217 protein-coding genes and 4 tRNA genes (2 of these 221 running past the window's edge) are annotated in these 222,594 nt (G+C 72.3%); 55 read left to right on the top strand and 166 right to left on the bottom strand.

What is annotated here, in order from left to right:
- From groL to Sdia_RS08485, 3 genes are all read right to left on the bottom strand, one after another.
- Nucleotides 1-1,299: the 5' portion of a chaperonin GroEL gene (groL, locus tag Sdia_RS08495; RefSeq protein WP_100452363.1), read on the bottom strand. Its footprint begins 324 nt before the window's first position; 1,299 of the gene's 1,623 nt are visible here — the first part of the coding sequence; the start codon lies at nucleotides 1,297-1,299; its stop codon lies off the left edge, out of view.
- Between the two features lie 159 nt (nucleotides 1,300-1,458).
- Nucleotides 1,459-1,767: a co-chaperone GroES gene (gene groES / locus Sdia_RS08490; RefSeq protein ID WP_003948573.1), complete on the bottom strand. Its 309-nt coding sequence runs from the start codon at nucleotides 1,765-1,767 to the stop codon at nucleotides 1,459-1,461.
- Between the two features lie 593 nt (nucleotides 1,768-2,360).
- Nucleotides 2,361-3,308: a polysaccharide deacetylase family protein gene (locus tag Sdia_RS08485; RefSeq protein WP_100452362.1), complete on the bottom strand. Its 948-nt coding sequence runs from the start codon at nucleotides 3,306-3,308 to the stop codon at nucleotides 2,361-2,363.
- A 102-nt stretch (nucleotides 3,309-3,410) separates the two neighbouring features.
- On the opposite strand from Sdia_RS08485, the gene Sdia_RS08480 reads away from it, so the two are divergent.
- The 4 genes from Sdia_RS08480 (at nucleotide 3,411) to Sdia_RS08465 (ending at nucleotide 7,270) form a co-directional block, all read left to right on the top strand.
- Entirely contained in the window at nucleotides 3,411-4,616 is a 1,206-nt protein-coding gene (locus Sdia_RS08480; protein ID WP_189500145.1) for a class I SAM-dependent methyltransferase, read from the top strand.
- A gap of 123 nt (nucleotides 4,617-4,739) precedes the next feature.
- Nucleotides 4,740-5,393, top strand: coding sequence for an ArsR/SmtB family transcription factor (locus Sdia_RS08475; protein WP_100452360.1), 654 nt, complete (start codon nucleotides 4,740-4,742; stop codon nucleotides 5,391-5,393).
- On the top strand, nucleotides 5,390-6,760 hold the full coding sequence (locus tag Sdia_RS08470) for an MFS transporter (RefSeq protein WP_189500146.1): 1,371 nt from the start codon (nucleotides 5,390-5,392) through the stop codon (nucleotides 6,758-6,760). Before Sdia_RS08475 ends, Sdia_RS08470 begins: the two co-directional genes overlap by 4 nt.
- A gap of 30 nt (nucleotides 6,761-6,790) precedes the next feature.
- Entirely contained in the window at nucleotides 6,791-7,270 is a 480-nt protein-coding gene (locus tag Sdia_RS08465; RefSeq protein ID WP_100452358.1) for a DUF5709 domain-containing protein, read from the top strand.
- Nucleotides 7,271-7,363: 93 nt separating this feature from the next.
- Here the strand turns inward: Sdia_RS08465 and Sdia_RS08460 are convergent, their stop codons facing one another.
- The 5 genes from Sdia_RS08460 to tsaB all read right to left on the bottom strand — a co-directional run bounded on the left by Sdia_RS08460 (nucleotide 7,364) and on the right by tsaB (nucleotide 10,658).
- On the bottom strand, nucleotides 7,364-7,780 hold the full coding sequence (locus Sdia_RS08460) for a CBS domain-containing protein (protein WP_100452357.1): 417 nt from the start codon (nucleotides 7,778-7,780) through the stop codon (nucleotides 7,364-7,366).
- A gap of 203 nt (nucleotides 7,781-7,983) precedes the next feature.
- Nucleotides 7,984-8,304, bottom strand: coding sequence for a hypothetical protein (locus Sdia_RS08455; RefSeq protein WP_100452356.1), 321 nt, complete (start codon nucleotides 8,302-8,304; stop codon nucleotides 7,984-7,986).
- Nucleotides 8,301-9,437, bottom strand: coding sequence for a tRNA (adenosine(37)-N6)-threonylcarbamoyltransferase complex transferase subunit TsaD (tsaD, locus tag Sdia_RS08450; RefSeq protein ID WP_100452355.1), 1,137 nt, complete (start codon nucleotides 9,435-9,437; stop codon nucleotides 8,301-8,303). Before tsaD ends, Sdia_RS08455 begins: the two co-directional genes overlap by 4 nt.
- On the bottom strand, nucleotides 9,430-9,999 hold the full coding sequence (gene rimI, locus Sdia_RS08445; protein WP_100452354.1) for a ribosomal protein S18-alanine N-acetyltransferase: 570 nt from the start codon (nucleotides 9,997-9,999) through the stop codon (nucleotides 9,430-9,432). The genes tsaD and rimI overlap by 8 nt, the downstream gene beginning before the upstream one ends.
- Nucleotides 9,996-10,658, bottom strand: a complete 663-nt coding sequence (gene tsaB / locus Sdia_RS08440) for a tRNA (adenosine(37)-N6)-threonylcarbamoyltransferase complex dimerization subunit type 1 TsaB (RefSeq protein WP_115069739.1) — start codon at nucleotides 10,656-10,658, stop codon at nucleotides 9,996-9,998. The genes rimI and tsaB overlap by 4 nt, the downstream gene beginning before the upstream one ends.
- A gap of 127 nt (nucleotides 10,659-10,785) precedes the next feature.
- Here tsaB and Sdia_RS08435 point away from each other — a divergent pair, with 127 nt between their 5' ends.
- Nucleotides 10,786-11,343: a hypothetical protein gene (locus Sdia_RS08435; RefSeq protein WP_100452352.1), complete on the top strand. Its 558-nt coding sequence runs from the start codon at nucleotides 10,786-10,788 to the stop codon at nucleotides 11,341-11,343.
- A gap of 91 nt (nucleotides 11,344-11,434) precedes the next feature.
- On the opposite strand, the gene Sdia_RS08430 is transcribed toward Sdia_RS08435, so the two are convergent.
- The 4 genes from Sdia_RS08430 to alr form a co-directional block, all read right to left on the bottom strand.
- Entirely contained in the window at nucleotides 11,435-11,644 is a 210-nt protein-coding gene (locus tag Sdia_RS08430) for a hypothetical protein (protein WP_100452351.1), read from the bottom strand.
- A gap of 194 nt (nucleotides 11,645-11,838) precedes the next feature.
- The gene (gene tsaE / locus Sdia_RS08425) at nucleotides 11,839-12,426 is read right to left on the bottom strand and encodes a tRNA (adenosine(37)-N6)-threonylcarbamoyltransferase complex ATPase subunit type 1 TsaE (protein WP_100452350.1); all 588 of its coding nucleotides are present in this window, start codon (nucleotides 12,424-12,426) and stop codon (nucleotides 11,839-11,841) included.
- Nucleotides 12,383-13,639, bottom strand: a complete 1,257-nt coding sequence (locus tag Sdia_RS08420) for an alpha/beta fold hydrolase (RefSeq protein ID WP_100452349.1) — start codon at nucleotides 13,637-13,639, stop codon at nucleotides 12,383-12,385. Before Sdia_RS08420 ends, tsaE begins: the two co-directional genes overlap by 44 nt.
- Nucleotides 13,640-13,706: 67 nt before the next feature.
- Nucleotides 13,707-14,873 (bottom strand): alanine racemase, encoded by a 1,167-nt coding sequence (alr, locus tag Sdia_RS08415; protein WP_115069738.1) that lies wholly within the window; start codon nucleotides 14,871-14,873, stop codon nucleotides 13,707-13,709.
- 327 nt (nucleotides 14,874-15,200) lie between these two features.
- On the opposite strand from alr, the gene Sdia_RS08410 reads away from it, so the two are divergent.
- Nucleotides 15,201-16,280, top strand: a complete 1,080-nt coding sequence (locus tag Sdia_RS08410) for a M23 family metallopeptidase (RefSeq protein ID WP_100452347.1) — start codon at nucleotides 15,201-15,203, stop codon at nucleotides 16,278-16,280.
- Between the two features lie 70 nt (nucleotides 16,281-16,350).
- On the opposite strand, the gene Sdia_RS08405 is transcribed toward Sdia_RS08410, so the two are convergent.
- From Sdia_RS08405 to Sdia_RS08390, 4 genes are all read right to left on the bottom strand, one after another.
- Entirely contained in the window at nucleotides 16,351-18,729 is a 2,379-nt protein-coding gene (locus Sdia_RS08405) for a glycoside hydrolase family 65 protein (protein ID WP_115069737.1), read from the bottom strand.
- Complete coding sequence (locus tag Sdia_RS08400; protein ID WP_100452345.1) at nucleotides 18,726-19,466, bottom strand: HAD family hydrolase; 741 nt, start codon at nucleotides 19,464-19,466, stop codon at nucleotides 18,726-18,728. The genes Sdia_RS08405 and Sdia_RS08400 overlap by 4 nt, the downstream gene beginning before the upstream one ends.
- A 283-nt stretch (nucleotides 19,467-19,749) precedes the next feature.
- A complete protein-coding gene (locus tag Sdia_RS08395; RefSeq protein ID WP_100452344.1) occupies nucleotides 19,750-19,947 on the bottom strand; it encodes a DUF397 domain-containing protein in 198 nt (65 codons plus the stop codon).
- The gene (locus tag Sdia_RS08390; protein ID WP_229831000.1) at nucleotides 19,944-20,756 is read right to left on the bottom strand and encodes a helix-turn-helix domain-containing protein; all 813 of its coding nucleotides are present in this window, start codon (nucleotides 20,754-20,756) and stop codon (nucleotides 19,944-19,946) included. The genes Sdia_RS08395 and Sdia_RS08390 overlap by 4 nt, the downstream gene beginning before the upstream one ends.
- A 223-nt stretch (nucleotides 20,757-20,979) precedes the next feature.
- On the opposite strand from Sdia_RS08390, the gene Sdia_RS08385 reads away from it, so the two are divergent.
- The 3 genes from Sdia_RS08385 (at nucleotide 20,980) to Sdia_RS08375 (ending at nucleotide 22,676) form a co-directional block, all read left to right on the top strand.
- Complete coding sequence (locus Sdia_RS08385; protein WP_100452343.1) at nucleotides 20,980-21,351, top strand: hypothetical protein; 372 nt, start codon at nucleotides 20,980-20,982, stop codon at nucleotides 21,349-21,351.
- 555 nt (nucleotides 21,352-21,906) lie between these two features.
- Entirely contained in the window at nucleotides 21,907-22,230 is a 324-nt protein-coding gene (locus Sdia_RS29985) for a hypothetical protein (RefSeq protein ID WP_229831006.1), read from the top strand.
- On the top strand, nucleotides 22,227-22,676 hold the full coding sequence (locus tag Sdia_RS08375; protein WP_100453294.1) for a hypothetical protein: 450 nt from the start codon (nucleotides 22,227-22,229) through the stop codon (nucleotides 22,674-22,676). Before Sdia_RS29985 ends, Sdia_RS08375 begins: the two co-directional genes overlap by 4 nt.
- Nucleotides 22,677-22,817: 141 nt before the next feature.
- Here Sdia_RS08375 and Sdia_RS08370 read toward each other — a convergent pair whose 3' ends face one another.
- The 7 genes from Sdia_RS08370 to Sdia_RS08340 form a co-directional block, all read right to left on the bottom strand.
- Nucleotides 22,818-24,347 carry an NAD(P)H-hydrate dehydratase gene (locus tag Sdia_RS08370; RefSeq protein WP_164494927.1) on the bottom strand — a complete coding sequence of 510 codons (1,530 nt, stop codon included), beginning with the start codon at nucleotides 24,345-24,347 and terminating at the stop codon, nucleotides 22,818-22,820.
- Nucleotides 24,348-24,351: 4 nt separating this feature from the next.
- Nucleotides 24,352-24,720 carry a holo-ACP synthase gene (locus Sdia_RS08365; protein WP_100452340.1) on the bottom strand — a complete coding sequence of 123 codons (369 nt, stop codon included), beginning with the start codon at nucleotides 24,718-24,720 and terminating at the stop codon, nucleotides 24,352-24,354.
- Between the two features lie 183 nt (nucleotides 24,721-24,903).
- The gene (gene gap, locus Sdia_RS08360; protein WP_189500147.1) at nucleotides 24,904-25,905 is read right to left on the bottom strand and encodes a type I glyceraldehyde-3-phosphate dehydrogenase; all 1,002 of its coding nucleotides are present in this window, start codon (nucleotides 25,903-25,905) and stop codon (nucleotides 24,904-24,906) included.
- A gap of 107 nt (nucleotides 25,906-26,012) precedes the next feature.
- The gene (locus Sdia_RS08355) at nucleotides 26,013-26,966 is read right to left on the bottom strand and encodes a GlxA family transcriptional regulator (protein ID WP_100452337.1); all 954 of its coding nucleotides are present in this window, start codon (nucleotides 26,964-26,966) and stop codon (nucleotides 26,013-26,015) included.
- Between the two features lie 58 nt (nucleotides 26,967-27,024).
- A complete protein-coding gene (gene glmS / locus Sdia_RS08350) occupies nucleotides 27,025-28,926 on the bottom strand; it encodes a glutamine--fructose-6-phosphate transaminase (isomerizing) (protein WP_189500148.1) in 1,902 nt (633 codons plus the stop codon).
- 144 nt (nucleotides 28,927-29,070) lie between these two features.
- Entirely contained in the window at nucleotides 29,071-29,652 is a 582-nt protein-coding gene (locus Sdia_RS08345; RefSeq protein WP_124287263.1) for an MOSC domain-containing protein, read from the bottom strand.
- Between the two features lie 84 nt (nucleotides 29,653-29,736).
- Nucleotides 29,737-30,108, bottom strand: coding sequence for a hypothetical protein (locus Sdia_RS08340; RefSeq protein ID WP_115069732.1), 372 nt, complete (start codon nucleotides 30,106-30,108; stop codon nucleotides 29,737-29,739).
- Between the two features lie 87 nt (nucleotides 30,109-30,195).
- On the opposite strand from Sdia_RS08340, the gene coaA reads away from it, so the two are divergent.
- Complete coding sequence (gene coaA, locus Sdia_RS08335) at nucleotides 30,196-31,173, top strand: type I pantothenate kinase (protein WP_100452329.1); 978 nt, start codon at nucleotides 30,196-30,198, stop codon at nucleotides 31,171-31,173.
- Between the two features lie 34 nt (nucleotides 31,174-31,207).
- Here the strand turns inward: coaA and Sdia_RS08330 are convergent, their stop codons facing one another.
- From Sdia_RS08330 to rplM, 4 genes are all read right to left on the bottom strand, one after another.
- Nucleotides 31,208-31,915: a C39 family peptidase gene (locus Sdia_RS08330; protein ID WP_100452327.1), complete on the bottom strand. Its 708-nt coding sequence runs from the start codon at nucleotides 31,913-31,915 to the stop codon at nucleotides 31,208-31,210.
- Between the two features lie 282 nt (nucleotides 31,916-32,197).
- A complete protein-coding gene (glmM, locus tag Sdia_RS08325) occupies nucleotides 32,198-33,559 on the bottom strand; it encodes a phosphoglucosamine mutase (protein ID WP_100452325.1) in 1,362 nt (453 codons plus the stop codon).
- A 285-nt stretch (nucleotides 33,560-33,844) separates the two neighbouring features.
- Nucleotides 33,845-34,348, bottom strand: a complete 504-nt coding sequence (gene rpsI / locus Sdia_RS08320) for a 30S ribosomal protein S9 (protein ID WP_100452323.1) — start codon at nucleotides 34,346-34,348, stop codon at nucleotides 33,845-33,847.
- A 43-nt stretch (nucleotides 34,349-34,391) separates the two neighbouring features.
- The gene (gene rplM, locus Sdia_RS08315; RefSeq protein WP_023418950.1) at nucleotides 34,392-34,835 is read right to left on the bottom strand and encodes a 50S ribosomal protein L13; all 444 of its coding nucleotides are present in this window, start codon (nucleotides 34,833-34,835) and stop codon (nucleotides 34,392-34,394) included.
- A 310-nt stretch (nucleotides 34,836-35,145) separates the two neighbouring features.
- On the opposite strand from rplM, the gene Sdia_RS08310 reads away from it, so the two are divergent.
- Nucleotides 35,146-36,042, top strand: a complete 897-nt coding sequence (locus tag Sdia_RS08310; RefSeq protein WP_100452321.1) for a hypothetical protein — start codon at nucleotides 35,146-35,148, stop codon at nucleotides 36,040-36,042.
- A 35-nt stretch (nucleotides 36,043-36,077) separates the two neighbouring features.
- Here the strand turns inward: Sdia_RS08310 and truA are convergent, their stop codons facing one another.
- The 37 genes from truA to rpsL form a co-directional block, all read right to left on the bottom strand.
- Nucleotides 36,078-36,965 carry a tRNA pseudouridine(38-40) synthase TruA gene (truA, locus tag Sdia_RS08305; protein WP_100452319.1) on the bottom strand — a complete coding sequence of 296 codons (888 nt, stop codon included), beginning with the start codon at nucleotides 36,963-36,965 and terminating at the stop codon, nucleotides 36,078-36,080.
- An 88-nt stretch (nucleotides 36,966-37,053) separates the two neighbouring features.
- On the bottom strand, nucleotides 37,054-37,554 hold the full coding sequence (gene rplQ / locus Sdia_RS08300) for a 50S ribosomal protein L17 (protein WP_100452317.1): 501 nt from the start codon (nucleotides 37,552-37,554) through the stop codon (nucleotides 37,054-37,056).
- Between the two features lie 261 nt (nucleotides 37,555-37,815).
- Nucleotides 37,816-38,838: a DNA-directed RNA polymerase subunit alpha gene (locus tag Sdia_RS08295; RefSeq protein WP_100452315.1), complete on the bottom strand. Its 1,023-nt coding sequence runs from the start codon at nucleotides 38,836-38,838 to the stop codon at nucleotides 37,816-37,818.
- Nucleotides 38,839-38,999: 161 nt separating this feature from the next.
- Nucleotides 39,000-39,404 (bottom strand): 30S ribosomal protein S11, encoded by a 405-nt coding sequence (gene rpsK, locus Sdia_RS08290; protein ID WP_003948617.1) that lies wholly within the window; start codon nucleotides 39,402-39,404, stop codon nucleotides 39,000-39,002.
- 65 nt (nucleotides 39,405-39,469) lie between these two features.
- A complete protein-coding gene (rpsM, locus tag Sdia_RS08285; RefSeq protein WP_100452313.1) occupies nucleotides 39,470-39,850 on the bottom strand; it encodes a 30S ribosomal protein S13 in 381 nt (126 codons plus the stop codon).
- Nucleotides 39,851-40,072: 222 nt separating this feature from the next.
- A complete protein-coding gene (gene rpmJ, locus Sdia_RS08280) occupies nucleotides 40,073-40,186 on the bottom strand; it encodes a 50S ribosomal protein L36 (RefSeq protein ID WP_003948619.1) in 114 nt (37 codons plus the stop codon).
- 65 nt (nucleotides 40,187-40,251) lie between these two features.
- Nucleotides 40,252-40,473 (bottom strand): translation initiation factor IF-1, encoded by a 222-nt coding sequence (infA, locus tag Sdia_RS08275; protein ID WP_003948620.1) that lies wholly within the window; start codon nucleotides 40,471-40,473, stop codon nucleotides 40,252-40,254.
- 248 nt (nucleotides 40,474-40,721) lie between these two features.
- Nucleotides 40,722-41,558, bottom strand: coding sequence for a type I methionyl aminopeptidase (gene map, locus Sdia_RS08270; protein ID WP_100452311.1), 837 nt, complete (start codon nucleotides 41,556-41,558; stop codon nucleotides 40,722-40,724).
- Nucleotides 41,559-41,742: 184 nt separating this feature from the next.
- Entirely contained in the window at nucleotides 41,743-42,399 is a 657-nt protein-coding gene (locus Sdia_RS08265) for an adenylate kinase (protein WP_100452309.1), read from the bottom strand.
- Nucleotides 42,399-43,712 carry a preprotein translocase subunit SecY gene (gene secY / locus Sdia_RS08260; protein WP_003948623.1) on the bottom strand — a complete coding sequence of 438 codons (1,314 nt, stop codon included), beginning with the start codon at nucleotides 43,710-43,712 and terminating at the stop codon, nucleotides 42,399-42,401. The genes Sdia_RS08265 and secY overlap by 1 nt, the downstream gene beginning before the upstream one ends.
- 236 nt (nucleotides 43,713-43,948) lie before the next feature.
- Entirely contained in the window at nucleotides 43,949-44,404 is a 456-nt protein-coding gene (rplO, locus tag Sdia_RS08255; protein WP_100452307.1) for a 50S ribosomal protein L15, read from the bottom strand.
- 1 nt (nucleotide 44,405) lies between these two features.
- A complete protein-coding gene (gene rpmD, locus Sdia_RS08250; RefSeq protein WP_100452305.1) occupies nucleotides 44,406-44,588 on the bottom strand; it encodes a 50S ribosomal protein L30 in 183 nt (60 codons plus the stop codon).
- The gene (rpsE, locus tag Sdia_RS08245) at nucleotides 44,588-45,190 is read right to left on the bottom strand and encodes a 30S ribosomal protein S5 (RefSeq protein WP_100452303.1); all 603 of its coding nucleotides are present in this window, start codon (nucleotides 45,188-45,190) and stop codon (nucleotides 44,588-44,590) included. The genes rpmD and rpsE overlap by 1 nt, the downstream gene beginning before the upstream one ends.
- Nucleotides 45,191-45,256: 66 nt before the next feature.
- On the bottom strand, nucleotides 45,257-45,640 hold the full coding sequence (gene rplR, locus Sdia_RS08240) for a 50S ribosomal protein L18 (protein ID WP_003948627.1): 384 nt from the start codon (nucleotides 45,638-45,640) through the stop codon (nucleotides 45,257-45,259).
- 3 nt (nucleotides 45,641-45,643) lie between these two features.
- Nucleotides 45,644-46,183: a 50S ribosomal protein L6 gene (gene rplF / locus Sdia_RS08235; protein ID WP_100452301.1), complete on the bottom strand. Its 540-nt coding sequence runs from the start codon at nucleotides 46,181-46,183 to the stop codon at nucleotides 45,644-45,646.
- Between the two features lie 21 nt (nucleotides 46,184-46,204).
- Complete coding sequence (gene rpsH / locus Sdia_RS08230; protein ID WP_003948629.1) at nucleotides 46,205-46,603, bottom strand: 30S ribosomal protein S8; 399 nt, start codon at nucleotides 46,601-46,603, stop codon at nucleotides 46,205-46,207.
- 247 nt (nucleotides 46,604-46,850) lie between these two features.
- Nucleotides 46,851-47,036 (bottom strand): type Z 30S ribosomal protein S14, encoded by a 186-nt coding sequence (locus Sdia_RS08225; protein WP_003948630.1) that lies wholly within the window; start codon nucleotides 47,034-47,036, stop codon nucleotides 46,851-46,853.
- A gap of 3 nt (nucleotides 47,037-47,039) precedes the next feature.
- Nucleotides 47,040-47,597: a 50S ribosomal protein L5 gene (gene rplE / locus Sdia_RS08220; RefSeq protein ID WP_100452299.1), complete on the bottom strand. Its 558-nt coding sequence runs from the start codon at nucleotides 47,595-47,597 to the stop codon at nucleotides 47,040-47,042.
- Nucleotides 47,597-47,920 (bottom strand): 50S ribosomal protein L24, encoded by a 324-nt coding sequence (gene rplX / locus Sdia_RS08215; RefSeq protein ID WP_100452297.1) that lies wholly within the window; start codon nucleotides 47,918-47,920, stop codon nucleotides 47,597-47,599. The genes rplE and rplX overlap by 1 nt, the downstream gene beginning before the upstream one ends.
- Before the next feature lie 2 nt (nucleotides 47,921-47,922).
- A complete protein-coding gene (rplN, locus tag Sdia_RS08210) occupies nucleotides 47,923-48,291 on the bottom strand; it encodes a 50S ribosomal protein L14 (RefSeq protein ID WP_003948633.1) in 369 nt (122 codons plus the stop codon).
- A gap of 133 nt (nucleotides 48,292-48,424) precedes the next feature.
- Nucleotides 48,425-48,712 carry a 30S ribosomal protein S17 gene (rpsQ, locus tag Sdia_RS08205; protein ID WP_003948634.1) on the bottom strand — a complete coding sequence of 96 codons (288 nt, stop codon included), beginning with the start codon at nucleotides 48,710-48,712 and terminating at the stop codon, nucleotides 48,425-48,427.
- Nucleotides 48,712-48,936: a 50S ribosomal protein L29 gene (gene rpmC / locus Sdia_RS08200; protein ID WP_003948635.1), complete on the bottom strand. Its 225-nt coding sequence runs from the start codon at nucleotides 48,934-48,936 to the stop codon at nucleotides 48,712-48,714. Before rpmC ends, rpsQ begins: the two co-directional genes overlap by 1 nt.
- Nucleotides 48,936-49,355 (bottom strand): 50S ribosomal protein L16, encoded by a 420-nt coding sequence (rplP, locus tag Sdia_RS08195; protein WP_003948636.1) that lies wholly within the window; start codon nucleotides 49,353-49,355, stop codon nucleotides 48,936-48,938. Before rplP ends, rpmC begins: the two co-directional genes overlap by 1 nt.
- A gap of 5 nt (nucleotides 49,356-49,360) precedes the next feature.
- Complete coding sequence (rpsC, locus tag Sdia_RS08190; RefSeq protein ID WP_003948637.1) at nucleotides 49,361-50,191, bottom strand: 30S ribosomal protein S3; 831 nt, start codon at nucleotides 50,189-50,191, stop codon at nucleotides 49,361-49,363.
- Nucleotides 50,191-50,538, bottom strand: a complete 348-nt coding sequence (gene rplV, locus Sdia_RS08185) for a 50S ribosomal protein L22 (protein ID WP_004571827.1) — start codon at nucleotides 50,536-50,538, stop codon at nucleotides 50,191-50,193. The genes rpsC and rplV overlap by 1 nt, the downstream gene beginning before the upstream one ends.
- Nucleotides 50,539-50,585: 47 nt before the next feature.
- Complete coding sequence (gene rpsS, locus Sdia_RS08180; protein ID WP_003948639.1) at nucleotides 50,586-50,867, bottom strand: 30S ribosomal protein S19; 282 nt, start codon at nucleotides 50,865-50,867, stop codon at nucleotides 50,586-50,588.
- A 12-nt stretch (nucleotides 50,868-50,879) separates the two neighbouring features.
- Nucleotides 50,880-51,716 (bottom strand): 50S ribosomal protein L2, encoded by an 837-nt coding sequence (gene rplB / locus Sdia_RS08175; RefSeq protein WP_115069731.1) that lies wholly within the window; start codon nucleotides 51,714-51,716, stop codon nucleotides 50,880-50,882.
- A gap of 38 nt (nucleotides 51,717-51,754) precedes the next feature.
- A complete protein-coding gene (gene rplW, locus Sdia_RS08170; RefSeq protein WP_100452293.1) occupies nucleotides 51,755-52,171 on the bottom strand; it encodes a 50S ribosomal protein L23 in 417 nt (138 codons plus the stop codon).
- A complete protein-coding gene (gene rplD / locus Sdia_RS08165; RefSeq protein WP_100452291.1) occupies nucleotides 52,171-52,824 on the bottom strand; it encodes a 50S ribosomal protein L4 in 654 nt (217 codons plus the stop codon). The genes rplW and rplD overlap by 1 nt, the downstream gene beginning before the upstream one ends.
- A 7-nt stretch (nucleotides 52,825-52,831) precedes the next feature.
- Nucleotides 52,832-53,476: a 50S ribosomal protein L3 gene (gene rplC / locus Sdia_RS08160; RefSeq protein WP_100452289.1), complete on the bottom strand. Its 645-nt coding sequence runs from the start codon at nucleotides 53,474-53,476 to the stop codon at nucleotides 52,832-52,834.
- 14 nt (nucleotides 53,477-53,490) lie between these two features.
- On the bottom strand, nucleotides 53,491-53,799 hold the full coding sequence (rpsJ, locus tag Sdia_RS08155; protein ID WP_003948644.1) for a 30S ribosomal protein S10: 309 nt from the start codon (nucleotides 53,797-53,799) through the stop codon (nucleotides 53,491-53,493).
- Nucleotides 53,800-54,414: 615 nt separating this feature from the next.
- Nucleotides 54,415-54,828 carry an aspartate 1-decarboxylase gene (panD, locus tag Sdia_RS08150; RefSeq protein WP_100452287.1) on the bottom strand — a complete coding sequence of 138 codons (414 nt, stop codon included), beginning with the start codon at nucleotides 54,826-54,828 and terminating at the stop codon, nucleotides 54,415-54,417.
- Nucleotides 54,829-54,950: 122 nt separating this feature from the next.
- The gene (locus tag Sdia_RS08145; RefSeq protein ID WP_185393753.1) at nucleotides 54,951-57,272 is read right to left on the bottom strand and encodes an ATP-binding SpoIIE family protein phosphatase; all 2,322 of its coding nucleotides are present in this window, start codon (nucleotides 57,270-57,272) and stop codon (nucleotides 54,951-54,953) included.
- 239 nt (nucleotides 57,273-57,511) lie between these two features.
- Nucleotides 57,512-58,705, bottom strand: a complete 1,194-nt coding sequence (gene tuf, locus Sdia_RS08140) for an elongation factor Tu (protein WP_100452283.1) — start codon at nucleotides 58,703-58,705, stop codon at nucleotides 57,512-57,514.
- 152 nt (nucleotides 58,706-58,857) lie between these two features.
- Nucleotides 58,858-60,984 carry an elongation factor G gene (gene fusA / locus Sdia_RS08135; protein WP_100452281.1) on the bottom strand — a complete coding sequence of 709 codons (2,127 nt, stop codon included), beginning with the start codon at nucleotides 60,982-60,984 and terminating at the stop codon, nucleotides 58,858-58,860.
- A gap of 39 nt (nucleotides 60,985-61,023) precedes the next feature.
- Nucleotides 61,024-61,494, bottom strand: coding sequence for a 30S ribosomal protein S7 (rpsG, locus tag Sdia_RS08130; RefSeq protein ID WP_003948651.1), 471 nt, complete (start codon nucleotides 61,492-61,494; stop codon nucleotides 61,024-61,026).
- Between the two features lie 2 nt (nucleotides 61,495-61,496).
- Complete coding sequence (rpsL, locus tag Sdia_RS08125; RefSeq protein WP_003948652.1) at nucleotides 61,497-61,868, bottom strand: 30S ribosomal protein S12; 372 nt, start codon at nucleotides 61,866-61,868, stop codon at nucleotides 61,497-61,499.
- A 682-nt stretch (nucleotides 61,869-62,550) separates the two neighbouring features.
- Between rpsL and Sdia_RS08120 the strand changes: the two genes are divergently transcribed.
- From Sdia_RS08120 to Sdia_RS08095, 6 genes are all read left to right on the top strand, one after another.
- Nucleotides 62,551-63,246, top strand: a complete 696-nt coding sequence (locus tag Sdia_RS08120) for a Crp/Fnr family transcriptional regulator (protein ID WP_115069720.1) — start codon at nucleotides 62,551-62,553, stop codon at nucleotides 63,244-63,246.
- Between the two features lie 299 nt (nucleotides 63,247-63,545).
- Entirely contained in the window at nucleotides 63,546-64,478 is a 933-nt protein-coding gene (locus tag Sdia_RS08115; RefSeq protein ID WP_229831019.1) for a hypothetical protein, read from the top strand.
- A complete protein-coding gene (locus Sdia_RS08110; protein ID WP_229831023.1) occupies nucleotides 64,475-66,802 on the top strand; it encodes a hypothetical protein in 2,328 nt (775 codons plus the stop codon). The genes Sdia_RS08115 and Sdia_RS08110 overlap by 4 nt, the downstream gene beginning before the upstream one ends.
- A gap of 23 nt (nucleotides 66,803-66,825) precedes the next feature.
- The gene (locus tag Sdia_RS08105) at nucleotides 66,826-68,346 is read left to right on the top strand and encodes a hypothetical protein (RefSeq protein WP_189500149.1); all 1,521 of its coding nucleotides are present in this window, start codon (nucleotides 66,826-66,828) and stop codon (nucleotides 68,344-68,346) included.
- Nucleotides 68,343-68,960 (top strand): Pycsar system effector family protein, encoded by a 618-nt coding sequence (locus Sdia_RS08100; protein ID WP_189500150.1) that lies wholly within the window; start codon nucleotides 68,343-68,345, stop codon nucleotides 68,958-68,960. Before Sdia_RS08105 ends, Sdia_RS08100 begins: the two co-directional genes overlap by 4 nt.
- Before the next feature lie 70 nt (nucleotides 68,961-69,030).
- The gene (locus tag Sdia_RS08095) at nucleotides 69,031-70,182 is read left to right on the top strand and encodes a M48 family metalloprotease (RefSeq protein WP_189500151.1); all 1,152 of its coding nucleotides are present in this window, start codon (nucleotides 69,031-69,033) and stop codon (nucleotides 70,180-70,182) included.
- Between the two features lie 84 nt (nucleotides 70,183-70,266).
- Here Sdia_RS08095 and Sdia_RS08090 read toward each other — a convergent pair whose 3' ends face one another.
- The 10 genes from Sdia_RS08090 to Sdia_RS08045 form a co-directional block, all read right to left on the bottom strand.
- Nucleotides 70,267-74,166 carry a DNA-directed RNA polymerase subunit beta' gene (locus tag Sdia_RS08090; protein WP_100452269.1) on the bottom strand — a complete coding sequence of 1,300 codons (3,900 nt, stop codon included), beginning with the start codon at nucleotides 74,164-74,166 and terminating at the stop codon, nucleotides 70,267-70,269.
- 126 nt (nucleotides 74,167-74,292) lie between these two features.
- Nucleotides 74,293-77,775, bottom strand: a complete 3,483-nt coding sequence (gene rpoB, locus Sdia_RS08085; RefSeq protein WP_100452267.1) for a DNA-directed RNA polymerase subunit beta — start codon at nucleotides 77,773-77,775, stop codon at nucleotides 74,293-74,295.
- Between the two features lie 615 nt (nucleotides 77,776-78,390).
- The gene (gene rplL, locus Sdia_RS08080) at nucleotides 78,391-78,774 is read right to left on the bottom strand and encodes a 50S ribosomal protein L7/L12 (protein WP_100452265.1); all 384 of its coding nucleotides are present in this window, start codon (nucleotides 78,772-78,774) and stop codon (nucleotides 78,391-78,393) included.
- Between the two features lie 111 nt (nucleotides 78,775-78,885).
- Complete coding sequence (gene rplJ, locus Sdia_RS08075; protein WP_100452263.1) at nucleotides 78,886-79,413, bottom strand: 50S ribosomal protein L10; 528 nt, start codon at nucleotides 79,411-79,413, stop codon at nucleotides 78,886-78,888.
- 379 nt (nucleotides 79,414-79,792) lie between these two features.
- Nucleotides 79,793-80,749: an SCO4651 family lipoprotein gene (locus Sdia_RS08070; RefSeq protein ID WP_189399873.1), complete on the bottom strand. Its 957-nt coding sequence runs from the start codon at nucleotides 80,747-80,749 to the stop codon at nucleotides 79,793-79,795.
- Between the two features lie 187 nt (nucleotides 80,750-80,936).
- A complete protein-coding gene (gene rplA, locus Sdia_RS08065) occupies nucleotides 80,937-81,665 on the bottom strand; it encodes a 50S ribosomal protein L1 (protein ID WP_100452259.1) in 729 nt (242 codons plus the stop codon).
- 100 nt (nucleotides 81,666-81,765) lie between these two features.
- Nucleotides 81,766-82,200 carry a 50S ribosomal protein L11 gene (gene rplK, locus Sdia_RS08060; RefSeq protein WP_030697572.1) on the bottom strand — a complete coding sequence of 145 codons (435 nt, stop codon included), beginning with the start codon at nucleotides 82,198-82,200 and terminating at the stop codon, nucleotides 81,766-81,768.
- Nucleotides 82,201-82,391: 191 nt separating this feature from the next.
- Nucleotides 82,392-83,273: a transcription termination/antitermination protein NusG gene (nusG, locus tag Sdia_RS08055; RefSeq protein ID WP_100452257.1), complete on the bottom strand. Its 882-nt coding sequence runs from the start codon at nucleotides 83,271-83,273 to the stop codon at nucleotides 82,392-82,394.
- Nucleotides 83,274-83,348: 75 nt separating this feature from the next.
- On the bottom strand, nucleotides 83,349-83,630 hold the full coding sequence (secE, locus tag Sdia_RS08050; RefSeq protein ID WP_003948664.1) for a preprotein translocase subunit SecE: 282 nt from the start codon (nucleotides 83,628-83,630) through the stop codon (nucleotides 83,349-83,351).
- Nucleotides 83,631-83,738: 108 nt separating this feature from the next.
- Nucleotides 83,739-83,811: transfer RNA gene (locus Sdia_RS08045), tRNA-Trp, on the bottom strand.
- Nucleotides 83,812-84,013: 202 nt separating this feature from the next.
- Between Sdia_RS08045 and Sdia_RS08040 the strand changes: the two genes are divergently transcribed.
- From Sdia_RS08040 to Sdia_RS08030, 3 genes are all read left to right on the top strand, one after another.
- Entirely contained in the window at nucleotides 84,014-85,240 is a 1,227-nt protein-coding gene (locus Sdia_RS08040; RefSeq protein WP_100452255.1) for a pyridoxal phosphate-dependent aminotransferase, read from the top strand.
- A 171-nt stretch (nucleotides 85,241-85,411) separates the two neighbouring features.
- Nucleotides 85,412-86,518, top strand: coding sequence for an adenosine deaminase (locus tag Sdia_RS08035; protein ID WP_189500152.1), 1,107 nt, complete (start codon nucleotides 85,412-85,414; stop codon nucleotides 86,516-86,518).
- A gap of 1 nt (nucleotide 86,519) precedes the next feature.
- Nucleotides 86,520-87,185 carry an NAD(P)H-binding protein gene (locus Sdia_RS08030; RefSeq protein WP_100452251.1) on the top strand — a complete coding sequence of 222 codons (666 nt, stop codon included), beginning with the start codon at nucleotides 86,520-86,522 and terminating at the stop codon, nucleotides 87,183-87,185.
- 16 nt (nucleotides 87,186-87,201) lie between these two features.
- Here Sdia_RS08030 and Sdia_RS08025 read toward each other — a convergent pair whose 3' ends face one another.
- From Sdia_RS08025 to Sdia_RS08000, 6 genes are all read right to left on the bottom strand, one after another.
- Nucleotides 87,202-88,257, bottom strand: coding sequence for a UDP-N-acetylmuramate dehydrogenase (locus Sdia_RS08025; RefSeq protein ID WP_100452249.1), 1,056 nt, complete (start codon nucleotides 88,255-88,257; stop codon nucleotides 87,202-87,204).
- A gap of 46 nt (nucleotides 88,258-88,303) precedes the next feature.
- Nucleotides 88,304-88,732, bottom strand: coding sequence for a MaoC family dehydratase (locus Sdia_RS08020; RefSeq protein ID WP_100452247.1), 429 nt, complete (start codon nucleotides 88,730-88,732; stop codon nucleotides 88,304-88,306).
- A gap of 5 nt (nucleotides 88,733-88,737) precedes the next feature.
- Nucleotides 88,738-89,190, bottom strand: a complete 453-nt coding sequence (locus Sdia_RS08015) for a MaoC family dehydratase N-terminal domain-containing protein (protein WP_100452245.1) — start codon at nucleotides 89,188-89,190, stop codon at nucleotides 88,738-88,740.
- A gap of 155 nt (nucleotides 89,191-89,345) precedes the next feature.
- Nucleotides 89,346-89,510, bottom strand: coding sequence for a 50S ribosomal protein L33 (rpmG, locus tag Sdia_RS08010; protein WP_003948671.1), 165 nt, complete (start codon nucleotides 89,508-89,510; stop codon nucleotides 89,346-89,348).
- A 91-nt stretch (nucleotides 89,511-89,601) separates the two neighbouring features.
- Nucleotides 89,602-89,674: transfer RNA gene (locus Sdia_RS08005), tRNA-Met, on the bottom strand.
- Nucleotides 89,675-89,724: 50 nt separating this feature from the next.
- A tRNA-Thr gene (locus tag Sdia_RS08000) sits at nucleotides 89,725-89,797 on the bottom strand.
- Nucleotides 89,798-90,160: 363 nt separating this feature from the next.
- Here Sdia_RS08000 and Sdia_RS07995 point away from each other — a divergent pair.
- Together Sdia_RS07995 and Sdia_RS07990 are read left to right on the top strand one after the other, a co-directional pair.
- A complete protein-coding gene (locus tag Sdia_RS07995; protein WP_100452243.1) occupies nucleotides 90,161-91,414 on the top strand; it encodes an amidohydrolase family protein in 1,254 nt (417 codons plus the stop codon).
- A gap of 61 nt (nucleotides 91,415-91,475) precedes the next feature.
- A complete protein-coding gene (locus tag Sdia_RS07990) occupies nucleotides 91,476-92,132 on the top strand; it encodes an SDR family oxidoreductase (protein ID WP_100452241.1) in 657 nt (218 codons plus the stop codon).
- Nucleotides 92,133-92,375: 243 nt separating this feature from the next.
- Here Sdia_RS07990 and Sdia_RS07985 read toward each other — a convergent pair.
- Nucleotides 92,376-92,457 (bottom strand) — tRNA-Tyr (locus Sdia_RS07985).
- A 211-nt stretch (nucleotides 92,458-92,668) separates the two neighbouring features.
- Between Sdia_RS07985 and Sdia_RS07980 the strand changes: the two genes are divergently transcribed.
- On the top strand, nucleotides 92,669-93,157 hold the full coding sequence (locus tag Sdia_RS07980) for a YajQ family cyclic di-GMP-binding protein (RefSeq protein ID WP_100452239.1): 489 nt from the start codon (nucleotides 92,669-92,671) through the stop codon (nucleotides 93,155-93,157).
- A 66-nt stretch (nucleotides 93,158-93,223) separates the two neighbouring features.
- On the opposite strand, the gene Sdia_RS07975 is transcribed toward Sdia_RS07980, so the two are convergent.
- The 13 genes from Sdia_RS07975 to Sdia_RS07915 form a co-directional block, all read right to left on the bottom strand.
- A complete protein-coding gene (locus Sdia_RS07975) occupies nucleotides 93,224-93,490 on the bottom strand; it encodes a GlsB/YeaQ/YmgE family stress response membrane protein (RefSeq protein ID WP_115069712.1) in 267 nt (88 codons plus the stop codon).
- Between the two features lie 202 nt (nucleotides 93,491-93,692).
- The gene (locus Sdia_RS07970) at nucleotides 93,693-94,085 is read right to left on the bottom strand and encodes a YccF domain-containing protein (protein ID WP_100452235.1); all 393 of its coding nucleotides are present in this window, start codon (nucleotides 94,083-94,085) and stop codon (nucleotides 93,693-93,695) included.
- Nucleotides 94,082-94,942, bottom strand: coding sequence for a zinc metalloprotease HtpX (gene htpX / locus Sdia_RS07965; protein ID WP_100452233.1), 861 nt, complete (start codon nucleotides 94,940-94,942; stop codon nucleotides 94,082-94,084). Before htpX ends, Sdia_RS07970 begins: the two co-directional genes overlap by 4 nt.
- Before the next feature lie 157 nt (nucleotides 94,943-95,099).
- On the bottom strand, nucleotides 95,100-96,638 hold the full coding sequence (locus tag Sdia_RS07960) for an NADH-quinone oxidoreductase subunit N (protein WP_100452231.1): 1,539 nt from the start codon (nucleotides 96,636-96,638) through the stop codon (nucleotides 95,100-95,102).
- A complete protein-coding gene (locus tag Sdia_RS07955; protein WP_189500153.1) occupies nucleotides 96,635-98,209 on the bottom strand; it encodes a complex I subunit 4 family protein in 1,575 nt (524 codons plus the stop codon). The genes Sdia_RS07960 and Sdia_RS07955 overlap by 4 nt, the downstream gene beginning before the upstream one ends.
- Before the next feature lie 5 nt (nucleotides 98,210-98,214).
- The gene (locus Sdia_RS07950) at nucleotides 98,215-100,206 is read right to left on the bottom strand and encodes an NADH-quinone oxidoreductase subunit 5 family protein (protein WP_100452227.1); all 1,992 of its coding nucleotides are present in this window, start codon (nucleotides 100,204-100,206) and stop codon (nucleotides 98,215-98,217) included.
- Complete coding sequence (gene nuoK, locus Sdia_RS07945; RefSeq protein ID WP_100452225.1) at nucleotides 100,203-100,631, bottom strand: NADH-quinone oxidoreductase subunit NuoK; 429 nt, start codon at nucleotides 100,629-100,631, stop codon at nucleotides 100,203-100,205. Before nuoK (Sdia_RS07945) ends, Sdia_RS07950 begins: the two co-directional genes overlap by 4 nt.
- Nucleotides 100,631-101,362 carry an NADH-quinone oxidoreductase subunit J family protein gene (locus Sdia_RS07940; RefSeq protein ID WP_100452223.1) on the bottom strand — a complete coding sequence of 244 codons (732 nt, stop codon included), beginning with the start codon at nucleotides 101,360-101,362 and terminating at the stop codon, nucleotides 100,631-100,633. Before Sdia_RS07940 ends, nuoK (Sdia_RS07945) begins: the two co-directional genes overlap by 1 nt.
- The gene (locus tag Sdia_RS07935) at nucleotides 101,359-101,970 is read right to left on the bottom strand and encodes a NuoI/complex I 23 kDa subunit family protein (protein ID WP_100452221.1); all 612 of its coding nucleotides are present in this window, start codon (nucleotides 101,968-101,970) and stop codon (nucleotides 101,359-101,361) included. The genes Sdia_RS07940 and Sdia_RS07935 overlap by 4 nt, the downstream gene beginning before the upstream one ends.
- On the bottom strand, nucleotides 101,971-102,939 hold the full coding sequence (locus Sdia_RS07930; RefSeq protein WP_100452219.1) for a complex I subunit 1/NuoH family protein: 969 nt from the start codon (nucleotides 102,937-102,939) through the stop codon (nucleotides 101,971-101,973).
- Nucleotides 102,936-104,471: an NADH-quinone oxidoreductase subunit C gene (locus Sdia_RS07925; protein ID WP_229831056.1), complete on the bottom strand. Its 1,536-nt coding sequence runs from the start codon at nucleotides 104,469-104,471 to the stop codon at nucleotides 102,936-102,938. The genes Sdia_RS07930 and Sdia_RS07925 overlap by 4 nt, the downstream gene beginning before the upstream one ends.
- On the bottom strand, nucleotides 104,468-105,118 hold the full coding sequence (locus Sdia_RS07920) for an NADH-quinone oxidoreductase subunit B (RefSeq protein ID WP_100452217.1): 651 nt from the start codon (nucleotides 105,116-105,118) through the stop codon (nucleotides 104,468-104,470). Before Sdia_RS07920 ends, Sdia_RS07925 begins: the two co-directional genes overlap by 4 nt.
- Nucleotides 105,109-105,492: an NADH-quinone oxidoreductase subunit A gene (locus tag Sdia_RS07915; RefSeq protein WP_100452216.1), complete on the bottom strand. Its 384-nt coding sequence runs from the start codon at nucleotides 105,490-105,492 to the stop codon at nucleotides 105,109-105,111. The genes Sdia_RS07920 and Sdia_RS07915 overlap by 10 nt, the downstream gene beginning before the upstream one ends.
- A gap of 217 nt (nucleotides 105,493-105,709) precedes the next feature.
- Between Sdia_RS07915 and Sdia_RS07910 the strand changes: the two genes are divergently transcribed.
- The 5 genes from Sdia_RS07910 to Sdia_RS07890 all read left to right on the top strand — a co-directional run bounded on the left by Sdia_RS07910 (nucleotide 105,710) and on the right by Sdia_RS07890 (nucleotide 113,080).
- Nucleotides 105,710-106,915, top strand: coding sequence for a sensor histidine kinase (locus tag Sdia_RS07910; RefSeq protein ID WP_115069710.1), 1,206 nt, complete (start codon nucleotides 105,710-105,712; stop codon nucleotides 106,913-106,915).
- A gap of 238 nt (nucleotides 106,916-107,153) precedes the next feature.
- Nucleotides 107,154-108,500 (top strand): sensor histidine kinase, encoded by a 1,347-nt coding sequence (locus Sdia_RS07905; protein WP_124287273.1) that lies wholly within the window; start codon nucleotides 107,154-107,156, stop codon nucleotides 108,498-108,500.
- A gap of 380 nt (nucleotides 108,501-108,880) precedes the next feature.
- Nucleotides 108,881-109,540 (top strand): response regulator transcription factor, encoded by a 660-nt coding sequence (locus tag Sdia_RS07900; protein ID WP_276529941.1) that lies wholly within the window; start codon nucleotides 108,881-108,883, stop codon nucleotides 109,538-109,540.
- Nucleotides 109,541-110,013: 473 nt separating this feature from the next.
- Nucleotides 110,014-112,002 (top strand): 2-oxoacid:acceptor oxidoreductase subunit alpha, encoded by a 1,989-nt coding sequence (locus tag Sdia_RS07895; protein ID WP_100452212.1) that lies wholly within the window; start codon nucleotides 110,014-110,016, stop codon nucleotides 112,000-112,002.
- Nucleotides 111,995-113,080, top strand: coding sequence for a 2-oxoacid:ferredoxin oxidoreductase subunit beta (locus Sdia_RS07890; protein ID WP_100452211.1), 1,086 nt, complete (start codon nucleotides 111,995-111,997; stop codon nucleotides 113,078-113,080). Before Sdia_RS07895 ends, Sdia_RS07890 begins: the two co-directional genes overlap by 8 nt.
- A gap of 129 nt (nucleotides 113,081-113,209) precedes the next feature.
- Here the strand turns inward: Sdia_RS07890 and Sdia_RS07885 are convergent, their stop codons facing one another.
- Complete coding sequence (locus tag Sdia_RS07885) at nucleotides 113,210-113,566, bottom strand: winged helix-turn-helix transcriptional regulator (RefSeq protein WP_371874238.1); 357 nt, start codon at nucleotides 113,564-113,566, stop codon at nucleotides 113,210-113,212.
- 140 nt (nucleotides 113,567-113,706) lie between these two features.
- Here Sdia_RS07885 and rarD point away from each other — a divergent pair, with 140 nt between their 5' ends.
- Nucleotides 113,707-114,786, top strand: coding sequence for an EamA family transporter RarD (rarD, locus tag Sdia_RS07880; RefSeq protein WP_189500154.1), 1,080 nt, complete (start codon nucleotides 113,707-113,709; stop codon nucleotides 114,784-114,786).
- Nucleotides 114,787-115,034: 248 nt separating this feature from the next.
- Nucleotides 115,035-116,717, top strand: a complete 1,683-nt coding sequence (gene abc-f / locus Sdia_RS07875) for a ribosomal protection-like ABC-F family protein (RefSeq protein ID WP_189500155.1) — start codon at nucleotides 115,035-115,037, stop codon at nucleotides 116,715-116,717.
- Nucleotides 116,718-116,720: 3 nt separating this feature from the next.
- Here abc-f and Sdia_RS07870 read toward each other — a convergent pair whose 3' ends face one another.
- Nucleotides 116,721-117,038, bottom strand: coding sequence for a hypothetical protein (locus Sdia_RS07870; protein ID WP_229831089.1), 318 nt, complete (start codon nucleotides 117,036-117,038; stop codon nucleotides 116,721-116,723).
- Nucleotides 117,039-117,267: 229 nt separating this feature from the next.
- Here Sdia_RS07870 and Sdia_RS07865 point away from each other — a divergent pair, with 229 nt between their 5' ends.
- Nucleotides 117,268-117,750 (top strand): VOC family protein, encoded by a 483-nt coding sequence (locus tag Sdia_RS07865; protein WP_100452205.1) that lies wholly within the window; start codon nucleotides 117,268-117,270, stop codon nucleotides 117,748-117,750.
- Nucleotides 117,751-117,909: 159 nt separating this feature from the next.
- Here Sdia_RS07865 and Sdia_RS07860 read toward each other — a convergent pair whose 3' ends face one another.
- Together Sdia_RS07860 and Sdia_RS07855 are read right to left on the bottom strand one after the other, a co-directional pair.
- On the bottom strand, nucleotides 117,910-119,178 hold the full coding sequence (locus tag Sdia_RS07860) for a LolA family protein (protein ID WP_115069705.1): 1,269 nt from the start codon (nucleotides 119,176-119,178) through the stop codon (nucleotides 117,910-117,912).
- Nucleotides 119,179-119,400: 222 nt separating this feature from the next.
- The gene (locus Sdia_RS07855) at nucleotides 119,401-120,411 is read right to left on the bottom strand and encodes a polyprenyl synthetase family protein (RefSeq protein ID WP_100452203.1); all 1,011 of its coding nucleotides are present in this window, start codon (nucleotides 120,409-120,411) and stop codon (nucleotides 119,401-119,403) included.
- A 427-nt stretch (nucleotides 120,412-120,838) separates the two neighbouring features.
- Here Sdia_RS07855 and Sdia_RS07850 point away from each other — a divergent pair, with 427 nt between their 5' ends.
- Entirely contained in the window at nucleotides 120,839-122,386 is a 1,548-nt protein-coding gene (locus tag Sdia_RS07850) for a peptide MFS transporter (RefSeq protein ID WP_115069704.1), read from the top strand.
- Between the two features lie 41 nt (nucleotides 122,387-122,427).
- Nucleotides 122,428-124,470, top strand: a complete 2,043-nt coding sequence (locus Sdia_RS07845) for a CocE/NonD family hydrolase (protein ID WP_189500157.1) — start codon at nucleotides 122,428-122,430, stop codon at nucleotides 124,468-124,470.
- Between the two features lie 39 nt (nucleotides 124,471-124,509).
- Here the strand turns inward: Sdia_RS07845 and Sdia_RS07840 are convergent, their stop codons facing one another.
- On the bottom strand, nucleotides 124,510-125,295 hold the full coding sequence (locus Sdia_RS07840) for a hypothetical protein (protein WP_262417670.1): 786 nt from the start codon (nucleotides 125,293-125,295) through the stop codon (nucleotides 124,510-124,512).
- 346 nt (nucleotides 125,296-125,641) lie between these two features.
- On the opposite strand from Sdia_RS07840, the gene Sdia_RS07835 reads away from it, so the two are divergent.
- The gene (locus tag Sdia_RS07835; protein ID WP_100452198.1) at nucleotides 125,642-126,130 is read left to right on the top strand and encodes a hypothetical protein; all 489 of its coding nucleotides are present in this window, start codon (nucleotides 125,642-125,644) and stop codon (nucleotides 126,128-126,130) included.
- On the opposite strand, the gene Sdia_RS07830 is transcribed toward Sdia_RS07835, so the two are convergent.
- Complete coding sequence (locus Sdia_RS07830; RefSeq protein WP_124287277.1) at nucleotides 126,121-127,119, bottom strand: HAD family hydrolase; 999 nt, start codon at nucleotides 127,117-127,119, stop codon at nucleotides 126,121-126,123. The genes Sdia_RS07835 and Sdia_RS07830 overlap by 10 nt on opposite strands.
- A gap of 421 nt (nucleotides 127,120-127,540) precedes the next feature.
- On the opposite strand from Sdia_RS07830, the gene Sdia_RS07825 reads away from it, so the two are divergent.
- The 4 genes from Sdia_RS07825 (at nucleotide 127,541) to fahA (ending at nucleotide 131,361) form a co-directional block, all read left to right on the top strand.
- Nucleotides 127,541-128,476, top strand: coding sequence for an ATP-binding cassette domain-containing protein (locus tag Sdia_RS07825; protein WP_100452196.1), 936 nt, complete (start codon nucleotides 127,541-127,543; stop codon nucleotides 128,474-128,476).
- A gap of 89 nt (nucleotides 128,477-128,565) precedes the next feature.
- Complete coding sequence (locus tag Sdia_RS07820; RefSeq protein ID WP_189500179.1) at nucleotides 128,566-129,312, top strand: ABC transporter permease; 747 nt, start codon at nucleotides 128,566-128,568, stop codon at nucleotides 129,310-129,312.
- Nucleotides 129,313-129,455: 143 nt separating this feature from the next.
- Complete coding sequence (locus Sdia_RS07815) at nucleotides 129,456-129,614, top strand: hypothetical protein (RefSeq protein WP_164494929.1); 159 nt, start codon at nucleotides 129,456-129,458, stop codon at nucleotides 129,612-129,614.
- Between the two features lie 520 nt (nucleotides 129,615-130,134).
- Nucleotides 130,135-131,361 carry a fumarylacetoacetase gene (gene fahA, locus Sdia_RS07810; protein WP_189500159.1) on the top strand — a complete coding sequence of 409 codons (1,227 nt, stop codon included), beginning with the start codon at nucleotides 130,135-130,137 and terminating at the stop codon, nucleotides 131,359-131,361.
- Nucleotides 131,362-131,417: 56 nt separating this feature from the next.
- Here the strand turns inward: fahA and recQ are convergent, their stop codons facing one another.
- From recQ to Sdia_RS07735, 15 genes are all read right to left on the bottom strand, one after another.
- A complete protein-coding gene (recQ, locus tag Sdia_RS07805) occupies nucleotides 131,418-133,478 on the bottom strand; it encodes a DNA helicase RecQ (RefSeq protein ID WP_100452194.1) in 2,061 nt (686 codons plus the stop codon).
- A gap of 342 nt (nucleotides 133,479-133,820) precedes the next feature.
- Nucleotides 133,821-135,470 carry an NADH-quinone oxidoreductase subunit NuoN gene (gene nuoN, locus Sdia_RS07800; protein ID WP_100452193.1) on the bottom strand — a complete coding sequence of 550 codons (1,650 nt, stop codon included), beginning with the start codon at nucleotides 135,468-135,470 and terminating at the stop codon, nucleotides 133,821-133,823.
- Complete coding sequence (locus Sdia_RS07795; RefSeq protein WP_115069698.1) at nucleotides 135,467-137,068, bottom strand: NADH-quinone oxidoreductase subunit M; 1,602 nt, start codon at nucleotides 137,066-137,068, stop codon at nucleotides 135,467-135,469. Before Sdia_RS07795 ends, nuoN begins: the two co-directional genes overlap by 4 nt.
- Nucleotides 137,069-137,073: 5 nt before the next feature.
- Nucleotides 137,074-138,969: an NADH-quinone oxidoreductase subunit L gene (gene nuoL, locus Sdia_RS07790; protein WP_189500160.1), complete on the bottom strand. Its 1,896-nt coding sequence runs from the start codon at nucleotides 138,967-138,969 to the stop codon at nucleotides 137,074-137,076.
- 14 nt (nucleotides 138,970-138,983) lie between these two features.
- Nucleotides 138,984-139,283, bottom strand: coding sequence for an NADH-quinone oxidoreductase subunit NuoK (nuoK, locus tag Sdia_RS07785; protein ID WP_100452188.1), 300 nt, complete (start codon nucleotides 139,281-139,283; stop codon nucleotides 138,984-138,986).
- Nucleotides 139,280-140,095 carry an NADH-quinone oxidoreductase subunit J gene (locus Sdia_RS07780; RefSeq protein ID WP_189500161.1) on the bottom strand — a complete coding sequence of 272 codons (816 nt, stop codon included), beginning with the start codon at nucleotides 140,093-140,095 and terminating at the stop codon, nucleotides 139,280-139,282. Before Sdia_RS07780 ends, nuoK (Sdia_RS07785) begins: the two co-directional genes overlap by 4 nt.
- Complete coding sequence (gene nuoI / locus Sdia_RS07775) at nucleotides 140,092-140,790, bottom strand: NADH-quinone oxidoreductase subunit NuoI (RefSeq protein ID WP_115069696.1); 699 nt, start codon at nucleotides 140,788-140,790, stop codon at nucleotides 140,092-140,094. Before nuoI ends, Sdia_RS07780 begins: the two co-directional genes overlap by 4 nt.
- Nucleotides 140,783-142,123 carry an NADH-quinone oxidoreductase subunit NuoH gene (gene nuoH / locus Sdia_RS07770; RefSeq protein WP_100453289.1) on the bottom strand — a complete coding sequence of 447 codons (1,341 nt, stop codon included), beginning with the start codon at nucleotides 142,121-142,123 and terminating at the stop codon, nucleotides 140,783-140,785. Before nuoH ends, nuoI begins: the two co-directional genes overlap by 8 nt.
- Nucleotides 142,124-142,331: 208 nt before the next feature.
- Nucleotides 142,332-144,860, bottom strand: a complete 2,529-nt coding sequence (locus Sdia_RS07765; protein ID WP_189500162.1) for an NADH-quinone oxidoreductase subunit G — start codon at nucleotides 144,858-144,860, stop codon at nucleotides 142,332-142,334.
- Nucleotides 144,857-146,209 (bottom strand): NADH-quinone oxidoreductase subunit NuoF, encoded by a 1,353-nt coding sequence (gene nuoF / locus Sdia_RS07760; protein ID WP_181844141.1) that lies wholly within the window; start codon nucleotides 146,207-146,209, stop codon nucleotides 144,857-144,859. Before nuoF ends, Sdia_RS07765 begins: the two co-directional genes overlap by 4 nt.
- Nucleotides 146,206-147,048, bottom strand: a complete 843-nt coding sequence (gene nuoE / locus Sdia_RS07755; protein WP_189500180.1) for an NADH-quinone oxidoreductase subunit NuoE — start codon at nucleotides 147,046-147,048, stop codon at nucleotides 146,206-146,208. Before nuoE ends, nuoF begins: the two co-directional genes overlap by 4 nt.
- A gap of 35 nt (nucleotides 147,049-147,083) precedes the next feature.
- Nucleotides 147,084-148,463, bottom strand: a complete 1,380-nt coding sequence (locus Sdia_RS07750) for an NADH-quinone oxidoreductase subunit D (RefSeq protein WP_100452181.1) — start codon at nucleotides 148,461-148,463, stop codon at nucleotides 147,084-147,086.
- Nucleotides 148,463-149,218, bottom strand: a complete 756-nt coding sequence (locus Sdia_RS07745) for an NADH-quinone oxidoreductase subunit C (RefSeq protein WP_100452180.1) — start codon at nucleotides 149,216-149,218, stop codon at nucleotides 148,463-148,465. Before Sdia_RS07745 ends, Sdia_RS07750 begins: the two co-directional genes overlap by 1 nt.
- A complete protein-coding gene (locus tag Sdia_RS07740) occupies nucleotides 149,215-149,769 on the bottom strand; it encodes a NuoB/complex I 20 kDa subunit family protein (RefSeq protein WP_100452179.1) in 555 nt (184 codons plus the stop codon). The genes Sdia_RS07745 and Sdia_RS07740 overlap by 4 nt, the downstream gene beginning before the upstream one ends.
- Nucleotides 149,770-149,820: 51 nt before the next feature.
- Nucleotides 149,821-150,180, bottom strand: a complete 360-nt coding sequence (locus tag Sdia_RS07735) for an NADH-quinone oxidoreductase subunit A (RefSeq protein ID WP_003948737.1) — start codon at nucleotides 150,178-150,180, stop codon at nucleotides 149,821-149,823.
- Nucleotides 150,181-151,001: 821 nt separating this feature from the next.
- Here Sdia_RS07735 and Sdia_RS07730 point away from each other — a divergent pair.
- Nucleotides 151,002-151,847 (top strand): C40 family peptidase, encoded by an 846-nt coding sequence (locus tag Sdia_RS07730; protein WP_206432834.1) that lies wholly within the window; start codon nucleotides 151,002-151,004, stop codon nucleotides 151,845-151,847.
- A gap of 95 nt (nucleotides 151,848-151,942) precedes the next feature.
- Here Sdia_RS07730 and Sdia_RS07725 read toward each other — a convergent pair whose 3' ends face one another.
- Nucleotides 151,943-153,229: a geranylgeranyl reductase family protein gene (locus tag Sdia_RS07725; RefSeq protein ID WP_189399852.1), complete on the bottom strand. Its 1,287-nt coding sequence runs from the start codon at nucleotides 153,227-153,229 to the stop codon at nucleotides 151,943-151,945.
- A gap of 102 nt (nucleotides 153,230-153,331) precedes the next feature.
- On the opposite strand from Sdia_RS07725, the gene Sdia_RS07720 reads away from it, so the two are divergent.
- A complete protein-coding gene (locus tag Sdia_RS07720) occupies nucleotides 153,332-153,838 on the top strand; it encodes a GNAT family N-acetyltransferase (RefSeq protein WP_100452175.1) in 507 nt (168 codons plus the stop codon).
- 235 nt (nucleotides 153,839-154,073) lie between these two features.
- Here Sdia_RS07720 and Sdia_RS07715 read toward each other — a convergent pair whose 3' ends face one another.
- From Sdia_RS07715 to Sdia_RS07625, 19 genes are all read right to left on the bottom strand, one after another.
- Nucleotides 154,074-154,769 (bottom strand): demethylmenaquinone methyltransferase, encoded by a 696-nt coding sequence (locus Sdia_RS07715; RefSeq protein ID WP_100452174.1) that lies wholly within the window; start codon nucleotides 154,767-154,769, stop codon nucleotides 154,074-154,076.
- Nucleotides 154,770-154,835: 66 nt separating this feature from the next.
- Nucleotides 154,836-155,471 carry an imidazolonepropionase-like domain-containing protein gene (locus Sdia_RS07710; RefSeq protein WP_115069694.1) on the bottom strand — a complete coding sequence of 212 codons (636 nt, stop codon included), beginning with the start codon at nucleotides 155,469-155,471 and terminating at the stop codon, nucleotides 154,836-154,838.
- 14 nt (nucleotides 155,472-155,485) lie between these two features.
- A complete protein-coding gene (mqnC, locus tag Sdia_RS07705) occupies nucleotides 155,486-156,685 on the bottom strand; it encodes a cyclic dehypoxanthinyl futalosine synthase (RefSeq protein ID WP_100452171.1) in 1,200 nt (399 codons plus the stop codon).
- Nucleotides 156,686-157,063: 378 nt separating this feature from the next.
- Nucleotides 157,064-157,390 carry a hypothetical protein gene (locus Sdia_RS29980; RefSeq protein ID WP_229831060.1) on the bottom strand — a complete coding sequence of 109 codons (327 nt, stop codon included), beginning with the start codon at nucleotides 157,388-157,390 and terminating at the stop codon, nucleotides 157,064-157,066.
- 144 nt (nucleotides 157,391-157,534) lie between these two features.
- On the bottom strand, nucleotides 157,535-158,263 hold the full coding sequence (locus Sdia_RS07695) for a prepilin peptidase (protein ID WP_100452169.1): 729 nt from the start codon (nucleotides 158,261-158,263) through the stop codon (nucleotides 157,535-157,537).
- Nucleotides 158,260-161,199: an AfsR/SARP family transcriptional regulator gene (locus Sdia_RS07690; protein ID WP_100452168.1), complete on the bottom strand. Its 2,940-nt coding sequence runs from the start codon at nucleotides 161,197-161,199 to the stop codon at nucleotides 158,260-158,262. The genes Sdia_RS07695 and Sdia_RS07690 overlap by 4 nt, the downstream gene beginning before the upstream one ends.
- 466 nt (nucleotides 161,200-161,665) lie before the next feature.
- Complete coding sequence (locus tag Sdia_RS07685) at nucleotides 161,666-162,127, bottom strand: pilus assembly protein TadG-related protein (RefSeq protein WP_100452167.1); 462 nt, start codon at nucleotides 162,125-162,127, stop codon at nucleotides 161,666-161,668.
- Nucleotides 162,124-162,615, bottom strand: coding sequence for a TadE/TadG family type IV pilus assembly protein (locus Sdia_RS07680; RefSeq protein WP_164379270.1), 492 nt, complete (start codon nucleotides 162,613-162,615; stop codon nucleotides 162,124-162,126). Before Sdia_RS07680 ends, Sdia_RS07685 begins: the two co-directional genes overlap by 4 nt.
- Nucleotides 162,615-163,121: a TadE family protein gene (locus Sdia_RS07675; protein WP_229831063.1), complete on the bottom strand. Its 507-nt coding sequence runs from the start codon at nucleotides 163,119-163,121 to the stop codon at nucleotides 162,615-162,617. The genes Sdia_RS07680 and Sdia_RS07675 overlap by 1 nt, the downstream gene beginning before the upstream one ends.
- A 255-nt stretch (nucleotides 163,122-163,376) precedes the next feature.
- A complete protein-coding gene (locus Sdia_RS07670; protein ID WP_023418858.1) occupies nucleotides 163,377-163,625 on the bottom strand; it encodes a hypothetical protein in 249 nt (82 codons plus the stop codon).
- Between the two features lie 64 nt (nucleotides 163,626-163,689).
- On the bottom strand, nucleotides 163,690-164,613 hold the full coding sequence (locus Sdia_RS07665; RefSeq protein WP_047141088.1) for a type II secretion system F family protein: 924 nt from the start codon (nucleotides 164,611-164,613) through the stop codon (nucleotides 163,690-163,692).
- A complete protein-coding gene (locus Sdia_RS07660; RefSeq protein WP_185393755.1) occupies nucleotides 164,610-165,617 on the bottom strand; it encodes a type II secretion system F family protein in 1,008 nt (335 codons plus the stop codon). The genes Sdia_RS07665 and Sdia_RS07660 overlap by 4 nt, the downstream gene beginning before the upstream one ends.
- A 5-nt stretch (nucleotides 165,618-165,622) precedes the next feature.
- Nucleotides 165,623-166,921 (bottom strand): TadA family conjugal transfer-associated ATPase, encoded by a 1,299-nt coding sequence (locus tag Sdia_RS07655; protein ID WP_115068740.1) that lies wholly within the window; start codon nucleotides 166,919-166,921, stop codon nucleotides 165,623-165,625.
- Entirely contained in the window at nucleotides 166,918-167,745 is an 828-nt protein-coding gene (locus Sdia_RS07650; RefSeq protein WP_100452164.1) for a hypothetical protein, read from the bottom strand. Before Sdia_RS07650 ends, Sdia_RS07655 begins: the two co-directional genes overlap by 4 nt.
- Nucleotides 167,746-167,756: 11 nt before the next feature.
- On the bottom strand, nucleotides 167,757-168,494 hold the full coding sequence (locus Sdia_RS07645; protein WP_124287287.1) for a hypothetical protein: 738 nt from the start codon (nucleotides 168,492-168,494) through the stop codon (nucleotides 167,757-167,759).
- Nucleotides 168,495-168,884: 390 nt separating this feature from the next.
- The gene (locus Sdia_RS07640; RefSeq protein ID WP_115068741.1) at nucleotides 168,885-169,496 is read right to left on the bottom strand and encodes a hypothetical protein; all 612 of its coding nucleotides are present in this window, start codon (nucleotides 169,494-169,496) and stop codon (nucleotides 168,885-168,887) included.
- The gene (locus Sdia_RS07635; protein ID WP_189399841.1) at nucleotides 169,493-170,197 is read right to left on the bottom strand and encodes a hypothetical protein; all 705 of its coding nucleotides are present in this window, start codon (nucleotides 170,195-170,197) and stop codon (nucleotides 169,493-169,495) included. Before Sdia_RS07635 ends, Sdia_RS07640 begins: the two co-directional genes overlap by 4 nt.
- Before the next feature lie 54 nt (nucleotides 170,198-170,251).
- A complete protein-coding gene (locus tag Sdia_RS07630) occupies nucleotides 170,252-172,150 on the bottom strand; it encodes an alpha/beta hydrolase (RefSeq protein WP_189500163.1) in 1,899 nt (632 codons plus the stop codon).
- 727 nt (nucleotides 172,151-172,877) lie between these two features.
- On the bottom strand, nucleotides 172,878-173,300 hold the full coding sequence (locus Sdia_RS07625) for a hypothetical protein (protein WP_229831067.1): 423 nt from the start codon (nucleotides 173,298-173,300) through the stop codon (nucleotides 172,878-172,880).
- 226 nt (nucleotides 173,301-173,526) lie between these two features.
- Between Sdia_RS07625 and Sdia_RS07620 the strand changes: the two genes are divergently transcribed.
- The 4 genes from Sdia_RS07620 to Sdia_RS07605 all read left to right on the top strand — a co-directional run bounded on the left by Sdia_RS07620 (nucleotide 173,527) and on the right by Sdia_RS07605 (nucleotide 178,686).
- On the top strand, nucleotides 173,527-175,521 hold the full coding sequence (locus Sdia_RS07620; RefSeq protein WP_189500164.1) for a hypothetical protein: 1,995 nt from the start codon (nucleotides 173,527-173,529) through the stop codon (nucleotides 175,519-175,521).
- A gap of 60 nt (nucleotides 175,522-175,581) precedes the next feature.
- Nucleotides 175,582-176,517, top strand: coding sequence for a hypothetical protein (locus Sdia_RS07615; RefSeq protein WP_189500165.1), 936 nt, complete (start codon nucleotides 175,582-175,584; stop codon nucleotides 176,515-176,517).
- 115 nt (nucleotides 176,518-176,632) lie between these two features.
- Nucleotides 176,633-178,078 carry a hypothetical protein gene (locus Sdia_RS07610; RefSeq protein WP_189500166.1) on the top strand — a complete coding sequence of 482 codons (1,446 nt, stop codon included), beginning with the start codon at nucleotides 176,633-176,635 and terminating at the stop codon, nucleotides 178,076-178,078.
- A complete protein-coding gene (locus Sdia_RS07605; protein ID WP_115068747.1) occupies nucleotides 178,075-178,686 on the top strand; it encodes a hypothetical protein in 612 nt (203 codons plus the stop codon). Before Sdia_RS07610 ends, Sdia_RS07605 begins: the two co-directional genes overlap by 4 nt.
- Nucleotides 178,687-179,135: 449 nt before the next feature.
- On the opposite strand, the gene Sdia_RS07600 is transcribed toward Sdia_RS07605, so the two are convergent.
- The 7 genes from Sdia_RS07600 to Sdia_RS07570 form a co-directional block, all read right to left on the bottom strand.
- On the bottom strand, nucleotides 179,136-179,438 hold the full coding sequence (locus Sdia_RS07600; RefSeq protein WP_100452155.1) for a hypothetical protein: 303 nt from the start codon (nucleotides 179,436-179,438) through the stop codon (nucleotides 179,136-179,138).
- A gap of 183 nt (nucleotides 179,439-179,621) precedes the next feature.
- Nucleotides 179,622-180,215 carry a DUF3592 domain-containing protein gene (locus Sdia_RS07595; protein ID WP_115068750.1) on the bottom strand — a complete coding sequence of 198 codons (594 nt, stop codon included), beginning with the start codon at nucleotides 180,213-180,215 and terminating at the stop codon, nucleotides 179,622-179,624.
- A gap of 19 nt (nucleotides 180,216-180,234) precedes the next feature.
- Nucleotides 180,235-181,692, bottom strand: coding sequence for a hypothetical protein (locus tag Sdia_RS07590; protein ID WP_115068751.1), 1,458 nt, complete (start codon nucleotides 181,690-181,692; stop codon nucleotides 180,235-180,237).
- Nucleotides 181,693-181,694: 2 nt separating this feature from the next.
- Nucleotides 181,695-182,012, bottom strand: a complete 318-nt coding sequence (locus Sdia_RS07585; protein ID WP_164379286.1) for an SAV_915 family protein — start codon at nucleotides 182,010-182,012, stop codon at nucleotides 181,695-181,697.
- Nucleotides 182,013-182,034: 22 nt separating this feature from the next.
- Entirely contained in the window at nucleotides 182,035-182,676 is a 642-nt protein-coding gene (locus Sdia_RS07580; protein ID WP_100452151.1) for a hypothetical protein, read from the bottom strand.
- 52 nt (nucleotides 182,677-182,728) lie between these two features.
- The gene (locus Sdia_RS07575; protein WP_189500167.1) at nucleotides 182,729-183,583 is read right to left on the bottom strand and encodes a hypothetical protein; all 855 of its coding nucleotides are present in this window, start codon (nucleotides 183,581-183,583) and stop codon (nucleotides 182,729-182,731) included.
- 38 nt (nucleotides 183,584-183,621) lie between these two features.
- Nucleotides 183,622-183,882, bottom strand: a complete 261-nt coding sequence (locus Sdia_RS07570) for a hypothetical protein (protein WP_100452149.1) — start codon at nucleotides 183,880-183,882, stop codon at nucleotides 183,622-183,624.
- Between the two features lie 270 nt (nucleotides 183,883-184,152).
- On the opposite strand from Sdia_RS07570, the gene Sdia_RS07565 reads away from it, so the two are divergent.
- Nucleotides 184,153-184,413, top strand: coding sequence for a WXG100 family type VII secretion target (locus tag Sdia_RS07565; RefSeq protein ID WP_100452148.1), 261 nt, complete (start codon nucleotides 184,153-184,155; stop codon nucleotides 184,411-184,413).
- A gap of 84 nt (nucleotides 184,414-184,497) precedes the next feature.
- On the opposite strand, the gene Sdia_RS07560 is transcribed toward Sdia_RS07565, so the two are convergent.
- Nucleotides 184,498-188,937 (bottom strand): FtsK/SpoIIIE domain-containing protein, encoded by a 4,440-nt coding sequence (locus tag Sdia_RS07560; protein WP_189500168.1) that lies wholly within the window; start codon nucleotides 188,935-188,937, stop codon nucleotides 184,498-184,500.
- Between the two features lie 120 nt (nucleotides 188,938-189,057).
- Nucleotides 189,058-189,936 (bottom strand): menaquinone biosynthetic enzyme MqnA/MqnD family protein, encoded by an 879-nt coding sequence (locus Sdia_RS07555; RefSeq protein WP_370464546.1) that lies wholly within the window; start codon nucleotides 189,934-189,936, stop codon nucleotides 189,058-189,060.
- 355 nt (nucleotides 189,937-190,291) lie between these two features.
- On the opposite strand from Sdia_RS07555, the gene Sdia_RS07550 reads away from it, so the two are divergent.
- The gene (locus Sdia_RS07550; protein ID WP_100452145.1) at nucleotides 190,292-190,495 is read left to right on the top strand and encodes a cold-shock protein; all 204 of its coding nucleotides are present in this window, start codon (nucleotides 190,292-190,294) and stop codon (nucleotides 190,493-190,495) included.
- A 158-nt stretch (nucleotides 190,496-190,653) separates the two neighbouring features.
- Here Sdia_RS07550 and Sdia_RS07545 read toward each other — a convergent pair whose 3' ends face one another.
- The gene (locus tag Sdia_RS07545) at nucleotides 190,654-192,606 is read right to left on the bottom strand and encodes an AMP-dependent synthetase/ligase (protein WP_189500169.1); all 1,953 of its coding nucleotides are present in this window, start codon (nucleotides 192,604-192,606) and stop codon (nucleotides 190,654-190,656) included.
- A gap of 247 nt (nucleotides 192,607-192,853) precedes the next feature.
- Nucleotides 192,854-194,143, bottom strand: a complete 1,290-nt coding sequence (locus tag Sdia_RS07540) for an acetyl-CoA C-acetyltransferase (protein ID WP_124287298.1) — start codon at nucleotides 194,141-194,143, stop codon at nucleotides 192,854-192,856.
- A 70-nt stretch (nucleotides 194,144-194,213) separates the two neighbouring features.
- Here Sdia_RS07540 and Sdia_RS07535 point away from each other — a divergent pair, with 70 nt between their 5' ends.
- A complete protein-coding gene (locus tag Sdia_RS07535) occupies nucleotides 194,214-195,539 on the top strand; it encodes a 3-oxoacyl-ACP reductase (RefSeq protein ID WP_100452142.1) in 1,326 nt (441 codons plus the stop codon).
- A 2-nt stretch (nucleotides 195,540-195,541) separates the two neighbouring features.
- Nucleotides 195,542-196,432, top strand: coding sequence for a MaoC/PaaZ C-terminal domain-containing protein (locus tag Sdia_RS07530; protein WP_115068756.1), 891 nt, complete (start codon nucleotides 195,542-195,544; stop codon nucleotides 196,430-196,432).
- Nucleotide 196,433: 1 nt separating this feature from the next.
- On the opposite strand, the gene Sdia_RS07525 is transcribed toward Sdia_RS07530, so the two are convergent.
- The 3 genes from Sdia_RS07525 to Sdia_RS07515 form a co-directional block, all read right to left on the bottom strand.
- On the bottom strand, nucleotides 196,434-197,048 hold the full coding sequence (locus Sdia_RS07525) for a TetR/AcrR family transcriptional regulator (RefSeq protein ID WP_100452140.1): 615 nt from the start codon (nucleotides 197,046-197,048) through the stop codon (nucleotides 196,434-196,436).
- 310 nt (nucleotides 197,049-197,358) lie between these two features.
- On the bottom strand, nucleotides 197,359-198,960 hold the full coding sequence (locus Sdia_RS07520; RefSeq protein ID WP_189500170.1) for an ABC transporter permease: 1,602 nt from the start codon (nucleotides 198,958-198,960) through the stop codon (nucleotides 197,359-197,361).
- Nucleotides 198,957-199,898: an ABC transporter ATP-binding protein gene (locus Sdia_RS07515; RefSeq protein WP_115068758.1), complete on the bottom strand. Its 942-nt coding sequence runs from the start codon at nucleotides 199,896-199,898 to the stop codon at nucleotides 198,957-198,959. The genes Sdia_RS07520 and Sdia_RS07515 overlap by 4 nt, the downstream gene beginning before the upstream one ends.
- Before the next feature lie 121 nt (nucleotides 199,899-200,019).
- On the opposite strand from Sdia_RS07515, the gene Sdia_RS07510 reads away from it, so the two are divergent.
- A complete protein-coding gene (locus Sdia_RS07510) occupies nucleotides 200,020-200,586 on the top strand; it encodes a GbsR/MarR family transcriptional regulator (RefSeq protein ID WP_164378111.1) in 567 nt (188 codons plus the stop codon).
- 229 nt (nucleotides 200,587-200,815) lie between these two features.
- A complete protein-coding gene (locus tag Sdia_RS07505; RefSeq protein ID WP_229831071.1) occupies nucleotides 200,816-202,483 on the top strand; it encodes a glycosyltransferase family 39 protein in 1,668 nt (555 codons plus the stop codon).
- Nucleotides 202,484-202,544: 61 nt separating this feature from the next.
- Here Sdia_RS07505 and Sdia_RS07500 read toward each other — a convergent pair whose 3' ends face one another.
- From Sdia_RS07500 to Sdia_RS07480, 5 genes are all read right to left on the bottom strand, one after another.
- A complete protein-coding gene (locus Sdia_RS07500; protein WP_115068759.1) occupies nucleotides 202,545-203,894 on the bottom strand; it encodes a dicarboxylate/amino acid:cation symporter in 1,350 nt (449 codons plus the stop codon).
- 503 nt (nucleotides 203,895-204,397) lie between these two features.
- Complete coding sequence (locus tag Sdia_RS07495; RefSeq protein WP_100452135.1) at nucleotides 204,398-204,694, bottom strand: DUF4229 domain-containing protein; 297 nt, start codon at nucleotides 204,692-204,694, stop codon at nucleotides 204,398-204,400.
- A 130-nt stretch (nucleotides 204,695-204,824) separates the two neighbouring features.
- On the bottom strand, nucleotides 204,825-205,346 hold the full coding sequence (locus Sdia_RS07490) for a GNAT family N-acetyltransferase (RefSeq protein WP_115068760.1): 522 nt from the start codon (nucleotides 205,344-205,346) through the stop codon (nucleotides 204,825-204,827).
- 91 nt (nucleotides 205,347-205,437) lie between these two features.
- Nucleotides 205,438-206,601: an aminofutalosine synthase MqnE gene (mqnE, locus tag Sdia_RS07485; RefSeq protein WP_115068761.1), complete on the bottom strand. Its 1,164-nt coding sequence runs from the start codon at nucleotides 206,599-206,601 to the stop codon at nucleotides 205,438-205,440.
- Between the two features lie 110 nt (nucleotides 206,602-206,711).
- Nucleotides 206,712-207,167: an Lrp/AsnC family transcriptional regulator gene (locus Sdia_RS07480; RefSeq protein ID WP_100452132.1), complete on the bottom strand. Its 456-nt coding sequence runs from the start codon at nucleotides 207,165-207,167 to the stop codon at nucleotides 206,712-206,714.
- Nucleotides 207,168-207,336: 169 nt separating this feature from the next.
- Between Sdia_RS07480 and Sdia_RS07475 the strand changes: the two genes are divergently transcribed.
- Nucleotides 207,337-207,474 carry a hypothetical protein gene (locus tag Sdia_RS07475; RefSeq protein WP_003948798.1) on the top strand — a complete coding sequence of 46 codons (138 nt, stop codon included), beginning with the start codon at nucleotides 207,337-207,339 and terminating at the stop codon, nucleotides 207,472-207,474.
- A gap of 149 nt (nucleotides 207,475-207,623) precedes the next feature.
- On the opposite strand, the gene Sdia_RS07470 is transcribed toward Sdia_RS07475, so the two are convergent.
- From Sdia_RS07470 to Sdia_RS07460, 3 genes are read right to left on the bottom strand one after another with little or no spacing between them, the layout of a single operon-like run.
- Nucleotides 207,624-208,301, bottom strand: a complete 678-nt coding sequence (locus tag Sdia_RS07470) for a UbiX family flavin prenyltransferase (RefSeq protein ID WP_189500171.1) — start codon at nucleotides 208,299-208,301, stop codon at nucleotides 207,624-207,626.
- Between the two features lie 57 nt (nucleotides 208,302-208,358).
- Nucleotides 208,359-209,282 carry a menaquinone biosynthesis prenyltransferase MqnP gene (gene mqnP, locus Sdia_RS07465; protein WP_100452130.1) on the bottom strand — a complete coding sequence of 308 codons (924 nt, stop codon included), beginning with the start codon at nucleotides 209,280-209,282 and terminating at the stop codon, nucleotides 208,359-208,361.
- Nucleotides 209,279-210,730, bottom strand: a complete 1,452-nt coding sequence (locus tag Sdia_RS07460) for a menaquinone biosynthesis decarboxylase (RefSeq protein WP_100452129.1) — start codon at nucleotides 210,728-210,730, stop codon at nucleotides 209,279-209,281. Before Sdia_RS07460 ends, mqnP begins: the two co-directional genes overlap by 4 nt.
- Nucleotides 210,731-210,816: 86 nt before the next feature.
- On the opposite strand from Sdia_RS07460, the gene Sdia_RS07455 reads away from it, so the two are divergent.
- Nucleotides 210,817-211,233: a PLD nuclease N-terminal domain-containing protein gene (locus tag Sdia_RS07455; protein WP_100452128.1), complete on the top strand. Its 417-nt coding sequence runs from the start codon at nucleotides 210,817-210,819 to the stop codon at nucleotides 211,231-211,233.
- A gap of 46 nt (nucleotides 211,234-211,279) precedes the next feature.
- On the opposite strand, the gene Sdia_RS07450 is transcribed toward Sdia_RS07455, so the two are convergent.
- The 8 genes from Sdia_RS07450 to hemL all read right to left on the bottom strand — a co-directional run bounded on the left by Sdia_RS07450 (nucleotide 211,280) and on the right by hemL (nucleotide 219,942).
- Complete coding sequence (locus Sdia_RS07450; RefSeq protein WP_100452127.1) at nucleotides 211,280-211,798, bottom strand: SRPBCC domain-containing protein; 519 nt, start codon at nucleotides 211,796-211,798, stop codon at nucleotides 211,280-211,282.
- Nucleotides 211,799-211,913: 115 nt separating this feature from the next.
- Nucleotides 211,914-212,996 (bottom strand): c-type cytochrome biogenesis protein CcsB, encoded by a 1,083-nt coding sequence (ccsB, locus tag Sdia_RS07445; protein WP_189500172.1) that lies wholly within the window; start codon nucleotides 212,994-212,996, stop codon nucleotides 211,914-211,916.
- The gene (gene resB, locus Sdia_RS07440; protein ID WP_229831082.1) at nucleotides 212,993-214,780 is read right to left on the bottom strand and encodes a cytochrome c biogenesis protein ResB; all 1,788 of its coding nucleotides are present in this window, start codon (nucleotides 214,778-214,780) and stop codon (nucleotides 212,993-212,995) included. The genes ccsB and resB overlap by 4 nt, the downstream gene beginning before the upstream one ends.
- Before the next feature lie 95 nt (nucleotides 214,781-214,875).
- The gene (locus tag Sdia_RS07435; protein ID WP_370464542.1) at nucleotides 214,876-215,670 is read right to left on the bottom strand and encodes a cytochrome c biogenesis CcdA family protein; all 795 of its coding nucleotides are present in this window, start codon (nucleotides 215,668-215,670) and stop codon (nucleotides 214,876-214,878) included.
- Between the two features lie 5 nt (nucleotides 215,671-215,675).
- Entirely contained in the window at nucleotides 215,676-216,302 is a 627-nt protein-coding gene (locus tag Sdia_RS07430) for a TlpA family protein disulfide reductase (RefSeq protein WP_100452125.1), read from the bottom strand.
- A gap of 107 nt (nucleotides 216,303-216,409) precedes the next feature.
- Nucleotides 216,410-217,723, bottom strand: coding sequence for a hypothetical protein (locus Sdia_RS07425; protein WP_185393085.1), 1,314 nt, complete (start codon nucleotides 217,721-217,723; stop codon nucleotides 216,410-216,412).
- Between the two features lie 214 nt (nucleotides 217,724-217,937).
- The gene (locus tag Sdia_RS07420) at nucleotides 217,938-218,582 is read right to left on the bottom strand and encodes a histidine phosphatase family protein (RefSeq protein ID WP_100452123.1); all 645 of its coding nucleotides are present in this window, start codon (nucleotides 218,580-218,582) and stop codon (nucleotides 217,938-217,940) included.
- A gap of 43 nt (nucleotides 218,583-218,625) precedes the next feature.
- Complete coding sequence (gene hemL, locus Sdia_RS07415) at nucleotides 218,626-219,942, bottom strand: glutamate-1-semialdehyde 2,1-aminomutase (RefSeq protein ID WP_185393086.1); 1,317 nt, start codon at nucleotides 219,940-219,942, stop codon at nucleotides 218,626-218,628.
- Between the two features lie 136 nt (nucleotides 219,943-220,078).
- On the opposite strand from hemL, the gene Sdia_RS07410 reads away from it, so the two are divergent.
- From Sdia_RS07410 to Sdia_RS07400, 3 genes are all read left to right on the top strand, one after another.
- Nucleotides 220,079-220,693 (top strand): hypothetical protein, encoded by a 615-nt coding sequence (locus Sdia_RS07410; RefSeq protein ID WP_100452121.1) that lies wholly within the window; start codon nucleotides 220,079-220,081, stop codon nucleotides 220,691-220,693.
- 204 nt (nucleotides 220,694-220,897) lie between these two features.
- Nucleotides 220,898-221,914 (top strand): sporulation protein, encoded by a 1,017-nt coding sequence (locus Sdia_RS07405; protein ID WP_189500173.1) that lies wholly within the window; start codon nucleotides 220,898-220,900, stop codon nucleotides 221,912-221,914.
- Nucleotides 221,915-222,043: 129 nt separating this feature from the next.
- On the top strand, nucleotides 222,044-222,310 hold the full coding sequence (locus Sdia_RS07400) for a twin-arginine translocase TatA/TatE family subunit (RefSeq protein WP_100452119.1): 267 nt from the start codon (nucleotides 222,044-222,046) through the stop codon (nucleotides 222,308-222,310).
- A 97-nt stretch (nucleotides 222,311-222,407) separates the two neighbouring features.
- On the opposite strand, the gene Sdia_RS07395 is transcribed toward Sdia_RS07400, so the two are convergent.
- Nucleotides 222,408-222,594 carry the end of an FMN reductase gene (locus Sdia_RS07395; RefSeq protein ID WP_100452118.1) on the bottom strand. The gene runs 536 nt beyond the window's last position, so only the last 187 of its 723 coding nucleotides appear in the window; the start codon falls outside the window, past its right edge — the gene reads right to left on this strand; its stop codon occupies nucleotides 222,408-222,410.

Raw genomic sequence — 222,594 nt, 5'->3', positions numbered from 1 at the left:
GGTGCGGCCGAGGTTGTCCTCCAGGACCTTCACGGCGTGGACCAGCGCGGAGCCGCCACCGGAGACGATGCCCTCCTCGACCGCGGCGCGGGTCGCGGAGATGGCGTCCTCCAGACGGTGCTTGCGCTCCTTCAGCTCGACCTCGGTGGCCGCACCGACGCGGATCACGCAGACGCCGCCGGCCAGCTTGGCGAGGCGCTCCTGGAGCTTCTCGCGGTCCCAGTCCGAGTCGGTCGACTCGATCTCGGCCTTGATCTGGGCGACGCGGCCCTGGACGTCCTCGGCCTTGCCGCCGCCGTCCACGATGGTCGTGTCGTCCTTGGTGACGGTGACGCGGCGGGCGGTGCCCAGCACGTCCAGACCGGCCTGGTCGAGCTTGAGGCCGACCTCCTCGGCGATGACGGTGGCACCGGTGAGGGTGGCCATGTCGCCGAGCATCGCCTTGCGGCGGTCACCGAAGCCGGGCGCCTTGACGGCGACGGCGTTGAACGTGCCGCGGATCTTGTTGACCACCAGGGTCGACAGGGCCTCGCCCTCGACGTCCTCGGCGATGATCAGCAGCGGCTTGGAGCCACCGGCCTGGATGACCTTCTCCAGCAGCGGCAGCAGGTCCTGGATCGAACCGATCTTGCCCTGGTGGATCAGGATGTACGGGTCGTCGAGGACGGCCTCCATACGCTCCTGGTCGGTCACCATGTACGGGGACAGGTAGCCCTTGTCGAAGGCCATGCCCTCGGTGAAGTCCAGGTCGACACCGAAGGTGTTGGACTCCTCGACGGTGATGACGCCGTCCTTGCCGACCTTGTCCATCGCCTCGGCGATGAGCTCGCCGACCTGCTTGTCCTGCGCGGAGAGCGCGGCGACGGCGGCGATGTCGGACTTGTCGTCGATCGGGCGCGCGGTGTCGAGCAGCTCGGCGGAGACGGCGGCGACCGCGGCGTCGATGCCCTTCTTCAGGGCGGCCGGGGAGGCGCCGGCGGCGACGTTGCGCAGGCCCTCGCGGACCAGCGCCTGGGCCAGCACGGTGGCGGTGGTGGTGCCGTCACCCGCGATGTCGTTGGTCTTGGTCGCCACCTCCTTGACGAGCTGGGCGCCGAGGTTCTCGTACGGGTCGTCGCACTCGACCTCACGGGCGATGGTGACGCCGTCGTTGGTGATGGTCGGGGCGCCGAACTTCTTGTCGATGACGACGTTGCGGCCCTTGGGGCCGATGGTCACCTTGACGGTGTCGGCCAGCTGGTTCACGCCGCGCTCAAGGGCGCGACGGGCGTCCTCGTCGAACTTCAGAATCTTCGCCATGGGAGCTTTTCGAATCCTCTCGGAGCGGCCTGCCGCCGCGCTCTCGAAATGAAACGCGCCCCTCGCCACCCGGCAAACACTCGCGGGGGCCAGGGGCGCGCTTCAGGAAAAAAAGGTGGAGTCCGCCGTCCGGACTTACGACCGGACGCCTCCGGCCTGCTACTTCTCGATGATGGCGAGAACGTCGCGGGCCGAGAGGACGAGGTACTCCTCGCCGTTGTACTTGACCTCGGTGCCGCCGTACTTGCTGTACAGCACGACGTCGCCGGTCTTGACGTCGAGCGGCAGGCGCTCGCCGTTCTCGAAGCGGCCCGGGCCCACAGCGAGGACGACGCCCTCCTGGGGCTTCTCCTTCGCGGTGTCCGGAATGACCAGGCCCGAAGCCGTGGTCTGCTCGGCGTCGAGCGGCTGGACCACGATGCGGTCCTCGAGCGGCTTGATGGCAACCTTGGAGCTGGCGGTCGTCACGATCCGACCTCCCCCTTCGGAGATCTCACGGGGTTAACTGATCTGAGTGTGGCGACCAGGTCGATCCGTCGTCGCGGGTGCCGGACCTGCCCGTCGCTGTGTTGGCACTCTCCTGCGGGGAGTGCCAGAGCTGAGACTATGACCGCGATTAGCACTCGGTCAAGCGGAGTGCCAATGCGCGCGGCGCGCGCTGCGTTCCCGCCCTCCCCGACCGGGCCGCCCGCCCCGCTCCCCTCGCCTGCCGAGCCCCGACCTGACCAGGCCGAATCCCCCGGGAGCCCCGGCCAGGCCACCGCTGCCTGCCGGCTGTTGCCGGGTTGGCCGGCCGACCAGAAGCCCGACCGGACGGCCCGGGGCCGACCGGCCTCAGCCCGGCCGGTGCTTGAGGCCATCGGTGACCGGAACGGTCGGACGTGTGCGCGCAGAACGCGGCCCGGCCGGCGCTTGAGGCCACCCGGACCGCCCGGGCGGCCGCTTGAGGCCACCCGGACCACCCGGGCGGAAGACTCGCCGCTCCGCGGCTCGTCGGCCTCGAACGCCGGCCGGGCCGAGATCGGCCGGGCTGGACGCGGCCGGGCTGGACGCGGCCGGGCTCAGACGTAGTCCTCCAGCCGGGCCACGGCGTACCCCTTGGAGGTGATCACCTTCATCGCCTGGCGCACCATGTCCACCATGCTCCCGTCCCACTCCCCGGTCCCCCGGAAGTGGGTGAGCACGATGTCCCCGGGATGCAGATCCCGGTCCCATTCGCGGTAGTCGACGCGGTCGGTGAACGCCTCGGCGTTCCACAGGGGGACGGCTTCGATGCCGCAGGACTTGGCCGCCTTGAGAGTGTCCTGGTTGTAGTTGCCGTACGGGGGGCGGAAGAGGCGGGGCCGCTTGCCGTACTGCTTCTCGATGACGTCCTGCATGCCGCAGATCTGGTGGCGCTGCTCCTCGTAGGAGAGACCGGGCAGGTAGGGGTGGTCGATGGTGTGGTTGTTGAGGGTGGTGCCCTGCTTCTGCATGGCGCGGAAGTAGCCGTAGTCCTCGCTGACCAGGTAGTCGCTGAGGAACGCCGAGTAGGGGATGTCGAGTTCCTTCATCATCCGCAGGAACTCGGGGTCCTTCTCGGCGCCGTCGTCGATGGTCAGGAAGACCACCCGCTCCTTGACGGGGACGGTGGTGAAGACGTGCGGCAGGTCCTCCTGCCCCTCGACCTCGAAGCCGTCGCGCGTGCTGAGGGCGGGTTTGGCGTCGGGCGGGGCGGGCGCGGTCAGCGGGATCTGCGCGAGGCCCCATTTGCGGGTGGCGGCGGCGATGGCGGCCCGCTTCTTGGCGAGCCGCTGGGCCTTGGTCTCGGGGGCGGGGCCCTGCTGCCCGGCCGCGCCGGGGCCGCCCGCCCCGCCCGGGTCGCCTTCCTGGCCGAGGGCGCAGCCGGAGAGGAGCGCGGCGGCGGCGAGTCCGGCGGCGACGAGCCGGGCGGTGCGGGTGCGGCGCAGGAGACCTCCGGGGCGGGGCCCTCGCCCACCGGATTGTTCATTTTGTCGTACTTGTCCCATGAAGCCGCATCCTGGCAGCGTCCGGCGACCCGGCGGCCCCGACACCGCGAGAGGCGCCCCCCGGTCCACCGAGTGGCCGACAGGGGCCGGAAGAATGGGCGGGTGACCGACCTGGACTCCTTCACCGCCCTGCTCACCCCTGAGGGCCGCGCCCTGCTCGACGCCGTCGCCGGGCACGATCCGGCCGACGAACTGGCCACCGCGACCCGGCTGCGCCGCGACCACCCTGCCCCGCTGGTCTCGGCCGCCCTCGGCCAGGCCCGGTTGCGGCAGCGGGCGGTGGCCAAGTTCGGCGCCGACGCGGCCCGGATGTTCTTCACCCCGCACGGCGTGGAGCAGGCGACCCGCACCGAGGTCGCCGCCCACCGCGCGGCACGGATCGCGGCGCTGGGAGTCGGCAGCGTCGCCGACCTGTGCTGCGGGATCGGCGGGGACGCGATCGCGCTGGCCCGGGCCGGGGTGCGGGTGCTCGCGGTGGACCGGGACCCGGTGACGGCGGCGGTGGCGCGGGCCAACGCCGAGGCACTGGGCCTCACGGGGCTGATCGAGGTCCGCGAGGCGGAGGTCGCCGAGGTGGAGGTGAGCGGCTACGACGCGGTCTTCGTCGACCCCGCGCGCCGGGGCGGGCGCGGCGGGCGGGTCTTCGACCCCGAGGCGTACTCGCCGCCGCTCTCCTGGGCGGTCGAGGCGGCGCTGCGCGCTCCGGTGGCGGCCTTGAAGATCGCGCCGGGCGTGCCGCACGAGGCGATCCCGCCGCAGGCGGAGGCCGAGTGGATCTCGTACGGCGGGGACGTGAAGGAGGCCGTGCTGTGGTTCGGCGGCACCGACGCGCCCGAGGGCGTACGCCCGGCGCCCGGTTCCGTGCGGGCCTCCCTGCTGCCCGCCGGTGACCAGCTCTGGAGCCCGGAGCCGCCGCCGGACGTGCCGGCGGGCCCGGTCGGCCGGTACCTCTACGAGCCGGACGGGGCGGTGATCCGCGCGCACCAGGTCGCGGAGGTGGCCGAGCACGTCGGCGGCCATCTGATCGACGAGACGATCGCCTACGTCACCTCGGACAGCCTGCGCCCGACACCGTTCGCCGCCGCGTACGAGATCACGGATGTCCTGCCGTTCAACCTCAAGCGGCTGAAGGCGCTGCTGCGGGAGCGCGAGGTCGGCGTGCTGACCGTGAAGAAGCGGGGTTCGGCGGTGGAACCGGAGGAGGTCCGCCGCCGGATGAAGCTGCGCGGCCCCAACGCCGCCACGGTCCTCCTGACCCGGGTGGCCGGAGCGCCGACGATGCTCGTGGGCGACCCCGCCGACACGTAGCAGCCGGGCATCAGCCCACGCAACTTGCCCGCGCTGTAAGGGAAACTGAAGCCTCCAAATTCCCCCAAAGAAATTCTGCAAAACTTCTTTTGCGAACCTGCTGTCCCGGCCTACGCTCCTGCCATGCCCGAACCGCAGCCCTCGTCCCGCATCGACCTCACCCACGACCCGGCCGCGCTCAAGGCCCTCACCCACCCCCTGCGCGTCCGGCTGCTGGGCCTGCTCCGGGCCGACGGGCCGGCCACCGCCAGCGAACTGGCCGCCACCACCGGCGAGACCTCCGCCTCCACCAGCTACCACCTGCGGGTGCTGGCCCGGCACGGCTTCGTCTCCGAGGCCCCGGCCCGCGATGCCCGCGAGCGCCGCTGGCAGGCCGCGCACACGCTGACCACCTGGGACAACGAGGCACTGCTCGCCCAGCCCGGCGGCGAGGTCTTCCTCGCCACCTCCCGCCGCCAGCAGGTGGACCACCTCGCGCGCACCCTGGACCGCCACGAGGCCGACCTCGCCGCCGGACGGCTGGCCCCCGCCTGGCGCGCCGCCGCCCACCTCGACGACTACGAGCTGCGCCTCACCCCTGCCTCGGCGGCCGAGCTGGCCCGCGAGTTCGCCGCCCGCGCGGCCGAGCTGGCCGCCCGCGACGCCGGGAACCCCGAGGCCGCCCGGGTCGTCGTGGTCACGGCCGCGCTCCCGGTGGCCGGGCACCCGGACAGCCCCCGTACCGAGGAATCCACCGGTGCGGACGCCGGACCCGCCCAGGACGGAGAGGCCCCGTGACCGCCGCACCGGCCCCCGCCGCCTCGCACGTCCTCGCCCCGGAGACGGCACGCCGCCGCTACGTGACCGTCAGCGCCCTGTTCTGGTTCCCCATCGGCCTCTACGTCCCCTCACTCGTGCTGATCCTCGGCGAGCGGGGCCTCGCGCTCGCCGCCGTCGCCGCCGTGCTCAGTTCGCAGGGGCTCACCGTGGCGCTGCTCGAACTGCCCACCGGGGGTCTCAGCGACGTGCTGGGCCGCAGGGCGGTGCTGGCCGCCGGTGGCCTGCTCTCCTTCGCGGGACTGCTTCTGCTCGCCCTCGGCACCGCCCCCTGGGTGCTCATCACCGGGGTGGTGCTGATGGGCGCCTCCCGCGCGCTCGCCTCGGGCCCGGCCGAAGCCTGGTACGTCGACATGGCGCAGGCCCACTCCGGGCCGGGGGCGGAGCTGCGCACCGGTCTGTCACGCGGCAGCTCCGCGATGGGCGCCTCGCTGGCCGTCGCCACCCTGCTCGGCGGGCTGCTGCCGTGGCTCTTCGCCGGCTCCGGGCTCGCCGAGGCCACCGGCGGCACCGTGCTGCCGCTCTCGCTGCCCGGGCTGCTCAGCGCCGCCCTGGTCCTCTGCTACCTCGCCTACGTCCTGCTGCGCCTCCCGGAGCCGCCGCGCGCCCCCAGCACCCTCCGCTCGGTCCTCGGAAGCGTCCCGGGCACCATCGCCTCCGGCGTCCGCCTCGCCACCCGCGAGCGCGTCGTCCGCAAGGTCGTGCTCACCACCGCGGCCGTCGGCGCGGCCCTCGGCGCCATCGAGCTGCTGACCCCGGGCCGGGCCGCCGCGATCACCGGCGCCTCCGAGTCGGGCGCCGTCGTCTACGCCGGGCTCGCCACCGCCGGCTTCGCCAGCTCCTCGCTGGGCGCCCGGCTCGCCCCGCTCCTGGCCCGCCTCACCGGGGGCAGCGGCCGGGCCGTCCTGACCGCACTGGCCGGGATGGCCTGCGGCCTGGCCCTGCTCGGCATCTCGGCGCCGGGCGCGGGCGAGGCCGCCTCCAGCCCGGCCGTCGTCACCGGCGTCCTCGGCTACGTCCTGGTCTACCTCTGCCTCGGCGCCGCCGGGCCCAACGAGAACGACCTGCTCCACCACCGCGTGGCCAGTTCCGCCCGCGCCACCGCGCTCTCCGTGCAGTCCCTCGGGCTCCAGGCCGTGGCCTCCCTCGGCGGCCTGGTCGCGGGGCTCCTGCCGCTGGGCCCGCTGCCCCTGCTGCTGACGGCGGCCCTGGTGGGTGCGGGCGCTCTGATGTGGGTACGCGCGGTACCGGACGGACCACGACCCGGTCATCCGGATGGCGCCGACGCAGTCGCGGCGCCTGCCGCCGGCGGCGAACCTGGTCGCTGAGCGGTCCGTCGGCCGGGAGAAGGGCACCAGATGAGCGACAGTGAAGACTTCGACGCCTTCGGCGACGACGTGTACCAGCCGCAGGGCGAGGACACCACGGACGATTCCGGGATCTTCGACGAGAAGGACAACCTGATGGACACCGGGGTCGACGACCTGCGGGACGAGGGGTACTCGCCCCCGGAGAAACCCCGTGCCGTCGAGCACACCGGGACCACGGCAGAGGAGGAGATGGAGGGCGAGACCCTCGACGAACGCCTCACCGAGGAGGTCCCCGACATCCCCGTGGCGCCGGGCGACGGCATCGGCGACACCGTCGACACCGATGGCGAGCCGATCGACGACGAGGTGGGCGACTTCCGGGCGGGCCGCCTGGTCGCACCGGACGAGGGCGCCCACGAGGACGCCGAGAAGGACATGATCGCCGAGGACGTCGGGATCGACGGGTCCGCCGCCTCCGCCGAGGAGGCCGCCGTGCACATCGTCGAGGAGGACGCGGACGACGTCTGACCCCGCTCCCCCGGCGGTCCGCCGCCGCGCGGCCCGTACCCAGGCGAAGGCCGGGCGACCCCGTGGGCGCCCGGCCTCGCCGCGTCCGGCCGCTCAGCCCTGGTAGACGCGGCGGACGAACGCCGCCAGGTCCTCGTCGGTGAGGTGCTGGGCGAGGTCGGCCTCGCTGATGATGCCGAGCAGGTCACCGCCGTCCACGACCACGACCCGGCGCACCTGCGCGTCCCCCATGGCCTGGAGCACCTCGGCGCTGTGCGCGTCGGGGGCGACCGCGACCGGGGCGCCCTCGACCAGGTCGGCCAGCGTGGTGCGGTCCGGGGCCAGCCCGGCGGCGAGGGCGCGGACGACCAGGTCCCGGTCGGTGACGACGCCGATCAGCTCGCCGTCGGCGCCCCGTACCGGGAGCGCGCCGACGTCGTGGTCCCGCATGACCTGCGCGGCCCGGTCGACCGTCTCCTCCGCCGGGATGCACTGGACGTCGGTGGACATGAGGGTGCGGGCGTCAGCCATCGGTGCTCCTTGGGTGCCGGGGCGGCCTCTCCGCCCCGGCACCAGCGTCACCGGGCGTCCCGCCCCCGGCGATCGGGGTCCGCCGATCGGGCGACCCCCGGTCCGCGCGGAAACGGCCCCGGTCCGCGCCGACCGGTCCCGCCGCTCGGCCGGGGGCCTCTTCGGGCGCGCCCTGGCGGGCCGCCCCCCGGTCACCGGTGGCCTCAGCCCCCGGCCGGGCTGTCGCCGTCCCACACCTCGACCGAGGCGAACCGCCACCGGTGCACGGCCCTGCCGCTCAGCTCGGCCGGGGGCTCGGGCAGCTCCGGGAGTTCGGCCCCTTCCTCCGCCCGCCACCAGGTGAGGCACAGAACCCGGTCCGGGGGCGCCCGGAACAGCTCGGTCCGCAGTGGTGCCGTCCGGCCGCTCCGCAGTGCCGCGGCGCGGGGCCGGGCCCATGCCAGCAGGTCGTCGCCGCGTCCCTCGCCGGCGCGCGCCTCCCACATCAGGGTCAGCACCGGCTCGTCGTGCTCGTCGCCGCTCATGAGTAGAGGTTGTCCTTGGCACTCTCGTGGACGTGGTCGTGGGAGGGTGCGTGGCCGTGCGGACGCGGGTGGAGGTGTGCGTCGCCGGGCACGTGCGTCTCGGTGACGGGCAGGGAGGAGTCGGCGGAGAGCCGCCAGTCGGAGGCGGCCCGGTTGCGGGCGACCATCTCGGCGCCGAGGGCGGCGACCATGGCGCCGTTGTCGGTGCACAGGCCGGGGCGCGGGACGCGGAGGCGGATGCCGGCCCGCTCGCACCGCTCCTCGGCGAGGGCGCGCAGCCGCGAGTTGGCGGCGACGCCGCCGCCGATCATCAGGTGGTCGACGCCCTCGTCCTTGCAGGCGCGCACCGCCTTGCGGGTCAGCACGTCGACCACGGCCTCCTGGAAGGAGGCGGCCACGTCGCGCACCGGGATCTCCTCGCCCGTGGCCCGCTTCGCCTCGATCCAGCGGGCCACGGCCGTCTTCAGCCCGGAGAAGGAGAAGTCGTACGCGGCGTCGCGCGGCCCGGTCAGACCACGCGGGAAGGCGATGGCCGCCGGGTCGCCCTCGCGGGCCAGCCGGTCGATGACGGGCCCGCCGGGGAAGCCCAGCTGGAGCACCCGGGCGATCTTGTCGAAGGCCTCGCCGGCCGCGTCGTCGATGGTGGCGCCGAGCGGGCGCACGTCGGAGGTGATGTCGGAGGAGAGCAGCAGCGAGGAGTGGCCGCCGCTGACCAGCAGGGCCATCGTCGGCTCCGGCAGCCGCCCGTGTTCGAGCTGGTCGACGCAGATGTGCGAGGCGAGGTGGTTGACGCCGTAGAGGGGCTTCCCGAGCGCGTAGGCGTACGCCTTGGCGGCGGTGACGCCGACCAGGAGGGCGCCGGCGAGGCCGGGTCCGGCGGTCACCGCGATGCCGTCGAGGTCGCGGGCCTTGACCCCGGCGTCGTTCAGCGCCCGGTCGATGGTGGCGACCATGGCCTCCAGGTGGGCACGGGAGGCGACCTCGGGGACGACCCCGCCGAACCGGGCGTGCTCGTCGACGCTGGAGGCGACCGCGTCGGCGAGGAGCTTCGTGCCGTGCACGATGCCGACGCCGGTCTCGTCGCAGGAGGTCTCGATGCCGAGGACGAGGGGTTCGTCGCGGTGGTCAGCCATGGTGTTCGGTTCCTTGTGCGGGCACGGAGTCGGGGTCGTCCGTGGCGGTGGTGGCGGGGGCAGCCGGGTTGACCGACGGGTCGCTGAGGCGCATCACGAGGGCGTCGACGTTGCCCGGCTGGTAGTAGCCGCGCCGGAAGCCGATGGGCTCGAAGCCGAAGCGGGCGTAGAGCGCCTGGGCGCGGGTGTTGTCGACCCGCACCTCCAGCATGACCTCCGCGCACTCGAAGGCGGTGGCGTGCTCCAGCAGGTCGGTCAGGAGCCGTGAGCCGAGCCCGCCGCCCCACTGGTCGCGGGCGACCGCGATGGTCTGGACGTCGCCGGTGCCGCCCGCCGAGGCGAGCCCGGCGTAGCCGACGAGGCGGCTCCCGGCGTAGGCGGCGACGTAGCGGTGGGTGGCCTCGGGGCCGCGGGCGTGGGCCAGCTCGGACCAGAACATGCCGCGTGACCAGGCGTCGTCGGGGAACAGCTCCCGTTCCAGGGCGAGCACCGGGTCGATGTCCCACCAGCGCATCTCGCGCAGGACGGGTTGTTCGGGCGGTGCGGTGTCCTGGCTGCTCACTTCGGGGTGACCACCTTGTAGTTCTTCGGCACCTGCGCGTCGGGGCGGCGCAGGTAGAGCGGCCGGGGCGGCAGCAGTTCCTCGCCGGCCGCGAGCCGTTCGGCGGCGAGGGAGGCGAGGGCGGCGGCCGAGACGTGCTCGGGGGCGCGGGCGTCGGCGAAGGTGTCCGGGTAGAGCAGGGCGCCCGCGCCGACGGCCGGCAGGCCCGCGACGCGCTCGGCGATGTCGGCGGGCCGGTCGACGCCGGGCCCGGACAGCGGGGTGCGGGAGTCGGCGTAGAGGGCCCAGTAGACCTCCTTGCGGCGGGCGTCGGTGGCGACCACGAAGGGGCCGGCGTCCGGGCCGAGGTCACTGGCGTGGGCGAGGCCGTCCAGGGTGCAGACCCCGTGGACGGGGACGCCGAGGGCGAAGCCGAAGGTGTCGGCGGTCATCAGGCCGACCCGCAGCCCGGTGTAGGGGCCGGGGCCGACGCCGACGACGACGCCGGTGACGTCGGCGAGGGCGAGCCCCGTGCCGGTCAGCAGCTTGTCGACGGCCGGGAGCAGCAGCTCCCCGTGGCGCCGGGCGTCGACCTGGGTGTCGGAGGCGAGGACCCGCTCGCCGTCGTGCAGGGCGACCGTGACGGCGGGGGTGGCGGTATCCAGAGCGAGCAAGAGCACGCAAACAGCCTACGGCGCCCGCGCTGCGAACACCGCCTGCCCGGGCCCGGCCGGGGCTCCTGCTACGGTCACCGGGTATCCGTATGCGCAGACGCCGTACACCGGCGCCGTACGAGAGGTGGACCAGGTGTCCAGGAGCAGCTCGGGAGCCGTCGCCGGGCTCACCGCGGCAGCCGTCGCCGTCGTCGGTTTCCTCGCCTACCAGGCGTCCGCCCACGTGCCGGACAACCTCGGCAAGGCCCCCGCCGCCAGTTCCGGGCCGAGCCCCTCGGGCTCCGCGAAGCCCTCGGCCCGGCCCCGCCCGGACGCGCTGCCCGAGGACTCCGGCAGCGGCACCCGCGTGGTGTACGCGCTGGGCAAGGACCGGGTCTGGCTGGTCGGCGCCAAGGACAAGGTCGAGCGGACGTACAAGGTGTCGCCGAGCACGGTCGACCCGGAGCCGGGGACGTACGCGGTGACCTCGCGGTCCGGTTCCATCACCGGTTCGGACGGGGTGCCGATCGAGCACGTCGTCCGCTTCGCCAGTCGCGACGGCGTCGTCATCGGCTTCTCGGCCGCGGTCGACGGCACCACCCCCGAGCTGGACCCCTCCCAGCGCACCGGCGGTGTCCGTGAGACCCGCGAGGACGGCCAGGCCATGTGGGTCTTCGCGACGGTCGGCACCAAGGTCGTCGTCCTCCCCTGACCCGGTTCCTCCGCCCGCGACGGCGCCCCGGCGGCTTCTCGGCTGCCGGGGCGCTGTGCCGTGCGGGTGCCGGCCGGGGACCGGACCGGGCTCAGGCGGCCCGGGGAGTCGGCAGTTCCGGCGGGGTGGAGACGGCGCTGGCGGCGGCGCAGGACTGGAGCAGGGCGCTCATCGAGACGGCCCCCTCGTGCGCCCGGCCGGTCTCGGGGGTCACCTCGCCGGGGACTGCGGCGAGTGCCCCGTGCGACGGAACCTCGGGCACGGCCTGGACGGCGGGCGTGGTGGATTCGGACGTCGTCATCAGGGTGCCTCCTGCGATCAGGGGGAAGGCGTACGGAGCAGGTAAGGCAGACCTAACCTGTACTCCCCGCCCATGGGACCACGGGCACCGCCCCCGGCGCAACATCTTGCCGACAGCGCGTCGGAAAACACCCGCGCGGGGGTGCGGTCCGCACACCCGGCTCCGTCCGGCCGCCTGACCGACCCGGGCGCGGTTCAGCCCTCCCGCCCGTACGCCCCTTCGCCCCCGCTGTCCCGCAACCCGTCCAGCGCGCCGCCGGTCCACCGCTCACCGACCCCGCCGACCGTGACCAGCCGCACATCGTCGGTGTCGGGCGCCTCGGCGGCCCCGCCGGGCAGCTCGTCGCCGGTGGCCCGGTCGATGCGGACGTGCAGCCGGGACGCCGACAGTTCCTCGACCTTGCCGTCGCCCCACTCCACGACCACCACGGAGTCGGGCAGCGAGACGTCGAGGTCCAGGTCCTCCATCTCGTCGAGCCCGCCGGCCAGCCGGTACGCGTCCACGTGGACCAGTGCGGGCCCGCCGGTGAGCGACGGGTGGACGCGCGCGATGACGAAGGTCGGCGAGGTGACGGCCCCGCGCACGCCGAGCCCCTCGCCGAGCCCCCGGGTCAGCGTGGTCTTGCCCGCGCCCAGTTCGCCGCTGAGCAGGACCAGGTCGCCGGGGCGCAGGACACCCGCCAGGCGGAGCCCGAGCCGCCGCATGGCCTCGGGCGAGTCGACGGTGAGGCGGAGCGCGTCAGGGCCGCTCACGGGGGCGGTCCGGGTGTGCGGTGTTTCCATGCCCGCCAACGGTAGTCGCCCCGGACACCGCCCCGGCGCGGACCAGCAGGTCGGCGAGCCGGTCGGTGACCGCCTCGGGGTGCTCCAGCATGACCAGGTGGCCGGCGTCCGGGACCAGCACCAGCTCGGCGTCGGGCAGCGCTGCGGCGATGACCTCGCTGTGCGCGCTCGGCGTGATCAGGTCCCGGTCCCCGGCCAGCACCAGGACCGGGACGCCGGCCAGGAGTGGCAGCGCCTCGGCCTTGTCGTGCTCGGTGAAGGCCGGGTAGAACTCGGCGACCACGTCGATCGGCGTCGACTCGATGAGGCGTTCGGCGAACCGGACCACCCCCGGGTCGACGTCCCGTGAGCCGAACGAGTACCGCTTGACCACCCCGGCGAACAGGTCGGCCGTCGCCCGCCGCCCCCGCTCGACCAGGTCCACCTGCGAGCCCAGCGCCTTCAGCACGCCCGGCAGGACGCGCCGCACGGCGTTGACCCCGGCGACCGGCAGCCCGAAGTCCACCTCGGAGAGCTTGCCGCCGGAGGTGCCGACCAGCGCGACCCCGACCACCCGTTCCCGGACCAGGTCGGGGAACTGGTCGGCCAGCGCCATCACCGTCATCCCGCCCATCGAGTGGCCCACCAGCACCAGCGGCCCCTCGGGGGCGGCCGCGTCGATGACCGCCTTCAGGTCCCGGCCGAGCTGCTCGATAGTGATCTGCACCCCCTGCGCCCGGCCCCGGCCGCGCCCGGACCTGCCGTGGCTGCGCTGGTCCCAGTGGACGGTGCGGACGACCCCGGCGAGTGCGGCCCGCTGGAAGTGCCAGGAATCCTGCGAGAGGCAGTAGCCGTGGCTGAAGACGACGGTGGCGGGGGCGGGCGCCTTCCGCCCGAACAGTCGCCTGCGGCGCGCCCCGGCCGCCTCCGCGGGCGCGTCCGGCTCGTCCACCTCGTAGTGCAGCGCCGTGCCGTCCTCGGCGATCGCCGTCCCGGGCGTGCCCCGCAGCGTGCCGTAGGGCCCGGCGGCGTCCAGGGCCAGCCGCGCCTTCTTCCGCATACCGCGGCCGACGGTCAGCCGCTCCACCGCGACCCCGGCGGCGGCTCCGGCGGCGACGACCCCTATGGCGGCCCCGGCGAGCCCCGCCCGGCGCCAGCTCCCGGCGGCGTCGGCGGCCCGCGGTGCCAGTGCCTCGGCGGCCGCCGCCGCGATCCGCGCCTCGACCTCGTCCACCCGCCGCTCCCTTCGCCGGTCCAGGCCCTCTGACGCCATCCTGCCCGCGCCGGGGCGCGGACCACGATCAATCCCGCGGACCGGCCGCGTCGGCGGCCGGCTCGCCCCCGTCGACGTACACGCGCGGGACCCGCCCGCCGATCCGGGTGACGATCTCGTACGCGATCGTGCCGGCCGCCCGCGCCCAGTCCTCGGCACCCGGCTCGCCCCGGTCGCCCGGCCCGAACAGCACGGCCTCGGTGCCCTCCGGCGGCGTCTCGCCGCCGAGGTCCACCACGAACTGGTCCATCGCGACCCGCCCGGCGACCGTGCGCCACTTGCCGTCGACCAGGACGGGCCCGGCGCCGGAGGCGTGGCGCGGCACGCCGTCGCCGTAGCCGAGCGGAACCAGGCCGAGGGTGGTGGCGCCGGGGGTGAGGTAGTGGTGGCCGTAGCTGACGCCGTGGCCGCCCGGGACGTGCTTGACCAGGGCGAGCGGCGCCGCCAGCGTCATCACCGGGCGCAGTCCGTGGTCGGCCGGGGTGCCCAGTTCGGGCGCGGGCGACAGGCCGTACATGGCGATGCCCGGGCGGACCAGGTCGAAGCGGGCCTCGGGAAGGGTCAGCACGGCGGGTGAGTTGGCCATGTGCCGCACCTCGGGGCGCAGCCCCCCGGCGTACGCCCGCGCGCTCATCTCGTCGAACCGGGCGAGCTGGGCGGCGATGGCGGGGTGGCCCGGTTCGTCGGCGCAGGCGAAGTGGGACCAGAGCCCGGTGACGGTCACCAGGCCCTCGCGTTCGGCGGCCCGCGCCCGGTCCACCAGGTCCGCCCAGTCGGCGGGCTGGCAGCCGTTGCGCCCGAGTCCGGTGTCGGCCTTGAGCTGGATCTTCGCCGCGCGTCCGGTGGCGCGGGCCGCCTCGGTGACCTCGGCCAGCGCCCACGGGGCGCTCACCGACATGTCGAGGCCGGCCTCGATCCCCTCGCGCCAGGGTCCGCCGGGCGTCCACAGCCAGCACATGACGCGGGCCCGCTCCGGGGTGATCCCGGCGGCCCTGAGCTCCAGCGCCTCGTACGGTGTGGCGACGCCGACCCAGCTCGCCCCGGCCCCAAGCGCGGCCTCGGCACAGCGCACCATGCCGTGCCCGTACGCGTCGGCCTTCACCACCGCCATGTAGGCGGCGCCGTCGGTCCGCGCCCGCAGCGCCCGCACATTGGCCCGCAGAGCCCCGAGATCGATCTCGACCCGCGCCCGCATCCGCTACCTCCGGTGGTTCTGGCGGTCTTCGCCCGCGACGCAGACCGCAACGCTCATCGGGGCAGACGGGGTGGGGGCTGCGCCCCGCTTTCAGGGGACTGGGGCCTGCCTCGCGACGGGTCCCGGCACGTCCGTAAGCGTAACCGGAGCCTCCGGGCGGGCCGGTCAGGCGCCGGGACACGACTCTTCCCAGCCATCGCGTCCGGTTCGGGCGACGACCCCAGGCCAGTTTTTGACTGAACATTGACAATTATTCGGTGGACTCGGGAGGCTGCGCTCCGCCTCGCCACCCGGCAGGGCGCCCCGCCCAGGAAAGGGATTCCCCCCATGCGTTCCAGACGGTCCGTCAGAGCCACCCTCGTCGCCCTCGCCGCCACGGCCGGGCTGCTCGCCGCCGTACCCGCCGCCACCGCGGCCCCCGAGGGCCCGGCCCCGGCCGCCTCGCCCTCCGCGGGCGTCACCGTGAAGATGGCGGACGCCGCGGCCGACCGCCTCGGCGCCGACCGCGAGCACCTGGTGGACGCCGTCTCCGCCGACGTCCTCGCCCGCTCCCACGACGCCAAGGAGCTGTCGCCGAGCACCGCCGTCGCCCGGCTCGCCGAGGAGGGCCGCGAGGTCGTCGTCGACGTCCGCAAGGCCGCGGGCGACTGGGCGCGCGGCGTCGCCTACGTCGAGGCGCCCCGCGACCACCACGGCGAGCCGGAGGGCTGGCTGTTCCTCGCCCACCGCGAGGACGGCGAGTGGGTCCCGGGCCTGGAGGGCGACCAGGCGTTCGCCGACCACGTCGCCGAGTCCCCGCTGGTCGGCAAGGCGGAGCGCGAGATGATGACCGCCTACGCCGAGCACGAGGCGGACCCGGCCGCCCAGCCCGGCCCGATCGGCACCCAGGCCAACGTCAACGGCCTGCTGCTGCCCTGGATGCCCGATTACTACATGACGCTGACCGGCGGCCCCCACGCCCACGACAGCGCGACCGGCTACTGGAGCGCCCTCGACTTCGCCGGCGGCAACGCCAGCGGCATCGTCCGCTCCTCCCGCGAGGGCACGGCCACCTCGATGTGCGGTTCCGGCGGTGGCTGGACCCGGGTCATCCACCCGGGCGGCTTCTCGACGGACTACTACCACATGCACAACACGACGTACTACAACGGCACCACGATCTCCAGCAGCGCGCGCCTCGGCACCATCGGCGTCGACACCTGCGCCGGCGGCTCCGCGACCGGCCCCCACGTCCACTGGAGCCTGCGCACCTACGACGCCAACCTCAACGGCGCCTACACCTGGCTGAACGGCCGCACCATCGGCGGCTGGACCTGGTACAACGGCAACGCCCAGTACGCCGGCTGCGGCACCCGCCAGGGCCTCACGGCCTGCCCCGGGACGGCGATCTACAACCGGCGCGCCTGACCCGCCCCGCCGGTCCCCGCGCCCGCCCCGGCACCGGGTGCGGGGACCGGCCCCCGCCGTCACGGGCGCCTCAGCTCCCGTCCCGCTCCGGCCGGCCGGCGGTGCGGGGACGGCGGTGCGGCGGCTGTTCGGGGGCGGGCCTCCGTTCCGGTGCGGGGATGGGGAGGGTGAGGGGCTCGTCCCCGTTCACGTGCGCCTCCCTCCCGTGGTGGTGGATCGTCAGGCCGTCGCCGGACAGCAGCGAGTACGTCGCGGCGTCGGAGACGATCTCGACCCGCAGGCCGCGCCCGCGGAACTGGAGCCGGAAGGTGAGGCGGCTCAGCCTCTCCGGCAGCCGGGGAGCGAAGCGCAGTCCGTCGCCGTGCCGGCGGGTGCCGCCGAACCCGGCGACCAGCGCGACCCAGGTTCCGGCCAGCGAGGCGATGTGCAGCCCGTCGCGGGTGTTGTGCTCCAGGTCGGCCAGGTCCATCAGGGCGGCCTCGGTGGCGTAGTCGTACGCCAGCCGCAGGTGGCCCGTCCGGACGGCGACGACGGCCTGGCAGCAGGCGGACAGGGAGGAGTCCCGTACCGTCAGCGGCTCGTAGTAGGCGAAGTTCGCGGCGAGCTGGTCCTCGTCGCAGTGGGCGTCGAACCAGCTGCCGCAGGTGTACATGGCCAGCACGAGGTCGGCCTGCTTGACGACCTGCTTGCGGTAGATGTCGAAGTAGGGGAAGTGCAGCAGCAGCGGGTACTGCTCGGCCCCCGTGCCGTCGAAGTCCCAGCGCTGGTGGCGGGTGAAGCCGGTGTGCTGCTCGTGGACGCCGATCTCCTCGTTGTAGGGGATGTGCACCGCCTCGGCGGCGTCCCGCCAGGCGGCGGTCTCCTCCTCCCCGACGCCGAGCCGGGCCGCCTCCTCCGGGTGGCGTGCGCACACGTCGGCCGCGGCCAGGAGGTTGGAGCGGGCCATCAGGTTCGTGTACGTGTTGTCGTCGACGACCGCGCTGTACTCGTCCGGCCCGGTGATGCCGTCGATGTGGAAGACCCCGTGGGGGTCGTGGTGGCCCAGCGAGCGCCACAACCGGGCGGTCTCCACGAGGATCTCCACGGCCGTCTCGCGTTCGAAGCCGGTGTCGCCGGTCACCGCCGTGTAGCGCACCACGGCGTGCGCGATGTCGGCGGCCACGTGGAAGGCGGCGGTCCCGGCCGGCCAGTACGCGGAGCCCTCCGAGCCGTCGATGGTCCGCCACGGGAACGCCGCACCGCGCAGCCCGAGCTGGGCGGCACGGTCCCGGGCGGCGGGCAGCGTGTCCTGGCGCCAGCGCAGGGCCTCGGCGACGGCCTCGGGCGCGGTGTAGGTCAGCACCGGCAGCACGAACATCTCGGTGTCCCAGAACGCGTGCCCGTCGTACCCCGAACCCGTCAGGCCCTTGGCCGGGATCGCGCGCTGCTCGGCGCGGGCACCGGCCTGGAGCACGTGGAAGAGGGCGAAGCGCACGGCCTGCTGGATTCTCTCGTCGCCGTGCACCTCGACATCCGCCCGGCTCCAGAAGTCGTCCAGGTAGGCCCGCTGGTCGGCCACCAGCCCGTCCCAGCCGCCGTGCGCGGCGGCGGCCAGGGCGGCTTCGACCTGATCGCTCATCGCGGGCCGGGAACGGGCGCCCGACCAGCCGTGGGCGACCGTCTTGCGCACCCGCAGCCGCTGTCCCGGCTCCAGGACGGTGCTGACGGTCAGGCGGGCGACGTCCGTGTGGCTCTCGCCGCTGGTGGCGACCGCTCCGGGAGCGTCGATGTCGTGGTCGGCGGCGACCGCGACCCGCAGGCCGCTGCGCCGGGTGCGGTGGACCAGCCGCAGCCGTGTCCCGAGTGCCAGGTCCTCCTCCGGCTCCAACGGGGACTGGAGCGCCTTGGCCGCCCTCGGGTCGCCGTCCGACCCGGGCAGGCTCTCGTTGGTGACCAGTTCCGACTGCACGACCACCCGGGCCCGCCTGTCGACGGGCTCGACCTCGTACTCCACGGCGGCGATGGCGCGCTGGGTGAGGGAGACGAGGCGGGTGGAGCGCACCCGGACCCTCGTACCGGCCGGGGAGGTCCACTCGCAGGTGCGTTCCAGCACGCCGCGCCGCAGGTCGAGGGTGCGTTCGTGGGCGTGAAGCCGCCCGTAGCGGAGGTCGAAGGGCTCGTCGTCGACCAGGAGCCGCAGCAGCTTGCCGTTGGTGACGTTGATGACGGTCTGGCCCGACTCCGGGTAGCCGTACCCCGCTTCGGCGTAGGGCAGGGGGTGCAGTTCGTGGACGCCGTTGAGGTAGCTGCCGGGCAGTCCGTGCGGCTCGCCCTCGTCGAGGTTGCCGCGCCAGCCGACGTGCCCGTTGGACAGGGCGAAGACGGACTCGCTCTGCGCGAGGATGTCCAGGTCGAGGGCGGTCTCGCGGACCCGCCACGGCTCGACCGTGTACGTCCGGTTGGTGATCACGCATCTCCTCCCAGCTCGGCGAGGTCCTTGACCACACGGTCGGCGCCGTGGGCGCGGAGGGCGTCGGCCTGGCCGACGCGGTCGACGCCGACCACGTAGCCGAAGTGGCCCGCGCGGCCCGCTTCCATACCGGCCAGCGCGTCCTCGAAGACGGCCGCGCGGGACGGTTCGACGCCGAGGTCGCGGGCCGCGGCCTGGTAGGTGTCGGGGCGGGGCTTGCCCGGAAGTCCCCGTTCCCGGGCCACCACCCCGTCGATCCGTACGTCGAACAGGCGCTCGGCGTCGATCGAGCGCAGCACCTCCCGCGTGTTGGCGCTGGAGGAGACGATCGCGGTGGCGAGACCGGCGGCGCGAACGGCGTGGAGGTAGCGCAGGGTGCCCTCGTAGGGTTCCACACCGTCGGTGCGGATCCTCTCCAGGAGGGCCGCGTTCTTGCGGTTCCCGAGGCCGTTGACGGTCTGCGCCTCCGGCGGGTCGTCGGGGGTGCCCTCGGGCAGCTCGATGCCCCGGGAGGCGAGGAAGGCGCGGACGCCGTCGGCGCGGGGGCGGCCGTCGACGTACCTCTCGTAGTCGGAGTCGGTGAAGGGCTGGAAATCCGTGCCGTCCCGTTCGCGCAGGAAGGCGTCGAACATCGCCTTCCATGCGGCGGCGTGCACCACCGCCGTCCGCGTGACGACCCCGTCGAGGTCGAAGAGGCACGCCGTGATGCCGTCGGGAAGTCCGAGGTGCGTCGTCATGCTCCCCACAGTTCCCCAGCGGGGCGGGTCCGACGGGCTGACACACCGTGCGGTCCCCCGCCGGCACCCGACGGCCCCGCGCGCCCCCTGCCCGCTTCCCCGGCGGGACGTGGCCGGGGGCGGGGAGCTGACCGGGCACGGCGCCGCCGTCCAGGGCCCGCGCGCACCACCGGACGCCGGGTGGCGGCCGGAGACCGGTGACGAGGCGGGTGAGGGCGGGCACGGCTGCCCTCACCGGAGGCCGGTCACTTCCGCGCGGAGGACCTGCCCCGGGAGGCTTCGCTCAGCCCCGCGCCTTCAGAGAGCCCACGAAGGCGGACCACGCGGGACCGCTCACGACGATGCCGTGGATGCTCGTGTCCTTGCTGTCACGCACCGGGACGGCGTCGGTGGCCAGGGCTACGGAGGGCGCCCACTCGACGCAGTCGCCGCCGTCCTGACTGCTGTAGCTCGACTTCACCCAGAGGTGATCGGCGTTCACGGGGCCTCCAATAGCTTCCTGATCAGACACGTCGACTCGACAGGCGAGAGGGCTGTCGCGGTGAGCACATCGTAGGATCGGGCCAACTGGCGTGCCTGCATAGGCTCTTCGATGATCGAGCCCGATCGGATGCCTTCCGTGTAGACGGTCATCCCGTTCTCCGGGGTGGTCAAGATGGAGAGAGAGCCATCCATCAATCCATGCGTTCCCGCGTCCAACGGCAGAACTTGCAGCAAGGCGGTTGGCCTGTCGGCGAATTCCAGCAGGGCGGACAGCTGCCCTCGCATGGTCTCTGGTTCCCCGACCCTTCGTCGGAGTACGGACTCACACACCACGACAGACATGTCCGGTGGCGACGGCCGACGCAACAACTCCTGCCTGCTCATGCGCTGCTGAACCTTGTTCCTGATCTCCGCCTCGCTCGCCCTCGGCAGGCCGTTGCGCAGAAGCTCGTAGGCGTACGACGCCGTTTGCAGCAGGCCGGGCACGACGGTCGGAGACCACGCGAGAATCGCGTGCGCCTCGGGTTCCAGCGCGAGCCGCCGTCGCGAATGCGCGGGGTACCCCTTCGCCACGATCGCCTCGTGCAGCGCCTTGAACCGCCCCTCCGTCGCGAAGACCTCGTCCAGAAGCTCCGGGATCTCCCTGGGGATGGTCCCTGTGCCGGACTCGATCCGGCTGATGGTGCTCCTCGACGTCTTGATGATCCTGGCCAGATCGGTCTGCGTCATCGCCCGGTCCCCGTGAAGCTCCCGGGCACTCACCAGCTCGGCCCCGAACTCCCGCCGCACATCCTCGGCTTCCGACACGACCGCCTCCCCGACCACTGTGCTGATCGCGCGGGCCCCCACCGCCCTTCCGGCTGGTCACCGGCGCGGACATATGCCCCAGTGATCACCGTGCGGGTCGACCACCTGGGAACTTCACAGCGTAGTCGGGCGAGCGCACTCTGGAGGCGAAACGGACCGAACGCGACTCCCCGCAGGGGCGCCTCCCGGTCCCCCACCTCGCGTGCCGACACCCGGAGAGCCCATGCCCTACATCGCCTGGCACCCCCGTACCCGCCGCCCCCTGGTCGTCCTGACCCGTTCTGGAGCCGGCGCGAGAGTGCGCCTGGTCCACAGCGACACCCCCTTCGAGGTTCCCGTCCCGGAGCTCCAGCACTACCCGTGGGCCGCGGACCCCCACGCACCCCCCGGGTTCGTCGCCGTGCTGCTGGACACCCCGCACGCCGTGCGCGAAGGGGACTGGGTGGTCGTCGTGGGGTGTGCCCGGCGGGTGCGGGCGCAGGCGGCGTGCTCGGCCGGGAGCAGGGTGCTGGAGCTGGAGGGGTACGGGAAGTGGGTGCTCGCCGCGCCGCGCGTCGCGTACAGGCGGCCGTCGGCCGGTGGGCGGGCCCCCTGACCGCGCCGCTCCTCGTCACCACGTCCGCCGTCGCCGCCCTCTTCCTCACCGTGGACGGAACCCGTGAACCCCGTCAGAACCGTGAACACCGCGCATCGCGCGCTCTCCTCGACCACCTGGAGGGGAAGGCCGGACAGATCCTCGGCCGGCTTCGCGACGGGCACTCGCTCGACCACCTGAGCGCCGTCTACGAGGTCCCGGAACCGCACCTGCGGGCCCGCGTCGCCGACCGGCGGCAAAGGCACCCGGCCCGGTCGCCGGTGCGGACGTCGAGCGCGACCGCGCCCTTCGGACCGTCGGGGAGGCCGAGGGCGCGGTGGCCGCCGGCCGAGTCGGCGGTGACCCGGTGGCCTGCCAGGGAGGCGGTGAGGGTGGCGCAGCCCGTCGGCGGTCTCGGCGCGGGCGTCGGCCGGAGGGGCGGGTTGAGTCGGTATGGCCGGCCGGCGCCCTGGTGCCTCTCGCTCCGCGGGAGCCCGTACCTCCGCAGTGGTGCTCCCGGAAGACATCCGCCCCCGCCCCTGTCCTCGGGCCCCGTCGACGAGAGGCGGGACGCACATGCGCCACGGGACGCACGACACGGACCGGTTCACGGTCTCCCTCGGCCTGACCGCGGTGAGCCGGCTGTGGCTCACCGTCGCGCAGACCACCCGGATGACCGTGCTGTGCCGGGCCGGGGCCCTGCTCGGCGCGGACGGCGCCGTCCGCTTCCGGTGGCTGCGCCCGCGGACGCGGGGCGAGGAGACCTGCCCGGACCCGGCGGGCCCGGGGCCCCGCGTCACGGCGGCGGACCGAGGGCGGAATCTCCGTACGCCATCCGCAGGAGCCGGGGGCGCGCCCGGGCGGCCGGGCCCCGCCGGCGGCCGCAGGATCGCCCCATGACGAAGCACCTGACGGCCGCCGCGCTCACGGCCTGCCTCCTGTCCCTGGCCCCGGCCGCGTCGGCCGCCGTACCCGCGCCGCCGCACGCGACCGCCGAGGCGGCGCCCACCCCGCTGAAGGCGGCCGACCGGCACACCGCCGAGGAGATCCGCGGCTTCCTCCGCTGGTTCTACGACGGCACCGGCCCCTCCCCGTGGCAGCGCGAGCACTGGACCTCCGACTACCTGAAGGCCAAGCAGGACGAGACCCCCGGCCACGACGTGGTCCTCTGCGCCCAGAACGACCCGCTCGCCATCGACGTCGGGCCGGTAACGGTCGCGCAGTCCGCCGGTTTCGGCTGGGCCACGGTGACGACGTCCTGGCCGGGCGGCGCCCGCCAGACGCTCACCGCCTACGTGGCGCTCGACTCCGACCCGATCGAACTGCACGACGTGGTCTGCGGCTGACCGCAGGTCAGGGGCGCGCGGCCATCTCGCCGGGCGGCGACCGCCCGGCGGGCCCGCAGGAGCGCGGGCGGCGGTGTCCGGCGCCGCCCGCACGTCGGGGCGGACGCCCGCCACACCGGTGAGACCGTCCGCCCGCCCGGGTCACCCCCGCTTGACGTCCCGCCAGGCCGCCGGGAGCGCCCCGGCCACGTCCTGCGCGTCGACCGGGGCGCCGTCGGCCGCGTGGCGGGCGGCCAGGCCGTGCAGGTACGCCCCGGCCGAGGCAGCGTCGCGGGCCGAGAGGCCCGCCGCCAGCAGGGAGCCGGCGACGCCGGAGAGGACGTCGCCGGAGCCGGCGGTGGCCAGCCAGGGCGTCCCGGTGGCGTTGACGCGGACCGGCATCGACTCGTCGGGGGCGGCCACCAGCGTGGTCGAGCCCTTCAGGAGCACCGTCGCCCCGTACTCCGAGGCGAGCCGCCGCACCGAGGTCAGCCGGGCCGCCTCGACGTGCTCCCGCTCGACGCCGAGCAGCCGGGCCGCCTCCCCGGCGTGCGGGGTGAGCAAGGTGGGGGCGGTACGGGCGCGGAGCCGGTCGCGGTCGAGGAAGCGCAGCCCGTCGGCGTCGACGAGGACCGGCACGTCCTGCGCCAGCACGTCCGCGACGCGCCGCCCGGCCTCCTCGTCCTCCCCGAGGCCCGGCCCGACCACCCACGCCTGCACCCGGCCCGCCTCGGACGGCAGCCCGGAGCTGACCAGTGTCTCGGGGAACCGCGCGACGACCGCCTGGTCCCCGGGCCCCGCGTACCGCACGGCTCCCGCGCCGGTACGCAGTGCCCCGTGCACGCACAGCACGGCCGCCCCCGGGTATCGCGCCGACCCGGCGCAGATCCCCACCACCCCCCGCCGGTACTTGTCGCTCTCCGGCGCCGGACGCGGCAGCAGCGCGGCCACGTCGGCGTGCTGGAGCGCCTCGGCGGCGGCCGGCCCCGGCAGGTCGAGGCCGATGTCGATGAGCCGGACGGTGCCCGCGTGCTCGCGGGCCGGGTCGACGAGCAGGCCGGGCTTGTGGGTGCCGAAGGTGACGGTGAGGTCGGCGGTGACGGCCGGCCCGTGCACCTCACCCGTGTCGGCGTCGATGCCGCTCGGCAGGTCGACGGCGACGACGGGCACCTTGTCGGCCTCGGCGGCGTGCGCGAGCCGGGCCGCGCCGGTCCTGAGCCCGCCGCGCCCGCCGAGCCCCGTGATCCCGTCCACGACCAGGTCGGCCCGGGTGAGCATCCGCTCGACGTGGTGCCAGTGAGCGGCGTACGCCGGATCGGTCGCCGTCTCCTCCGCCGTCTCGATGATCTCGCCTCCGGCGGCGGCCAGCGCGGTGAGGCCGCCCCGGTGGGCCTTGCCCGGGGCGAGCAGCAGGGCGGCCACCCCGGCCCCGCGCCGCGCCAGGCGCGCGCCCGCGTACAGGGCGTCGCCGCCGTTCCCCCCGGCGCCGACCAGCAGGACGACCCGCGCCCCGTACACCCCGGGCCCGCGCCCGGGACGTACGGCCGGTACCGGCCCGCGTCCGGCCAGCAAGGCGGCGCAGGCGGCGGCCAGCCCGGCGGCGGCGCGCTGCATGAGCGCCCCTTCGGGCAACCGTGCCATCAACTCACTCTCGGCAGCGCGGACGGCTTGCACGCTGTGGGCATGTCGCATGGCCTCAACCTTCCGCGATCACCACGGCCGACGCCACTCCCGCGTCGTGACTGAGGGACACGTGCCACCCGGTCACCCCCAGCTCCGCCGCCCTGGCCGCCACCGTCCCCCGCACCCGCAGCCTGGGCCGCCCGGTGTCCTCGGCGTACACCTCGCAGTCCGTCCACAGCAGCCCCGGGGGCGCCCCGAGCGCCTTGGCGACGGCTTCCTTGGCCGCGAACCGGGCGGCCAGGGAGGCGGGGCCGCGCCGGTCGCCACCGGGGGCGACCAGCTCGGCGGGGACGAAGAGCCGGTCGAGCAGCGCGGGGGTGCGCCGCACGGAAGCGGCGAAACGCTCGATCTCGGCCACGTCGATGCCCACGCCCACGATCATGACCGGGCCTCGCGCCCCGACCGCGCGCCGCGCCTGCTCATGCCGCCAGCCACACTCGCCACCTCCGGACGCCCGTACGCGGTCCTCACGCGTGGAAACTCCGTGGCAGCCTATGCGAGGCCCGCCCCCGCGCACGCGGGGGCCGGGCGGGACGGCGCGTGCGCGGAGGACGGCTCGCCTGGTTCAGCCCCTCGCCAGCAGCTCCAGCGTGTCGATCACCCGGTTCGAGAACCCCCACTCGTTGTCGTACCAGGCGACCACCTTGACGTGGCGTCCGTCGACGCGCGTCAGGGCCGAGTCGAAGACGGACGAGGCGGGGTTGCCGGTGATGTCGGAGGAGACGAGCGGGTCCTCCGAGTACTCCAGGACGCCCGCCAGCGGGCCCTCCGCCGCCTTGCGGTAGGCGGCCAGGACCTCCTCGCGGCTCACCTCGCGGGCGACGGTGGTGTTCAGCTCGACGATCGAGCCGACCGGGACCGGGACGCGGATCGAGTCGCCCGAGAGCTTGCCGTCGAGGCCCGGCAGCACGAGGCCGATCGCCTTGGCGGCGCCGGTCGTGGTCGGGACGATGTTGACGCCGGCGGCGCGGGCGCGGCGCGGGTCCCGGTGCGGGCCGTCCTGGAGGTTCTGCTCCTGGGTGTAGGCGTGCACCGTGGTCATGAACCCGTGCTCGACACCGGCGAGTTCGTCGAGTACGGCGGCGAGCGGGGCGAGCGCGTTGGTGGTGCAGGAGGCGTTCGAGACGACCGTGTGCGCGGCCGGGTCGTACGCCTCGGTGTTGACCCCGTAGGCGAGGGTGACGTCGGCGCCCGCCGAGGGGGCGCTGACCAGCACCTTCCGCGCACCGGCGGCGAGGTGGGCGCGGGCGGCCTCGGCCGAGGTGAAGCGGCCGGTGGCCTCCAGGACGAGGTCGACGTCGAGCGCGGCCCACGGCAGCCGTGCCGGCTCGCGCTCGGCCAGCACCTTGATGCGGCGGCCGTCGACCACGAGCGTGTCGCCGTCGGCGGTCACCGGGCGCCCGAGACGGCCGGAGGTCGAGTCGAAGGCGAGCAGCCGGGCGAGCGCGGCGGGCTCGGTGAGGTCGTTGACGGCGACGACCTCCAGGGTGCTGTCGCGCTCCAGCAGCGCGCGCAGCACGTTGCGTCCGATGCGGCCGAACCCGTTGATGGCGATGCGAGTGGTCATGAGGTGATCTCCCTTCCCTTCCCCACCAGCGTCGTTCTCCGGCCGCGCCGCCGACAGTGGCGGGAACGCCATGGTTCACCAGGATCTCGCCAGCCACGCGTCGGCGGTCAATCGCCCCGGGTGAAGGTGCGCCGGTACTCGCTCGGTGTGGTGCCGAGGATGCGCTGGAAGTGCAGGCGCAGGTTGGCTCCGGTGCCGAGCCCGACGTCGGCCGCGATCTGCTCGACCCCCCGCTGCGACCGCTCCAGCAGTTCGCGGGCCAGGTCGAGGCGGGCCCGCATCACCCACTGCATCGGTGTGCAGCCGGTCTCCTCGACGAACCGCCGGGAGAACGTCCGCGGCGAGACCCCGGCCCGACGCGCCAGGCTCTCCAGGGTGAGCGGCTCGCCGAGCCGGTACAGCGCCCACTCCCGGGTGTCGGCGAACCGCTCCCCCAGCGGCTCGGGCACGCTGCGCGGTACGTACTGGGCCTGCCCGCCACTGCGGTACGGCGCGGCGACCAGCCGCCGGGCCGCGTGGTTGGAGGCGGCCACCCCGAGGTCCCCGCGCAGGATGTGCAGGCACAGGTCGATACCGGACGCCGCCCCGGCCGAGGTCAGCACGGTGCCCTCGTCCACGAACAGCACGTTCTCGTCCACCCGGACCAGCGGATGGCGGGCCGCGAGCGCCCGCGTGTAGTGCCAGTGCGTCGTGGCCCGCCGCCCGTCGAGCAGCCCCGTGGCCGCCAGCGCGAAGGCGCCGGTCGAGATGGCGGCGAGCCGCGCCCCCCGCTCGTGGGCCCCGACCAACGCCGCCACGACGGCCTCCGGCGGGTCCTCCCGGTCCGGACGCCGATACCCGGGCACGAAGACGATGTCCGCCCACGCGAGCGCCTCCAGCCCGTGCCCGACGTGATACGCCAGCCCGTCGCCCCCGGCCACCAGCCCCGGCGCCGCCCCGCACATCCGCACCTCGTACGGCATGCTCGCCCGCGTCGTGAACACCTGCGCGGGAATCCCGACATCGAGGGGCTTGGCCCCGTCGAGCACGAGGACGGCGACGCGGTGGAGGGGGGCGGGCACGGGAAGAGGGTACGCGGGGGCCGCCTCGCCTCCCGTCCCGCCGCCTACGCGGCCCCCCTCACTCCACCGTCACCGACTTCGCCAGGTTCCTCGGCTGGTCCACGTCGTTCCCCCGGGCGGTGGCCAGTTCGCAGGCGAAGACCTGCAACGGCACCGCGGCCACGAGCGGCTGGAGCAGCGGCGGCACCGCCGGGACCCGGATCAGGTGGTCGGCGTACGGGACGACCGCCTCGTCACCCTCCTCGGCGAGGACGATGGTGTGCGCGCCCCGGGCGCGGATCTCCTGGATGTTGGAGACGATCTTGCCGTGGAGGACGCCCGAGGCGGCCGGGGAGGGGACGACGACGATCACCGGGAGACCGGGCTCGACCAGGGCGATCGGGCCGTGCTTCAGCTCTCCGGCGGCGAAGCCCTCGGCGTGGAAGTAGGCCAGTTCCTTCAGCTTGAGGGCGCCTTCGAGGGCCACGGGGTAGCCGGCGTGGCGGCCCAGGAAGAGGACCGTCTCCTGGTGGGCGAGGCCGCGGGCCAGTTCGCGTACGGGTTCCATGGTGGCGAGGACCGAGGCGACGTCCTCCGGGGCGCGGCCCAGCGCGCGGGCGGTCGCCCGGAGTTCGTCGCCGGGGCCGCCGCGTACCTCGCCGAGGTGGAGGGCGAGGAGGAGGCAGGCGACGAGCTGGGTGAGGAAGGCCTTGGTGGAGGCGACGGCGACCTCGGGGCCGGCGTGGGTGTAGAGGACGGCGTCGGACTCGCGGGGGATGGTCGAGCCGTTGGTGTTGCAGACGGCGAGGACGGTGGCGCCCTGTTCACGGGCGTGCCGCACCGCCATCAGGGTGTCGGCGGTCTCCCCGGACTGGGAGACGGCGACGACCAGGGTGCGCGGGCCGACGATCGGGTCGCGGTAGCGGAACTCGCTGGCCAGCTCGACCTCGCAGGGGAGCTTGGCCCAGCGTTCCACGGCGAGGCGGGCGACGAGCCCCGCGTGGTGGGCGGTGCCGCAGGCGATGACGACGACCTTCTCGGCGTCGCGCAGGACGGCGGGGTCGAGGCCCAGTTCCGGACCGAGGGTGAGGGTGCCGAGGGCGGGGTCGAGACGGCCGAGGAGCGTGTCGGCGACGGCCTTGGGCTGTTCGGCGATCTCCTTCAGCATGAAGGAGTCGTGGCCGTCCTTCTCGGCGGCGGAGGCGTCCCAGTCGACGCGGTAGGTGCGGGCGTCGGCGGGCGCCCCGTCGAATCCGGTGACGACGGCCCGGTCCGGGTGCACCTCGACCACCTGGTCCTGCCCCAGCTCCATGGCGGTGCGGGTGTGGTCGATGAAGGCCGACACGTCGGAGGCGAGGAACGCCTCGCCCTCGCCGCACCCGACGACCAGCGGCGAGTTGCGGCGCGCCCCCACGATCACGTCCGGCGCGTCGGCGTGGAGCGCGACCAGCGTGAACGCTCCCTCCAGCCGCCGGCAGACGGCCCGCATCGCGCCCGCCAGCCGGGCCCCGCCCGGCTGGGCGGAGCCCTCCAGCGCGGCGTACTCCTCGGCGAGCAGGTGGGCGGCGATCTCGCTGTCGGTCTGCGAGCGGACGGCGGTGCCCCGGGCCGCCAGCTCGTCCCGCAGGGCGGCGAAGTTCTCGATGATGCCGTTGTGGACGACGGCGCAGCGGCCGCTCGCGTCGAGGTGCGGGTGGGCGTTGGTGTCGGTGGGCCCGCCGTGGGTGGCCCACCGGGTGTGGCCGATGCCGGTGGCGCCGCCGTGCCCGTCACCGGTGGCGTCCGAGCCGGGCAGCGGGTCGTCGACCAGGGCCTTCTCCAACTGCGAGAGCTTGCCCGCCTTCTTGACGCAGGCGACCTGGTCACCCGCGAGGACGGCGACGCCCGCCGAGTCGTACCCCCGGTACTCCAGCCGCCGCAGCCCGGCGAGTACGACGTCGAGCGCCGACTGCGCTCCGACATAGCCCACGATCCCGCACATCCGCGCACCCTTTCGCCCACGCCGCAGAGCCGCCGAACGACGACCGGTCTCGCATGTTCGCAGAGTGAGCGACCTCGCACGATGAGCGACCGTTTTCGCGCGCGGCGCGCCCGGCTCGCACCACCAGGGCAACTCCCGCGCAGGTCAGACGCGTTCGAGCGGGCGGTGCTCGCCGGCGGGCAGTTCCACGCCGATCGGATCGCCCGGACGGAGGGTGCCACCGGTACGGACGACTCCCATGATCCCGGCCTTGCGGACGATCCCGCCGTCCTCGTCGCGGCCGACGACGCGCCTGAGCAGCCCGTCCTGGAAGAGGTCGATCTGGAGACAGGGGTTGCGCAGACCGGTGACCTCGACGACCGCCTCGGGGCCGAGCCGCAGCAGGGTGCCCACGGGCAGGCCGAGGAGGTCGATCCCGTGGGTGGTGACGTTCTCGCCCAGCTCGCCCGGGGCGACGGCGTGCCCCGCGGCCGCCAGCTCGGCGAAGAGTTCGTCGTGGATGAGGTGGACCTGACGCAGGTTCGGCCGCGTGGGGTCCTGGGCGACGCGCGAACGGTGCTTGACGGTGACGCCCGCGTGCGCGTCGCCTTCCACACCGAGTCCGGCGAGCAGGGTGATGCTCTCCCTGCCGGGCTTGCTGAAGCTGTGGCTCCCGCTGCTGCTCACCGCGGTGACCCGGGCTCCCTGGCCCGCCCCCGCCGGTTCCGCCACGTGCCGCGCGCTCATCGCCGTTCTCCCCTCCCGTCCCCCGGCCGCCGGGGGCACCGTCCGGGCGACGCTACACCGGCCGGCCGCCGCGCTCCCGGCCGTTCACCCCACCCGGTCGAGCGCGTCCTCCACCAGGTCCAGGTACTCGGCCTCCTCCGCGTACGGTTTGCTGCCGCCGTGGTAGAGCGCCACCGAGTCCTCCAGGTGCTCGCCGAAGTCCTCGTCGGGCAGTTCCCGTGCCAGCTCCGCGACCACCGCCGAGCGGGCCAGCGACGCCCGGTCCCGGCGTGCCTGCGCCCCGCCCCGCCATCGCCGCCAGGCCGCCAGCGGCCCCCGCCGCGCCTGCCCGGCCGGGCGTCGCGCTGCCGGGCGCCGCGCGGCCGGTTCTGCCCCGCCGCGCGGAACGGCGAACCACACCACGCCGCCCGCACCGTGCGCTCCGCCGACGACTCCCGCGTTTCCCGCCTGTCCCATTTCCGTCCCCCTTCGGTCGTCCCGTCCGTTCGGCCACGTGACCGAACCCACCCCCCACGGCGTTCACACTGCCGCAACAATGAGGGAGTGATCTCTCCCGAGCCCCCGAGCGCCCACCGCAAGCCGGAGGCGACTCCCTACGTGGACCTCACCCGCCAGCAGTGGAGCGCTCTTCGTGAGAAGACTCCGCTGCCTCTGACAGCCGACGAAGTGGAAAAGTTGCGCGGCCTCGGGGACGTGATCGACCTCGACGAGGTCAGGGACATCTACCTGCCGCTCTCCCGCCTGCTCAACCTCTACGTGGGCGCCACCGACGGCCTGCGCTCGGCACTCAACACCTTCCTCGGCGAGAAGGGCGAGCAGTCCGGCACGCCGTTCGTCATCGGCGTCGCGGGCAGCGTGGCGGTCGGCAAGTCCACGGTGGCCCGCCTGCTCCAGGCGCTGCTGGCCCGGTGGCCCGAGCACCCCCGGGTGGAGCTGGTCACCACCGACGGCTTCCTGCTGCCCATGGCCGAGTTGCGCGCCCGGGGCCTCACCGCCCGCAAAGGATTCCCCGAGTCGTACGACCGGCGCGCGCTGACCCGCTTCGTCGCCGACATCAAGGCCGGCAAGGACAAGGTGACCGCGCCGGTCTACTCCCACCTGGTCTACGACATCGTCCCCGACCGCCGCCTCACCGTGAACCGGCCCGACATCCTCATCGTCGAGGGCCTCAACGTCCTCCAGCCCGCCCTGCCGGGCAAGGACGGCCGCACCCGGGTCGGCCTCGCCGACCACTTCGACTTCAGCGTCTACGTCGACGCGCGCCCCGAGGACATCGAGCGCTGGTACCTGAACCGCTTCCGCAAGCTGCGCGCCACCGCCTTCCAGGACCCGTCGTCGTACTTCCGCCGCTACACCCAGGTCAGTGAGGAGGAGGCGCTCGACTACGCGCGCACCACCTGGCGCACCGTCAACCTCCCCAATCTTCTGGAGAACGTCGCCCCGACCCGGGGGCGGGCCAACCTGGTCATAAGGAAGGGCCCGGACCACAAGGTCCGCAAGCTGAGCCTGCGCAAGCTCTGAGCGCCTCGCGGTCCGGGCCTGGTCCGGCGCGCCCTCAGGCCGCGTACCCCTTGGGCGGGATCAGCGAGGCGAGCTGGTCGAAGGAGAGCCAGTAGATCTGGTTGCCGCCGAAGGAGGCGGGATCGGCGATGAGGACGGTGCGGTTGGCGTCGTCGTAGCCGATGACCGTGAAGTAGTGGTAGATCGTCTCACCGGGCGGGTAGCCGGGCGGCTGGTTGCCGGGCGGGGCCACGATGTTGGTGACCAGCGGGTAGTTGTTGTCGATGTCCAGGACGACGTCCCGCCAGAGCAGGTCCTTCTGGGCCTGGGTCGGCGGGTCGTTCGGCATCTCCTTGGTCTCGTACCAGCCCGTGCCGACGTGCGCGTTGAGGACGCCGGTGACCTGGCTGATGTGGTCCGTGCCGCCGGTGTGGGTGCCGAGTTCGGCGGCGAGGGCGGCCTGGCTCGGCGGGGCGAGCCGGGCGGAGAGGGCGATGCGGGTGGCGGCGGGCCCGCACCAGTAGCCGGTCTCCTGCACCTGGTAGTCGATCTCCAGGGTGCGGGCCGTGCTGGTGCGGACGGCCTCGGCGTGCAGCCGGGTCCCGGGGTCGTTCATACCGCTGACCACGGCGGTACCGGCGGCCGACCCGCGTTCCAGGACGGCGACGGAGTCCGGCCCGGTACCGGCCTGGGCGACGCCGGGGGCCAGAAGGCAGCCGGCGGCGGCGAGCGCGACGGCGGTCGCGGCGAATCTCTTGCGCATGTGCAGCTCCTGGTGCTGATGGTGGGGGGCACCTGTGCGCGCGGCGCGTCGGCGCGGCACGCGTGTGGGGGGTGCGCTGACAAGCCCGCCCCGCGGCACCGGCACAGGTCGCTGACACCGCATCAATGGCGAGGGCATGTCAAACATAGGCCCCGGGGCCGCCCTTGAGAACACCCCGAGCCGGACGCGCGTAGAACACCGGCCGCGGCCGCACACGCGAACGTCCCGCCACCGGGACCCGGTGACGGGACGTTCGCGAGGAGCCTCGGGCCCCCGTAAGCCTCAGCCGAGCGCCGACTTCACCACGTCGGCCAGCCGGCCCGCGATGGCACCGGCCTGCTCGATGTCGGCGGCCTCCACCATCACCCGCACCAGCGGCTCGGTCCCCGACGGACGCAGCAGCACCCGTCCGGTCGCGCCCAGCTCCTGCTCGGCCCGGGCCACCGCCGAGGCCAGTTCCGCCGAGGTGGTCACCCGGCCGCGGTCCACGTCGGGGACGTTGACCAGGACCTGCGGCAGCCGCTCCATGACCCCGGCCAGCTCGGCCAGCGGGCGGCCGGTCTCGGCGACCCGGGCGGCCAGCATCAGGCCGGTCAGCGTGCCGTCGCCGGTGGTGGCGTGGTCGAGGATGATGACGTGGCCGGACTGCTCCCCGCCCAGGGCGTAGCCGTGCTCCTTCATCTCCTCCAGGACGTAGCGGTCGCCGACCGCCGTCTGCACCAGCGAGATGCCCTCGCGCTCCAGCGCCAGCTTGAAGCCGAGGTTCGACATGACGGTGGCCACCACCGTCTGCGACCGCAGTCCGCCGTGCTCACGCATCGACAGCGCCAGCACCGCGAGGATCTGGTCGCCGTCGATCTCGCGGCCCTCGGCGTCCACGGCCAGGCAGCGGTCGGCGTCGCCGTCGTGGGCGATGCCCAGGTCGGCGCCGTGCTCGACCACGGCCGCGCGCAGCAGCTCCAGGTGGGTCGAGCCGCAGCCGTCGTTGATGTTGAGGCCGTCGGGGTCGGCGCCGATGGTGACGACCTCGGCCCCGGCCCGGGCGAACGCCTCGGGCGAGACGCGGGCCGCCGCGCCGTGCGCCTCGTCCAGCACGACCTTCAGGCCGTCCAGGCGGTTGGGCAGCACGCCGATCAGGTGCGCGACGTACTGGTCGAAGCCCTCGTCGTAGTCGCGGACCCGGCCCACGCCGGCGCCGGTCGGCCGCCCCCAGGGGGCGCCGGTGCGGTGCTCCTCGTAGACGGCCTCGATCCGGTCCTCCAGCTCGTCGGCGAGCTTGTGACCGCCGCGGGCGAAGAACTTGATGCCGTTGTCGGGCATCGCGTTGTGGCTGGCGGAGAGCATCACGCCGAGGTCCGCGCCGAGCGCGCCCGTGAGGTACGCCACCGCCGGCGTCGGCAGCACGCCGACCCGCAGCACGTCCACCCCGGCGCTGGCCAGGCCCGCGACGACCGCGGCCTCCAGGAACTCACCGGACGCCCGGGGATCTCGCCCCACCACGGCCACCTGCCGGTGCCCGGTGCTCGCCGTGCCCGCCTCGGCGAGCACGTGCGCCGCCGCGACCGACAGACCGAGCGCCAGCTCCGCCGTCAGATCCGCGTTGGCGACGCCGCGTACCCCGTCCGTGCCGAAGAGTCGTCCCACTGGTGTGTCCTCCGAACCTCAGGGTCCACCGGTCGCGCGTACGTGCGGCTCACGCGTGGGAGCGCGAACGCGACGCGGGCATGCCGGGGCCCATGCTCATGCTTCATACCGTTGTACGGCATACGCCCGCACGGCCGGTGATCCACGGCGCGTACAGCCCCGTATGCCCGAGATTCCCGGCCCCGCACACCTCCAGGGCGCGCCCGGACCGGGAACCGATAGACGTACGCCCCGGCGGCACAGCACGTGCCGCCGGGGCGAAGCGTCTCGAAAGCAGCGAGCGACTTAGCGCTTGCTGTACTGCGGGGCCTTGCGGGCCTTCTTGAGACCGGCCTTCTTGCGCTCGACCGCGCGGTCGTCACGCGTGAGGAAGCCGGCCTTCTTGAGGGCGCCGCGGTTGTTGTCCACGTCGGCCTCGTTCAGCGCGCGGGCCACGCCGAGGCGCAGGGCACCGGCCTGACCGGAGACGCCGCCACCCGAGATGCGGGCGATGATGTCGTAACGGCCCTCGAGCTCCAGCACCTTGAAGGGCTCGTTGACCTCCTGCTGGTGCACCTTGTTGGGGAAGTAGTCCTCAAGGGTGCGGCCGTTGATCTTCCACTTGCCGGTGCCCGGAACGATCCGGACACGGGCGATGGCGTTCTTGCGGCGGCCCAGGCCGGCGGCCGGCTGGGGCTCACCGAAGCCGGACGCGAGGGACTCCGAGGTGTAGTCGCCCTCGGGGGTCTCGGACTCGGTGGTGTACTGCTCGATGTCGTCGAGGGGGAGCTCGGCGGTGGTCTCGGCCACGATTCTCCTCAGATTCGTTTCAGTCTTAGGGGTGTGGCCGGAACTACTGCGCGACCTGGGTGATCTCGAACGGCACCGGCTGCTGGGCAGCGTGCGGGTGCTGCTCGCCCGCGTAGACCTTCAGCTTCGAGAGCATCTGACGGCCCAGGGTGTTCTTCGGGAGCATGCCCTTGACGGCCTTCTCGACGGCCTTCTCGGGGTTCTTGTCCATCAGCTCGTCGTAACGCACCGAGCGCAGACCACCCGGGTAACCGGAGTGGCGGTACGCCATCTTCTGGGTGCGCTTGTTGCCCGAGAGGTGGACCTTGTCGGCGTTGATGATGACGACGAAGTCACCGGTGTCGACGTGGGGGGCGTAGATCGGCTTGTGCTTGCCCCGCAGGAGCGTGGCGGCAGTGGTCGCCAGACGGCCGAGGACAACGTCCCGGGCATCGATGACGTGCCACTGGCGGGTGACATCGCCGGGCTTGGGGCTGTACGTACGCACGGTTCGTAGCCTTCGCTTCTTCAGTGAGTGGGTCCTGACATGGCCACCACGGACGATCACGACAGCCCTGGCCGCACATCGGTGACGCATCCGAGTGCCTGCCGCTGGTCATCGGCCCGGTGGGACCGGTGTAAGGGCCCCTCACGTGAGAATGAGCAAGCCAATACACATAACGAACACGCACGATACCCGCGTTTCCCCGAACGGGTCAAAACGCGAGTGCGCGCGGTCCGGACACGGAGGTCCGTACCGCGGGCTGTGGCGTATCCGCCCCTCCACCATAACGAACCCCGGTCGTAGGATGCGGCCCATGAGCTTTGGGCAAGGGGGGCCTCCCTGGGGGCCGGGGGACGGAAGCCCGCAGGGGCGACAGCCGTACGGGCAGCAGCAGCCCCACGGCCGGCAGGGACCGGCCACGCCGGACTGGGAGGCGCTCGCCACCGCCTCCGAGGCACGCGGCCGCAAACGCCGCTGGGCGCTGCTCGGCGGCGGCGCGGTCGCCACGGTCGCCGTCGCCGCGCTGGTCGCGACCCTGGTGGTCCGCGCCAACAGCGACGACCCGAAGGCGTCCGGCCCGATCGGCGGCGTCTCCAGCTCCTCGGCCCTGCCCGAGGACACCACGGCCCCGGCCCCGTCCTTCTCCGAGGTGGCCCCGCCGCCCCCGCCGGACCCCAAGGAGTTCGTCTCCAGCGCCGAGAAGGACAAGGCCCCGCTGACCGCCGAGTCGCTCTACCCGGGCAGGAAGCTCACCGTCGGCGACCGCGTCTACGCCAAGGGCGCGCTGCACCGCACCGCCGAGTGCGCGAGCGGCACCCAGGGCGCCCTCGGCCAGGTCCTCACGAAGCACGGCTGCGAGCAGTTGGTCCGCGCCACCTACCGGCGCGACGGCGTCGCGGTCACCGTGGGCGTCGCCACGTTCAGGACGGCCGCGGTCGCCGCCGAGGTCAAGGAGGAGTCCAGCGGCAACATCGCCTCACTGGCCGGCGAGGGCGTCCCCACCTTCTGCCGCACCACGGTCTGCCGCTCCACCGCCAACGCCTACGGACGGTACGTCTACTTCACCGTCGGCGGCTTCACCAACGGCGACCGGGTCACCAAGCAGGACCGGGCCGTCTTCACCACCGGCGACGACGTGGCCGAATTCACCCTGCGCCAGATCCACCGCCGGGGCGTCGCCCAGGCGTCCCGGGCCGCCGCCACGCAGTGATCCCGGGCGCCCGGCCGCGGCCGGGCGCCCGCCGCTCAGCCGCAGCAGGCCGTACCGGGCAGGGTCCGCCTGTTGCGTGCCTCCCGGTTCCGGGCCGCCAGCAGCTCGTCCGCCGGGTAGCCGACCTCCTCCAGGGTCAGCCCGTGCGGGCGCACCACGTGCACCGCGGAGTCCCGCACACCGGCCGCCAGCACCTTCCCCGGCCACTCCACGGGCCGGTGGCCGTCGCCGACGAACAGCAGGGCGCCGACCAGCGAGCGCACCATGTTGTGGCAGAACGCGTCGGCCCGCACGGTCGCGGTGACGACCCCCTCGCCGTCCCGCTCCCAGCTCAGCTCCTGGAGGGTGCGGATGGTCGTCGCCCCCTCCCGCCGCTTGCAGTACGCGGCGAAGTCGTGCTCACCGAGCAGCGCCACCGAGGCCGCGTTCATGGCGTCGACGTCGAGTCTCCAGTCGTGCCACAGCACGTGTCCGCGCAGCAGCGGATCGACCCCGCCCGGGTGGTCGGTGACCCGGTACGCGTACCGCCGCCAGACCGCCGAGAACCGCGCGTCGAACCCCGTGGGCGCCTCGGCCACCCGCCAGACCCGCACATCGTGCGGCAGCCGCCCCGCGAGCCGCCGCAGCAGCTTCTCCCGGTGCTCCGCCCAGACCTCCACCGGGAGGTCCACGTGGGCCACCTGCCCGCGCGCGTGCACCCCCGAGTCGGTCCGCCCGGCCACCGTCAGCTCGTACGTCCGCTCCCCCGACCGCGTCACGGTCCGCAGGGCGTCCTCGATCTCGCCCTGGACGGTCCGCCGCCCCTGGGCCTGCTTGGCCCAGCCGGAGAACTCCCGCCCGTCGTAACTCAGGTCCAGCCGCACCCGGACGTGGCCGTCCGCGGGCCCGTCCCGCCGCTCCGTGTACTCCACCTGCTCGCTCACCCGCGCATCCTCGTCTCCACCGTCCCGGTACGGCGGCGGGCCCGCACCCCCGAAGGGATACGGGCCCGCACACACGCGTACGACCGGCTCAGGCGTCCTTCGCCTCGTCGTCCTTGGCCTCGGCAGCGGCCTCGGGCGCCTCGGTGGCGGCCTCGTCCTTGCTCAGGGCGTCTTCCTTGACCGCGCGCTTGGTCGCGGCCTCGGCCTCACCGGTGGCCTCCTGGGCCACGGTCAGGGCCTCCACCAGCTCGATGACGGCCATGGGAGCGTTGTCGCCACGGCGGTTACCGACCTTGGTGATCCGGGTGTAGCCACCCGGGCGGTTCTCGTAGCGGGGGCCGATCTCGGTGAAGAGCGTGTGGACGACGCTCTTGTCCGTGATGACCTGGAGAACCTGGCGGCGGTTGTGAAGGTCGCCCTTCTTCGCCTTGGTGACCAGACGCTCGGCGTACGGACGCAGACGGCGCGCCTTCGCCTCGGTCGTCTTGATCCGGCCGTGCTCGAACAGCGAGCGCGCGAGGTTCGCGAGCATGTGCCGCTCGTGCGAGGCGCTGCCGCCCAGACGGGCACCCTTGGCGGGCTTCGGCATGGTCTTTCTCCTTGTGATCTGCACCGGCCGTATCAGGTACCGATGACAGTGTCCGCGCGAACTTGTGTCCGCCGGAGTATCGCCCCCGGCCGGCTCCGCAGAGCCACCCGGGCAACCTCGACCACCACGGACCGGCCCGGCAGAGCCCGTCCGGCGGTCGAGGACGTCTTTCGAGCGGCCACACCTCCGGGATACCCCCGGGGCGTGGCCACGCCCCGGCAGGGAGCGAGCCCTAAGGCTCACCACCCGCCGGACAGGTCCTCAGTACTGCTCGGTCTCCACGAAACCGGCGTCCGCGTCGTCCTCGGCGCCGAAGGCGTCGGCCGCGGCGGTCGGGTCGAATCCGGGCGGGCTGTCTTTGAGCGCCAGCGACATCCCTGCCAGCTTCGCCTTGACCTCGTCGATCGACTTCGCACCGAAGTTGCGGATGTCGAGCAGGTCGGCCTCGGAGCGGGCGACGAGCTCACCCACGGAGTGGATGCCCTCACGCTTGAGACAGTTGTAGGAGCGGACGGTGAGTTCCAGCTCCTCGATCGGCAGCGCCAGGTCGGCCGCGAGCGCGGCGTCCGTCGGCGACGGGCCCATGTCGATGCCCTCGGCGTCGACGTTGAGCTCACGGGCCAGGCCGAACAGCTCGACCAGGGTCTTGCCGGCGGAGGCCATGGCGTCGCGCGGACGCATCGCCTGCTTGGTCTCGACGTCGACGATGAGCTTGTCGAAGTCGGTCCGCTGCTCGACTCGGGTCGCCTCGACCTTGTAGGTGACCTTGAGGACGGGCGAGTAGATCGAGTCGACCGGGACGCGCCCGATCTCCTGGCCCGCCTGCTTGTTCTGGACGGCGGAGACGTAGCCGCGACCGCGCTCGACGGTCAGCTCCATCTCCAGCTTGCCCTTGGCGTTCAGCGTGGCGAGCACCAGGTCGGGGTTGTGCACCTCGACACCGGCCGGGGGCGCGATGTCGGCGGCGGTGACCAGACCCGGGCCCTGCTTGCGCAGGTACATCACGACCGGCTCGTCGTGCTCCGAGGAGACGACCAGCTGCTTGATGTTGAGGATCAGGTCGGTGACGTCCTCCTTGACGCCCGGCACGGTGGTGAACTCGTGCAGGACACCGTCGATGCGGATGGACGTGACCGCCGCACCCGGGATCGAGGAGAGCAGCGTGCGCCGCAGGGAGTTGCCGAGGGTGTAGCCGAAGCCCGGCTCCAGCGGCTCGATCACGAACCGGGAGCGGAACTCGTCGACGACCTCTTCGGTCAACGAGGGACGCTGAGCGATCAGCATGTTCTCTGTTCCTTCAGTCAGGGGCGCCCGCTATTTGACGCCCGACCCGCCGGGCGGTGAGCCCGGCCTTGACACTGCTCAAGGGTACGGGCGGTACGGCCGAATCGGCCGTACCGCCCGGAGACCCACGGCCGGCCGGGGCTCAGGCCCCGGCGGTCCGGTCAGACGCGACGGCGCTTGGGGGGACGGCAGCCGTTGTGCGGGGTGGGGGTGACGTCCTGGATCGAGCCGACCTCCAGGCCGGTGGCCTGGAGCGAGCGGATCGCGGTCTCACGGCCGGAGCCGGGACCCTTGACGAAGACGTCGACCTTGCGCATGCCGTGCTCCTGCGCGCGGCGAGCGGCCGACTCGGCGGCCATCTGCGCGGCGAAGGGGGTGGACTTGCGCGAGCCCTTGAAGCCGACGTGGCCGGCGGAGGCCCAGGAGATCACGTTGCCCGTGGGGTCGGTGATCGAGACGATCGTGTTGTTGAACGTGCTCTTGATGTGCGCGTGGCCGTGAGCGACGTTCTTCTTTTCCTTGCGGCGCACCTTCTTGGCAGCGCCCTGACGTCCCTTGGGGGGCATGTCTTATCTCCAGTGGGAGGTGGTCGGTCCTACAGCGAAGACCGCTGACGAGCGTCCGCTGCGGACTACTTCTTGCCCGGCTTCTTCTTACCGGCGATGGCGCGACGCGGGCCCTTGCGGGTGCGGGCGTTGGTGCTGGTGCGCTGACCGTGGACGGGCAGGCCACGGCGGTGACGCAGACCCTGGTAGCAGCCGATCTCGACCTTGCGGCGGATGTCGGCCTGGATCTCGCGACGGAGGTCACCCTCGGTCTTGATGTTGTTGTCCACGTACTCGCGGATCTTGACCAGGTCCTCCTCGGACAGGTCGCGAACGCGGGTGTTGGGGTCGACGCCGGTGGCCTCCAGCGTCTGCTGCGAAAGGGTCCGGCCGATGCCGAACACGTAGGTGAGGGCGACCTCCACACGCTTCTCGCGCGGGATGTCGACACCGGAAACGCGTGCCATTCAATGGCTCCAGTTGTCTGTCGGAGGTCTGCCGCAGTGCCGCTCCCGACCGCCGATCCACCGGGGCGGGCGAAACCGCCGAGGGGTATGGAACGGACCGGGTCCCCGGCCTCCGACCGGGGGTACCGCCCTTCTCAGGCCCTGGCGGGCACGGGAAGAGGCGGGCACTGCGTTTGGTGATGCTGCTGTGCGTCGCGCGTGATCTGCGAGAGCAGGTGTGCGTCAGCCCTGGCGCTGCTTGTGGCGCGGGTTGTCGCAGATGATCATGACCCGGCCGTGACGGCGGATCACCCTGCACTTGTCGCAGATCTTCTTGACGCTCGGCTTGACCTTCATGGTGAGGTTCTCCGGGTCAGGTGCCGGCCACCGCCCCCGGAAAAGGGGCGGCGAGCGGGCAAGATCTACTTGTACCGGTAGACGATCCGGCCACGCGTCAGGTCGTACGGAGACAGCTCCACCACGACCCGGTCGTCAGGGAGGATGCGGATGTAGTGCATGCGCATCTTGCCACTGATGTGTGCCAGGACCTGGTGGCCGTTCTGGAGCTCAACCTTGAACATGGCGTTCGGAAGAGACTCGACGACAGTGCCCTCGATCTCGATGGCACCTTGCTTCTTGGCCACGCTTCGCCCTTCGAATCGACTACCTTGACCGGCTCCGTGTCCCGTGCACACCCATACGGGCATGCGGGTGCACGAGAGCCGACGCGTCAGTCTACGTCAGGGCTCCCGCAAAGGCGAATCGAGGAAGAATGCCCCGATGCGCTGATCCTTATGCGTCCCTGCCGCATACCGTCGCAGGACCCGCCCGGACGGGCGAGTCCTCCCGGCACACGCGCCCCACGGGCCACGCACGCCGGAACACTCCCGGATCAGGCCGCCGGGTCCGGCGCCGTGGTGATCCCGAACTCCGCCAGCTTCGCCTTGCCGCCGTCCTCGGCGGTCAGCACCAGCGGGCCCTGCTCGGTGAGGGCCACCGAGTGCTCCCAGTGCGAGGACCAGGTCCCGTCGGTGGTGATCACCGTCCAGTCGTCCTGGAGCACCTCGGTCTTCGGCGTGCCGAGGCTCACCATCGGCTCGATCGCCAGGCAGAAGCCGGGGACCAGCTTGGGGCCCTTGCCCCGGCGCCGCTCGACGTAGTTCAGCAGGTGCGGGTCCATGTGCATCTCGGTCCCGATGCCGTGCCCGCCGTAGTCCTCGACGATCCCGTACTTCCCGCCGCCCGGCTTCGGCTGCCGGCGGATGTACGTCTCGATGGCGCGGGAGATGTCGACCAGCCGGTTGCCCTGCTTCATCGCGGCGATCCCCGCCCACATCGACTCCTCGGTCACCCGGGAGAGCTCGACCAGCTCCGGAGCGTGACCCGCGCCCACGAAGGCCGTGTACGCGGCGTCGCCGTGCCAGCCGTCCACGATCGCGCCGCAGTCGATGGAGATGATGTCCCCGTCGGCCAGCACCGTCTTCTCGTCCGGGATCCCGTGCACCACGACCTCGTTGACCGAGGTGCAGATCGTCGCCGGGAAGCCGCCGTACCCGAGGAAGTTGGAGCGGGCCCCGTGCTCCTCGAGCACCTTGCGGGCCACCTCGTCCAGGTCCTTGGTGGTGGCGCCCGGCACGGCCGCCTCACGCGTGGCGCGGTGGATGGCGGCCACGACCAGCCCGGCCTCGCGCATCTTGGCGATCTGCTCGGGACTCTTGATCTGCACCACGGGAACTAAGCCTCCTGTTTGTCGGCGGTCTTCGCCGCCGGCCTCGGTACGGGCAGCGAGACCACCCTGTCCAGTCTGCCGCACCCGGCGTCCGCCGCGCCCCGCCCGCCTCTCCGGGCCGGACGCGCGACGGCCGCGGGCCCCTTGCGGGGACCGCGGCCGCTGCCGGGCGCGTGGCCCTACGTCACTTCTGGCCGGAGCCGAGGGCCGCCATCGCGCGGGCGGTGACCTCGTCGACCTTGCCGAGCGCGGAGATCGTCACCACGAGGCCCTGGGCCTTGTAGTGGTCGATGATCGGCTCGGTCTCGTTGTGGTAGACCTCCAGCCGCTTGCGGACGGTCTCCTCCTTGTCGTCCGCGCGCTGGTACAGCTCGCCGCCGCAGACGTCGCAGACGCCCTCGGTCTCCGGCTTGCTGTACTCCACGTGGAAGACGTGGCTGGAGTCGTTGCGGCAGATGCGGCGGCCGGCGATGCGCCTGACCACCTCGTCCTCGGGAACCTCCAGGTCCAGGACCGCGTCGAGCGCGACCCCCTGGGCCTTGAGGGACTCGTCCAGCGCCTTCGCCTGCGACACGTTCCGGGGGAAGCCGTCGAGCAGGAAGCCGTTCGCGGCGTCCGGCCGGGCCATACGGTCCTCGGCCATACCGATGGTCACCTCGTCGGGGACGAGGTTGCCGGCATCCATGTAGGACTTGGCCTGCTTGCCCAGTTCCGTGCCCTGGCTGATGTTGGCGCGGAACAGGTCACCCGTGGAGATGTGCGGGATCGACAGGTTCTTGGCTAGGAACGCGGCCTGCGTTCCTTTGCCGGCACCAGGCGGTCCGACGAGGACGATTCGCATCAGCGGAGGAACCCTTCGTAATTGCGCTGCTGGAGCTGGCTCTCGATCTGCTTCACGGTCTCCAGACCCACACCCACGATGATCAGGATGCTCGTCCCGCCGAACGGGAAGTTCTGGTTGGCCCCGAAACCTGCCAACGCCATCGTCGGCACCAGTGCGATCAGCCCCAGATACAGCGAACCCGGCCAGGTGATCCGGTTGAGCACGTAACTCAGATACTCAGCGGTCGGTCGGCCAGCCCGGATGCCCGGGATGAACCCACCATACTTCTTCATGTTGTCGGCTACTTCTTCGGGGTTGAAGGAGATGGCGACGTAGAAGAACGCGAAGAACACGATCAGGAAGAAGTACAGGATCACATGGGCCGTGGCGCCGGTGTCCGCCAGGTTGTTGTTGATCCATTGCGCCCAACCCGCCTGGGAGTTGGAGAACTGCACGATCAACGCAGGGATGTAGAGGAGCGACGAGGCGAAGATGACCGGGATCACACCGGCCTGGTTCACCTTGAGCGGGATGTAGGTCGACGTACCGCCGTAGGAACGGCGGCCGATCATCCGCTTCGCGTACTGGACGGGGATGCGGCGCTGCGCCTGCTCGACGAAGACCACCAGGCCGACCATGGCGAGACCCACCAGGATCACGGTCCCGAACTCGATCCAGCCACCGGCCAGGTCGCCCTGCTCCTTGATGGCCCAGAGGGAGGCGGGGAAGCTCGCGGCGATCGAGATGAACATCAGGATCGACATGCCGTTGCCGATGCCGCGGTCGGTGATCAGCTCACCGAGCCACATGACGAGGGCGGTACCGGCGGTCATCGTGAGGATCATGACGGCGGTCACGAAGATCGACTGGTCCGGCACGATCTCCCCGGCGACCGGGCAGCCCTGGAAGAGCGAGCCGCTGCGGGCGGTCGCGACCAGGCCGGTGCCCTGGAGGACGGCGAGCGCCACGGTCAGGTACCGGGTGTACTGCGTGATCTTCGCCTGGCCGGAGGAGCCCTCCTTCTTGAGGGCCTCCAGACGCGGGATGACCACGGTCAGGAGCTGGAGAATGATGCTCGCCGTGATGTAGGGCATGATGCCCAGGGCGAAGATCGTGATCTGGAGCAGCGCGCCACCGGAGAACATGTTCACCAGGCCGAAGAGGCCCTGGGTGGCGTTCGCCTGGTCCATGCAGATCTGGACGTTCTGGTAGCTCACGCCCGGGATCGGTACGTGCGCGCCGATCCGGTAGAGGACGATGATGCCGAGCGTGAAGAGCAGCTTCTTGCGCAGGTCGGGCGTCTTGAACGCCCGGGCGAACGCGGTGAGCACGGTGCCTCCTGCGACCCCCGCGCACGTGCGTCAGAGGTGACGGTCTTGAGGTTCGACGAATAGGGATCGGCGGATGAGCCGGGCGGCGGACCACACGACCCCGGGGACGGGATGCCCCCTGCTTTACAGCAACAGCGGACGCCACCTTACCGGCGACTGCGCCCCCCTTGGAACGACCAACCGGGGATGCCCCATTTATGAGGCATCCCCGGTGGGTTACGTACCGGTCAACGAACTCAGACGAGTTCGGTGACGGAGCCGCCGGCGGCGGCGATCTTCTCCTTGGCGGAGCCGGAGACGGCGTCGACCGTCACCTGCAGCGCCACGGAGACCTCGCCCTGGCCGAGCACCTTGACGAGGCTGTTCCTGCGAACGGCACCCTTGGCGACCAGACCCTCGACGGTGACCTCGCCACCCTCGGGGTACAGCTCGGCCAGCTTGTCGAGGTTCACGACCTGGAACTCGGTCTTGAACGGGTTCTTGAAGCCCTTGAGCTTCGGGAGACGCATGTGGAGGGGCATCTGCCCGCCCTCGAAGCGCTCCGGAACCTGGTAACGGGCCTTGGTGCCCTTGGTGCCACGACCAGCGGTCTTACCCTTCGACGCCTCACCACGACCCACACGGGTCTTGGCGGTCTTGGCGCCGGGGGCAGGACGGAGGTTGTGGACCTTCAGCGGGTTCTGCTCCGCCATGTCAGTCGACCTCCTCGACCGTCACGAGGTGGCGGACGGTGTGCACCATGCCGCGGAACTCGGGGCGGTCCTCCTTGACAACCACGTCGTTGACCTTCTTGAGGCCGAGCGTACGCAGGGTGTCGCGGTGGTTCTGCTTGCTGCCGATGTACGACTTCGTCTGCGTGATCTTGAGCTGCGGCATCACGCACCCGCTCCCGCACGCGCACGCAGCAGGGCCGCGGGGGCCACGTCCTCGAGGGGCAGACCGCGGCGGGCCGCGATCTCCTCGGGACGCTGGAGGCCCTTGAGGGCCGCCACGGTCGCGTGGACGATGTTGATCTGGTTGTCGGAGCCCAGGGACTTCGACAGGATGTCGTGCACACCGGCGCACTCGAGGACGGCGCGCACGGGGCCACCGGCGATCACACCGGTACCGGGGGAAGCAGGCTTGAGCATGACGACGCCCGCGGCCTTCTCGCCCGTGATGGGGTGCGGGATGGTGCCCTGGATACGGGGGACCTTGAAGAAGTGCTTCTTGGCCTCCTCCACACCCTTGGCGATGGCGGCCGGCACCTCCTTGGCCTTGCCGTAACCGACACCCACGGTGCCGTCCGCGTCGCCCACCACGACCAGCGCGGTGAAGCTGAAGCGGCGACCACCCTTCACAACCTTGGCGACTCGGTTGATCGCGACGACACGCTCGACGTACGCGGTCTTCTCGGCAGCTGCGCCGCCGTCGCGGCCCTTCCGGTCCCGCCGCTCGCCGCCACCGGCACCGCTTCCGCGGCGCTGGGGTCCAGCCATTGGATTTACCTCTCTCTGTTTCCGCTAGCTACGCAGCGACATTGAGTCGCTGTCCGCGACGGAGGCTCAGAACTTGAGCCCGGCTTCGCGGGCGGCGTCCGCCAGGGCGGCGATGCGCCCGGCGTACTTGTTGCCACCACGGTCGAACACGACAGCCTCGACACCCGCGGCCTTGGCGCGCTCGGCGACGAGTGCGCCGACCTGCTTGGCGTGGGCGGACTTGTCGCCTTCGGCACCGCGGATGGACGTGTCCAGGGTGGACGCCGACGCCAGGGTGTGACCCTTGATGTCGTCGATCACCTGGGCGACCATGTGGCGGTTGGAACGCGTCACGACCAGGCGCGGGCGCACTTCGGTGCCCGAGACCTTCTTGCGGACGCGGATGTGCCGGCGCTTGATGGCAGCGGCCTTGTAGGCGTTGCCCTTAGCGATCTTCACACCGTATGCCATGGCTTACTTACCCGCCTTTCCGACCTTGCGGCGGATGACTTCGCCCTCGTACTTGACGCCCTTGGCCTTGTACGGGTCGGGCTTGCGCAGCTTGCGGATGTTGGCCGCAACCTCGCCGACCTTCTGCTTGTCGATGCCCTCGACCGAGAAACGGGTCGGGGTCTCGACCTTGAAGGTGATGCCCTCAGGGGCCTCGACCAGGATCGGGTGGGAGTAGCCGAGAGAGAACTCCAGGTTGGAGCCCTTCGCGACCACGCGGTAACCGACACCGTTGATTTCGAGCTTCTTGACGTATCCCTGGGTCACACCGGTGATCATGTTCGCCACCAGCGTGCGGGACAGGCCGTGCAGAGCCCTGTTCTGACGCTCGTCGTTCGGGCGCGTCACCGAGAGGGTGCCGTCCTCGCCCTTAGCGATCTCGATCGGCGCGACGATGGTGTGCGCGAGGGTGCCCTTGGGGCCCTTCACGCCGACCGTACGGCCATCGATGGTGACGTCCACGCCGGCGGGAACCGTGATGGGAAGCTTGCCAATACGCGACATGAGCTTTTCCTCCGTTCCCGACTACCAGACGTAGGCGAGGACTTCCCCACCCACGCCCTTCTTCTGCGCCTGCTGGCCGGTCAGGAGGCCGTGCGACGTGGAGATGATCGCCACGCCGAGACCGCCGAGGACCTTCGGCAGGTTGGTGGACTTCGCGTAGACCCGGAGACCGGGCTTGGAGATCCGCTTGATGCCCGCGATGGAGCGCTCACGGTTCGGACCGAACTTCAGCTCGAGGACGAGGTTCTTGCCGACCTCGGCGTCCTCGGTCTTCCAGCCCGTGATGAAGCCCTCCTGCTGGAGGATCTCCGCGATGTGCGACTTGATCTTGCTGTGCGGCATCACGACGGAGTCGTGGTACGCCGAGTTGGCGTTACGCAGACGCGTAAGCATGTCTGCGATCGGATCAGTCATGGTCATGAATCGGCCTTCGGCCTTTCTCGCCGGGGTTTCCTGTATGCGCCATCCCTCTCCCCGATCCGGGACGGGACGGGTGCGGCGCGGGGACCTACGGCGTAGTAAGCGTCATATGCGGACTGCTCAGTGGTGAGCGTCCGCGGGCTGTCCAGGGCGGCGGACGGCCAACCTCTCCAGCCTAAGCCATCGGAGGAAGATCGTCCGCCGCCTGGATGCTTACCAGAGGCCCGGTGAATCCCTGAAGCGGGATCTACCAGGAGCTCTTGGTCACGCCCGGCAGCTCGCCGCGGTGAGCCATCTCACGAAGGCAGACGCGGCACAGGCCGAACTTGCGGTAGACAGAGTGCGGACGGCCGCACCGCTGGCAGCGGGTGTAGCCGCGCACGCCGAACTTCGGCTTGCGAGCGGCCTTTGCGATGAGAGCCTTCTTCGCCACGGCTCACGCCTCCTTGAACGGGAAGCCGAGGTGACGAAGGAGCGCGCGGCCCTCAGCGTCGTTGGTCGCCGTGGTGACCACGGTGATGTCCATACCCCGGACGCGGTCGATCTTGTCCTGGTCGATCTCGTGGAACATGACCTGCTCCGTGAGACCGAAGGTGTAGTTGCCACGGCCGTCGAACTGCTTGGGGGACAGGCCGCGGAAGTCGCGGATGCGCGGGAGCGCCAGCGACAGGGTGCGGTCCAGGAACTCCCACATGCGGTCGCCGCGCAGGGTCACGTGGGCACCGATCGGCTGACCCTCACGCAGCTTGAACTGCGCGATGGACTTCCGGGCCTTGGTGACGGCCGGCTTCTGGCCGGTGATCGTGGTGAGGTCGCGGATGGCGCCCTCGATCAGCTTGGAGTCGCGGGCGGCGTCGCCCACACCCATGTTGACCACGATCTTGGTCAGGCCGGGGACCTGCATGACGTTCTCGTACGCGAACTCGTCACGCAGCTTGCCCGCGATCTCCTCGCGGTACTTCAGCTTCAGACGGGGTGCAGTGGTGGTCGTCATCAGATGTCCTCACCGGTCCGCTTGGCAACGCGGATCTTGTTGCCGTCCTCGTCGAAGCGGTACCCGACGCGGGTGACGACCTTGTTGCCGTCCTTCTCCACGACGAGCGACACGTTGCTCACGTGGACCGGGGCTTCGGTGGTCACGATCCCGCCGGCCTGCGACGCGCGGCCCGGCTGGTTCGCCTTGGTGTGCTTCTTGACCCGGTTGACACCCTCGACCAGGACGCGCTCCTCGCGCGGGTAAGCGGCAATGACCTTGCCCTGCTTGCCCTTGTCCTTACCGGTGATGACCTGGACCAGGTCGCCCTTCTTGATCTTCATGCTTACAGCACCTCCGGCGCGAGCGAGATGATCTTCATGAACTTCTTCTCGCGCAGCTCACGGCCGACCGGGCCGAAGATACGGGTGCCGCGGGGGTCGCCGTCGTTCTTCAGAATGACGGCGGCGTTCTCGTCGAAGCGGATGTACGAGCCATCCGCGCGACGGCGCTCCTTGACGGTGCGAACGATGACGGCCTTGACGACGTCACCCTTCTTCACATTGCCGCCCGGGATCGCGTCCTTGACGGTGGCGACGATGACATCACCGATGCCCGCGTAGCGGCGGCCCGAGCCACCGAGAACGCGGATGGTGAGGATCTCCTTCGCACCCGTGTTGTCGGCGACGCGAAGTCGCGACTCCTGCTGGATCACGTCTATCTCCTGATCGTCTGCCGGTTCCCGGCAGGGGAGGGAACCCGTGGGGTGTCTCCCCTGCCGAGCCTGGCGGAACTGGTCCGAGGGTCACCCCTCGGAGGGATGCTCTTGCCTGTAGTCCCGGAAGGGATTACTTGGCCTTCTCGAGGATCTCGACGATGCGCCAGCGCTTGGTGGCGGACAGCGGCCGGGTCTCCATCAGGAGGACGCGGTCGCCGACGCCGGCAGCGTTCTGCTCGTCGTGGGCCTTGAGCTTGTTCGTACGGCGGATGACCTTGCCGTACAGGGCGTGCTTGACGCGGTCCTCGACGGCGACGACGACGGTCTTGTCCATCTTGTCGCTGACCACCAGACCCTCGCGGGTCTTGCGGAAGCCGCGGGCGTCCTTGGTCTCTTCAGTCACGTTGCTCTCGCTCATCAGGCGCTCTCCACCGTCTCGATGCCCAGCTCGCGCTCGCGCATCAGGGTGTAGATCCGGGCGATGTCCTTACGGACGGCCTTCAGCCGACCGTGGTTCTCGAGCTGACCCGTCGCCGCCTGGAAGCGGAGCTTGAACAGCTCGTCCTTGGCCTCGCGGAGCTTCGCCAGAAGCTCCTCGTTGCCCAGCTCGCGCAGCTCGGACGCCTTGGTACCGGCCGACATCACGACTCACCTGCCTCGCGCCGAACAATCCGGCACTTCATCGGAAGCTTGTGAGCAGCGCGGGTAAGCGCCTCACGCGCAATCTTCTCGTTCGGGTAGGACAGCTCGAACATCACCCGACCCGGCTTGACGTTCGCGATCCACCACTCGGGCGAACCCTTACCGGAACCCATGCGGGTCTCGGCGGGCTTCTTCGTGAGCGGGCGGTCCGGGTAGATGTTGATCCAGACCTTGCCGCCACGCTTGATGTGGCGGGTCATCGCGATACGAGCGGCCTCGATCTGGCGGTTCGTCACGTAGGCGGGGGTGACCGCCTGGATGCCGTACTCGCCGAACGCGACCTCGGTACCGCCCTTGGCCATACCGTTCCGCTTCGGGTGGTGCTGCTTGCGGTGCTTGACCCTACGGGGGATCAGCATGACCCTCAGGCCTCCGTTCCGGTGCTCTCAGCCGGAGCGGCAGCGGCGGGCGCCTCGGCCTTGGGGGCCTCGGCAGCCGGCGCGGACTGCTGCTGCGGCTTACGACCGCGACGCTCGCCACCGCGGCCACGGGCCGGGCGGTCGTTGCCGCCGCCACGGGCCGGACGGTTGCCGGCGCGGGCCGCGGCGTTCTCGGCGCGAACCTCGGCGATGTTCTTGACGTCGCCCTTGTAGATCCAGACCTTCACGCCGATGCGGCCGAAGGTCGTCTTGGCCTCGAAGAAGCCGTAGTCCACGTTGGCGCGGAGCGTGTGCAGGGGCACGCGGCCCTCGCGGTAGAACTCCGAACGGGACATCTCGGCGCCGCCGAGACGACCGCCGCACTGGATCTTGATGCCCTTGGCGCCGGCCTTCATCGACGACTGCATGCTCTTACGCATGGCACGCCGGAAGGAGACACGCGAGGACAGCTGCTCGGCGACGGCCTGGGCCACCAGCTGAGCGTCGGTCTCGGGGTTCTTGACCTCGAGGATGTTGAGCTGCACCTGCTTGCCGGTGAGCTTCTCCAGCTCGCCGCGGATGCGGTCGGCCTCGGCGCCACGGCGGCCGATGACGATGCCCGGACGCGCGGTGTGGATGTCAACGCGGACGCGGTCGCGGGTGCGCTCGATCTCCACCTTGGAGATGCCGGCCCGCTCCATGCCCTTCGTCATCATGCGACGAATGGCGACGTCTTCCTTGACGTAGTCCTTGTACAGCTTGTCGGCGTACCAACGCGACTTGAAGTCGGTCGTGACACCGAGACGGAACCCGTGCGGGTTTACCTTCTGGCCCATTACCGGGTTCCTTCCTTGCTGCTGACGACCACGGTGATGTGGCTGGTCCGCTTACGGATCCGGTAGGCACGGCCCTGGGCGCGCGGCCGGAACCGCTTCAGGGTCGGGCCCTCGTCCACGTACGCCTCGCTGATGACCAGCGAAGAGGCGTCGGTGTGGTCGTAGTTGTGCGCGGCGTTGGCGATGGCGCTGTCCAGCACCTTGCCGACCGGCACGCTCGCGGCCTGCGGGGCGAAACGCAGGACCGCCTGAGCCTCCGTGGCATCCATGCCACGGATGAGGTCCACCACGCGGCGGGCCTTCATGGGCGTGACGCGGATGTACCGCGCCTGGGCCCTGGCTTCCATGGTTGTCCCTTCGGTGTTAGTCATAAGTCGTCGTTTCCACCCCGCCTTTAGCGGCGCTTCGACTTCCGGTCGTCCTTGACGTGGCCGCGGAAGGTGCGAGTCGGCGAGAACTCGCCGAGCTTGTGGCCGACCATCGACTCGGTGACGAACACCGGGATGTGGGTCTTGCCGTTGTGCACCGCGATCGTGTGGCCGAGCATGGCCGGGACGATCATCGAGCGACGGGACCAGGTCTTGATGACGTTCTTGGTGCCGGCTTCGTTCTGGACATCCACCTTCTTGATCAGGTGGTCGTCGACGAAGGGCCCCTTCTTGAGACTACGCGGCATCTAAACCCGCTCCTAGCGCTTCTTGTTCGTCTTGCGGCGGCGGACGATGTACTTGTTGCTCGCCTTCTTGGGAGAACGCGTACGACCCTCCTTCTGACCCCAGGGGGAGACCGGGTGGCGACCACCGCTGGTCTTGCCCTCACCACCACCGTGGGGGTGGTCAACCGGGTTCATCGCCACACCGCGAACGGACGGGCGGACGCCCAGCCAGCGCTTGCGGCCGGCCTTGCCCCAGTTGATGTTCGACTGCTCGGCGTTGCCGACCTCACCGATGGTGGCGCGGCAGCGGACGTCGACCAGGCGGATCTCTCCGGACGGCATACGAAGGTGGGCCATGGACCCTTCCTTCGCGAGCAGCTGCACGGAGGCGCCCGCGGAGCGGGCGAGCTTCGCGCCGCCGCCGGGCCGCAGCTCGATGGCGTGGAGAGTCGTACCGACCGGGATGTTGCGGAGCGCCAGGTTGTTGCCGGGCTTGATGTCCGCGCCCGGACCGTTCTCGATCCGGTCGCCCTGCGTCAGGTTGCGGGGGGCGAGGATGTAGCGCTTCTCGCCGTCCACGTAGTGCAGCAGCGCGATACGCGCGGTGCGGTTGGGGTCGTACTCGATGTGCGCGACCTTCGCCGGCACGCCGTCCTTGTCGTGACGACGGAAGTCGATCACGCGGTAGGCGCGCTTGTGTCCGCCACCCTGGTGGCGAACGGTCACACGACCGGTGTTGTTACGGCCGCCCTTGTTGTGCAGGGGGCGGACCAGCGACTTCTCCGGCGTGGACCGCGTGACCTCGACGAAGTCGGCGACGCTGGACCCACGACGGCCCGGAGTCGTCGGCTTGTACTTGCGGATACCCATTTCTCAGTCCTCGTCCGATATCGGACCAGGGCGCTCCGTTAGGAGGCCTGGCCGAAGATGTCGATACGGTCGCCCTCGGCGAGGGTCACGATCGCGCGCTTGGTGTCGGCACGCTTGCCGAAACCGGTGCGGGTCCGCTTGCGCTTCCCCTGACGGTTGATCGTGTTCACCCCGGTGACCTTGACCTCGAAGACCGCCTGGACGGCTTCCTTGATCTGGGTCTTGTTGGCGTTGGGCGCGACGATGAACGTGTACTTGTTCTCGTCGAGGAGCGCGTAGCTCTTTTCCGAGACGACCGGCTTGACGAGGACGTCACGGGGGTCCGTGAAGCCCTTGCTCAGCGGGGTCTCGACGGTGTTCTTGCCCTCGGCGGCGTGGCGCTTCGCCTTGGCGACGCGCGCGGCCTTGGCGGCCTTGGCCGCCTTGGGGGCAATGCTCGGGTGACGCGTGGCCATCAGGCGTCGCTCCCTTCGGTCTCGTTGGCGGCCTTGGGGCCGGACACGAAGGACTCGAAGGCGGCCTGGGTGAAGACCACGTCGTCCGAGACGAGAACGTCGTACGTGTTCAGCTGGCCCGGCTCCAGGATGTGCACCTGGGGCAGGTTGCGGGCGGAGAGCAGCGCGGCCTCGTCGGAACGCTCGATGACCAGGAGCACGTTCTTGCGCTCGCTGATCTTGCCGAGCAGACCCTTGGCGGCCTTCGTCGAGATCTCGCCCTCGACCACGCCGGTGACGACGTGGATGCGGTCGTGGCGGGCCCGGTCCGAGAGGGCACCGCGCAGGGCGGCGGCCTTCATCTTCTTCGGGGTCCGCTGCGAGTAGTCACGCGGCACGGGGCCGTGGACGACGCCACCGCCGGCGAACTGCGGGGCGCGGGTCGAACCCTGACGGGCGCGGCCGGTGCCCTTCTGGCGGTACGGCTTGCGGCCACCGCCGCGCACCTCGCCACGCGACTTGGTCTTGTGCGTGCCCTGTCGGGCAGCGGCCAGCTGGGCGACGACGACCTGGTGGATCAGCGGAACGCTGGTCTTCGCGTCGAAGATCTCCGCGGGGAGCTCGACGGTCCCGGCCTTGTCGCCTGCCGGCGAAAGGATGTCAATGGTGCTCATCGTTACCTCAGGCCCCCTTGGCCGCGGTACGGACCAGGACGAGGCCGCCGTTCGGACCGGGGACGGCGCCCTTGATGAGGAGCAGCCCCTTCTCCGCGTCAACGGCGTGGACGGTCAGGTTCTGGGTGGTGACCCGCTCGTTGCCCATACGGCCCGCCATGCGGAGGCCCTTGAACACACGGCCCGGGGTGGCGCAGCCACCGATGGAACCGGGCGAGCGGTGCTTGCGCTGGGTGCCGTGGCCGGCGCCGAGGCCCGCGAAGTTGTGACGCTTCATGACACCGGCGAAGCCCTTGCCCTTGCTCTTGCCGGTCACGTCGACCTTGAGGCCGGCCTCGAAGGTGTCGGCGTTCAGCTCCTGGCCGAGGGTGTACTCGCTGGCGTCAGCGGTACGGATCTCGACGAGGTGACGGCGAGGGGTGACGTCGGCCTTGGCGAAGTGGCCCTTGAGGGGCTTGTTCACCTTGCGCGGGTCGATCTCGCCGAAGGCGATCTGCACGGCCTCGTAGCCGTCGGTGTCATTCGTGCGGACCTGGGTCACGACATTGGGCCCGGCCTTGACGACGGTCACCGGGACGACCCGGTTGTTCTCGTCCCAGACCTGGGTCATGCCGAGCTTCTCGCCCAGGATGCCCTTAATCTGCTTAGCCATCTCTAGCGCGCCTCTCAGAGCTTGATCTCGATGTCGACGCCGGCCGGAAGGTCGAGTCGCATCAGAGAGTCAACGGTCTTGGGCGTCGGGTCGAGGATGTCGATGAGGCGCTTGTGGGTGCGCATCTCGAAGTGCTCGCGAGAGTCCTTGTACTTGTGCGGCGACTTGATGACGCAGTACACGTTCTTCTCAGTGGGCAGCGGCACCGGGCCTGCGACCGACGCACCAGTGCGGGTCACCGTCTCGACGATCTTCTTCGCCGAGGAGTCGATGACCTCGTGGTCGTAGGCCTTGAGCCGGATGCGGATCTTCTGTCCCGCCATGGCTACTTGGTAGTCCTGTCTCTCGTAACGCTCTGGGACCCGGGGTCCGGTCTCTTTCTCCGACCCACGCGGTCGGGTGTGTCGCCTTCCCGCCCGTACGAAATCTCCTCGCGGGATCCCATCTGGGGGGTCGCGTCGCACACCGTGGCCACGCGGTTCGGTGAAGCCGCACCTCACGGTGCGGTGACCACCGGGCGCCTGGCTGGTACCCCGCTCACACTTCCCGGAAGATTCCCGTACGTCCGCCACAGCGCTGCCTTCGGCGAACCTGGGGCAGTTGAGGCGACGAGTACTGTGGGACTCGCTTCCAGTCCTCCCGGCGGGAGGCGCGCGGCATCGGCACTCAACCGAGCAACCCCGCCAGTCTGCCACACGGGCCCCGCCTTGAGCCAATCGAGCCGAGAAGCTTACCCCCGAGCTTCCCCGGGTCAAACGCGGCGACGGCCGAACGGGGGCGCGGACCGCCGTGGTGATTCCCCGCGCTCCCGTTCCCACCCTCCCCCACCAGGGCGGATCTCCCCCGGGGTCCCGGCCCCGACGTCCCCCTGTTCAGGTACCCGCACGGGCCCCGCCGCACGGCGACCGTGCCGCGGGGCCCCTCGTCGCGCGCCGGGCTCACACGCTCCGCGGGCTGCGCACCTGGTCGCCGCCGGGGACCGGCTCCGCCGGGTCCGCGCCCAGGCCGACGACGCGGTTGCCGGCGTCCACGTGGACCACGGCCGGGACGAGGGAGCGGGCCTCGGCGTCCTCGACCTGCGCGTAGCTGATGAGGATGACCAGGTCACCGGGGTGGACGAGGTGCGCGGCGGCGCCGTTGACGCCGATGACGCCCGAGCCGCGCTCGCCCTCGATCACGTAGGTCTCCAGCCGGGCCCCGTTGGTGATGTCGACGATGTGGACCAGCTCCCCCGGAAGCAGGTCGGCGGCGTCCATCAGATCGCGGTCGACGGTCACGGACCCCACGTAGTGCAGGTCCGCGTGGGTGACGGTGGCCCGGTGGATCTTGGACTTGAACATGGTGCGCAGCATCGCGGTACTCCTGAGGCTTGGCTCCCTGCCTGCCTCGCAGGTCAAGGGCTCTGTGTCAGTGCTCTGAAGAGGCGCTGACCAGCGTAGCTCCCCGCCGGAACGCGACGGGGTCCCCACCGCCCTCACTCCGGAAAGTCCTCCACCAGTTCCTGCTCCGCCCAGATGGTCTTGCCGTTCTGGCCGTAGCGGCTGCCCCAGCGGCGGCTGAGCTGGGCGACGAGGAAGAGGCCGCGGCCGCCCTCGTCGGTGGTGCGGGCGCGGCGCAGGCGCGGCTGGGTGTTGCTGGGGTCGGTGACCTCGCAGTAGAGGAGTTCGCCGCGGATCAGGCGCAGGCCGATGGGGCCGCCGGCGTGGCGGACCGCGTTGGTGACGAGTTCGCTGACGATCAGTTCCGTCACGAAGGCGTTGCCCTCCAGGCCCCACTCGGTGAGCTTCTCGTTGGCGGCGTTGCGGGCCGCCCCCACCGCGTCCGGTTCCGCGGGGAACTCCCAGCTCGCGACGTCGCCGGGGGCCAGTGCGGAGGGGCGGGCCAGCAGCAGGGCGGCGTCGTCGAGGAAGGGGGTGCCGTCTCCCCCGGCCATCAGGCCGCGGGAGAGTGAGGGCAGCCTCTTCTCGGAGCGCTGGAGGCGGGACAGGCGGTCGGCCAGGTGGCGGGTGGCGGCGTCGAGGTCGGGCGCGTACCGCCTGAGCAGGCCGTCGGTGTACAGGGCGAGGACGCTGCCCGGCGGCATGTCGACGGTGGCCGTCTCGAAGGGCAGGCCCCCCACGCCCAGCGGCGGCCCCGGCTGGAGGTCGACCGCGTGGGCGGGACCGTCGGGGAGGGCCAGGATGGGCGGGGGATGGCCCGCCGAGGCCATCACGCAGCAGCGGGTGACCGGGTCGTGCAGGGCGACCAGGCAGGTGGCGCCGACCGTGTCGCGGTGTCCGGGCTCGGCCTCGGCGGCCAGTCTGGCCACCAGGGTGTCGAGCTGCGTGAGCACCTCGTCGGGTGCCAGTTCCAGGTCGGCCAGGGTCTGCACGGCGGTGCGCAGCCGCCCCATGGTGGCGGTGGCGTGCAGCCCGCTGCCGAACACGTCGCCGACGACCAGGCCGGTCCGCAGCGAGGGCAGGGCGATCGCGTCGAACCAGTCGCCGCCGATCTCCGCGCCCGCCTCGGCGGGAACGTAGGAGCCGGTGGTCTCCATGACCCGGGTGGTGGTGGAGGCCTGCGGCAGCAGCCGCCGCTGGAGGCTGTCGACGGCCCGGTGCTCGCGGGTGTAGCGGCGGGCGTTGTCCACGCTGAGTGCGGCCTGTGCGGCGATCTCGGTCAGCAGCTCCGCGTCGTCCTCCTCGAAGGGGTCGGGCCGCTCGGCCCGCCAGACGCCGACGGCCCCGAGCAGCAGGGCGCGGGCGAAGAGCGGAGCGATGATCAGCGAGTGGCCCCCCTCGGGTGCCGCCAGCCGGACGTGCGCCGGGTCGCCCAGCAGCTCCTCCACGGCCCTGCGGTCGATCCGGATGGTGCGGCCCTCCTGGACCTCGCGGACCATCGGCCGGTCGGGAAAGGGCGGCACGGTCGCGCCGACCGGCAGGAGCTGGTCGGGCCAGGGACCGTCGGCGGAGCGCACCGCCACCCGGCGCAGCAGCAGGTCTCCCCCGGCGGTGTTCTTCGGCGGCTCCTCGCCGGCCAGCACCGCGTCGGCGAGGTCGACCCAGGCGAGGTCGGCGAACCGCGGGACCAGGGTGTCGGCGATCTCCTGCGCGGTGCGTTCGATGTCCAGCGAGTTGCCCACCCCGGCGGAGGCGCGGTGGCGCAGTTCGGCCCGCTGGGCGGCGCGCCAGTGCTCGGTGGCGTCGGTCAGGAAGACGGCGACGCCGGTCGGGTGGCCCTCGTGGTCCTCGGTCCGTACGGCGGAGTAGGAGAGCGACCACTCGTGGTGAGGCGGCCGGAAGGAGCGGACGTGCTGTTCCTGCGCGGCCAGCGGCCTGCCCGTCTCCAGCACCTCGCGCAGGGTCTCCTCGGTCCTGGCGGCGTCGGCCCCGTCCATCACCTCGCTCAGCACGCTGCCCACCACCTGGGGCGGGCCGCCGAACTCGCCGGGCAGGACGTTGGTCCGCAGGACGGCGAGGTCGGCGTCGCGCAGGATGAAGCCGAGCCGGTCCTGGGCGAGCAGGGCCCGGAAGACGGCCTCGGCCTGCTCGGCTCCGGCGGCCCGGCCGGAGCCGACCGCCAGCACCAGGGTGAATCCCGAGCCTTGCAGCTCCTGGGCCCAGTAGCGCACGGCGACGGTCCCGAAGTCGCCGTGCCGCAGGACGACCTCGCCGTCCTCGGGCAGCCGGACGTGGCGCTCCTCGGCCAGCAGCCGGAGGACGGAGCGGCCCAGCACCTCGTCCGCCGGCCGCTCCAGCAGGCCCTCGGCCGCCCGCGACCAGCCGGCGACGATCCCCCGGCGGTCGACCAGCGCCACCGCCGCACCCTCCGGCGGACCACCACTCGCCTCGCTCGCACCCATGGTGCCGTCACCACCGCCTCTCACCGGGTCGGTGCCCCCCATCATGTCCTCCCGCCCCCGGCTCCGCCTTCCGGACCAGGACCAGCGGGTGACACGCCCGGCTCCGGGAACGCCGAAGGGCCCGTACGACACGGAGTCGTACGGGCCCTTCTCAAGCAGCTCGGAGAGCTACCAGATCAGCGCGAGGCCATCAATTACTTGATGATCTTGGTGACCTGGCCGGCGCCCACGGTCCGGCCACCCTCACGGATGGCGAACTTCAGGCCCTCCTCCATGGCGACGGGCTGGATCAGCTCGACGCGCATCTCGGTGTTGTCGCCCGGCATGACCATCTCGGTGCCCTCGGGGAGGTTCACCACACCGGTCACGTCCGTCGTACGGAAGTAGAACTGCGGGCGGTAGTTGTTGAAGAACGGGGTGTGGCGGCCACCCTCGTCCTTCGACAGGATGTAGGCCTGGGCCTCGAACTCGGTGTGCGGGGTGACCGAACCGGGCTTGATGATGACCTGGCCGCGCTCGACGTCCTCGCGCTTGATGCCACGGAGGAGCAGACCGACGTTCTCACCGGCCTGGCCCTCGTCGAGGAGCTTGCGGAACATCTCGATGCCGGTGACCGTGGTGGTGGTCTTGTCCTGCTTGATGCCGATGATGTCGACGGTCTCGTTGACCTTGAGGACACCACGCTCGATGCGGCCGGTGACGACCGTACCGCGACCGGTGATCGTGAAGACGTCCTCGACCGGCATCAGGAACGGCTTGTCGACGTCACGCTCGGGAGCCGGGATGGCCTCGTCGACAGCCTTCATCAGGTTGAGGACGGACTCACCCCACTCCTTGTCGCCCTCGAGGGCCTTGAGCGCGGAGACCTTGACGACCGGCAGGTCGTCGCCCGGGAACTCGTACTCGGAGAGCAGCTCGCGGACCTCGAGCTCGACGAGCTCCAGGATCTCCTCGTCGTCCACCATGTCGGCCTTGTTCAGGGCGACCACGATGTACGGAACGCCGACCTGGCGGGCCAGGAGCACGTGCTCCTTGGTCTGCGGCATCGGGCCGTCGGTGGCGGCGACCACGAGGATGGCGCCGTCCATCTGCGCGGCACCCGTGATCATGTTCTTGATGTAGTCCGCGTGACCGGGGCAGTCGACGTGCGCGTAGTGACGCTGCTCCGTCTGGTACTCGACGTGCGAGATCGAGATCGTGATACCACGCTGGCGCTCCTCGGGCGCCTTGTCGATCATGTCGAAGGCCGAGGCCTCGTTCAGGTCCGGGTACGCGTCGTGCAGCACCTTGGTAATGGCGGCCGTGAGGGTCGTCTTACCGTGGTCGATGTGACCGATGGTGCCGATGTTGACGTGCGGCTTAGTCCGCTCGAACTTCGCCTTCGCCACTGGGGTCCTCCTGTGGAGTGGTTCTGTACGCCTTACTCATCGGCGCCAGGTGATCTTTGCTGGGATGCCGGGGCCCGGGACACCCCTTCCGGGGTGCGGACGAGGTGTCCGCGGGCTTCCGGTGACAAGCCTAAAGCGTGTGCTCCGAAGAGTTACTCGCCCTTGGCCTTCGCGATGATCTCCTCGGCGACGTTCCGGGGAACCTCGGCGTAGGAGTCGAACTGCATCGAGTAGCTTGCGCGACCCGAGGTCTTGCTGCGGAGGTCGCCGACGTAGCCGAACATCTCCGAGAGCGGCACCAGGCCCTTGACGACCCGGGCACCGGCCCGCTCCTCCATGGCCTGGATCTGGCCACGGCGGGAGTTGATGTCACCGATGACGTCGCCCATGTAGTCCTCGGGCGTGGTGACCTCGACGGCCATCATCGGCTCGAGCAGCACGGGGCCGGCCTTGCGGGCACCCTCCTTGAACGCCTGCGAACCGGCGATCTTGAAGGCGAGCTCGGAGGAGTCGACCTCGTGGTAGCCGCCGTCGATCAGGGTCACGCGCACACCGGTCATCTCGTAACCGGCGAGGATGCCGAACTGCATGGCTTCCTGGCAGCCGGCGTCCACCGAAGGGATGTACTCCTTCGGGATGCGGCCACCGGTGACCTTGTTCACGAACTCGTAGCTGGCGTCGCTGTCCGTCAGGGGCTCGACCGCGATCTGCACCTTGGCGAACTGACCGGTACCACCGGTCTGCTTCTTGTGGGTGAAGTCCACGCGCTCGACGGTCTTGCGGATCGTCTCACGGTAGGCGACCTGCGGCTTACCGACGTTGGCCTCGACCCGGAACTCCCGCTTCATGCGGTCGACCAGGACCTCGAGGTGGAGCTCGCCCATGCCGCCGATGACGGTCTGGCCGGTCTCCTCGTTGGTGTGCACCTGGAAGGAGGGGTCCTCCTCCGCGAGACGCTGGATGGCGACACCCAGCTTCTCCTGGTCACCCTTGGACTTGGGCTCGATCGCGACCTCGATGACGGGAGCCGGGAAGTCCATGGACTCCAGGATCACCGGGGCCTTCTCGTCGGACAGCGTCTCACCGGTCGTGGTCTGCTTGAGACCCATGACGGCGACGATGTCACCGGCGCCCACCGACTCGATCTCCTCACGCTTGTTGGCGTGCATACGGTAGATCTTGCCGATGCGCTCCTTCTTGCCCTTCACCGAGTTCAGCACCGCGGTGCCGGACTGGAGACGGCCGGAGTAGACGCGCACGAAGGTGAGCTTGCCGAGGTGCGGGTCGCTCATGATCTTGAACGCCAGCGCCGACAGCGGCTCGTCGTCGGACGGCTTGCGGGCGATGACCTTCTCCGCGTCCTTGACGTCCTGGCCTTCGATGGCCTCGACGTCGAGGGGCGAGGGGAGGTAGCGCACGACCGCGTCGAGCAGGGGCTGGACGCCCTTGTTCTTGAACGCCGTACCGCAGAACACCGGGGTGACCGTGGTGTCCGAGGACTTGCCCGAGGCGATGGTGATGCGGCGGATGGCCTCGTGCAGCTGCTCCACGGAGGGCTCCTCGCCCTCCAGGTACAGCTCCATCATGGCCTCGTCGTTCTCGGCGACGGCCTCCAGCAGCTTGCCGCGCCATTCGGCGGCCAGCTCGGTGTGGGTCTCCGGGATCTCGATGGTGTCGTACATCTCGCCCTTGGCGGCGTCCGCCGACCAGACGTACGCCTTCATCGTCACCAGGTCGACGACACCCAGGAAGTCGGCCTCGGAGCCGATGGGCAGCTGCATCACGATCGGGGTGGCGCCGAGGCGCTCCTTGATCATGTCGACGCAGCGCAGGAACTCGGCGCCGGTGCGGTCCAGCTTGTTGACGAAGCAGATGCGCGGGACGCCGTAACGGTCCGCCTGACGCCAGACCGTCTCGGACTGCGGCTCCACACCGGCGACACCGTCGAACACGGTGACGGCACCGTCGAGGACGCGGAGCGAACGCTCCACCTCGACCGTGAAGTCCACGTGGCCCGGGGTGTCGATGATGTTGATGGTGTGGTCGACGTCCTCGAGCGGCCAGTGGCAGGTCGTCGCGGCGGACGTGATGGTGATGCCGCGCTCCTGCTCCTGCTCCATCCAGTCCATCGTGGCGGAACCCTCGTGGGTCTCACCGATCTTGTAGCTGACGCCGGTGTAGAACAAGATCCGCTCGGTGGTGGTCGTCTTGCCCGCGTCGATGTGGGCCATGATCCCGATGTTGCGGACCTTGGCCAGGTCAAGTGAAGTGGTAGCCATAAGGCTTCAGTCTTCTCTCGGTCTCGATGGGGGTAGCGACTACCAGCGGTAGTGCGCGAAGGCCTTGTTGGACTCGGCCATCTTGTGCGTGTCCTCGCGCTTCTTCACAGCGGCACCCAGGCCGTTGGAGGCGTCGAGAAGCTCGTTCATGAGGCGCTCGGTCATCGTCTTCTCACGACGGGCACGCGAGTAGCCGACCAGCCAGCGCAGCGCCAGCGTGTTGGCACGGCCGGGCTTGACCTCGATCGGGACCTGGTAGGTCGCGCCACCGACACGGCGGGACTTGACCTCGAGGGTGGGCTTGATGTTCTCGAGCGCACGCTTCAGGGTGATGATCGGGTCGTTGCCGGTCTTCTCGCGCAGGCCCTCCATGGCGCCGTACACGATGCGCTCGGCGGTGGAGCGCTTGCCGTTCAGCAGCACCTTGTTGATGAGGGAGGTCACCAGAGGAGAACCGTAGACCGGGTCGATGATGACCGGGCGCTTCGGGGCGGGGCCCTTACGAGGCATTCTTACTTCTCCTTCTTGGCGCCGTAGCGGCTGCGGGCCTGCTTGCGGTTCTTGACACCCTGGGTGTCGAGGGAGCCGCGGATGATCTTGTAGCGAACACCCGGCAGGTCCTTCACACGGCCACCGCGCACGAGCACGATGGAGTGCTCCTGCAGGTTGTGTCCCTCACCCGGGATGTAGGCCGTGACCTCGATGCCCGAGGTCAGACGCACACGCGCGACCTTACGGAGGGCCGAGTTCGGCTTCTTCGGGGTGGTCGTGAACACACGCGTGCAGACGCCGCGGCGCTGGGGCGAACCCTCGAGTGCGGGCGTCTTGTTCTTTTCGACCTTGTCCTGCCGGCCCTTACGGACCAGCTGCTGGATCGTAGGCACTACTTCTCCGGTTTCTGTGTGCCGAACAGGTAAAGCTAACCTGGAACGCTCCCGACCCACGCGGTCGGGCGTGTCGGATACCGCGGAGCCCCGCTAGCAGATCGGGAGAAGCGCAGATCGCGGTGCTGACGCCTATCGCTCACCGAGCGGTCCTGACACGCACGAGAGCCCAGACACACCCCAGGCACAAGGTCTGAGCGTACCTATCGCACGGAGTTCGGTCAAAACAAATGCACGCGCAGCGGACGCGCTGGTCAGACGCCCCACACCCCGGGGCGGACCGGCACCCTCCGCTGCGTGATCGACTTCTCGTCCCGTGAGGGACGCTACACCGGGCCGCGAGGCGTTGCCAGGGGGCGCCCTCGGGCCGGGACGGGGCGACGCGGCCGGCACGGCGGCGGGCACCTCCGGCCGCCCGTCCGCGACCGGCCGCACACCGGCTTCCCCCGCCCTCCCCATCTGGCTTGAATCGATCGACAGCCCCCGGCGCGCCCTCTCCGGTCCCTGTGTGTTTTCGGCCACAGAGCGTAACTTTCCCGTCGAGTGGCGGGGCTGGAGGGTTCATTCCGCTCAAGGGCGAGCTACCTGGGCCGGGAGATCAGTACGTTGGCCCGTCCCGCGCCCCGCGCCCCGCCGGACGGGCCGCGCGGTGCGGACGCGACACGGAGATGGGGAGGGGCCGATGACGGCCGGGGGAGACGGGCTGGACGACCGGGTGCCGTTCCTGGCCCGGCTGGAGGGCGGAGAGCGGCAGGCGCTCCTCGCCCTCGGCTCACCGATGGCCTACGCGCCCCGGCAGGCCCTGCTGCGCGAGCACGAGCCCTCGTCGCACGTCCTGCTCCTGCTCACCGGGTGGACCAAGGTGACGGCCGCGGCGCCCAACGGGTACGAGGCGCTGCTCGCCCTGCGCGGACCCGGCGACATCGTGGGCGAGTTCGCGGCCCTGACCAGCAAGCCCCGGTCGGCGCACGTGACGGCGCTGGAGGAGGTGCGCGCGGTCGCGGTGGAGTCGGCCCGGTTCACGGAGTTCCTGCGCGGCGCGCCGCAGGTGTCGATGACGCTGCTGGCGCTGGTGTCGGACCGGACCCGGGCGGGGGACCGGCGGCGGCTGGAGTTCGCCTCCATGACCGTGCGGGAGCGGCTCGCCTCGCTGCTGCTCGATCTGGCCCGCGGCTCCGGGACCCGGACCGAGGACGGAATCGAACTGCAAGTACCGCTCAGCAAGCAGGAGTTGGCGGGCTCGGTCGGCGCCTCCCGGGAGATGGTGCAGCGGTTGCTGAAGGAGTTGCGGGACCGGGGCGCCGTCGTCACCGGGCGGCGGGCGCTGGTCGTGCGGCGGCCCGACCTGCTGCGCCGGATCGCCGGGGCCGGGCCCTGACGGGCCGGACGGAGACCGGGTTCGGCGCTCTTTCGGCGGCGGGGCTCCCCCGGGTCCGGCGGGGTGGCCCGCCGCCGGCCGGGCCGGGAGTGCCCGGACCGGCCGCCCCGGAAGCCGGACGCCGGGCCGGACCCGTCTGTAAACACCGTCACAGTCCGAGGGCGGCATCCGTCCTCACGCGGGTCGGCGCCGGGGCGCCAGGCTGAGATCCCCCGGCCGGAGCGGCCCGCGCCGGCCGAGTACGGCCGTGCGCACGCTCCGGTCCCGAGGGCCGTTTCGAGAGGGAGGCAGGGCACCAGATGAACGATCCCGTCAACCGGACGATGCTGCTGGTCGACATCGAGAGGTTCAGCGACCGCGACGACGTCGAACAGGCCTTCCTGCGGCGGATGTTGTACGACGTCGTGGACCGGACCATGGAGCGGGCCGGGATCGACGAGACGCTGCGGCTGCGGGCCGACCAGGGCGACAGCGTCATGGAGTTCATCGACCCGAACGTCTCCGTGCCGCAGTTGCTGCGGTCGGTCGTCTCCGAGCTGCCCGCCCAGCTGAGGGCGGTCAACCGGATGGCCTCCAGCGCCGCCCAGATGCGGCTGCGGGCGGTGGTGGCCACCGGGTTCATCGCACTGGACGAACGCGGCATCTGGGTCGGCAGCGACCTCAACCACGCCTGTCGCCTCCTCGACGCCGACCTCCTGCGGGCGGCCCTGCGCGAACGGCCGGGCGACGTCGCGCTCTGCGTCTCGCAGAGCGTCTACGCCGGGATCGTCCGCCACGACCACCCCGGCATCCCCGCCGAGGAGTTCCACGAGGCCACCCTGGCCACCAAGAACGGGCCCCTGCCCGCCTGGCTGCTCGGCCCGGTCCCCGCACCGGGGCAGGCCGCGGCGGTACCGGGCGCGGCGGCGGGGGCCGCGCGAACGCCGGTACCGGACGCTTCGGGGGAGCGCCCGGGACCGGCCGGAGGAGCGCAGGCCGGGCCGTCGGGGGGCGGCCCGGCCTGCGCACCCGCCCCCGTCGCCGCGCCGGCCGCCCAGCCCCCGGCGGGCGTGCACTTCACGGGCGGCGCCCCCGTCTTCGGCGGCAGCTTCGTCATGGGCGACCAGCACGGCGTCTCCGGCGGCCGGGTCGTCGGCGACGTGGTGATGGGCGGCGCCGGGGGGCTCCCGCAGGCCCCGGAGGCTGACGCCGCCGGCCGCCCTGGGGCGGCCGAGGGCGGTGCCCATCAATGAGTGCCGGTGAGCGCCCGGCCCGGAAGCCGGGTGAGACGGCCCACCCCGCGGACCCCGAGGACATCTCCGACGCCCCCGCCGACCAGGACGGCGACGAGGCGGAAGGCGGCGAGGAGGAGCGGGACCGGCCGCAGGACGCGTGGTCGGCCCGGCGGGACCTGCACGCCCACGCGCCGGAGGCAATGAGGCTCGGCGACGGCGCCCGGTTCGGGGGTTCCCTGGTCACGGGTGACCAGCACGGGATGTCGGGTGGGTACCTGACCGGTGACCTGGTCATGGGCAGCAAGACGGAGGTGTGGAACTTCGGTCCGGCCGCTCCGCACGCCTCCGGCGAGATTCCCGCCCCGACACTGCGGCGGATGGCCGCCTCCTTCGTCACGGACGAGGACGCCTTCACGGCGCTGGTCGAGCGTCTGAGGACCGAACGGGTCCTCGTCCTCCAGGGCCCGCCCTTCACCGGGCGGCGGACGGCGGCGCTCATGCTGCTGAGCCGCGTGGGCGCCACGACCGTGCGCTCCCTGCTGCGCGACCGCTCCCCGGACGACCTGGCGACCCGGCTCGACGCGGAACAGGCCCGCGTCGGCGGCGACGCCGACACGCCGGCCGCACCGGTCGGCTACGCCCTGTGCGATCTCATCACCAACCGCCGCCGCCCGCTGCGGGAGCCGCACCTGCTGGCCGTCGGCGACTGGCTGCGGCGCCACAACGGCTACCTGGTGGTGACGGTGGGCCCCACCGCCGCGCTGGAGGACGTACGGCCGGTGGGCTGGCGCCCGCCCCGGGCCGCGGAGGTGCTCGCCGCGCACCTGCGTGCGCAGCTGACGACCGCGCCAGGGCCGGCCGGCGACGCCGAGGTCGCCCGGCTGCTGGCGCTCGACGCGGTCGCCGGGTTCCTCTCCCGCGACCACCAGCTGCGGGAGGCCGCCGCCTTCGCCTCGGCCCTGGTCCCTGTCGCGATGGGCGAGGCCGACGAGGAGAGCCTCGCCCGGTTCTCCCTCAGCTCCCTGGAACACCAGGTCCGCGAGTGGTTCGAGGAGGACGAGGACGCGCTCGCGCTGCGGGACAAGGCGTTCCTGATCTCCCTGGCCGCGTTCGACGGCGGCCCGTACGCCCTCACCGCCGAACTGAGCGACCAGCTCTACGCCGCGCTGCTGCGCACCCAGAGGGCTCACGCGACGCCGGAGGTGCCGGTCTTCGGCACCCACATCGGCAAACGGCTCCAGCTGGCCCGCGCCGAGCAACGGGAGGCGAAGCAGCCGACCGAGTGGGGGCCCGTGAGGCAGTGGGTGGCCTCCTTCCGCGACGACCGGACCCCTCCTGTCCTGCTGCGCGAGCTGTGGACGGGCCACCCCTCCGCCCGGCCGGCACTGACCTCCTGGCTGAGCCGCCTCACGGACGACAGACGCCCCCTCGTACGTACCCGGGCCGCGGCCACGGCCGCGATCCTCGCCCACGCCGACCTCCCCTCGGCAATGGCGCTGCTGATCGAGAACTGGGCCGCGTCCAACCTGTACCGGCACCGCCTGGTCGCCGCCAACGCGCTGGCCGTCGCCCATTTCATCGGTGCGCCCAACATCTCCCGCATCCTCGACAGCTGGAGCACCCACGAGACACAGGCACTGCGATGGGTGGCGATCCGCACCCATGCCCTGATCGGCCCGGAGCGCCCGGGCGACACCCTGCGCCTGCTGCGCCGCGTCAGCCGCAAGGAGGTCGAGGAGTCCCTCCGGAGCGGCCCGCCGAAGCCGCTGGACGAGGACATGCTCCAGGAGCTGCGGGAGGCCGTGGAACTGCTGCTCCTGTCCCCGGCGGGCGATGAGGTCCTCCGCGATCTCCTCGCCCACCTCGGCGTCGACCGGGCCGCCCACGATCTGGCGGTGGAGGGCTTCCTCGCCGCCTGCCGGCGGGAGACCGCCCACAGCGGCGCCCAGCACCACGCGTACGACGCCGAGTACGTCGAGGGGCCCGGACGGCCCGTGGTCCTCGGCTGGTTCGGCGAAGCGGTGGCCGACGCGAAGACCCTGTGGGCCGCCCGCGGGCTCGCCACCCTGTGGCGGGCCGCGCTGCGCAGCCGGGCCCATACCGGCGACGCGCTGAGCGTCCTCGGCGCCTGGGTGCTGGCCGCCGACCGCTTCCCCGACACCGAGCGGGCGCTGGCGGTCCTCGTCCCGGCGCTCGTCACCGAACCGGCGGACGCCCAGCGCCTCTCCCACCTGCTCCGCACCATGCCCGGCGAGGACGGCGGCGGTCCGCCGCCGGTCGCCAGGCGCCTGCTGACCGTCGTCCCCTCCGGCGGCGGGACGAACCCCACCGCCCCGGCCTGAACACTTTCGAGGAGACCTGTTCGATGCCCGTCTTTCCCCGATTCCCGGAATGGCAGCAGCACTCGGGGCGCGGCACGGTGCTACGCGACGCCGTGCTGACCGTGCGGCAGCTCGGCCGGTTCGACTTCAACCGGAAGCACCTGACCCGCATCGACCACGCCCTGGTGTTCTCCACGTCGCGCGAGGAGGAGTACGAGGCGTACCACCCCCCGCACCGCCCTTCACGGGCGGAGGTGGCGGCGAAGCGCTACTCCTCCGTGTACGAGGTGGACATGGGGGTGCAACTGTGGTGCGAGGCCGCGGAACTGCCCAGTGCCGACGACGGATTCCCGTTCCGGCTGGAGGCCGACCTCACCTGGCAGGTCGTCGAACCGGCCCGGTACGTCCGCAGCCGGGTCCGGGACGTCCCGGCGCTGCTCACGGGCGAACTGCTGCGCCTCGCCCGCCCGGTGACCAGGCGCTTCCGGGAAGCCGACTGCGCGGCGGCCGAGGAGGAGCTGCGCGAGGTCCTGCGGCGGACCGGCGAGCCCGGCGGTGCCGCCGGGCTGCAGACCGGCTGGGTCCTGCGGCTGCACCGGGACGAGGCCGTCATCGCCCATCACAGACGGCTGCGCGGGATCGACCACTCGGTCGCCGAACGTATCCGCGCCGACGTGGCCGGCACCGCGGCCGACCGCCATCAGCACGACCGCGAACTGCGCCAGGACCAGCTGAGCATCGCCCGCGCCCACGCGTACGGGGAGCACGCTCAGGAACTGGCCCTGCAGCAGCAGCGATGGGCGCACGAGCAGGCACTCGCCGCCCACCACCAGCAGCTGGAGCTCCAGCGCCTCAACCACCAGAAGATCGAGTACTACGAGCACTGGCTCAGCAAGGGGGGCGTAACCGCCCTGGCCTTCCGGCTCGCCGAGCACCCGGAGGACATGCGCCTCGTCATGGAGAACATGCGCCAGGACCAGCTGCACCTGATCCGCTCCCAGATCCACGTGATCGAGGAGGTCCTCAAGGGAGACCAGCTGGAGGGGTACGAGCTGGAAGGCCCGAAGAAGCAGGCGATCCAGGCGATGGCGGACCTCTTCGGCCAGCGCCTGCCCGGGGTGCCGCACGAACCCCTGAGGGCCGTCAGGCCGCCGGGCGAACCGCGGTCCGACGGCGAGGCAGCCACGCCGGCCTCCCTCCCGTACGTGCCGCCGCCTCCGGAAGCGGACCCGGCGCCCCCGGGTCTCCCGGCCCCGCCCGGCGGGAGTGCCTCTCCACGAGAGGCCGACCGTGACCCGCACGAGGACGCCGGCCCGTCCGGCGCCCCTGGCCCCTCGCACCCGTACGCCTCCGGCCCGCCTACGGTTCCCCCCGCCGTCCCTCTGCCGCAGCACGTCTCCCCACAGCCCTGGCGCACAGTGCCCGCTCTCGGTTCCGCGCCGACGCGGACCGAGCCCCCGCCCTGGCAACCCCAGCCGTGCCACGGCACCGCCCCTGGCCCACAGCGGCCCCCGTTCCCTCCCCCGGCACCGCCCGACGCCTCGCAGGAGGACACCGCGCCATGACCGGCCTCGACCTCACCGCCTCGGACCCCGCCCCTCCCCCGGACCAGGACACCGACCACACCCGGCCCCACCCCGCCCACCTGCCGCACCCCGTCGGGCAGGCGCCCTCCCCGCCCCCGCCCGGCGCCACCGTCGCCGCCCGCCTCCTCGCCGACCTGCACACCGAGATCGGGCGGGCCGACAGCAAGGCGGCCGTGCTGGTGGCGGCGCTCGGCGTGACAGCGGGCGTCTTCACCGGCCTGCTGGCCGGCAAGGGCTGGGCCCCGGGCTCTCTGGGGGCGGCCGGGCTCGTTTTGTGGTGGGCCGGGACCGCCGCCCTCGCCGTCTCCCTGCTCGCCCTGCTGCTCGCGGTCCTCCCCCGCTACCGCACCGACGCCTGGGCCCCGGGCGAGCCGCTCTCCTACTTCGCCGACATCCGCCAGGCGGCGGCGGCCGGCGAGGCCGAGCTGGCCCGCGCCCTCACCGCCACCGAACGCGATCCGCTGCACGGGCTGGCCCGCGCTCTCACCGGGACCAGCCGCATCGCCGCCGCCAAACACCGCTGGATCAGGACCGGCCTGATCGCCTTCAGCGCCGGCAGCGCCCTGCTCCCCATGGCCGTCCTCACCGGCTGACCCACTCCCCACTGTGTCCCCCGCTTCCGCACGGCACCGCTCACGCCGTCACCGCACCGCGAGGTACTCGATGCCCCTGACGCCCCGTCCGCCGGACAGCTTCGACCCGCCCTCCTCGGCCGAGCCCACGCGGTACCCCGACCCGCCGTACCCCGAGTCCGCGCCCCCGCCCTACCCGAAGCCCGGGGCCGGCCCCCCACCCGCCGGCCCGTTGGCGATCCCACCGCAGCCCCCCGCGCCGGCTCCGCGCCACGCTCATCGCCTCTGCACCGATCAGCGGCGGGTCCACCTCAGGGCGCGGCAGCGGCACGCGGACGCCACCGCGCTGGGCGCACTCCTGATCCACCTGCCCTTCTTCCTGTGCAGCGTGGCGGTGGTGGCCCTGCTCTCCGCGCCGGCCCTGGGAGACCTGGCGTTCCTCGGAGTCCTCGGCTGGCTGGCGACCGGGCTGCTCGTCTTCCACCGGCCCACCGAATCGCTGGCCGCCCGGCGGGTACTGGGCCTGCGTCGTCCCACTCCGCAGGAGTCGTCCCGGCTGACGCCCGTCTGGCGGGAGGTCACCGCCCGCGCCGGGGTGGATGCCACCACGTACACACTGTGGATCGAGGAAAACGACACCGACCTCAACGCGGTCGCCGCCGCCGGCCACATCGTCGGCGTCACCACCTTCTCCCTCGGCCGCCTGCCCGACGGCGAACTCGCCGCCGTCCTCGCCCACGAACTGGGCCACCACGTCGGCGGCCACGCCTGGGCCTCGCTGCTCGGGCACTGGTACGCCCTGCCCGCCCGGCTCGCCTACCGCGCCGTCCGGTTCCTCACCGCCCTGATCCTGCGCGTCGCGGCGAGCATCTCGGCCTTGGGCCACCTCCTGGTCGTTCTCCTTCTCGGCTACTTCGCCCTCGCCACCCTCACCACCCTCTACGGCCTCCCCCTGCTCATCCTCGCCGCCCCCTACGCGCTGGCCGCCGTCGGCCGCCGCGCGGAGCTACGCGCCGACCAGCACGCCGCCGCCCTCGGCTTCGCCCCGATGCTCGCCTCCGTGCTCCACCAGATGCACGAGGCCGACCAGGCGGCCCGGCACCAGGCCGCCCTCGCCGCCCGCGCGGCCGGCACCCGCCTCCCCGAGGAGTCCGCGATGGCCAAGCTGCTCGCCACCCACCCCGACCACCACACCCGTCTGCACCACCTCCAGCCCTGGCTCCAGCCCCGGCCCCCGCGCTGACCTCCCCGCCGGTCCCCGGACACGCCGAAGGGCGGCCACCCCCCAGGGGGTGACCGCCCTTCACGGCCTCATCGGCCTACCAGCTCACTGGTTGTACGGACCGTAGTCGTAGTCCTCCAGCGGAACGGCCTGGCCGGAGCCGGTGCCGAACGGCGAGTAGTCGATGTCGTCGTAACCGACGGCCGAGTACATCGCGGCCTTGGCCTCCTCGGTCGGCTCGACCCGGATGTTGCGGTAGCGGGACAGCCCCGTACCGGCCGGGATGAGCTTACCGATGATGACGTTCTCCTTGAGGCCGATCAGGGAGTCCGACTTGGCGTTGATCGCCGCGTCGGTCAAAACCCTGGTCGTCTCCTGGAAGGACGCCGCCGACAGCCACGACTCGGTCGCCAGCGAGGCCTTGGTGATACCCATCAGCTGCGGACGGCCGGAGGCGGGGTGACCGCCCTCGGTGACCACACGACGGTTCTCGGTCTCGAACTTCGACCGCTCGACCAGCTCGCCGGGCAGCAGCTCGGCGTCGCCGGACTCGATGATCGTCACGCGGCGGAGCATCTGCCGGATGATGATCTCGATGTGCTTGTCGTGGATCGACACACCCTGCGAGTTGTAGACCTTCTGGACCTCGCCCACGAGGTGCACCTGCACCGCGCGCTGGCCGAGGATACGCAGCACGTCGTGCGGGTTGGTGGCACCCACGGTGAGCTTCTGGCCCACCTCGACGTGGTCGCCCTCGCCCACCAGCAGACGGGCACGCTTCGAGATCGGGAAGGCCGTCTCGTCGCTGCCGTCGTCCGGGGTGACGACGATCTTCTTGGTCTTCTCGGTCTCCTCGATCCGCACGCGTCCGGCGGACTCGGAGATCGGGGCGACACCCTTCGGCGTACGGGCCTCGAAGAGCTCGACGACTCGGGGCAGACCCTGGGTGATGTCGTCACCGGCCACACCACCGGTGTGGAAGGTACGCATCGTCAGCTGGGTACCGGGCTCACCGATGGACTGGGCGGCGATGATGCCGACCGCCTCACCGATGTCGACCAGCTTGCCGGTGGCGAGCGAACGGCCGTAGCAGTACGCACAGGTGCCGACGGCCGACTCGCAGGTCAGGACCGAGCGGGTCTTGACCGACTCGACGCCGTGCAGGACCAGCTGGTCGATGAGGACGTCACCGAGGTCGACGTTGGCCGGCGCGATGACCTTGCCGTCGACGACGACGTCCTCGGCCAGCATCCGGGCGTAGACGCTCGTCTCGACGTCCTCGGTCTTGCGCAGGACACCGTCCGAACCGCGGTCGGCGATCTTGAGCTTGAGACCGCGCTCGGTGCCGCAGTCCTCCTCGCGGATGATGACGTCCTGCGAGACGTCCACCAGACGACGGGTGAGGTAACCCGAGTCGGCGGTACGCAGGGCGGTGTCCGCGAGACCCTTACGGGCACCGTGGGTGGCGATGAAGTACTCGAGGACCGAGAGGCCCTCGCGGAACGACGCCTTGATGGGACGGGGGATCGTCTCGTTCTTGGCGTTCGACACGAGACCACGCATACCGGCGATCTGACGCAGCTGCATCATGTTTCCGCGCGCGCCCGAGTTCACCATCATGGCGATCGGGTTGGTCTTCGGGAAGTTGTCGTTCATCGCCTCGGCGACCTCGTTGGTCGCCTTGGTCCAGATCGCGATGAGCTCCTGGGTCCGCTCGTCCTTCGTGATCAGACCGCGCTCGTACTGCTTCTGGACCTTGACGTCCTGCGCCTCGTACTCACCGACGATGTTCCGCTTGGCCTCGGGCACGACGACGTCCGAGATGGCCACGGTGACGCCGGACCGGGTGGCCCAGTGGAAGCCGGCCGCCTTCAGGTTGTCGAGCGTCGCGGCGACGACGACCTTCGGGTACCGCTCGGCCAGGTCGTTGACGATCTGGGAGAGCTGCTTCTTGCCGACCTCGTAGTCGACGAAGGGGTAGTCCTCGGGCAGCAGCTCGTTGAAGAGCGCGCGGCCCAGGGTGGTGCTCAGCCGGAAGCTGTCGCCCGGCTGGTACTCCGGCTCACCCTCCTCGGCGACCGGCGCGGTCCAGCCGCGCGGCGGAATGGTGCCGACCGGGAAGCGGATGTCGATCTTCGACTGGAGCGACAGCTCACCCGCGTCGAAGGCCATGATCGCCTCGGCGGTCGAGCCGAAGGCACGCCCCTCGCCCTGCACGTTCCGGCCGTCGCCGTCCGTGGTGAGGAAGAAGAGGCCGAGCACCATGTCCTGGGTCGGCATGGTGACCGGACGGCCGTCGGCCGGCTTCAGGATGTTGTTCGAGGACAGCATCAGGATGCGGGCCTCGGCCTGCGCCTCCGCGGAGAGCGGCAGGTGGACGGCCATCTGGTCACCGTCGAAGTCCGCGTTGAACGCGGTGCAGACGAGCGGGTGGATCTGGATGGCCTTGCCCTCGACGAGCTGCGGCTCGAACGCCTGGATGCCGAGGCGGTGCAGGGTGGGCGCGCGGTTCAGCAGCACGGGGTGCTCGGCGATGACCTCTTCGAGGACGTCGTACACCACGGTGCGGCCACGCTCGACCATGCGCTTGGCCGACTTGATGTTCTGCGCGTGGTTCAGGTCGACCAGGCGCTTCATCACGAACGGCTTGAACAGCTCCAGCGCCATCGCCTTCGGCAGACCGCACTGGTGCAGCTTGAGCTGCGGACCGACGACGATCACGGAACGCGCGGAGTAGTCCACACGCTTGCCGAGGAGGTTCTGACGGAAGCGGCCCTGCTTGCCCTTGAGCATGTCGGAGAGCGACTTCAGCGGACGGTTGCCGGGGCCCGTGACGGGGCGGCCGCGGCGGCCGTTGTCGAAGAGCGCGTCGACGGCCTCCTGGAGCATGCGCTTCTCGTTGTTCACGATGATCTCGGGCGCGCCGAGGTCGAGAAGCCGCTTCAGGCGGTTGTTGCGGTTGATGACACGGCGGTACAGGTCGTTCAGGTCGGAGGTCGCGAAGCGGCCACCGTCCAGCTGCACCATCGGACGCAGGTCCGGCGGGATGACCGGGACGCAGTCGAGGACCATGCCCTTGGGGCTGTTGCTGGTCTGGAGGAAGGCGGAGACGACCTTGAGGCGCTTGAGCGCCCGGGTCTTCTTCTGGCCCTTGCCGGTCCGGATGATCTCGCGGAGGCGCTCGGCCTCCTCGTCCAGGTCGAAGGTCTCCAGCCGCTTCTGCAGCGCGGCCGCGCCCATCGAGCCGTCGAAGTACGTGCCGAAGCGGTCACGCAGCTCGCGGTAGAGCAGCTCGTCGCCCTCCAGGTCCTGGACCTTGAGGTTCTTGAAGCGGTTCCAGACCTCGTCGAGACGGTCGATCTCGCGCTGCGCGCGGTCGCGCAGCTGCTTCATCTCCCGCTCGGCGCCTTCGCGCACCTTGCGGCGCACGTCGGCCTTGGCACCCTCGGCCTCCAGCTCGGCCAGGTCGGTCTCGAGCTTCTTGGCGCGGGCCTCGAGGTCGGCGTCGCGCCGGTTCTCGATCTGCTGACGCTCGACGGAGACGTGCGCCTCCAGCGACGGCAGGTCGCGGGTGCGGCGCTCCTCGTCCACGAAAGTGATCATGTACGCGGCGAAGTAGATGACCTTCTCCAGGTCCTTCGGCGCGAGGTCCAGCAGGTAGCCCAGGCGCGAGGGGACGCCCTTGAAGTACCAGATGTGGGTCACGGGAGCGGCGAGCTCGATGTGGCCCATCCGCTCACGGCGCACCTTGGCGCGGGTCACCTCGACGCCGCAGCGCTCACAGATGATGCCCTTGAACCGGACGCGCTTGTACTTGCCGCAGTAGCACTCCCAGTCCCGGGTCGGACCGAAGATCTTCTCGCAGAAGAGCCCGTCCTTTTCCGGCTTGAGGGTGCGGTAGTTGATGGTCTCCGGCTTCTTGACCTCGCCGTGGGACCACTGTCGGATGTCGTCCGCGGTCGCCAGGCCGATCCGCAGCTCGTCGAAGAAGTTGACGTCGAGCACTTTGTCGTCAATCCCTCTTTCAGGGTTCGTGCCCCTCCGCCCGGAGGCGGAACGGGGCTCACATCATGGTCTGTACGGGTCCGGGGCGGCCGGGCCTCACGGTGGAGCGAGGCCCGGCCAGGCCCGTCAGACCTCTTCGACGCTGCTCGGCTCGCGCCGGGACAGGTCGATTCCGAGCTCCTCCGCCGCGCGGAAGACGTCCTCGTCGGTGTCGCGCATCTCGATGGACATGCCGTCCGAGGACAGCACCTCCACGTTGAGGCAGAGCGACTGCATTTCCTTGATGAGGACCTTGAAGGACTCGGGGATGCCGGGCTCGGGGATGTTCTCGCCCTTGACGATGGCCTCGTAGACCTTCACACGGCCCGTCACGTCGTCGGACTTGATCGTCAGCAGCTCCTGGAGGGCGTACGCGGCGCCGTAAGCCTCCAGCGCCCACACCTCCATCTCACCGAAGCGCTGACCACCGAACTGGGCCTTACCACCCAGCGGCTGCTGGGTGATCATCGAGTACGGACCGGTCGAGCGCGCGTGCAGCTTGTCGTCGACCAGGTGGTGCAGCTTGAGGATGTACATGTACCCGACCGAGATCGGGTCCGGGAACGGCTCGCCGGAGCGGCCGTCGAACAGCCGCGCCTTGCCCGAGGACTGCACCATCCGCTCACCGTCACGGTTCGGGATGGTGTGGTCGATCAGACCGGCCAGCTCGTCCTCGCGGGTGCCGTCGAACACCGGGGTGGCGACGTTGGTACCCGGCTCGACCCGGTCGATGCCGATCGCCTGGAGCCGCTCGGCCCACTCGGTGTCGACACCGGAGATGTCCCAGCCCTGGCTGGCGAGCCAGCCGAGGTGGATCTCCATGACCTGACCCGGGTTCATCCGGGACGGCACACCGAGCGGGTTGAGGATGATGTCGACCGGGGTGCCGTCCTCCAGGAACGGCATGTCCTCGATCGGCAGGATCTTCGAGATGACGCCCTTGTTGCCGTGACGGCCGGCGAGCTTGTCACCGTCGGTGATCTTGCGCTTCTGGGCCACGTAGACGCGGACGAGCTGGTTGACGCCCGGGGGAAGCTCGTCGCCCTCCTCGCGGTCGAAGACGCGCACGCCGATGACCTTGCCGGTCTCACCGTGCGGCACCTTCAGCGAGGTGTCGCGGACCTCGCGCGCCTTCTCACCGAAGATCGCGCGGAGCAGACGCTCCTCCGGCGTCAGCTCGGTCTCGCCCTTGGGCGTGACCTTGCCGACCAGGATGTCGCCGGCGTCGACCTCGGCACCGATGCGGATGATGCCGCGCTCGTCGAGGTCGGCGAGGACCTCCTCGGAGACGTTCGGGATGTCCCGGGTGATCTCCTCGGGGCCCAGCTTGGTGTCGCGGGCGTCGACCTCGTGCTCCTCGATGTGGATCGAGGAGAGGACGTCGTCCTGCACGAGGCGCTGCGACAGGATGATCGCGTCCTCGTAGTTGTGGCCCTCCCAGGACATGAACGCCACGAGGAGGTTCTTGCCGAGCGCCATCTCGCCCTGCTCGGTCGCGGGACCGTCGGCGAGCACCTGGCCCTCGACGATCCGGTCGCCCTCGTCGACGACGACCTTCTGGTTGACCGAGGTGCCCTGGTTGGAGCGGGAGAACTTGGCGAGGCGGTACGTGGTGTACGTGCCGTCGTCGTTGGTGGTGGTGATGTAGTCCGCGGAGACCTCCTGGACCACACCGTCCTTCTCCGCCTTCAGCACGTCGCCGGCGTCGGTGGCGCAGCGGTACTCCATGCCGGTGCCGACGAGCGGCGCCTCGCTCTTGATGAGCGGGACGGCCTGACGCATCATGTTCGCGCCCATGAGGGCGCGGTTGGCGTCGTCGTGCTCCAGGAAGGGGATCATGGCGGTCGCGACCGACACCATCTGGCGCGGCGACACGTCCATGTAGTCGACGTCGTCCCCGGGGACGTAGTCGACCTCGCCGCCACGGCGGCGGACCAGAACGCGGTCCTCGGCGAAGTGGAGGTCGTCCGTCAGCCCGGCGTTGGCCTGGGCGATGACGAAGCGGTCCTCCTCGTCGGCGGTCAGGTAGTCGACCTCGTCGGTGACGACACCTTCGGTGACCCGGCGGTACGGCGTCTCCACGAAGCCGAAGGCGTTGACCCGGCCGTAGGAGGCGAGCGAGCCGATCAGGCCGATGTTCGGGCCTTCGGGGGTCTCGATCGGGCACATGCGGCCGTAGTGCGAGGGGTGCACGTCACGGACCTCGAAGCCGGCCCGCTCACGCGAGAGGCCACCCGGGCCGAGCGCCGAGAGCCGGCGCTTGTGGGTGAGCCCGGAGAGCGGGTTGTTCTGGTCCATGAACTGCGACAGCTGGCTGGTGCCGAAGAACTCCTTGATGGAGGCGACGACCGGCCGGATGTTGATCAGGGTCTGCGGCGTGATCGCCTCGACGTCCTGGGTGGTCATGCGCTCACGCACGACGCGCTCCATACGGGCGAGACCCGTACGGACCTGGTTCTGGATGAGCTCGCCGACGTTACGCAGGCGGCGGTTGCCGAAGTGGTCGATGTCGTCGGTCTCGACGACGATCTGCGTGCCGTTCTCGCCGGTCGTCTCGGTCTCGCCGGCGTGCAGCTTGACCAGGTACTTGATGGTGGCGATGACGTCGTCGGTGGTGAGCACGCCGGCGTCCAGGGGCGCGTCGCCGCCGAGCTTCTTGTTCACCTTGTAGCGGCCGACCTTGGCGAGGTCGTAGCGCTTGGGGTTGAAGTAGAGGTTCTCCAGCAGCGTCTGGGCGGCCTCACGCGTGGGCGGCTCGCCCGGGCGCAGCTTGCGGTAGATGTCGAGCAGCGCGTCGTCCTGGCCCTGGGTGTGGTCCTTCTCCAGGGTGGCGCGCATGGACTCGTACTCGCCGAACTCCTCGAGGATCTGCTCGGTCGTCCAGCCGAGAGCCTTGAGGAGGACGGTGACCGACTGCTTGCGCTTGCGGTCGATGCGGACGCCGACCATGTCGCGCTTGTCGATCTCCATCTCCAGCCAGGCACCCCGGGACGGGATGATCTTGGCGGAGAAGATGTCCTTGTCGGACGTCTTGTCGATGGAGGAGTCGAAGTAGACGCCGGGCGAGCGGACGAGCTGCGACACGACGACACGCTCGGTGCCGTTGATGACGAAGGTGCCCTTGTTGGTCATGAGCGGGAAGTCGCCCATGAAGACCGTCTGGGACTTGATCTCGCCGGTCTCGTTGTTGGTGAACTCGGCGGTGACGAAGAGCGGCGCGGCGAAGGTGAAGTCGCGCTCCTTGCACTCGTCGATGGAGTTCTTCGGGGGCTCGAAGCGGTGGTCGCGGAAGGTCAGCGACATCGACCCGGAGAAGTCCTCGATCGGGGAGATCTCCTCGAAGATCTCCTCCAGACCGGACTTGGTGGGGACGTCCTGTCCGCTGTCCAGAGCCGCCTCGACCCGGGCCTTCCAAGCGTCGTTGCCGAGGAGCCAGTCGAAGCTCTCGGTCTGGAGGGCAAGGAGGTTCGGAACCTCGAGGGGCTCCTTGATCTTTGCAAAGGAGATGCGCAGCGGGGCGGTGCTGGCGCCGTTGTTCGAATTCGCGGAGGCAGTGCGCGAGGCGGCCAAGAGGGGGTCCTTCCGAGGGCTCGGACTCACTACGCGCGTACCGGTCCCGAGCCGACACAGCGGAAGAAATCCCAGGTCAGGGCTGTTTCACTCCACGGTGCTCAAGCACGGGCATGCCCCTGGTGACGGGCAGGAGGCAGCTAACAGGCAGCGCAAAGGGTCAGTGTAGCCAATTGGCTCACTGATGTCCAGTGCGGGTGACCTGGATGGTCAAAGACCCTCGCTGTTCTCAACTCCACGATGCCCTCGCGCCCTCTTGGACGCATATCAACACTGCCCTGTTCGCCACCGATCCATGCCTCGGTATCCGGATCGGTGTGATGACGCGCCCTGAGAATCGCGCGCGGCGTGCTGTTCGTCAAGGCCCCCTCCCCCGAACCGGGGGCGGAACCGCCTCGTCCGCCGTCTCCCGACCACGGCCGGGGCCCCTTCACGCGGGCGCCCGCCGGTCACCGGACGGCACAACGATGATCACCATACCCGCAGGTGAGCAGGGCGCAAGGACCCCCGCCCGACCACGCCCGAAGGCGACCACCCGGATGGGTGATCGCCTTCGGGAACAGGTCGCCCGGCCCCCTGGAGGGCCCTGGCGGACGAGTCAGGGACTCAGGAGAGTCACTTGACCTCGACGGCCGCGCCGGCGCCCTTGAGGGACTCGGCGGCCTTCTCGGCGGCCTCCTTGTTGACCTTCTCCAGGACGGGCTTCGGGGCGCCGTCCACGAGGTCCTTGGCCTCCTTCAGACCCAGCGAGGTCAGCTCACGCACGACCTTGATGACCTGGATCTTCTTGTCGCCGGCACCGGTGAGGACGACGTCGAACTCGTCCTTCTCCTCCTCGGCGGCGGCCGGGGCGCCCGGGGCGCCGGCGGCGGCGACGGCGACCGGGGCGGCAGCCTCGACGTCGAACTTCTCCTCGAACGCCTTCACGAACTCGGAGAGCTCGATGAGGGTCATTTCCTCGAACTGCGCGAGCAGGTCGTCCTGGGACAGCTTCGCCATGATGGCGTCCTTCCACTAAATCGGCGGGTGCCGGATGTACATGAAGGCGGGCGTACGTGGGCCCGCTGCGGCCGGGAGCCCGGTGGGCCCCAAGCCATTACGCGAGCCGAATTACTCGGCACCGCCCTGCTCGTCGCGCTTGGCGCGCAGCGCGTCCGCGGTGCGGACGAACTTCTGCGGGAGAGCCTGGAAGACAGCCGCGGCCTTGGCCTGGTTGCCCTTCAGAGCGCCCGCCAGCTTGGCGAGCAGAACCTCGCGGGACTCGAGGTCCGCAAGCTTCTTGATCTCGTCGGCGGACATCGCCTTGCCGTCAAGGACACCGCCCTTGATGACGAGAGCGGGGTTCTCCTTGGCGAAGTCACGAAGACTCTTCGCCGCCTCGACCGGGTCACCGGTCACGAAGGCGACAGCCGTCGAGCCCTTGAGGTGCTCGTCCAGCTCGACCCCGGCCTCCTTGGCCGCGATCTTGGTCAGCGTGTTCTTCACCACTCGGTACTGAGCGTTCTCGCCGAGAGAACGGCGCAGCTGCTTGAGCTGCGCCACGGACAGTCCGGTGTACGCGGTCACGACAGCGGCGTTGGAGTTACGGAGCTTGTCCGTGACCTCCTCGACGGCTGCGACCTTGTCGGACGTCGCCATGAGCCTCGGCCTCCTTCCGGGGTGATGATCCTGGACTGACCTTGCGATCAGCCTCGTACAGCACTGGGACCGTCTGGATCAGGCACGTGAGGAAGGACGTCGGGCAGAGAAGTCTGCTTGAGACGAAAAACGCCCCGGCGCAGGCGCACGGGGCGTGAGCTCGACTGGCCGTAAAACGCCCAGGAGCACATCCACAGTCACCTGCGCAGGTCGCCCGCGTGAGCGGATCCTTCGGCCACCGCCCTCTCCGAGGAGCAGACGGTAACGACCAGCGGTCTTTGGCTTCTGGGGAAGCGTACGGGAGGCGGGCGCCGCGAGGCAAATCGCCCCCGGGCCCGGCCTCCGGGCAGGGTCGCCGGACCCCGCCCGGAGGTACGGGTCAGGCTCCGGCGCCCATGCCCTCCAGCTCCTTGAGCAGGTCCATGAAGTCGAGGGTGTCCTTCTCCGCCGGGGCTTCGACCTTGGCGGCGGCGCCGTAGTCGGAGAAGGTCTGCACGATACGGACGTCGCCCTCGGGCGTCTCCATCGTGACGTCCATCTTCACGGGGAGGTCGTCGTCGTTGACCCAGAGCTGGGTCTGGTACCCCTCCAGGCCGGACGTCTCCATGGCCTCGACGAGCTCCTTGCGGTCCTTCTCGGGGAGCGTGTCGAAGGCGGTGTTGGCGTCCAGCATCTCCTTGAGGGAGAGCGTGCCCTTGTAGTGCTGGGTCTCCTCGCCACCGACCTTGGCCGGGCCGACGTGCTTGAGGTTGGGTGACTCCATCAGCAGGGCGATCTGCTGCGCAGGGTCCTGGTTCATGTTCTCCAGGCCGCCGGTCATGGCCTTGGCCATCTCGCCGCCGCCGGCCTCGCCGGACTTCTCCATCTGCTCGGCCAGGTCGCCGAGGTCCATCTTCATCCAGCGCCGGCCGTCCGTCTCCTTGGCGGCCTCGGCGCCCATGTCGACGTACATGACGTCGCCGTCCATGATGACGCGGCTGGACGTGGGCGCGGTCGGGTCGGACTCCTGGAGGGCCGAGCCGGACATCGTCATGTCGAGCACCGTCGGGTCCCAGCCCATGACGCCGCTCATCTCCATGTCGCCGCCGCCGGGGGTCCCCTCGGGCATCGACATGGTCATCTTCACCTTGGCCGACTTGGCCTCACTGGTGTTCTTGTACGCGGCGTTCAGCGCCTTGCCGGCGTCCGCGCGCGACATCGCCTTGGGCGCGCTGTCCGCGGCCTTGCCGTCGCCCTTGGACTCGCTGTCGCCACCCTCACAGGCCGCCAGTCCGAGCACCATCGCCACGGCCGCGGCCGGAACCGCCACGCGGCGCGCCAGGTTCTGCTTCCCCATCGTCCCCACCCCTGCTTGCTCTCTCGGTGACCGGTCCCCCCGGGCACGCTTTGCCTTCGCTTTGCACCGTACCGCACGCCTGCGACAGCCTCGTACGCGAAAAGGACCGGTCCCCGGCAGCCGGAGAGCTGCCGGGGACCGGTCCTTCAGACGCGTACGCGACCTGGACCGCCGGTGATCACAGGGATCAGACGGCGGCCGGGTCCTCCTCGACGAGGAGGTTGCGGGTGCGGTTCGGGTCGACCTGGATGCCGGGGCCCATGGTGGTGGCGACGGCGGCCTTCTTGATGTAGCGGCCCTTGGCGGCGGACGGCTTCAGACGAAGGATCTCGTCCAGGGCCGCGCCGTAGTTCTCCACGAGCTGGGCGTCGTCGAAGGACACCTTGCCGATGATGAAGTGGAGGTTGGAGTGCTTGTCGACGCGGAACTCGATCTTGCCGCCCTTGATCTCGTTCACGGCCTTGGCCACGTCCGGGGTCACGGTGCCGGTCTTCGGGTTCGGCATGAGACCACGCGGGCCGAGGACGCGGCCGAGGCGGCCGACCTTGCCCATGAGGTCCGGGGTGGCGACGACGGCGTCGAACTCGTTGAGGCGGTTGCCCTTCGAGATCTCGTCGATCAGTTCGTCGGAGCCGACGATGTCGGCGCCCGCGGCACGCGCGGCCTCGGCACGGTCACCGGTCGCGAAGACCAGGACCCGGGCGGTCTTGCCGGTGCCGTGCGGAAGGTTCACGGTGCCGCGGACCATCTGGTCGGCCTTGCGCGGGTCGACACCCAGGCGGAAGGCGACCTCGACGGTCCCGTCGAACTTGGTCGCGGAGGTCTCCTTGGCGAGACGGACGGCCTCGAGCGGGGCGTAGAGCTTGTCCCGGTCGATCTTGGCGTCCGCAGCGCGGAGAGTCTTGCTGCGCTTCACTTCTGCTCCTGGCAGTTACGTCCGGCGGTGCCGGACAGGGTGGAGTCGTGGTACGGGCCGGCGCATGGCCCTGCCACAGAGAGGTCAGGCGGGGTTGAGGTCAGCCCTCGACCGTGATGCCCATGGAACGAGCGGTACCGGCGATGATCTTGGCCGCCTGGTCCAGGTCGTTCGCGTTGAGGTCGGGCATCTTGGTGGTGGCGATCTCGCGGACCTGCGCGTCGGTGATCTTCGCGACCTTGGTCTTGTGCGGCTCGCCCGAGCCCTTCTCCACGCCGGCGGCCTTGAGGATCATCTTGGAGGCCGGCGGGGTCTTGGTCACGAAGGTGAAGGAGCGGTCCTCGTAGACCGTGATCTCCACCGGGATGACCCAGCCACGCTGCGACTCGGTGGCCGCGTTGTAGGCCTTGCAGAACTCCATGATGTTGACGCCGTGCTGACCGAGCGCGGGGCCGACCGGCGGAGCCGGGTTCGCCGCACCGGCCTGGATCTGGAGCTTGATCAGCCCCGTGACCTTCTTCTTCTTGGGAGGCATTGCTCTCTCCGGGTCCTAGTGAGAGTGTTCCGCCTTCATCCGGTTCATCCGGATGGAGGCATACCGCACCACGATAACGGGTATCGCGGCGCGACCGAAAACCGACAGGTCAGACGGGCTCTGTAGCCCGTCTGACCTGGTCGGAGGCGTGTGGTCCAGCGACTGCGAGGCCGGTCAGGGACCGGCGCGGGTCAGTTCTTCTGGATCTGGTCGAAGCTGAGCTCGACCGGGGTCTCGCGGCCGAAGATCTCCACGAGGCCCTTGACCTTCTTGGAGTCGGCGTTGATCTCGTTGATGGTCGCCTGGAGGGTGGCGAAGGGGCCGTCGGTGACGGTGACCGAGTCGCCGACCTCGAAGTCCAGCACCTGCACCTCGACCTTGCGCTGCGGCGCCGGCTTGCCCTCGGCCTCGGCGGCCTCGCGGGCGGCCTTCTCCTCCGCCTCCGGGGCGAGCATCTTGACGATCTCGTCCAGGGTCAGCGGGTACGGGTCGTAGGCGTTGCCGACGAAGCCGGTGACGCCCGGGGTGTTGCGGACGACACCCCAGGACTCGTTGGTCAGGTCCATGCGCACCAGCACGTAGCCGGGGAGCTTGTTCTGCCGGATGGTCTTGCGGTCGCCGTTCTTGATCTGGACGACCTCTTCCTGCGGCACCTCGGCCTGGAAGATGTAGTCCTCGACGTTGAGCGAGACGGCACGCTGCTCGAGGTTGGTCTTCACGCGGTTCTCGTACCCGGCGTAGGTGTGGATCACGTACCACTCGCCGGGCAGGAGCCGCAGTTCGTCACGGAGGGCGGCGATCGGGTCGACCGGCTCGGCCTCCTCGGCCTCGGTCTCCTCGACCGCGGCGACGGCCTCGGGCTCGCCGGCGGTGTCCTCGGTGACCTCCTCGGCGGACTCCTCGGACTCGACGCGGACGGCGTCCTCCTCGGCGGGCACGCCTGCGGCGGCGTCGGCAGCTTCGGCCTGGTCCGGCTTCACGGCGTCCGCCGACTCGACAATGCCGAGCTCGTCCTCAGTGGACTCGGTAGCGCCCTGAGGCTCGACCACGTCGTTCGGGTTCGGGTCAGACACGGTGGCTGCTTCTTCCTGGATACAAAGGGTGGAACGCGCGAAAGGGGCGCCCTAGGGCGCCCTTCGCTTCTGGGCTCAGCCGAAGATGTACTTGACGGCGTTGGAGAAGCCGTAGTCAAACACGGTCACCAGACCGATCATGATCACGACGAAGATGATGACCACCGTCGTATAGGTGGTGAGCTGACTGCGGGTCGGCCAGACAACCTTGCGGAGTTCCGCGACGATCTGCCGGTAGAAGAGGGCGAGGCGGCCGAAGGGGCCCTTCTTGCCGCGCTTGCCGCCCTTGCGGTTCTTCTTCTTGCCGTCGTCGTCCTGGGCATCAGGCATGTCGATGGAGCCCACGGCGTCCGTCACGCGTCCTCACCTGATTTCCGGGTCGTGGCCGTGCCGCGCCCGGTGGAGCCGCACGGCGGTGCATTGCAGTACGTACATGCGCACACATCCTGGCGATGGAGTGTGTAGCAGGGCCGGAGGGACTCGAACCCCCAACCGCTGGTTTTGGAGACCAGTGCTCTACCAATTGAGCTACGACCCTTTGATGTACCCCAACGTACCGCATCCGCTCTCCCGCACTGTGTGCCGGTGACCGGTGCGGCCCGCTGAGGGCCAACGAGGTGAGAGTGTACGTGTTCTCGGGCCGGGCGTCGAACACGATCCTCCGCCGGGCCCGCCGGGGCGGGTGACCGAGGGATGAAACCCGTGTGCCCGCCGTGTTTCCGGTCTGGAACCATGGGGCCATGAGCGCTGCAACCCCTCCCACCGAGCGCCGGGTCTCCGCGCGCATCGGCGCGATCTCCGAGTCCGCCACTCTCGCCGTCGACGCGAAGGCCAAGGCCCTCAAGGCCGCAGGGCGTCCCGTCATCGGATTCGGCGCCGGTGAACCGGACTTCCCGACCCCCGACTACATCGTCGACGCCGCCGTCGAGGCGTGCAAGAACCCCCGGAACCACCGCTACACACCGGCCGGCGGGCTTCCCGAGCTGAAGGCCGCCATCGCCGCCAAGACGCTCCGCGACTCCGGCTACGAGGTCGACCCCGCCCAGATCCTGGTGACCAACGGCGGCAAGCAGGCCATCTACGAGGCGTTCGCCGCGATGCTCGACCCGGGCGACGAGGTCATCGTGCCGGCGCCGTACTGGACGACGTACCCGGAGTCGATCCGGCTGGCCGGTGGCGTGCCGGTGGAGGTCGTCGCCGACGAGACCACCGGCTACCGGGTCTCGGTGGAGCAGCTGGAGGCGGCCCGTACCGAGCGGACCAAGGTCGTCCTCTTCGTCTCGCCCTCCAACCCGACCGGCGCCGTCTACGACCGCGCGCAGACCGAGGCGATCGGCCGCTGGGCCGCCGAGCACGGCCTGTGGGTGATGACCGACGAGATCTACGAGCACCTCGTCTACGGCGACGCCGGGTTCACCTCGCTCCCCGCGGTCGTCCCCGAGCTGCGCGACAAGTGCGTCGTGGTCAACGGGGTCGCCAAGACGTACGCGATGACCGGCTGGCGGGTGGGGTGGATCATCGGCCCCAAGGACATCGTGAAGGCCGCGACCAACCTCCAGTCGCACGCCACCTCCAACGTCTCCAACGTCTCGCAGGCCGCCGCGCTCGCCGCGGTCTCCGGGGACCTGTCGGCGGTGGAGAGGATGCGCGAGGCCTTCGACCGCCGGCGCCGCACCATCGTGCGGATGCTCGGCGAGATCGACGGCGTCGTCTGCCCGGAGCCGGAGGGCGCCTTCTACGCGTACCCGTCGGTGAAGGGGCTGCTCGGCAAGGAGATCCGCGGCAAGCGCCCGCAGACCTCCGTCGAGCTGGCCGCGCTGATCCTGGAGGAGGTCGAGGTCGCGGTGGTTCCGGGCGAGGCGTTCGGCACCCCCGGCTACCTGCGGCTCTCCTACGCGCTCGGTGACGACGACCTGGTCGAGGGCGTCTCCCGGATCCAGAAGCTGCTGGCCGAGGCCCGCGACTGAGCGGCATCCGCACACCCGCGGCGGCGCGGGTCCCCGGCATCCGGGGACCCGCGCCGCCGCCGTTCTCCGTCCCCCTTGCGGGGGTACGGCCTCCAGCTACTGTGTTCGGGAAACCACCCGTACCGGGAATCCCGTTGCCGCACCGGGGCAGGCGTACGGCAAGATCCTGGGATGTTGAGTTCTTCGGGAGGACCCCTGCGCACCCCGACCGCCCGTGACGTGCGGCTGCTGCCCAAGGCCCACCTCCATCTCCACTTCACCGGCTCGATGCGGCCCGGCACGCTGCTGGAGCTGGCGGACAAGTACGGGGTGCGGCTCCCGGAGGCGCTCACCTCGGGACGCCCGCCCAAGCTCCGCGCCACCGACGAGCGCGGCTGGTTCCGCTTCCAGCGCCTCTACGACACCGCCCGGTCCTGCCTGCGCGAGCCCGAGGACATCCGGCGGCTGGTGCGCGAGGCGGCCGAGGAGGACGTGCGGGACGGCTCGCGGTGGATGGAGATCCAGGTCGACCCGACCTCGTACGCCCCGCTGCTCGGCGGGCTCACCCCGGCGCTGGAGATCATCCTGGACGCGGTCGACGGGGCCTCACGCGAGACCGGGCTCGGGATGCGCGTGGTGGTCGCCGCCAACCGGATGAAGCACCCGCTGGACGCCCGGACCCTGGCCCGCCTCGCGGTGCGGTACGCGGACCGGGGCATCGTCGGCTTCGGCCTCTCCAACGACGAGCGGCGCGGCATGGCCCGTGACTTCGACCGGGCTTTCGCCATCGCCCGCGAGGGCGGCCTGCTGGCGGCCCCGCACGGCGGTGAGCTGAGCGGCCCCGGCTCCGTCCGCTCCTGCCTGGACGATCTGGACGCCTCCCGCATCGGCCACGGCGTGCGCGCCGCCGAGGACCCCCGGCTGCTGAGCCGCCTCGCCGACCGCCAGATCACCTGCGAGGTCTGCCCCGCCTCCAACGTGGCGCTCGGCGTCTACGACAAGGAGGGCGACGTCCCGCTGCGCACCCTCTTCGACGCGGGCGTCCCGCTCGCCCTCGGCGCCGACGACCCGCTCCTCTTCGGCTCCCGGCTGGCCGCCCAGTACGAGATCGCCCGCCGGGAGCACGGCTTCAGCGACGCGGAACTGGCGGAACTGGCCCGGCAGTCGGTGCGCGGCTCGGCGGCGCCCGAGGACGTGCGGCGCGGGCTGCTGGCGGACATCGACGCCTGGCTGACGGGTACGGCGGTGCCGACCGCCCGCGACGAGGCGGCCGCCCGCGACCGGGCCACCCGGGTCTGACCTGTCCCCTTGTCGGGAACTCCAGGAGACCCGCCGCCCGGATCACGGTGTCGGCGCGACCGGCGGTGTCGCCGGCGAGGTCGTCCGGCAGATTCCGGAGGCGGCCCACGAGGTCACGGCGGCGGTCCGCGACCCGGCGGCGCCGGTGGTCACCCGAGAGCGGCCGGAGCTGGTCCGGGCCGGTCCCGGCGGTCCCCTCCCGCTGTGTCCGCCGGTGGCGGGGCGTGCCGCGGTCCTCTCCGGCCTCGGCGTGCGCGGCCGCGGAACGGGCGGGCCGGTGGCGAGGCCGGCCTGCGCGGTGGTGTCGGCGAGGGTGGCCGAGGGCACCCGGCGGCCGGTCGTGGTGAGCGCGGCCCCGGTGGTGCGGGCCCTCGGACGAGCCGCTGACCGGCCGGATCTCCCTCCGCCTCGTCCGCACGGCCCTCGGCGAGGTCCGCGCGGTACCAGCCGGGTCCGAGGCGCTGCCGGCCCCCGCTGCGGCACCGGCTGGACGGCCGCCCGTCCGCCCCGGCCGGCCCACGGCCCGCCGACCGGCACCTACCGGCGCGTCACCGGCGGCGACCCGCGCGGCGGGCGCTCCCTCTCCCCCGCCGGCACCGCCCACGCGGTGCTCGGTGCCCTCGGTCACCGGGGCGCGAGCCGCCAGGTCCTGAGGGCCGCCCACTGACGGCGGGGCGTCGGGCTCAGAGTTCGACGCCGACCGTCACCGGCTCGTTGACCAGCGTCACCCCGAAGGCGTCCCGCACCCCGGCGACCACCTCGCGGGCGAGGGCCAGCAGGTCCTCGGTGGTGGCCCTGCCCCGGTTGGTCAGGGCGAGGGTGTGCTTGGTGGAGATGCGGGCGGGCCCCTCGCCGTACCCCTTGGTGAAACCGGCCTTGTCGATCAGCCAGGCGGCCGAGGTCTTGGTGCGGCCCTCGCCGGCGGGGAAGGCCGGCGGGTGGACGTCGGGGCCGAGCCGGTCGGCGACGCGGCCGAGGAAGGCGGCGAGCTGCTCGTCGTCGAGGATCGGGTTGGTGAAGAAGGAGCCGGCCGACCAGGTGTCGTGGTCCTCCGGATCGAGCACCATGCCCTTGCCGGCGCGCAGCCGCAGCACCGTCTCGCGGGCCTCGGTGAGCGCGACCCGCTCGCCCTGGTCGGTGCCGAGCGCGCGGGCCGTCTCGGCGTATCGGATCGGGGCGGAGAGTCCGTCGGCGTCCTCCAGGCGGAAGCGGACGCGCAGGACCACGTACCGGTCGGGTTCGGCCTTGAAGCGGCTGTGCCGGTAGGAGAAGGCGCACTCCTCGGCGGTGAGGGTGACGCTCTCCCGGGCGCGGCGGTCGTAGGCGACCACCTCGGTGATGGTCTGCGCGACCTCCTGGCCGTACGCCCCGACGTTCTGCACGGGGACGGCGCCCGCCGAGCCGGGGATCCCGGCGAGGCACTCGATCCCGGCGAGCCCGGCCTCCACGGTGCGCGCGACGGCGTCGGTCCAGACCTCGCCCGCGGCCAGTTCCAGGGCGGTGCCGTCGAGGTGGAAGCCGGTGGTGGCGAGGTGCAGGGCGGTGCCGTCGAAGCCCTTGTCGCCGATGACGAGGTTGGAGCCGCCGCCGATGAGCAGCAGCGGGGTCCCGGCGGCGTCGGCCTCGCGGACGGCCGCGACCACCTCGTCGTCGGTGGTGGCCGTCAGCAGCCTGGTCGCGGGCCCGCCCAGGCGGAACGTGGTCAGCGGGGCGAGGGGGGCGTCATGGAGTTCCTGCACGGCAACAGCGTACGGGTATGCCGGTCCGCATACCCGTACGCCCGGATCAGGCCAGCCGGACGGTCGCCCGGGACATGCCGAGGACCTTCTTGCCGTCGCTCATGGCGGTGAGGTCGACGCGGACGGTGCCGTCGTCGTTCTTGGCGGCGACCTTGCCGGAGACCTCGATCAGCGCGCCGGTGTCGTCGTCGGGGACGACGACGGGCTTGGTGAAGCGGACCCCGTAGTCGACGACGGCGCCCGGGTCGCCGGCCCAGTCGGTGACCACCCGGATCGCCTCGGCCATGGTGAACATGCCGTGTGCGATGACGTCGGGCAGGCCCACCTCCTTGGCGAACCGCTCGTTCCAGTGGATCGGGTTGAAGTCGCCGGAGGCGCCCGCGTACCGCACCAGGGTGGCGCGGGTCACCGGGAAGCTCCGGGCGGGCAGTTCGGTGCCGACCTCGACGTCGGCGTGGGAGATCTTCGCGGCCATCGCCGTCACCCCTCCTCGGCGGCGCGCGCCACCAGCTTGGTCCAGGCGGTCACCACGTGCTCGCCGGCCTCGTCGTGGACCTCGCCGCGGATGTCGAGGATGTCGTTGCCCGCCATGGACTTGATCCCCTCGATGACCGAGGTCACCGTCAGCCGGTCGCCCGCCCGCAGCGGCCTGGCGTAGGCGAACTTCTGGTCGCCGTGCACGACCCGGCTGTAGTCGAGCCCGAGCTGCGGGTCCTCGATCACCTGCCCGGCGGCCTGGAACGTGAGGGAGAACACAAAGGTGGGCGGGGCGATCACGTCCGGGTACCCGAGCGCCTTGGCCGCCTCGGTGTCGGTGTACACCGGATTGGTGTCGCCGACGGCCCGGGCGAACTCACGGATCTTCTCGCGGCCCACTTCATAGGGCTCGGTGGGCGGATACGTCCGCCCCACGAAGGACTGGTCGAGCGCCATCGGCCCGATACCTCCTGGATCGCCGGAACTTGTGTCGTACGACTCATCCTGGCACCCCGCGCCGGCTCCCCGGGCGGCGGTACCCGGGAACGCCATGAGGCCGCCCCCTCGGAAGGGGGCGGCCTCATGGACGAGCCTGGTAAGTCAGCCCTTGATCAGCGCGTCTCGCGGTGCGCGGTGTGCGCGTTGCAGCGCGGGCAGTGCTTCTTCATCTCCAGTCGGTCCGGGTTGTTACGCCGGTTCTTCTTGGTGATGTAGTTCCGCTCCTTGCACTCCACGCAGGCCAGCGTGATCTTCGGGCGGACGTCGGTGGCAGCCACGTGAGTGCTCCTGATGACGAACGGATGGAAAGGACTTGCACAAAAAAGAGTAGCCGATCGAAGGACCGACCCCACAATCGGCTACTTTTCGTAGCGGTGACCGGACTTGAACCGGTGACACAGCGATTATGAGCCGCTTGCTCTACCGACTGAGCTACACCGCTGCGATGTGATCCGGACCCCCGCCCGAAGGCGGGGACCCCTTTCACACCAGAGCCCCAAAACGGAATCGAACCGTTGACCTTCTCCTTACCATGGAGACGCTCTGCCGACTGAGCTATTGGGGCGAGCGAGGAAGACATTACACGCCCACCCGCCCAACGCCCAAATCCGTTTCGGTGCCCCGCCCGCGCCGCCCGGGGCACCCCGCGCGCGGCCACGGCCGCCCCGGCGGCGCCCATCCGGCCCACCGTCCTCGCAGGTCCCGGCGGGTCCCGCCCGCCCCGGCCCGGCGGCGCAGCCCGCGCCGGTACGACTTATCCGCTCCTCCTCGATGGTGCTCCGGCGGCGGCCTAGGCTCGGCCGCACACGGTGTGATCTTGATCGACGCAACGTGACGCCGCCCCACCGCGCCCGTGCCGCGGTGGCCGAACGGGTGCGGCCCCGCGGGAGAGAACGCGCCCGCCCGCCGCCCGAGCCCCAGGAGCGCGATGTCCGACAGCCAGCCGCAGCCCTCGCCGTCCCCCGGCTCCCCCGGCGGCCTCGACGGCGCCGACGTCCTGCTCACCGGCGCCACCCTCACCGACGGCCGCACCGTCGACGTCCGCCTCGGCCGCGGCCGCATCCAGGCCGTCGGTACCGCCGGCAGCCTCGCCCCGCCCGGCCCCCGCATCGACCTGCGGGGCTATCTGCTCCTGCCGGCCCCCGCCGAACCGCACGCCCACAGCGACCTCGCCCTCACCGCCGACACCACCGGCCCCGTCTCCCCCGACCCCGCCGACGTCCAGCGGCGCGCCACCGAGGCCGCTCTCCTCCAGCTCGGCCACGGCGCCACCGCGCTCCGCTCACACGTGCGGATCGGCGACGTGCAGGGTCTCGGCGCGATGGAGGCCGTCCTCCAGGCGCGACGGGCCGTCCACGGCCTCACCGACCTCACCGCCGTCGCCATGCCCCGTCTGCTCACCGGCGTCGCCGGGGCCGACGGGCTCGCCATGCTCCACGACGCGGTCAAGATGGGCGCCTCCGTCGTCGGCGCCTGCCCGGACCTCGACCCGGACCCGGCCGGCTGCGCCGAGGCCGTCCTCGACGCCGCCGCCCAGCACGGCTGCCCCGTCGACCTGCACACCGACGGCTCCGACCCGGTCCGCCTGGCCCGCCTCGCCGCCATGGCGGGCGGGCTGCGCCCCGGCGTCACCATCGGCCCCTGCGACGGCCTCGGCCGCCTCCCCGCCGACGTCGCCGGACGCACCGCCGAGGCCCTGGCCGCCGCGGGCATCACCGTGGTCTGCCTCCCGCAGGGCCCCTGCGGCGGCCTGGAGCGCCGCAGGGGCCACGACACACCGGTCCACCTGCTGCGCGCCGCCGGGGTCCGGGTCACCGCCGGCAGCGGCGCCCTGCGCGACATCGCCAACCCGGTCGGCCGCGGCGACCCCCTCCAGGCCGCCCACCTGCTCGCCTCCCGGCACGGGCTGCGCCCCGACGAGGCGTACGAGGCGGTGGCCGGCGCCGCCCGCGAGGCGCTCGGGCTGGCCCGCGTGCGGATCGAGGCGGGCTTCCCGGCGGAGCTGCTGGCGGTGCGCGGGACGGGGCTCGCCGAGGCACTGTCGCTCGGGTACAGCCGGATCGTCGTCCACCGCGGCCGGGTCGTCGCCCGCACCAGCGCGGTGCGCGAGTACTGCGACTCGGCCACCGCGGCCGTCGCGGGGCTGCCCCGGCAGGGCCGGACGGGCTCCGAACCTGCCTGAGCCGCGCCCCGGTTCGGCGCTGGACGCGCGCCGCGGCGCCTCCCGGCGTACGGTCGGGACCATGCGCATTGTCATCGCTGGTGGACACGGAAAGATCGCGCTGCGGCTGGAGCGGCTGCTCGCCGCGCGCGGAGACGACGTGACAGGACTGATCCGCGATCCCGCCCAGGCCGACGACCTGCGCGAGGCGGGCGCCCAGGCCGTCCTGTGCGACCTGGAGTCGGCGAGCGTGGAGGAGGTCACCGAGGTGCTGCGGGGCGCCGACGCGGCGGTCTTCGCGGCCGGCTCGGGCCCGGGCAGCGGAGCGGCCCGCAAGGAGACGATGGACCGCGACGGCGCGGAACTCTTCGCCACAGCCGCCGAACGCGCCTCGGTACGGCGCTTCCTGATGGTCTCCTCGATGGCCGCCGACGCCAACCACCCGGGCGACGAGGTCTTCGACGTCTACCTCCGCGCCAAGGGCGCCGCCGACGACGCCGTACGCGCCCACCGCGGCCTCGACTGGACCGTCCTGCGCCCCGGCTCCCTCACCGACGACGCCGGCACCGGCAAGGTCCGCCTGGAAGCCTCCACCGGCCGCGGCAGCGTCCCCCGTGACGACGTCGCCCGCGTCCTGCTCGAACTGATCGACACCCCGGCGACGGCCGGTCTCACCCTGGAACTGATCTCGGGCGAGACCCCGGCCTCGGTCGCGGTGAAGGACGTGGCGGGAAACTGACCTTCACCCACCGCCCGGAGCCGTACGGCACACCGGCCCGGCACGCGCGGCCGCCGTACGGCTCGGGGCGGGAACCACGAGCCCGAGCAGCCGGGGAACGTCTGGGGAGGACGCGCTGATCTCTGCTGGGATCGAAGCGGTACGCGGTGAGACAGGCCGAGCGCTCCGCGAGGGCGCCCCCGGAAACGAAAGATCCCCTCCGACCTGCTGTTAAGCGAGGTCGGAGGGGATCTCCACCCAGTGTGGCGGCGCCAGGATTCGAACCTGGGAAGGCTGAGCCGGCAGATTTACAGTCTGCTCCCTTTGGCCGCTCGGGCACACCGCCTGGGATGCCGCCCCGCAGCCCCGCTTTCGGGCGGTGCTCCGTGGCAACGACGTAAACGATACCTGATGTGCGGGGGTGGTCCGCCACTCGGTTGTTCGCGGCCCGCGGGTGGCGGCGGTGGCTAGTCTTGCGGATGCGGCCGGGGGCGGACCCCGGCCGCCTTTCTGCACGACCGTTGCCAGCACACCACCGATGCAAGGAGCCACAGGACATGGCCGACTCCAGTTTCGACATCGTCTCGAAGGTCGAGCGGCAGGAGGTCGACAACGCCCTCAACCAGGCCGCCAAGGAGATCTCTCAGCGCTACGACTTCAGGAACGTCGGGGCGTCGATCGCCTGGTCCGGCGAGAAGATCCTGATGGAGGCCAACTCCGAGGAGCGGGTCAACGCGATCCTCGACGTCTTCCAGTCCAAGCTGATCAAGCGCGGGATCTCGCTGAAGGCCCTGGACGCCGGGGAGCCGCAGCTCTCGGGCAAGGAGTACAAGCTCTTCGCCTCCATCCAGGAGGGCATCTCGCAGGAGAACGCCAAGAAGGTCGCGAAGATCATCCGCGACGAGGGCCCCAAGGGCGTCAAGGCCCAGGTGCAGGGTGACGAGCTGCGCGTCAGCTCCAAGAGCCGGGACGACCTCCAGGCCGTGCAGGCGCTGCTGAAGAACCAGGACTTCGACTTCGCGCTCCAGTACGTCAACTACCGCTGACCCGCGCTCCGCGGTACCGACCGTACGCCGACGGCCGCCCCCGTCCGGGGGCGGCCGTCGGCGGTTTCAGCGGCGGGAGTGGCCGAAGAGCAGGCGGTAGGCGATGAGCAGCACCAGGGAGCCGCCGACGGCGGAGACCCAGGTGGCGGGGTCGAAGAACTCGTTGGCGATGGGGCGGTCCAGGAAGCGGCTGGATATCCAGCCGCCGATGAAGGCGCCGGCGATGCCGATGAGGATGGTGCCGATGAAGCCGCCCGGGTCGCGACCGGGGAGGATGATCTTCGCGATTGCTCCGGCCAGCAGGCCGAGAATGATCCAGCTGATGATGCCCATGCGGTGATCCTGCCTCTCGCAAACATGTTCATGCGTCCGGCGGGTACATGTCGTGGATCTTCACCGCAGGCCCCTCCGCGGCACACACCGCGGTCCCCCGTGCGGGTGGTCGCTCCCCATGCGCCCGGACGCCGTCCTCAGAGGAGGACGTGAGCCGGGGACGCGCGGTTGCCCTGCGGACCGGTTCGGCGCCGGGCGGGCCTCAGCGGGCCGCGAAGGGCTGGTCCGTACGGACGATCTCGCGGCCGAGCGGCATGAGGGAGACGGGGATCAGCTTGAAGTTGGCGATGCCCAGCGGGATGCCGATGATCGTGACGCACAGGGCGATGCCGGTGGCGATGTGGCCGAGCGCCAGCCACCAGCCGGCCAGCAGCAGCCACAGCACGTTCCCCACGCAGGACGGGGCGCCCGCGTCGCGTCGCTCGACGGCGGAGTAGCCGAAGGGCCACAGGGCGTACACGCCGATCCGGAACGCTGCGATGCCGAACGGGATGCCGATGACCGTGATGCAGAGCACCACGCCGGCCAGCAGGTATCCCAGGAAGAGCCAGAAGCCGCTCAGGACGAGCCAGATGATGTTCAGAAGGGTCTTCAACGACGGCCTGCCATCTCTTCGAGTCGGGCGATGCGCTCCGCCATCGGCGGGTGCGTGGAGAACATCTTCGACATGCTCTCACCCGGGCGGAAGGGATTGGCGATCATCATGTGGCTGGCCGTCTCGATGCGGGGCTCCGGGGGGAGCGGCAGCCGTTTCGTACCGGCGTCCAGCTTGCGCAGGGCGGAGGCGAGGGCCAGTGGGTCCCCGGTCAGCTGGGCGCCGGAGGCGTCGGCCTCGTACTCGCGGGAGCGGCTGATGGCGAGCTGGATGACGGAGGCCGCGAGCGGGCCGAGCAGCATGATCAGGAGCATGCCGAAGAGGCCGGGGCCCTCGTCGTTGTCCGAGCGGCCGAAGGGGATCAGCCAGGCGAAGTTGACCAGGAACATGATCACGGAGGCGAGGGCTCCGGCGACCGAGGAGATGAGGATGTCGCGGTTGTAGACGTGGCTCAGCTCGTGGCCGATGACGCCGCGCAGTTCGCGCTGGTCGAGGAGGCGGAGGATGCCGTCGGTGCAGCAGACCGCGGCGTTGCGCGGGTTGCGGCCGGTGGCGAAGGCGTTGGGGGCGTCGGTCGGGGAGATGTACAGGCGGGGCATGGGCTGGCGGGCCTGCGTCGACAGGTCGCGGACCATGCGGTACAGCTGGGGCGCCTCGAACTCGCTGACCGGCCGGGCGCGCATGGCGCGCAGGGCCAGTTTGTCGCTGTTCCAGTACGCGTAGGCATTGGTGCCGAGCGCGACGAGGAGCGCGACGAAGAGGCCCGTCCGGCCGAAGAAGCTGCCGATGACGAGGATGAGTGCGGACAGGCCCCCGAGGAGTACGGCGGTTTTCAGCCCGTTGTGCCGGCGGTGCACGGTACGCCCTCCAGGATGGTGCGGCAGGGGAGCCCTTGGGGACCGGGTGCGTCTTTCTCACCCAGTGGACCCTCCCTGCCTGGTCAACGCGAGGCGAGCGGCACCAGTTCCCGGTGGCCGCGGGCGCAAGGGCCGGCCGGCCCGCGCCCGGGACCGGTCAGAAGAGGCTGGTGGCGGTGAACCGGAGGATCAGCTGCGGGGCGCCCGAGAGGGCCACGCCGATGAGGGCCGCGAGGGCGACGGTCGCGGTCAGCGTGCGAGGGACGGCCCGCGGCAGGGCGGCCCCGTCGGCGGCGGGGCGGAAGAGCAGGGCCGTCCAGCGCAGGTAGTAGACGAGGGCGACGACCACGTTGGCGGCCATCACGACGGCGAGCCAGCCGAGGCCGGCGTCGACGGCGGCCGAGAAGACCGCCACCTTGGCGAAGAGGCCGATGACCCCAGGCGGCAGCCCGGCCAGGCAGAGCAGGAAGAAGCCGAGGGCGAGGGCGTGGGCCGGGTGGGTGGCGTACAGGGCGCGGTGGTCGGTGAGGCGCCCGGCCGGGCGGGAACGGGTGACGACGGCGACGACGGCGAAGGCGCCGAGGTTCACGGCGGCGTACATGAGGGCGTACGCGAGGGTGGCGCCGACGGCCTCGTCGGGGCTGCCGGTGTACGCGGCGGCGGCGAGCGGGACGAGGAGGTAGCCGGCCTGGCCGACGGAGGACCACGCGAGCAGGCGTACGGCGCTGTGGCGGCGGCCGGGTCGCTGGCGCAGGGCGGCGACGTTGCCCGCGGTCATGGTGACGGCGGCGAGGACGGCCAGGAGGGGCCCCCACACGTCACCGTGGGAGGGGAAGGCGCGAGTGGTCACCAGGACGATGCCGGTCAGCCCGGCGGTCTTGCCGACCACGGAGAGGTGTCCGGCGACGGGCACGGGGGCGCCGGTGTACGTGTCGGGGACCCAGAAGTGGAAGGGCGCGGCGGCGGCCTTGAAGGCGAAGCCGACGAGGGTGAGGACGACGCCGGCCTGGGCCAGGGTGTGCAGGCGGGGGTCGGCGCCGGGCAGGCGGGCGGCGATCTCGGTGAGGTGGAGGGTGCCGGTGGTGGCGTAGACGAAGCTGACGCCGAGGAGGGTGACGGCGGTGGCGGCGACCGAGGAGAGGAAGAACTTGAGGGCGGCCTCGGCGGAGCGGCGCTCGCCGCGGCGCAGTCCGACCAGGGCGAAGGCGGGCAGGGAGGCGACTTCGAGGGCGATGACGAGGGTGGCGAGGTCGCGGGAGGCGGGCAGCAGAGCGGCGCCGGCGGCGGAGGCCAGCAGCAGGAACCAGTACTCGCCCGCGGGCAGCCGGTCGTCGCGGACGGTGGCGAGCGAGAGCAGGGCGGTGAGCAGCGCGCCACCGAGGACCAGGAACTGGACCACGAGGGTGAAGCCGTCCGCGGTGTAGCTGCACGCGCCGCCCGCCTCGGCGGCGACGCAGAAGGTGGCGCGGTCCTCGCCGACGAGGGGCAGCAGGCTGAGCAGGGCGGCGGCGAGTCCGCCGAGCGTGATCACTCCGAGGAGTGGTCTGCGGTGCTCGGGCAGGAACAGGTCGGCGACGAGGACGACCAGGGCGAGGACGGCCGTCAGCGTGGGCGGGGCGATCGCGAGCCAGTCCACGGGCTGCGCCTGGGCGGCGAGCGCGGGCTGGGCGAGGGCGGCCATGGCCGGCGCGGTCATGAGGCGCCTCCTGCGAGAAGCTTCTGCACGGCGGGGTCGGTGAGGCCGAGCAGGACTGCGGGCCAGACTCCGGCGAGGACGGTCAGGGCGACGAGCGGGGTCCAGGTGGCGGCTTCGTGCCCCCGGACGTCGGCGAGCGGCGGGGCCCCCTCGGGGACGGCGCCCATGCAGACCCGGCGGACCACCAGGAGCAGGTACGCGGCGGTGAGCAGGGTGCCGAGTCCGGCGAGGGCGAGGTAGACGAGGAAGGCGGCGCGGCTGAGTCCGGCGGCGGGCTGGAAGGCGCCGAACATGGCGAGCATCTCGCCCCAGAAGCCGGCGAGGCCCGGCAGTCCGAGCGAGGCGACGGCGGCGAAGGCGAGGAGGGCGCCGAGGCGCGGGGCCCGGCCGTAGAGGGCGGCTCCGGCGACTCCGGCGAGGGCGTCGACGCCGGTGGAACCGGTGCGGTCCTTGACGGCGCCGACGAGGAAGAAGAGCAGGCCGGTGATGAGGCCGTGCGCGATGTTGGCGAAGAGGGCGCCGTTGACGCCGGTGGGCGTCATGGTGGCGATGCCGAGCAGCACGAAGCCCATGTGGCCGACGGAGGAGTAGGCGATGAGGCGCTTGAGGTCGCCCTTGCCGCCCTCGCGGACCAGGGAGAGGCAGACCAGCGAGCCGTGGACGATGCCGACGGCGGCGAGGGCCCCGAGGTAGGGGGCGAAGGCGTGGAGCCCGTCGGGGGTCGCGGGCAGCAGGATGCGGACGAAGCCGTAGGTGCCCATCTTCAGCAGGACACCGGCGAGCAGGACCGAGCCGACCGTGGGCGCGGCGGTGTGCGCGTCGGGCAGCCAGCTGTGCAGCGGCCACATCGGGGATTTGACGGCGAGGCCGAGACCTACCGCGATGACGGCGAGAACCTGTACAGTTACGGAGAGTGACGACCCGCCGTCCGCGGCGAGCGTCACCATGTCGAACGTGCCTGCCTTCAGCCCGATGAGGAGCAGGCCGAGCAGCATGATCACGGAGCCGAGGAGGGTGTAGACGATGAACTTCCCCGCCGCCTGTTCGCGGGCGGCGCCGCCCCAGCGGGCGATGAGGAAGTACATGGGGATGAGGACCGTCTCGAAGGCCAGGAAGAACAGGATCAGATCGAGGACGGCGAAGGTGGCGAGCGTGCCGGTCTCCAGCAGGAGCAGCAGCGCGACGAACGCCTTCGGCGAGGCCCCGGTGGGGGGCCGGAAGTAGCTGTAGAGCGCGCAGAGGAAGGTGAGGAGCGCGGTGAGGACGAGCAAGGGCAGGGAGATGCCGTCGACGCCCAGGTGGAGGCGGACGTCGAGGGCGGGGATCCAGCTGATGTCGGTGTCGGCCTGCATCACCGAGGGCCTGCTGTGGTCGAACCCGGCGGCGAGGGCCAGGGTGAGCAGCAGGACCGCGCCGGTGACGACGACGCCGTGGCGCAGCACGGCCTGGTCGGGGTTCTTCCCCTTGAGGCCGGGCGGAGCGGGCAGCAGGGCGGTGAGGGCGCCGACGAGGGGTCCGGCGAGGGCTGCGGCGAGGAGCAGTTGGAGCACGGGTTCTCTGATGTCGGGCACGGCTCTCACGCTCCGGCGGCGGTGACGAGGACGGCGGCTACCGCCAGGACGAGAGCACCGGCGAAGAGCACGGTGAGGTAGGTCTGCACGTTGCCGGTCTGGCTCTTGCGGACGATCGTCCCGAGCAGCCTGGGCACGGCGGCGCCGGCGCGTACGTACGTGTCGACGACCTCGCGGTCGAGGAAGGCGGCGAGCCTGGCGGCGGCCTGGGTCGGGCGGACGAAGAGGGCCCGGGCCGCGGCGTCGAGGTGGAAGCCGGCGGCGGCGTGCGGGTGGAGCGGACCCAGCAGGAGGCGGCCCGGGTCGGCCGGGTCGGGGCGTTCGGCGAGGTCCCCGCCGGCGGGGGCGTGCCCGGTGAGGGCCTCGGCCGCCATCTCCGCCTCGGACTCCGCCTGGGGCTCCAGGGGGCCGCGCGGCCTGGCGGCGGCCATCGCGGTGGTGTGGCGCCAGGTGCCGTAGGTGACGAGGCCGCCGACGAGGGCGAGCCCGGTGGCGAGGACGGAGGTGGTGAGGGTGGGCGCGAGCGAGGCTCCGCCGAACCAGTCGCCGAGGAGGCCGTAGGCGAGGCCGAGGGCGAGGGAGGGTGCGGCGAGGACCCAGAGGACGACGTTCATGACGAGGGGCTGCGAGCGGTCGACGGGGCGTTCGGCGCCGTGGCCGTGGAAGGCGCGCAGCCACAGCCGGGTGGCGTAGGCGGCGGTGAGGACGGCGGTCGCGAGACCTGCGGTGAGGACGATCCAGCCCGCGACGGCGGGGGCTGCCTCCGTGTGGCCGGCGGCGGCGCGTTCGGCGGCGCCGAGGACGGCCTCCTTGGAGAAGAAGCCGCTGAAGGGAGGCAGCGCGACGAGGGCGAGCAGGGCGACGGTCATCGTCCAGTACGCGTCGGCGGCGCGGGTCCGCAGGGCGCCGGTGCGGGCCATGGCGGTCAGCGAGTTGGTCCCGGCGGCGTGGATGAGGACGCCGGCGGCGAGGAAGAGGAGCGCCTTGAAGGCGCCGTGGGTCAGGAGGTGGAAGACGGCGGCGGACCGGTCGGCGACGGCCAGGGCGGCCGTCATGTAGCCGAGCTGGCCGATGGTCGAGTAGGCGAGGACGCGTTTGATGTCGTCCTGGGCCAGGGCGGCGAGGGCCGATCCGGCCATGGTGAGGGCGGCCATCACCGCGAGGACCACGAGGGCGGCGGCGGAGGCCGCGAAGACCGGGAGGAGGCGGGCGACGAAGTAGACGCCGGCCGCGACCATCGTCGCGGCGTGGATCAGCGCGGAGACGGGCGTGGGTCCGGCCATCGCGTCGGGCAGCCAGATGTGGAGGGGGAACTGGGCCGACTTGCCCGCGACTCCGGCGAGGAGCAGCAGGGCGATGAGGGTCGGGTGGTCCAGGCCACCACTGCCGACCGCGTCGAGGATGCGGGTGATCCGGAAGGACCCGGTGTCGGCGGCGAGCGCGAAGAGGCCGATCAGGAAGGGGACGTCGCCGAGCTTGGTGACGAGGAACGCCTTGAGCGAGGCCGAGCGGGCCTCGGGGGTCTCCCAGTAGTGGCCGACCAGGAAGTACGAGCAGATGCCCATGACTTCCCAGCCGACCAACAGCACGATCAGGTCGCCGGAGTAGACGACGAGGAGCATCGCGGAGGTGAAGAGCGAGACGAGCGCGGCGTACGACGGGTAGCGCGGGTCCTCGCGCAGGTAGCCGGTCGAGTAGATCTGCACGCAGGTCGCGACGGCGGCGACCAGCACGGCGACGGCCACGGCGAAGCCGTCCAGGTGCAGGGCGAGTTCGACGGGGACGGAGCCGGTCGGGGTGAGTTCGGTGGCGGCGTTCAGGGCGGGCCCGCCGTGCTGGCGGGTGGCGACCAGGGCGGCCAGGACCGTGGCGGCCAGCGGCGGCAGCACGGCGAGCGGGCGGACGAACCCGGGGGCGACGCGGCCGAGGCCGAGACCCGCAAGGGCGCCGAGCAGCGGCAGCACGGGGACGAGGATGGCGAGGGTCGTGGTGGTCACCGGGCGGCTCCCGCCTTCTTGGCCGGGCTGTCGTACGGGGTGGCGGTGCCCGCCTCGTCGGCGGCGAGGGCGGCCTCGGCGGCCGTTGCCTCGGCGTCGTCGGCCGCCGGCTCGGCGGTGTCACGGAGCCGGTCGATGTCGGCGGTACCGCGGCTGCGGTGCACGAGGAGGACGATCGCGAGGCCGATGCCGATCTCGGCGGCGGCCAGCGCGACGGTGAAGAGGGTGAGCGCCTGCCCGCCGTGCAGGGTGTCGCGGAGGGTGCTGCTCAGCCAGACGTCGAAGGCGACGAGGTTGAGGTTGACGGCGTTGAGCATCAACTCGACGGACATCAGGACGAGGATCGCGTTGCGGCGGGCGAGGAGGCCGTAGACGCCGATGGCGAAGAGGAGGGCCGAGAGGACGGCCGGATAGGCGAGATGCATCAGCGGGTCCCCTCGGGGCCGGGGGTTTCCCCGTCGCCGCGGCCGGGGGCGCCGGTAAGCGGGGTCCGGGCGGAGGCGTCGGCGGCGTCCGTGTCGGGAGCGTCGTGGCCCGACCGGCGGGAGAGGACGATCGCACCGATCAGGGCGGCGAGGAGGAGCACCGAGAGCGCCTCGAAAGGCAGGACCCAGGAGCTGAAGAGGGCCGCGCCGGTGACCTCGGTGGAGCCCTGCACGGCTCGGTCGAGGTCGATCCAGGTGGTGCGGAAGGCGTCGGCGACCACCCAGACCAGGGTGGCGGCGGTGGCCAGCGCCACGGCGAGGGCGACGGGCCGGTTGCCGGAGTCCGTGTCCGGGGAGCGGCCGATGGGCGCGCGGGTCAGCATCAGTCCGAAGAGGAGGAGGACGACGACGGAACCGACGTAGATGAGGACCTGGACCCAGGCGATGAACTCGGCGGTCAGCAGCAGGTACTCGACGGCGATGCCGCCGAGCGCGACGACCAGCCAGAGGGCGGCGTGGATCAGCTGCCGGGTGGTGACCGTGAGGACGGCGGCGCCGAGGGTCACCAGGCCGACGAGGAGGAAGGCGATCTCGACCCCGGTCGGCGAGAGGAACCCCCGGTGCTGGACGGCCTCGGCGGTCTGCGCGGGCGCGGCCAGCCAGGTGGTGAGGGTGGCGCCGGCCGGGGTCTGGGCAGCCGTGGTGAGAGCTGCCGTGGTCAGGGCGGTCATCGGGTTTCGCCGTCCTCGGGCCGGTCGGACTCGGTCTTGGCCGCGGCGGCTTCGGCGGCCTGCTGGGCCGCGGCGCGGTCGGCGGACTTGCGGGCGGCCGCGTACTCCTTGGGCTCCTCGGCGCCGGGGACGAGGGCGGGCGGCGCGGGCACCGTCCACATCCACTCGCGCAGCTTGTCGCGCTCGTGGGTGAGGTCGCGGATGTCCGTCTCGGCGTACTCGAACTCCGGGGACCAGAACAGCGCGTCGAAGGGGCACACCTCGATGCAGATCCCGCAGTACATGCAGAGGGAGAAGTCGATGGCGAAGCGGTCGAGGACGTTGCGGCTGCGCTCGCGGCCGCCGGGGGCGGCCGGGGGCACGGTCTCCTTGTGGGAGTCGATGTAGATGCACCAGTCGGGGCACTCCCGGGCGCAGAGCATGCAGACCGTGCAGTTCTCCTCGAACAGGCCGATGACCCCGCGGGTGCGCGGCGGCAGGTCGGGCTCGACGTCCGGGTACCGGGCGGTGACGGTCTTCCTCGTCATCGTCCGCAGGGTGACGGCGAGGCCCCTGGCGAGGCCGGAGCCGGGGAAGTGGCGGCCGGAGGGCTGCTGGGACGGGGTCATCTACTGGATCGCCACCTTCACGATGCCGGTGAGCGCGATCTGCGCGAGGGCGAGCGGGACGAGGGTGGTCCAGGCGAGCTTCTGGAGCTGGTCCTCCCGCATCCGGGGGAAGCTGACCCGCAGCCAGATCACCACGAAGGCCAGCACGGCGGTCTTCAGCAGCGTCCACACCCAGCCGAGCCCGTCGGCTCCCCACGGCCCGTGCCAGCCGCCCAGGAACAGCACCGTGGTGAGGCCGCAGAGGATCACGATGCCCGCGTACTCCGCGAGCAGGAAGAAGGCGAACCGGAGACCGGTGTACTCGGTGTACGCGCCGAAGATGATCTCCGAGTCGGCCACCGGCATGTCGAACGGCGGCCGCTGGAGCTCGGCGAGCCCCGCCACGAAGAAGACGACGGCGCCGACGATCTGCCACGGCAGCCACCACCACTGGAAGCCGTCGAGGATCCCGCTGAGCGAGACGGTGCCGGCCGCCATGGCCACCGAGGCCGCCGCCAGCAGCATCGGCAGCTCGTACGCGAGGAGCTGGGCTGCGGTGCGCAGGCCGCCGAGGAGCGAGTACTTGTTGGCCGAGGCCCAGCCGCCCATCAGCGAGCCGAGCACGCCGACGCCCATCACGGCGAGGACGAAGAAGACGCCCGCGTCGACATGGACACCGGAGCCGGACTCCCCCGGGCCGACCGGCAGCACCGCAAGGACCAGCAGGTACGGCAGGAGTGCCACGGCCGGGGCGAGCTGGAAGACCCGCCGGTCGGCCTCGGCCGGGACGATGTCCTCCTTCTGCACGAACTTGACCCCGTCGGCCATGAGCTGCGCCCAGCCGTGGAACCCGCCCGCGTACATGGGGCCGAGCCGCCCCTGCATGTGCGCCATCGTCTTGTGCTCGGCCTGCCCGACGACGAGCGGCAGCATCAGGAAGGCGACGAGGAGGACGAGCAGACGCAGCGCGACGTCGAGTACGTCGTTCATGCGGGGTCGCCTCCGGTGGGTGTGGCGTCGTCGGGACCGTCGTGGCCGTCGGGTGTGTCTCGGCCGGGGCCGGGGCCGGGCGGGGCCTGCCCGTCCTCCCGTGAGGCGGGGCCCTCGGAGGCCGGGGTCCCGGGCGCCCGCGCTTCGGAGCCCTGGCTCCCGCCGGCCTCGGGGCCGGGATCCGGGGTGGGGGACTCCGTCGGTTCCGTTGCCGCCTCGCCCGGCCGGGGCTCGTCCGAGGACCGCTCCACGGGCGGGGCCTCCTCGTGTGCCGGGCGGGCGTGGTGCCAGGGGGCGTCCGAACTGCCCGCGCGGGCGGGGCGGCTGCCCGAGACGGGCGGCCGCTGCTGCGAGGCCGAACCGTCGGCGGCCGAGCGGTTGCGACGCGGCCGGGCGGCCGGGCGGCCGGGTGCCTCCGGCGACGGGTCGGCGGGGGCCTCCGGGGCCTCGGGCCTCTCGGACGCCGGGGACTGGGGCTCGGAGGGCTCCGGGGCGGCCGTCGGCCCGGAGGTCCGCTCCGGCGGCGGAACGGCCTCCGACGGCGCAGGGGCCCCCGCCGGCTTCCCGGACTCGGCCGGCCCGGCCGCCTGCTGCGAGGCCGAGCCCTGCGACGCCGACCGGTCGCGACGCGGGCGGGCGGGTGCCTGGGCCTGCCCCTCGACCGCGGACCGCGCGGACGCCCCGGGCGCCGCTGAGGCACCCGGCGTATCGGCAGCCGCAGGCGGCAGGTCGGCCGGCTGCTGCGGCCCGGCCGCCTGCTGCGAGGCCGAGCCCTGCGACGCCGACCGGTCGCGACGCGGGCGGGCGGGTGCCTCCGGGGCCCCGGAGGTCGTCGGCGTGGCCCCGGACGCGGAGGCGGCGGGGCCCTGTGAGGCCGAGCCCTCGGTCGTGGTACGGGTGCGGCGGGGCGGGCGGGTCCCGTCTGCGGTGGCGGCACGGCGTGCCGGCCGGGCGGGGGCGGCGGGGAGGGTTCCCTTGAGCGGGCCCCACTCGTTGGGGTCGGGGACGCCGGGCGGGAGCATCTGGCGGCGCTTGGGGCCGGCGTGGTCGGGGCCCTCGCCGGGTTCCTTCGCGCCGGGCCACGCCTTGGCGACGCGGGCGGCGAGGACGAAGTCCTTGCGCAGGGGGTGGCCTTCGAAGTTCTCGGGCAGCAGGAGCGGCTCCAGCGCGGGGTGTCCGGTGAAGGCGACGCCGAACATCTCGTGCGTCTCCCGCTCGTGCCAGGCCGCGCCCGCGAACACCTCGACGGCGCTCTCCAGTACCGGTGCCTCGTGCGGCACGGTGGTGCGCAGCAGCAGCCTGCGTACCGGCGCCAGGGCGACCAGGTGGGCGGAGACCAGGAAGCCGGTGCCGGGCTCGTCGACCGCGCTGAGCCAGTCGAAGAAGGTGCAGCCGAGGACGGAGCGGGCGGTGCGCAGGGCGCCGGTCCAGCTCTCCGCGGGCACGTCCACGGTCAGGACTCCGTAGGACTCCCCGGCCCGGGCGTCCGGTCCGAAGAGGGTGTCGGCGGGTCGCGGGAGCCAGCCGGTCACCGGCCCTCCCCTCCGGCCTCGGCCGCCGTGCCCGGTGCGGGCGGCGGGGTCACGAGGCCGCTGGTCAGGGCGGCCGTCGAGGGGCGTTCGGCACGGTGCCCGTACCGCTCGCCGAGCGATTCCCGGGCGATCTTCTCCTGGAGCTTGATGATGCCCTGGAGCAGCGCCTCGGGCCGGGGCGGGCAGCCGGGCACGTAGACGTCGACGGGGATGATCTGGTCGACGCCCTTGGTGACGGAGTACGAGTCCCAGTAGGGGCCGCCGCAGTTGGAGCAGGCGCCGAAGGAGATGACGTACTTCGGTTCGGGCATCTGCTCGTGGAGCCGCTTGACGGCCGGGGCCATCTTGTCGGTGACGGTGCCGGAGACGACCATCAGGTCGGCCTGGCGCGGCCCGGGCGCGAAGGGGATGACGCCGAGGCGCATGAAGTCGTGGCGGGCCATCGAGGCGGCGATGAACTCGATGGCGCAGCAGGCGAGTCCGAAGTTGAAGACCCACAGGCTGTAGCGGCGGCCCCAGTTGAGGACCACCTTCATCGGGGCGGGGGCCAGGCGGGCGAGCCCGCCGAGCCGCTGGGGCTCGGGCAGCGCCACGGGGCCGGGCGCGGGGGCCTGGCCCTGGCCGGTTGCGGGGGGTGTCACGTCCATGTGAGGACGCCCTTCTTCCATGCGTAGAGCAGGCCGATGGTCAGAAAGCCCAGGAAGATGAACATCTCCACGAGCGTCGTCGCCCCGTACCCGGTCTCGGCGAAGACCGTCGCCCAGGGGAAGAGGAAGACCGAGTCGACGGCGAAGATCACGTACAGGAAGGCGTAGACGTAGTAGCGGACCTGGGTGTGGGCCCAGCCCTCGCCGACGGGGTCGACGCCGCACTCGTAGGTGAGCAGCTTCTCCGGCGTGGGGACAGCCGGCCGCAGCAGCCGGCCCGCGCCGAAGGCCACGGCGACGAACAGCACACCGAGAACGGCGAGCAGGCCGACGACCGAGTACGACCGGAAGTACTCCCCGGCGAGCACCGTCATGCGACGACCTCTCTCCCGCGCCCTGTTCCGGGACGCCTCGCGTCCGACGATCCGTACGCACGGGAGTCTAGGGCCTGCTAAAGATGCCGTAAGCAGCCGTCCGGCCCCGGGCGGGCCCGGAACGCCCACGGACCTGAGGAGGGTGGGGTTAACCCCCGGCACGGCGACCGGCGCACCTCATGGCGGGGCGCCCCCGTGACGGGGGACCCTGTCAGACATGAGCACACCGACCATCGAGAGCGCCCCCGGCCCCTCCGGCGAGCCGACACCGCCCCGCCCCCGGCTCCTCGCCATGGAGGGGCAGACCTGGCGGGAGGTCAGCTACCTCCTGGCCAACCTGCCGTGCACCATCGTCGGTTTCGTCTACGCGGTGACCACGCTCGCGCTCGGCGGCGGCCTGGCCGTCACGGTGATCGGCCTGCCGCTGCTCGCGGTGGCGCTCGGCGGGGCGCGGCTGCTCGGACGGTTCGAGCGGGGGCGCGCGCGGGCGTTGCTGAGGGTGCGGGTGGAGGAGCCCAGTCCGCTGCCGCGGCGGCGTGGCGCCGGGTTCCTGGCCGGGCTGTGGCAGGCGTTGTCGGACCCGGTCGGCTGGCGGGCGATGCTCTTCTCGCTGGTGCGGCTGCCCTGGGGCGTCCTCACCTTCTCGGTGACGCTGGTCGGGCTGCTGGTGCTGTGGCCGGTGCTGCCGTTCCTCATCCGGCTGCTGAGCGACGCCGACCGGGCGATGGTGCGCGGACTGCTCTCCCCCTCCGACGAGTTGGAGAAGCGGATCGCCGAACTGGAGTCGGACCGGGGCGTGGTCGTCGACACGGCCGCGGCGGACCTCCGGCGGATCGAGCGGGACCTGCACGACGGGGCGCAGGCACGGCTGGTCAACCTCGCCATGGGGCTGGGGCTGGCGAAGGAGAAGCTGGCCGAGGGGACGGCCGACGCGACGGTGGCCGCGATGGTCGACGAGGCGCACGGCGAGGTCAAGCTGGCCCTCCAGGAGCTGCGGGACCTCGCCCGCGGCATCCATCCGGCGGTGCTGACCGACCGGGGGCTGGGCGCCGCGCTCTCCTCCCTCGCCGCACGGTGCACGGTGCCGGTGCGGGCCACGGTGGAGCTGCCCGAGCGTCCGGCGGCCGCCATCGAGGGCATCGCCTACTTCACCGTCTCCGAGCTCCTCCAGAACATCAGCAAGCACAGCCGGGCGCGCACCGCCTCGGTCGACGTATGGCGCTCCGGCGACCGGCTTCTGCTGCGGGTGGAGGACGACGGGCGCGGCGGCGCGCGGCTGGACGGCGGCAGTGGGCTGGCCGGGCTCGCCGAGCGGCTGGACGCCGTGGACGGCGTCTTCACGGTCGGCTCCCCCGCCGGCGGGCCGACGGTGGCCACGGCCGAGCTGCCCTGGCGCGCCCGTCCCGCCGCCGAAGGCGGCTGACGGTCGCACCTCCCGCGGAACACGGCGGCCCGCCCGGCCTCACTCCGGGCGGGCCGCCGCGCCCGTGGTGCGCCCTGCGGTCCGCACCTGTCCGGCGGTAGGGGAAACCCCCGTACCAGGACCCCCGCCCGCTCCATGGCCCCGGCCTGCGTGAGCGGCGACTCTGGTGGAGTCGCCGCTCACGGCGGCGCGGCCGGACGACCGGGCGATGTGCGGGGTCGAGGAAAGAGGCGGACGGATGACCACCGAGCACGGGCACGAGCACGAGTACCAGGGGAGCCCCGTGCGGCCCGGGTCCGGGCGGCGCCGGGTCCCGCAGGTGCTGGCGGCCCCCTTCGCGGCCCGTACCTGGGGAGACTTCGCCCACCTCCTGCTGAACCTGCCGATCGCCACCGCCACCTTCGTCTACGCGGTGACGGCACTGGCGCTCGGCACGGGCCTGCTGGTCACCTTCATCGGCGTCCCGGTACTGGCCCTGGGGCTCGCCGGGTGCCGGGGCGTCGGGGTGCTGGAGCGGGCGAGGGCGCGGGCGCTGCTGGGCCTGCGCGTGGCGGAGCCGCAGCCGGTGCGGAGACGGAAGCCCGGCGTGCTCGGGTGGATGACCTCGGTGCTCAGGAGCGGGGAGTCCTGGCGCCAGTTGCTCTACACCCTCCTGCACTTCCCGTGGGCGGTGTTCGCCTTCTGCCTCGTCCTCCCCGTCTGGGCGTACGGCTGGGCGATGCTGACGTACCCGCTGTGGCAGTGGGTCTTCCCCCGGTACGCCGACATCCCGGGAATCCAGCTCTACGGCGACGGCGACCGGCAGGTCTACCTCGACAGCCCGCCGGAGATCGCCCTGGCCAGTGTGGTGGGGCTCGCGCTGACACTGCTCGTGCCGTGGCTGATCCGGGGGCTGGCCTCGGTCGACCGGTTGATGGTGGCGGAGCTGCTCGGGCCGTCGCGGCTGGAGAACCGCGTGGTCGAGCTGGAGTCGGACCGGGGCGCCGTGGTCGACACCGCCGCGGCGGACCTGCGGCGGATCGAGCGTGAGCTCCGCGACGGGGCGCAGGCCCGGCTCCAGGGTCTGGAGGCCGAGCTGGGGCTGGCCAAGGCCGAGCTGGAGAAGGACCCGCAGAGCGCGGCCCGCCTCGTGGCGGCGGCGCACGGCGAGGTGAAGGCGGTCCTCCAGGAGCTGCGGGGGCTCGCCCGGGGCATTCACCCGGCGATCCTCACCGACCGGGGCCTGGACCCGGCGCTCTCGGCGCTCGCCGCGCGCTGCCCGGTGCCGGTCCGGGTCGAGGTGGATCTGCCGGCGCGGCCCGCCCCGGCGGTGGAGGGCATCGCGTACTTCGCCGTCTCCGAACTGCTCCAGAACGTCAGCCGGCACAGCCAGGCACGCTCGGCGCGGGTCGACGTCTGGCGCTCCGGCCACCGGCTGATGCTCCAGGTCTCGGACGACGGCCTGGGCGGCGCCGCCCCGCAGGCCGGTACGGGGCTGACCGCCCTGGCGCGGCGGATGGACGCGGTCGACGGCGTCCTGGTGGTCGACTCCCCGGCCGGGTCCGGCACCACCGCCACCGCGGAGATCCCCTGGCGGCCCTCCTGAACCGGGAGGGCCCCGCGCGGGCCTGCGGAGCGGTGGCGTCTGGCCGGCCGGCCAGACGCCCGGCCGACGCGCCGGCTCGGCCGCGAGGACGGGGGCCGCCCCGATGCCGGAGGCCGCCTGCCGTGGCCTCGCCGAGCGGACCCGTCCCGGCGCCGGGACTCTGCGACGCCTGGGCCCGGTCCGTTCACCCGCACGAGCGAGGAAGTTGTCCACAACCGCCCCGCCATCCACTGTTCCGGCCGCCCGCCGACGCGTTTCGGCGATCCCTGGGATGCTGTACCCCTCGCCGGGGCACGAGGCCGCGGCGGTCCGGCAGGACCAGGACGACCCGGGGGGCGTAGGCCGTGGGTGTGCAGGGAGCGGGTGTGGTGGAGGACAAGGTGAAGGTGGTCATCGCGGAGGATTCGGTGCTGCTGCGGGAGGGGCTGACGCGGCTGCTCACCGACCGGGGGCACGAGGTCGTCGCGGGGGTGGGGGACGCGCAGGCCCTCCTGAAGACCATCGACGAGCTGGCGGCGGAGGGGAGCCTGCCGGACGTGGTGGTCGCCGACGTGCGGATGCCTCCCACCCATACGGATGAGGGGGTGCGGGCGGCGGTGCTGCTGCGGCAGACCCACCCCCGGGTGGGGGTCCTGGTCCTCTCGCAGTACGTGGAGGAGCAGTACGCGGTGGAGCTGCTGGCAGGTGAGACCAGGGGGGTCGGCTATCTGCTGAAGGACCGCGTGGCGGAGGTCCGGGAGTTCGTGGACGCGGTGGTGCGGGTGGCGAGCGGCGGCACGGCCCTCGACCCGGAGGTGGTGGCCCAGCTGCTGGGCCGCAGCCGCAAGCAGGACGTGCTGGCGGTCCTCACCCCCAGGGAGCGGGAGGTGCTGGAGCTGATGGCGGAGGGCCGGACCAACGCCGCGATCGCCCGTCGGCTGGTGGTGAGCGACGGCGCGGTCGAGAAGCATGTGAGCAACATCTTCCAGAAGCTCGGCCTCTCCCCGAGCGACGGCGACCACCGCCGAGTCCTGGCGGTGCTGACGTACCTGAATTCCTGACCGCCGGCTGTCCGGTTCCTGACCACGGCCGTGTGCCCGGCCGCCGCCGGGAAGGCCCGGCACACCGCGCCTTCCACCGCGCCTTCCCCGGTGGCGGACGGCCCAGCCTCGGCGAGGTGGGCCGGGGGCCGTCCGGAGCGGCCGGGCAGTCGGGCAGTCGGGCAGTCGGGCAGTCGGACGGCCTAGTCTCCGGGGCTGACCCAGCCGGGCGCCGGGGCTGATCCCGCCTGGGACGAAAGAACGAGTCGCGCGCCGGAGCGCGGAGGCGCGAACGGAAGCGCGGATGCTTACATATCCATACAAAGTGCCTCGGGAAGCCGTCTCACCTGCCCGTCCATCATGCGAGCAACCCGAGGAAGGCCACCCTTACCGACGTAGGGTGGTCCCCGGGAGAGCCGACGGGCCGGCGCTTCCCCCGCTGTCCCTGCCCCGTGGCGGGGAGACCACACTGCCCCGACGGGAGGACCAGTTCCGTGACCAGCCAGGTCAGTAGCACAGCCGAGCAGGCCGACGGCGCCGTTGTCGCCGAACAGCGGCCGCCGCTGCCGGGCGCCGGTCAGGACGGCGCGTCCGGTCCGTCACCGGATGCCGGACAGCAGACCGAGGCCAAGGAGGTCCGCAAGCTGGACCGGGTGATCATCCGCTTCGCGGGCGACTCCGGCGACGGTATGCAGCTGACCGGTGACCGTTTCACCTCCGAGACGGCCTCCTTCGGCAACGACCTCTCCACGCTGCCCAACTTCCCGGCCGAGATCCGGGCCCCCGCAGGCACCCTGCCGGGCGTCTCCTCGTTCCAGCTGCACTTCGCCGACCACGACATCCTCACCCCGGGCGACGCCCCGAACGTCCTGGTCGCGATGAACCCGGCGGCGCTGAAGGCCAACATCGCCGACGTGCCGCGCGGCGCGGAGATCATCGTCAACACCGACGAGTTCACCAAGCGCGCGATGCAGAAGGTGGGGTACGCCCAGTCCCCGCTGGAGGACGGCTCCCTGGACGGCTACAGCGTCCACCCGGTGCCGCTGACCACGCTGACGGTCGAGGCGCTGAAGGAGTTCGACCTCTCCCGCAAGGACGCCGGGCGCTCGAAGAACATGTTCGCGCTCGGGCTGCTGTCGTGGATGTACCACCGCCCCACCGAGGGCACCGAGAAGTTCCTGAAGTCGAAGTTCGCCAAGAAGCCGGACATCATGGCGGCCAACATCGCCGCGTTCCGCGCGGGGTGGAACTTCGGCGAGACCACCGAGGACTTCGCCGTCTCCTACGAGGTCGCCCCCGCCGCGGCGGCCTTCCCCACCGGCACCTACCGGAACATCTCGGGGAACCTGGCGCTCTCCTACGGCCTCGTCGCCGCCGGCCGACAGGCCCAGTTGCCGCTTTACCTCGGCTCGTACCCGATCACGCCGGCCTCGGACATCCTGCACGAACTGTCGAAGCACAAGAACTTCGGCGTGCGGACCTTCCAGGCCGAGGACGAGATCGCGGGGATCGGCGCCGCGCTGGGCGCCGCCTTCGGCGGGTCGCTCGCGGTGACGACGACCTCCGGCCCCGGTGTGGCGCTGAAGTCGGAGACGATCGGCCTGGCGGTCTCCCTGGAGCTGCCGCTGCTCATCGTCGACATCCAGCGCGGCGGCCCCTCCACGGGCCTGCCCACCAAGACCGAGCAGGCCGACCTGCTCCAGGCGATGTACGGGCGCAACGGCGAGGCGCCGGTCCCGGTCATCGCCCCGCAGACCCCGGCCGACTGCTTCGACGCGGCGATCGAGGCGGCCCGGATCGCGCTGGAGTACCGCACGCCGGTCTTCCTGCTCTCCGACGGCTACCTGGCCAACGGCTCCGAGCCGTGGCGCGTCCCGGACACCGACACCCTGCCCGACCTGCGCACCCCGTTCGCGACCGGCCCGAACCACACCCAGGACGACGGCACCGAGGTCTTCTGGCCGTACAAGCGCGACCCCGAGACGCTGGCGCGCCCGTGGGCCGTGCCCGGCACCGCCGGCCTGGAGCACCGCATCGGCGGCATCGAGAAGCAGGACGGCACGGGCAACATCTCCTACGACCCGGCCAACCACGAGTTCATGGTCCGCACCCGCCAGGCCAAGATCGACGGCATCGACGTCCCGGACATCGAGGTCGACGACCCCTCGGGCGGCGCCCGCCTGCTGGTCCTCGGCTGGGGTTCGACCTACGGCCCGATCACGGCGGCCGTGCGCCGTATGCGGACCGACGGCGAGTACGTCGCCCAGGCGCACCTGCGCCACCTCAACCCGTTCCCGAAGAACCTCGGCGAGATCCTGAAGCGGTACGACAAGGTCGTCGTCCCGGAGATGAACCTCGGCCAGCTCGCCTCGCTGATCCGCGCCAAGTACCTCGTCGACGCCCAGTCCTTCACCCAGGTGACCGGCCTGCCCTTCAAGGCCGAGCAGCTCGCCACCGCGCTCAAGGAGGCCCTCGATGGCTGACGCCACCACAGCCGCGGACGCCCCTCGCTCCTTCCAGTCGCTGTCGCTGGTGCCCAAGAGCGAGGCCAGGCAGTCCATGAAGGACTTCAAGTCCGACCAGGAGGTCCGCTGGTGCCCGGGCTGCGGTGACTACGCGGTCCTCGCCGCCGTCCAGGGCTTCATGCCGGAGCTGGGGCTGGCGAAGGAGAACATCGTCTTCGTCTCCGGCATCGGCTGCTCCTCGCGCTTCCCGTACTACATGAACACCTACGGGATGCACTCCATCCACGGCCGCGCCCCGGCCATCGCGACCGGTCTGGCCACCTCGCGCCGCGACCTGTCCGTCTGGGTGGTCACCGGTGACGGCGACGCGCTCTCGATCGGCGGCAACCACCTGATCCACGCGCTGCGCCGCAACGTCAACCTCAAGATCCTCCTCTTCAACAACCGGATCTACGGGCTGACCAAGGGCCAGTACTCGCCCACCTCCGAGGTCGGCAAGCTGACCAAGTCCTCGCCGATGGGTTCGCTGGACGCGCCGTTCAACCCGGTGTCGCTGGCGATCGGCGCCGAGGCCTCGTTCGTCGCCCGCACGGTGGACTCCGACCGCAAGCACCTCACCGAGGTGCTCCGGGCCGCCGCCGACCACCCGGGCACGGCGCTGGTGGAGATCTACCAGAACTGCAACATCTTCAACGACGGCGCCTTCGAGGTCCTCAAGGACAAGCAGCAGGCGGAGGAGGCCGTGATCCGTCTGGAGCACGGCAAGCCCATCCGCTTCGGCGTGGACCACGCCAAGGGCGTCGTCCGCGACGCGGCCACCGGCGACCTGCGGGTGGTCGACGTCACGCCGCAGAACGAGGCGGACATCCTCGTCCACGACGCGCACAACGCCTCGCCGACGACCGCCTTCGCCCTCTCCCGGCTGGCCGACCCGGACACGCTGCACCACACGCCCATCGGTGTCTTCCGCAGCGCCGACCGGCCGGTCTACGACACGCTCATGTCCGACCAGCTGGACGAGGCCGTCGAGCGGCAGGGCGAGGGCGACCTGTCCGCGCTGCTCACGGGCAACGACACCTGGACGGTCGCGGGCTGACGCGCGGGTGCCGCGGCCGGGCCGCGGCACCCCCACCCCACCTGGCACGGGCCGGGGCGCGCCGATCGGCGCGCCCCGGCCCGTCGGCGTGGAGCGGGGGTCAGGCCGCGCGCAGGCGCCCGGGGCCACTCATCCGCGACGCTTGCCTGTGGCCTCACGCCGCGCGTCGTACTCCCGCCTGGCCGCCTCCACGCCGGTGAGACGTTCGCCGGTCCAGCGGGCCAGGGATCGGACGAGGCCGGCGGCCTCCTGGCCGAGCGGCGTGAGGGAGTAGTCGACGCGCGGCGGAATCACCGGGTGGGCGTCGCGGTGGACGATGCCGTCCCGCTCCAGGGTCTGGAGGGTCTGGGTGAGCATCTTCTCTCTGACGCCGTCGACGGCCCGCCGCAGTTCGCTGAAGCGGTAGGAGCGCTCGGCGAGCGCGATCAGCACCAGCACACCCCAGCGACTGGTGCCGTGCTCCAGGATCGAGCGGGGGGCGCACATCAGGCGGGTCGCGCACCGGAACTCCTCGCCCGGACTGTCAGGACCGTATCGCGGTACGGACATGACAGCCCGGGCGTGCGGCGCTACATTCGGCTCAGGGCCGCGCTGGACAGTCGGCCGCGTCGCCGCAGGAGGGGCCCGTGAAGCCGTCGTCGTCCACCGCACCCGCGCCGCCCGCGCCACCGGAGGCGACGGCGGGCGCCCTCTCGGCCCGGGCCGGGCTGTTCAACGGCGTCGCCGCGTACAGCATGTGGGGCCTCGTGCCGCTCTTCTGGCCGCTGCTGAAGCCCGCCGGGGCCGGGGAGATCCTGGCCCACCGCATGGTCTGGTCGCTGGCCGTGGTGGGGATCGTGCTGGTGGTGCTGCGTCGCTGGAGCTGGGCGGGCGAGCTGGTGCGCCAGCCGCGCCGGCTCGGCCTCGTGACGGTGGCGGCGGCCGTGATCACCGTCAACTGGGGCCTGTACATCTGGTCGGTCAACAGCAACCACGTGGTCGAGGCGTCGCTCGGCTACTTCATCAATCCGCTGGTGACCATCGCCATGGGGGTGCTGCTCCTGAAGGAGCGGCTGCGCCCCGTCCAGTGGGCGGCGGTCGGCACGGGACTCGCCGCGGTGCTGGTCCTCGCCTTCGGCTACGGGCAGCCGCCCTGGATCTCCCTCGTGCTGGCCTTCTCCTTCGCGACCTACGGCCTGGTCAAGAAGAAGGTGAACCTCGGCGGTGTCGAGTCGCTGGCGGCCGAGACCGCGATCCAGTTCCTGCCGGCGCTCGGTTTCGTGCTGTGGCTCGGCGCGCGCGGCGAGTCGACCTTCGGGACGGCGGGCGGCGGGCACGCGGTGCTGCTGGCGCTGACCGGCGTGGTGACGGCGGTGCCGCTGGTCTGCTTCGGCGCGGCGGCGATCCGGGTGCCGCTCTCCACGCTGGGGCTGCTCCAGTACCTGGCGCCGGTCTTCCAGTTCGTGCTGGGCGTCCTCTACTTCAAGGAGGAGATGCCGCCGGAGCGCTGGGCCGGTTTCGGCCTGGTCTGGCTGGCGCTGACCCTGTTGACCTGGGACGCCTTCCGCACCGCCCACCGCAACCGCGCCCGGGCCGCCGAGCTGGCGGACCGGCTTCCGCAGGCCGCGGCACCGGCGGCCGAGCAGCCCGCGGCTTCCGGTTCCGTCGAGGCGGCACCCGGCCCGGAGACCGTGGCCGCCGCCGAGGACCCCGCGCCCCGGCTCTGAGCGGCCGGACGGAGGCTACAGGTGGGCCGCCCGCGAGAAACCGTTGGCGGCGTCCGGCCCGGCCCCGTTAGCCTGGCCTCATGCGTATGTACTCGTACTACTACTTCCGCTGAGCGCGAGCGCGTTCCGCGCCCCGTGAGCTGAGCCGCGCGTCCGCCACCCTGAGGCGGGGATGTCCGCCGGCACGCCCGGGCCTGCCGGAACGCGCTCTTCCGCGCCCACGGTCCGTACGCATCCCAGGGACACCCATGCCTTCGCGCACCCCTATCCCCCGCACCCCGCACGCCCCCGCCCGTTCCGCCCAGCTCGCCCTGAAGGACGTCTCCAAGGCGTACGGCGAGCGGGCGGTCCTCGACCAGGTCTCGCTGACCGTCCGCCCCGGTGAACGCGCCGGGGTCATCGGCGAGAACGGCTCCGGCAAGTCGACGCTGCTCAAGCTGATCGCCGGGGCCGAGGCGCCCGACTCCGGCGAGATCACCGTGGTCGCGCCGGGCGGCACCGGACACCTCCGCCAGACCCTCGACCTCGCGCCGCACCTCACCGTCCAGGACGCCGTGGACGACGCCCTCGCCGGCCTGCGGGAGCTGGAGTCCCGGCTCCAGGCGGCCGGGGAGCGGCTGGGCGAGGCCGGGGAGCGTGAGCTGGCCGAGTACGGCGAACTGCTCGCCGCCTTCGAGGCCCGCGACGGCTACCGGGCCGACACCCGGGTCGAGACCTCCCTGCACCACCTGGGCCTCGGCCACCTCGGCCGCGACCGGCGGCTCGGTTCGCTCTCCGGCGGGGAGCAGTCGCGGCTGGCGCTCGCCTGCGTGCTGGCCGCCGCCCCCGAACTCCTCCTGCTCGACGAGCCCACCAACCACCTCGACGACCGCTCCACCGACTGGCTCGCCGACCGGCTCCGCGCCCACCGCGGCACGCTGGTCACCGTCACCCACGACCGCGGCTTCCTCCAGCGGGTGGCGACCACGATCCTGGAGGTCGACCGCGACACCCGCGCCGTCACCCGCTACGGCGACGGCTGGCCGGGCTACCGCCGCGCCAAGGCCGCCGCCCGGCGCCGCCGGGCCCACGAGTACGAGGAGTACGTGGCCGAGGTCGCCCGGACGCAGGAGCTGGTCGCCGCGGCGGGACACCGCCTCGCGACGACCGGGCGCGACCCCGGCGAGGGGTTCGGCAAGCATCGCCGCTCCTCCGAGAACAAGCTGTCGGGCCAGGTCAGGGCCGCCCGGGAGCGCCTGGACCGGCTCCGGGCCGCTCCCGTCCCGCCGCCGCCCGAGCCGCTCCGCTTCCGTGCCGCCCTCAGCCCGCACACCGGCCCGGACACGGAGCCGGAGCGGTCCGCGCCCCTGCTGGCCCTCACCGGCGTACGCGTCGCCGGCCGCCTGCACGTCGACGCGCTCCAGGTCGAGCGAGGCGGTCGCCTGCTGGTGACCGGGCCGAACGGCGCCGGCAAGACCACCCTGCTCCGGGTGGTCTGCGGCGCCCTGAAGCCCGACGCCGGCACGGTCGAACGCGCCCCCGGCGCCCGGATCGCCCACCTGGCGCAGGAACTGCCCGTCGACCCGGCGCCGGTGCCGCTGCTCACCGCGTACGCGGCGGGCCGGCCGGGCCACCCGGACGAGTACGCGGCCGAGTTGCTGGCGCTGGGCCTGTTCCGCGAGGACGACCTGGCCGTGCCGGTTCCTGCCCTCTCGGCGGGCCAGCGGCGGCGGCTCTCCCTGGCCCGGCTCGTCTCCCGCCCCGCCGACCTGCTGGTCCTCGACGAACCCGCCAACCACCTCTCGCTCACCCTGGTCGAGGAGATGGAGGAGGCGCTGGAGGCGTACGCGGGCGCGGTCGTCGTGGTCTCCCACGACCGGCGTTTCCGGGAGCGTTTCACCGGGCGGCGACTGGAGCTGGCGGGCGGCCGGGTGGCGGCGTCGTCCGGCTGACCCTCAGAACGAGCCGCTGACCAGCGCCCCCACCGGCAGGGAGAGAGCGGGGGCGCTGGTCAGCAAGGCCGCGAGCCACCAGTGGCGGCGGGCGTGCTCGGCAGGTGTGAGGTTCCTGAGCCCCAGGTTGGCCAGGAACCACAGGGCGCAGAGGCCGAGGAGCAGCGGGGTGAGGACCACCGCCCACGGGAACATGCCGTCGTTCTCGGTCGGTTCGCGGCTGGTGAGACCGAGCGCGGCGAGCGGGAAGTTGATGAGGAAGAGCATGAGGAGGAAGAAGGGGACGAGTCCGACCACCCCCAGGCAGAGGTTGGCGGCCACGGTCAAGGGCCACGCCCACCGTCGCTCGCCCCCTGCCGCGCGTCCGTCCGGGACCACACCGCCCGCCACGCCGTCGTCCCGCACGGCTGCCCCCCCCTTGCTCCCCCGGGCGCCGGGACCTGCCACGGCGGCTGCCCGAACGGTACCCCGGAGCCGCCTGGGCTCCCCGTGCGCGCCCGTTCACCGTGTTCGCCCCTCCCCCGCCGCCCCCCGGCGCTTGAATGACCGCATGACTTCCCCGACCCCACCCGCCACGCCCGTCACCCCCGTCCACTGGAAACTCGTCGTCGACGCCCACGACCCGCACGCCCAGGCCCTCTTCTGGTCGGGGGCGCTCGGCTACGCCATCGAGGACAACGACGCCCTGATCGCGCGCGTCCTCAGCTTCGGCGGCGCCCCCGAGGAGGCCACCGTCGAGTTCCAGGGCCGCCGCGCCTGGCGCGACCTGATCGCCGTACGCCACCCCGAGGACCCGGTCGACGAGGAGACCGGCGCCGGCGAGGGCCGCCGCATCCTCTTCCAGCGCGTCCCCGAACCCAAGTCCGCCAAGAACCGCCTCCACATCGACCTCCACTCCGGCGGACGCCCCCGCGAGTCCGAGGTCCGGCGCCTGACGGAACTGGGGGCGACGGTGGAGCGGGAGGTGGCGGAGGCCGGGGGCACCTGGGTGGTCATGCGGGACCCGGAGGGGAACGAGTTCTGCGTGCACTAGGGGGCGTCCCTGGAGGCCTGTGCCCGCGAGGTACGGGCACAGGAGTTTCCGGGGCCTGGCCCGTGCCGCACGAGCAAGCCCCGCCCTTCGGCTCCGAGCCGGAGTCGAAGGGCGGGGCCTCGCCACATGCAGGCGCGAGGTCAGCTACCCGCCGGGGCCCTACTTCCCCGCCACCTCCATCAGCTTCTCCGGGGTCACCGCCCCGACGAACGCCCGCCCGTCCTCGGTGACCAGGGCGTTGACGACACGGGTCGAGAAGAGGGTGCCCGTGCCGAAGTCGCCCTTCACCTTCTTGCCGAGGGAGTCGAGGGAGAGGCCGGCGGGGGCGTTTGAGCCGGAGCCGCCGGTCGGCAGGCCCTCGCCCTCGGGGAAGGTCAGTTCGGCCACCGAGGCCCAGCCCTTGCCGTGGACCTCGGTGCCGTCGGCCGAGGCGAGGCCGGCGAGGGGGCCGGGGAGGGAGTTCAGGGCGGCCTCGGCGTCCTTCGGGGCCTTGGCGTGGTCGCCGCTCCCGGGCGCCTCGCGCGGGCCGAGTCGGTCCGACTCGGTGATCTTGGCGTCCTTCGGCGGGGCGAAGGTGCCGGCGGCCGGGCGGGCGAAGTCGATCTTGGAGAAGCCCGCGTCGACGATGGCCTTGCCCCCGCCGGCCGGGGCGACGGTGAACTTCAGCGGGGTGCCGGTCTCGGCGTCCACGGCGATGCGGACGGCCTTGACGGTGGAGCCGGAGTCCTTGGGGCTGAGGGCGAGCTGGTAGGCGTCGCGGCCCGCGACGCTGGTGGTGCCGTCGACGGTGACGCGGGTGGTCTCGTCGGCGGCGTCCAGCGCCTGGGTGGCCAGTTCCTTCGGGGACATGCCGGAGGCGTGGTCGTCGGCCGGGCGGTCGCCCTTGGCCGTGCCGCCGGACTCGCCCCTGGTGTGCAGGGCCTCGCCGGTGGAGCCGTCGTAGGCCCAGACCTGCTCGCCGTCGCGGATGAGGCTGTACTCGTCGGCGCCGTCCACGAAGGTGAGCTTCTGGCGGTCGGGGCCGTCGCCCGCGACGCGCAGGGTGTGGGTGCCGGAGGCCAGCGAGGTCAGCTTCTCCTCGGGGGTGGCGGTGGTGCCGCCCTTGCCGCCCTCGCCCTCGGCGCCGAGGCTGCCGGCCAGTTCGGAGAGGTCGAGGCCGCCGAAGGAGGGGAGCCCCAGGTCGACGGAGACCTTGACGGTGCCGGAGAACCGGTCGGTCTCGGAGGCGGCGATCTTCTCCACCAGCTCCTGGGCGGTGACCTCGGGCAGGTCCGGGTCGCCGCTCGCGGCGAGCGCGGGGACCAGGCCGATGGTGACGGCGGCCACGCCGATGACGGCGACCGGCACGCCGTACCGGGCGGCGAGCCGGGCGGGCCCGCGCTGTCCGGCGGGGGCGGTGGGGCTCGTAGCGGAATCGTTCGGTGCCATGGCGCTTCCTCCGTGGTCGCGGTGGTACTCGGTGTCCGCTCGCGCCCTGCGGCGCCTGGCGCGCTCACCCGGTCGGGGCAAGGAGCGGTCTTCCACCATCTGACCAAAACGGAGGCCGCGACGCGTCAGCCCCGGGGCTCAACCCGGTGTACCGCTGGAGGATGACGGCGGGCGGACTCCGGGAGGAACGACCCGTAGGGGACGCTCGGGGCCGACGGGGCGTCAGCCCGCCCGGTGCACCACCGCGTCGCAGAGTTCGGTCAGGGCGGCCTTGGCCGGGCACTCGCGCAGCGGGGTGAGGGCGGCGCGTGCCTCCTCGGCGTACCGGACGGTCTCGCGGCGGGCCTGCTCCAGTGCCGGGTGGGCGCGCATCGCGGCCAGGGCCTCGGCGTGTCGGGCGTCGTCGGACAGGTCGGAGTCGAGGAGGGCGACCAGGGCGAGGTCCTCGGGGCGGGACTCGCGGCGGGCCCGGTCGCGCAGCAGGAGGACGGGGAGGGTGGGGATGCCCTCGCGGAGGTCGGTACCGGGGGTCTTGCCCGACTCGTGGCTGTCGCTGGCGATGTCGAGGACGTCGTCGGCGAGCTGGAAGGCGACGCCGAGGCGCTCGCCGTACTGCGTGAGGACGTCGATGACGCGCTCGTCGGCGCCGGACATCATCGCGCCGAACCGCCCGGCGACCGCGATCAGCGAACCGGTCTTGCCGCCGATGACGTCGAGGTAGTGGTCGACCGGGTCGCGGCCGTCGCGCGGGCCCGCGGTCTCCATGATCTGGCCGGTGACCAGCCGCTCGAACGCCTCGGCCTGGACGCGGACGGCCTCGGGGCCGAGGTCGGCGAGGATGTGGGAGGCGCGGGCGAACAGGAAGTCACCGGTGAGGACGGCCACCGAGTTGTCCCAGCGGGCGTTGGCGCTGGGCACTCCGCGGCGCACGTCGGCCTCGTCCATGACGTCGTCGTGGTAGAGCGTGGCCAGGTGGGTCAGCTCGACCACCACGCCGGAGGGGACGATGCCCGGCGCGTCCGGGTCACCGAACTGCGCGGCGAGCATCACCAGGAGCGGGCGGAAACGCTTGCCGCCGGCCTTCACCAGGTGCTGCGCGGCATCCGTGATGAAGGAGACCTCGCTCTTGGTGGCCTCCAGGAGACCGGCCTCGACAGCCGTCATTCCGGCCTGGACATCGGCTTCGAGTGCCTGGTCCCGCACGCTCAGCCCGAACGGCCCGACGACGGTCACGAGGGGGTCTCCTGTCTGCTGATGGTGCCCGGATCGCCCGGTCGGCCCGGTCCGCCGGCGGCACCGGTCTTCCCGGCGCCGCTGGCGATTGTCGATCGAACACCAGTGTTTGTCGATGTGTCGCCGTCGGCGCTCACGTCAGCGTATCCGGTCTGCTTTCGATCACCGTGAGCGCCTGCCCGTCGAATCGCCCGTCACGCGTCGCCCCCGGACGGGCGCGGGCACGCCCGGGACGCGCCCGCGCCGCCCCCCGGGCATCCAGCCCCGGTGACCGGTATGTTCGCAAATGCCCCGTGCGACCGCACCGGCCGCCCCGACCGCCGTCCGACCCCCTTCTCTCCGCCCTTCACCCCGTTTGTCACCCTGGCACGCAGCCCGGGCCGCACCCGCCCGGCCCTGGCTGCCCGTACGAGCGGAAGCAGGCGACGTGCCCAGCGACAACCCAGCAGACGACGACCGAACCCGACGGCCCCCGCCGGTCGCGGACGGCGAGCCGCCCCCCGAGGACGCGCCACCGCCCCAGGACGACACGGCCTTCTTCGGCCAGCCGAGAGGGCTCGCGACCCTCTCCGGGCTGGAGGTCTGGGAGCGGTTCTCCTTCCTCGGTATGCAGGCGATCCTCGTCCTGTTCTTCGCCGACACCGTCGCGGGCGGCGGCATGGGCATGGACCCGGGCACCGCCGCCTCGGTCTCCGCCGCCTACGGAACGATGGTCTACCTCGTCTCGGTGGCGGGCGGCTGGCTCGCCGACCGTATGCTCGGCTCGTACCGGGCGGTGCTGTGGGGCGGCGTCCTCATCGCGCTCGGCCACTACTCCATGGCGGTCCCCACCGACGCCATGACCTGGACCGGTCTCGGTCTGATCAGCGCCGGCACCGGTCTGCTGAAGCCGAACGTCGCCACCATGGTCGGCAAGCTCTACCGCACCGACGACGAGCGACGCGACGCCGGTTTCGCCCTTTACTACATGGGCATTAACATCGGCGCCTTCCTGGGTCCGCTGATCACCGGCTGGCTCGGCGAGCACCAGGGCTGGCACTGGGGCTTCTCGGCCGCCGCCGTCGGCATGACCCTCGGTCTCGTCCAGTACGTGCTGGGCCGCCGCCACCTCGCGGGGCGCAAGCACGCCGCCGAGTTCGCGCTGCCCCCGACGGCGATGCGCCGGGCGGTGCTGCTCATCGCCGGCGGCCTGGTGGCCCTCGCCGTCCTCGCCGGCCTGCTGAGCCTCGCCGGCTGGCTGACGCTGAGCCGGTTCGTGGACGCGCTCACCCTGATCTCGGTGCTGGCGCCGGTCGCCTACTTCTGGGTGATGTTCAAGAGCCCCCGGGTCACCCCGGCGGAACGCGGTCGCCTGCGACCGTACGTCGTGCTCTTCCTCGCCTCGGTGGTCTTCAACTTCATCCTCTTCCAGGCGTACTCGACGATGATCCTGCTGGCATCCACCAACGCCCGCACCGAGATCCTCGGCTTCACCTTCCCGGCCAGCTGGTACGCCTCCGCGCTCGGCGCCTTCGAGGTGCTGCTGGCGCCGGTGGTCGCCGCCGTCTGGGCGCGGATGGGGAGGCGGCAGCCCCACGCCTCCAACAAGATCGCCCTCGGAGTGGTCCTCGGCGGGCTCTCCTTCCTGCTGATGGTGCTGCCGACCTCCGGTCACGCCGACGACACCTACCGCATGGCCGCCTGGTGGATCGTCGGCTCGTACCTGCTGCTCGGGCTCGGCGACATCCTGCTGGAGACCTCCGGCATGTCGGCCACCACCAAGCTGGCGCCTGCCGCCTTCTCCAGCCAGACCATGGCGCTCTGGTTCCTCTCACTGGCCGCCGCCAACGGCATCCAGTCCCAGGTCGTGCGGCTCTACGGCGAGGTCTCCCATCCCGCCTACTTCGGTGTCAACGGCTCCATCGCCGTCGTCGCCGGTCTCGCCGTGATCGCCGCCGCGCCCTGGCTGCGCCGCACCATGCACCCCGTCCACTGACCCGCGCCCCCACGCGAACACCCCCTGCGAGGTCCCCCGCCATGTCCCTGCACATCGCCACCGGTCTGCCGTACCGGACGGTCCGCGAGGACGTCCGCATCCCGCTGCCGACCGGCCGCCCCGGAGCCGACGGCTCCGAGGTCACCCACCTGTACGCCCGGATCTGGCGGCCGGTCACCGACGAGCCGGTCCCCGCCCTCCTGGAGTACCTGCCCTACCGGGTCACCGACTGGACCGCCCCTCGCGACCAGCAGCGCCACCCCTGGTACGCGGGCCACGGCTACGCCTCGGTCCGCGTCGACGTGCGCGGCCACGGCAACAGCGAGGGGCTGCCCGGCGACGAGTACGACGCCACCGAGCTGGCGGACGGCGTCGCGGTGGTCCACTGGCTCGCCGAGCAGCCCTGGTGCAACGGCAGGGTCGGCATGTTCGGCATCTCCTGGGGCGGCTTCAACTCGCTCCAGATCGCCGCGCTCGCCCCCGAGCCGCTGAAGGCGATCGTCACCGTCTGCTCGGCCGACGACCGGTACGACAACGACGTGCACTACATGGGCGGCTCCGTCCTCGCCGTCGACATGCACGCCTGGGCCTCCACCATGCTGGCCTTCGTCTCCCGCCCGCCGGACCCGGAGTATGTGGGGACCGACTGGCGCGGGATGTGGCTGAAGCGGCTGGAGGCGGTCGACCCGTTCATCCACACCTGGCTCGACCACCAGACCCGCGACGCCTACTGGCGGCACGGCAGCGTCAGCGAGGACTACTCGGCGATCAAGGCGAAGGTGCTGGCGGTCGGCGGCTGGCACGACCCGTACCGCGACACCGTGCTGCGACTGGTCCGCCACCTCCCCGACGACCAGGTACGCGGCCTCATCGGACCCTGGTCGCACCAGTACCCGGACCGGGGCCTGCCGCCGGGCCCCGCGATCGGCTTCCTCCAGGAGACGCTGCGCTGGTGGGACCAGCACCTCAAGGGCAAGGACAGCGGCGTCATGAACGAGCCCAAGCTCCGCTCCTGGATCAGCGAGTCCCACCCGCCCGCCACCGTCTACCCGGAGCTGGAGGGCCACTGGGTCGGCGACCCCGCCTGGCCCTCGCCGTACGTCACCCCGGTCGAGTACGCCTTCCAGGGCGAGCCGCTCCTGGTCCGCTCCCCGCAGCACACCGGGCTCGCCGCCGGCCGGTACTTCCCCTTCGGCAACGACGCCGACCTGCCGCCCGACCAGCGTGAGGAGGACGCCAACTCGGCCGCCTTCGAGTTCGCCGTGGACGAGCGGCTCCAGATCCTCGGCCGCCCCCGCGTCCGGCTCCGCCTCACCAGTCCCAGCCCGCGCGGCCAGGTCATCGCCCGGCTCTGCGACGTCGCGCCGGACGGCTCCTCGACCCTGGTCACCCGGGGCGTCCTCAACCTCTCCGCCCGGTACGGCCGCGACAAGGTCGCCCCGTGGAGGCCCGGCGACACCGAGGACGTCACCTTCGAGCTGAACGGCATCGGCCACGCCTTCCCGCCCGGCCACCGCATCCGGCTCGCCGTCTCCTCCGCGTACTGGCCGTGGATCTGGCCGCAGCCCGGCTCCGAGGACGGGTTCACCCTGGACCCGGCGGGCAGCGGTCTCGAACTGCCGGTGCGGGGCGCCGGGGACCGGGCGCTGGACGCCACCATCGCCTTCGCCGAACCCGAGCAGGCCGAGCCGCTCGCCGTGATCCACCCGGCCCCCGAGGACCCCGCCGGCCGGCGGCCCGAACGCCTCGTCGTCCACGACGTGGCCGCCAGGACCTGGCGCCTGGACGTCGACCCCCGGTACGGCGGCACCCGGATCTACCCGGACGGCCTGGAGTTCCACGAGGACGCCCTGGAGCAGTACACGATCACCGACGACGACCCGCTCAGCGCCACCACCCGCTCCTCCTGGACGGTCCGGCTGCGCCGCCCGGAACTGGCCTGGGACACCGAGGTCCGCACCCGCTCCGAGATCACCTGCGACGCCGGGGACTTCCTCACCAGCAACGAGCTGACCTGCTCCGAGGGCGGCGAGGTGATCTTCCACCGCACGTGGGAGCGGCGGATTCCGCGTACGGCCGGATAGCCGGGCACCGCGGCCCGCAGCGCACCGGCCGGGCCGCGGTCAGTGGCACCGCAGCGGCGCGCCGCTGGCCGGCGGGAAGGCGCCGAACGGGAGGGTGAGCCGGGCGGTGCACTTGGGCTCGGCACACTCGCAGGTCAGGGTGACGGGCGCGGTCCGCGGGTCGCCGGTGGTCCAGGGACGGGCGAGGTGGGCGCGGTACTGGGCGGCCACCGCCTCGTTCTCCGCGCGGCGCAGGGCCTGGCGCTCGGCCGCGGTCGCCGCCACGGGGCCGTCGGCGAGGGCTCCGGCGAGCAGGGCCTCGGCGGCGGTGCGGGTGTCGGAGGGGGTCGCGTCGGGGGTCACCGTGACGACGCGGCCGGCGAGGCCGTGCGCCTCGACGCGGGCCGCGATGTCGGCGAGGAGCAACGTGTACAGCGTGTGGACGCCCGCGGGCAGACCGCGCTCGGCGAGCCGACTGCGCTGGAGCTCCGGCGAGGGCATCAGCCACACCGCGCGGGCCGGGTCCGGCACGGTGTCCGGGGTGACCGGCGTCCCCTCCACCACGGTCAGCGGGCCGCGCCCCAGCGCCCGTACGTCGTCGGCGATCATCGCGCCGCGTTCGGCGTGCAGGGACATGGCGAGGAGTTCGGCGGGCGGGGCCGACCAGCGCTCGCCGAGGTCGAGCGCCTCCCAGCGGATCGCGGCCGGATGGCCCGCGGCCCGGGCGCGGTCACGGTGGTCCCAGGTCAGGGTGTCGCTCTGGTAGAGCCGAAGGCCCAGACGGTGGGCGAGCGCCCGGGCCAGGGTGCTCTTGCCCGCGCCGGGCGGCCCACCGATCCAGACCACCGGCGGGAACGGTGCGGGCGGCGGCCTCCGGCCGGAAACAACCGGCCCCTCCTCCGTGGCCACGGCGACTCCTCTCGGGCGAAGACCGCCGTGCGGCGCGGCCCCCGTACGGCGTGAACAGGAAGCCTCCGCACGGGAGGCGGGCACGGGCGGGCCGGCCCCGGGCCACCCGGCACGTCCCGGAGGCCGCCCGAACGGGGACGATACCGCCCGTTCCCGGTCGACCGGGGTCCGGATCGCGCCCCGGCCCTTCCCCCGCGTCAAGCACCGTGCACACTGTCATCGAGTGATGTCCCGCACATGCCGTCGGCGTGTGACGGCGGCGCGACGCCCCGAGGAGGCAGGGATGACGGTACTGGGGCACCAGCCGCCCGGTCCTGACGAGGCGACCGGACCGCCCGTCCCACCCCCGGCCTCGGCCCTGGACGTGCTCCGGCCACGGCTGCGCGTCCCCGGCGGGCGGTTCGCGATAGGCCCTGGCTGGCGGCGCCTGGTCCTCGACTGCCACCGCCGGATAGCCGCCGAGTTCCCCGCCTACGAACTCCTCGCGGTGAAGCAGAAGTACGGGCGGCTCTCCTTCCAGGCGTTCCCCCGCCCGTGGCGGCCGGGCGAACGGAGCTGGACGCCCGAGGAGCACGCCCGGCTGCACGAGCTGCTCGACGTCACCACGGCCCGCAGCGAGAGCCTCTGCGAGAGGTGCTCCGCCCCCGCCCGGCTGCGCCGCACCCGCCGACTCTGGCTCACCCTCTGCGACGCCTGCGAGGCGGTGGTGGAGGAGAGCGGGGACCTGGACGAGGCTCCGGGGACGCCGGGTCCGGCCGCCGGTCAGCCGTAGAGGCGTTCCAGGACCCGGGCCACGCCGTCCTCCTCGTTGCTGACGGTGATCTCGTCGGCGACGGCGAGGAGTTCCGCGTGCGAGTTGGCCATGGCGACGCCGTGGGCGGCCCACCGCAGCATCGGCACGTCGTTCGGCATGTCACCGAAGGCGAGGGTGTCGGCCTCGCCCAGGCCGAGCTGGGCGGCGGCCCGGGCGAGGCCGGTGGCCTTGGTGACGCCGAGCGGCTGGAGTTCGACGGTGCCCGGTCCCGCCATCGTGACGGTGGCGAGGCCGTCCACCACCGAGCGGGCGGCGGCGGCCAGTTCGTCGTCGGTCAGCTCCGGATGGCGGATCAGGACCTTGGCGATCGGCCGCTCCCACAAGGAGTCGCGGTGCGGGACCGGCCGGGCGGGCAGCGTCGGGTGGGCCATGCGGTAACCGGGCTCGATCAGCGTGTGGCCGTCGGTGCCGTCCTGGTCGACGGCGGCGAAGAGGGCGCCCGTCTCCGCCTCGATCTTGCCGAGCGCGGTGGCGGCGGTCTCCCGGTCCAGGGTCAGGGCGCTCAGCATGCGGCCGCCGGCCGCATCGTAGACCTGGGCGCCCTGGCCGCAGACCGCGATCCCGTCGTACCCGAGCCGGGCCAGCAGCCCTCGCACCCCCGGCACGGGCCGCCCGGTCACCACGATGTGCCGCGCCCCGGCTCCCCGTGCCAGCTCCAGCGCGGCCCGGGTGCGCGCCGACACCTGGTCCCCGGCTCGCAGCAGCGTCCCGTCCAGATCGGTCGCGACCAGGGCGTACGTCCGCCGCCGCCCGCCCAGGCCACGCGGCTCCGACGGGAACACCTGCCCGGAGACGGGCCCCGGCCGGGCGCGGGCCGGCGCCAGGCCCGCGCCCGCGTGCGGAGGGGCGAGGGGCAGCGCCGCGGCGGGCGCCGGTCCCGCCTGCGGCTGGTCCAGAGGTGGCGCCGCGCCAGGCGGGGGAGACGGGTGTGCGGAGGGGAGGGCCATGATCCCCACGATACGGAGATAAGCCCCTGGCACGCGCCACCCCGGCACGCTCTGATTTCCCTGGCGGGGCGGGGGGTTGGGTGTCCACCGTGCGGGGCCGGGGGCCGCGCGGGCCACCGGGGGCCGGCCCGGGGCCGGGGGGCGCCCCGGCCGCCTCGGGAGCGGCCGGACCGTGGTCGTCCGCCACCCGCCGAGGAGGCTTCAGGCGTCGGAGTCGGCCTTGAGGGTGGCCGGGCTTCGGTGGGCCGCCGGCCGCACCGGGCGGCCTCGGGCCCCGGCGGGGCCGGGGCGGACCGCGTCGCGGCGCGCCACCGGCCGGCGCGGAACCGCTATTCAAGTTTGACTAATCGCCCGCGAGGCCTTACCGTGCGAGGCGCGCCAGCAACTAGTCAAGCTTTACTACTCATCCTCGGGGGGCGTCGTGCCTGATGATCCGGCGATCGTCGTCGAAGGTCTGCGGAAGAGGTACAAGGACAGAAACGCCCTGGACGGCCTCGATCTCACAGTGCGGGCCGGGACGGTGCAGGGGTTGCTCGGGCCCAACGGCGCCGGCAAGACCACGGCCGTACGCATCATGTCCACGCTGCTCCGTCCGGACGAGGGGCGGGTCGAGGTGGCGGGCGTCGATGTACGGGCCCGGCCCGACGAGGCGCGTACGAGGATCGGGCTGCTCGGGCAGCACGCCGCCGTCGACGAGGAACTCGGCGGACGACAGAACCTGGAGATGTTCGGCCGCCTCCACCACCTCGGCGCGCGGCGCGCCGGCGCCCGGGCCGACGAACTGCTGGCCCGGTTCGAGCTCACCGACACCGGCGACACGGCCGTCAAGCGGTACAGCGGCGGTATGCGGCGCCGGCTCGACCTGGCGGCGTCCCTCATCCCCCGGCCGCGGGTGCTCTTCCTGGACGAGCCCACGACCGGGCTCGATCCCCGGGGACGCACCGAGGTGTGGAACGCGGTGCGGTCCCTGGTCGACGGCGGGACGACCGTCCTGCTGACCACCCAGTACCTGGAGGAGGCCGACCAGCTCACCGACCGGATCGCGGTGATCGACCACGGCAAGGTCATCGCCCAGGGCACGGCGGACGAGCTGAAGACCAGGACCGGCGGCGACCGCGTCGACGTGGTCGTGCGCGACCCGGCCCAGCTGGCCCGGGCCGCCTCGCTCCTCACCGGCGACGTGGTGGTGGACGAGGACCGGCGGCGGGTCAGCGCCTCGGTCGGCGACCGGATGGCCGCACTGACCGGGACCCTGCGGGCCCTGGAGGCGGCCGGCGTCGAGGCGGAGGACGTCGCGGTGCGCCGGCCGAGCCTCGACGAGGTCTTCATGCACCTGACGAAGGGGGACGCCGCGTGAGCGCGACCGACGACACGGCCCTGTCCGGGGTGGCCACGGCACCCGCCACCGGCTCGAAGCTGAGCTGGGCGGTGGCCGACTCCTGGACGATGACCCGGCGCGAACTGGCGCACTGGAGGCGCCGGCCCGCGCAGGTGGTCGTCGGGCTGGTCTTCCCGGTGATGATGCTGCTGATGTTCAGCCACCTGATCGGCGGCGGGCGGGGCGTCGACGGGGACTTCACCCCCTACCTGGTGCCCGGCATGTTCACCATGACCATGGCCTTCGGCCTGGAGGCGACGATGCTCGCCGTCACCCAGGACCTCGGCAAGGGCGTCGTCGACCGGTTCCGCTCGATGCCGATGACCGACGGCGCGCTCCTGGTCGGGCGGAGCGTCGCCGACATGGCGCAGTCGGTGGTCGGCCTGGCCGTGCTGATCACCGTCGGATACGCGATCGGCTGGCGCTGGCACGGAGGGCTCACCTCCTTCGCGGGCGCGGTGGGCCTGTTGCTGCTGCTGCGGTTCGCGATGCTGTGGATCGGCGTCCACCTGGCGATGGTCGCGGGCAGACCCGAGATGGTGCAGGCGGTGCAGATCCTGGTCTGGCCGGCCGCCTTCCTCTCCAACGCCATCGCCTCGCCCGCGTCGATGCCGCCATGGCTGGGGGCCCTCGTGGAGTGGAACCCGATGTCGGCGACGGCCACCGCGGTGCGCGGCCTGTCCGGCGATCCGGGCGTGTCCGGTGGCTCCTGGGCAGCGGCCAACGCGGGGCTCCTCGCGGTGGCCTGGCCGGTCTTCCTCGTCGCGGTGTTCCTCCCGTCGGCGGTCAAGCGGTTCCGGAACCTGGGCCGCTGACGGCCCCACCCCGCTCCGGCCCCGCGGCCCGCCGGGGCGGGGCCGGAGCGGGCGTCGGGCGGGCCTCGGAGTCCGTGGCCGTGGGAGGGCGGGAAGGGGCCGTTCGGGTGGCGAGGGCGGGGCGGGCGTTGTCTGCTGGAAGTATGAGCGACCCGATAGACACCTGGACCGACCGTCTGCGCGACACCGCCCCCGGCATCGAGGAGAACCGGGCGCGCGCCTTCGTGCACGACCTGTACACCGCCGCCCAGAACGACCTCGGCGAGGAGGTGGCGGAAGCGGACTACGAACGTGAGGAGTGACCCCGCCCCATCTCGCCCGACACCCCGCCGCGCCCGGACGGAGCCGACCCGCCCGGCCCCGCGTGCGCCCACGCCGACGCACGATCGGCACCTCGGCCTGAGCCGCGCCCCCGCTCCCAGCAGGGCGGGCGCGTGAGGCCGCCTCTGCCGCGCGGGGCGCCCGGAGGCACCAGCCCCACGCTCAGCGCGGCCGGACGCGAGAGCGCCTCTGCCGCACAACCAGCGCCCAGGACCCCGCTCTGGCCAACCCGGCCGGCACGCGAGACCGCCTCTGCCACACGGCGGGCGACCAGACCCGGCCCCATGGAGCCCGGCCGGTGCCTGAGGCCGTCGTCGACGCGCGGCAGACGACCGGACCCACGCTTGCCGACCCCCTCCCGCCCCCTGCCGCCCCTCCCCCGGCAGGGGCGGCGCACGTAACGTGTGGCCCAGCCCACGGCTTCCGTGCGGCCCGGTTCCCGGGGCGCCGGTGCCCCGTGTGCTCACCGACCGATCGCACGGAAAGCGAGGCCGCACCCAGATGCCCGAGCCCACCCCGCTCCCGCTCGCCCTCCCCGAAGGCCACCCCTTCGGTCCGCACAACCTTCCGTACGGTGTCTTCTCGACGGGCGGGACGCCCCGCCGTGTCGGCGTCCGCCTCGGCGACCACGTCCTGGACACCGGTGCCCTCGCCACGGAGCTGGGCTCCCCGCACGCCGCCCTGCTGTCCGGCCCGACGCTGAACCCCCTGCTGGCGGCCGGCCGGCCGACCTGGACGCGGGTGCGCGAGGCGCTCACCACCTGGGTCACCGACCCGGCCCGCCACCCGGCCGTGGAACGGCACGCCCACCCCCTCACCGCGGTGGAACTGCACCTGCCGTTCGAGGTCGGTGACTACGTCGACTTCTACGCCAGCGAGCACCACGCCTCCAACGTCGGCCGCATCTTCCGCCCCGACTCCCCCACCCCGCTCACCCCCAACTGGAAGCACCTGCCCATCGGTTACCACGGCCGCTCCGGGACGGTGGTGGTCTCCGGCACGGACGTGGCGCGGCCCCGCGGCCAGCGGAAGGCACCCACCGACCCCGCGCCGGTGTTCGGCCCCTCGGTGAAGCTGGACATCGAGGCGGAGGTCGGCTTCGTCGTCGGCGTCGGCTCCGAGCGGGGACGCGCCGTGCCGCTGGAGGCGTACCGGGAGCACGTCTTCGGGCTCTGCCTGCTCAACGACTGGTCGGCCCGGGACATCCAGGCGTGGGAGTACGTGCCTCTCGGCCCCTTCCTCGGCAAGTCCTTCGCCACCTCGGTGTCGGCCTGGGTGACACCGCTGGAGGCGCTGGAGACGGCGCGGACCGTGCCACCCGCCCGTGACGAGGCGCTCCTGCCCTACCTGGACGACTCCTCGGCCGAGCCCGGCGGGTACGACCTGCGGATCAGCGTGGAGGTCAACGGCCAGGTGGTCTCCGAGCCGCCCTTCACCAGCATGTACTGGACCGCCGCGCAGATGCTGGCGCAGACCACCGTGAACGGCGCCTCCCTGCGCACCGGTGATCTCTACGGCTCGGGAACCGTCAGCGGTGCCGAGGCGGACCAGCTCGGCTCGCTGCTGGAGCTGACCTGGAACGGGGAGAAGCCGCTGGCGCTGGCCGGCGGGGAGCGCACCTTCCTCCAGGACGGCGACGAGGTCGTCCTGCGGGCCTGGGCGCCCGGGGCCCTCGGCGTACCGGTGGGGCTGGGCGAGGTCCGGGGCAGGGTCGTGCCGGCCCTCTGAGGGCCGGCGCCGCGCCGGCCGGGCCGGAGCGGAGCCGCCCGGCCGGCGCGGCTCGCTCAGCCCTCCCCGATCCCCTGTTCCGCCAGGGTGGCCAGCACCCCGGGTCCGTAGTTCTGGAGCTTCTTGTCGCCGATGCCGCCGAGCCGGCCGAGGGCGTCGAGGGTGGTGGGACGGGCGACGGTGATCTCGCGCAGGGTGGCGTCGTGGAAGATGACGTAGGCCGGGACGCCCTGTTCCTTGGCCTGGGCGGCGCGCCAGGCGCGGAGGGCCTCGAAGACCGGGAGGGACTCCTCCGGGAGGTCGATGACCGCCTTGCTCCGCTTGCCGCCCGGACCAGCGGCCGCCCCGGACCTGCCGGAGCGGGCGGCCGGTGCCTTCTTGGGCTCCTTGCGGAAGCGGACCTCGCGGCGGCCGCCCAGCACCTCGCCCGCCTCGTCGGTGAGGACCAGCGTGCCGTACTCCCCCTCGACGGCCAGCAGTCCCTGGGCCAGCAGTTGCCGCACGGCCCCGCGCCACTCGCCCTCGGTCAGCTCCTGGCCGACGCCGAAGACGGAGAGCTGGTCGTGGTCGAACTGGATGACCTTGGCGGTCTTGCGGCCCATCAGGATGTCGATGATCTGACCGGTGCCGAACTTCTGGTTCCGCTCCCGCTTGAGGCGGACCACGGCCGACATGGCCTTCTGTGCGGCGACCGTGCCGTCCCAGGTCTCCGGCGGGGTCAGGCAGGTGTCGCAGTTGCCGCACTTCTCGCCGGTCGGCTCCTGGCCGAAGTAGCGCAGGAGCTGGGCGCGTCGGCACTGGGCGGTCTCGCAGAGGGCGAGCATCGCGTCCAGGTGCGACTGCGCGCGGCGCCGGAACGCCTCGTCGCCCTCGCCGGACTGGATGAGCTTGCGCTGCTGCACCACGTCCTGGAGGCCGTACGCCATCCAGGCCGTGGAGGGGCGGCCGTCGCGGCCCGCGCGCCCCGTCTCCTGGTAGTACCCCTCGACGGACTTCGGCAGGTCGAGGTGGGCGACGAAGCGGACGTCGGGCTTGTCGATGCCCATGCCGAAGGCGATGGTGGCGACGACGACCAGGCCGTCCTCGCGCAGGAAGCGGGACTGGTTGGTGGCGCGGGTCCGCGCGTCGAGCCCCGCGTGGTACGGCACGGCCTCGACGCCGTGGTCGCGGAGGAAGTCGGCGGTGCGCTCCACGGAGTTGCGCGAGAGGCAGTAGACGATGCCGGCGTCGCCCGGGTGCTCCTCCTTGAGGAAGGTGAGGAGCTGCTTCTTCGGGTCGTTCTTCGGGACGATCCTGTACTGGATGTTGGGCCGGTCGAAGCTGGCGACGAAGTGCTTGGCGTCGGGCAGGCCGAGTCGGCGGGTGATCTCCTGGTGGGTGGCCCCGGTCGCGGTGGCGGTGAGGGCGACCCGGGGGACGTCCGGCCAGCGCTCGCCGAGCACCGAGAGGGTGAGGTAGTCGGGGCGGAAGTCGTGGCCCCACTGGGCGACGCAGTGCGCCTCGTCGATGGCGAACAAGGAGACCTTGCCGCGGGAGAGCAGGTCGAGGGTGGCGTCCACGCGCAGCCGCTCGGGGGCGAGGTAGAGCAGGTCCAGTTCGCCGGAGAGGAACTCGGCCTCGGTGAGGCGGCGCTCCTCGAAGTCCTGGGTGGAGTTGATGAAGCCGGCCCTCACCCCGGCGGCGCGCAGCGCGTCGACCTGGTCCTGCATGAGGGCGATCAGCGGGGAGATCACGATGCCGGTGCCCGGGCGCACCAGGGCCGGGATCTGGTAGCAGAGGGACTTGCCGCCACCGGTGGGCATGAGGACGACCGCGTCGCCGCCGCCGACCAGGTGGTCGATGACGGCTTCCTGGTCACCGCGGAACGCGTCGTACCCGAAGACGGAGCGGAGCGTGGCCAGGGCGTCGCGGCGGTCGTGGACCGGGGTCTCGCCGACGCCCTCGGGGAAGGCGCCGGACAGCTCCTCGCGGAGGCCGTCCTCGGGGAACTCCTCGTCCGGGAAGGGGGCGTCGCCGAAGGGGTCCTCCGGTGGGGGGCCGCCGTCGAAGAGGTCGTCCGGGAAGTCCTCCGGCCCGCCGTACGCGGGTGTGCCGCCGTCCGTGATGCCGCTCGCCATGCCGCTCGTTCCGTTCATCGCTCCGTGCCCCGTGCCCCTCGCTCGTGTGCCCGTCCGCTCCCTGCGGTGCCCTGGGCCACGTGTGGTCCCTGAGACTGCCCTCCAGCGTAGGGGGCCGGAGGGACAGCCCGGGAAGTTGTCCACAGGTCCCTCGGTCACACCGGCGGTGAGCTGCGCGGACGTGAGCGGGCGACGAGGGTGACGGAGTTGTCCACACGCGCGCGGGCCCGTCCGCGGGGCGCCGCAAGGGGCGGACGCCGCCGCCCGGCGCCCTCCGGGGGAGGCGCACCGGGCGGCGGCGGTGTGCGGGGGCGGCCGGGCCGGGGCCCGGTCCGCGCGGGGTCAGCGGACGAAGACGCCCGCCTGACCGGCCAGGTCCAGGAAGTACTGCGGTGCGACGCCGAGCACCACCGTGACCACGACACCCACGCCGATCACGCTGATGGTCAGCGGCGAGGGCACGGTGACGGTGGGCCCGTCGGCGCGCGGCTCGCTGAAGAACATCAGGACGATCACCCGGACGTAGAAGAACGCGGCGACGGCGGAAGAGAGGACACCGATGATCACCAGGGCCCCGGCCCCGCCCTCGGCCGCCGCCGAGAAGACCGCGAACTTCCCCGAGAAGCCGCTGGTCAGCGGGATTCCGGCGAAGGCCAGCAGGAAGACCGCGAAGACCGCGGCGACCAGCGGGGAGCGCCGGCCGAGCCCCGCCCACTTGGAGAGGTGGGTGGCCTCTCCCCCGGCGTCCCGCACCAGGGTGACGACCGCGAAGGCGCCGATGGTCACGAAGGAGTAGGCGGCGAGGTAGAAGAGGACGGAGGAGACACCGGCCGGGGTGGCGGCGATCACGCCGGCGAGGATGAAGCCCGCGTGCGCCACCGAGGAGTACGCCAGCAGCCGCTTCACGTCGGTCTGGGTGACGGCCACGACCGCGCCGACCACCATGGTGGCGATGGCCACGCCCCACATCACCGGCCGCCAGTCCCAGCGCATACCGGGCAGCACCACGTAGAGCAGCCGGAGCAGGGCGCCGAAGGCGGCGACCTTGGTGGCGGCGGCCATGAAGCCGGTGACCGGGGTCGGGGCGCCCTGGTAGACGTCGGGCGTCCACATGTGGAACGGGACGGCGCCGACCTTGAAGAGCAGGCCCATCAGGACCAGGGCCATGCCGATGAGGAGCAGCGCGTCGTTGCCCATCGTCTCGGCGAGGACCGGGTCGGAGCTGATCAGCGTGCCGTCCACCACGTCGGCGATCACGGCGTACGAGACGGAGCCCGCGTAGCCGTAGAGCAGGGCGATGCCGAAGAGGAGGAAGGCGGAGGAGAAGGCGCCGAGGAGGAAGTACTTGACCGCCGACTCCTGCGACATGAGCCGCCTGCGGCGGGCCAGGGCGCACATCAGGTAGAGCGGGAGGGAGAAGACCTCCAGCGCGATGAAGAGGGTCAGCAGGTCGTTGGCGGCGGGGAAGACGATCATGCCGCCGACCGCGAAGAGCATCAGCGGGAAGACCTCGGTGGTGGCGAACCCCGCCTTGACGGCGGCCTGTTCGGCCTCGCTGCCGGGAACGGCTCCGGCCTGCGCCACGAAGGAGTCGACGCGCTTGCCGTTCGCCCGGTCCAGGCGGCGCTCGGCGAAGGTGAAGGCGGCCAGCACGCCGGAGAGCAGGATGACGCCCTGGAGGAAGAGCGCGGGCCCGTCCACCGCGAGGGCGCCCATCGCGACACTGGTCTGCTTGGTGGTGGCGTACCCGCCGACCGCGAGGGCGACGACGGAGGCGAAGGCGGCGCCGAGCGCGACCACGGTCAGCCAGAGCTGGAGGTGGTAGCGGGCCCGGCGCGGGGCGAACGCCTCCACGACGATGCCGATGACCGCCGCCCCGATGACGATCATCACGGGGGCGAGCTGGGCGTACTCGATGGTCGGCGACGGGATCTTGGAGATCGGGTCGGCCGCCGCGCTTGTCCACAGGGTGTGGACGGCGTTTGCGTTCACTTGGCCGCCTCCACGTCGGGCTTCGGGTCCTTCTGCTGTACGTCGGAGAGGGTGTGGCCGACCGCCGGGTCGACCAGTTCCGTCAGCGGCTTCGGGTAGACGCCGAGGAAGAACAGGAGCGCGATCAGCGGGCCGATGACGGCCAGTTCACGCACCTTGAGGTCGGGCATCTTCGAGACGGAGGGCTTGACCGGGCCGGTCATGGTGCGTTGGTAGAGCACCAGGCTGTAGAGCGCGCCGAGGACGATGCCGACGGTGGCGATGACGCCCATCACCGGGTAGCGCGTGAAGGTCCCGACCAGGACCAGGAACTCGCTGACGAACGGGGCGAGTCCGGGCAGCGAGAGCGTCGCCAGCGAGCCGACCAGGAAGGTCCCGGCGAGGACCGGGGCCACCTTCTGGACGCCGCCGTAGTCGGCGATGAGCCGCGAGCCGCGCCGAGAGATCAGGAAGCCCGCGACCAGCATCAGCACCGCCGTCGACAGGCCGTGGTTGACCATGTAGAGGGTGGCGCCGGACTGGCCCTGGCTGGTCATGGCGAAGATGCCGAGGATGATGAAGCCGAAGTGCGAGATGGAGGCGTACGCCACCAGCCGCTTGATGTCGCGCTGGCCGACGGCGAGCAGCGCGCCGTAGATGATCGAGACCAGGGCGAGGACCAGCACCACCGGCGTCGCCCACTTGCTGGCCTCGGGGAAGAGGCCGAGGCAGAAGCGGAGCATCGCGAAGGTGCCGACCTTGTCGACCACGGCCGTGATGAGGACCGCGACGGGGGCGGTGGCCTCCCCCATGGCGTTGGGCAGCCAGGTGTGCAGCGGCCAGAGCGGCGCCTTGACCGCGAAGGCGAAGAAGAAGCCGAGGAAGAGCCACCGCTCGGTGGAGGCGGCCATCTCCAGCGTGCCGTCGGCGCGGGCCTGGGCGATCTCACTGAGCGAGAAGCTGCCTGCCACCGTGTACAGCCCGATGACGGCCGCCAGCATGATCAGGCCGCCGGCCAGGTTGTAGAGGAGGAACTTGACCGCCGCGTACGACCGCTGGGTGGCCGCCTGCGCCTCGTCGGTGCCGCTCGCCCGGTCCCCGAAGCCGCCGATGAGGAAGTACATCGGGATCAGCATGGCTTCGAAGAACAGGTAGAAGAGGAAGACGTCGGTGGCCTCGAAGGAGAGGATCACCATCGCCTCGACCATGAGGATCAGCGCGAAAAACCCCTGTGTGGGGCGCCACCGCTTGGAGCTGTTCTCCAGGTGGTCCGCGTCGCGCCAGCCAGCGAGGATGACGAACGGGATCAGCAGGGCGGTCAGCGCGATCAGCGCCACCCCGATGCCGTCGACGCCCAGTTCGTAGCGGACGCCGAAGGCGGGGATCCAGTCGTACGACTCGGTGAGCTGGTAGCGGGCGCCGCCGGGCTCGAAGCGGATCAGGACCGTCATCGCGAGGACGAAGGTGGCCACGGAGAAGAGCAGCGCCACGGCCTTGGCCGTGCCGGAGCCCCGTGGTCCGTCGCCGTCGGAGCGGCTGCGGGCCGCCGGGACGGCGGCCGTCACGATCGCGCCGATCGCCGGGAGCGCGGCCGTCGCTGTCAGCAGGGGAAACGACATCGGTATCAGACCGCCCTCATCAGCAGGGTCGCGGCGATGAGCACCGCCGTACCCCCGAACATGGAGACCGCGTACGTACGGGCGTAACCCGTCTGGAGTTTGCGCAGCCGGCCGGAGAGGCCGCCGACGGAGGCGGCCGTGCCGTTGACCACGCCGTCGACCAGGGTGTGGTCGACGTAGACCAGGGAGCGGGTCAGGTGCTCGCCGCCGCGGACGAGGACGACGTGGTTGAAGTCGTCCTGGCCGAGGTCGCGGCGGGCCGCCCGAGTGAGCAGCGAGCCGCGCGGCGCGACCACCGGCACCGGCTTGCGGCCGTACTGGAGCCAGGCCAGCGCGACGCCGATCAGCAGGACCACCACGGTCGCCGAGGTGACGACGGCGGCGCTGAGCGGCGAGTGGCCGTGCTCGAAGGCGGTGACCGGCTCCAGCCACTTGATGAAGGAGTCACCGAAGCTGAAGAGTCCGCCCGCGAAGACCGAGCCGAAGGCGAGCACGATCATGGGGATCGTCATGGACTTCGGGGACTCGTGCGGGTGGGGTTCGTTCCCCTGGGCGTCCGGTTGCCAGCGCTTCTCGCCGAAGAAGGTCATCAGCATCACGCGCGTCATGTAGTACGCGGTGAGGGCGGCGCCCAGCAGGGTGACCGCGCCCAGAATCCAGCCCTCGGCCCCGCCCTTGGCGAAGGCCGCCTCGATGATCTTGTCCTTGGACCAGAAGCCGGAGAGGCCGGGGAAGCCGATGATCGCCAGGTACCCGAGGCCGAAGGTGACGAAGGTGACCGGCATGTACTTCCGCAGGCCGCCGTACTTCCTCATGTCGACCTCGTCGTTCATGCCGTGCATGACCGAGCCGGCGCCGAGGAAGAGCCCGGCCTTGAAGAAGCCGTGCGTCACCAGGTGCATGATCGCGAAGACGTAGCCGATCGGGCCGAGTCCGGCCGCGAGGACCATGTAGCCGATCTGCGACATGGTCGAGCCGGCGAGCGCCTTCTTGATGTCGTCCTTGGCGCAACCGACGATCGCACCGAAGAGGAGCGTCACCGCGCCGACCACGACGACCACGGTCTGGGCGTCGGGGGCGGCGTTGAAGATCGCGCCGGAGCGGGTGATGAGGTAGACGCCGGCGGTGACCATGGTCGCCGCGTGGATCAGGGCGGAGACCGGGGTCGGGCCCTCCATCGCGTCGCCCAGCCAGGACTGGAGCGGCACCTGGGCCGACTTGCCGCAGGCGGCCAGGAGCAGCATCAGGGCGATGGCGGTCAGCTTGCCCTCGCCGGTCTCGCCGGTGGAGGCGAGGACGGGGCCGAACGCGAAGGTGCCGAAGGTGGTGAACATCAGCATGATCGCGATGGAGAGGCCCACGTCGCCGACGCGGTTGACCAGGAACGCCTTCTTCGCCGCCGTCGCCGCGCTCGGCTTGTGCTGCCAGAACCCGATCAGCAGGTACGAGGCGACACCGACGCCCTCCCAGCCGACGTACAGCAGGAGGTAGTTGTCGGCGAGGACCAGCAGGAGCATCGCCGCGAGGAAGAGGTTGAGGTAGGCGAAGAAGCGGCGGCGGCGTTCGTCGTGCTCCATGTAGCCGATGGAGTAGACGTGGATCAGGGTGCCGACGCCGGTGATCAGCAGGACGAAGGTCATCGACAACTGGTCGAGCTGGAAGGCGATGTCGGCCTGGAAGCCGCCCACCGGGATCCAGCTGAACAGGTGCTGGTGCAGTGCCCGGTCGTCGCCCGGGCGGCCCAGCATGTCGGTGAAGAGCACCACGGCGAGGCCGAACGAGGCGGCCGCCATCACGGTGCCGAGCAGGTGGCCGGCGCCGTCCAGGCGACGGCCGCCGAGGAGGAGCACGGCGGCTCCCAGCAGGGGCGCCGCGACGAGCAGCGCAATCAGGTTCTCCACGATTCAGCGACCCCTTACAGCTTCATCAGGCTGGCGTCGTCGACCGAGGCCGAATGGCGGGCACGGAACAGCGACACGATGATCGCGAGCCCGACCACGACCTCCGCGGCGGCGACCACCATCGTGAAGAAGGCGAGGATCTGGCCGTCGAGGTTGCCGTGCATGCGGGAGAAGGCGACGAGCGAAAGATTGCAGGCGTTGAGCATCAGCTCGACGCACATGAAGACGACGATGGCGTTCTTGCGGACGACGACGCCGGTGGCGCCGATGGTGAACAGCAGCGCCGCGAGGTAGAGGTAGTTGACGGGGTTCACTGGGCGTTCTCCTCCTCCCGGTCACGGCCCAGACGCTCGGCGGAGCGCTGCTCCAGCGCCTTGAGGTCGTCGAGGGCCTCCTGGGAGACGTCCCGGATCTGGCCGCGCTCGCGCAGCGTCCTGTTGACGGTCAGCTCGGACGGGGTGCCGTCCGGGAGCAGGCCGGGGATGTCCACGGCGTTGTGCCGGGCGTAGACACCGGGGGCGGGCAGCGGCGGCACGTGGGTGTTCTCGCGGACCCGCTTCTGGGCCAGCTCCCGCTGACTGGAGGCTCGTTCGGTGCGCTCCCGGTGGGTGAGCAGCATCGCGCCGACCGTGGCGGTGATGAGCAGGGCACCGGTGATCTCGAAGGCGAAGACGTACTTGGTGAAGATCAGGGCGGCGAGGCCCTGGACGTTGCCCCCCGCGTTGGCGGCGGCCAGTCCGTTGAACTGGCTGATGCCGACCTGGCCGATGCCGGCGATCAGCAGGATGCCGAAGCCGAGGGCGGCGAGGGCGGCCAGCCAGCGCTGGCCCTTCAGGGTCTCCTTCAGCGAGTCGGCGGCGCTGACGCCGACCAGCATGACCACGAAGAGGAAGAGCATCATGATCGCGCCGGTGTAGACGACGATCTGCACGATGCCGAGGAAGTACGCGCCGTTGGCCAGGTAGAAGACGGCCAGGACGATCATGGTGGCGGCCAGGCAGAGCGCGCTGTGCACGGCCTTCTTCATCAGGACCGTCGACAGGGCGCCGAGGACGGCGACCGTGCCGAGGATCCAGAACTGGACGGCCTCGCCGGTGGAGGTGACGGAGGCGGCGAGCAGGCTCATCCCTGTCCCTCCTGCCCGGGCTTGGCGGCCGATCCGGCCGAGGCGGCGGGTGAGGCGGCCGGGGCCGGGGCCGCCGGAGCGCCCTCGGCCGGGGCGACCGGCTCGCTGTCGACCACCGCGGGCTCGCCCCTGGAGACGGCCGCCTGGCGGACGGTGCCGGGGGCGGCCTCGGTGACCAGGCCCCGGTAGTAGTCCTGCTCGTCGGTGCCGGGGTGGATCGCGTGCGGGGAGTCGACCATGCCCTCGGTCAGTCCGGCGAGGAGCTGGTCCTTGGTGTAGATCAGGTCCTTGCGGGTGGAGTCGGCCAGTTCGAACTCGTTGGTCATCGTCAGCGCCCGGGTGGGGCACGCCTCGATGCACAGGCCGCACAGGATGCAGCGGGCGTAGTTGATCTGGTAGACGCGGCCGTACCGCTCGCCGGGCGAGTAGCGCTCCTCGTCGGTGTTGTCCGCGCCCTCGACGTAGATGGCGTCGGCCGGACAGGCCCAGGCGCACAGCTCGCAGCCGACGCACTTCTCCAGCCCGTCCGGATGCCGGTTCAGCTGGTGGCGGCCGTGGAAGCGGGGCGCCGTCGTCTTGGGCTGCTCCGGATACTGCTCGGTCAGCCGCTTCTTGAACATGGCCTTGAAGGTCACGCCGAAGCCCGCGACGGGGTTCTGGAACCCCTGGTCCGACTGATTGGCTCCCTCAGTCATCGGACGCCTCCTTTCCTTCCGTGTCACCACGGTCACTCACAGTGTCCGGCGCGCCACTGACAACGAGCTCCCGCTCGCCGCGCGCGGGCCGCCTGGGTACCGGTGGCAGGGCCTGACCGGGCAGCGGCGGCACCGGGTAGCCCCCGGCCATCGGGTCGAACGCGGGCTCCTGGGCGCCCTCCTGGGCCTCGCGCTCCTTGTCGCGGCGGTCGCGGTAGAAGTCGATGACGAAGGAGAGCAGCAGCAGGAAGATCAGCCCGCCGAAGACGTACAGGGCGATGTCGGCGAACGGCATGTTCTCGTTCCGCAGCGTCCGCACGGTGGCGACCAGCATCAGCCACACCACGGAGACCGGGATGAGCACCTTCCAGCCGAGCTTCATCAACTGGTCGTAGCGGACCCGGGGCAGGGTGCCGCGCAGCCAGATGAAGAGGAAGAGCAGCAGTTGCAGCTTGAGGGTGAACCAGAGCATGGGCCACCACCCCTGGTTGGCCCCTTCCCAGAAGGCGGTGACGGGGAAGGGCGCCCGCCAGCCGCCGAGGAAGAGCGTCACCGCCACCGCCGAGACGGTCACCATGTTGATGTACTCGGCGAGCATGAACATCGCGAACTTGATCGACGAGTACTCGGTGTTGAAGCCGCCGACCAGGTCGCCCTCGGACTCCGGCATGTCGAAGGGGGCCCGGTTGACCTCGCCGACCATCGTCACGATGTAGATGAGGAAGGAGACCGGCAGCAGCACGATGTACCAGCGGTCGGCCTGCGACTCCACGATGGTCGAGGTCGACATCGAGCCGGAGTAGAGGAAGACCGAGGCGAAGGCGGCGCCCATGGCGATCTCGTAGGAGATCATCTGGGCGCAGGAGCGCAGGCTGCCGAGGAGCGGGTAGGTCGAACCGGAGGACCAGCCGGCCAGCACGATGCCGTAGATGCCGATCGAGGCGACCGCGAGGATGTAGAGGAGCGCGATCGGCAGGTCGGTCAGCTGCATCGTGGTGCGCTGGCCGAAGATCGAGACCTGGTTGTCGGCGGGGCCGAAGGGGATCACCGCGAACGCCATGAAGGCGGGGATCGCGGCGACGATCGGCGCCAGCACGTACACGACCTTGTCGGCGCGTTTGACGACGACGTCTTCCTTCAGCATCAGCTTGGCGCCGTCGGCCAGTGACTGGAGCATCCCCCAGGGACCGGCCCGGTTGGGGCCGATGCGGCGCTGCATCCAGGCGACGACCTTGCGCTCCCAGACGATCGCGAACAGCACCGTCAGCAGCAGGAAGGCGAAGCAGAAGACCGCCTTGACGAGGACCAGCCACCACGGGTCGCGGCCGAACATCGAGAGGTCCTCGGCCGCCAGCAGGATTCCGGTCACGCCGCCACCCCCCGGGCTGCGGCGCGCGCGGAGCGGGCGCGGTGGACGGGGCTTGCGGACACGTCGGCACCTCCGGTGCGCTCAGGGTTCCCCGGCAGGGAGCGCGGGCCCCGGGCCGGGGGCGCCCCCCGGCCTGCGGCGTACGGCTCCCGCGCCGGGACGACGGACGGGGTCACGACTCCTCCACTTCCGCCGGGGCCGCGGCGGCCGGCGCGATCCGCACCAGCTCGCCGGGGACGGCCCCGGTGTCCGAGGCCACCCCGGTACCGGTGGAGTTGAGCGGCAGCCAGACCACCCGGTCGGGCATGTCGGTGACGAGCAGCGGCAGGTCGACGCTGCCGGCCGGTCCCGCCACGGTGAGGACGGCGCCGTCCTCCGCCCCGATCTCGGTGGCGGTGGCGGCGGAGAGCCGGGCCGGGGCGGCGTGCCGGGTCCCGGCCAGCGCCTCGTCGCCGCGCTGGAGGAGGCCCTGGTCGAGCAGCATCCGGTGCCCGGCGAGGACGGCCTCGCCGACGGCGGGCCTGGGCAGCGCGGCCCCGGCCGGTGCCTCCGGCGGGACGGCGGGGCGCGAGGGGCGGGCGTCCCAGCCGCCGAGCCGGTCCAGTTCGCGGCGGGCGGCCCGGACGTCGGGCAGCCCCAGTTCGCCGCGGCCCGTCTCGTCCGCCTCGGCGACCGCGTCGGCCAGCATGTGCAGGACGCGCAGGTCGCCGGGGGCGAGGCGGCGGGTCATCTGCTCGGGCTTGAGCGCCGCCTCGAACATCCGGGCGCGGCCCTCCCAGTTGAGGAAGGTGCCGGACTTCTCGGCGACGGCGGCGACCGGAAGCACCACGTCGGCGCGCTCGGTCACCTCGGAGGGCCGCTGTTCCAGCGAGACCACGAACTCCGCCCGGTCCAGGGCCTGCCGGGCGCGGGCCGGGTCGGGCAGGTCGGCGATCTCGACGCCGCCGACCAGCAGCGCGGTCAGCTCGCCGGAGGCGGCGGCCTCGACGATCTGCCCGGTGTCGCGGCCGTAGCGGGGCGGGAGTTCGGCCACGCCCCAGGCGGCGGCGACCTCGTCGCGGGCGCGCGGGTCGGTGGCCGGGCGGCCGCCGGGCAGCAGCGAGGGCAGCGCCCCGGCCTCGACGGCGCCGCGCTCCCCGGCCCGGCGCGGGATCCACACGAGGCGGGCACCGAGGGCGGCGGCGGCGCGGACGGCGGCGGTCAGGCCGCCCTCGACGGTGGCGAGGCGTTCGCCGACGACGATGACCGAGCCCTCCGCGCGCAGCGCCTCGCCCGCCTCCTGGCCCACGCCCTCCAGACCGAAGCCGGTGCCGAGCGCCTTGAGCCACTCGGTCTCGGTGCCGGGGGCGGCGGGCAGCAGGGTGCCGCCCGCCTTGGTGAGGCCGCGGGTGGTGTGGGTGGCGAGCGCGAAGGTGCGCTGGCCGTGCTTGCGCCACGCCTTGCGGAGCCGCAGGAAGACGCCGGGCGCCTCCTCCTCGGCCTCGATCCCGGCGAGCAGGACGGCGGGCGCCCGCTCCAGGTCGGCGTAGGTGAGGCCGCCGCCGTCGAGGTCGCGGCCGCGTCCGGCGATCTGCGAGGCGAGGAAGTCGGCCTCCTCACCGCTGTGCGGACGGGCCCGGAAGTCGATGTCGTTGGTGTCGAGCGCGACCCGGGCGAACTTGCTGTACGCGTACGCGTCCTCGACGGTGAGGCGGCCGCCGGTCAGGACTCCGGCGCGGCCGCGGGCGGCGTCGAGCCCGCGTGCGGCGGCCTGAAGCGCCTCCGGCCAGCTGGCCGGCTCCAGGGTGCCGTTCTTAGAGCGGACCAGGGGCTGGGTGAGGCGTTCGGGCGACTGGGCGTAGCGGAAGCCGAACCGCCCCTTGTCGCACATCCACTCCTCGTTGACCTCGGGGTCCTCCGCGGCGAGCCGCCGCATGACCTTGCCCCGGCGGTGGTCGGTACGGGTGGCGCAGCCCCCGGCGCAGTGCTCGCAGACGCTGGGCGAGGAGACCAGGTCGAAGGGGCGCGAGCGGAACCGGTAGGCGGCCGAGGTGAGGGCACCGACCGGGCAGATCTGGATGGTGTTGCCGGAGAAGTACGACTCGAAGGGGTCGCCCTCGCCGGTGCCGACCTGCTGGAGCGCGCCCCGCTCGATCAGCTCGATCATCGGGTCGCCCGCGATCTGGTGGGAGAAGCGGGTGCAGCGGGCGCAGAGCACGCACCGCTCCCGGTCCAGCAGGACCTGGGTGGAGACGGGGACGGGCTTCTCGTAGGTCCGCTTCCTCCCCTCGAAGCGGGAGTCGGGGTCGCCGACCTGCATCGCCTGGTTCTGCAACGGGCACTCGCCGCCCTTGTCGCAGACGGGGCAGTCCAGCGGGTGGTTGATGAGGAGCAGCTCCATCACCCCGCGCTGGGCCTTCTCGGCGACCGGCGAGGTGAGCTGGGTGCGGACCTCCATCCCCTCGGTGCAGGTGATGGTGCAGGAGGCCATCGGCTTGCGCTGGCCCTCCACCTCGACGATGCACTGGCGGCAGGCGCCGGCCGGGTCGAGGAGCGGGTGGTCGCAGAAGCGCGGGATCTCGATGCCGAGGAGTTCGGCGGCGCGGATCACCAGGGTGCCCTTGGGCACGGAGATCTCGATGCCGTCGATGGTGAGCGTCACCAGGTCCTCGGGCGGCACCCCGGCCGGGGTGCCGGGTGCGGCGCCGGTCGTCACGGTCATGCCTTGGCCTCCAGGTGCTGGTCCGCCCAGAGCGTCGACTTCGCGGGGTCGAAGGGGCAGCCCTTGCCGGTGATGTGCTGTTCGTACTCGTCGCGGAAGTACTTGAGCGAGGAGAAGATGGGGGACGCCGCGCCGTCGCCGAGCGCGCAGAAGGACTTGCCGTTGATGTTGTCGGCGATGTCGTTCAGCTTGTCGAGGTCGGCCATCCTTCCCTTGCCGGCCTCGATGTCGCGGAGCAACTGGACGAGCCAGTACGTCCCTTCGCGGCAGGGGGTGCACTTGCCGCAGGACTCGTGGGCGTAGAACTCCGTCCAGCGGGTGACGGCGCGGACCACGCAGGTGGTCTCGTCGAAGCACTGGAGCGCCTTGGTGCCGAGCATGGAGCCGGCGGCGCCGACGCCCTCGTAGTCGAGGGGGACGTCGAGGTGCTCGTCGGTGAACATCGGGGTGGAGGAGCCTCCGGGGGTCCAGAACTTGAGGCGGTGGCCGGGGCGCATGCCGCCGCTCATGTCGAGGAGCTGGCGCAGGGTGATGCCGAGCGGCGCCTCGTACTGGCCGGGTCCGGCGACGTGGCCGCTGAGCGAGTAGAGCGTGAAGCCCGGGGACTTCTCGCTGCCCATCGAGCGGAACCACTCCTTGCCCTGCTGGAGGATGGCGGGAACCGACGCGATCGACTCGACGTTGTTCACCACGGTGGGGCAGGCGTAGAGGCCGGCCACGGCGGGGAAGGGGGGCCGCAGGCGCGGCTGGCCGCGACGGCCTTCGAGCGAGTCGAGGAGGGCGGTCTCCTCGCCGCAGATGTAGGCGCCGGCGCCCGCGTGCACGGTGAGTTCGAGGTCGAGTCCGCTGCCGAGGACGTCCTTGCCGAGGTATCCGGCCGCGTAGGCCTCGCGGACCGCCTCGTGCAGGCGCCGCAGGACGGGGACGACCTCGCCGCGCAGGTAGATGAAGGCGTGGCTGGAGCGGATCGCGTAGCAGGCGATCACGATGCCTTCGATGAGGGAGTGCGGGTTGGCGAAGAGGAGCGGGATGTCCTTGCAGGTGCCGGGCTCGGACTCGTCCGCGTTGACGACGAGGTAGTGCGGTTTGTCGTCGCCCTGCGGGATGAACTGCCACTTCATCCCGGTGGGGAAGCCGGCGCCGCCCCGGCCGCGCAGCCCGGCGTCCTTCACGTACGCGATGAGGTCGTCGGGGCTCATCGCGAGGGCTTTTCGCAGGCCCTCGTAGCCGTCGTGGCGGCGGTAGGTCTCCAGGGTCCAGGACTCGGGCTGGTCCCAGAAGGCGGAGAGGACCGGAGCGAGCAGCTTGTCGGGGCTGGTCTGGTTCATCTCGGTGGCCACCGTCATCACTTCCCCTCCTCGGAGCCGTCGCCGGTGACCGGACCGGCCGGGTTCTCCGGGTCGGCGGGCGCGGTCTGCTGCGGCGCGTCGTGTGAGCTGAGGTGTCCGGCGGGCGAGGGGGCGTGGCCGGTGGCGTCGGGGGCGTCGGCGCCGTCCTGGCCGCGCGGGTGGACGACCCGCTGCTGCGGCAGTTCGCCCTTGGCGAGCTTCAGGCCGATCAGCGAGGCGGGCCCGGCGCCGCCGGTGGCCTCGACCGCGCCCGGCCGCTCGTCGGGGAAGCCGGCGAGGATGCGCGCGGTCTCCTTGTAGGTGCACAGCGGCGCGCCCCGGGTGGGCTCGACGGTGCGGCCCTCGCGGAGGTCGTCGACGAGGCGCTTGGCGGAGTCGGGCGTCTGGTTGTCGAAGAACTCCCAGTTCACCATCACCACGGGCGCGTAGTCGCACGCCGCGTTGCACTCGATGTGCTCCAGGGTGATCCTGCCGTCCTCGGTGGTCTCGTCGTTGCCGACGCCGAGGTGCTCCTTCAGCTCGTCGAAGATGGCGTCGCCGCCCATGACGGCGCAGAGCGTGTTGGTGCAGACCCCGACCTGGTAGTCGCCCGAGGGCTTGCGCCGGTACATCGTGTAGAAGGTGGCGACGGCGGTGACCTCGGCGGTGGTCAGGCCGAGGAGTTCGGCGCAGAAGGCCATGCCGGTCCGGGTGACGTACCCCTCCTCGGACTGGACGAGGTGGAGCATCGGCAGCAGCGCGGAGCGGGAGTCCGGGTAGCGGGCGATGATCGCCTCGGCGTCGGCCTTGAGCCGGGCGTGGGTCTCGGCCGGGTACGCGGGGGCGGGGAGCTGGGGCATGCCCAGGGCCACCGAGGGGCTGGGCGGTGTGGCGGTCACCGGTCGACGCCTCCCATCACGGGGTCGATGGACGCGACGGCGACGATGACGTCGGCGACCTGGCCGCCTTCGCACATGGCCGCCACGGCCTGGAGGTTGGTGAAGGACGGGTCGCGGAAGTGGACCCGGTAGGGGCGGGTGGAGCCGTCGGAGACGACGTGCGCGCCCAGTTCGCCCTTGGGCGACTCGACGGCGGCGTACGCCTGGCCGGGCGGGACCCGGAAGCCCTCGGTGACCAGCTTGAAGTGGTGGATCAGGGACTCCATCGAGGTGCCCATGATCTTCTTGATGTGGTCGAGGGAGTTGCCGAGGCCGTCGGGGCCGAGGGCGAGCTGCGCGGGCCAGGCGATCTTCTTGTCGGAGACCATGACCTCGCCGGGCTCGCGGAGGCGGTCGAGGCACTGCTCGACGATCTTCAGCGACTCGCGCATCTCGGCGAGCCGGATGAGGAACCGGCCGTAGGAGTCGCAGGTGTCGGCGGTCGGCACCTCGAAGTCGTACGTCTCGTAGCCGCAGTACGGGTCGGTCTTGCGCAGGTCGTGCGGGAGGCCGGTGGAGCGCAGCACGGGCCCGGTGATGCCGAGCGCCATGCAGCCGGCCAGGTCGAGGTGCCCGATGCCCTTCATGCGGCCCTGGAACACCGGGTTCCCGGTGGCGAGTTTGTCGTACTCGTCGATGTTCTGGCGGAGCGTCCTGACCGCCTCGCGGACCTGGTCGAGGGAGCCGGCCGGGAGGTCCTGGGCGAGGCCGCCGGGGCGGATGAACGCGTGGTTCATCCGCAGGCCGGTGATCAGCTCGAAGATGTCCAGGACCACTTCGCGGTCGCGGAAGCCGTAGATCATGATCGTGGTGGCGCCGAGCTCCATGCCGCCGGTGGCGATGGCCACCAGGTGCGAGGAGAGCCGGTTGAGCTCCATCAGCAGGACGCGGATCACGGAGGCGCGGTCGGGCACCTGGTCCTCGATGCCGAGGAGCTTCTCCACGCCGAGGCAGTAGGCCGCCTCGTTGTAGAAGGGCGTCAGGTAGTCCATGCGGGTGACGAATGTGGTGCCCTGCGTCCAGGTCCGGTACTCGAGGTTCTTCTCGATGCCGGTGTGCAGGTAACCGATTCCGCAGCGGGCCTCGGTGACGGTCTCGCCGTCGATCTCCAGGATCAGCCGCAGCACGCCGTGGGTGGACGGGTGCTGGGGGCCCATGTTGACGATGATGCGCTCGTCGTCGGACTTGGCCGCGGCCTCGGCGATCTCGTCCCAGTCGCCGCCGGTCACCGTGTAGACGGTGCCCTCGGTGGTCTCGCGCCCGGCCGAGTAGCCGACCGCGTCCTCCTCGGCGGTGGCTGCGTGCCCGGCCTCCTGCCGGGGGTGGGAAGTGCTCATCAGCTGTACGACCTCCGCTGGTCGGGTGCCGGGATCTGGGCGCCCTTGTACTCGACGGCGATGCCGCCGAGCGGGTAGTCCTTGCGCTGCGGGTGGCCCTGCCAGTCGTCGGGCATCATCAGCCGGGTCAGCGCGGGGTGACCGTCGAAGATGAGGCCGAAGAAGTCGTAGGCCTCGCGCTCGTGCCAGTCGTTGGTCGGGTAGACGGAGACCAGCGAGGGGACGTGCGGGTCGGCGTCGGGGGCCGAGACCTCCAGCCGGATCAGCCGGTTGTGGGTGATCGAGCGCAGGTGGTAGACGGCGTGCAGCTCGCGTCCCTTGTCCTCGGGGTAGTGCACGGCACTGACCCCGGTGCACAGCTCGAACCGGAGCGCCGGGTCGTCGCGCAGGGTGCGGGCGACGCGCAGCAGGTGCTCGCGCTCGATGTGGAAGGTGAGTTCGCCGCGGTCGACCACGGTGCGGTCGATGGCGTTCTCCGGCAGCAGGCCCTGCTCGTCGAGGGCGCCTTCCAGCTCGTCGGCGATCTCGTCGAAGACGCCGTACCCCTCGCGCGCACGCGGGCCGCCGTAGGGCCGGGTGGCCGGGCCGGGCAGCGCGACGGTGCGGACGAGGCCGCCGTACCCGCTGGTGTCGCCGGTGTCCTTGGCGCCGAACATGCCCCGGCGGACGCCGATGACGTCGTCGTTCCCGCGGCGGGCGGCCGGGAGGGCGGAGTCCTCGCGCCGCTCCTCGGGCTCCTGGTGGTTGTCGCTCACCGCAGCAGCCCCTTCATCTCGATGGTGGGCAGCGCCTTGAGGGCGGCTTCCTCCGCCTCGCGGGCCGCCTCCTCCCTGTTGACGCCGAGCTTGGAGCTCTGCACCTTCTGGTGGAGTTTGACGATCGCGTCGACGAGCATCTCGGGTCGCGGCGGGCAGCCCGGGAGGTAGATGTCGACGGGGACGATGTGGTCGACGCCCTGGACGATCGCGTAGTTGTTGAACATGCCGCCCGAGGACGCGCAGACGCCCATGGAGATGACCCACTTGGGGTTGGGCATCTGGTCGTAGACCTGGCGCAGTACGGGTGCCATCTTCTGGCTGACCCGCCCGGCGACGATCATCAGATCCGCCTGCCGGGGCGAGCCGCGGAAGACCTCCATGCCGAACCGGGCCAGGTCGTAGCGGCCGGCGCCGGTCGTCATCATCTCGATGGCGCAGCAGGCGAGGCCGAACGTGGCCGGGAACATGGACGACTTGCGTACCCAGCCCGCTGCCTGTTCGACGGTGGTGAGCAGGAAGCCGCTCGGAAGTTTCTCTTCGAGTCCCATGGGTGGCTCTCAGACCCCTCTATCCCTCGTGATCCCTCGTGGGCGTGCGGTTCAGTCCCATTCCAGGCCGCCGCGGCGCCAGACGTAGGCGTAGGCGACGAAGACGGTGAGCACGAAGAGGAGCATCTCGACGAGCCCGAAAAGCCCCAGGGCGTCGAAGCTCACGGCCCAGGGGTAAAGGAAGACGATCTCGATGTCGAAGACGATGAAGAGCATCGCCGTCAGGTAGTACTTGATGGGAAATCGCCCACCGCCGGCCGGAGTCGGGGTCGGCTCGATGCCGCATTCGTAGGCTTCGAGCTTGGCCCGGTTGTACCGCTTCGGTCCGATCAGGGTGGCCATGACCACGGAGAAGACCGCGAAGGCCGCCCCCAGGGCTCCCAGTACGAGGATGGGCGCATACGCGTTCACCGCTCCTCGCTCCTCTCAGTCGGCACTGACTGCATTCGGCGACGTGGGCCGCTCGGCGATTCCGCCTGATCCACCTGACGTGCCCACGAAGATCGCGAACATGTGAGGCAGTTCACAAGCCCAACTGCCCCGCATCCTATGCCTGCCGCCCTGTGATCTGCGACACGGGGGTCACCAACGTCTTTGTGATCTCCACCACCTGACGAAGGATCATGAAGTCGGATGAGCGGTGATCTTCACACGCGAAGCACCCGAGTGATCACCAGAGGTGACATCTTCGATCATCGGAGCAGGTGAGAGGCGGTTTCGCTAGCAAGATCATCCGCGCGGAGCAACTTTGCGATGGACGTCACGGCTTGATATAGGGACAGGCCGCCTCCGCGGACCCACGCAAGTGGAGTCGGGAACTCCGGCCGACCCGCGGGCCGGCCGGGACGGACCGGCGGAAAGCGGACTCATCGCCACCGCACCCCCACGGGGGCCCCCACGGGGGGCCGGAGCCCCTCCCCGCCGCGGCACGTGCACGCGTTCACGAGCGCGCGGGACGCAACTGACGCGGTGACCGTTCCGTGACCTGCGCCACGTCGCCGCCGACGGCCGAATCCGGGGCTTGGCCAACGACCCGCTGCGGTGGTATGCCGTGGGCAATTCGGGCGTAACGCGGAAAACCAGTGATCACACGCATGATCACGACGGCCCGATTTGCCCGTTGTGGCGTCAATAAGGGGCCGTGCGCCGCCCGTTCGGCGGGCAAAACGGACAGCTGTGGCGCACCCCACGTTTCTTGTGGGTAACCGGACGGCCCTGATAGCGCTTGTCCCATGTCCCACTCCGCTCCCATACGCAGCCACCGGAAGCCCCGCCGCCGCAGCACGTCGACCATGGCGCTGCGGGCCGGAGTCGCCGGTGGAGTCCTCAGCACCATCGCGGTCGCCGGCAGCGCCAACGCCGCCACGGCCGCCGAACCGGTCACCGAGACCGTCGAGATGCCCACGCTGACCGCGGCCCTCACCTCGAAGGCGGCCCTGTCCGCCGAGGCGACGCAGCAGGCCGCCGACGCCTACCAGTACCGCGCCGAGCAGCAGACCGCGGCCGAGAAGGCCGTGAAGGACGCCAAGAAGGCGCAGAAGGCGGCCGAGAGGAAGGCCGAGGCCGCCGCCGAGAAGAAGGCGGCCGAGGAGCGCGCCGCCGCCGAGCGTGCCGCACGCGGCGCCGAGCGCACCGACCTGTCCGGCGTGCAGACCGCCGCCGCCACGTCCTCCTCCGGCTCCACCGCCGCCGCCCCGGCCCAGAGTGCCCCGGCCCCGGCCAGCGGCTCCGTCGCCTCGGTCATCAGCTTCCTCCAGGCGCAGGTCGGCGACGCCTACGTCATGGGCGGCACCGGCCCCAACTCCTGGGACTGCTCCGGCCTCGTCCAGGCCGCCTTCAAGCAGGTCGGCGTGGACCTCCCGCGCACCTCGCAGGAGCAGTCGACCGCCGGCACCCAGGTCGGCACCTCCAACCTCCAGGTCGGCGACATCCTCTACTGGGGTGGCCAGGGCTCGGCTTACCACACCGGTGTGTACATCGGGAACGGCCAGTACCTCGACGCCGCCAACCCCGGCAAGGGCGTCGTCATCCAGGACCTCTCCGGCTACCCGGCCGACGGCGCGGTCCGCGTCCTGTGAGCTAGCAGTACCCCCGTCCCCAGAACGCGCGAGGGCCCGCCTCCCCGAGGGGAGGCGGGCCTTCCGCTGTGTGTGCGGGTCGCCCCGCACCGCGGCTACGCCTTCGGCGCGACCTTGGTCAGGCCGTTGATGACGCGGTCCATCGCGTCGCCGCCGGTGGGGTCGGTGAGGTTGGCCAGCATCTTCAGGGTGAAGCGCATCAGCACCGGGTGGGTCAGGCCGCGTTCGGTGGCGAGCTTCATGACCTTCGGGTTGCCGATGAGCTTCACGAAGGCGCGGCCCAGGGAGTAGTAGCCGCCGTAGGTCTCCTTGAGGACCTTGGGGTAGCCGAGGAGGGCGCGCTCGCGCTGGGCCGGGGTGGTGCGGGCGTGGGCCTGGACGATGACGTCGGCCGCGATCTGCCCGGACTCCATGGCGTAGGCGATGCCCTCGCCGTTGAACGGGTTGACCAGGCCGCCCGCGTCGCCGACCAGGAGCAGGCCCTTGGTGTAGTGCGGCTGGCGGTTGAAGGCCATCGGGAGGGCGGCGCCGCGGATCGGGCCCGTCATGTTCTCCTCGGTGTAGCCCCACTCCTCGGGCATGGAGGCGGTCCACGCCTTCAGCACCTCGCGCCAGTCCAGCTCCTTGAAGGAGGCGGAGGTGTTGAGGACGCCGAGGCCGACGTTGGAGGTGCCGTCGCCCATGCCGAAGACCCAGCCGTAGCCCGGCAGCAGCCGGTCCGGGCCGGGGCCGCGCTTGTCCCACAGCTCCAGCCAGGACTCCAGGTAGTCGTCGTCGTGCCGGGGCGAGGTGAAGTACGTGCGGACGGCGACACCCATCGGCCGGTCCTCGCGGCGGTGCAGGCCCATGGCGAGGGAGAGGCGGGTGGAGTTGCCGTCGGCGGCGACGACCAGCGGGGCGTGGAAGGTGACCGGGGTCTTCTCCACGCCGAGCTTGGCCTCGACGCCGACGATGCGGCCGGTGCGCGGGTCGGTGACGGGGGCGCCGACGTTGCACCGCTCGTGGAGGCGGGCGCCGGCCTTCTGGGCCTGGTGGGCGAGCTGCTCGTCGAAGTCGTCGCGCTTGCGGACCAGTCCGTAGTCCGGGAAGGAGGCGAGATCCGGCCAGTCGAGCTGGAGGCGGTGGCCGCCGCCGATGATGCGCAGGCCCTTGTTCCGCAACCAGCCGGCCTCTTCGGAGATGTCGATGCCCATCGCCACCAGCTGCTTGGTGGCGCGCGGGGTGAGGCCGTCACCGCAGACCTTCTCGCGCGGGAAGGCCGTCTTCTCCAGGAGCAGGACGTCGAGTCCGGCCTTGGCCAGGTGGTAGGCGGTCGTCGAGCCGGCCGGCCCGGCGCCGACGACGATGACATCCGCGGTCTGTTCGGTGCGGGGCTCGTTCACTGCTGGCTCTCCCCGGGACTGGGTTATCGGGTGCCGTGCGGCACGGGACAGGTGCAGTCTATGCAGCGGTACCTGTCACCGAACTGAAGGGCCGCACCGAAGATGACCAACCCTCCGCCCGCGATCGGCCTGCGCGTCCCCACCGAGGAGGACGCCTACGCCTGGCACCGGGTGTTCGACGACCCCGAGGTCATGGAGTTCCTCGGCGGAAGGCCCGCCGAGCGTTCCGTCTACGAGGAGATGACCGCCCGCCAGCGCCGCCACGACGCCGAACACGGCTTCTGCTTCTGGACGCTGACCGACGCCCGGGGTGAGGTGCTGGGCTTCACCGGTGCCCAGCCCTGGCCGCACGACTGGAGCCCGGCTGTGGGGCGGATCGAGATCGGCTGGAGGCTGACGCGGTCCGCGTGGGGCCGGGGGTACGTGACCGCCGCGGCCCGCGAGACGCTGGAGCGGGTGCGGGCCGCCGGGGTCGAGGAGGTCGTGGCCCTGGTGGACGCGGCCAACCATCGCTCCTCGGCGGTGGCTCGGCGGCTCGGGATGGGCGGGCCCGAGGAGTTCCGTACGCCGTCGGGCCGGGCCGCCCACTGCTACCGGCTCAAGCTCTGACGGGAGGCCGGGGGCTGCGGCCGCCCGGCCTTGGCCTCAAGCGCCGGCCGGGCTGGAGAAGTCGGCGTCGGCTCCGGCCGGGCTGCGAGGGGTGAGCGGTGCGTGCGCCGGCTGGGTCGGGCGGGGCCGCGCCCACGGACCGGCGGAACCGCGCTCCCGACAGCCCGGCCGGCGCTTGAGGCCGATGGGTGGCCGGCGCGGCCACCAGCCCGGCACCACGACGGAGAAGGCGGGCTCAGGCGGCCTTGTAGCCCCGGTGCAGGGCGACGATCCCCCCGGTCAGGTCGCGCCAGGCGACCTTGGACCAGCCGGCCTTCTGGAGCAGGGCGGCCAGCGCGGGCTGGTCGGGCCAGGCCCGGATGGACTCCGCGAGGTAGACGTAGGCGTCCGGGTTGGAGGAGACGGCGCGGGCCACCGGCGGCAGGGCGCGCATCAGGTACTCGGTGTAGAGCGAGCGGAACGGCGCCCAGGTCGGCTGGGAGAACTCGCAGATCACGACCCGGCCACCGGGCTTGGTCACCCGGTACAGCTCGGCGAGGGCGGCGGAGGTGTCCTGGACGTTGCGCAGCCCGAAGGAGATCGTCACCGCGTCGAAGGTGTCGTCGCGGAACGGCAGCCGCATCGCGTCACCGGCGGTGAACGGCATCCACGGGTGGCGGCTCTTGCCGACCCGCAGCATGCCCAGCGAGAAGTCGCACGGCACCACGTACGCCCCGGCGCGGGCGAAGGGCTGCGAGGAGGTCGCCGTACCGGCCGCCAGGTCGAGGATCTTCTGCGCGGGCCGGGCGTCGACGGCGCGGGCCACCTCCTTCCGCCACAACCGGGCCTGGCCCAGCGACAGCACGTCGTTGGTCAGGTCGTAATGGGCCGCCACGTCATCGAACATCGAGGCGACTTCCTGCGGCTGCTTGTCCAGAGATGCACGCGTCACCCCGCCATTGTGCCTCCGGCCGTCCCGCGTGCCGGGGCCGGGCCGCCCCGGCGCGCCCTCGCCCGGTCAGCGGGCCCGGTGCACCAGCCGCCCGGCCAGCACCGTCGCCACGCAGGCGGCGGCTCCCCCGTCCCGCAGGGCGGCGGCGTCCGGCACGTCGAAGGCGGCGAGGTCGGCCCGGACGCCGGGGACGAGCGGTACGCCGGACAGGGCGTCGTGGCCGCCCGCGAAGGGGTCGAAGGACGGCACGCCCTCGCCAAGGGCCGCGCGGGGGCCGACAACGGTGACTCCGGCCCGCGCCAGCGCCGACCGCACGGCCGGGTCGGTGAACGTCCCGGCCACCCTGGTCACCCCGTGCCGCAGCAGCCGCTGGACGCCGCGCCGGGCGCTGCCCGCCCAGCGGGTCCGGTCGGGGGCGAGGCGGGCGAGGACGTCCCCGGTGAGCGGGGCGTCGCCGAGCAGGTCGTACTCGCGCGGGTCCGGGTGGTAGGCCGACTCCAGCAGGGGGACGGCCCGGGCGTGGGTGAGGCCGGTGGTGAGCAGGCCGGGCCAGGCGCGGGTGCGGGCGCCGGGGTGGGCGGCGGCCAGTTCCGCGCGGGGGCCGACGGCCAGCACCGCCTCGCCCTGGACCAGGACGGCGCCGTCCGGCAGCGGGCCGGCGCCGGGCGGCAGCAGCAGCGGGGCGGTGTGGAGGGTCAGCACGGGGAGCGGCCCGGTCAGTTGGGGGCGAGCAGCTTCAGTTCGGGGTGGGCCGTGCCGCCGTCGATGGCGATGGAGGAGATGTGCGAGGCCACACGGTCGTCGACGGGGTCGTTCGCCGGGTCGTCGTGGACGACGAGGTGCTCGTAGGTGGTGGCTCGCTGGGCGGGGACGCGGCCGGCCTTGCGGATCAGGTCGATGATCTCCAGGCGGTTGGAGCGGTGCTTGGCACCGGCCGAGGAGACCACGTTCTCCTCCAGCATGATCGACCCGAGGTCGTCGGCGCCGTAGTGCAGCGAGAGCTGGCCGACCTCCTTGCCGGTGGTCAGCCAGGAGCCCTGGATGTGCGCCACGTTGTCGAGGAAGAGCCGCGCGATGGCGATCATCCGCAGGTACTCGAAGAGGGTCGCCTGCGTGCGCCCCTTCAGGTGGTTGTTCTCCGGCTGGTACGTGTACGGGATGAAGGCGCGGAAGCCGCCGGTCCGGTCCTGCGAGTCGCGGATCATCCGCAGGTGCTCGATGCGCTCGGCGTTGGTCTCGCCGGTGCCCATGAGCATGGTGGAGGTCGACTCGACGCCCAGCCGGTGGGCCGTCTCCATGATCTCCAGCCAGCGCTCGCCCGACTCCTTCAGCGGGGCGATGGCCTTGCGGGGGCGGGCCGGCAGCAGCTCGGCGCCGGCGCCGGCGAAGGAGTCCAGACCGGCCGCGTGGATGCGCTCGACGGCGTCCTCGACGGTGGTCTTGGAGATCCGCGCCATGTGCTCGACCTCGGAGGCACCGAGCGAGTGGATCACCAGCTCCGGGAACTCCTTCTTGATCGCGGAGAAGTGCTCCTCGTAGTACTCCACGCCGAAGTCCGGGTGGTGGCCGCCCTGGAACATGATCTGCGTGCCGCCCAGCTCGATCGTCTCCGCGCAGCGGCGCAGGATGTCGTCGAGGTCGCGGGTCCAGCCCTTCGCCGTGTCCTTCGGCGCGGCGTAGAACGCGCAGAAGCGGCAGGCGGTGACGCAGACGTTGGTGTAGTTGATGTTCCGCTCGATGATGTACGTCGCGATGTGCTCCGTACCGGCGTACCGGCGGCGGCGTACGGCGTCGGCGGCGGCACCGAGGGCGTGCAGCGGGGCGTCCCGGTAGAGCGCCACCGCCTCCTCGGGGGTGATGCGGCCGCCCGCCGCGGCACGGTCGAGGACGGACTGGAGGTCGGCCTTCTCGGTCACGCGGCTGACACCTCTCGGCGCGGGGGGATTACCTGTCCACCTCAGACTACGCCGTACCCGTTCGTGCGGTTCGCTCGCCTCCGGGGCGCTGGTGGGGCGTGTTCCGGCCGTCCGCCGGCCGCGAGGGGCGCAGCCGGTGGCCGCCGCCGTGGAACTCGCAGAACTTCATGATCAGCGGGTCCCAGCCGTCCGGGTCCACGTGGTGCGTGCCCGGGGTGACCAGGCCCTCCTCCACATGGGTGCGCGGGGCCTCGGCCTGGAAGGCGGTGGCGTGCGCGCCGGGGCCGCCCAGGCGGTGGGCCGCGACGACCCGGCACTCCGGCGGGACCGGGCACTCGGCGACGCGCGGGGCGCGGACCAGCTCGGAGGGCTGCTCGGTCAGGTGCGCGGCCGCGCACTTCTCCGGCTCGTACCGGTGGCCCTGTTCGCCCTCCTCCGCGGGACGTCGGGTCTGCCGGTGGTGAGGGCGAGGCGGTCGACCGCGTCGGCCGGCTCGGGTGTGGGGAGGCTGAGGACACACTCGCGCTCGCGCGGCAGGTCGGCGGTGGTCCGGGCGGCGTCGCCGAGGCCGAGCACGGCGTACTGGCCGAGCCACCAGGCGGAGGAGATCGGTGCGAGGTCGGCCGTGCCGTTCTCGATGCGGGTGCTGACCGGCACCACCGGGATGCCGAGGGAGAGGACGTCGAGCCCGGGGACGACGTGCATGGGCGGCGCCTTACGCGGAGTTCCGGCGGAGGGCCCGCGCGCGGCGCGGCCTCTCCGACCCTCTCGTGGGCGGGCCGGCGACTCCGGCCGAAGGCGACCTGGCGCTTCCGGGCGGCGGCCGCCCGGCTCAGGCAGCCGCCCGGCTCAGGCGGCAGCCGCCCCCGCGACCAGCAGCACGCCGTACGCGCCGGCCAGCAGGCTCGGGCCGAAGGCGAAGGCGGTGCGGCGGCCCGCGCCCCTCGCCAGGACGAGGAAGAGGCCGTGAACGGCCCCGACGAGCAGCCCCGCGAAGGCGCCGAGGAAGACGGCGCCGAGGCCGTACCAGCCGAGGGCGGCGCCGAGGGCGAGGCAGAGTTTCACGTCGCCGAAGGCGAAGCCGTCCGGGTTGATCAGGAAGAGGACGAAGGCACCGCCGCCGAGGGCGAGCAGGCCGTACAGGGCGCCGAGCCAGGAGCCGGCGGCGCCGGGCAGGGCGGCGGCCACCCCCAGCAGGGCGAGGACCCCGGCGGCGAGCGGCAGGGTCAGCGGGTCGGGCAGCCGCATGACGCGCAGGTCGACCACGGCGAGGAGCAGGCCGACGGGGGCGGCGAGCAGCCAGACGGCCAGTTCGGGGCGCGGCCCGGTGGCGAGGGCGAGGGCGGCGCAGAGGGCGGCGGTCAGGAGTACGGGCAGCGCGCGACGGCCCAACGGCGTACGGCAGTCGGGGCAGTCGGGCCCGCCCAGCCAGCCGCCGAGCGGATGGCCCTCCGGGCAGGCGGTGTGCCACTCCTCGCCCGCCGGGGCGGCGAAGCGGTACGCGGCGCGGGGCAGCAGCGCGCCCCAGCCCGCGCCCCAGAGGGCGGCGAGCGGGGCGAGCCAGAGGGGGCCGGTCACCCGGCGGCGGACGCGGTGTCGCGCCAGGCCGGGAGCAGCTCGTCGAGGAGGGCCTCGGTGCGCGGGGGCAGGCCCCGGGCACCGCTGCGGGCCACCAGGTCGGCGGCGCGGCGGGCGAGGGCCTCGGTGTCGCCGCTCGCGTGGGTGGCGCGGAGCAGTTCGTTCCAGAGGCGCTCGTCGTCGGGGGCGGTGGACAGGGCGCGCTCCAGCGCCTCGATGGCCTTGCCGGCGCGTTCCTTCTCCAGGTGGAAGGCGGAGAGGGCGAGACCGATGTCGGCGACGAGGAGCGGGAGCTGGGCGTCGACGATCTCGTGCGCGAGCCAGCCGTACCGTCCCTCGGGCCGGTCGGCGAGGAGCGGGCCGCGGACCAGGCCGAGGGCGTCGGTGAGGGCCCGGCCGCGTACCGCGCGGTCGGTGGCGCCGCGGCCCTGGGTGGCCTCGTGGTAGAGCGAGCGGAGCACGTCGAGGTCGGAGACGACGGACTTGGCCAGGTGGAGGCGGCCCGCCTCGTCGGTGGTCAGGCGGGGCGTGCCGTCCTCGTCGGTGCCGAGCCAGTCGCGCAGCCGGTCCACCAGGGCGTCCCGCACGTCCTCGGTGACGCCGCGCGGCCAGAGCGCCGAGGCGAGGACGCGTACGTGGACGCCCTCGCGGTGCAGCAGGAGCTGGGCCAGCGCCTCGTGGAGCAGGACGGAGCGGGAGCCGTCGGGCGCGTCGATGCCGATGATCTCGTACGGGCCGACCATGCGGGCGTAGACGGCCGGGCGGCCCTGCTCGCTGACGTCGACCAGGAAGGGCGGCGGGGCGGCGCCCGGCTCCGGCTCGTGGTCCGGGTCGGCGGTGGTGAACAGGTCGACCAGGGCGCGCTGTTCGGCGGCCTCGACGCGCTGGGCGTCCAGCTCCAGGCCGAGCAGCGGGGCGAGCAGGCGGCCCTCCGGGGTGATCTCCATCTCCCAGGCGGCGCCGGGCAGTTCACCGCTCTCGGTGCCGACGAGGTAGCCGAAGCCGAGGCGCGGGGCGTCGGCGGCCAGTTCGGCGAGGCGGGTGGCCTCATCGGCGGTGGGCTCGGCGGCCAGCAGGACCAGGTGCGGGGCCCAGCGGGTGTGCTGGGCCGGGCCGGTGCGGCCGGTGAGGACCGAGTCGTGGCCGGCGGTGCCGAGTGCGCCGCGCCGCTGGCGGGTCTCGGCCTCCATCGTCTCCAGCAGCGCGGGGACCCCGTCGAGGTGGCGCAGCCGGGTCGGGGCGATGGCGGTCAGCTCCTCACCGAAGCCGACCAGGGTGACGGTCATCCGGTCCGACCAGCCGCTGGTGGCCAGTTCGGCGGCGACCGAGGCGAGGACGGCGTCCCGGTCGGCGGCGGCGCCGCTCAGCGAGACGAGGCCGGGGACGGCCTCCAGGTTGAGCAGGAGCCGCGAGTCGTCGAGGGTGCCGAGCGAGACGAGGCCGGGGAAGGGCGCGGCCACCTCGCTCTCCTCGTACCGCTCGCCGTCGGCGCGGGCGAGCATCCAGAACGTCTCGTCCTGCCCGGTCTGCCACGGCGCGGGCGGCTCCCCGGCGGGCTGGGCGAGCTGGAGGTGCAGGTCCCCGTCGCTGAGCCAGGCCGCGTAGACGGTGGGCAGCGGGCGCGACTCGTCGGCGAGCGAGGCGGCGAGGCCGCGCAGGGAGCGGTCCAGGAGGCGTACGCCCTCGGGGTCGGCGCCGATCAGCAGGGCGTCCTGGAGGTCGGCGGCGGACCCGGCCGGAACCGGCGGCTCCATGCCACGCCGGCCGCCGACGGCGCTCATCGCCGACTGCCACAGGGCGGCCCGGCGGCGCCGGCCGAGGGCGCCGAGGAGACCGGCGGCCAGCAGTGGCGCGGTGATCAGGGCCTCCGGCAGGCCGAAGGAGAGGCCCTCGGCGGCCGGGGCGGCCACCTGCGGCGACTCGTCGGGGCGTTCGGCGGGAACGGAGATCTGCTGGGTGTCACGGTCCTTGTCGCCCGCGCCCGGCTTCTGCTCCTGCGCGGCGGAGCCGCCCCCGGCGCCGGCCTCCCCGGACTTGGCGTACTCGGTGATCTGCTCGCGGACCTCCTCGGAGACCTTGGGGGCCTCGTCGGGCATCTCGACCAGTTCGCCGCCGGTGGCGTCGGCGGGCATCTCCATGATCCAGCCCGGCCGGATGAGGCTGGCCTCGGAGAGCCGCGAACCGTCGGGCTGCACGCGGTCCTTGTTGAGCTGGTAGATCTCGTGGTAGCGGCGGCCGTCGCCGAGGTGACGCTCCGATATCTCCCAGAGCGAGTCGTGGTGGCGGCCCTCGGGCGGCTGGATGCGGTAGTACTTCGTGTCGCCCTTGGCCGCGCCGTGCTTGGCGGCGGCCTGCTCGGCCTGGGCACCCGCCTGTTCGGCGACGGCCGAGGCGGCCGAGTCGGCGGCGGCCCGGTCCTGCCCGAAGAGGCCCGGGGTCTGCTGCGCGGCGGCGGCCGCGGGCTGCTGGTGCCCTTCGAGCTGCTGGCCGAGCTGGCTGAGCCCCGGCGAGAAGCTGGCGGCGGTGGCTCCGAGCAGCAGGACGGCGGCGACGAGCTGACGCGCCAGCACCTGGCTCGGCCCGGCGCCCGGCACCCGGGAGGGCAGCCCCACGCCGGAGAGCGCCGCCTTCACCTCGACCAGCACGCAGGCGGTGAACTGCGCCCAGGCGAACCACACCACGACCGCCAGCACGTCCACGAACGTGTCCACGGTGATCTCCTGCTGGAGCATGTCCAGCGAGGGCGCCTCGGTCGGCAGCGGCCAGCCGATCACGGAGGCCAGGGCGAGCGGCACGCCGATCACGAGCACGGCCAGCGCCAGGAAGGCGAGTACCGCCTTGGCGAAGTCGCCGAAGGTCCGCCGCGTGCGGGGCAGCGGCTGGGGCTGCGGCTGTCGCGTCGAACGCGTCGAGCGGTGGGGGGTGCGGCGGGCCATGGGCACAGTCCTGTGGACGGGTACGGGGGCGGCCTGGGCCGCCTGCCGTACGGGGTCGGGTGGGTTTGGCCTGAGCCTACTTAGTCGGCATGACCCTGTCGAAGGGATGCGGGCCGGGACCCGCGGCGTTCCCGCTCGGGCTGCGGGCCCCCTGTCCTTAGGGACCGGGAACCGGGGGCGGCGGTTCCCTGCCGGGGGCATCCGTGGCTGGGCTCGTCTTCTGCCCACGCCCCTGCCGACCGCGCCGGTCACTGATCGGCCTCAATCGCCGGCCGGGCTGTCGGGGTTCGCGGTTCGTTCCCCGCTGGGTCGGGCGGGGCCGGGCCGGGGCACCTCCTCACCAACGTCCCGAACCGCGCCCCTCGCAGCCCGGCCGGCGATTGAGGCCGTCTTCGACCGGAACGGTCGAGGGGGCGCGGGTCGGGACGGAGCCCGGCCGATCCCGGCCCCGGCCGGGAGGCGAGCCTCAGCCGACGGCGTTCTCGGCCACCGAGCGCCCCTTCACGGTGACGGCTCCGCCGTAGAACATGCCGGTGAAGACGGGGTCGTAGGTGAGCTGGATCTCCACCTCGACCTGGTCGACGGAGGCGGCCACGCAGCCGCTGGCCGCGATGTCGGCGCCGTTCATGCCCATCTCGGCGGCGAACTGGCGCACGCGCGTGCCGCAGTTGGCGTAGTTGATGGGGGCGGGGCCGCCCTCGTCCTCGTAGAGGGCTTCGCGGTCGATGTCCTGGGCGGCGTAGCGCGCGGCCTGTTCGGCGATGTCGGCGGCGCGTTCGCGCTGGGAGATGGAGAGTCCGCCGTCGATGACGAAGGCGGCCAGGGCGAGGAAGACGAGGGCGAAGATGATGACCGCCCCGGCGCCGGAGCCCCGGTCGTCGGGCCGGCGCCGGTCTGCGGCGGCCCGCAGCCGCTCGGGGATCGTCACGCCGTCCTCCGGAACGGGTCCAGGGGCGAGCTGAAGCTCGCCGTGAGCGTGGTGGGGACGTTCACGCCGATCATGGCGAGGCCCCGGATCTGGCAGCTGACCTCGACGGTGAACAGGGTGTCCGGCTCGAATCCGGCGCTGGTCTGGCGGACGCTGACCGGGCCGGTGCAGACGCCGGCGAGATTGGCCTCGGCGGCCCGGCGGGCCTCGGCGAGGGCGGTGCCGTGGTCCTTCTGGATCGACCCGGCGCGGGCGGCGTCCCGGGCGGCGCCGTCCAGCGCGCCGCGTCCGTCGACCAGTTGGCCGAAGGCGACCAGGACGAGGATGAAGAGGATCATCACCGGGGCGAGGATGACCACCTCGATGGTGGAGATCCCCGCGTCGGCGGCGGGCCGGGAGGTCCCGGGGCGGCCGAGGAGCCTGGCCCGGCGGTCCCGTACCAGGGAGGCCAGGCGCCTCGTACGCGCCGTAGGTGCCGGCGGAGTCATCAGCCGCCCTCCTCGACGAAGCGCTCGACCGGGCCGGAGGACCGCGCGTGCACGGTGAGGTCGAGCCCGGGGAAGACGGTGGGGATGCGGGCGGTGATCTCCACGCCCACGGTGTTCGGTTCGGGCTGGAGCATCGTCACGTCCGGGCTGACGACGAGCTGCGGCCCGAGCTGCCGGATGTAGGCGTCGGTGACCGTACGGGCCTCCCCGCGCCAGCCCCCGGGGTTCTCGTCGGCGGTGGCCCGGGCCTTGCGGGCCCCGGCCTGGGCGGCGGCCTGGGCGACGTGGTCGGCGAAGAAGTACAGCGCGAACTGGACCGTCGCGAAGATCATGAAGAAGAGGATCGGCGTGAGGAAGACGAACTCGATCGCCGTCATCCCGCTGTCGCCCGAGCCCTTGGCCGCCGCCCGCCGCGAGGCGGCGAACCGGCGCGGGGCCGAGCCGCGCGCGGGCACGGCGCGGTGCGGCCCCCCTCGGGGACCTGGCCTTCTCGGTACGGGCTGCACGGGTTCGGGGCTCCTGGGACAGGCGGTCTCATGGATGGAGGGCAGGGGGGCCGGGCGCGCGGCCCGGACCCCGGGGCGTCCGGGGCCAGGGCGTGTCCGCAAAGTCCTGTGCGGTGTCCGCGGTGCCCGGTGCGCGCTCTCGGCGCGCCGGGCGGAAGCTCTCGTACTGGACGTACTCGGGCTTTCGCCCGGTAGGGCGAGAGTGCGTGCCGGGCACCGTGCGGGACTTCGCGGGCATGCCCTCGGTGAGCGGGATCAGCAGGTGCTGCCCGCGTCGGCGCCCTTGATGCAGTCGCCCACCTTGTTGGCGCCCTCGCTGAGGGCGGCGTTGAGGATGGCCGCGACGACGCCGACGATGGCGACGACGACGGCGGAGATGATGACCCACTCGACCGCGGAGGCACCGCGGTCGGTGTCCTCGTCACGGGCGCGCTCGACGCGCGCCTGGAGGAAGGTGATCAGGAAGTCGACGGCGGGGTGGCTGAAGCTCCGTCCGAATCGCATGGCGAGTCCTCTCGGTGGGGTCGACGGGGTCGAAGGGGTCGAAGGGTCGGGTGCGGGGTACCGGTCAGACCTGGAACACACGCATGGCGGCCGGGAAGATCAGGAAGACCAGGAAGCCGGCGCAGAGCAGGAGCTGGGCGACGAGCATGGACTGGGACTTCTCGCCCGCCGCGCCCTCGATCTCGGCCATCTCGCGGTGCCGCATGGTCTCCGCGCGGGAGGCCAGCGACTCCCGCACCTTGGCGCCGTCGTCGGCGACCAGCGCCAGCGAGGCGGCCAGGTCCTTCAGCTCCTCGATGCCCAGCTCCTCGCCCAGCTCGCCGAGGGCCTGCCACTGGCTGTGCCCGGTGATCCGGGCGTCGTTGAGGGCGTTGCGGATGCGCTTGGCGGCCCAGCCGTCGCTGACCTCGGCGGCCGCCATCAGCGCCTCGGGCAGGCCGCGCCCGCCCGCCAGGCTCATGGAGACCAGGTCGAGGTAGGCGCCGATGACCCGCCGCAGGTCGCGGCGGCGGTCGGCGGCGTCCCGGCGGACCTCCAGGTCGGGCAGGAAGAAGAAGACCAGGGCGAAGGCGAGCGCCATCCACACCGGGATGATCGGGCTGGAGCCGAAGCCGAGCCGCCACACGATGACGAAGAGGAACGGGCCGAAGAACAGCCCCGCCCCCGCCAGCAGCACCTTGGTGGCGAGGAACTTCTCCCAGCTCCGGTCGAGGACCGCGAGGTCGGCGCGGAGCGAGCGCTGCTCCCAGCCCTGCTGGAAGTACAGCTCGGCGACGCGCGTACCGACCTTGGAGCGCAGCGTGTCGAGGCGGCCCGTGCTGTCGCCGGTGCCGCGCCCCGAGGAGTACGCGCTGCCCCGGGCGCGGAGCGCGTCGATACGGGCGACCTGGGCGACGGGGCTGGACTTGGCCGGCATCAGGGCGCGGACCAGCGCGTAGATGCCGAGGCCGAGGACGGCGCCGATGAGGATCGGCGTGGTCAGGCTCATCGCCGCGTCCCTTCCTGCTCGGGGGCGGCCCCGTAGGGCGCGGCCTGGCCCGGCGCGTCAGGGGTGCGGGGCCGGACGAACTGCTGGACGGCGGGCTGGTCGCGGACGAGGAAGCGTTCCGGCGTCTCGATGGTGGAGAGCTTGCGCAGCCACCAGAAGCCGAGCGCGAAGAGACCGCAGACGCAGGCGAGCACGGCCTGGCCGACGGGGGTGCCGTACGGCGCGACGAAGTCCCGGTTGAAGACGGCGAGGCCGAGGACGAAGGCGACCGAGACGGCGACCACGATCTGTACGGAGCGGCGGGTCGAGGAGCGCTGCGCCATGACGCGCTGGCGCATGTCGACCTCCTCGCGCGCCGACTTGGCGAGCGCGCCGAGGACCTGCCGCAGACCGGGGCCGCGCAGACGCGCGTTGAGGATGAGCGCGGCGACGATGATGTCGGCGGAGGCGTCGTCGATCTCGTCGGCGAGGTGCTGGAGCGCCTCGGGCAGCGGCGTGCGCGAACGCAGCCGGTCGACGAGGGCGTCCAGGTGCGGACGGAGTACGGGGGCGGCGGCGCGGGCCGAGGCGGGTATGGCCTGTTCGAGGCCGACGGCGCCGGCGATGGTGTCGCGCAGCGACTCGGTCCAGGAGGCGAGCGCCTCCACCCGGCGCATCGCGGCGCGCTCCTCGGCGGCACCGCCGAAGAGCTTGTCCCAGAAGAAGACGAGGACGCCCGCGGCGAGGCCGGCCACCGCCCAGCGGGTGACCAGCAGCACGACCAGGCCGACGCCGGCCGCGAGCGAGCCGCGCTGCCCGGCGAACCGGAGCAGCTCGGCGGCGCGTTCACCGGCCTTGGCCTTCTCGTGCTCGGGCTTTGCGGGCAGGCCCCGGATGGCCGTGACGAGCAGGGCGAGGCCGCCGCCGACGGCGAGGCCGCAGCCCAGCGCGTACAGCACGGGGAGGGAGAAGAGGCCGCCCATGCCGTCGAGCGGGCCGGCGGCGAGGTGCAGGGGATGACTCATGCGGCTCACGCCCAGTTCCCCCGGTAGCCGAAGGCCACCAGGTCGTCGAGGCAGGCGATCGGGGCGTGCGGGACGACGCGTCCGTCCGGGGTCTCGGCGAAGATCTCGCTGGACAGGACCCGTCCGTCGACGCCGTTGACCTCGCGGACGGAGGTCACCATGCGCTGGAGCCGGCCGCCGGTCTGGTAGTTGTTGCGCCGCTGGATGAAGACGACGAAGTTGACGGCTCCCGCGACGAGCATCTGGCTGGCCTCGATGGGGAGGCGCTCGCTGGCCTGGAGGGCGTAGGTCGAGATGCGGTTGAAGACCTCGTGCGAGCTGTTGGCGTGGATGGTGGAGAGCGAGCCGTCGTTGCCCTGCGACATGGCGTTGAGCATGGTGACGATCTCGTCGCCGAGGACCTCGCCGACGATGACCCGGGAAGGGTTCATACGCAGCGAGCGGCGTACCAGCTCGGCCATCGAGATCATGCCCTGGCCCTCGGAGTTGGGCAGGCGCTCCTCGAAGGCGACCACGTTGGGGTGGAGGTCGGGGAAGGTGTCGAGGCCCAGTTCCAGGGCGCGTTCGACGGTGATGAGGCGTTCGGCGGGCGGGATCTCGTTGGCGAGCGCCCGCAGCAGGGTGGTCTTTCCGGCGTTGGTCGCCCCGGCGATCATGATGTTCTTCCGGGCGCGGACGGCGCAGGCCAGGAAGTGGCCGACCTCGGGGGTGAGGGTGCCGTTGCCCACCAGGTCCGACATGAAGACCTTGCCCATGCGCGCGCGGCGGATGGACAGGGCCGGGCGGCGGGTGACGTCCATGACGGCGGAGAGCCGGGAGCCGTCGGGCAGCCGCAGGTCGAGCTGGGGGTTGGCGGAGTCGAAGGGACGCGAGGAGAGACCGGAGTAGGCACCGAGGATCTGGATCAGCTCGACCAGTTCCTCGTCGGACTCGGCGACCGGGTCGACCTTGGCCTCGCGGCCGTCGGCGTACCCGACGAAGACCTGGTCGGCACCGTTGATGTCGATGTTCTCGACGTCGGGGTCGTCCAGCAGCGGCTGGAGCCGGCCGACGCCGAACAGCGCCGCGTGCACGGCGGCGGCGTACTGCTCCTCGGTCTCCGCGTCCAGCGGGGCGCGCCCGGCGTTGATCTCCGCGCGGGCGTACTCCTCCAGGATCTGCGCGATGACGGCGCGCGCGTACTGCCGCTCGTCCTCGCCGGACATCGCGGCGACGCCGGACACCTGGTCGAGGCGGCGCTGCTCGGCGATACGGTCACCGGCGTCCTGCCGGAACCGCTTGACGAGCTGGTGGTCGACGCTCATCGCCCGGCCCCCGCGGCGGGGGTGCTCCAGGCCGCGCCGAACTGCTGGTACAGGTCGGCGCTGATCTTCCGGGCGGACCGGATGAGGAGCGACTTGTCGAGCCGGCCGCGGCGGCGCCCGGCGAGCTGGTCGGCCCCGGCCGGGTCCTCGGCGAGGGTGCCGACGACGCGGGCGCCGGTCTGCCCGGCCACCAGCATGTCGTTGACCTGGTGGACGAGCTTGGCCGAGCCGCCCGGGTCGGTGACGAGCACGACCCCGATCAGCGGCGTCGTGATCCCCGCGGCCCCGCGCGGCCCGCCGTGCAGCCGCTGCGTGAGATGGCCCGCCCGGTCCCGTACGCGCGCCAGCGCCTCCGGGGTCGTCCGCGAGACGAGCAGCACGAGCTGGGCGTGCGGGAAGAGCTCGACGGCGGCGGTGTCGCCGCTGATCCGGCCGCAGTCGGCGATGACGTCGGCCGGGGCGTGCGGGGAGTCGCCGAGCTGGGCGAAGGACTGGCCGAGCGTGGGCCACAGCCCGGTGAGCCCGGCGGCCTGCTCGGCGCTGCCGATGCCGACCAGTACGTCGAGTCCGCCGGAGAGCGGCTGGGTGTGGTCCCAGAGCTGGTCGGGGACGAGGCCGCGCCGGGCGGTGGCGGCGATGGAGAGCATCCCGGTGTTCGGGTCGAGCGAGCCTCCGTGGGCGGCGGCGCTGCGGTACAGCAGGTCACCGCCGGCCGGGTCGGTCTCGGCGAGCAGGACACGGCGCGGCCAGACGGCGGACAGCGCGACGGCGGCGGTGGTGACGCCGGGCGAGCCCTTGTCGGCGGCGAGGGCGATCAAGGCCATGGCGGGCCCCCTCAGTTGCCGTCGGAGGCGCCGCCGGCGGGCAGACGCACCAGCGCCACCTCACCGGCGTTGGCCGCCTGGGCGAGCGGTCCGGCGACAGCCTTGTCCACGGTGACCGTGACGGGCAGGGTGCCGGAGCTGACCGTGCCCTCCTCGGCCTCCTTGACCAGCGCGATCTGCGCGCTCTCGACCAACGGGGCGCCCGCCGTCGAGCCGGAGCCGGTCTGGGCGCCGTCGTTGCGCGACTTGGCGGCGGCGTCGCCCACCCGGTACGCGGTGACGGTGTCACCGGGCTTGAGCCCGGACGGGTACTGGCCCTCCTTGAGGGAGAGGCCGACGTTGACCTTGCCCTCGGGCAGCCCGGTGCCCTCGGCGAACATCTCCCCGACGGCGACGGCGCCCTTCGGGATCGTGTACTTGGCCTTGAGCTTCTTGAGCGAGGCGAGCTGCGACCACTCGACGTAGTGCACCGACTCGTCGGCGGCGACGAGGACCTCGGTCACGGCGTCGTCGGTGACGGCGGCCCCGACCGGGATCTCCTTCTCGATCTTGATCGCCGATATTCGGTCGCCCGCGCGCAGCACCAGCACGGTCGCGCCGAGGGCGCCTACGAGGATGAGCAGGACGGCGAGGGCCGCGAGGGCCGGCTTGCGCTCCCTGGGCGGGGTCGGAAGCCGCTCCCCCGCACCCGGCTGAGCCGGTGCGGAGGCCCGGTTGTTGCCCCCACCCACACGCTCCTGGATCTTCACGCAGCCGCTCCCCGTACCCAAGAATCCGTCGTCATGGCACCGCGGTGCCGCCCGGCCCGCAGAGGTGGCGACACCACCTGCGGTCGTCCGCCGCTCCCCGCCTGCCTGGCGGTCCGGCGCGCCGCGCACGGTCACGCGTCGGGCCAACGCACCGTATCAGCAGCGGACGGACCCGCCTCAAGGGCTGAACCGCCCTCAGGACCGGCTGGCGGACTGGTGCTTTTCACGCCGGAGACGGGCCGGGCGGTTCCCGGCCCGCCCCTGGAACCTCGTCACGCCCACTTCCGCACCCTGCCTGGACCGGTCCGCAGCCCCGCGCACGGGCCCTCCGCGAGCCCCCTGCGCCCCGCATCTCCCCAGAATCTCCCCAGAACGCCACCGAGCGGCCGGTCACCAGATTTGGTCCTCGCCCTCCTTCCACTCGGAGTTGCGCAGGCACTTCGTAGCCACGGACGTAGTGACCTCACGCCAGTCGAACCCTTCCACCACATCGGCCCGGATGTTCACCCAACCGTGCACATCCGCTTTCCGCAGTGACATCTCAGCGGCCTCCTCGGAGTTCTCCGTCAAGGCGAGCTCCCCCTCCGGCGCCGGCGATTCACCGCCGACGACAGAACGGTCCGGAATCTGGGCCCTCCATCCCTGATCCACCAGCCGCGCCCCCACCGCTCGCACCAGATCCGCGAGGCTGCGCCGGTCGTCGGCATCCACCTCACCGCCGACCGTCACATACGCGCTCAGCTTGCTGGCATCCTTGTCCGCGGAGACGTCCAGCCCCCCGCACTCCGTAGTGTCCCGGGTGAGTTGTTCCACCTCCACCCCGGGCAGAGCCGCTTCCGTCGCCGCCTTCGCGTCCGGATACATCGCGTCGTACGCCTGCTGGTAGGTCTGGTCCGGTTCTCCCAGACCACACCCGGCCAGCAGGCCGGAGACCAGGAGCACCACCGCCGCCTGCCGGTAGGTCGCCCGCCCCGGGAATCTGGGCGTCCGTGTCGCCGTCATCCCCTGACCTCCCCGGTGAAGATGAGCTGCCCGTTGGCCGCGTAAAGGCGGGCACCCTTCACTCCCTCCCGGTAGAGGCTCACGGAACGGTCGTCGCTGTCCGTCGGCTCGGGGAGGTCCTGCCAGCCACGCGCTCGCAGATACGCGGAACTCGCTTCCAGTGCTGCCTCATTGTCCGGCCCGTCCCCACCCCGGGGCCATCCCGCTACCCGTACAGAACCGGGTTCCGGCTCGCCGAAGAGGTCGTCCGGGTGGACGGGCCGACGGAAGGCCGCCCCGATCGCCTCCCGGATCTCGGCGGCGACCGCTCGCTGTGCCGCTTCCCGCTCGTTGGGCAGGTCCACCCCGGCCGGCCTCTCGCGGGTGCTGTCCGGCAGCAGGCTGAAGAAGACGCCTCCCGGTCGGCAACTGAAGCCGGCGGCACCCAGGCCGGCCTTGCCCGCCACCACATACGGCTCGTCCGCCGCCCTCGGCCGCTCGTCCACCGACCAGCCGTCCTCCCGCAGGCGGGAGGCGAAGGCGTCGTAGAGCTGGTCGGCCGTACGCGTGTCCACGGAGCTGACGGCCGTCACAGCCACGCCGTGGACGGACAGGGGGGAACTGATCAGGGTCACCTCGGCCCCGGGCAGTACCGAGTCGATCACCGGCCTGACGGCTTCGGCGAGCTGGGACGGGCCGGGACTGGACGGCTTCTGTGGCATGGGGCGCGCATCTTTCACCTAGGAGGAGGGGACGTGCCGTGCGGGATCTGCGGGTCAGAAGGGGTTCAGCAGGTCGATGGTCGCGGTCACCGCGTCAGAGCCCTTGTCGAGGGACTTCTTCCAGGTTTCGGTGTTCAGGTCGCCCTCAGCCAGGACTTCCGCGAACTGCGTCCAGTTGTTGACCGCGCGGGTGCCCTTGGCGGCGACCTCCAGAGGCTGGGTGACGACCTCGGCCAGACCCCACGAGGCGGCCTTGGCGGCACCCGCGTAGAGGATCGCCTTCTCCTCCGAGGAACCTCCCGCCAGCATCCTCTTGTTGGTCTCCTTCGCCGCGACGTCACTCGCCAGCGACGTGACCTCGGAGAACAGCTCGCTGGGCGGTACTTTGTCCAGGAGGTCGTGGTCCTTGAGACTCACGTACAGGGGCCCCGCCGCGTCGGTGAAACCCATCCGTCCGCTGACGATGCCCTGGGCGATCGGGTCGATGTCCCCACCGAGACGGGCGACTTCGTCCGGCGTCAGGCGCTCCTGGAGAAATCCGACGAGGCTGCGGACTTCGGTTGCGCCGATCATCTCCTCGTCCAGGGTGGTGTCGGTGGTCTCCAGTTGGTCGTTCTCACCGGCGAAGACCCTCCTCAAATTTCCCAGACCCCCCTTTCCCAACTTGTAGTACTCGGAATGACCGACCGCCCCCTTGGTCCCCAACCGTATGGCATCCGGGAAATCCGCCGGGTCGCCTCCGTGACCTTGGGTATAAGAAACCACATCCTCGGGGGCACGCATGGCGAAGAATTGCGTATTCGGCATGTCGAAATCTGCCATGCTGCGAATATTGGGGCCGAGCCCTGGGCTACCCATGAAGACAACCTTGTTGACGTCGTCCATCCCGTACTGCAACGCCTTACTTGTGACCAGAGTGCCGTAACTGTGCGCGAATATCCCCGTCGTCACGTCAGGACGCAGATTCACGTCGATTCCACGCCGGAAGACTCCGAGGTCACGCCCGCCTGCCTCGGCCTTCGCCGGGTCGATCGAATCTCCTAGCTCTGGCGTGTCATACCCCAGCCAACTGACCACAGCGCCGTCAGTTCGCTCGAACCCTTTCGGGTCAGCCATCAGATCGAAGGCTCCCTGAGTGAAACCCTGAAAGTTGTCGAGACGATTGGTTATTCCCGGGATGCGGAAGGCCACGTCTTTCGCGGTCTCCAGGTTCCCGACAACCTCGGCTACCTTTCCGTCCGCGAAGGGAGACTGTTCAGGGTCCGCGACGGAGCCCGCATCGGGCTGGAAGACCAGAAACTGGCGCGGCACGTCGCTGTAAACCGGCGAACCGTCCTTCGGATTCCTGGTCTTCTGTGTCCGCGGGGCGAGGAACTGCGCCAGCGCCTTCAGTCGCACCAAGGAGCGGTGAGAGGCGGGGCCGTCGGCCGCAAGCCCCTCCAAGTGGCGCTTCTCCTTCTCGTACTGCCGCTGTATGGAGATCCGGTTGGCCGCGAACCTGAGGGGCGGCGGCACACCGTCAAGGTTGCCGACCGTCGCCGGGTCGGCGACCACCAACGCGGCCTGCTGCTCGGGCGTGAGACCTTCCACGTAGTCCTTGACCGCCCGTGCTCGCGCCTCCGGCACGGCCGTTTCGTACTTGGCCAGAACCTTCTTCAGCCCGGCCTCGAACTCCTTGCCCGCACCCGGCTTGCGCGCCAACCCGGCGGGTAACCCGTACTGCGCGAGTGCGCCGAAGGGGGACTCCGACGGTGTGCGCAGAATGCCGGCCTTCTTCCGCAGTTCACGGGCCGTTTCGTTCAGATAGCTCAGCAGCGGCGACAGGTGGCCGACCTCGCTCAGGACATCCAGTTCGGACGCTTTCCTCCTCAGCGCGGGGATCTCCTTGGCGGTGCGATCCATCGACGCGGCGAGCTTCTCCAGCATCACCGGATCAGCGAGAACCATTCCCATGGCCCGGAAAGGTATCTGCCACCAGTCGCGCCGACGCCGGAAAGCGACTGAACTGGCCGTAAACGCACCTGGGTTGAGCGGCCTTCCCTGACAGCGCCACCACACGACCTGCGATGGGTCGGGCCATGGGCTAAGCGCGTCTGGCACACTTTTCGCGCGCAGGGGGCTGAAATGTGATGGCCGAACCGGGAGGAATGAAACCTACCGCTTCCCGACCGACTACCGTGGCCCGCCAGGCAATCCCCGGCACCACACCGGGGACATCAAGCCTCGCACGAGGGGGAATTACCGTGCCGAAAAAGCACATCGAGTTGCGCAAGCTCGCGGACGACGTCGGAGGGCTCTTGGAGGAGGCCACCCGAATCGCCAAAGACGAGAAGCCTTCGTCAGCGGATCGGTGGCAGGGCCCCACCGCGACCCGCATACGGGGTGAACTCCGGGTGCACACGGCCAAGCTCCGAGTAGCGGCCGCCTCCTTGGAACAGAAATCCGCTGCGCTGGCCTTGAAGGAGGTCGACAAAACGAACTAGTGACCGCCGGTGCGCGGCGAGGTCGGGCCTCCCGCAGGCTGGGCCATCACCTCTCCTCCCCGTTTCCCCATGCGGGGTTTCGCAGGCACTTCGTGGACACGGACATCGAAACACCGTAATCATTCGGCTCGTCCGCGTGCAACAACACGACGACCCAGCCATGAACCCCGGGCTTTTCCATCTGCAATCTCACTCTGCTAGAGGATTTCACCGAAAATTTCAGGCCCTCCTCGTCCGGTATTCTCCCCTCGACGCCACTGCGCCACCCGCGCTCCATCAGGTCGCTTCCCGGCCGCTCGCGCCAACTCCGCAAGGCTGCGCTCGTCCCCCGGCCGGATATTTCCCCGATAAGTCACGTGCGCCGACAGCTTGCTCGCATCCTTGTCCGCGCTGATGTCCAGCCCTCCGCACTCTTCAGTGCCACCGGAGTCCTTCTCCATCTCCACACCCGGCCACGCCTCCTTCATCGCCGCCATGGCATCCGGACGCATCGCCTCGTACGCCTGCTCGTAGGTCTGCTTCGGCTCGCTCAGCCCGCAGCCGGCCAGCATCCCTGACAACGCCATTGCGGCCGCCGACCGCCTCAGCCGCACGCCGCGCGTCCTGTCGAGCCCGCCCACCCCGGCGCTCCTTCCTCTCGGGTTCCGGCGAGTGTTCCGCCGATCGCCGTCCGAGCCTCGCACCACCGCCACACACCTCGCAGCGGTACGGCGAAGCCTGCGAGAGTCGGCCGAGATCAGGTGGTTCGGGCCTTTCGGTCCAGCGGGTGACGGTCAGCGCATCAGGGCGGGTAATAGGGTCCTTGGGAGGAAACGCCGACGGGCACACCGGCATGAGGGGAGCCCGATGACCGACCGCCGCCCCACCGCCTCCTGGCTCTCCGTGCTGCTGCTCGCCCTGGCGCTCGGCGCGGGGCTCGTGGTCGCCGCGCACGTCGTCGCGCCGGACGGTGCCCGGCACGTGCTTGCCGGGGCGGACGGGGTCACCTCGCCCGTCGAGCGGCGGAACCAGAGCTTCGTGACCGGAGGGCTGCTGGCCCTGCTGCCGTTGAGCGTCCTGCTGTCGGGCACGGTCGTACGCCGGGCCCGGTACGGGCGGGTGATCGCGGCGGGGTCGGAGGAGGAGCCGCCCGCGCTGAGGCCAACACGAGGGGAGGCCCGGGCGGCCGCCGGGGTGGCCGTGGCGGTGGCCGGGGCCGCGCTGTGGACGCTGGGGGCAACCGGGGAGCGGACCGGAGCTGGGCGGGAGGGCGTACGGGAGCTGGCGCCGCTGTGGTCCGGGGACTTCTGGCCGGGAGTGCTTCTCGTCGGGCCGGTGGCCGCGCTGCTGCTCCTCCTCCTGTTCCGGGTCGGCACCGCGCTACTCCACGTGGTCCGCGGGCGGCTGGGGCACGGGGTCCCGCTCGTCCTGCGGTACGCGCGGGACGACGCCCAGCCGGTGTTCACCGCGCCGGCCGAGCCTTCCCGTCGCTGGCTGACCGGCGCGCTCCAGCGCGAACTGCGGCTTGCACTGGCCGAGTTCGAATCAGCCGCGCTGCCTGCCGGGGCTGCCAGGGAGTGGGTCTGGTCCGGGCTGGACGCCGCCGTGCTGGCAGTCGGCCACCCGGACGAGGTGGGCAGGGGCCACCGCGACCGCGACCCCGCCGCGCTCGCCGCCGCCCTCATCCTCGTCCGCTGCGTCCGCGCGGGACTCGGCATCTGCGGGGCCCGGCCCGGTACGCGGCCTCCGGTGCGGATGGCCGCCGCCTGCTGCGCGCTCAACCCGCTGCACGGCCCGGCCAGCCTCCGCGAGCGGCTGCGGGTGCCTGGCGGCGGCCCCGGCACCGAACTGCCGGTCTGTTCCCTGTGCTCCGACTACCTCCGGCTCCCCTTCGTCAGCCCGTCCCCCGGCCTGCTCCTGCTGCCCGGGCCGCGCCACACCCGGGTGCCGTACCTGGAGGCGGCCGGCCCTCTGCCCGCCGTCCACGGGGGCCTCAACGCCCTCGTCCGCGAGATCAAGGAGACGCCGGTGCGTACAGAACCGTCCCGAGCCCGTGACCGGCGCGGCCCGCTCCTGGCGGCCTCGGCCGCCCTCGGGCTGGCGGCGGTCGTCGCGCTGGCCGGGCAGGCCGGGGCGGGCGGAAGCGTCAACTGGCTCGTCCCGCTGCCGCTGTTCGTGGGCGCGGCCGTCGGCGCGGTGTACGTCCGGCGCCACCCGGGCGAGCGCCGGGCGGAACCGCGCACCGTCTTCACCACCGCCGAGGAGGCGGCCTTCGTCCGGAAGCGAGCCAGGACCGCCGAACTCCTTCCAGAGCTGGGTCTGTTGATCGCGGAGGCCCCGGTCGCACTGCCCGGCGGAACGCCCGGCATGGAGCGGGCACTCGACGCGTACGCCGCCGCCGGGACCGTGCTGGACGGCGCCCGCGACCTCGCCGACCTCGCCGGTGTGGTCGCCCTGGTCGAGGAGGGCACCGCGCCCATCCGGGCGGCGATGAACGCGGCCCGGCCCAGCCGCAGGCGGCTGCTTTCGCGCCGCTCGGTCCCCGCCCAGCCGCACACGCCGCTGACCTGCTTTTTCAACCCGTTCCACGGCCTGGCCACCGCCGGTGAGGTGTCCTGGCGGATGCTGGGCCGCCGGAACCTGCTGACGGTCGCCGTCTGCGCGGAGTGCGCCGCCGCCCTCGCGGCCCGCCGCACCCCGCAGTCCCTCACCGTCCGGCACGAGGGCCGCCTCGTCCCGTACTACGAGGTCCCGCCGGAGCAGAGCCTGTGGGCGGCCACCGGCTACGGCTCCCTCACCGGCGGCCCGCTGGCCCCGCTGGTGAACCGGGGCGACTTCCGCCGAGCCGCCGAACAGCGTTGACCGGCACGGAAGTTGGCCCGACGGCACCCCTGTCACCCGCAAGTGGGTACGCTGCCCGCCATGTCCGACAGCCGCGACACGTCCCCGGCCGCCCCGCCACTGCTTCCGGTGGGCGGCGCCGAGCTGCGCCGTGACCCCGCCCTGCACGAGGCCGTACGCCGCGTGGGGCAGCGGGTGGGCGTGGACTTCACGGACGACGAGAAGGTGCGGGAAGAACTGCGGCGGGGACGTGACGCTCTGGCCGGCGGCTCGGCCACGACCGGCCCCGGCTGCCTCGCCTTCCTGCTCCTGATCGTGGCGGCGGGGCTGGCGGTCGCCGACCAGATCTCGCCCCCACTCACGGCCCACCGCCCGGCCCTCCTCGCCGGCGCGGGCGTCTGTGCCGTTCTGGCGGTCGCCGCCATGGGGTGGGCCGTGGCGCGGTGGCAGCGGGCCCGCCGGGACCCGGTCCTCGCCGCCTACCGCGAGGTTCTCGCCCTCGCTCAGGCGCACGGCCTGACCTTGACCCACGTACCGGACTGGCTGGTGGGGAAGGCCGGCGGATCGAGCAAACCCTGGTACCCGCTGCCAGAGGTCGCGCCGCCCGGAGCCGCCACGGGCACGACTCCGCCACCGCCGCCGTCCGCTCCCCGCGACGCGGACGACGTCCGGCCCCCGCACAAGCCGGCCGAGGTCACCGCCTGGGAGCGGACGGCCGGTCAGGGCGGCTGGCACGACGAGTTGGGAGGGCTGCTGGCGTTGGCCGGAACCAGCGCGGCCGTCTGGGCCTACGTCGAGGACCAGCCGGTCGGCTACGCCGGCCTGGTCCTGGGCCTGGCCTCGGCGATCGCCGTCTGGGTGCTGGGCCACCGACAGGGCGTCCGCAAGGAGCGCGGCCGGGAGGCGGCCCTGCGCCACCTGGCGGACCTCCGAGCGGCCCAGGCGGCCGGAGCGGCCGTACCCGAACTCTCCCCGCAGCTCCGGAGGCTGCTGGAGGAGGACGGGACCGACGGCTGACGGGCGGCGACCGCCGTCCGGGCAGGTTCAGCCGGAACCGCCCGTGGACGGTACGGGCAGGCTCTCGTACGGTGGGCGCCAGCCCCCTCCGCCCACGGCAGTGAGTTCCCCAGCGATGTCCACCACCGACGCGGTACGCCCCCACGACCGGCCTCGCACGGCGCCGGAGCCGGCGCTCCGCCCCGCGGCCGAACCGGGGTCCGGGGCCGAGATCAGCATCTGGTCACGGCTGTTCTTCGACGGCAAGGCACTCGTCCTGCGCTCGCGCGGGTTCTTCGGCGAGCGCCGCGAGAGGCGGTACCCGCTGTCGGGCCCGCAGGGCATCAGCCGGGCGGTGCTGGTCTTCCCGGACGCCGAGACGGCCGCCCGTGAGCGTGGCGCCGGTGAGGTGTGGCTCCTGGACGCGTCGGGGCGCCCGGTGGCCCGGCTCCTGCCGTACCAGTGGATTCCGGCGGGCGCGCCCTGGCTGAACTTCGAGGAGGCGGTGCGGCGCAGTGGGATCGCCGCCCTGTTCAAGGCGTGCGGCATCCCGGTCGAACGGACCACCCAGGACCGGGCCGACGCGCCACGCGTGCCCTGGTGGCAGGAGCTGACCCTCCTCCTCAGCCCGGGGCCGGCCCTTCCTCTGTGGTACCAGGCACTGCGCATGGCGCTGGGCGGCGTGTGGTTCCTCGCGTTCACGGTGCTGTTCTTCTCCGAGGCGAGCCTGCCCTGGCTGATGCTGCTGGCGGCGGTGACAGCGTTCCTCGCCCCCGTGGCGCGGCTGGCGGTGCGACGCGTCACGGCCCTGCGCAACCGTTCGGCCGCCCGTCTCGATCCGGCCCCGCTCGTGGAGATCTCCCCCTGCCCCGGGCCGCCCGAAGAGGACGGCACTGTGGCCACCAGGCGTTTCGTCTCCCGGGCTGTCCTGCGGGTCTTCCCTGGCGAGCTGTCGGTGGTCGACCCGTACGGTGCGGACGTACGCCGTGCCCTCTCCGGCCCTGCGGGAGCTGTCGCGGTGGTCAGGCTGACGGGCCCCGACGGCGAACCGGTCGGGGTGGAACTGCGCTACGCCTCGGGGGCCCGGGCGCCGCTCGGCGCGTGGGCCGACTGGTTCGCGGGGCCGGGCGGGGAGGCGGCATGGGACCGTTTCCGACGTGCGGTGCCGCTGCCCTGCGAGGAGCGGAAGGTGAGCGCGGTGGCGCTCACCCCGAGTCTCACCAGGGGCCCCGGCGCCGCTTTTCCCGGGCCCAGGGCGAAGGAGGCACGGCAGGACGCGCTCTTCACCCGCAGCATCGGGACACTCAACTCCACGATGTTCATGATGTTCTCCTCGAGCTTCTCCTTCTGGTGGGCGCCGGTCGTCCGCATCGAGTCCCCGGCCGCCGCCCGGACCTCCGCCCTGCTCGGCCTGGCCGGCCTCCTCCTCCAGTTCGCTCCCTGGTGCTGGCACCACCTGCGGAGCCGCTCACACTTCGAACGCCCGGTCTCCGGGGAGGACCGGTCCCTCCGGCCCCGCAGCCGCCCGCGCCCGGCGCGCTCGTGCACCTCCCCCACCACCCGGAAGGCCCGTACGCGATGACCGAGGAACGCGCCCGCAGACGCGCCCGCCTGGCCTCCGGCGAACGCGGCGTCCTGGTCGAGCCGGCCGCCGACGCCCTCACCCTGTACGCCGTCTTCACCGGTGTCCCCTTCGCCGTCGCCGCCTACTGCCTGACCGTGCAGCGCGCCGAACTGGGCGCCGTCGGCCTCACCTTCCTCCTCGTCGGCTTCGCCGCCGGCGTCCCCCTCGCCCTGCGCGTCGGCGAACGCCGCCGCGCCGCCGCCCTGATCACCGAGATCCGCGTGGCCCACCCCCTCGGCCCCGAGTGCCACCCGGTCCGCACGGGCCTCAACGAACCGGGCCGCACCCCCGGCCACCCCTGGGACATCACCCCGCCCCGCGACGCCGTCGTCTCCGTCCAGGACGGCACGCTCCAACTCCGCGCCGAGAACGGCGACGCCCTCGACATCCCCTTCACCGACATCCTCGGCGTGCTCCTCCTCCCCGCCGGCCGAGGACGCGCCGCAGTCGACCTCCACCTCCACTCCGGCGAGGCGATAGAACTCCGGACGACCCGGATCCGCCCCTTGGGGGTGACCTTGTCGGAGTCGGGGGTGCGGGTGTTGTTCGAAGAGGTGAGCGTGTGAGGGCCGCGTCGGGAACTGTCGGCTCCCACCCCTCACCGGCGACGCCTCGCCCACGGGGCACCGCGGAGGGCGTCCGGGAGCGGCGGAAGCGAGCGTGCGCCGGCCCGGAGTCCCGTCTCCGCCCGGGCGTATGGGCTGGTACGGCGTCCCCCCTCGTCCTCGGCACGATCTGGCGCCCCCACCGCGAGCGGCCCGCGACACGTTCGGTGACCGCGCCATCCGCGTGCTCCACCGGTATGGGCCGTCGCCGTCCGCGCCGACTGGCTCGACCACCGCCTCGCCCTCGCCTACGCCCTCATCGGCGGCGGAGCGAACCCTCCGACGCGGGCTGCGGACAGCTGAGCGGGGGCCACCCCGCACCACCACGGCGGGGCTGCCCCCGCTCAGGACGCCTCGACCTCTTCTTCGTCGCCAACGCGGCACCGCCGCACCGCGCGCCTGCCGGCCCCTCAGGAACCAGCGGTGTACTGCCGGGCCTCGCCCGGTGTCACCTTGTCCGGCTCAGCCCGGATCGCTGCGTCGATCAGCGGCAGGAGCTTGTCGACCTGGGTCCCGACCTTCGTGTGCCGCCCCTTCAACTCGGTGTGCCAGGCCCGCGCGTTCTTCCCCACCCAGACCTTGTCGCCACCGATGTCCTCAGTCGGCTTCTTCAACGCCTTCCTGAACTCCTCCACCTCCTTCGCCAGATCCCGGCGCAACTTCTCCAGATCCGCCTTCCGCGGATTGTCCACCTTCGCCTCGGAATCGGCCACCACGTTCTCCTCTCATCGGCTGCAAAATTGGACGGGGTCACACGTCAGGATGCGGATAATTCCCCGAAGCACGCTCACGGGTCCACCCCCGCCCCTCAAGCCAGGACTCTCCTGGTCGCGACAGAGACCACTCCTGGTCCAGGACCTGCGGCATCGAAGAAGCGCTGGACACCGAATCGCATTTCACGCCTCATGGGATGCGACGATCTTCTCCTTCTTCTTGAGCAAGGCGAACCGCCGCACTGCCGCAAGAGTCGGAACAACTGTCAGGAATACAGTAACCAGCAAGCAGACAAGCGCGGGAAAGGTCATCCCAGGGGGGTCTACGACCCACCCTGTAGTCATGACCGTCTTCGGATCTTGCGGAGAATACGTCACCGAGACCGTGGAACCAGGCGACAGACCTTCGGGCTGCTTTCCGCCCCAATCGTGAAGCTCCGCCTCGACCTCACCTGACGGGGTGCGGAAGCGGACCTCGACAGCACTCAGGTCGCCGTACTTGTTCGTTCGCGTATCCACCACCTCGGCCGCAACGGTGACCCCGCTGGAGCGGAGGTCGTCCACCGTGAACTGCGAGGGCAACAGAAACCCGAGGAACACCGCGAGAGCCACGACACCCATGGCGAACATACCCAGTATGGCCCGGCGCGGGGGCACAGGAGGGAGACGTGCCAGTTCGGCGTCCCGCGCCCACCGCCCCTCCGCGGCGAGCCTCTCAGCCGACTTGGGAGGTGGCGTCCAATCTTCCCCGCGTCGGTTCTTCTTTTTCTTCGCCATGAAGGTCACTCCTCGCCCTTCAGAAACCGAGCCATCCGCGCACCTTCTTGGCGGCTTCTCCGATTCCTTCACTGACACTGCTTACCGTGTCCGTCACGGCATGTACGACCTTCTTCCCAGTACCGGTGTTGAGGAAGTAATAGGCCGCGTAACCCGTTCCGGCGCCCACCACGATGCCTGCCGCCACGCCCCAGCCCACAGGCCCACCGAAGAAGCCCACCGCAGCCACCCCTGCCCAGGTGCCCGCCATTCCGCTTCCGAGCGACGCGGCATTCGAGACCACCGCCACATCCGCGTCCGCGTCGTGGACCTCGATGTCGTACGCGATACCCCCGATGGTCAGGACCGTTCCGACCAGAGGTACGCGCCCTCCCACCCTGAACGCCTTGCCGAGCCAGCCGGCCTTCACCGCGGGCGGAGCCTTGACGTACGGCACCTTGTCGGCGAACCAGCGGGCGGAGTCGCCCAGGGAGGTCTCCATGAGGCGGGAGAACGAACCCATGCCGTACTTGGCGAAGAGGCGCTCCGCCTGCCTGGACGCCGACTTGGACGCCTTGGCGTGGGCTCGCGTCTCCCTCCTGAACTCGGCCCGGTCCCCGGGCGTCAAGGCGTTGATCCGCTTCTCGTACGCCGCCTTCGCGTCCCCCGCGAGCACCCGAGAACTCTCCCAGAGGTGGTCCGCCAGTTGGGACTGCACCCCGATGACACCCGCGACAAGGCCCGCGTGGACCGTCCAGGTCTTGTCGGGGTCGCCCAGGTCGGTGATGGCCGTCTTGAGGTGGTCCCAGGCCTTGTCCCACAGTTCGGGGTCGTCGTTCTGCATCAGCACTCGGTTGAAGAGGGCACCCGGCTCGTCCTCGGGGAGGTCGCCGTGGAAGACCTCAAGGACCTTGTGGAAGCCGGGAGGGGGCTTCTCGGCGGTCGTCGCGGAGGTGAAGGCGGTGCCGAAGACCTTGAGGTCGTCCTGGGCGGTGGCGGCACCGGCGGCCGCGACGGCCAGGGGGAGCTGCTTGACCACCTCGGGGTCCATGGCGGCGTAGAACGCGGCGGAGAAGTCGGGGTCCTTGGCACGTGCGGCCAGTTCGACGGCGATGCGGTGGAAGGCGGGCCCCGCCTCCTCGGCGTCCATGTCCGCGATGCCGGCTGCCTTCTCGGCCAGCTTCCCGCCCTCGGCGTGCGCCCGCTTCGCGGTCCACACCGGCTCGCGGACCATGACCACGGGGGACTTGGGGCCGACGCCCTCGAACTCCATGGCGGCGGCCAAGGTCTGGCGGCGGCGCAGCATGGGGAGCTCGTCGTCGACCCAGGCGGCGATCCGGCCCAGTTCGGTGAGGTGAGTGGTGTCCAGGCCGAGCTTGCGGAAGCGGACGGTGTAGGCGTTCTTGCCCTGCTGGAGGATCTTGCCACCCGAGGCCAGGCTGGTGATGGTCCTGGAGAGCTTGTCGGGGTCGATGCCCGAGAAGTTCGGATCGGTCATCCTCAGGCGCCTTCCGGGGGCCGCGGGTCGAGCAGGACCGCCCGGGCGCCCGAGCCCTCCAGGGCGCCTTCCAGCTTGTCCGAGGGGATGGCCACCCAGGACTGTTCCTCGCCCATCGCGTCGACCAGGGCGGCGACGGTGGAGAACGCGAGGGCGACGAGGGTGGTGCCACCGGACTCGGCCTCCATGGGGAGGAGCATCACCTCGATGCTCCCTTCCAGCACGGGTGCGCCGTCGGCGTCGCGGGGAACGTCCTCCAACGTGGGGACCACGAGGACGTCCGGGGCGTCCTGAAGAGATGCCGGCTGCGAGGAATCCATGGAAGCAGCCTACGAGGCCCCCTCAGTCGAACTTCCGTGCCCGCGCCCACAGGAAGAGCAGCTCCATCGCCGCGAGCAGTGCTCCGGTGATCGCCCACGTCGTGGTGGAGGCCGGTTTCACGTCGTCCGCCATCCGGGGGAACTGCCAGCCGGTCGGGTCGACCACGACGACGGCCGGGTCGCCGGCCTCGATGTCGTCGGTGCAGGCCGACTTGCCGCCGGTCTCGACCCGGCCGGTCTCGCCGGTGTCGCGGTCCTTCCAGACCAGCTCGCAGGTGCGCGCCCGGTCCTGCCTGACGCTCATCTCGCCGAAGCCGGAGACGACGGCCGGGGTGCGCACCCCCTGCCGGTCCAGGACCGTGTCCGCCGTCGCCGGCCCCGCGAGGAGCATGAAGGCGAAGCCGAGAAGGGCGACGAGGGTACCGGGGCCCGCTCCCGCGCAGGCCCAGGCGACAAGGAGGAGCACGATGGCCACGAGGACGCCGAGGAGGAGCAGCAGCGTGCTGTCGCTCTGCGCCAGCCACCCCGCCCCCAGCAGCACCGGCGGCAGGAGGAGCGCCACCACGAGCGTCGCCCGCCACGGCCTGCGGGGTCTCCCCGGTTTGCGGGGGACGGCCTGGTAGGCGACGTCGGGGCCCAGGAAGTCGGGCTGCGGGGAACTCATGCGTCCTGCCTGCGGTGCTGGAGGGAGGGAGGTGGGAGGTGGGAGGTGCGGGTCAGGCGTTCGGCGTACCCGGCTCGTCCACGCGCAGGTCCGCCTTGTCCGGGAGGAGGTCGGTGATCTTGTCCCAGATCTCGCCGACGTCCGAGGCGACGACGACCAGCGGCGAGTCCGGGCCGACGGCGCCGGGCAGGACCGGCTCGGCGGGCTGTTCGCGGATCCAGTAGCCGAGGGGCCCCGCGTCCCAGACGGCGAGGGCGCGGACCATCGCGGTGCGCCCGCCCTCGTGGTCGCCGTCCCACACGGTGGTGATGCGCCAGTGGGCGTCGAGGGAGGCGACCACCTCGACGAAGAGGCCGAGGGCGACACCGGTCAGGCCGCCGTCCGCCTCCTGCACGGCCGCGCGGGTCGCGGCGAGCAGGGCGGCCTCGTCCTCCCGCGGTTCGGCGAGGGCGGTGAAGGCGGCGTCGAGGGTGGCCATGGTGGTCTCCAGGCGGGAGACGGGCCGCTCGGGTGCGGCGGTCCGGTCCTTGCGGAGGTTGACCTTGCGGGCCAGCTCCCACACCAGGAAGGTCGGCTCCACCGGGACGTACTCGGACTCCTCCTCGCCGGGCCATCCGTCGTGCGAGTAGACGGCTTCCTGGCCGACGACGACACCGTGGTCGACCGGGCCGTGTTCGCCGGTGACCTCCACCCGGACCCTCACCATCGGCTCGGCCAGCGCGCCCAGCAACGGGGCGAGCACCTGGGAGAGTTCACCCTCGGCGCCGACCAGGGCGGCCGCCTGGAGCTCGACCAGCGAGTCCCACAGTTCGTCGGGCGGGTTCTCGCCGTCGACCAGGTGGGCGAGGACGGCCATGTGCCGGTCGGCGAGGCGCAGGCGTGCTCGCGAGCTGTCGTACGAGGGCACGGGTCACGGTTCCTTCCGGGAGGTCGCGGCGGCGCGGCTCACCTCTTGTCGTCCTTCAGGTCCTTGGCGTCCTCGGCGCACTGCCGCGCCTCTTCGCGCAGGGCCTTCGCCACGTCGGCGCACGTGGTGTGCCACGTACGGAGGCTGCCGCGGACCGCGGCGGCGTTGGGACCGGACCAGCTCTTCATCTGGCCGGTGGAGTGCCGCTTCGGCTGGTCGACCAGGCCGTCCACGTGGTCGGCCAGCGAGCGCAGGCGCTGGGCTCGCTGGTTCAGCTCCTGGATCTGCGGATCAGCCACCTGCGTCTCCCCGTTGCTCGCTCGCCGCCCAGGATAACGGCGGGCACGGGGGCCGCCAGTGGGCCGCCCGCCCTCCCCGGCGGCGATCGGCCCGGTCGTAGGGGGCCGGGCCGGCGAACGGTGGGGGCCTCGGCGAACCCCCTCCGCATCTCCACCAACTCCCTTCCGGGGAACTCCTTCCCATGCGATAGCGTCCCTTGATACGAACGGATCGTCCGTTCATCGCGAACGGGTCGTCCGTTCATCGATGTCTACACGGGGAGGATCGTCATGGATCGCGGTGCAGATCTCACTCGACTCCGGGAACTTTCGAAGACCTTCAACCGGAAGGCCACCGACCTTCAGACGCTGATCAAGGCGCTGCAGTCGGCCACTTCCGACAGCACCGGTTACTGGAAGGGCCCCAAGGCGGACCGCTTCCGTGACGACTGGCAGGAAGTGAAGCCGACCTTCGAGAAGTGGGTGACCACCCTCAACGAGGCCGGCAAGTCCGCGCAGACCAGCGCCGACAACATCGAGCGCGCCACCTGAGTCCAGGCCGGCCGCCGACACGGAAGGGGAGCCGCCCCGGCGGGGGCGGCTCCCCTTCCGTGTGCCCGCGGGCGGGCCGGCGGTTCAGGACGCCATGACCGCCTGGACCGGCTGGAACGTGCCGCCGGAGACCATGAGGCCGCTCCCGGCGGGGCCGCCGCCGCTGTTGGCGGGGAGCCGGATGCCGAACAGCTCGCCCTCCTGCGGGCTCTGCGGGGTGAGCAGCAGGCCGTTGCGGGACTTGCGGGCGTCGACGACGAAGCCGCGGTACTGCCCGGCGAGGGTGTCCGAGGTGCCGGCGGCGACGAGGCCGACGCCGCCGTCCGCGCCCTTCTTGACGAAGGCTTCCAGCGCCTCGTCGAGCGGGGTGTCGTAGACGAGTTCCGCGTCGTCGACGAGGACCACGTACGGGCGGCCCTCCGCCTTCTCCTCCAGTTCCTCCAGGTCCTCCTCGCGGCTCTCGGAGTCGAGGACGCCGAGGACGCCGTCCCGGCCTTCGAGGCTCCGCAGCGGTGAGCGCCGGGGCAGTACGAGGATGACGGGCGTGGCCTGGGCCAGGAGGGATTCGGCGGCCGAGCGGAGCGCCGTGGAGCGGCCCGACTTGGGCGGTCCCGCGATGACGTAGCCGGGGCCGTCCTCCTCCAGGTCGATGCCGAGCGGGGCGAGTTCGTCGCCGCCGACGGCCAGCAGGGCCCAGAGCGGCGAGGGCGGGGTGAAGTCCGGCTCCAGCGCCATCGCCTCGGCGGCGTCGATGCGGGAGGGCAGCGCGTCGACCCGCAGCGGACGCCGGCGGGCGGGCAGGCGGCCGTAGTGCTCGTTGGCGGCGTCGGCCAGTTCGCGCAGGGCGCGGACCTGGGCCTGACCGGCGGGGTCCTCGGCGAGCAGGGCGATCTGCGTCTCGTCGACGCCGGTGTCGGTGACGCGCAGGGCGCGGCCCGGCGGCATGCTCTTGGGCACCTCGCGGGCCTGGAGGCCGGCGGTGGAGTAGTCGTTGGCGTCGGCGAAGCGCAGCACCAGGCGGTCGGCGAAGGCGGAGGCGACGTGGCCGCTGAGGCCGGTGCGGTCGGCGGTCATGACGACCTTGAGGCCGACGGCCGAGCCCTCGCGGAAGATCCGCTGGACGGCCTCGATGAGCTGCCCGTAGTTGTAGCTCTCGAAGGTGGACATGAACCCCTCCCAGCTGTCGAGGAGGAGCACCATCCACGGCAGCCGGTCCTCGGGGGCGGCCCCGGCGCGCTGCTCGGCGGCGCTGGAGGCACCCTCCATGGCGAGGAGCTGCTGGCGGCGTGCGATCTCGACGAGGAGGCGGTTGATGAGCCGCCGGGCGCGGTCGGGCTCGTCGCGGCTGACGACGGCGCCGACGTGCGGCATGCGGATCAGCGGCAGCAGCGCGTTGGAGCCGCAGTCGATGCCGTAGACGTGCACGTCGTGCGGGGAGGTGGAGCGGGCCAGTGAACCGGCGAGAGTGCGCAGCGCGGTCGAACGCCCGGAGCGGGCGCCGCCGACGAGCATGGTGTGCTCGCCGTGGACCAGGTCGAGGACGAGCGGCCGTCGGCTCTGCTCGGCGGGCCGGTCGACGAGGCCGTACGGGACGGGCCGGACGTCGTCGTGGTCGGTGGGCGGCGGCGGGTAGGCGGCCATGCCGTCGAGGGAGATCTGTTCGTCGAGCGGCGGCAGCCAGGGGCTGCGCTGCGCGGTGAAGCCCATCCGGTCGGCGCCGTCGCGGACCGCGTCGACCAGCACGGCGAGGTCGGTGACCATCGTCCCGTCGTCCTCGGCCTCGGCCTTGCGGGGCAGCGGGCGGCTGTACGCCTGCCAGGGCACCGGGGTGTGGGTGGCCTTCGGGCCGGTCCCGCCGACGGCCGGGCGGCGGCCGCCGATGCGGGCGGACTGGACGCCGACCAGCGACTGTGCGCCGGAGCGGACGTAGGCGCGGCCGGGGGTGGACTTGGCGATGGCGCCGGAGTCGGGGGCCTCGATGACGTCGAGGGACTCGGAGGCGTCGGTGACGCGCAGGGCGATCCGCAGGTTGGTGTTGGCGCGGATGTCCGCGCTGACCACGCCGGCGGGGCGCTGGGTGGCGAGGATCAGGTGGACGCCGAGCGAGCGGCCCCGGCGGGCGATGTCGACGAGGCCGGCGATGAAGTCGGGGAGTTCGGCGACGAGTGAGGCGAACTCGTCGATGACCAGGACGAGCCGGGGCATCGGTTCGAGTTCGGGGCGCAGCTTGCGGGTGTCGTTGTAGTCCTCGATGTCCTTGGTGCCGGTGTGGAAGAGGATCTCCTCGCGCCGGTGGAGTTCGGCGGCGAGTGAGGCGAGGGCGCGTTCGGTGAGGTGCGCGTCGAGGTCGCTGACCATGCCGACGGTGTGCGGCAGGCGGGCGCAGTCCATGAAGGCGCTGCCGCCCTTGTAGTCGATGAGGACGTAGTTGAGGGCGTCGGGGCGGTTGGCGACGGCGAGCGAGGCGATGATCGTCTGGAGCAGTTCGGACTTGCCCGCACCGGTGGTGCCGGCGACCAGGGCGTGCGGTCCGTCGCGGCGGATGTCGAGGACGAAGGTGCCGTCGGCGGCGATGCCGATGGGAGCGGCGGTGGTGGAGCCGCCGGCCCGCCAGATCCGTTCGATGTCGGTCCCGGCCGGGTCGGGCATCTCCAGGAGGTTGAGGAGGCGGGCGGCGGTGGGCAGGGCGCTGTCGGCGTCGTCGCGGCTGACGTCGCGGACCGGGGCCAGCGAGCGGGCGAGCAGTTCGCACCAGTCGCCGGTGACCTGGTCGCCGAGGACGTCCCCGGCCTCCTCCAGGCCGTGGCCGCGCAGCCGGAAGTGGTGCGGGCTGTCGGCGGTCCAGGCGGCGACGGCGCTGCACTCCTCGGGGAGCAGCCGCTCGTCCTCGTCGAGGCAGAGCGCGTAGATGCCGAAGCGCGGCCCCTCCGTGAGGAGTTGGGGGGCGCCGGGCATACGGCGCAGGATGCGTGCGCCGTCCAGGACGACGAGGACGCTGGTGTCCGGGTAGAGGTTGCCGAGGGCGTTGTGGTTCTCGCGGGCGGCCTTGCGGCGGTTCAGCTCGCCGAGGAGTTCGTTGACCCGGCGGGCGACCGTCTCGGAGTCGAAGGCGACCAGCGCCATGCAGTCCTGGCCCTGGGCGGGCACGGTGTGCGGCAGCCAGTGCAGCCAGCTCCAGTCGGCGCCGGCCGGGGTGTGCGAGGTGAGGCAGACCACGGAGAGGTCGCGGGGGCTGTGCAGGGCGGCGGCCTGGACGGTGAGCCAGCGGGCGGTGGACAGGGCGCGGGCGCGGTCCCCGGCGACGCCGACGACGCCGAGGTCCTGGAAGGGCAGGCAGACGGGCACATCGGGCAGTTCGGGCTGCTCGGGCTTGTCCTCCTCGCCCCACATGCCGCCCTTGCCGAGGGCCAGTTCGACGTCGGAGTGCAGGGTGCCGGTCCCGATCCGCAGCAGCATGGCGTCGGGGTCGGTGAGGCGGCGCTCCCAGAGGCGGCGGCGGGGGCCGGTGGCGAAGAGCAGGATCTCGGCGGGGTCGGGCATCTCGGCGCGCCGCTCCCGCTGTTCCTGCTTGCAGGTGGCGGCGAGGAGTTCCTCGTGGGCCGCGAGGTCCTTGCGGTACTGCTTCATCGACGTGCGGTGCTTCTTCTTGCCGTCGCGGTTGTCGCTGATCCACTGCGCGGCCATCATCATCGGGCTCATCAGGCAGAACAGCAGCATGTAGATCTGCTTGGTGATGAGCCACATGGTGATGCCGAAGAGCATCGGCATGAAGGCCATGACGAACTGGAACTTGGCCCGTTCCGCCTTGGTGGGCGGCTGGGGCACGACCAGCCGGGGGCGGCGCCGGAGCGGGTTGAGGCGGGGCGGGCGGTTGTAGGCGAGGCCGCCCTCGCTCATCCGGGAGAGGTGGGCGTCGGGGGCGACGGCCCGGTCGAGGACGAGGAGGGTGTCGCCGGCCCGGACGGTGTCGCCGAGCGGCCAGGCCGTCTCCCCGTCGGCCCTCTCGCCGTCGACCAGGACGGTGAGCCCCGCGCCGGGCGCGGGTATGAGCGTGGCCTCGCCCCGCACGTCGATCCGCAGCCGCAGCGCGGTCCCGGGCAGGGTCGGGTCGGGGACCTGCACGGTGCAGTGCGCGCCGGAGCCGATCTCGGCGACGCCGGCGCCGAGCCGGACGACCCGCCCGGAGGCGGGCCCGCCCGCCACCCGCACCTCGTACCAGCCCACCGGTTCGCCGCGGCGCAGGAGCGGGCCGACGCTGTCGTCGGTGGAGACGCGCATGCCGTCGCTGAGGACGGCGGAGGCGGGCGCGGACGGGTCGCAGAGCTGCCCGTCGGCCCAGAGGGAGAGCTGGCGCCGCACGCCGGTGGCGGGGGCGTGCAGTGTGGTGACGACGCCGCCCTTCTCGAGAGGTCCGGCGCCGGTGAGGGCGAGGGCGACGTCGGCGGCGGTGGCCGACTCCTCGGCGTCGACCATGACGTCGTGGGGCTCGGCGCCCTCCCCGACTACGGTCACCAGCACACGCATGGCCGTGTTCCTCCCCGTCAGCCCAGTGGTCCGTCGAGGCTAACGGAACGCTCCGGCGCCGTACCCGCCCGTACGCGGGCCCGTCCCCTTCGTCCCGCTCCGGGCTCCGCGCGCCGCGCCTCAGGCCGGGGGCAGCAGCGCGACCGGGACCTCTCCGGCGCCGATGCGGGTGGCGAAGGCGTGGACGCCGCCGAGCTGGTCGGGGCCGAAGCGGAAGTCCAGGGTGGTGAAGTAACGCTCCAGCAGGGCGGCGTCGAACGCCTCCCAGCGGGCGGCCTGCTCGGCGACCTTGCCGACCTCCTCCAGGGAGAGGTCGCGGGAGGCGAGGAACGCCTCGTGGACCTGGCGGACCGTGTGCTCCTGCTCGGCGAGGTACTCCTTGCGGGCGGCCCAGACGGCGAAGACGAACGGCAGGCCGGTCCACTCCTTCCACATCTGGCCGAGGTCGTGGACCTGGAGGCCCAGGCGCGGCGCGTCGTGGAGGCTGGCGCGCAGGGCGGCGTCGCCGATGAGGACGGCGGCGTCGGCCTCCTGCATCATCGAGCCGAGGTCGGGCGGGCAGGTGTAGTAGTCCGGGGTGACGCCGTACCGCTCGGCGAGCAGCAGTTCGGCGAGGCGGACCGAGGTGCGGGAGGTCGAGCCGAGGGCGACCCGGCGGCCGTCGAGCTGCTCCAGCGGCAGCTGGGAGACGATCACGCAGGACATGACCGGGCCGTCGCAGCCGACCGCGATGTCCGGCAGGGCGACCAGCCCGTCGGCGTGCTTGAGGAACTCGACCAGGGTGATCGGGCCGATGTCGAGGTCGCCCGCGACGAGCTGCTCGGAGAGCTTCTCCGGGGTGTCCTTGGTCAGCTCCAGGTCGAGCAGGGTCCCGGTGCGGGCGAGGCCCCAGTAGAGGGGGACGCAGTTGAGGAACTGGATGTGGCCGACCCGGGGCCGGCTGGGGGCCTGCCCGGCGGGCGCGTCGCGGTGCGCTCGCGCGCTGGAGTCGGTCGGCAGGTCGTCGGATGCGTCAGCGCGAGAATTGTCCACCTCGTGAGGCTAGCCGCGCGGTGCGCCGGCCGGGCGCCGGGGGCCGCCGAGTGGCCGGTGGGCGGAGCGCCGTGCGAACGCCGGGTGTCCCCTTGTCAACGCCTGACCTGCGGCAATCAAACATCCGGGTGAAGTGATCTTTCCCTCTACCGATGCCGAGCCCTTGCGTGCTAGGCTCGCCGCAAGTTGCAGTTTGGTTTCCCTTGCAGTACAGAGCCTGCGGAGCATGTGACCGCAGGCTCTCGTCATTTTCAGACTTTTGCACTTGTTTTCACACTTGCAGGTTCTGGAGCAGGGCAACCCTTTGGCCCAAGGAGGGCTTATGGCTACCGGAACCGTGAAGTGGTTCAACGCCGAAAAGGGCTTTGGATTCATCGCCCAGGAAGGCGGAGGCCCCGACGTCTTCGTCCACTACTCCGCGATCAACGCCAACGGCTTCCGCTCCCTCGAGGAGAACCAGGCCGTGACCTTCGACGTCACGCAGGGTCCCAAGGGCCCGCAGGCGGAGAACGTCAACCCCCTCTGAGCATCCGCTCAGCAGGTGGTGGCCGACTGATCCGGTCCCGATAGCAGTACCCAAGGAGCCCCGCTCCTCCGCCTCGGCGGAGAAGACGGGGCTCCTGCCTTTTCCTTCCCGGCACCCACGGCCTTCGGGCCCTCACCGCCTCCCGGACCGCCGCCGGCTCACTTCCGGTACAGCGCCTCGATCTCCTCGGCGAAGGCCTGCTCGACGGCCGGGCGCTTGATCTTCAGGGACGGCGTGAGGTGGCCGGCCTCCTCGGTGAGGTCGACCGGGAGCACGGTGAAGCGGCGGATCGACTCGGCACGCGAGACCAGCTTGTTGGCGTCGTCCACGGCCTTCTGGAGTGCCTCCAGCAGCTCCGGGTCACGCGCCAGTTCCGCGGCGGTCAGCGCCTCCTTCCTCCGCATCCTCCGCCAGTGCGCGATGCCCTCCGGCTCCAGGGTGAGCAGCGCCGTGATGTACGGGCGGTCGTCGCCGACGACCATGCACTGGCCGACCAGCGGGTGGGCGCGGAGCCAGTCCTCCAGCGGCGCCGGGGCGACGTTCTTGCCGCCGGTGGTGATGAGGATGTCCTTCTTGCGGCCGGTGATGGTGAGGTAGCCGTCCTCGTCGAGGGCACCGAGGTCACCGGTGGGGAACCAGCCGTCCACGGGGCCGCGGGTGACCTCGCCGGTCTCGGCGTCCCAGTAGCCGCTGAAGACGTGGCCGCCGCCGAGGAGCACCTCGCCGTCGTCGGCGATCCGCACCCGGCCGCCGGGCAGGGGCCAGCCGACCGTGCCGAGGCGCGGTTTGAGCGGCGGGGTGACGACGGCGGCGGCGGTGGTCTCGGTGAGGCCGTACCCCTCGAAGATCTCGATGCCCGCTCCGGCGTAGAAGGCGGCGAGGCGGCGGCCGAGGGGGGAGCCGCCGCAGATGGCGTAGCGGACGCGGCCGCCGAGGGCGGCGCGGACGCGGCGGTAGACCAGCGGGTCGTAGAGCGCGCGGGCGGTGCGCAGACCGAGGCCGGGGCCGGGGCCCGTGCCGTGCTGCTGGGCCTCGGTGGCCTCGCCCCAGGCGCGGGCGATGCGGGCGGCGCGGTCGAAGGAGGAGGCTCGGCCCATCTTCTCGGCGGTGGCGCGGCCGGTGTTGAAGACCTTCTCCAGGACGTAGGGGATGGCGAGGAGGAAGGTCGGGCGGAAGGCGGCGAGGTCGGCGAGGAGGTCCTCGGTCCTGATGCTCGGGGCGTGGCCGAGGCGGACACGGGCGCGCAGGCAGCCGATGGCGACCATGCGGCCGAAGACGTGCGAGAGGGGGAGGAAGAGCAGGGTGGAGGCGGGTTCCCTGGAGACCGACTTGAAGACGGGGTGGAGGAGTTCGACGGCGTTGTCGACCTCGGCGAAGAAGTTGCCGTGGGTCAGGACGCAGCCCTTGGGGCGGCCGGTGGTGCCGGAGGTGTAGATGAGGGTGGCGGTGGTCTGCGGGGTGAGGGCGGTACGGCGCCGGGTGATCTCCTCGTCGGGGATCGCGCCCCCGGCCTCCTTGAGGCGGCCGAGGTCGCCGACCGGGTCCTTGGGGGAGGTGGCGAAGGACCAGAGGTGGGCGAGGTCGGGGAGCCGGTCGCGTTCGGGGCCGAGGGCGGCGGCCTGTTCGGCACTCTCCACGGCGAGCGCCTTGACGCCGGCGTTCTGGAGGATCCAGCGGGTCTGGAAGGCCGAGGAGGTCGGGTAGACGGGGACGGTGACCAGGCCGGCGGCCCAGGCGGCGAAGTCCAGCAGGGTCCACTCGTAGGTGGTGCGGGCCATGATGGCGAGCCGGTCGCCGGGTTCCAGGCCGGTGGCGGCGAGGCCCTTGGCGAGGGCGAGCACCTCGGCGGCGAACTCGGCGGCGGTGAGGTCCTGGAAGCGTCCGTCCTCGTCCTTGCGGGAGAGGACCGCCTCGTCGGGGGCCTCGCGGGCGTTGTCGAAGGGGATGTCGGCGAGCGAGCCGGTGGCGGCGGGCGGCGCGAAGGGCGGGACGGCGGCCTCGCGGACCGCGCCGTCCACCCGGCGCAGCTCCGGTTCGACCAGGCGGGGCCGCCCGTCCTCCCCGGTGGTGCGGGCGAGCGGGACGGCGGGCGGGGTGGTGGGCGCGGACATGAGAGCGGCTCCTCGGCAGGTGGGCTCGGCGGGCGGGCGGCGTCCCGGTCCGGGGGACGGGTGGGCCGGTACCGGTGCGGCCTCGCGGGCGGGCGCGGTCACCGGTGCGTACGAGAGTGGCGCGGACGTCGAGTCGGGCGGAGTCGGCGGGGTGTGCGGTCTCGGGGGTGTACGGCAGAGGGCGGGAAGGCGCGGCGCGGCGTGGGTGGGCGGGTGCGCGCCGCGCCTTCCCTGTCCGGGGGCCCGGTCAGGGGCGTTCCAGGACGGCGGTGACGCCCTGCCCGCCGGCCGCGCAGATGGAGATCAGCCCCCGGCCGGGGCCGCCGCGTTCGGCGAGCAGCTTGGCGAGGGTGGCGACGATGCGGGCGCCGGTCGCGGCGAAGGGGTGGCCGGTGGCCAGCGAGGACCCGGCGACGTTGAGCCGGTCGCGGTCGACGGTGCCGAGGCCCTGCTTCTCCCACGAGGCCAGGGTGGCGAGGACCTGGGAGGCGAACGCCTCGTGGATCTCGACCAGGTCGAAGTCGGCGAGGGTGAGCCCGGCGCGTTCCAGCAGCCGGGGGACGGCGTGGGTGGGGGCCATGAGCAGGCCGTCGGCCTCGGGGACGCAGTCGGTGACGTCGCCGGAGACGAAGTCGACGGCGGCCGTCTCGTACCAGGTGAGGTGGGCGAGCGGGGTCAGGTCGCGGGCCTCGGCCCACTCCTCGCTGCCGAGGAGCACGGTGGCGGCGCCGTCGGTGAGCGGGGTGGAGTTGCCCGCGGTCATGGTGGCGCCGGGGTGGGCGGTGCCGAAGACGGGCCTGAGGGTGGCGAGTTCGGCGGGGGTGGAGCCGGGGCGGAGGTTCTGGTCGCGGGCGAGGCCGCGGAAGGGGACCACGAGGTCGTCGAGGAGGCCGCGTTCGTAGGCGGCGGCCAGCCGCTGGTGGCTGGTGGCGGCCAGTTCGTCCTGGGCCTCGCGGCTGATGCCCCAGGCGCGGGCGGTGACGGCGGCGTGCTCGCCCATGGAGAGGTGGGTACGCGGTTCGGCGTTGCGCGGGACGTCCGGGACGACGTGGCCGGGGCGGACCTTGGCGAGCGCCTTGGCACGGGCCCCGGCGGACTTGGCGCGGCGGGCCTCCAGCAGGATGCGGCGAAGCCGGTCGTTGAGGCCGATCGGGGCGTCGCTGGCGGTGTCGGAGCCGCCCGCGATCGCGGAGTCGGTCTGGCCGAGGGCGATCTTGTTGGCCGCGGCGATGACGGCCTGGAGGCCGGTGCCGCACGCCTGCTGGATGTCGTAGGCGGGGGTGCGCGGGTCGAGCGCGGAGCCGAGGACGGTCTCGCGGGCGAGGTTGAAGTCGCGGCTGTGCTTGAGGACGGCCCCGGCGACGAACTCACCGACGCGCTCGCCGGTCAGTCCGTACCGCTCGACCAGGCCGCCCAGGGCGGCGCTGAGCAGCTGCTGGTTGGAGGCGGTGGCGTACGGGCCGTCGGAGCGGGCGAACGGGATGCGGCTGCCGCCGAGGACGGCGACCGGACGTGTGGCGCGGTGGGGCGGATTCATCTCGACCAGCTCCTGACCCTTGAGTAACCTTACTCAGAAGTAAATTACCGACCTACCCGGGAGTTCGACAATGGCCGACCGCTATCTGCGTTTCACCCACACCGCCCCGGGCCGGTTCGCCACCCGCCGCCTCGGTCTGCCCCAGCCCGCCGAACTGCGCCGCTGGTCGGCCGAACACCCCACCCTCGACGGGCCGTTGCTCCACCTCACCGCCGGGGCATCCCCCCACCGCGACGCGCTGGCGGCGGCGCTCGCCCGCACCGGACTGGACGTCCGCGACAGCGCCGACCGCCCGGCCGCCGTGGTCCTCGACGCCACCGGCGTCCGTGACACCGCCGGGCTCGGCGCGGTGCACGCCGCGCTCCACCCCGTGGTGCGCGGCGTGCGGGACAGCGGCCGGATCGTGGTCCTCGGTGCCGCACCCGACCCCGCCGACCACCACCAGGCCGCCGCCCAGCAGGCGCTGGAGGGGTTCGTCCGCTCACTCGGCAAGGAGACCGGGCGCGGGCGGACCGTGCAGCTGGTCCGGATCGCCGACGTACCCGGCGCCGAGTCCACCCTCCGCTTCCTCCTCTCCCCCAAGTCCGCGTACGTCAGCGGGCAGGTCATCACCACCGGAACGCTCGGCGAGGAGGCCGCGGAGCACGCCCCCGCCGACGGGGAACGGCCGCTCGCCGGACGGACCGCGCTGGTCACCGGGGCCGCCCGGGGCATCGGTGAGGCGGTCGCCGCGACCCTGGCGCGGGACGGGGCGCACGTCGTCGTCCTCGACGTGCCCGCCGCCCAGCACGACCTGGTCGCGGTCGCCGAACGGCTCGGCGGGACCGCCCTGCCGCTCGACATGACCGCCGAGGACGCGGGTGACCGCATCGCCACCGCCCTCCCCGACGGCCTCGACGTCCTCGTCCACAACGCGGGCATCACCCGTGACCGGCGGCTCCAGAACATGCCCGCCGACCGCTGGGCCTCCGTCCTCGACGTCAACCTCGCCTCGGTCCTCACCACCACCGACGCCCTGCTCAAGGCGGGTACCCTCCGCCCCGGCGGCCGCGTCGTCGCCACCGCCTCCATCGCGGGCCTGGCGGGCAACTCCGGGCAGACCAACTACGCCGCCTCCAAGGCCGGGATCGTGGGCCTGGTCCGCTCACTGGGACCGCGCGCCCTCGCCGAACACGGCGTCACCGTCAACGCGGTCGCCCCCGGCTTCATCGAGACGAGGATGACGGCGGCGGTGCCCCTCCTCATCCGCGAGGCGGGCCGCCGCATGAACTCCCTCGCGCAGGGCGGACGCCCCGTGGACGTCGCCGAGACCACCGCCTGGTTCGCGCACCCAGGGTCGGGGGCCGTCAACGGGCAGGTCGTGCGGGTCTGCGGCCAGTCGCTGCTGGGGGCCTGACCATGGCCGACACCCACCTCGCCACCCCGCCCGCCCTGCTGCCGCTGCTCGCCAAGGGCGGCGCCACCTCGCTGTTCAAGCGAGCCTCGGCCGGGGCCACACCACCCACCGGCCGGCTCGTGCTCTCCCGCGCCGAGGTCGACCCGAAGGCCCTCGGCTCGTACGCCGAGCTGTGCGGCTTCGCCGCCGACGGGGTGCCGGACGGGCAGTCGGTGCTGCCCGTCACCTATCCGCACGTGCTCGGGTTCCCGCTCCAGCTACGGCTGATGACCTCCGCCGCCTTCCCGTTCCCGCTGATGGGGCTGGTCCACACCTCGATCACGCTCACCCAGCACCGCGAGCTGCGCGCCGACGACCGGCCCGAACTCGTCGTGCACGTCGAGGGGTTCCGGCCGCACCGGCGCGGAACGGAGGCCGTCCTGGCGACCGAGGCACGGCTCGCCGGCCGTACGGTCTGGTCCTCGCGCTCCACCTACCTGGCGCGGCACCACCCCGGCCCGGACACCCCCACGGGCGGCGACCGGGCGAGCGGGCGGCCCGTGCTGCCCGCCGAGGCCACCTGGCGGCTGCCCGCCTCCCTCGGCCGCCGCTACGCCGCGGTCGCGGGCGACCGCAACCCCATCCACCTCTCGGCCCTCACCGCCAAGCCCTTCGGCTTCCCGCGCGCCATCGCCCACGGCATGTGGACGGCGGCCCGCGCCTTCGCCGCCCACTCCGTCCGGGGCCCGGTCACGGCGAGCGCCACCTTCCACGCCCCCGTGCCGCTGCCCTCGACGGTGGTCTACGCGGCCGCGGGCGCCGACTTCGCCGTCCGCGGCCCCGACCGGCCGGACGGCACGCCCGGCAGGCTCCACGTGACGGGCCGGGCGGAGCCGGCGGCCCCCGCCCCCTGAGTCAGCCGGCCGTCCAGCGCGCGCCCTCCATGAGGTTGCCGAGGCCGGCCCAGGCGAAGTTCATCAGGGTCGCGGCCGCCTCCTTGGCGGTGACCGAGCCGTCGGTGTTGGCCCAGCCCGCCAGCGACTCGGCGGCGCCCACCAGGGCGTGGGCCAGGCCCGCCACCTCGCGGTCGTCCAGCTCGGGGTCGTCGTGGGCCTCCCGGGCGGCGGCCGCGATCAACTGGGTGACGAACGCGACCAGGTCCGCGCGCATCGTGGCGACCTCACGGGCGAAGGGCTCGCCGCTGGTGCGGGCCTGGTTGTGCAGGACGGCCCAGCCGTCGGGGTGCTCGGCGGTGTGCGTGAAGAAGGCGCCGAGGCCCTCCCAGAGCTGGCGGTCCGGCCCGGTCGCCGGGTCCACGCCCTGGCGCACCGCGCGGACCAGCGCGGCCGCCTCGCGGCGGATGCAGGCGGTGAACAGGTCTTCCTTGGAGTTCAGGTACAGGTACACCAAGGGCTTGGAGACGCCCGCCAGTTCGGCGATGCCGTCCATCGAGGCGGCGCGGTAGCCGTGGCGGGCGAAGGTCGTCACCGCGGCGTCCAGCATCTGGCGCTCGCGTACCTCGCGAGGCATCCGCTTGGTGCGCCCCGTCCTCCGACCGGACTTCGTCTCGGCCACGCGGTCCGCCCTCCCTGAGTCACCGGTCCCGTCCAAGGGTACGGGGCCGCGCCCTCGCTCGGGGGCCCCCGGGGCGGGGGGCCGTGCTGGTCGGCTTGCTCCGGCCGGGGCGCGGGTGGGATGCCTCAAGCGCCGGCCGGGCCGGAGTCGGCTTCCGACGGCACGCGCGTACCGGCCATGGGTGGCCCCAGGCGGCGGGGGCGTGGCCGCTGCCCGCGCTCCGGTGTCGGTCACGGGCGGGGAGTGCGGGAGCGGGTCCGCCGGTTCAGGTCGTCAGGTCCCTCGCGCGCAGGCGGGCCAGTCCCAGCACCAGGAGTCCGGCCGCCACCGCCACCAGGACGGCCACCGGCGGCCAGTGCGGGTCGGGGCCGGGGAGTTTCGGTACGTGGGTGAAGGGTGAGAGGTCCATGGCCCGGGCGGGCAGGTCGAGGACGGGGCCCACCCAGCCGATGAGGAGGCAGAGCGTGACCAGGGCCCAGCCGGCGGGGGCGGCCCGGGGGCGGACGGCGTACAGGGTGAAGGCGGCCGCGGCGAGGACCCAGACGGCTGGGAGCTGGACCAGGCAGGCGAGGAGGAGGGCGGGGAGACCGCGGCCGTGGCCGAGGGCGAGGCCGCAGGCCGCGGTGGCCAGCAGGGCGGCGGGACCCGCGAGGGCGGTCAGGAGGTGGCCGGCGGCCCAGCGGAGGCGGCCGACAGGATGGCCGAGGAGGGGTTCGGCCCGGTGGCCGGTCTCCTCGGCGTGCAGGCGCAGCACGGCGGCGACGGCGTAGAGGGCGGCGAGGAGACCGAAGACACCGGTCATCGCGGCGAGGAAGGCGTCCGTGAGCGCCTGTTCGCCGCCGAGGCGGTGCAGGATCTCGCGGGTGGAGGCGTCGTCGCCGAGGAGGGCGGCGGCGCCGTCGGCGAGACTGCCGAAGAGGACGGCGGCGGGCGCGAAGGCGAGCGTCCAGCCGAGCAGGGTGCCGCGTTGGAGTCGCCAGGCGAGCGCGGCGGGCGTGGCGAGGCGGCCCTCGGGAGCACCTGGCCGGGCGGGGAGCAAGCCGGCCCCGAGGTCGCGGCGGGCGGCCAGGGTGTGGGCGAGGCCGGCCAGGGCGAGGGTGGCGGCGGCGTACAGGGCGAGGACCCACCAGCGTTCCCCGGCGAACGGGCGGATGTTCTGCGCCCAGCCGAGCGGGGAGGCCCAGCTCAGCGGGGAGGAGCCGTCGTCGCGGGCGGCGTCGCCCCCGGCGCGCGCGACGAAGGCGGCGCCGAGGACGGCGGCGGCGAGGCCACGGGCGAGTCGGGCGTTCCCGGTGAGCTGGGCGGTGGTGGCGGCGACGGCCGCGAAGAGCAGGCCGGTGGCGCCGAGGGCGAGGCCGTGGGCGAGGGCCCCCCGCAGGCCCTCGCCGGCGAGGGCGGCCGTGGCGACCAGGGCCACGGCGAGGTTGGCGGTCACCGCGGTGAGCAGGGCGGCGGTCAGCGGCGCGCGGCGTCCCACCACGGCGGCGGAGAGCATCTCCTGACGGCCGCTCTCCTCCTCGTCGCGGGTGTGCCGCACGACCAGCAGCAGGCTCAGCACGGCGGTGAGGACGGCGGCGACGACACCGTACCGCCAGACGACCAGCGCGCCGAGGGAGTCGTCGAGGACCGGGCCGTACAGGGCGCGCAGGGAGCTGTTGCCGCTCATGCTCGTGGCGGCCTGGGCACGTTCGGTGGCGGTGGAGTAGAGCGCGGCGAGTCCGGGTGGCCCGGCGGCGAGCAGACCGCCGATGCCGAGCAGCCAGAGCGGGATCAGCAGGCGGTCGCGGCGCAGGGCGAGACGGAGCAGGGTGCCGGTGCCGGTGAGGGGGCCGGTGCCCGCGGCGGTGGGGAGGACGGCGGTGCTCACCTGGCCGCTCCTTCGGGGGCGGCGGGGTGCTGCCCGTCTTCGGCCGGGGCCTGCCGGTAGTGGCGGAGGAAGAGTTCCTCCAGGGTGGGCGGGGTGGCGACGAGGGAGCGGACGCCGGCCGCGGTGAGGGCGCGCAGGACGGCGTCGAGCCCGCCGGGTTCGGCCGCCAGACGCAGCACACGTCCCTCGGCGTGGACGTCGTGGACGCCGGGCATGCGGTCGAGGCCCTCGGGGAGCAGGGCGGGGTCGGCGAGCTCGGCGGTGAGGGCGGTACGGGCGAGGTGGCGCAGGGAGGTGAGGGTGCCGCTCTCCACGGTGCGGCCGTCGCGGATGATCGAGACCCGGTCGCAGAGTGTCTCGACCTCGCTGAGGATGTGCGAGGAGAGCAGCACGGTGCGGCCCCGGTCGCGGGCCTCGCGCACGCAGGACTGGAAGACCGCCTCCATCAGCGGGTCCAGCCCGGAGGTGGGTTCGTCCAGGATCAGCAGCTCGGCGTCGGAGGCGAAGGCGGCGACCAGCGCGACCTTCTGCCGGTTGCCCTTGGAGTACGTGCGGCCCTTCTTGGCCGGGTCGAGCTGGAAACGGTCGAGGAGTTCGGCCCGGCGGGCCGGGTCGAGAGGACCGCGCAGCCGGGCGTAGAGGTCGATGACCTCGCCGCCGGAGAGGCCGGGCCAGAGGGTGACGTCGCCGGGGACGTAGGCGAGGCGGCGGTGGAGGGCGACGGCGTCGCGCCACGGATCGCCGCCGAGCAGGCGGACGGTGCCGCCGTCGGCGCGCAGCAGGCCGAGCAGGACGCGGATGGTGGTGGATTTGCCGGAGCCGTTGGGCCCGAGGAAGCCGTGCACCTCGCCGGTGCCGACCTCCAGGTCCAGTCCGGCGAGGGCGCGGGCGTGCCCGAAGCTCTTCCGCAGCGCCAGGGCGCTGATGGTCGTCGTCATATTTTTTGAACGTACGGTACTTTCACAAACTTGTGAAGAGCGGGAAGCGGATAAAGTCGGCCGTGCCGAGGAGCCGTCGGTCGGGGGCGGGCGGAGCGGCGAACCAGAGAGGGAGGCATCCGTGCCCCAGGCGGACCGGGCGACCGGAGACCCGAACGAGGCGACGCGGGACGGTGGTCCGGCCGCGGCGCCGGACGAGGAGCGGCTCTCGCTCTTCGTCGAGCGGTTCGCGGCCGACATGGTGGAGGCGGGCATGCCCCGGATGGCCGCCCGGGTCTTCGGCGCGCTGCTCTCCTCGCCTGAGGGCGTCCTGACCTCCGCTCAGCTCTCCGAGCAGCTCCGGATCAGCCCGGCCGCCGTCTCCGGCGCCATCGGCTACCTCGTCGGCATCACCCTGGTCCGCCGCGAACGCGAGCCCGGCTCCCGCCGCGACCGCTACCGCCTCCACCCCGACCAGTGGTACGAGGCGCTGACCAGCCGCGACGCCCGGCTGGTCCGCTGGTCGGACACGCTGCGGGACGGGATCGCGATGCTCGGCCCCGGCACCCCGCCGGCCCGCCGGATGGCCGAGACCCTGGAGTTCTTCGACTTCATGCGGCGCGAGATGGAGAGCCTGCTGAGCCGGTGGCGCGCACACCGCGAGGAGGTCTTCGGCCCGGCGGGCCCCCGCCCGACCGACAGCGCCTGACCGCCCCTCACCCCGGCAGCTGTGGCCAAACCCTTACGCAAAGCCGTCCGCGCGTCCCCTACCAGCAGGCATACTCGCCGCCGTGGGCCGCCCGGCCCTCCTCCGGAGTGCCCGGAGCCCCCGCGCCCGCGCGCCCCCCACCCGCGAGGCGGCCCGACCCGCGAGGTGCGTCCTGACAGCGCGACAGACGACGGAGAGTACGGCCGAGGAACCCGCGGGCCCGATACCCGTGCCGGGGAAACGCCCGGCACCCCCTTGGGCCTGGCGCACCGGCGCCGCCCTCACCGCCCTCGCCGCCCTCCAGCAACTCGCCCTCGCCTGCGGCCTCCCGCTCCCCGGCTGGCAGCCCTGGCCCCTGCTCCTGGCGGCCGCGCCCCTGCTCTGGTGGGGCCGCGCCGGACTCCTGTCCGGCCTCGCCGCCCTCCCGGGGCCGCCCCCGGCGCTCCGCGCCCGCCTGGCCGCCGTCCCGCCCGGCGCCCTCGTCGCCGCCGTCCTCGGCCTGGCGGCACTGCTGTGGGCCGCGCTCCAGGACCACGAGCCGTGGATCGGCCACGAGGAGTCGGTCTACGCCAACAAGGCCCGCTCCTGGGCCGAGGGCGGACCGCCCGCCGCGGGCTGGGGCGAGTACCGTCCCCCCGGCCTGCCGCTGCTCGGCACCCTCGCCCTGCGGCTCCACGACGACGTGGGCGCCCTGCGCGCGGTGACCCTGCTGCTCGCCCTCGCCATGCTGGCCACGACCTACCTGGTGGCGGCCCGGTGGACGACGCCGCACCGGGCCGTGCTGACCGTGCTGCTCGTCCTGTGCGGCCTCGGCTTCCTGCGCCGCCTGCCGGAGTTCCTCAACGACATCGGCAGCACCGGCCTGCTCCTGGTCGTGGTCTTCCTGCTGACCCGCGCTCAGGAACGCCCTGGCTCCCGCGCCCTGCTCGCCCTCCCGCCGTTCGTCCTGGCCGCCTTCTACCTGCGGTACGGGGTCGCCGGGAACCTCGCCGCCATCCTGCTGGCGGCACTGCTGGCGTACGGGCCACGCGCCTGGCTGGCCCAGGGGCGGCGGCTGGCGGTGGCCGGGGGCGTGGTCCTCGCCGGCCTCGTGCCGCACTTCGTGCACGCGACGCAGGTCACCGGGTCGCCGCTGGGCCTGGTGTTCTGGGCCACCTCGCAGGCGGAGCGGCAGTTCGTCGGGGACGGGCTCCTGTACTACCTGGCGATCTTCCCGTACCGGCTCGCCGGGGACCTCGGCGGCGTGCTGATGGCGGCCGGACTCGTGGCCGCGTACCCGGCGGTACGGCGGCTGCGGAGGAAGGGCGCGGGAGGCGAGCCGGTGCCGGGGGCGCGGCGCCGGGCCTTCCTCGGGCTCACCTCGGTACTGATCTTCGTCCTGCTCGGGGTGGCCACCGACGGCGAGCCCCGCTTCGTCTACCTGCCGGTCGTCCTGCTGACCGTCCTCGGTGTGCAGGCGCTGGCCGAGGCGGCCGGGGAGCAGCGGCGGCGGCTGCTCGCGGCCGTCGGCGTGCTCGCGCTGCTGACCGCGGCGGGCACGGCGAGGGTGGTGGCACACGGGGCGATGCCCGGACCGACCGGCCAGGCCCGCTCCACCGTCCCGGTCGCCCGTGCCCTCGCCCACGACGGCGATCCCTGCCTGCTGGTCACCGGCTACGAACCCGAGACCGGCTGGTACTCCGGCTGCGACGCCGTGACGTACCGCCAGTACCGGGCCGCCCCGCCTCCGGCCGCTGGCACCCGGGTGGCGTTCATCCGGTACGCGCACGGGCGCCACCAGCCCGGCGACCGGGCGCTGGCGGAGCTGACCCGCGGCCTGGAGCCGACGGTGCGGCGCTTCCCGGCGACCGGGGTGCTGGGCGCGGCCACGGTGGTGACGGTCCGGGCGCGCGGCTGAGCCCCCCGGAACGCGCGGCGCCCCGCCCTCCCGGGGGAAGGCGGGGCGTACGGCGCGCGGGTCAGGCGGTCGCGGGCGCTTCCTTGGCGTCCAGTTCGAAGCTGGTCGCGTTGTCGTACGCCGTGCGGTCGAGGATGTTCTCGCGGGCCGAGACGAGGACCGGGACGAGCGCCTGGCCGGCCACGTTGGTGGCGGTGCGGATCATGTCCAGGATCGGGTCGATGGCGAGCAGCAGTCCGACGCCCTCCATGGGCAGGCCCAGGGTGGAGAGGGTCAGGGTCAGCATGACGGTGGCGCCGGTGAGGCCGGCGGTGGCGGCCGAGCCGACGACCGAGACGAAGGCGATCAGCAGGTAGTCGGTGATGCCGAGCTGGATGTCGAAGATCTGGGCGACGAAGATCGCGGCGATGGCCGGGTAGATCGCGGCGCAGCCGTCCATCTTGGTGGTGGCGCCGAAGGGCACCGCGAAGGAGGTGTACTCCTTCGGCACGCCGAGCCGCTCGGTGACCTTCTGGGTGACCGGCATGGTGCCGACCGAGGACCGGGAGACGAAGGCCAGCTGGATCGCGGGCCAGGCGCCCTTGAAGAACTGGACCGGGTTCAGCTTGGCGACGCTCGACAGCAGCAGCGGGTAGACGCCGAACAGGACGATGGCGCAGCCGATGTAGATGTCGGCGGTGAACGTCGCGTACTTGCCGATCAGGTCCCAGCCGTAGGTGGCGATGGCGCTGCCGATGAGGCCGACCGTGCCGATCGGGGCGAGGCGGATGACCCACCACAGGGCCTTCTGGAGCAGGCTCAGCACCGACTCGCTGAGGGCGAGGATCGGCTGCGCCTTCTCACCGAGCTTGAGCGCGGCGATACCGGCGACGGCGGCCATGAAGACGATCTGGAGCACGTTCAGTTCGGTGAACGGCGTGATGACGTCGGTGGGGATGATCCCGGTGAGGAAGTCGATCCAGGAGCCGGTGTTCTCCGGCTTCGCCCCGTCCTTCGGCGTCAGGCCGGTGCCCGCGCCCGGGTTGGTGACCAGGCCGATGACGAGGCCGATGGCGACCGCGATCAGCGAGGTGATCATGAACCAGAGCAGCGTGCGGGAGGCGAGCCGGGCGGCGTTGTTCACCTTCCGCAGGTTGGTGATGGAGACCAGGATCGCGAAGAAGACCAGCGGGGCCACGGCCAGCTTCAGCAGGCCGATGAAGACGCCGCCGACCTGCTCCAGCGTGGTGACCAGCCAGTCGATCTGCTGGCTGCGGGCGAGCCAGCCGAGGAGCACACCGAGGACGAGGCCGCCCAGGATCTGCGCCCAGAACGGGATCTTCGGTATGCGGAAGCCGGACCGGGGCTGCTCGGCCCCTCTGGCCCGGGCGTCCTCGGGGCTGGACTCGGAGGCGGGGTTCTGCGCGGACACGGACACACTCCGGTGGGATGCGGTGGGGGTGGGGGCGGAAGGGCTGTGCCCGGGGCACGCGCTCCCACGCGGCGTGAAGCGCGTGGGAGCGGACGTACGGGATGACCGTGCGGCCGGGCGTCGTGCGGCGGCGGCCACCTGAGGGCCCGTGGGGGCCTGACCGGGCGGCGGGGCTGAGCGGCGTGACGCGGTCGTGCGTCGGCCCCCGCCGGGGGACTCAGGTGGTGCGACAGGCCGCCGGACGACGACACGCCGCCGAGACGCGGCGGCAGAGGTCGACGTGCAGACGCGCCACGAGCGGAGTGCTCCTGGCCTGGCGGTGCGCGGCTGCGGTCATCATGACGGACACGTTAACACCGGTACTTTGAGAACATCAAAGGACTTCTTTGGTCAGTGGGGAACGCCTCACCCACCCCGGGCACGCGAAAGCCCCGGCGGCGGCCCGAGAGGGCCGGCCTGCCGGGGCCGGGCGCGGCCGCGCCGCGCCTCCGGAGACGGAGGGGTCAGCCGGACTTGGCCGCGGCGGCCGCGTCGACGGCGGCGTCCTCCTGGCTGCGGTTGGCCTCCAGCTTGGCCTTGGTGCGGTCGACCTTGGCCACCACGGTCGCCGAGGCGCGGTCCCGCTCCTTGCGGAGGACGACGAAGCTGATGGGCGCCGAGACCACCATGGCCAGCAGGAGCAGCCACAGGACGTTGGAGCCGCCCACGCCCTTGGGCACGATCCCGAACTGGACCAGCAGTCCGACGACCACGAAGCAGGCGGCGAAGATCCCGAAGCGCTTCAGGGTGTAGCGGAGCATGAGGAATCCACTCTTCCGGTCAACAGGGCCCCACAGGGGCGGGCGCATCCAGTGAAACACGGGGCTCCTCAGGGGCCGCCCCCAGGGGGCCGGTGTCCGGCATTCCTGGCATCCCCCGCCCGGCGCCGCCTCAGAGCGGCAGCAGCATGGTGATGTCGTCGCGGTCGTCACCGGGCGCCACCCTGATCATGCCGGGGACCCGGCCGACCTCCTTGTAGCCGCAGGAGGCGTAGAAGCGGTCGACGCCGGTGCCGCCGCGGCAGGTCAGCCGGATCGCCTCGATGCCGTCGAAGGAGCGCCCGGCCCGCTCGACGGCGGCCATCAGCTCCCGGCCGCACCCCTGCCCCTGGAGGCCGGGGCGGACCATGACCGTGTACGCCCAGATCCAGTGGCGCTGGAGCCGGTGGGTGTTGCGGCCGAGGAAGGCGGTGGCGGCGACCTGGCCGCCTTCGTCGCGGCCGACGACCAGGTGCATCCGGCGGGACTCCAGGGCGACCAGGTGCTTGAGGTAGTCGGGCCGGACGTCCTCGGCGGTGACGGGCGGGACGAAGCCGACGGCGCCACCGGCGTTGGAGACGTCGGTCCACAGGTCGATGATCTCGTCGCGCAGGCGAGGGGTCTGCGGCGGGTCCACCGTGAACGTAAGGGTCATAGGCGGATGCTAGCCATTACCCCCGGAACGGAGCCGGCCCCGTCCGCAGTGCGGACGGGGCCGGCTCCGGGTCGGCCGGGCCGCCTGAGGCTCAGACCCGCATCGGCTGCGGCTCGTCGCGGCGCGCCGCGTCCGGTCCGTCGTACTCGCGGAGGATCTCGTACCGGGTGTTGCGCTCGACGGGCCGGAAGCCGGCGTCGCGGATCAGGTCGAGGAGGTCGTCGCGGGTCAGCTTGTTCGGCGTGCCGTAGTTGTCCGCGTCGTGGGTGATCTTGTACTCGACCACCGAGCCGTCCATGTCGTCGGCACCGTGCTGGAGGGCGAGCTGGGCGGTCTGCACGCCGTGCATCACCCAGAACACCTTGACGTGCGGGACGTTGTCGAACAGCAGCCGGGAGACGGCGAAGGTCTTCAGCGCCTCGGCGCCGGTGGCCATGGTGGTGCGGGCCTGGAGCTTGTTCCGGACCTTCCCGTCCCGCATGTCCACGAAGTCGTGCTGGTAGCGCAGCGGGATGAAGACCTGGAACCCGCCGGTCTCGTCCTGGAGCTCGCGCAGCCGCAGCACGTGGTCCACGCGGTGGCGGGGCTCCTCGATGTGGCCGTAGAGCATCGTCGCCGGGGTCTTCAGCCCCTTCTCGTGGGCGAGGCGGTGGATGCGCGACCAGTCCTCCCAGTGGGTGGCGTGGTCGACGATGTGCCGGCGGACCTCCCAGTCGAAGATCTCCGCGCCGCCGCCGGTCAGCGACTCCAGGCCGGCCTCGATCAGCTCGTCGAGGATCTCGGAGGCGGGCATCCCCGAGATGGTCTCGAAGTGGTGGATCTCGGTGGCGGTGAAGGCCTTCAGGGAGACCTGCGGCAGCGCCTCCTTGAGGGCGGAGAGCGAGCGCGGGTAGTAGCGCCACGGCAGCGAGGGGTGCAGGCCGTTGACGATGTGCAGCTCGGTGAGGTTCTCCCCCTCCATCGCCTTGGCGAGCTTCACCGCCTCCTCGATCCGCATCGTGTACGCGTCCTTCTCACCCGGCTTGCGCTGGAAGGAGCAGTAGGCGCACGAGGCGGTGCACACGTTGGTCATGTTGAGGTGGCGGTTGACGTTGAAGTGGACGACGTCGCCGTTCTTGCGCGTCCGCACCTCGTGGGCGAGGCCGCCGAGCCACGCCAGGTCGTCGCAGTCGTAGAGGGCGATGCCGTCCTCGCGGGTCAGCCGCTCGCCGGCCCGGACCTTCTCCTCCAGCTCACGCTTGAGCCCCGCGTCCATCCGGCTGCCTTCCTCTCGCCTGCGTCCCGGCCCCTCCCCGTCGGCGGAAGGGCCGGACCGAGCCTACGCCCTGGGTCCCGCCGGGCCGAAGCCGCCCGGCGGGGCCGGGCTCACTCCTCCTCGGGCAGTTCCCCGACGCGGTTCTCCCACTTGGTGGAGAGGACCACGGTGGTGCGGGTCCGCGAGACGCCCCGGGTGCCCGACAGGCGGCGGATGGTGCGCTCCAGCCCGTCGACGTTGCCGACCCGGACCTTGAGCATGTACGAGTCGTCGCCCGCGATGAACCAGCAGTCCTCGATCTCGTGCAGGTCACGCAGCCGCTGGGCGACGTCCTCGTGGTCGGCGGCGTCGGAGAGCGAGATGCCGATCAGCGCGGTGACTCCGAGGCCCAGGGCCTCCGCGGCGACGGTGGCTCGGTAGCCGGTGATGACCCCGGCCGCCTCCAGCCGGTTGATGCGGTCCGTGACGCTCGGCCCGGAGAGCCCGACGAGCCGGCCCAGCTCGGCGTAGGAGGCCCGGCCGTTCTCCCGGAGCGCCTGAATGAGCTGCCTGTCCACCGCATCCATACCTGAAGCCTTCCATTGTTTAGCCATATCGCGAAACTATGTATAGAATCTAAGGCGAGCGAGGTCAAGGTCCTGAGAATCTTTCTTCGTCAGAGGGATTCACCATGGACCTCCACCGACCGCTCGATCAGGGGAACGATCAGAGACGATCAACAGGAGTGACCACACCGTGTACACGATCGAGATGGCCTACGCGCACATGCGCTCGCTCCAGGAGCTGGCCAACCGTTCGCGTTCCGACCAGCCCGCAGCCGCCCACAAGGTCGACCGGACCAGGGGCCCGCGGCGCACCACGAAGAAGCGCTGACCGAGCGCACCCCAAGCGCTGACGCCGAAGAGCAGCGCTGACCAGGGCGCCCCCGCGCGTCCACGCACCGTCCCGGCGCGGCACCCGACAGGGTCCGCGCCGGTTGTCGTACGCCCGCCGGGCCGAGGCCCCCGGCCGCCGGGGGCCTCTCACTCCGCGCGCCCCCCGCCCAGCTCCCCCCGCCAGGGGCGGTACAGCCCGTGCTCGACCCCGGCCGCGTCCAGCACCCGCCCGGCGACGAAGTCGACCAGGTCCTGGATGCGGGTGGCGCCCGCGTAGAAGGCCGGGGAGGCGGGCAGCACGACCGCGCCGGCCTCGTCGAGCGCCACCATCTGCTGGAGGGTGGCGCGGCTGAGCGGGGTCTCCCGCACCGTCACCACCAGCGGCCTGCGCTCCTTGAGCGTGACGCTCGCCGTCCGCTGGAGCAGGTCCTTGGAGAGCCCCAGCGCGATCCCCGCCACGCTCGCGGTGGAGGCCGGCACCACCAGCATCCCGCGCGCCGGGTACGACCCCGAGGACGGCCCGGCCGCGAGGTCCCCGGCCGGCCAGTACCGCACCCGCTCCCCCGCCACCGCCTCGGCCACCGCGAAGGTGTGCGGCTTGCCGTCGGCACCCCGGGCGAGCCAGGCCGCGAGGTCCTCGCGCCAGTGGGCATCGCGGAAGGAGGCGCCCGTCTCGTCCAGCAGGGTCAGCCGCGCGGCCCGGCTGACGATCAGGTCGACGTCCTCGCCCGCCGCCAGCAGGCCGCGCAGCACGGCCGCGGCGAACGGGGTGCCCGAAGCACCCGAGACGCCGACGATCCAGGGGCGGCGCCGGTCGGCGGTCATGGGGACGCCCTTCCTCTCGGGTGCGGGTGGCTCTCGTGTACGGGTGGCGGCGTGGGCTCAGCCGAGGCTCAGCCCGCGGACCAGCAGGTCGGCGAAGGCGAAGACGAAGAGGCTGATGCCGATGAAGCCGTTGGTGGTGAAGAAGGCCCGGTTGAGGCGGGACAGGTCGTGCGGCCGCACGATCGCGTGCTCGTAGACGAAGGCGGCGGCGACCACCGCGAGCCCCGTCCAGAACAGCACGCCCGCGTCGGTGAGCAGCCCGTACCAGACGAAGAGGCCGGTCACCACGGCGTGGCTGACGCGGGCGCCCCACAGGGCGGCGGGGATGCCGAAGCGGGCCGGGACCGACTTGACGCCGTGGGCGCGGTCGGCCGCCACGTCCTGACAGGCGAAGATCAGGTCGAAGCCGCCGATCCAGACGCCGACCGCCAGCCCCAGCACCACCGCCTCCCAGGACCAGGCGCCGGTGACGGCGAGCCAGGCCCCCACCGGGCCCATCGCCTGCGCGAGCCCGAGGATGGCGTGCGGGTAGTCGGTGAACCGCTTGCCGTACGGGTAGACCACCATCGGCACGACGGCGACCGGGGCCAGCGCCAGGCAGAGCGGGTTGAGCGCGGCGGCCGCCGCCAGGAAGACGGCGAGGGCGACCAGGGCGCCGGTCCAGGCGGAGCGGACCGAGACGGCGCCGGTGACCAGTTCGCGGGTGGCGGTGCGCGGGTTCCGGGCGTCGATCTCGCGGTCGATGATCCGGTTGGCGGCCATCGCGAAGGTGCGCAGGCCCACCATGGCGATCGTGACGAGCAGCAGGTCGAGCCAGTGGACCCGGCCGTCCAGCAGGAAGCCGGCGGTGAAGGCGGCGATGTAGGCGAAGGGCAGCGCGAAGACCGAGTGCTCGATCATCACCAGCCTCAGGAAGCTCCTGACCTTCCCCGACGGCACGGGCTCGGGGCCGACCGCCTCGGACGCGGCGGAGGCGCTCACAGCCCGTACTCCTTCCACCGCTTGTCCACGAGCGCGGCGGTGCCGGGGTCGGAGACGACCATCTCCGGCCAGCCGCCGTCACGGGTGTACCCCTCCTCGGGGAGCTTCCGCGTCGCGTCGATCCCGGCCTTGCCGCCCCAGAACTGCTGGTAGGAGGAGTGGTCGAGGTGGTCGACGGGGCCCTCCACGACGGTCAGGTCGCGGGCGTAGTCGGTGTTGCCCAGCGCCCGCCAGGCGACCTCGTGCAGGTCGTGCACGTCGCAGTCGGCGTCGACCACGATGATCAGCTTGGTCAGCGACATCATGTGCGCGCCCCAGATGGCGTGCATGACCTTCTGCGCGTGCTTCGGGTACTTCTTGTCGATCGAGACGATCGCGCAGTTGTGGAAGCCGCCCGCCTCGGGCAGGTGGTAGTCCACGATGTCCGGGATGATGATCTTCAGCAGCGGCAGGAAGAACCGCTCGGTGGCGCGGCCCAGCGGCCCGTCCTCGGTCGGCGGCCGGCCCACCACGATCGACTGGAGCAGCGGACGGCGGCGCATCGTCACGCAGTCGATGGTCAGCGCGGGGAACGGCTCCTGCGGCGTGTAGAAGCCGGTGTGGTCGCCGAACGGCCCCTCCGGCAGCATCTCGCCCGGCTCCAGCCAGCCCTCCAGGACCACCTCGGCCTGGGCCGGGACCTGGAGCGGCACCGTCTTGCAGTCGACCATCTCGACCCGCTTGCCCTGGAGGAACCCGGCGAACAGGTACTCGTCCATGTCGCCGGGGAGCGGCGCGGTGGAGGCGTAGGTGACGGCGGGCGGGCAGCCGAAGGCGATGGCGACCGGCAGCCGCTCCCCGCGCTTGGCGGCGAGCTGGTAGTGGTTGTGGCTGTTCTTGTGGATCTGCCAGTGCATGCCGATGGTGCGCTTGTCGTGGCGCTGGAGGCGGTAGAGCCCGAGGTTGCGCATGCCGTTCTCGGGGCTCTTGGTGTGGGTCAGGCCCAGGTTGAAGAAGGAGCCGCCGTCCTCCGGCCAGGTGAACAGGGCCGGCAGCCGCTCCAGGTCGACCTGGTCGCCCTGGAGCACCACCTCCTGGACGGGCGCGTCCTTGACCTTCTTCGGCGGGATGTGCGCCACCGACCCGAGCTTGCCGAGGGCGTCGCGCATCCCCATGAAGCCCTGCGGCAGCTCCGGCTTGAGCAGCGAGCCGATCTTCTCGGTGATCTGGTCGTACGAGGTGAGCCCGAGCGACTTCAGCAGCCGCCGGTCGGTGCCGAAGACGTTCATCGCCAGCGGCATGTCGGAGCCCTTGACGTTCTCGAAGAGCAGCGCCGGTCCGCCGGCCTTGTTGACGCGGTCGACGATCTCCCCGATCTCCAGGTGCGGATCGACTTCGGCCTTGATGCGCTTGAGGTCGCCATCGCGCTCCAGCGCGCGGAGCAGCGAGCGAAGATCGTCGTAAGCCATGCCGTCCAGTATCCGGCACCGGCTAACCTTGGCCGGTAACGGGGCCCTGATCGGGTCTCCTACCGCCACACACAGGGGGACGCCTCATGCTCCGGGTGCTGATGATCCTTGTGCCTCTGGCACTGAGCATCTACGCGTTCATCGACTGCATCACCACCGACGAGAAGGACATCCGGCACATCCCGAAGCCCCTGTGGGCCATCCTCGTGCTGCTCTTCCCCCTGGTGGGCTCCGTCTCCTGGCTGATCGTCGGCAAGGACCGCGCCGCGGCGGGCCCCGGGCCGCTGGCCGGGCGCCGCTCGGGCGGCGGCTGGGTCGCCCCGGACGACAACCCGGACTTCCTCAAGTCGCTGAACGACGACACGAAGGACTCCGGCGCGGCCCCGGACGACGCCGCCTTCCGTGAGGGCTGGGAGGCCGACCTGCGCCGCCGCGAGGAGGAGCTGAAGCGCCGCGAGGGCAAGGGCGAGCAGCAGCCGAAGGACCCGGACGAGGAGAAGTAGGCACCGTCCGCGGCAGGCGTACGGCGGCCCCCGGACGCCGGGCGGTTCAGCCGGCCGCGTAGGCGTCGCGCAGGTGCCGCCAGCGGTCCAGGGTCCAGGTGGACCGGTCGGGGGCGCGGCCGTCGAGGGCCTCCAGGAGGTACTCGAAGTGCTGGTGCCACCCGGCCAGGGCGTCCAGCCGCATGGCGGCGCCGCCCTTGAACTCGTTGGTGAAGCGCAGGGTGGTGCTCTCGGGGCCCGCCGGTTCGAGGTGGAAGCGGACCCGGCCGTGGTACGGGGCGACGGTGTACTCGGCGACCCGCCACACGTCCCAGGCGGTGATGTGTCCGGTGACCACGGCGGCGTCCTGCTCCGGGCCGCACCCCGTCAGGCAGCGCAGGGTGACCGCACCGCCGAGACGCGGCTCCAGCACCTCGGCGGCGGCCAGCCATCCCGGCAGCCCCTCCGGCGTGGCGACCGCCTGCCAGACGTGGTCCACGGGGTGCGGGAGGGTCAGCAGGAAGCGGAGCGTCTGGTAGTGCCCCCAGGCGTGGCCCGCGCCGGGGCGGACGGTGCTGTCGGTCATGGCTCAAGGATCGGCCGCGACGCGCCGGGCGGCTCCCTGTGACACGCGGCCGCCACACGCAGGAGGGACCGGCCCGCGTCGGGCCGGTCCCTCCTGGCGGGTGCGGCGCGGCCGGTCAGACCCCGGCGTAGGAGTGCTTGCCGGTGACGAAGATGTTGACGCCGTAGTAGTTGAAGAGCCAGCAGCCGAAGGCGACCAGCGCCAGGGCGGCGGCCTTGCGGCCCTTCCAGCCGGCGGTGGCGCGGGCGTGCAGGTAGCAGGCGTAGGCCACCCAGGTGATGAAGGACCAGACCTCCTTGGGGTCCCAGCCCCAGTACCGGCCCCAGGCGTCGCCCGCCCAGATGGCGCCCGCGATGATCGTGAAGGTCCACAGCGGGAAGACCGCGGCGTTGACCCGGTAGGCGAACTTGTCGAGGGTCGAGGCGGCGGGCAGCCGCTCCATGATCGAGGAGCGCAGCGAGCTGGTCCGCTCGCCCCGGGCGACCTTCGCCTCGTAGAAGTCCTTCAGCAGGTAGCCGAGGGTGCCGACGGCGCCGAGGTAGAAGACGGCACCGCAGAAGATGGCGGTGGAGACGTGGATCCACAGCCAGTACGAGTCGAGGGCGGGGGCGAGCTGGTCGCTGTCGGTGTAGAGGACGGTGGTGGCCAGGCCCAGGTCGAGCAGGACCGTGGTGACCAGGGGCAGGCCGACCCAGCGGATCTTCTTGCCCGCGAAGAGGAAGCCGAGGTACGTGCCGACCGCCACCGTGGTGAAGGTGATGGAGAACTCGTACATGTTGCCCCAGGGCGCGCGCTGCACCGACAGGGCGCGGGCGACGACGCCCGCCGCCTCCAGGACGAAGGCGAGGACCGTGAGCGAGATCGCGATACGGCCGTAGACGTCGCCCTGCGCGTCGTGCCCGGCGGCGCCGGGGCCGTCGGGCACGTCCCGGGCGCCGGCGGCCGAGCGGGTGACGACCTTCGGCCGGTCCAGGACGGCGGTCGAGCCGTTCTGGCGGACGGTCACGCCCGGCGCGGCGGCCTTCTCGCCCTGCTCACCGCCGAGCGCGGCGGCGGTACGGCCGACCTTGCTCCGCCCGCCGAGCACCCACTCGGCGATGTGGCCGAAGAAGGCCAGGGTGTAGACGGCCATCGAGGAGTAGACCAGCCAGTTGCTGTACTGGGCCAGGCTCTCGTTGGCGGCGACGGCGAGATTCACTTCTCTGCCCCTTCGGAAGGAACGGCCTCGGGTTCGGGGTCGGCGGCGGATGCGGCGGGCCGGGCCGCGGTGGGTGCCCGGTCGTGGAGGTCTCCGGCCAGCTCGGCCAGTTCCTCGGGAAGCTTCGCGGATTCACTGCGGCCGAGTCCGGCCATCTCGACGACGGTCACCCCGTCGTCGCCCCGCACGGCCCGGACCCACACCCGGCGCCGCTGGATGAACAGGGAGCCTGCCAGGCCCGCGATGGCGGCGACGGCCCCGGTGAGCGCCAGGCCGCTGCCGGGCTGACGCGACACCTGGAAGCTGGCCCACTCCTCGATCTCCTTCTCGAAGGTGATCGAGCCCATCCCGTCGGGCAGTTCCATGGTCTCGCCGGGCAGCATGCGCTGCTTGAGCAGCTCCCCGTTCTCGTCCTCGAACTCGGTCATCTTGCTGGTGTCGAGCTGGTAGACGTTCTGCGGCAGCCCGGAGTCGACGCCGAGGCTGCCGTGGTACGCGGAGAGCGCGAGCACGGGGAAGTTCAGCGCGGGGAACTGCGAGAACATCTCGCCCTTGCCCTCACCGGCGAAGGTCGGCACGAAGAACGCGTTGAAGCCGAGCTGGGTCTTCTTCCCGTCCTTGTCGCGGTAGCCGTCGAGCACCTTGATGGCGCCGGTGGAGGTGAAGTTGGCGTCGATCGGCAGCAGCGGGACGGGGCCCTTGTAGGCGACCTCGCCGCGCCCGTCGCGGACGGTGACGACCGGGGCGTAGCCGTGGCTGATCAGGTAGACCTTGGAGCCGTCGACCTCCAGCGGCCGGTTCACCTCGATGGTCCGCTTCCTCGGCTCGGCGTCCGGCGACTCGGTGTACGTGACGTCCGCCTCGAAGGTGCGCGGGGTGCCGCGCTGCGGCCCGGTCTCCTCGTAGGTGCCGCTGAACTTGTCCAGCGTGAAGCTGAACGGCGGCAGGTCCTCGGTGTCGAAGAGGCTGCCGGGCTTGAAGTCGTCGAACTGCGTCAGCGTGTTGGAGAAACCGTCGCCCTGCACGATGAGCTTGCCGCCCTCGTACTTGTAGAGCTGCCCGACGCCGAAGGCCACCAGGATGACGATGAGCGCGACGTGGAAGACCAGGTTCCCCGCCTCCCGCAGGAAGCCCTTCTCGGCGCTGACCGCGTCGCCCGAGCGGTCCACCCGGAAGCGGCGCTTCCTGAGCAGCCCGAGCGCCACCTCGCGCACCTCGTCGGGGCCGGCCTCGGTACGCCAGGTCGCGTAGGCCGGGAGCCGGTCCAGGCGGCGCGGGGCGCGCGGCGGGCGGCCGCGGAGCTGGCCGACGAACTGCCAGGTGCGCGGGACGATGCAGCCGATGAGGGAGACGAAGAGCAGGATGTAGATCGCGGAGAACCACACCGAGCTGTAGACGTTGAAGAGGCCGAGCTTGTCGTAGACCGGCGACAGCGTCTCGTGCGCCTCGCGGAACTCCTCGACCTTCAGTTCGTCGATGCCGGTCTGCGGGATGAGCGAGCCGGGGATCGCGCCGAAGGAGAGCAGGAAGAGCAGGATCAGCGCGACCCGCATCGAGGTGAGCTGCCGCCAGAACCAGCGGGCCCAGCCCGCGCACTCCCGCCAGGTCCAGGCGAGCGCGCCGCCCGGCCCCGGCTTGCGGACACCGCCGAAGGAGCCCGGGACGGACTGGCCCTCCTCCGGCGCGTCCAGGGGGGTGGTGGAGAGCTGGGAGCCTGCCTCGCTCAGCTCACGGTCGTCCGCGGGGGCGGTGTCCGCCTGCGCCGGATCGGGGCTGTTCGTCACCAGGGTGCCTTCGCGCTTCTCTTCGGGGTCTTCGGCTCGGTCGGGTACGGGCGGCCGGGTTGCTCGGCCGTCGGCGGCGGGGTGGCGGGACACGGTCAGATCCCCACCTCGAAGCCGCCGGTCCACACCTGCATCTGCTGGACCAGGTGGTCCCAGGCGCCGGTGACCAGGAGCAGGCCGGTGGCGATCAGCATGAGGCCGCCGATCCGCATCACCCAGGCGTAGTGCCGCTTGATCCAGCCGAAGGCGCCGAGCGCCTTCCGGAACGCCACCGCGGCCAGTATGAAGGGGGCGCCCAGCCCCAGGCAGTAGACCACCATCAGCAGTGCGCCCCGTCCGGCGCTGCCGTCGTAGAGGGCGAGGTTGTTGACGGCGGCCAGGGTCGGGCCCATGCAGGGCGTCCAGCCGATGCCGAAGAGCACGCCGAGCATCGGCGCGCCCCACAGGCCCCGTTCCGGCTTGGCGTGGAAGCGGAACTCCCGGCGGGTGAGCCAGGACATGCCGCCCATGAAGAAGAGGCCGAGCAGGATCGTCAGGGCGCCCAGCACCCGGGAGATGATCTCGCGGTGCTCCTGGAGGGTCATCCCGATGCCGCCGAAGAGGGCGCCGCCGGAGACGAAGACCGCGGTGAAGCCGAGCACGAAGAGGGAGGCACCGAGCGCCATCCGGCCCCGGCGGGCCTCGCCGAGGTCGCTGCCGCTGACGCCGGTGACGTAGGAGAGGTAACCGGGGACGAGCGGCAGCACGCACGGCGAGAAGAAGGAGACGAGGCCGGCGAGGAGCGCGATCGGCAGGGCCAGCAGCAGGGCGCCGTTCTGCACGGTCTCGTTCGGCACGGCCGCGAGGAGAGCGGCGGCCTCGGGAGCCGAGGCGGTCACGAGGGCGGACACGGGGGTCACTTCTCCGCGAGGACCGGGTCGATCATCGACCGCAGCTGCTTCTCGCTCACCGCCTGGAGGGTGCGGGCCGCGATCTTCCCGTCCCGGTCGATGACGACCGTGGAGGGGATGGCCTGCGGCGAGAGGCTGCCGCGCGGGAAGCGCAGGATCTGCTTGCCCTGCGGGTCGTAGATGCTCGGGTACTCGACCTCGTAGTCCTTCTCGAAGGCGATGGCCGGGCCCTTGTTGAAGTCGCGGGTGTTGAGGCCGACGAACTGGACCCCCTGGTCTGCGGTGTCCTCGGCGACCTTGACCAGGTTGGAGGCCTCGGCGCGGCAGGGGGGGCACCAGGAGCCCCAGACGTTGACGACGACGACCTTGCCCTGGTGGTCGGCGAGGTCGAAGGTGCCGCCGTCGAGGGTCTCGCCCTTGAGGCGCGGGGCCTCCTTGCGCTCGCCCTTGGCGACCTTGGAGATGCCGTCCTTGCCCGCGACGAAGTTGGCGCCGGAACCACTCTGGGTGGTGCCGCCGTCCCCTTCACCGCAGGCGGTGAGCAGCAGGGCGCCGACGGCGGCTCCGGCGGTCAGCGAGAGGCGCCGGGTGAGGACACGGCGAGAGCGGGGGGCGCGACGGGCGGCACTCATGTGAAAAGTTTCCCATGTCGCCCCCCGCGATCTCGGGCACCCCCCTCTACGGTGCATCAACGCATGTCAGGGGCGATTTCCGGACGTGCGGAATCGTTCCTTCCAAGTCAGGCGGCGGGGCCCTTCCGGCCGGCTCCACCACTCTCCTCGCCGCCCCCGCCCTCCTTGCCGGCCCCCGGCCCGGCCTCCTTCAGGTACGCCTTCCAGCCGCCGGGCGGGGCCTCGCCGACTTCCAGCGCGCGGAGCTTGGCCAGCACCTCGGGAGTCTGCGCGTCGAGCCAGTCGACCAGCTGCCGGAAGGAGACCAGCCGGACGTCCTTCTCCCCGGCCATCTGCTTCAGGGCCTCCTCGACGGCGTCCATGTAGATGCCGCCGTTCCACTCCTCGAAGTGGTTGCCGATGAACAGGGGGGCGCGGTTCGACTCGTACGCGCGGCGGAACCCGGCCACATAGGCGCCGGTCGCCTGCTCGCGCCAGGCCGGGTGGTTGCCGGGCGGGCCCTGGGTGGAGTTCTGGGACTGGTTGTACATGAAGTTGTAGTCCATCGAGAGCGTCTCGAAGGAGCGGCCGGGGAACGGAACGGCCTGGAGCGGCAGGTCCCACAGCCCCTTGCGCTTGACCGGCCAGGTCTGCAGGCCGCCGGGCGAGGAGGCGTCGTACCGCCAGCCCAGTTCGCGGGCCTTCGGCAGCAGGTTGTCCTGGCCGAGCAGGCAGGGGGTGCGGCCGCCGACCAGCTCCTTGTCGTAGTCGAACGGCAGCGGGTCCTCGTCCTCCCACCCGGTGTGGGTACGCCACTGCTGGACGAACGCCTTGGCCTGCTCGATCTCGGCGCCCCACTGGGCGGGGGTCCAGTGGGCCACCGAGCCGGAGCCGCCGCAGAAGTGGCCGTTGAAGTGGGTGCCGATCTCGTGGCCGTCGAGCCAGGCGCGGCGCACGCCCGCCAGGGTGTCCTTGATGTGGGCGTCGGTCAGGTACCCGATGTCGGAGGCGCCCACGGGGTTGTTCGGCGGGCTGTACAGCCGCTTCTTCGACTCCGGCAGCAGGTAGAGCCCCGAGAGGAAGAAGGTCATGTGGGCGTCGTGCTCCTCGGCGAGGTCAAGGAACCGTTCGAACAGCCCGTTCCCCACCTCGCCCGCGCCGTCCCAGGAGAAGACCACGAACTGCGGCGGCTTCTCCCCCGGCTCGAGCGGCCTGGGCGCGTCGGGCTGGTGCGGCTGCTTCCCGGTGTACGAGGTGGAGCCGTCCCCGATCAGCTCCGCCTTGGGCTTGTCGGGCTTGCCCCCGCCCTGCTCGCCGCCCGAGCCCTCCCCCGACCCCGGACTCCCGGAGCCCGCGTTGCCGACGCCGCAGGCCGCCAGAAGGGGAGCGGCTGTCGCTCCCGCACTCAGAGCCAGCAGGTCCCGACGGGTGATTTGTCGCATGATATCCCCTTTCTGCGCTGCCCCCATACAACGCCGACAAGGGGTTAGAGGCGGAGACCCACACACAGGTTCCCCTCTCGACCACCCGTCTGCCAGACCTTCACACCTCACCCCTGAAGGTCACAACTGGTGACGAAGCCCCCGGCCCCGCCGGCCTCGGGCACCGAAAAAAAAGGGGGGTCGGGCCCGTCGGGCCCGACCCCCCAGGGGACGCTCAGCGCCGGGGAAGCAGATGCTCGGGCACGAGGTCCCGGGCGGGCTCGGAGTAGCCCACGGAGACGATCCGGTCCCCTCGGTACGTGAACGACGTGAGAGAGGCGAGCGAACACTGCCGCCGCCGCGGGTCGTGCCAGAGCCTCCGCCGCTCGACGTAACTGCGCACGGTCCAGATCGGCAGCTGGTGGCTGACCAGCACCGCCTCATGGCCCCGGGCCGCGGCGGCCGCCGCGTCGAGCGCCTTGGTCATCCGCACGACCTGGTCGATGTACGGCTCGCCCCACGAGGGCCGGAACGGATTGGTCAGGTGCCGCCAGTTGGCGGGCTTGCGCAGCGCCCCGTCCCCGACCCCGAACTGCTTGCCCTGGAAGACGTTCCCGGCCTCGATGAGCCGGGCGTCCGACCCGAGCTCCAGCCCGTGCGCCCGCGCGACGGGCGTCGCGGTCTCCTGCGCCCGCTCCAGCGGGGAGGCGGCGACGTGGGTGACGTCGCGGCCCGCGAGATGCTCGGCCACCCGGTCGGCCATCTTCCGGCCCAGCTCGGAGAGGTGGTAGCCGGGCAGCCGCCCGTACAGGACCCCGGAGGGGTTCTCCACCTCGCCGTGCCGCATCAGATGGACGACGGTGATCTCGTCGGCGCTCATCGCGTTCCCTTCCCGTTCACCTTGGCTCGTTCCCGGCCCCGGCTCATGCCGTGGCCTCGGCCGCCGCGCGGGCCGCGGCCGGCAGGGCGGCGGCGATCTGCTCGACGGCGCGGTCGTCGTGTGCCGTCGAGACGAACCAGGACTCGAAGGAGGACGGGGGCAGGTAGACCCCCTGGGCCAGCATCGAGTGGAAGAACGCGGTGAAGCGGAAGCTTTCCTGCCGCTTCGCGTCGTCGTAGTCGCGGACCTCGTCGGCGGTGAAGAACACCGAGAACATGTTGGAGGCGTTCTGCACCCGGTGCGCAACGCCCTCCTTGGCCAGCGCCGCGGAGACCAGCCCGCGCAGCTCGGCCGAGACCGCGTCGATCCGGTCGTACGCGCCCTGGTCGAGCAGGCGGAACTGGGCGAGTCCGGCCGCGGTGGCGACCGGGTTCCCGGAGAGGGTGCCCGCCTGGTAGACGGGGCCGGCCGGGGCGAGGGAGGCCATCACGTCGGCACGGCCGCCGAAGGCCGCCGCCGGGAAGCCGCCGCCCATGACCTTGCCGAAGGTCATCAGGTCGGGCCGGACGCCCTCGACGCCGTACCAGCCGGCGCGCGAGGTGCGGAAGCCGGTCATGACCTCGTCGGAGACGAAGAGCGCGCCGTTCTCCCGGCAGAGCCGGGCGAGGGAGGCGTTGAACCCCTCGCCGGGCGGGACGACGCCCATGTTGCCGGGGGCGGCCTCGGTGATGACGCAGGCGACCTCGCCGGGGTGGGCGGCGAAGGCGGCGGCGACGGCGTCGAGGTCGTTGTAGGGCAGCACGATCGTGTCGCCGGCCTGGGCACCGGTGACGCCGGGGGTGTCGGGCAGCGCGAAGGTGGCGAGCCCGGACCCGGCCGAGGCGAGCAGCGCGTCGACGTGGCCGTGGTAGCACCCGGCGAACTTGATCACCTTGGCGCGCCCGGTGAAGCCCCGGGCCAGCCGGATCGCGGACATGGTCGCCTCGGTCCCGGAGGAGACCAGGCGGACCTGCTCGACCGGCTCGATCCGGGCGACGATCTCCTCGGCGAGCGCCACCTCGCCCTCGCCGGGCGTGCCGAAGGAGGTGCCGCGGGCCACCGCCTCCTGGACGGCGGCGACGACCTCGGGGTGGGCATGGCCGAGGATCATCGGCCCCCACGAGCAGACGAGGTCGACGTACTCGCGGCCGTCGGCGTCAGTGAGGTACGGACCCGTACCGGACACCATGAACCGGGGCGTACCGCCCACCGCGCCGAAGGCGCGCACGGGAGAGTTCACGCCGCCGGGCGTCACGGAGGCCGCACGGTCGAAGAGCGTCTGCGAAACTGGGGCTTCGTACTGATAGGTCACACGAGCCATGGTGTCAGAGCCTTCGAAGTTCCTGCGGACCGGTGTTCGGCGGACGTTTCGCTCCACGTCGGCGGGGGAGGCCAATGACACGATGATCGGGTTGCGCGGCGGGCTGTGCGGCGCGGAGAAGCACTCGGGTGGAGATATGCATCGCGGTGGCGGACTGGGCGAGGGGACCGGTGATCTCGGGCCCCGGCGTGCCCGGAGGGGGAAGCACCGGCGCGACGCCGCATCCCGGGCTCAGGATCAGACACCGGCGTTCGACGGCGCGGAGCCGGTGCGCGGGGAGGCCGGGCAGGGCGAGAGCAGGAGTGGGGGCCGGGTGGGGGTGACCTACAAGTACTTCGGCGCGCCGAACGGCGCCACGGCGGCCCGGGTACCGCTCTCGATGCGCCCCGAGGAGCTGGGCGGGGACGAACTGGGCATGGGCGGCATGTTCACCCGCATCAAGCCGGAAACGGTTTCGGCCATGGTGCTGACCGGCATCGAGGGCGTACCCCTGCACCGCGTCCCGCCCCTCGAACTGGTCGTCCTGCACCCGGACTACGCGGTCGTCAAGCTCCCGATGACGGTGGTGGACCCGCTCCGGGGCATCGGAGAGGAGTCGGTCGGCGCGGCCGCCTTCATCTGGTCCACGGTCCCCGACCGCGGCGGCCCGAGCGACGCCTTCAACGTCTACCGGCTCCTCCACGAGTGGCAGGACTTCTCCCACCGCCTGCACGAGGCGGGGCACCAGCCGTACTGCCTGGTGTGGCCGTGAGCTGATCCCCCGTCGGCCGGCGCACCGCACCCCGGGAGGGCCGGCGGCGTCGGCCGCAAGGGCGATATCCAGCCGTATTCGACCGGTCCGGAACGGCTGGTGATGAACCGTCGGCGTGCTGGGCAGTTCTATGCTTCGACGGGACTGTAGAAGCAGTTCCCGCAGGCAGGGCTGTACAGCAGATCGTGAAGGAGAACGCCCGACATGGTGTTCAAACGGCTCCTCGGTTCGCTCGGCGTGGGCGGGCCCACCGTCGACACCGTCCTCGACGCCGCGCCCGGTTCCGGGAACGCGGCCTCGCCCGGCGGGGCGCTCACCGGGCGGGTCCATCTCAAGGGCGGCAGCTCGGACTTCGACATCTCCGAGATCACCTTGGAGCTGATCGCCCGCGTCGAGGCCGAGACCGACGGGGGCGAGCAGCACGGCACGGTCGCCTTCGAGCGGTACGTGGTGGGCGGCGGCTTCCGCCTGGGGGCCGAGACGGAGCAGGTGGTGCCGTTCTCGGTGGTCCTGCCGTGGGAGACCCCGGTGAGCGAGCTGTACGGGCAGCCGCTCGGCATCGTCCTCGGGGTCCGTACCGAACTGGCGGTGGCCGGCGCCAGGGACAAGGGCGACCTCGACCCACTGGCGGTCGGCCCGCTCCCCGCCCAGGAGGCGGTGCTGGAGGCGCTGGGGCGGCTCGGCTTCGGCTTCCGCTCGGCCGACCTGGAGTACGGCCGGATCGGCGGCACCGGGCAGCAGCTCCCCTTCTACCAGGAGATCGAGCTCTCGCCGGCGCCCCAGTACGCCCACGCGGTCAACGAGATCGAGGTGACCTTCCTCGCCCACCCCGGCGGCCTGGAGGTCGTCCTGGAGGCCGACAAGCGCGGCGGCATGTTCACGCCGGGCCACGACGCCCTGACCCGCTTCACCGTCTCCCACGAGGACGTGGCCACGCGCGACTGGACCGCCGAGGTCGACGGCTGGGTCCGGCAACTGGTGGAGCACCGCGCGTCCTACGGCACGCACGCGGCGTACGGCCACCACGACCCGTACGCGGGCGGGCACCACGGCCACCAGGAGGGGCACCGCTCCGGTCCCGGGATGGGCACGGCGATCGCCGCCGGCGCCGCCGGGCTGGCCGTCGGCGTCGCGGGCGGCCTGGTCGCGGCCGAGGTCGTCGACGAGGTGGGGGACTTCTTCGAGGGGGACGACGAGGAGGACGAGGGCGACGAGGGCTGACCCACCGGGGCGGCCCCGGTGGCCGGTCCTGGCGGGAGCCCCTGTCGCCCCGGCGCGAAGGCTTCTACAGTGCTGTAGTACCGGCCGCCCCGAGCGGGTGCGGCTGCCCGAGGAACAGACAGGACACCCATGCTCGGCATCAGCGAACTCGCCGTCATCCTGCTCGTGATCGTCGCCGTCCTCGCCGTGAAGCGGCTGCCGGACCTGGCCCGCTCCTCGGGCAAGGCGGCCCGCATCCTCAAGAGCGAGGCCAAAGCCATGAAGGAGGAGTCCCGCCAGGGCGAGGTGGGCCAGGACCGCCCGGACCAGGCGGTGTACTACGTCACCGAGCCGCTCCCCGAGCAGCGGTCCCGCCCGGCGGACGGGCAGCAGGGCCCCGGCGGCCGCGCCGCCTGAGCCGCGCCCCGAGGCGTACGGACGCCTGACACGGCGGTGCCCCGGACCTCGCCCGGGGCACCGCCGTGTCGCGTCCGCCGTCGGCGGCCGTCTCGTCTCACTCCTGGACGCGCAGGGCGGCCAGTTGCTCGGCGAAGGGGACGACCTCCTCCAGCGGGTCGGCTGCGGGAGCCGCCCGGCGGCCGCCGGTGAGCAGGGCGGCGAGTTCGGCGGCGGCCCGGTCGATGCGGCGGTTGAGCCCGTCGGTGTTGCCCCAGTCCTCGGAGGCCGCGTAGACGGCGGTG

The organism is Streptomyces diastaticus subsp. diastaticus (genome assembly GCF_011170125.1).
GTDB lineage: Bacteria > Actinomycetota > Actinomycetes > Streptomycetales > Streptomycetaceae > Streptomyces > Streptomyces diastaticus.
Note: the sequence above shows the minus strand (reverse complement) of the source record. Positions and strands in the feature narration are given on the sequence as shown.

Excerpts from the sequence above, each read along its gene's own strand:
- gap (WP_189500147.1), bottom strand. The coding sequence starts at position 25,905 with ATGACCACTCGCATCGCCATCAACGGGTTCGGCCGCATCGGACGCAAC.
- Sdia_RS08345 (WP_124287263.1), bottom strand. The coding sequence starts at position 29,652 with ATGAGCGCGCGGCACGTGGCGGAACCGGCGGGGGCGGGCCAGGGAGCC.
- Sdia_RS07655 (WP_115068740.1), bottom strand. The coding sequence starts at position 166,921 with ATGAGCGTCGACCACCAGCTCGTCAAGCGGTTCCGGCAGGACGCCGGT.
- Sdia_RS07580 (WP_100452151.1), bottom strand. The coding sequence starts at position 182,676 with ATGAGTTCCCCGCAGCCCGACTTCCTGGGCCCCGACGTCGCCTACCAG.
- rpsK (WP_003948617.1), bottom strand. The coding sequence starts at position 39,404 with ATGCCCCCCAAGGGACGTCAGGGCGCTGCCAAGAAGGTGCGCCGCAAG.
- glmS (WP_189500148.1), bottom strand. The coding sequence starts at position 28,926 with ATGTGCGGGATCGTGGGCTATGTCGGAGCGCAGTCGGCGCTCGACGTC.
- Sdia_RS08310 (WP_100452321.1), top strand. The coding sequence starts at position 35,146 with ATGAGCTTTGGGCAAGGGGGGCCTCCCTGGGGGCCGGGGGACGGAAGC.
- rpsQ (WP_003948634.1), bottom strand. The coding sequence starts at position 48,712 with ATGAGCGAGAGCAACGTGACTGAAGAGACCAAGGACGCCCGCGGCTTC.
- Sdia_RS07460 (WP_100452129.1), bottom strand. The coding sequence starts at position 210,730 with ATGGCTTACGACGATCTTCGCTCGCTGCTCCGCGCGCTGGAGCGCGAT.
- Sdia_RS07890 (WP_100452211.1), top strand. The coding sequence starts at position 111,995 with ATGGCTGACGCCACCACAGCCGCGGACGCCCCTCGCTCCTTCCAGTCG.
- rplC (WP_100452289.1), bottom strand. The coding sequence starts at position 53,476 with ATGGCTAAGCAGATTAAGGGCATCCTGGGCGAGAAGCTCGGCATGACC.
- Sdia_RS08370 (WP_164494927.1), bottom strand. The coding sequence starts at position 24,347 with ATGCGACATGCCCACAGCGTGCAAGCCGTCCGCGCTGCCGAGAGTGAG.
- Sdia_RS08410 (WP_100452347.1), top strand. The coding sequence starts at position 15,201 with ATGCGTTCCAGACGGTCCGTCAGAGCCACCCTCGTCGCCCTCGCCGCC.
- Sdia_RS08375 (WP_100453294.1), top strand. The coding sequence starts at position 22,227 with ATGACGAAGCACCTGACGGCCGCCGCGCTCACGGCCTGCCTCCTGTCC.
- Sdia_RS07915 (WP_100452216.1), bottom strand. The coding sequence starts at position 105,492 with ATGACGGTGCTCGCCGGGGAGTACTTCCGGTCGTACTCGGTCGTCGGC.
- Sdia_RS07750 (WP_100452181.1), bottom strand. The coding sequence starts at position 148,463 with ATGAGCACTTCCCACCCCCGGCAGGAGGCCGGGCACGCAGCCACCGCC.
- Sdia_RS07820 (WP_189500179.1), top strand. The coding sequence starts at position 128,566 with ATGACCCGGCGCGAACTGGCGCACTGGAGGCGCCGGCCCGCGCAGGTG.
- Sdia_RS07530 (WP_115068756.1), top strand. The coding sequence starts at position 195,542 with ATGGCCGACACCCACCTCGCCACCCCGCCCGCCCTGCTGCCGCTGCTC.
- rplV (WP_004571827.1), bottom strand. The coding sequence starts at position 50,538 with ATGGAAGCCAGGGCCCAGGCGCGGTACATCCGCGTCACGCCCATGAAG.
- rplL (WP_100452265.1), bottom strand. The coding sequence starts at position 78,774 with ATGGCGAAGCTGTCCCAGGACGACCTGCTCGCGCAGTTCGAGGAAATG.
- Sdia_RS07605 (WP_115068747.1), top strand. The coding sequence starts at position 178,075 with ATGACCGAGGAACGCGCCCGCAGACGCGCCCGCCTGGCCTCCGGCGAA.
- rpsG (WP_003948651.1), bottom strand. The coding sequence starts at position 61,494 with ATGCCTCGTAAGGGCCCCGCCCCGAAGCGCCCGGTCATCATCGACCCG.
- Sdia_RS07815 (WP_164494929.1), top strand. The coding sequence starts at position 129,456 with ATGAGCGACCCGATAGACACCTGGACCGACCGTCTGCGCGACACCGCC.
- Sdia_RS07660 (WP_185393755.1), bottom strand. The coding sequence starts at position 165,617 with ATGAGTCATCCCCTGCACCTCGCCGCCGGCCCGCTCGACGGCATGGGC.
- Sdia_RS07400 (WP_100452119.1), top strand. The coding sequence starts at position 222,044 with ATGCTCGGCATCAGCGAACTCGCCGTCATCCTGCTCGTGATCGTCGCC.
- rplO (WP_100452307.1), bottom strand. The coding sequence starts at position 44,404 with ATGGCGGAGCAGAACCCGCTGAAGGTCCACAACCTCCGTCCTGCCCCC.
- Sdia_RS07550 (WP_100452145.1), top strand. The coding sequence starts at position 190,292 with ATGGCTACCGGAACCGTGAAGTGGTTCAACGCCGAAAAGGGCTTTGGA.
- Sdia_RS08430 (WP_100452351.1), bottom strand. The coding sequence starts at position 11,644 with ATGACGACGTCCGAATCCACCACGCCCGCCGTCCAGGCCGTGCCCGAG.
- Sdia_RS07590 (WP_115068751.1), bottom strand. The coding sequence starts at position 181,692 with ATGACCGATCCGAACTTCTCGGGCATCGACCCCGACAAGCTCTCCAGG.
- Sdia_RS07795 (WP_115069698.1), bottom strand. The coding sequence starts at position 137,068 with ATGTCGTTTCCCCTGCTGACAGCGACGGCCGCGCTCCCGGCGATCGGC.
- Sdia_RS07535 (WP_100452142.1), top strand. The coding sequence starts at position 194,214 with ATGGCCGACCGCTATCTGCGTTTCACCCACACCGCCCCGGGCCGGTTC.
- Sdia_RS08070 (WP_189399873.1), bottom strand. The coding sequence starts at position 80,749 with ATGGGGAAGCAGAACCTGGCGCGCCGCGTGGCGGTTCCGGCCGCGGCC.
- Sdia_RS08460 (WP_100452357.1), bottom strand. The coding sequence starts at position 7,780 with ATGGCTGACGCCCGCACCCTCATGTCCACCGACGTCCAGTGCATCCCG.
- Sdia_RS08475 (WP_100452360.1), top strand. The coding sequence starts at position 4,740 with ATGCCCGAACCGCAGCCCTCGTCCCGCATCGACCTCACCCACGACCCG.
- Sdia_RS07990 (WP_100452241.1), top strand. The coding sequence starts at position 91,476 with ATGCGCATTGTCATCGCTGGTGGACACGGAAAGATCGCGCTGCGGCTG.
- Sdia_RS07455 (WP_100452128.1), top strand. The coding sequence starts at position 210,817 with ATGCTCCGGGTGCTGATGATCCTTGTGCCTCTGGCACTGAGCATCTAC.
- Sdia_RS07515 (WP_115068758.1), bottom strand. The coding sequence starts at position 199,898 with ATGACGACGACCATCAGCGCCCTGGCGCTGCGGAAGAGCTTCGGGCAC.
- nuoE (WP_189500180.1), bottom strand. The coding sequence starts at position 147,048 with ATGCCCCAGCTCCCCGCCCCCGCGTACCCGGCCGAGACCCACGCCCGG.
- rpsJ (WP_003948644.1), bottom strand. The coding sequence starts at position 53,799 with ATGGCGGGACAGAAGATCCGCATCCGGCTCAAGGCCTACGACCACGAG.
- rpmD (WP_100452305.1), bottom strand. The coding sequence starts at position 44,588 with ATGCCGCAGCTCAAGATCACGCAGACGAAGTCGTACATCGGCAGCAAG.
- fusA (WP_100452281.1), bottom strand. The coding sequence starts at position 60,984 with ATGGCTACCACTTCACTTGACCTGGCCAAGGTCCGCAACATCGGGATC.
- Sdia_RS08400 (WP_100452345.1), bottom strand. The coding sequence starts at position 19,466 with ATGACGACGCACCTCGGACTTCCCGACGGCATCACGGCGTGCCTCTTC.
- nuoK (WP_100452225.1), bottom strand. The coding sequence starts at position 100,631 with ATGCATCTCGCCTATCCGGCCGTCCTCTCGGCCCTCCTCTTCGCCATC.
- rpsH (WP_003948629.1), bottom strand. The coding sequence starts at position 46,603 with ATGACCATGACTGATCCGATCGCAGACATGCTTACGCGTCTGCGTAAC.
- Sdia_RS08295 (WP_100452315.1), bottom strand. The coding sequence starts at position 38,838 with ATGCTGATCGCTCAGCGTCCCTCGTTGACCGAAGAGGTCGTCGACGAG.
- Sdia_RS07690 (WP_100452168.1), bottom strand. The coding sequence starts at position 161,199 with ATGGCCCGCCGCACCCCCCACCGCTCGACGCGTTCGACGCGACAGCCG.
- Sdia_RS07565 (WP_100452148.1), top strand. The coding sequence starts at position 184,153 with ATGGATCGCGGTGCAGATCTCACTCGACTCCGGGAACTTTCGAAGACC.
- recQ (WP_100452194.1), bottom strand. The coding sequence starts at position 133,478 with ATGGCGAGCGGCATCACGGACGGCGGCACACCCGCGTACGGCGGGCCG.
- Sdia_RS07960 (WP_100452231.1), bottom strand. The coding sequence starts at position 96,638 with ATGACCGCGCCGGCCATGGCCGCCCTCGCCCAGCCCGCGCTCGCCGCC.
- Sdia_RS07740 (WP_100452179.1), bottom strand. The coding sequence starts at position 149,769 with ATGGGACTCGAAGAGAAACTTCCGAGCGGCTTCCTGCTCACCACCGTC.
- Sdia_RS07930 (WP_100452219.1), bottom strand. The coding sequence starts at position 102,939 with ATGAACGACGTACTCGACGTCGCGCTGCGTCTGCTCGTCCTCCTCGTC.
- Sdia_RS08340 (WP_115069732.1), bottom strand. The coding sequence starts at position 30,108 with ATGGGACAGGCGGGAAACGCGGGAGTCGTCGGCGGAGCGCACGGTGCG.
- Sdia_RS07610 (WP_189500166.1), top strand. The coding sequence starts at position 176,633 with ATGTCCACCACCGACGCGGTACGCCCCCACGACCGGCCTCGCACGGCG.
- nuoH (WP_100453289.1), bottom strand. The coding sequence starts at position 142,123 with ATGTTCGGCCGCGACCCGTGGTGGCTGGTCCTCGTCAAGGCGGTCTTC.
- rplW (WP_100452293.1), bottom strand. The coding sequence starts at position 52,171 with ATGGCCACGCGTCACCCGAGCATTGCCCCCAAGGCGGCCAAGGCCGCC.
- Sdia_RS08100 (WP_189500150.1), top strand. The coding sequence starts at position 68,343 with ATGACCGGCCTCGACCTCACCGCCTCGGACCCCGCCCCTCCCCCGGAC.
- Sdia_RS07615 (WP_189500165.1), top strand. The coding sequence starts at position 175,582 with ATGTCCGACAGCCGCGACACGTCCCCGGCCGCCCCGCCACTGCTTCCG.
- Sdia_RS08105 (WP_189500149.1), top strand. The coding sequence starts at position 66,826 with ATGCCCGTCTTTCCCCGATTCCCGGAATGGCAGCAGCACTCGGGGCGC.
- Sdia_RS08465 (WP_100452358.1), top strand. The coding sequence starts at position 6,791 with ATGAGCGACAGTGAAGACTTCGACGCCTTCGGCGACGACGTGTACCAG.
- Sdia_RS07410 (WP_100452121.1), top strand. The coding sequence starts at position 220,079 with ATGCATCGCGGTGGCGGACTGGGCGAGGGGACCGGTGATCTCGGGCCC.
- Sdia_RS07780 (WP_189500161.1), bottom strand. The coding sequence starts at position 140,095 with ATGAGCCTGCTCGCCGCCTCCGTCACCTCCACCGGCGAGGCCGTCCAG.
- Sdia_RS08385 (WP_100452343.1), top strand. The coding sequence starts at position 20,980 with ATGCCCTACATCGCCTGGCACCCCCGTACCCGCCGCCCCCTGGTCGTC.
- mqnE (WP_115068761.1), bottom strand. The coding sequence starts at position 206,601 with ATGGACGCGGGGCTCAAGCGTGAGCTGGAGGAGAAGGTCCGGGCCGGC.
- Sdia_RS07630 (WP_189500163.1), bottom strand. The coding sequence starts at position 172,150 with ATGGGAATGGTTCTCGCTGATCCGGTGATGCTGGAGAAGCTCGCCGCG.
- Sdia_RS07540 (WP_124287298.1), bottom strand. The coding sequence starts at position 194,143 with ATGAATCCGCCCCACCGCGCCACACGTCCGGTCGCCGTCCTCGGCGGC.
- Sdia_RS07975 (WP_115069712.1), bottom strand. The coding sequence starts at position 93,490 with ATGGGCATCATCAGCTGGATCATTCTCGGCCTGCTGGCCGGAGCAATC.
- fahA (WP_189500159.1), top strand. The coding sequence starts at position 130,135 with ATGCCCGAGCCCACCCCGCTCCCGCTCGCCCTCCCCGAAGGCCACCCC.
- Sdia_RS07980 (WP_100452239.1), top strand. The coding sequence starts at position 92,669 with ATGGCCGACTCCAGTTTCGACATCGTCTCGAAGGTCGAGCGGCAGGAG.
- Sdia_RS29980 (WP_229831060.1), bottom strand. The coding sequence starts at position 157,390 with ATGCACGTCGTCCCCGGGCTCGACGTCCTCTCCCTCGGCATCCCGGTG.
- Sdia_RS07920 (WP_100452217.1), bottom strand. The coding sequence starts at position 105,118 with ATGGACGTGACACCCCCCGCAACCGGCCAGGGCCAGGCCCCCGCGCCC.
- Sdia_RS07835 (WP_100452198.1), top strand. The coding sequence starts at position 125,642 with ATGACGGTACTGGGGCACCAGCCGCCCGGTCCTGACGAGGCGACCGGA.
- rpsM (WP_100452313.1), bottom strand. The coding sequence starts at position 39,850 with ATGGCACGCGTTTCCGGTGTCGACATCCCGCGCGAGAAGCGTGTGGAG.
- Sdia_RS07905 (WP_124287273.1), top strand. The coding sequence starts at position 107,154 with ATGACCACCGAGCACGGGCACGAGCACGAGTACCAGGGGAGCCCCGTG.
- Sdia_RS07620 (WP_189500164.1), top strand. The coding sequence starts at position 173,527 with ATGACCGACCGCCGCCCCACCGCCTCCTGGCTCTCCGTGCTGCTGCTC.
- Sdia_RS07665 (WP_047141088.1), bottom strand. The coding sequence starts at position 164,613 with ATGAGCCTGACCACGCCGATCCTCATCGGCGCCGTCCTCGGCCTCGGC.
- Sdia_RS08110 (WP_229831023.1), top strand. The coding sequence starts at position 64,475 with ATGAGTGCCGGTGAGCGCCCGGCCCGGAAGCCGGGTGAGACGGCCCAC.
- Sdia_RS07650 (WP_100452164.1), bottom strand. The coding sequence starts at position 167,745 with ATGGCCTTGATCGCCCTCGCCGCCGACAAGGGCTCGCCCGGCGTCACC.
- rplE (WP_100452299.1), bottom strand. The coding sequence starts at position 47,597 with ATGACGACCACCACTGCACCCCGTCTGAAGCTGAAGTACCGCGAGGAG.
- Sdia_RS07405 (WP_189500173.1), top strand. The coding sequence starts at position 220,898 with ATGGTGTTCAAACGGCTCCTCGGTTCGCTCGGCGTGGGCGGGCCCACC.
- Sdia_RS07765 (WP_189500162.1), bottom strand. The coding sequence starts at position 144,860 with ATGACCGTGACGACCGGCGCCGCACCCGGCACCCCGGCCGGGGTGCCG.
- alr (WP_115069738.1), bottom strand. The coding sequence starts at position 14,873 with ATGCGGGCGCGGGTCGAGATCGATCTCGGGGCTCTGCGGGCCAATGTG.
- Sdia_RS07720 (WP_100452175.1), top strand. The coding sequence starts at position 153,332 with ATGACCAACCCTCCGCCCGCGATCGGCCTGCGCGTCCCCACCGAGGAG.
- rplB (WP_115069731.1), bottom strand. The coding sequence starts at position 51,716 with ATGGGTATCCGCAAGTACAAGCCGACGACTCCGGGCCGTCGTGGGTCC.
- Sdia_RS08485 (WP_100452362.1), bottom strand. The coding sequence starts at position 3,308 with ATGGGACAAGTACGACAAAATGAACAATCCGGTGGGCGAGGGCCCCGC.
- Sdia_RS07680 (WP_164379270.1), bottom strand. The coding sequence starts at position 162,615 with ATGACTCCGCCGGCACCTACGGCGCGTACGAGGCGCCTGGCCTCCCTG.
- rplF (WP_100452301.1), bottom strand. The coding sequence starts at position 46,183 with ATGTCGCGTATTGGCAAGCTTCCCATCACGGTTCCCGCCGGCGTGGAC.
- Sdia_RS08120 (WP_115069720.1), top strand. The coding sequence starts at position 62,551 with ATGACGGCCGGGGGAGACGGGCTGGACGACCGGGTGCCGTTCCTGGCC.
- Sdia_RS29985 (WP_229831006.1), top strand. The coding sequence starts at position 21,907 with ATGCGCCACGGGACGCACGACACGGACCGGTTCACGGTCTCCCTCGGC.
- Sdia_RS07845 (WP_189500157.1), top strand. The coding sequence starts at position 122,428 with ATGTCCCTGCACATCGCCACCGGTCTGCCGTACCGGACGGTCCGCGAG.
- rpsC (WP_003948637.1), bottom strand. The coding sequence starts at position 50,191 with ATGGGCCAGAAGGTAAACCCGCACGGGTTCCGTCTCGGTGTCACGACC.
- Sdia_RS07595 (WP_115068750.1), bottom strand. The coding sequence starts at position 180,215 with ATGGCGAAGAAAAAGAAGAACCGACGCGGGGAAGATTGGACGCCACCT.
- rplQ (WP_100452317.1), bottom strand. The coding sequence starts at position 37,554 with ATGCCGAAGCCCGCCAAGGGTGCCCGTCTGGGCGGCAGCGCCTCGCAC.
- rplD (WP_100452291.1), bottom strand. The coding sequence starts at position 52,824 with ATGAGCACCATTGACATCCTTTCGCCGGCAGGCGACAAGGCCGGGACC.
- rplP (WP_003948636.1), bottom strand. The coding sequence starts at position 49,355 with ATGCTGATCCCCCGTAGGGTCAAGCACCGCAAGCAGCACCACCCGAAG.
- nuoI (WP_115069696.1), bottom strand. The coding sequence starts at position 140,790 with ATGACTGAGGGAGCCAATCAGTCGGACCAGGGGTTCCAGAACCCCGTC.
- Sdia_RS07525 (WP_100452140.1), bottom strand. The coding sequence starts at position 197,048 with ATGCCTCGCGAGGTACGCGAGCGCCAGATGCTGGACGCCGCGGTGACG.
- Sdia_RS08265 (WP_100452309.1), bottom strand. The coding sequence starts at position 42,399 with ATGCGAATCGTCCTCGTCGGACCGCCTGGTGCCGGCAAAGGAACGCAG.
- Sdia_RS07425 (WP_185393085.1), bottom strand. The coding sequence starts at position 217,723 with ATGCGACAAATCACCCGTCGGGACCTGCTGGCTCTGAGTGCGGGAGCG.
- Sdia_RS07865 (WP_100452205.1), top strand. The coding sequence starts at position 117,268 with ATGACTTCCCCGACCCCACCCGCCACGCCCGTCACCCCCGTCCACTGG.
- rpmJ (WP_003948619.1), bottom strand. The coding sequence starts at position 40,186 with ATGAAGGTCAAGCCGAGCGTCAAGAAGATCTGCGACAAGTGCAGGGTG.
- Sdia_RS07480 (WP_100452132.1), bottom strand. The coding sequence starts at position 207,167 with ATGGATGCGGTGGACAGGCAGCTCATTCAGGCGCTCCGGGAGAACGGC.
- rpsE (WP_100452303.1), bottom strand. The coding sequence starts at position 45,190 with ATGGCTGGACCCCAGCGCCGCGGAAGCGGTGCCGGTGGCGGCGAGCGG.
- Sdia_RS08040 (WP_100452255.1), top strand. The coding sequence starts at position 84,014 with ATGAGCGCTGCAACCCCTCCCACCGAGCGCCGGGTCTCCGCGCGCATC.
- Sdia_RS07430 (WP_100452125.1), bottom strand. The coding sequence starts at position 216,302 with ATGAGTGCCGCCCGTCGCGCCCCCCGCTCTCGCCGTGTCCTCACCCGG.
- Sdia_RS07585 (WP_164379286.1), bottom strand. The coding sequence starts at position 182,012 with ATGGATTCCTCGCAGCCGGCATCTCTTCAGGACGCCCCGGACGTCCTC.
- hemL (WP_185393086.1), bottom strand. The coding sequence starts at position 219,942 with ATGGCTCGTGTGACCTATCAGTACGAAGCCCCAGTTTCGCAGACGCTC.
- Sdia_RS08455 (WP_100452356.1), bottom strand. The coding sequence starts at position 8,304 with ATGAGCGGCGACGAGCACGACGAGCCGGTGCTGACCCTGATGTGGGAG.
- Sdia_RS07545 (WP_189500169.1), bottom strand. The coding sequence starts at position 192,606 with ATGTCCGCGCCCACCACCCCGCCCGCCGTCCCGCTCGCCCGCACCACC.
- Sdia_RS08035 (WP_189500152.1), top strand. The coding sequence starts at position 85,412 with ATGTTGAGTTCTTCGGGAGGACCCCTGCGCACCCCGACCGCCCGTGAC.
- Sdia_RS08330 (WP_100452327.1), bottom strand. The coding sequence starts at position 31,915 with ATGCGCAAGAGATTCGCCGCGACCGCCGTCGCGCTCGCCGCCGCCGGC.
- Sdia_RS08020 (WP_100452247.1), bottom strand. The coding sequence starts at position 88,732 with ATGGCCGCGAAGATCTCCCACGCCGACGTCGAGGTCGGCACCGAACTG.
- abc-f (WP_189500155.1), top strand. The coding sequence starts at position 115,035 with ATGCCTTCGCGCACCCCTATCCCCCGCACCCCGCACGCCCCCGCCCGT.
- rplR (WP_003948627.1), bottom strand. The coding sequence starts at position 45,640 with ATGGCATACGGTGTGAAGATCGCTAAGGGCAACGCCTACAAGGCCGCT.
- Sdia_RS07730 (WP_206432834.1), top strand. The coding sequence starts at position 151,002 with ATGTCCCACTCCGCTCCCATACGCAGCCACCGGAAGCCCCGCCGCCGC.
- Sdia_RS07995 (WP_100452243.1), top strand. The coding sequence starts at position 90,161 with ATGTCCGACAGCCAGCCGCAGCCCTCGCCGTCCCCCGGCTCCCCCGGC.
- Sdia_RS07640 (WP_115068741.1), bottom strand. The coding sequence starts at position 169,496 with ATGACGGCGACACGGACGCCCAGATTCCCGGGGCGGGCGACCTACCGG.
- Sdia_RS07490 (WP_115068760.1), bottom strand. The coding sequence starts at position 205,346 with ATGACCCTTACGTTCACGGTGGACCCGCCGCAGACCCCTCGCCTGCGC.
- Sdia_RS07560 (WP_189500168.1), bottom strand. The coding sequence starts at position 188,937 with ATGCGTGTGCTGGTGACCGTAGTCGGGGAGGGCGCCGAGCCCCACGAC.
- Sdia_RS07495 (WP_100452135.1), bottom strand. The coding sequence starts at position 204,694 with ATGCTCCGCTACACCCTGAAGCGCTTCGGGATCTTCGCCGCCTGCTTC.
- Sdia_RS08115 (WP_229831019.1), top strand. The coding sequence starts at position 63,546 with ATGAACGATCCCGTCAACCGGACGATGCTGCTGGTCGACATCGAGAGG.
- rplJ (WP_100452263.1), bottom strand. The coding sequence starts at position 79,413 with ATGGCGACGTCCGACAAGGTCGCAGCCGTCGAGGAGGTCACGGACAAG.
- rplK (WP_030697572.1), bottom strand. The coding sequence starts at position 82,200 with ATGCCTCCCAAGAAGAAGAAGGTCACGGGGCTGATCAAGCTCCAGATC.
- Sdia_RS07635 (WP_189399841.1), bottom strand. The coding sequence starts at position 170,197 with ATGCCACAGAAGCCGTCCAGTCCCGGCCCGTCCCAGCTCGCCGAAGCC.
- Sdia_RS07470 (WP_189500171.1), bottom strand. The coding sequence starts at position 208,301 with ATGACCGCCGACCGGCGCCGCCCCTGGATCGTCGGCGTCTCGGGTGCT.
- Sdia_RS08095 (WP_189500151.1), top strand. The coding sequence starts at position 69,031 with ATGCCCCTGACGCCCCGTCCGCCGGACAGCTTCGACCCGCCCTCCTCG.
- Sdia_RS07935 (WP_100452221.1), bottom strand. The coding sequence starts at position 101,970 with ATGACCCCGTCCCAGCAGCCCTCCGGCCGCCACTTCCCCGGCTCCGGC.
- Sdia_RS07670 (WP_023418858.1), bottom strand. The coding sequence starts at position 163,625 with ATGCGATTCGGACGGAGCTTCAGCCACCCCGCCGTCGACTTCCTGATC.
- Sdia_RS08365 (WP_100452340.1), bottom strand. The coding sequence starts at position 24,720 with ATGATCGTGGGCGTGGGCATCGACGTGGCCGAGATCGAGCGTTTCGCC.
- rpmC (WP_003948635.1), bottom strand. The coding sequence starts at position 48,936 with ATGTCGGCCGGTACCAAGGCGTCCGAGCTGCGCGAGCTGGGCAACGAG.
- panD (WP_100452287.1), bottom strand. The coding sequence starts at position 54,828 with ATGCTGCGCACCATGTTCAAGTCCAAGATCCACCGGGCCACCGTCACC.
- Sdia_RS07940 (WP_100452223.1), bottom strand. The coding sequence starts at position 101,362 with ATGACCGCCCTGACCACGGCAGCTCTCACCACGGCTGCCCAGACCCCG.
- Sdia_RS07910 (WP_115069710.1), top strand. The coding sequence starts at position 105,710 with ATGAGCACACCGACCATCGAGAGCGCCCCCGGCCCCTCCGGCGAGCCG.
- tsaE (WP_100452350.1), bottom strand. The coding sequence starts at position 12,426 with ATGGAAACACCGCACACCCGGACCGCCCCCGTGAGCGGCCCTGACGCG.
- Sdia_RS07830 (WP_124287277.1), bottom strand. The coding sequence starts at position 127,119 with ATGGCCCTCCCCTCCGCACACCCGTCTCCCCCGCCTGGCGCGGCGCCA.
- Sdia_RS08015 (WP_100452245.1), bottom strand. The coding sequence starts at position 89,190 with ATGGCGCTCGACCAGTCCTTCGTGGGGCGGACGTATCCGCCCACCGAG.
- Sdia_RS07885 (WP_371874238.1), bottom strand. The coding sequence starts at position 113,566 with ATGTGCGCCCCCCGCTCGATCCTGGAGCACGGCACCAGTCGCTGGGGT.
- Sdia_RS07450 (WP_100452127.1), bottom strand. The coding sequence starts at position 211,798 with ATGACCGACAGCACCGTCCGCCCCGGCGCGGGCCACGCCTGGGGGCAC.
- rplX (WP_100452297.1), bottom strand. The coding sequence starts at position 47,920 with ATGAAGATCAAGAAGGGCGACCTGGTCCAGGTCATCACCGGTAAGGAC.
- tsaD (WP_100452355.1), bottom strand. The coding sequence starts at position 9,437 with ATGGCTGACCACCGCGACGAACCCCTCGTCCTCGGCATCGAGACCTCC.
- Sdia_RS07860 (WP_115069705.1), bottom strand. The coding sequence starts at position 119,178 with ATGGCACCGAACGATTCCGCTACGAGCCCCACCGCCCCCGCCGGACAG.
- rpsS (WP_003948639.1), bottom strand. The coding sequence starts at position 50,867 with ATGCCGCGTAGTCTCAAGAAGGGGCCCTTCGTCGACGACCACCTGATC.
- Sdia_RS07420 (WP_100452123.1), bottom strand. The coding sequence starts at position 218,582 with ATGAGCGCCGACGAGATCACCGTCGTCCATCTGATGCGGCACGGCGAG.